This is a genomic window from Sphingomonas aerolata, assembly GCF_023935825.1.
In the GTDB taxonomy this organism is placed as follows: Bacteria; Pseudomonadota; Alphaproteobacteria; order Sphingomonadales; family Sphingomonadaceae; genus Sphingomonas; species Sphingomonas aerolata.
Window position 1 is genome coordinate 7501 of record NZ_CP098762.1, and the last position, 230686, is coordinate 238186.

The 230686-nt window shown below is 65.5% G+C and carries 209 protein-coding genes, 3 tRNA genes and 1 pseudogene (2 of these 213 running past the window's edge); 102 read left to right on the forward strand and 111 right to left on the reverse strand.

What is annotated here, in order from left to right; all coding sequences use genetic code 11:
* Positions 1 to 213 carry the 3' end of a lipopolysaccharide biosynthesis protein gene (locus tag NEF64_RS00035; protein ID WP_082447098.1) on the forward strand. Its footprint begins 1323 nt before the window's first position, so the window shows 213 of its 1536 coding nt (coding positions 1324–1536); the start codon falls outside the window, past its left edge; the stop codon is at positions 211 to 213.
* A 13-nt stretch (positions 214 to 226) separates the two neighbouring features.
* Here NEF64_RS00035 and NEF64_RS00040 read toward each other — a convergent pair whose 3' ends face one another.
* Complete coding sequence (locus NEF64_RS00040) at positions 227 to 679, reverse strand: CBS domain-containing protein (RefSeq protein WP_031394021.1); 453 nt, start codon at positions 677 to 679, stop codon at positions 227 to 229.
* A gap of 71 nt (positions 680 to 750) precedes the next feature.
* Here NEF64_RS00040 and NEF64_RS00045 point away from each other — a divergent pair, with 71 nt between their 5' ends.
* Positions 751 to 1041: a hypothetical protein gene (locus NEF64_RS00045; RefSeq protein ID WP_031394022.1), complete on the forward strand. Its 291-nt coding sequence runs from the start codon at positions 751 to 753 to the stop codon at positions 1039 to 1041.
* A gap of 100 nt (positions 1042 to 1141) precedes the next feature.
* On the opposite strand, the gene NEF64_RS00050 is transcribed toward NEF64_RS00045, so the two are convergent.
* The 4 genes from NEF64_RS00050 to hisS form a co-directional block, all read right to left on the reverse strand.
* Positions 1142 to 2389: a DUF4167 domain-containing protein gene (locus NEF64_RS00050; RefSeq protein WP_056409766.1), complete on the reverse strand. Its 1248-nt coding sequence runs from the start codon at positions 2387 to 2389 to the stop codon at positions 1142 to 1144.
* Positions 2390 to 2649: 260 nt separating this feature from the next.
* On the reverse strand, positions 2650 to 3501 hold the full coding sequence (gene prmC / locus NEF64_RS00055; RefSeq protein WP_056409763.1) for a peptide chain release factor N(5)-glutamine methyltransferase: 852 nt from the start codon (positions 3499 to 3501) through the stop codon (positions 2650 to 2652).
* Positions 3502 to 3618: 117 nt separating this feature from the next.
* A complete protein-coding gene (gene prfA, locus NEF64_RS00060) occupies positions 3619 to 4692 on the reverse strand; it encodes a peptide chain release factor 1 (protein WP_056409760.1) in 1074 nt (357 codons plus the stop codon).
* Positions 4693 to 4798: 106 nt separating this feature from the next.
* Positions 4799 to 6043: a histidine--tRNA ligase gene (hisS, locus tag NEF64_RS00065; RefSeq protein WP_107045049.1), complete on the reverse strand. Its 1245-nt coding sequence runs from the start codon at positions 6041 to 6043 to the stop codon at positions 4799 to 4801.
* A gap of 49 nt (positions 6044 to 6092) precedes the next feature.
* Here hisS and NEF64_RS00070 point away from each other — a divergent pair, with 49 nt between their 5' ends.
* The 3 genes from NEF64_RS00070 to ppa all read left to right on the forward strand — a co-directional run bounded on the left by NEF64_RS00070 (position 6093) and on the right by ppa (position 9550).
* Complete coding sequence (locus NEF64_RS00070) at positions 6093 to 6743, forward strand: DUF1345 domain-containing protein (protein WP_037531656.1); 651 nt, start codon at positions 6093 to 6095, stop codon at positions 6741 to 6743.
* 237 nt (positions 6744 to 6980) lie between these two features.
* Complete coding sequence (locus NEF64_RS00075; RefSeq protein ID WP_056409756.1) at positions 6981 to 8894, forward strand: M61 family metallopeptidase; 1914 nt, start codon at positions 6981 to 6983, stop codon at positions 8892 to 8894.
* A 77-nt stretch (positions 8895 to 8971) separates the two neighbouring features.
* Positions 8972 to 9550 (forward strand): inorganic diphosphatase, encoded by a 579-nt coding sequence (ppa, locus tag NEF64_RS00080; protein WP_031393175.1) that lies wholly within the window; start codon positions 8972 to 8974, stop codon positions 9548 to 9550.
* Positions 9551 to 9694: 144 nt separating this feature from the next.
* On the opposite strand, the gene egtD is transcribed toward ppa, so the two are convergent.
* The 4 genes from egtD to NEF64_RS00100 form a co-directional block, all read right to left on the reverse strand.
* Positions 9695 to 10672, reverse strand: a complete 978-nt coding sequence (gene egtD / locus NEF64_RS00085; protein ID WP_037531658.1) for an L-histidine N(alpha)-methyltransferase — start codon at positions 10670 to 10672, stop codon at positions 9695 to 9697.
* Positions 10672 to 11949 carry an ergothioneine biosynthesis protein EgtB gene (egtB, locus tag NEF64_RS00090; protein WP_056409753.1) on the reverse strand — a complete coding sequence of 426 codons (1278 nt, stop codon included), beginning with the start codon at positions 11947 to 11949 and terminating at the stop codon, positions 10672 to 10674. The genes egtD and egtB overlap by 1 nt, the downstream gene beginning before the upstream one ends.
* Before the next feature lie 67 nt (positions 11950 to 12016).
* The gene (locus tag NEF64_RS00095) at positions 12017 to 12583 is read right to left on the reverse strand and encodes a cob(I)yrinic acid a,c-diamide adenosyltransferase (protein ID WP_031395689.1); all 567 of its coding nucleotides are present in this window, start codon (positions 12581 to 12583) and stop codon (positions 12017 to 12019) included.
* A 19-nt stretch (positions 12584 to 12602) separates the two neighbouring features.
* A complete protein-coding gene (locus tag NEF64_RS00100; RefSeq protein ID WP_031395690.1) occupies positions 12603 to 12830 on the reverse strand; it encodes a twin transmembrane helix small protein in 228 nt (75 codons plus the stop codon).
* A 137-nt stretch (positions 12831 to 12967) separates the two neighbouring features.
* Here NEF64_RS00100 and NEF64_RS00105 point away from each other — a divergent pair, with 137 nt between their 5' ends.
* The gene (locus NEF64_RS00105) at positions 12968 to 14443 is read left to right on the forward strand and encodes a S41 family peptidase (protein WP_200912234.1); all 1476 of its coding nucleotides are present in this window, start codon (positions 12968 to 12970) and stop codon (positions 14441 to 14443) included.
* Positions 14444 to 14553: 110 nt separating this feature from the next.
* On the opposite strand, the gene gluQRS is transcribed toward NEF64_RS00105, so the two are convergent.
* Complete coding sequence (gluQRS, locus tag NEF64_RS00110) at positions 14554 to 15432, reverse strand: tRNA glutamyl-Q(34) synthetase GluQRS (protein ID WP_252574390.1); 879 nt, start codon at positions 15430 to 15432, stop codon at positions 14554 to 14556.
* Positions 15433 to 15506: 74 nt separating this feature from the next.
* Between gluQRS and NEF64_RS00115 the strand changes: the two genes are divergently transcribed.
* The 3 genes from NEF64_RS00115 to ppc all read left to right on the forward strand — a co-directional run bounded on the left by NEF64_RS00115 (position 15507) and on the right by ppc (position 19287).
* Positions 15507 to 16073, forward strand: coding sequence for an HNH endonuclease (locus NEF64_RS00115; protein WP_031440448.1), 567 nt, complete (start codon positions 15507 to 15509; stop codon positions 16071 to 16073).
* A gap of 37 nt (positions 16074 to 16110) precedes the next feature.
* Positions 16111 to 16488, forward strand: a complete 378-nt coding sequence (locus NEF64_RS00120; protein WP_056409745.1) for an EF-hand domain-containing protein — start codon at positions 16111 to 16113, stop codon at positions 16486 to 16488.
* Positions 16489 to 16593: 105 nt separating this feature from the next.
* The gene (gene ppc / locus NEF64_RS00125) at positions 16594 to 19287 is read left to right on the forward strand and encodes a phosphoenolpyruvate carboxylase (protein WP_252574393.1); all 2694 of its coding nucleotides are present in this window, start codon (positions 16594 to 16596) and stop codon (positions 19285 to 19287) included.
* 108 nt (positions 19288 to 19395) lie between these two features.
* Here ppc and NEF64_RS00130 read toward each other — a convergent pair whose 3' ends face one another.
* The 3 genes from NEF64_RS00130 to NEF64_RS00140 form a co-directional block, all read right to left on the reverse strand.
* On the reverse strand, positions 19396 to 19794 hold the full coding sequence (locus NEF64_RS00130; RefSeq protein ID WP_200912233.1) for an acyl-CoA thioesterase: 399 nt from the start codon (positions 19792 to 19794) through the stop codon (positions 19396 to 19398).
* Positions 19791 to 20354: a DedA family protein gene (locus NEF64_RS00135; protein WP_056409736.1), complete on the reverse strand. Its 564-nt coding sequence runs from the start codon at positions 20352 to 20354 to the stop codon at positions 19791 to 19793. Before NEF64_RS00135 ends, NEF64_RS00130 begins: the two co-directional genes overlap by 4 nt.
* Positions 20355 to 20523: 169 nt before the next feature.
* Complete coding sequence (locus NEF64_RS00140; protein ID WP_235516561.1) at positions 20524 to 22611, reverse strand: S9 family peptidase; 2088 nt, start codon at positions 22609 to 22611, stop codon at positions 20524 to 20526.
* A gap of 245 nt (positions 22612 to 22856) precedes the next feature.
* On the opposite strand from NEF64_RS00140, the gene NEF64_RS00145 reads away from it, so the two are divergent.
* Positions 22857 to 24668, forward strand: coding sequence for an aminopeptidase P family protein (locus tag NEF64_RS00145; RefSeq protein WP_056409730.1), 1812 nt, complete (start codon positions 22857 to 22859; stop codon positions 24666 to 24668).
* A 5-nt stretch (positions 24669 to 24673) separates the two neighbouring features.
* On the opposite strand, the gene NEF64_RS00150 is transcribed toward NEF64_RS00145, so the two are convergent.
* Positions 24674 to 24823: a hypothetical protein gene (locus NEF64_RS00150; protein WP_200912232.1), complete on the reverse strand. Its 150-nt coding sequence runs from the start codon at positions 24821 to 24823 to the stop codon at positions 24674 to 24676.
* An 89-nt stretch (positions 24824 to 24912) separates the two neighbouring features.
* On the opposite strand from NEF64_RS00150, the gene NEF64_RS00155 reads away from it, so the two are divergent.
* Positions 24913 to 24987: transfer RNA gene (locus NEF64_RS00155), tRNA-Thr, on the forward strand.
* A gap of 452 nt (positions 24988 to 25439) precedes the next feature.
* The gene (locus NEF64_RS00160) at positions 25440 to 25757 is read left to right on the forward strand and encodes a ribonuclease H family protein (RefSeq protein WP_252574397.1); all 318 of its coding nucleotides are present in this window, start codon (positions 25440 to 25442) and stop codon (positions 25755 to 25757) included.
* A gap of 41 nt (positions 25758 to 25798) precedes the next feature.
* On the opposite strand, the gene NEF64_RS00165 is transcribed toward NEF64_RS00160, so the two are convergent.
* Both NEF64_RS00165 and NEF64_RS00170 read right to left on the reverse strand, forming a co-directional pair.
* Positions 25799 to 26230 (reverse strand): hypothetical protein, encoded by a 432-nt coding sequence (locus NEF64_RS00165; RefSeq protein WP_252574399.1) that lies wholly within the window; start codon positions 26228 to 26230, stop codon positions 25799 to 25801.
* A 246-nt stretch (positions 26231 to 26476) separates the two neighbouring features.
* Complete coding sequence (locus tag NEF64_RS00170) at positions 26477 to 27037, reverse strand: hypothetical protein (RefSeq protein WP_252574402.1); 561 nt, start codon at positions 27035 to 27037, stop codon at positions 26477 to 26479.
* Between the two features lie 355 nt (positions 27038 to 27392).
* Between NEF64_RS00170 and NEF64_RS00175 the strand changes: the two genes are divergently transcribed.
* Positions 27393 to 27593, forward strand: coding sequence for a hypothetical protein (locus tag NEF64_RS00175; protein ID WP_252574405.1), 201 nt, complete (start codon positions 27393 to 27395; stop codon positions 27591 to 27593).
* A gap of 42 nt (positions 27594 to 27635) precedes the next feature.
* On the opposite strand, the gene NEF64_RS00180 is transcribed toward NEF64_RS00175, so the two are convergent.
* The 7 genes from NEF64_RS00180 to NEF64_RS00210 form a co-directional block, all read right to left on the reverse strand.
* A complete protein-coding gene (locus NEF64_RS00180; RefSeq protein ID WP_252574406.1) occupies positions 27636 to 29672 on the reverse strand; it encodes a hypothetical protein in 2037 nt (678 codons plus the stop codon).
* A 1-nt stretch (position 29673) separates the two neighbouring features.
* Positions 29674 to 32010 carry a sensor histidine kinase gene (locus NEF64_RS00185; protein WP_252574408.1) on the reverse strand — a complete coding sequence of 779 codons (2337 nt, stop codon included), beginning with the start codon at positions 32008 to 32010 and terminating at the stop codon, positions 29674 to 29676.
* 74 nt (positions 32011 to 32084) lie between these two features.
* Positions 32085 to 32891, reverse strand: coding sequence for a phosphoadenosine phosphosulfate reductase family protein (locus NEF64_RS00190; protein ID WP_252574410.1), 807 nt, complete (start codon positions 32889 to 32891; stop codon positions 32085 to 32087).
* Complete coding sequence (locus tag NEF64_RS00195) at positions 32888 to 36223, reverse strand: hypothetical protein (RefSeq protein WP_252574412.1); 3336 nt, start codon at positions 36221 to 36223, stop codon at positions 32888 to 32890. The genes NEF64_RS00190 and NEF64_RS00195 overlap by 4 nt, the downstream gene beginning before the upstream one ends.
* On the reverse strand, positions 36217 to 37146 hold the full coding sequence (locus tag NEF64_RS00200) for a DUF4007 family protein (RefSeq protein WP_252574414.1): 930 nt from the start codon (positions 37144 to 37146) through the stop codon (positions 36217 to 36219). The genes NEF64_RS00195 and NEF64_RS00200 overlap by 7 nt, the downstream gene beginning before the upstream one ends.
* A gap of 14 nt (positions 37147 to 37160) precedes the next feature.
* Positions 37161 to 38300 (reverse strand): cysteine desulfurase family protein, encoded by a 1140-nt coding sequence (locus NEF64_RS00205; protein ID WP_252574416.1) that lies wholly within the window; start codon positions 38298 to 38300, stop codon positions 37161 to 37163.
* Positions 38297 to 39040, reverse strand: a complete 744-nt coding sequence (locus tag NEF64_RS00210) for a DNA adenine methylase (RefSeq protein WP_252574419.1) — start codon at positions 39038 to 39040, stop codon at positions 38297 to 38299. Before NEF64_RS00210 ends, NEF64_RS00205 begins: the two co-directional genes overlap by 4 nt.
* A 74-nt stretch (positions 39041 to 39114) precedes the next feature.
* On the opposite strand from NEF64_RS00210, the gene NEF64_RS00215 reads away from it, so the two are divergent.
* The 4 genes from NEF64_RS00215 to NEF64_RS00230 all read left to right on the forward strand — a co-directional run bounded on the left by NEF64_RS00215 (position 39115) and on the right by NEF64_RS00230 (position 44774).
* On the forward strand, positions 39115 to 39636 hold the full coding sequence (locus NEF64_RS00215) for a hypothetical protein (RefSeq protein ID WP_252574422.1): 522 nt from the start codon (positions 39115 to 39117) through the stop codon (positions 39634 to 39636).
* Between the two features lie 39 nt (positions 39637 to 39675).
* Complete coding sequence (locus NEF64_RS00220; protein WP_252574425.1) at positions 39676 to 42543, forward strand: HNH endonuclease; 2868 nt, start codon at positions 39676 to 39678, stop codon at positions 42541 to 42543.
* 142 nt (positions 42544 to 42685) lie between these two features.
* On the forward strand, positions 42686 to 43087 hold the full coding sequence (locus NEF64_RS00225; protein ID WP_252574427.1) for a helix-turn-helix domain-containing protein: 402 nt from the start codon (positions 42686 to 42688) through the stop codon (positions 43085 to 43087).
* Between the two features lie 556 nt (positions 43088 to 43643).
* Positions 43644 to 44774, forward strand: coding sequence for a hypothetical protein (locus tag NEF64_RS00230; protein WP_252574429.1), 1131 nt, complete (start codon positions 43644 to 43646; stop codon positions 44772 to 44774).
* A gap of 499 nt (positions 44775 to 45273) precedes the next feature.
* On the opposite strand, the gene NEF64_RS00235 is transcribed toward NEF64_RS00230, so the two are convergent.
* The 7 genes from NEF64_RS00235 to NEF64_RS00265 form a co-directional block, all read right to left on the reverse strand.
* Complete coding sequence (locus NEF64_RS00235) at positions 45274 to 46497, reverse strand: ThiF family adenylyltransferase (protein ID WP_252574431.1); 1224 nt, start codon at positions 46495 to 46497, stop codon at positions 45274 to 45276.
* Positions 46472 to 46780 carry a hypothetical protein gene (locus NEF64_RS00240; protein ID WP_252574433.1) on the reverse strand — a complete coding sequence of 103 codons (309 nt, stop codon included), beginning with the start codon at positions 46778 to 46780 and terminating at the stop codon, positions 46472 to 46474. The genes NEF64_RS00235 and NEF64_RS00240 overlap by 26 nt, the downstream gene beginning before the upstream one ends.
* A gap of 79 nt (positions 46781 to 46859) precedes the next feature.
* Positions 46860 to 47741: a P-loop NTPase family protein gene (locus tag NEF64_RS00245; RefSeq protein ID WP_252574435.1), complete on the reverse strand. Its 882-nt coding sequence runs from the start codon at positions 47739 to 47741 to the stop codon at positions 46860 to 46862.
* Positions 47738 to 48457: a hypothetical protein gene (locus NEF64_RS00250; protein ID WP_252574437.1), complete on the reverse strand. Its 720-nt coding sequence runs from the start codon at positions 48455 to 48457 to the stop codon at positions 47738 to 47740. Before NEF64_RS00250 ends, NEF64_RS00245 begins: the two co-directional genes overlap by 4 nt.
* A 246-nt stretch (positions 48458 to 48703) precedes the next feature.
* Entirely contained in the window at positions 48704 to 50002 is a 1299-nt protein-coding gene (locus tag NEF64_RS00255; protein ID WP_252574439.1) for a hypothetical protein, read from the reverse strand.
* A 377-nt stretch (positions 50003 to 50379) separates the two neighbouring features.
* Positions 50380 to 54147 (reverse strand): SIR2 family protein, encoded by a 3768-nt coding sequence (locus NEF64_RS00260; RefSeq protein WP_252574441.1) that lies wholly within the window; start codon positions 54145 to 54147, stop codon positions 50380 to 50382.
* A gap of 250 nt (positions 54148 to 54397) precedes the next feature.
* Positions 54398 to 54772: a hypothetical protein gene (locus NEF64_RS00265; RefSeq protein WP_252574443.1), complete on the reverse strand. Its 375-nt coding sequence runs from the start codon at positions 54770 to 54772 to the stop codon at positions 54398 to 54400.
* 411 nt (positions 54773 to 55183) lie between these two features.
* Here NEF64_RS00265 and NEF64_RS00270 point away from each other — a divergent pair, with 411 nt between their 5' ends.
* Both NEF64_RS00270 and NEF64_RS00275 read left to right on the forward strand, forming a co-directional pair.
* The gene (locus NEF64_RS00270) at positions 55184 to 55705 is read left to right on the forward strand and encodes a hypothetical protein (protein WP_252574445.1); all 522 of its coding nucleotides are present in this window, start codon (positions 55184 to 55186) and stop codon (positions 55703 to 55705) included.
* Positions 55706 to 56009: 304 nt separating this feature from the next.
* Positions 56010 to 57977: a glycoside hydrolase family 84 protein gene (locus NEF64_RS00275; RefSeq protein WP_235516558.1), complete on the forward strand. Its 1968-nt coding sequence runs from the start codon at positions 56010 to 56012 to the stop codon at positions 57975 to 57977.
* A 25-nt stretch (positions 57978 to 58002) separates the two neighbouring features.
* On the opposite strand, the gene mdoH is transcribed toward NEF64_RS00275, so the two are convergent.
* The 3 genes from mdoH to NEF64_RS00290 all read right to left on the reverse strand — a co-directional run bounded on the left by mdoH (position 58003) and on the right by NEF64_RS00290 (position 62111).
* Positions 58003 to 59871, reverse strand: a complete 1869-nt coding sequence (gene mdoH / locus NEF64_RS00280; protein WP_056409724.1) for a glucans biosynthesis glucosyltransferase MdoH — start codon at positions 59869 to 59871, stop codon at positions 58003 to 58005.
* Between the two features lie 3 nt (positions 59872 to 59874).
* A complete protein-coding gene (locus tag NEF64_RS00285; RefSeq protein WP_056409719.1) occupies positions 59875 to 61422 on the reverse strand; it encodes an OpgD/OpgG family glucan biosynthesis protein in 1548 nt (515 codons plus the stop codon).
* 113 nt (positions 61423 to 61535) lie between these two features.
* A complete protein-coding gene (locus tag NEF64_RS00290; RefSeq protein ID WP_320466530.1) occupies positions 61536 to 62111 on the reverse strand; it encodes a TetR/AcrR family transcriptional regulator in 576 nt (191 codons plus the stop codon).
* A 128-nt stretch (positions 62112 to 62239) separates the two neighbouring features.
* On the opposite strand from NEF64_RS00290, the gene NEF64_RS00295 reads away from it, so the two are divergent.
* Genes NEF64_RS00295 through NEF64_RS00305 form a run of 3 tightly spaced genes read left to right on the forward strand, consistent with a single transcriptional unit; the run spans position 62240 to position 68144 of the window.
* Positions 62240 to 63442 carry an efflux RND transporter periplasmic adaptor subunit gene (locus NEF64_RS00295; protein ID WP_031395481.1) on the forward strand — a complete coding sequence of 401 codons (1203 nt, stop codon included), beginning with the start codon at positions 62240 to 62242 and terminating at the stop codon, positions 63440 to 63442.
* Positions 63443 to 63448: 6 nt separating this feature from the next.
* Positions 63449 to 66643, forward strand: coding sequence for an efflux RND transporter permease subunit (locus tag NEF64_RS00300; protein WP_082447097.1), 3195 nt, complete (start codon positions 63449 to 63451; stop codon positions 66641 to 66643).
* A 4-nt stretch (positions 66644 to 66647) separates the two neighbouring features.
* On the forward strand, positions 66648 to 68144 hold the full coding sequence (locus tag NEF64_RS00305; RefSeq protein ID WP_056409716.1) for an efflux transporter outer membrane subunit: 1497 nt from the start codon (positions 66648 to 66650) through the stop codon (positions 68142 to 68144).
* A gap of 59 nt (positions 68145 to 68203) precedes the next feature.
* Here the strand turns inward: NEF64_RS00305 and NEF64_RS00310 are convergent, their stop codons facing one another.
* Positions 68204 to 68830, reverse strand: a complete 627-nt coding sequence (locus NEF64_RS00310) for an NADPH-dependent FMN reductase (RefSeq protein ID WP_235516556.1) — start codon at positions 68828 to 68830, stop codon at positions 68204 to 68206.
* A 118-nt stretch (positions 68831 to 68948) separates the two neighbouring features.
* Between NEF64_RS00310 and NEF64_RS00315 the strand changes: the two genes are divergently transcribed.
* From NEF64_RS00315 to NEF64_RS00325, 3 genes are all read left to right on the forward strand, one after another.
* Entirely contained in the window at positions 68949 to 71138 is a 2190-nt protein-coding gene (locus NEF64_RS00315) for a transglycosylase domain-containing protein (protein ID WP_056409713.1), read from the forward strand.
* Positions 71139 to 71254: 116 nt separating this feature from the next.
* Entirely contained in the window at positions 71255 to 72256 is a 1002-nt protein-coding gene (locus NEF64_RS00320) for a threonine aldolase family protein (RefSeq protein ID WP_056409711.1), read from the forward strand.
* Positions 72253 to 73185 carry a DMT family transporter gene (locus NEF64_RS00325; RefSeq protein WP_056409708.1) on the forward strand — a complete coding sequence of 311 codons (933 nt, stop codon included), beginning with the start codon at positions 72253 to 72255 and terminating at the stop codon, positions 73183 to 73185. Before NEF64_RS00320 ends, NEF64_RS00325 begins: the two co-directional genes overlap by 4 nt.
* Here the strand turns inward: NEF64_RS00325 and NEF64_RS00330 are convergent.
* Both NEF64_RS00330 and NEF64_RS00335 read right to left on the reverse strand, forming a co-directional pair.
* Positions 73098 to 73934 (reverse strand): Rossmann-fold NAD(P)-binding domain-containing protein, encoded by an 837-nt coding sequence (locus NEF64_RS00330; protein ID WP_056409705.1) that lies wholly within the window; start codon positions 73932 to 73934, stop codon positions 73098 to 73100. The two genes, NEF64_RS00325 and NEF64_RS00330, sit on opposite strands and share 88 nt — an antisense overlap.
* Complete coding sequence (locus NEF64_RS00335; protein ID WP_056409702.1) at positions 73931 to 75673, reverse strand: M28 family metallopeptidase; 1743 nt, start codon at positions 75671 to 75673, stop codon at positions 73931 to 73933. The genes NEF64_RS00330 and NEF64_RS00335 overlap by 4 nt, the downstream gene beginning before the upstream one ends.
* 119 nt (positions 75674 to 75792) lie before the next feature.
* On the opposite strand from NEF64_RS00335, the gene pepN reads away from it, so the two are divergent.
* The gene (gene pepN, locus NEF64_RS00340; protein WP_056409699.1) at positions 75793 to 78405 is read left to right on the forward strand and encodes an aminopeptidase N; all 2613 of its coding nucleotides are present in this window, start codon (positions 75793 to 75795) and stop codon (positions 78403 to 78405) included.
* 34 nt (positions 78406 to 78439) lie between these two features.
* On the opposite strand, the gene NEF64_RS00345 is transcribed toward pepN, so the two are convergent.
* From NEF64_RS00345 to NEF64_RS00380, 8 genes are all read right to left on the reverse strand, one after another.
* Positions 78440 to 78784, reverse strand: coding sequence for a tRNA-binding protein (locus tag NEF64_RS00345; protein WP_031396480.1), 345 nt, complete (start codon positions 78782 to 78784; stop codon positions 78440 to 78442).
* A 2-nt stretch (positions 78785 to 78786) separates the two neighbouring features.
* On the reverse strand, positions 78787 to 79461 hold the full coding sequence (locus NEF64_RS00350; protein WP_031396481.1) for a glutathione S-transferase family protein: 675 nt from the start codon (positions 79459 to 79461) through the stop codon (positions 78787 to 78789).
* Between the two features lie 328 nt (positions 79462 to 79789).
* Complete coding sequence (gltB, locus tag NEF64_RS00355) at positions 79790 to 84298, reverse strand: glutamate synthase large subunit (protein ID WP_156360519.1); 4509 nt, start codon at positions 84296 to 84298, stop codon at positions 79790 to 79792.
* Entirely contained in the window at positions 84295 to 84768 is a 474-nt protein-coding gene (locus NEF64_RS00360; RefSeq protein ID WP_031396483.1) for a HepT-like ribonuclease domain-containing protein, read from the reverse strand. Before NEF64_RS00360 ends, gltB begins: the two co-directional genes overlap by 4 nt.
* Positions 84765 to 85061 (reverse strand): nucleotidyltransferase domain-containing protein, encoded by a 297-nt coding sequence (locus NEF64_RS00365; RefSeq protein WP_031396484.1) that lies wholly within the window; start codon positions 85059 to 85061, stop codon positions 84765 to 84767. Before NEF64_RS00365 ends, NEF64_RS00360 begins: the two co-directional genes overlap by 4 nt.
* Entirely contained in the window at positions 85058 to 86500 is a 1443-nt protein-coding gene (locus tag NEF64_RS00370) for an NAD(P)-dependent oxidoreductase (RefSeq protein WP_056409692.1), read from the reverse strand. The genes NEF64_RS00365 and NEF64_RS00370 overlap by 4 nt, the downstream gene beginning before the upstream one ends.
* A 152-nt stretch (positions 86501 to 86652) precedes the next feature.
* On the reverse strand, positions 86653 to 87462 hold the full coding sequence (locus tag NEF64_RS00375) for an undecaprenyl-diphosphate phosphatase (protein ID WP_031394200.1): 810 nt from the start codon (positions 87460 to 87462) through the stop codon (positions 86653 to 86655).
* 72 nt (positions 87463 to 87534) lie between these two features.
* On the reverse strand, positions 87535 to 88512 hold the full coding sequence (locus NEF64_RS00380) for a complex I NDUFA9 subunit family protein (protein WP_056409689.1): 978 nt from the start codon (positions 88510 to 88512) through the stop codon (positions 87535 to 87537).
* 102 nt (positions 88513 to 88614) lie between these two features.
* On the opposite strand from NEF64_RS00380, the gene NEF64_RS00385 reads away from it, so the two are divergent.
* Both NEF64_RS00385 and NEF64_RS00390 read left to right on the forward strand, forming a co-directional pair.
* Positions 88615 to 88701: transfer RNA gene (locus NEF64_RS00385), tRNA-Leu, on the forward strand.
* 585 nt (positions 88702 to 89286) lie between these two features.
* Positions 89287 to 89778, forward strand: a complete 492-nt coding sequence (locus tag NEF64_RS00390) for a Ros/MucR family transcriptional regulator (protein WP_031394198.1) — start codon at positions 89287 to 89289, stop codon at positions 89776 to 89778.
* Positions 89779 to 89915: 137 nt separating this feature from the next.
* On the opposite strand, the gene NEF64_RS00395 is transcribed toward NEF64_RS00390, so the two are convergent.
* The 13 genes from NEF64_RS00395 to NEF64_RS00455 all read right to left on the reverse strand — a co-directional run bounded on the left by NEF64_RS00395 (position 89916) and on the right by NEF64_RS00455 (position 100509).
* Entirely contained in the window at positions 89916 to 90818 is a 903-nt protein-coding gene (locus NEF64_RS00395; RefSeq protein ID WP_031394197.1) for a flagellar motor protein MotB, read from the reverse strand.
* A gap of 1 nt (position 90819) precedes the next feature.
* Entirely contained in the window at positions 90820 to 91683 is an 864-nt protein-coding gene (gene motA / locus NEF64_RS00400; protein WP_031394196.1) for a flagellar motor stator protein MotA, read from the reverse strand.
* A gap of 111 nt (positions 91684 to 91794) precedes the next feature.
* On the reverse strand, positions 91795 to 92688 hold the full coding sequence (locus NEF64_RS00405) for a flagellin N-terminal helical domain-containing protein (RefSeq protein ID WP_031394195.1): 894 nt from the start codon (positions 92686 to 92688) through the stop codon (positions 91795 to 91797).
* Positions 92689 to 92693: 5 nt separating this feature from the next.
* Positions 92694 to 94043, reverse strand: coding sequence for a flagellar hook-associated protein FlgK (gene flgK, locus NEF64_RS00410; RefSeq protein WP_056409686.1), 1350 nt, complete (start codon positions 94041 to 94043; stop codon positions 92694 to 92696).
* Positions 94040 to 94369, reverse strand: coding sequence for a rod-binding protein (locus NEF64_RS00415; protein ID WP_031394688.1), 330 nt, complete (start codon positions 94367 to 94369; stop codon positions 94040 to 94042). Before NEF64_RS00415 ends, flgK begins: the two co-directional genes overlap by 4 nt.
* Positions 94366 to 95457, reverse strand: a complete 1092-nt coding sequence (locus NEF64_RS00420; protein ID WP_031394687.1) for a flagellar basal body P-ring protein FlgI — start codon at positions 95455 to 95457, stop codon at positions 94366 to 94368. Before NEF64_RS00420 ends, NEF64_RS00415 begins: the two co-directional genes overlap by 4 nt.
* 10 nt (positions 95458 to 95467) lie before the next feature.
* Entirely contained in the window at positions 95468 to 96163 is a 696-nt protein-coding gene (locus NEF64_RS00425; RefSeq protein WP_082447096.1) for a flagellar basal body L-ring protein FlgH, read from the reverse strand.
* 14 nt (positions 96164 to 96177) lie between these two features.
* Positions 96178 to 96966, reverse strand: a complete 789-nt coding sequence (gene flgG, locus NEF64_RS00430; RefSeq protein ID WP_031394684.1) for a flagellar basal-body rod protein FlgG — start codon at positions 96964 to 96966, stop codon at positions 96178 to 96180.
* Positions 96967 to 96980: 14 nt separating this feature from the next.
* Positions 96981 to 97733: a flagellar basal body rod protein FlgF gene (locus tag NEF64_RS00435; RefSeq protein WP_056409684.1), complete on the reverse strand. Its 753-nt coding sequence runs from the start codon at positions 97731 to 97733 to the stop codon at positions 96981 to 96983.
* A 26-nt stretch (positions 97734 to 97759) separates the two neighbouring features.
* Positions 97760 to 99031 (reverse strand): flagellar hook protein FlgE, encoded by a 1272-nt coding sequence (locus tag NEF64_RS00440; protein WP_056409681.1) that lies wholly within the window; start codon positions 99029 to 99031, stop codon positions 97760 to 97762.
* Between the two features lie 36 nt (positions 99032 to 99067).
* Positions 99068 to 99748 carry a flagellar hook assembly protein FlgD gene (locus NEF64_RS00445; RefSeq protein ID WP_031394681.1) on the reverse strand — a complete coding sequence of 227 codons (681 nt, stop codon included), beginning with the start codon at positions 99746 to 99748 and terminating at the stop codon, positions 99068 to 99070.
* Positions 99749 to 99750: 2 nt separating this feature from the next.
* The gene (gene flgC, locus NEF64_RS00450; RefSeq protein ID WP_031394680.1) at positions 99751 to 100161 is read right to left on the reverse strand and encodes a flagellar basal body rod protein FlgC; all 411 of its coding nucleotides are present in this window, start codon (positions 100159 to 100161) and stop codon (positions 99751 to 99753) included.
* 3 nt (positions 100162 to 100164) lie between these two features.
* Positions 100165 to 100509: a flagellar basal body rod protein FlgB gene (locus tag NEF64_RS00455; RefSeq protein ID WP_056409678.1), complete on the reverse strand. Its 345-nt coding sequence runs from the start codon at positions 100507 to 100509 to the stop codon at positions 100165 to 100167.
* A 272-nt stretch (positions 100510 to 100781) separates the two neighbouring features.
* On the opposite strand from NEF64_RS00455, the gene NEF64_RS00460 reads away from it, so the two are divergent.
* The 8 genes from NEF64_RS00460 to NEF64_RS00495 all read left to right on the forward strand — a co-directional run bounded on the left by NEF64_RS00460 (position 100782) and on the right by NEF64_RS00495 (position 107007).
* A complete protein-coding gene (locus NEF64_RS00460) occupies positions 100782 to 101432 on the forward strand; it encodes a motility protein A (protein WP_082447095.1) in 651 nt (216 codons plus the stop codon).
* Positions 101429 to 102025 (forward strand): flagellar motor protein MotB, encoded by a 597-nt coding sequence (locus NEF64_RS00465; RefSeq protein WP_056409676.1) that lies wholly within the window; start codon positions 101429 to 101431, stop codon positions 102023 to 102025. The genes NEF64_RS00460 and NEF64_RS00465 overlap by 4 nt, the downstream gene beginning before the upstream one ends.
* The gene (locus NEF64_RS00470) at positions 102022 to 102543 is read left to right on the forward strand and encodes a flagella basal body P-ring formation protein FlgA (protein WP_235516553.1); all 522 of its coding nucleotides are present in this window, start codon (positions 102022 to 102024) and stop codon (positions 102541 to 102543) included. The genes NEF64_RS00465 and NEF64_RS00470 overlap by 4 nt, the downstream gene beginning before the upstream one ends.
* Positions 102544 to 102609: 66 nt before the next feature.
* A complete protein-coding gene (gene flgM / locus NEF64_RS00475; protein ID WP_056409672.1) occupies positions 102610 to 102924 on the forward strand; it encodes a flagellar biosynthesis anti-sigma factor FlgM in 315 nt (104 codons plus the stop codon).
* A complete protein-coding gene (locus NEF64_RS00480; protein WP_031394268.1) occupies positions 102911 to 103228 on the forward strand; it encodes a hypothetical protein in 318 nt (105 codons plus the stop codon). The genes flgM and NEF64_RS00480 overlap by 14 nt, the downstream gene beginning before the upstream one ends.
* A 72-nt stretch (positions 103229 to 103300) precedes the next feature.
* Positions 103301 to 104167: a hypothetical protein gene (locus NEF64_RS00485; RefSeq protein WP_056409669.1), complete on the forward strand. Its 867-nt coding sequence runs from the start codon at positions 103301 to 103303 to the stop codon at positions 104165 to 104167.
* Between the two features lie 3 nt (positions 104168 to 104170).
* Positions 104171 to 106231: a flagellar biosynthesis protein FlhA gene (gene flhA / locus NEF64_RS00490; protein WP_056409667.1), complete on the forward strand. Its 2061-nt coding sequence runs from the start codon at positions 104171 to 104173 to the stop codon at positions 106229 to 106231.
* Positions 106228 to 107007 (forward strand): FliA/WhiG family RNA polymerase sigma factor, encoded by a 780-nt coding sequence (locus NEF64_RS00495; RefSeq protein ID WP_252574448.1) that lies wholly within the window; start codon positions 106228 to 106230, stop codon positions 107005 to 107007. The genes flhA and NEF64_RS00495 overlap by 4 nt, the downstream gene beginning before the upstream one ends.
* Positions 107008 to 107390: 383 nt before the next feature.
* Here the strand turns inward: NEF64_RS00495 and NEF64_RS00500 are convergent, their stop codons facing one another.
* Positions 107391 to 108242: a flagellin N-terminal helical domain-containing protein gene (locus NEF64_RS00500; protein WP_056409662.1), complete on the reverse strand. Its 852-nt coding sequence runs from the start codon at positions 108240 to 108242 to the stop codon at positions 107391 to 107393.
* A 243-nt stretch (positions 108243 to 108485) separates the two neighbouring features.
* On the opposite strand from NEF64_RS00500, the gene NEF64_RS00505 reads away from it, so the two are divergent.
* From NEF64_RS00505 to NEF64_RS00590, 18 genes are all read left to right on the forward strand, one after another.
* Positions 108486 to 109802: a sigma-54 interaction domain-containing protein gene (locus NEF64_RS00505; RefSeq protein WP_056409660.1), complete on the forward strand. Its 1317-nt coding sequence runs from the start codon at positions 108486 to 108488 to the stop codon at positions 109800 to 109802.
* Positions 109799 to 110161 (forward strand): flagellar hook-basal body complex protein FliE, encoded by a 363-nt coding sequence (gene fliE, locus NEF64_RS00510; protein ID WP_056409658.1) that lies wholly within the window; start codon positions 109799 to 109801, stop codon positions 110159 to 110161. Before NEF64_RS00505 ends, fliE begins: the two co-directional genes overlap by 4 nt.
* A 4-nt stretch (positions 110162 to 110165) precedes the next feature.
* Positions 110166 to 111857, forward strand: a complete 1692-nt coding sequence (gene fliF, locus NEF64_RS00515) for a flagellar basal-body MS-ring/collar protein FliF (RefSeq protein ID WP_252574451.1) — start codon at positions 110166 to 110168, stop codon at positions 111855 to 111857.
* Positions 111857 to 112861, forward strand: coding sequence for a flagellar motor switch protein FliG (fliG, locus tag NEF64_RS00520; RefSeq protein ID WP_031394705.1), 1005 nt, complete (start codon positions 111857 to 111859; stop codon positions 112859 to 112861). The genes fliF and fliG overlap by 1 nt, the downstream gene beginning before the upstream one ends.
* A complete protein-coding gene (locus NEF64_RS00525; RefSeq protein ID WP_056409654.1) occupies positions 112854 to 113642 on the forward strand; it encodes a FliH/SctL family protein in 789 nt (262 codons plus the stop codon). Before fliG ends, NEF64_RS00525 begins: the two co-directional genes overlap by 8 nt.
* Complete coding sequence (locus tag NEF64_RS00530) at positions 113643 to 114968, forward strand: FliI/YscN family ATPase (RefSeq protein ID WP_056409652.1); 1326 nt, start codon at positions 113643 to 113645, stop codon at positions 114966 to 114968.
* Positions 114961 to 115386, forward strand: a complete 426-nt coding sequence (locus tag NEF64_RS00535; protein WP_031395548.1) for a hypothetical protein — start codon at positions 114961 to 114963, stop codon at positions 115384 to 115386. The genes NEF64_RS00530 and NEF64_RS00535 overlap by 8 nt, the downstream gene beginning before the upstream one ends.
* A 34-nt stretch (positions 115387 to 115420) precedes the next feature.
* Positions 115421 to 117187 (forward strand): flagellar hook-length control protein FliK, encoded by a 1767-nt coding sequence (locus NEF64_RS00540; RefSeq protein ID WP_056409650.1) that lies wholly within the window; start codon positions 115421 to 115423, stop codon positions 117185 to 117187.
* Between the two features lie 17 nt (positions 117188 to 117204).
* A complete protein-coding gene (locus NEF64_RS00545) occupies positions 117205 to 117831 on the forward strand; it encodes a flagellar basal body-associated FliL family protein (RefSeq protein WP_031394026.1) in 627 nt (208 codons plus the stop codon).
* Between the two features lie 3 nt (positions 117832 to 117834).
* Positions 117835 to 118785, forward strand: a complete 951-nt coding sequence (locus NEF64_RS00550) for a flagellar motor switch protein FliM (RefSeq protein WP_031394025.1) — start codon at positions 117835 to 117837, stop codon at positions 118783 to 118785.
* Positions 118782 to 119084 (forward strand): flagellar motor switch protein FliN, encoded by a 303-nt coding sequence (fliN, locus tag NEF64_RS00555; RefSeq protein ID WP_031394024.1) that lies wholly within the window; start codon positions 118782 to 118784, stop codon positions 119082 to 119084. Before NEF64_RS00550 ends, fliN begins: the two co-directional genes overlap by 4 nt.
* Positions 119085 to 119088: 4 nt before the next feature.
* Entirely contained in the window at positions 119089 to 119343 is a 255-nt protein-coding gene (locus NEF64_RS00560) for a flagellar biosynthetic protein FliO (RefSeq protein ID WP_031394023.1), read from the forward strand.
* On the forward strand, positions 119340 to 120215 hold the full coding sequence (gene fliP, locus NEF64_RS00565; protein WP_056409648.1) for a flagellar type III secretion system pore protein FliP: 876 nt from the start codon (positions 119340 to 119342) through the stop codon (positions 120213 to 120215). The genes NEF64_RS00560 and fliP overlap by 4 nt, the downstream gene beginning before the upstream one ends.
* A 136-nt stretch (positions 120216 to 120351) precedes the next feature.
* Entirely contained in the window at positions 120352 to 120621 is a 270-nt protein-coding gene (gene fliQ, locus NEF64_RS00570; protein WP_031395965.1) for a flagellar biosynthesis protein FliQ, read from the forward strand.
* A gap of 4 nt (positions 120622 to 120625) precedes the next feature.
* Positions 120626 to 121399 carry a flagellar biosynthetic protein FliR gene (fliR, locus tag NEF64_RS00575; RefSeq protein ID WP_031395964.1) on the forward strand — a complete coding sequence of 258 codons (774 nt, stop codon included), beginning with the start codon at positions 120626 to 120628 and terminating at the stop codon, positions 121397 to 121399.
* The gene (flhB, locus tag NEF64_RS00580; protein ID WP_056409646.1) at positions 121399 to 122538 is read left to right on the forward strand and encodes a flagellar type III secretion system protein FlhB; all 1140 of its coding nucleotides are present in this window, start codon (positions 121399 to 121401) and stop codon (positions 122536 to 122538) included. Before fliR ends, flhB begins: the two co-directional genes overlap by 1 nt.
* 51 nt (positions 122539 to 122589) lie before the next feature.
* Positions 122590 to 124104 carry a flagellar filament capping protein FliD gene (gene fliD, locus NEF64_RS00585; protein ID WP_056409644.1) on the forward strand — a complete coding sequence of 505 codons (1515 nt, stop codon included), beginning with the start codon at positions 122590 to 122592 and terminating at the stop codon, positions 124102 to 124104.
* Positions 124104 to 124496 (forward strand): flagellar export chaperone FliS, encoded by a 393-nt coding sequence (locus tag NEF64_RS00590; protein WP_043158241.1) that lies wholly within the window; start codon positions 124104 to 124106, stop codon positions 124494 to 124496. Before fliD ends, NEF64_RS00590 begins: the two co-directional genes overlap by 1 nt.
* Before the next feature lie 4 nt (positions 124497 to 124500).
* On the opposite strand, the gene NEF64_RS00595 is transcribed toward NEF64_RS00590, so the two are convergent.
* Genes NEF64_RS00595 through argH form a run of 5 tightly spaced genes read right to left on the reverse strand, consistent with a single transcriptional unit; the run spans position 124501 to position 129108 of the window.
* Positions 124501 to 125454, reverse strand: coding sequence for a zinc transporter ZntB (locus NEF64_RS00595; protein WP_056409642.1), 954 nt, complete (start codon positions 125452 to 125454; stop codon positions 124501 to 124503).
* Positions 125451 to 126221, reverse strand: a complete 771-nt coding sequence (locus tag NEF64_RS00600) for a precorrin-2 dehydrogenase/sirohydrochlorin ferrochelatase family protein (RefSeq protein WP_056409640.1) — start codon at positions 126219 to 126221, stop codon at positions 125451 to 125453. The genes NEF64_RS00595 and NEF64_RS00600 overlap by 4 nt, the downstream gene beginning before the upstream one ends.
* Positions 126218 to 127480, reverse strand: a complete 1263-nt coding sequence (gene lysA / locus NEF64_RS00605) for a diaminopimelate decarboxylase (protein WP_056409638.1) — start codon at positions 127478 to 127480, stop codon at positions 126218 to 126220. Before lysA ends, NEF64_RS00600 begins: the two co-directional genes overlap by 4 nt.
* Positions 127481 to 127492: 12 nt before the next feature.
* Positions 127493 to 127744, reverse strand: a complete 252-nt coding sequence (locus tag NEF64_RS00610; RefSeq protein WP_031394336.1) for a hypothetical protein — start codon at positions 127742 to 127744, stop codon at positions 127493 to 127495.
* A complete protein-coding gene (gene argH, locus NEF64_RS00615) occupies positions 127741 to 129108 on the reverse strand; it encodes an argininosuccinate lyase (RefSeq protein WP_031394335.1) in 1368 nt (455 codons plus the stop codon). The genes NEF64_RS00610 and argH overlap by 4 nt, the downstream gene beginning before the upstream one ends.
* A 139-nt stretch (positions 129109 to 129247) precedes the next feature.
* Between argH and NEF64_RS00620 the strand changes: the two genes are divergently transcribed.
* Entirely contained in the window at positions 129248 to 129760 is a 513-nt protein-coding gene (locus tag NEF64_RS00620) for a TlpA family protein disulfide reductase (protein ID WP_320466497.1), read from the forward strand.
* A 191-nt stretch (positions 129761 to 129951) separates the two neighbouring features.
* Here NEF64_RS00620 and NEF64_RS00625 read toward each other — a convergent pair whose 3' ends face one another.
* Complete coding sequence (locus NEF64_RS00625; protein WP_234387550.1) at positions 129952 to 130122, reverse strand: MmyB family transcriptional regulator; 171 nt, start codon at positions 130120 to 130122, stop codon at positions 129952 to 129954.
* Between the two features lie 130 nt (positions 130123 to 130252).
* On the opposite strand from NEF64_RS00625, the gene NEF64_RS00630 reads away from it, so the two are divergent.
* Positions 130253 to 130420 carry a hypothetical protein gene (locus NEF64_RS00630; RefSeq protein WP_156360518.1) on the forward strand — a complete coding sequence of 56 codons (168 nt, stop codon included), beginning with the start codon at positions 130253 to 130255 and terminating at the stop codon, positions 130418 to 130420.
* 23 nt (positions 130421 to 130443) lie between these two features.
* Here the strand turns inward: NEF64_RS00630 and hisN are convergent, their stop codons facing one another.
* The 5 genes and pseudogenes from hisN to NEF64_RS00650 all read right to left on the reverse strand — a co-directional run bounded on the left by hisN (position 130444) and on the right by NEF64_RS00650 (position 133810).
* Entirely contained in the window at positions 130444 to 131220 is a 777-nt protein-coding gene (gene hisN, locus NEF64_RS00635; protein WP_252574453.1) for a histidinol-phosphatase, read from the reverse strand.
* Positions 131217 to 132359, reverse strand: a complete 1143-nt coding sequence (locus NEF64_RS00640) for an MFS transporter (protein ID WP_056409634.1) — start codon at positions 132357 to 132359, stop codon at positions 131217 to 131219. The genes hisN and NEF64_RS00640 overlap by 4 nt, the downstream gene beginning before the upstream one ends.
* A 17-nt stretch (positions 132360 to 132376) precedes the next feature.
* A complete protein-coding gene (locus tag NEF64_RS00645; RefSeq protein WP_235516551.1) occupies positions 132377 to 132964 on the reverse strand; it encodes a DeoR/GlpR family DNA-binding transcription regulator in 588 nt (195 codons plus the stop codon).
* Between the two features lie 39 nt (positions 132965 to 133003).
* Positions 133004 to 133168: pseudogene (locus tag NEF64_RS19330) on the reverse strand (HTH domain-containing protein); the annotation flags it as partial.
* A gap of 207 nt (positions 133169 to 133375) precedes the next feature.
* Entirely contained in the window at positions 133376 to 133810 is a 435-nt protein-coding gene (locus tag NEF64_RS00650) for a VOC family protein (RefSeq protein WP_031394156.1), read from the reverse strand.
* Between the two features lie 247 nt (positions 133811 to 134057).
* Between NEF64_RS00650 and NEF64_RS00655 the strand changes: the two genes are divergently transcribed.
* Positions 134058 to 134525, forward strand: a complete 468-nt coding sequence (locus tag NEF64_RS00655; RefSeq protein ID WP_261362622.1) for a GFA family protein — start codon at positions 134058 to 134060, stop codon at positions 134523 to 134525.
* 971 nt (positions 134526 to 135496) lie between these two features.
* On the opposite strand, the gene NEF64_RS00660 is transcribed toward NEF64_RS00655, so the two are convergent.
* The 5 genes from NEF64_RS00660 to NEF64_RS00680 form a co-directional block, all read right to left on the reverse strand.
* Positions 135497 to 136390 (reverse strand): plasmid partitioning protein RepB C-terminal domain-containing protein, encoded by an 894-nt coding sequence (locus NEF64_RS00660; RefSeq protein WP_056409630.1) that lies wholly within the window; start codon positions 136388 to 136390, stop codon positions 135497 to 135499.
* A complete protein-coding gene (locus tag NEF64_RS00665) occupies positions 136387 to 137286 on the reverse strand; it encodes a plasmid partitioning protein RepB C-terminal domain-containing protein (RefSeq protein WP_056409769.1) in 900 nt (299 codons plus the stop codon). Before NEF64_RS00665 ends, NEF64_RS00660 begins: the two co-directional genes overlap by 4 nt.
* Positions 137283 to 139121 carry a recombinase family protein gene (locus NEF64_RS00670; protein WP_338112123.1) on the reverse strand — a complete coding sequence of 613 codons (1839 nt, stop codon included), beginning with the start codon at positions 139119 to 139121 and terminating at the stop codon, positions 137283 to 137285. Before NEF64_RS00670 ends, NEF64_RS00665 begins: the two co-directional genes overlap by 4 nt.
* A 309-nt stretch (positions 139122 to 139430) precedes the next feature.
* Positions 139431 to 140015, reverse strand: a complete 585-nt coding sequence (locus NEF64_RS00675) for a recombinase family protein (protein WP_056409626.1) — start codon at positions 140013 to 140015, stop codon at positions 139431 to 139433.
* Positions 140016 to 140359: 344 nt separating this feature from the next.
* Positions 140360 to 142591: a TonB-dependent siderophore receptor gene (locus NEF64_RS00680; RefSeq protein WP_252574456.1), complete on the reverse strand. Its 2232-nt coding sequence runs from the start codon at positions 142589 to 142591 to the stop codon at positions 140360 to 140362.
* Between the two features lie 87 nt (positions 142592 to 142678).
* On the opposite strand from NEF64_RS00680, the gene NEF64_RS00685 reads away from it, so the two are divergent.
* The 6 genes from NEF64_RS00685 (at position 142679) to NEF64_RS00710 (ending at position 152088) form a co-directional block, all read left to right on the forward strand.
* Positions 142679 to 144496 (forward strand): M14 family metallopeptidase, encoded by a 1818-nt coding sequence (locus NEF64_RS00685; protein ID WP_252574901.1) that lies wholly within the window; start codon positions 142679 to 142681, stop codon positions 144494 to 144496.
* A 239-nt stretch (positions 144497 to 144735) separates the two neighbouring features.
* Entirely contained in the window at positions 144736 to 145476 is a 741-nt protein-coding gene (locus NEF64_RS00690) for an ABC transporter ATP-binding protein (RefSeq protein ID WP_252574459.1), read from the forward strand.
* Entirely contained in the window at positions 145473 to 146912 is a 1440-nt protein-coding gene (locus tag NEF64_RS00695; protein WP_252574461.1) for an ABC transporter permease, read from the forward strand. Before NEF64_RS00690 ends, NEF64_RS00695 begins: the two co-directional genes overlap by 4 nt.
* Positions 146909 to 148201 carry a DUF3526 domain-containing protein gene (locus NEF64_RS00700; RefSeq protein WP_252574464.1) on the forward strand — a complete coding sequence of 431 codons (1293 nt, stop codon included), beginning with the start codon at positions 146909 to 146911 and terminating at the stop codon, positions 148199 to 148201. Before NEF64_RS00695 ends, NEF64_RS00700 begins: the two co-directional genes overlap by 4 nt.
* A gap of 122 nt (positions 148202 to 148323) precedes the next feature.
* Positions 148324 to 150936: a TonB-dependent receptor plug domain-containing protein gene (locus NEF64_RS00705; protein WP_252574466.1), complete on the forward strand. Its 2613-nt coding sequence runs from the start codon at positions 148324 to 148326 to the stop codon at positions 150934 to 150936.
* Between the two features lie 690 nt (positions 150937 to 151626).
* A complete protein-coding gene (locus tag NEF64_RS00710; protein WP_056476522.1) occupies positions 151627 to 152088 on the forward strand; it encodes a VOC family protein in 462 nt (153 codons plus the stop codon).
* Between the two features lie 332 nt (positions 152089 to 152420).
* On the opposite strand, the gene NEF64_RS00715 is transcribed toward NEF64_RS00710, so the two are convergent.
* On the reverse strand, positions 152421 to 152756 hold the full coding sequence (locus tag NEF64_RS00715; protein ID WP_056678304.1) for a hypothetical protein: 336 nt from the start codon (positions 152754 to 152756) through the stop codon (positions 152421 to 152423).
* Positions 152757 to 152839: 83 nt separating this feature from the next.
* Positions 152840 to 154312: a sensor domain-containing diguanylate cyclase gene (locus tag NEF64_RS00720; protein WP_252574479.1), complete on the reverse strand. Its 1473-nt coding sequence runs from the start codon at positions 154310 to 154312 to the stop codon at positions 152840 to 152842.
* Positions 154313 to 154445: 133 nt separating this feature from the next.
* Between NEF64_RS00720 and NEF64_RS00725 the strand changes: the two genes are divergently transcribed.
* On the forward strand, positions 154446 to 154595 hold the full coding sequence (locus tag NEF64_RS00725; protein ID WP_167396680.1) for a hypothetical protein: 150 nt from the start codon (positions 154446 to 154448) through the stop codon (positions 154593 to 154595).
* A 439-nt stretch (positions 154596 to 155034) separates the two neighbouring features.
* Here NEF64_RS00725 and NEF64_RS00730 read toward each other — a convergent pair whose 3' ends face one another.
* The 3 genes from NEF64_RS00730 to NEF64_RS00740 all read right to left on the reverse strand — a co-directional run bounded on the left by NEF64_RS00730 (position 155035) and on the right by NEF64_RS00740 (position 156475).
* Positions 155035 to 155658, reverse strand: coding sequence for a TorF family putative porin (locus NEF64_RS00730; RefSeq protein ID WP_261362623.1), 624 nt, complete (start codon positions 155656 to 155658; stop codon positions 155035 to 155037).
* A gap of 122 nt (positions 155659 to 155780) precedes the next feature.
* Positions 155781 to 156173, reverse strand: a complete 393-nt coding sequence (locus tag NEF64_RS00735) for a hypothetical protein (RefSeq protein ID WP_252574482.1) — start codon at positions 156171 to 156173, stop codon at positions 155781 to 155783.
* Between the two features lie 149 nt (positions 156174 to 156322).
* Complete coding sequence (locus NEF64_RS00740) at positions 156323 to 156475, reverse strand: DUF465 domain-containing protein (RefSeq protein WP_327196655.1); 153 nt, start codon at positions 156473 to 156475, stop codon at positions 156323 to 156325.
* Between the two features lie 426 nt (positions 156476 to 156901).
* Here NEF64_RS00740 and NEF64_RS00745 point away from each other — a divergent pair, with 426 nt between their 5' ends.
* Both NEF64_RS00745 and NEF64_RS00750 read left to right on the forward strand, forming a co-directional pair.
* Positions 156902 to 157186, forward strand: coding sequence for a hypothetical protein (locus NEF64_RS00745; RefSeq protein WP_252574486.1), 285 nt, complete (start codon positions 156902 to 156904; stop codon positions 157184 to 157186).
* Positions 157187 to 157375: 189 nt separating this feature from the next.
* Complete coding sequence (locus tag NEF64_RS00750) at positions 157376 to 158167, forward strand: hypothetical protein (protein WP_252574489.1); 792 nt, start codon at positions 157376 to 157378, stop codon at positions 158165 to 158167.
* Here the strand turns inward: NEF64_RS00750 and NEF64_RS00755 are convergent.
* The 3 genes from NEF64_RS00755 to NEF64_RS00765 form a co-directional block, all read right to left on the reverse strand.
* Positions 158157 to 159035, reverse strand: coding sequence for a MipA/OmpV family protein (locus NEF64_RS00755; RefSeq protein ID WP_338112124.1), 879 nt, complete (start codon positions 159033 to 159035; stop codon positions 158157 to 158159). The two genes, NEF64_RS00750 and NEF64_RS00755, sit on opposite strands and share 11 nt — an antisense overlap.
* A 114-nt stretch (positions 159036 to 159149) precedes the next feature.
* Complete coding sequence (locus tag NEF64_RS00760) at positions 159150 to 160127, reverse strand: TerC family protein (RefSeq protein WP_252574495.1); 978 nt, start codon at positions 160125 to 160127, stop codon at positions 159150 to 159152.
* A 36-nt stretch (positions 160128 to 160163) separates the two neighbouring features.
* Entirely contained in the window at positions 160164 to 160337 is a 174-nt protein-coding gene (locus tag NEF64_RS00765) for a hypothetical protein (RefSeq protein WP_156348069.1), read from the reverse strand.
* 172 nt (positions 160338 to 160509) lie between these two features.
* Here NEF64_RS00765 and NEF64_RS00770 point away from each other — a divergent pair, with 172 nt between their 5' ends.
* A complete protein-coding gene (locus NEF64_RS00770; protein WP_252574498.1) occupies positions 160510 to 160764 on the forward strand; it encodes a hypothetical protein in 255 nt (84 codons plus the stop codon).
* A gap of 117 nt (positions 160765 to 160881) precedes the next feature.
* On the forward strand, positions 160882 to 162321 hold the full coding sequence (locus NEF64_RS00775) for an MFS transporter (RefSeq protein ID WP_252574501.1): 1440 nt from the start codon (positions 160882 to 160884) through the stop codon (positions 162319 to 162321).
* A gap of 204 nt (positions 162322 to 162525) precedes the next feature.
* Here NEF64_RS00775 and NEF64_RS00780 read toward each other — a convergent pair whose 3' ends face one another.
* The 5 genes from NEF64_RS00780 to NEF64_RS19335 all read right to left on the reverse strand — a co-directional run bounded on the left by NEF64_RS00780 (position 162526) and on the right by NEF64_RS19335 (position 168836).
* Entirely contained in the window at positions 162526 to 164310 is a 1785-nt protein-coding gene (locus NEF64_RS00780; RefSeq protein WP_252574504.1) for a hypothetical protein, read from the reverse strand.
* A 59-nt stretch (positions 164311 to 164369) separates the two neighbouring features.
* Entirely contained in the window at positions 164370 to 165317 is a 948-nt protein-coding gene (locus tag NEF64_RS00785; protein WP_252574507.1) for a TniB family NTP-binding protein, read from the reverse strand.
* A complete protein-coding gene (locus NEF64_RS00790) occupies positions 165314 to 167488 on the reverse strand; it encodes a transposase family protein (protein WP_252574510.1) in 2175 nt (724 codons plus the stop codon). Before NEF64_RS00790 ends, NEF64_RS00785 begins: the two co-directional genes overlap by 4 nt.
* Before the next feature lie 133 nt (positions 167489 to 167621).
* Positions 167622 to 168389: a TnsA endonuclease N-terminal domain-containing protein gene (locus NEF64_RS00795; protein WP_252574513.1), complete on the reverse strand. Its 768-nt coding sequence runs from the start codon at positions 168387 to 168389 to the stop codon at positions 167622 to 167624.
* A gap of 216 nt (positions 168390 to 168605) precedes the next feature.
* Positions 168606 to 168836: a helix-turn-helix domain-containing protein gene (locus tag NEF64_RS19335; RefSeq protein ID WP_353445673.1), complete on the reverse strand. Its 231-nt coding sequence runs from the start codon at positions 168834 to 168836 to the stop codon at positions 168606 to 168608.
* A gap of 434 nt (positions 168837 to 169270) precedes the next feature.
* Between NEF64_RS19335 and NEF64_RS00800 the strand changes: the two genes are divergently transcribed.
* Positions 169271 to 169594 (forward strand): phage portal family protein, encoded by a 324-nt coding sequence (locus NEF64_RS00800; protein ID WP_252574516.1) that lies wholly within the window; start codon positions 169271 to 169273, stop codon positions 169592 to 169594.
* On the opposite strand, the gene NEF64_RS00805 is transcribed toward NEF64_RS00800, so the two are convergent.
* The gene (locus NEF64_RS00805) at positions 169595 to 169825 is read right to left on the reverse strand and encodes a hypothetical protein (protein WP_252574519.1); all 231 of its coding nucleotides are present in this window, start codon (positions 169823 to 169825) and stop codon (positions 169595 to 169597) included. It lies immediately after the preceding gene.
* 385 nt (positions 169826 to 170210) lie between these two features.
* Here NEF64_RS00805 and NEF64_RS00810 point away from each other — a divergent pair, with 385 nt between their 5' ends.
* Positions 170211 to 171143, forward strand: coding sequence for a winged helix-turn-helix domain-containing protein (locus tag NEF64_RS00810; protein WP_252574522.1), 933 nt, complete (start codon positions 170211 to 170213; stop codon positions 171141 to 171143).
* Here NEF64_RS00810 and NEF64_RS00815 read toward each other — a convergent pair.
* The 5 genes from NEF64_RS00815 to NEF64_RS00835 form a co-directional block, all read right to left on the reverse strand.
* Complete coding sequence (locus tag NEF64_RS00815; RefSeq protein ID WP_252574524.1) at positions 171140 to 173008, reverse strand: 5'-methylthioadenosine/S-adenosylhomocysteine nucleosidase family protein; 1869 nt, start codon at positions 173006 to 173008, stop codon at positions 171140 to 171142. The two genes, NEF64_RS00810 and NEF64_RS00815, sit on opposite strands and share 4 nt — an antisense overlap.
* Before the next feature lies 1 nt (position 173009).
* Positions 173010 to 173501: an ATP-binding protein gene (locus NEF64_RS00820; RefSeq protein ID WP_252574526.1), complete on the reverse strand. Its 492-nt coding sequence runs from the start codon at positions 173499 to 173501 to the stop codon at positions 173010 to 173012.
* A 14-nt stretch (positions 173502 to 173515) separates the two neighbouring features.
* Entirely contained in the window at positions 173516 to 174397 is an 882-nt protein-coding gene (locus NEF64_RS00825; RefSeq protein ID WP_252574528.1) for an HD domain-containing protein, read from the reverse strand.
* A gap of 625 nt (positions 174398 to 175022) precedes the next feature.
* Entirely contained in the window at positions 175023 to 175205 is a 183-nt protein-coding gene (locus tag NEF64_RS00830) for a DUF6771 family protein (RefSeq protein WP_252574531.1), read from the reverse strand.
* A gap of 459 nt (positions 175206 to 175664) precedes the next feature.
* A tRNA-Gln gene (locus NEF64_RS00835) sits at positions 175665 to 175738 on the reverse strand.
* Between the two features lie 185 nt (positions 175739 to 175923).
* Between NEF64_RS00835 and NEF64_RS00840 the strand changes: the two genes are divergently transcribed.
* Positions 175924 to 176943: a Ppx/GppA phosphatase family protein gene (locus NEF64_RS00840; protein ID WP_031439729.1), complete on the forward strand. Its 1020-nt coding sequence runs from the start codon at positions 175924 to 175926 to the stop codon at positions 176941 to 176943.
* Positions 176940 to 177620, forward strand: coding sequence for an RlmE family RNA methyltransferase (locus NEF64_RS00845; protein ID WP_031393473.1), 681 nt, complete (start codon positions 176940 to 176942; stop codon positions 177618 to 177620). The genes NEF64_RS00840 and NEF64_RS00845 overlap by 4 nt, the downstream gene beginning before the upstream one ends.
* Before the next feature lie 387 nt (positions 177621 to 178007).
* On the opposite strand, the gene rpoZ is transcribed toward NEF64_RS00845, so the two are convergent.
* Positions 178008 to 178352, reverse strand: a complete 345-nt coding sequence (gene rpoZ / locus NEF64_RS00850) for a DNA-directed RNA polymerase subunit omega (protein ID WP_031439727.1) — start codon at positions 178350 to 178352, stop codon at positions 178008 to 178010.
* A gap of 164 nt (positions 178353 to 178516) precedes the next feature.
* Between rpoZ and NEF64_RS00855 the strand changes: the two genes are divergently transcribed.
* Positions 178517 to 179719 carry a phospholipase D-like domain-containing protein gene (locus tag NEF64_RS00855; protein WP_051916283.1) on the forward strand — a complete coding sequence of 401 codons (1203 nt, stop codon included), beginning with the start codon at positions 178517 to 178519 and terminating at the stop codon, positions 179717 to 179719.
* A 24-nt stretch (positions 179720 to 179743) separates the two neighbouring features.
* On the opposite strand, the gene tldD is transcribed toward NEF64_RS00855, so the two are convergent.
* Positions 179744 to 181174: a metalloprotease TldD gene (gene tldD, locus NEF64_RS00860; protein WP_056406534.1), complete on the reverse strand. Its 1431-nt coding sequence runs from the start codon at positions 181172 to 181174 to the stop codon at positions 179744 to 179746.
* Between the two features lie 18 nt (positions 181175 to 181192).
* Positions 181193 to 181426 carry a zinc-finger domain-containing protein gene (locus tag NEF64_RS00865; protein ID WP_031393477.1) on the reverse strand — a complete coding sequence of 78 codons (234 nt, stop codon included), beginning with the start codon at positions 181424 to 181426 and terminating at the stop codon, positions 181193 to 181195.
* Between the two features lie 256 nt (positions 181427 to 181682).
* On the opposite strand from NEF64_RS00865, the gene NEF64_RS00870 reads away from it, so the two are divergent.
* Positions 181683 to 182621: an ABC transporter ATP-binding protein gene (locus NEF64_RS00870; protein ID WP_031393478.1), complete on the forward strand. Its 939-nt coding sequence runs from the start codon at positions 181683 to 181685 to the stop codon at positions 182619 to 182621.
* A 40-nt stretch (positions 182622 to 182661) separates the two neighbouring features.
* Here NEF64_RS00870 and NEF64_RS00875 read toward each other — a convergent pair whose 3' ends face one another.
* A complete protein-coding gene (locus NEF64_RS00875) occupies positions 182662 to 184443 on the reverse strand; it encodes a glycoside hydrolase family protein (RefSeq protein WP_252574534.1) in 1782 nt (593 codons plus the stop codon).
* 217 nt (positions 184444 to 184660) lie between these two features.
* On the reverse strand, positions 184661 to 185158 hold the full coding sequence (locus tag NEF64_RS00880; RefSeq protein ID WP_081877474.1) for a PilZ domain-containing protein: 498 nt from the start codon (positions 185156 to 185158) through the stop codon (positions 184661 to 184663).
* 312 nt (positions 185159 to 185470) lie between these two features.
* On the opposite strand from NEF64_RS00880, the gene NEF64_RS00885 reads away from it, so the two are divergent.
* The 10 genes from NEF64_RS00885 (at position 185471) to NEF64_RS00925 (ending at position 196864) form a co-directional block, all read left to right on the forward strand.
* Entirely contained in the window at positions 185471 to 187327 is a 1857-nt protein-coding gene (locus tag NEF64_RS00885) for an ABC transporter ATP-binding protein (RefSeq protein WP_252574537.1), read from the forward strand.
* Positions 187324 to 188244 carry a hypothetical protein gene (locus NEF64_RS00890; RefSeq protein WP_031393482.1) on the forward strand — a complete coding sequence of 307 codons (921 nt, stop codon included), beginning with the start codon at positions 187324 to 187326 and terminating at the stop codon, positions 188242 to 188244. The genes NEF64_RS00885 and NEF64_RS00890 overlap by 4 nt, the downstream gene beginning before the upstream one ends.
* 121 nt (positions 188245 to 188365) lie before the next feature.
* Entirely contained in the window at positions 188366 to 188488 is a 123-nt protein-coding gene (locus tag NEF64_RS19225; RefSeq protein ID WP_261362610.1) for a hypothetical protein, read from the forward strand.
* A 635-nt stretch (positions 188489 to 189123) separates the two neighbouring features.
* A complete protein-coding gene (locus tag NEF64_RS00895; protein WP_043156544.1) occupies positions 189124 to 189405 on the forward strand; it encodes a PqqD family peptide modification chaperone in 282 nt (93 codons plus the stop codon).
* A gap of 37 nt (positions 189406 to 189442) precedes the next feature.
* Positions 189443 to 191407, forward strand: a complete 1965-nt coding sequence (locus NEF64_RS00900) for an asparagine synthetase B family protein (RefSeq protein WP_056406540.1) — start codon at positions 189443 to 189445, stop codon at positions 191405 to 191407.
* Entirely contained in the window at positions 191407 to 192459 is a 1053-nt protein-coding gene (locus tag NEF64_RS00905) for a 50S ribosomal protein L11 methyltransferase (RefSeq protein ID WP_056406543.1), read from the forward strand. Before NEF64_RS00900 ends, NEF64_RS00905 begins: the two co-directional genes overlap by 1 nt.
* A complete protein-coding gene (locus NEF64_RS00910; protein ID WP_162235390.1) occupies positions 192438 to 192941 on the forward strand; it encodes a lasso peptide biosynthesis B2 protein in 504 nt (167 codons plus the stop codon). Before NEF64_RS00905 ends, NEF64_RS00910 begins: the two co-directional genes overlap by 22 nt.
* The gene (locus NEF64_RS00915) at positions 192935 to 194146 is read left to right on the forward strand and encodes a nucleotidyltransferase domain-containing protein (RefSeq protein WP_031395398.1); all 1212 of its coding nucleotides are present in this window, start codon (positions 192935 to 192937) and stop codon (positions 194144 to 194146) included. Before NEF64_RS00910 ends, NEF64_RS00915 begins: the two co-directional genes overlap by 7 nt.
* A gap of 316 nt (positions 194147 to 194462) precedes the next feature.
* Complete coding sequence (locus tag NEF64_RS00920; protein ID WP_031395397.1) at positions 194463 to 195644, forward strand: polysaccharide pyruvyl transferase family protein; 1182 nt, start codon at positions 194463 to 194465, stop codon at positions 195642 to 195644.
* Complete coding sequence (locus NEF64_RS00925; RefSeq protein WP_056406548.1) at positions 195641 to 196864, forward strand: glycosyltransferase family 4 protein; 1224 nt, start codon at positions 195641 to 195643, stop codon at positions 196862 to 196864. Before NEF64_RS00920 ends, NEF64_RS00925 begins: the two co-directional genes overlap by 4 nt.
* Here the strand turns inward: NEF64_RS00925 and NEF64_RS00930 are convergent.
* The 4 genes from NEF64_RS00930 to NEF64_RS00945 all read right to left on the reverse strand — a co-directional run bounded on the left by NEF64_RS00930 (position 196851) and on the right by NEF64_RS00945 (position 199543).
* Positions 196851 to 197420, reverse strand: coding sequence for a hypothetical protein (locus tag NEF64_RS00930; RefSeq protein WP_156360355.1), 570 nt, complete (start codon positions 197418 to 197420; stop codon positions 196851 to 196853). The two genes, NEF64_RS00925 and NEF64_RS00930, sit on opposite strands and share 14 nt — an antisense overlap.
* Before the next feature lie 57 nt (positions 197421 to 197477).
* Positions 197478 to 198050, reverse strand: a complete 573-nt coding sequence (locus tag NEF64_RS00935) for a polysaccharide biosynthesis/export family protein (protein ID WP_056406553.1) — start codon at positions 198048 to 198050, stop codon at positions 197478 to 197480.
* Between the two features lie 66 nt (positions 198051 to 198116).
* The gene (locus tag NEF64_RS00940) at positions 198117 to 199229 is read right to left on the reverse strand and encodes an acyltransferase family protein (protein ID WP_056406555.1); all 1113 of its coding nucleotides are present in this window, start codon (positions 199227 to 199229) and stop codon (positions 198117 to 198119) included.
* Positions 199226 to 199543 (reverse strand): hypothetical protein, encoded by a 318-nt coding sequence (locus NEF64_RS00945; RefSeq protein ID WP_156360356.1) that lies wholly within the window; start codon positions 199541 to 199543, stop codon positions 199226 to 199228. The genes NEF64_RS00940 and NEF64_RS00945 overlap by 4 nt, the downstream gene beginning before the upstream one ends.
* Before the next feature lie 619 nt (positions 199544 to 200162).
* On the opposite strand from NEF64_RS00945, the gene NEF64_RS00950 reads away from it, so the two are divergent.
* The 5 genes from NEF64_RS00950 to NEF64_RS00970 all read left to right on the forward strand — a co-directional run bounded on the left by NEF64_RS00950 (position 200163) and on the right by NEF64_RS00970 (position 208076).
* Positions 200163 to 201464 carry an outer membrane beta-barrel protein gene (locus tag NEF64_RS00950; protein WP_156360357.1) on the forward strand — a complete coding sequence of 434 codons (1302 nt, stop codon included), beginning with the start codon at positions 200163 to 200165 and terminating at the stop codon, positions 201462 to 201464.
* 58 nt (positions 201465 to 201522) lie between these two features.
* Positions 201523 to 203757 carry a GumC family protein gene (locus NEF64_RS00955; protein ID WP_200912180.1) on the forward strand — a complete coding sequence of 745 codons (2235 nt, stop codon included), beginning with the start codon at positions 201523 to 201525 and terminating at the stop codon, positions 203755 to 203757.
* A 163-nt stretch (positions 203758 to 203920) separates the two neighbouring features.
* Entirely contained in the window at positions 203921 to 204961 is a 1041-nt protein-coding gene (locus NEF64_RS00960; RefSeq protein WP_234387617.1) for a glycosyltransferase, read from the forward strand.
* Positions 204961 to 206631 (forward strand): glycosyl hydrolase, encoded by a 1671-nt coding sequence (locus NEF64_RS00965; RefSeq protein WP_252574539.1) that lies wholly within the window; start codon positions 204961 to 204963, stop codon positions 206629 to 206631. The genes NEF64_RS00960 and NEF64_RS00965 overlap by 1 nt, the downstream gene beginning before the upstream one ends.
* Positions 206622 to 208076 (forward strand): hypothetical protein, encoded by a 1455-nt coding sequence (locus NEF64_RS00970; RefSeq protein WP_056406562.1) that lies wholly within the window; start codon positions 206622 to 206624, stop codon positions 208074 to 208076. Before NEF64_RS00965 ends, NEF64_RS00970 begins: the two co-directional genes overlap by 10 nt.
* 8 nt (positions 208077 to 208084) lie before the next feature.
* On the opposite strand, the gene NEF64_RS00975 is transcribed toward NEF64_RS00970, so the two are convergent.
* The gene (locus tag NEF64_RS00975) at positions 208085 to 209137 is read right to left on the reverse strand and encodes an acyltransferase family protein (protein ID WP_159043494.1); all 1053 of its coding nucleotides are present in this window, start codon (positions 209135 to 209137) and stop codon (positions 208085 to 208087) included.
* Positions 209138 to 209330: 193 nt separating this feature from the next.
* Here NEF64_RS00975 and NEF64_RS00980 point away from each other — a divergent pair, with 193 nt between their 5' ends.
* Complete coding sequence (locus NEF64_RS00980; protein WP_235516387.1) at positions 209331 to 210281, forward strand: glycosyltransferase family 32 protein; 951 nt, start codon at positions 209331 to 209333, stop codon at positions 210279 to 210281.
* Positions 210282 to 210329: 48 nt separating this feature from the next.
* Here the strand turns inward: NEF64_RS00980 and NEF64_RS00985 are convergent, their stop codons facing one another.
* From NEF64_RS00985 to NEF64_RS01000, 4 genes are read right to left on the reverse strand one after another with little or no spacing between them, the layout of a single operon-like run.
* Positions 210330 to 211826 (reverse strand): lipopolysaccharide biosynthesis protein, encoded by a 1497-nt coding sequence (locus NEF64_RS00985; RefSeq protein ID WP_056406565.1) that lies wholly within the window; start codon positions 211824 to 211826, stop codon positions 210330 to 210332.
* A complete protein-coding gene (locus tag NEF64_RS00990; protein ID WP_159043493.1) occupies positions 211823 to 212977 on the reverse strand; it encodes an acyltransferase family protein in 1155 nt (384 codons plus the stop codon). Before NEF64_RS00990 ends, NEF64_RS00985 begins: the two co-directional genes overlap by 4 nt.
* Positions 212970 to 214064, reverse strand: a complete 1095-nt coding sequence (locus NEF64_RS00995; protein WP_056406572.1) for a glycosyltransferase family 4 protein — start codon at positions 214062 to 214064, stop codon at positions 212970 to 212972. Before NEF64_RS00995 ends, NEF64_RS00990 begins: the two co-directional genes overlap by 8 nt.
* Positions 214061 to 214933, reverse strand: coding sequence for a glycosyltransferase family 2 protein (locus NEF64_RS01000; protein WP_056406573.1), 873 nt, complete (start codon positions 214931 to 214933; stop codon positions 214061 to 214063). Before NEF64_RS01000 ends, NEF64_RS00995 begins: the two co-directional genes overlap by 4 nt.
* 248 nt (positions 214934 to 215181) lie before the next feature.
* Between NEF64_RS01000 and NEF64_RS01005 the strand changes: the two genes are divergently transcribed.
* A complete protein-coding gene (locus NEF64_RS01005; protein ID WP_162235394.1) occupies positions 215182 to 216270 on the forward strand; it encodes a glycosyltransferase family 4 protein in 1089 nt (362 codons plus the stop codon).
* Here the strand turns inward: NEF64_RS01005 and NEF64_RS01010 are convergent.
* The 3 genes from NEF64_RS01010 to NEF64_RS01020 form a co-directional block, all read right to left on the reverse strand.
* On the reverse strand, positions 216264 to 216860 hold the full coding sequence (locus NEF64_RS01010) for a sugar transferase (protein ID WP_252574541.1): 597 nt from the start codon (positions 216858 to 216860) through the stop codon (positions 216264 to 216266). The two genes, NEF64_RS01005 and NEF64_RS01010, sit on opposite strands and share 7 nt — an antisense overlap.
* A 204-nt stretch (positions 216861 to 217064) precedes the next feature.
* Positions 217065 to 217223 carry a hypothetical protein gene (locus NEF64_RS01015; protein WP_156360360.1) on the reverse strand — a complete coding sequence of 53 codons (159 nt, stop codon included), beginning with the start codon at positions 217221 to 217223 and terminating at the stop codon, positions 217065 to 217067.
* A gap of 145 nt (positions 217224 to 217368) precedes the next feature.
* The gene (locus tag NEF64_RS01020; RefSeq protein WP_056406576.1) at positions 217369 to 218376 is read right to left on the reverse strand and encodes a LacI family DNA-binding transcriptional regulator; all 1008 of its coding nucleotides are present in this window, start codon (positions 218374 to 218376) and stop codon (positions 217369 to 217371) included.
* Positions 218377 to 218500: 124 nt separating this feature from the next.
* Between NEF64_RS01020 and NEF64_RS01025 the strand changes: the two genes are divergently transcribed.
* The 9 genes from NEF64_RS01025 to NEF64_RS01065 are packed head-to-tail and all read left to right on the forward strand — an operon-like array spanning position 218501 to position 227228.
* The gene (locus NEF64_RS01025) at positions 218501 to 219763 is read left to right on the forward strand and encodes an MFS transporter (RefSeq protein ID WP_082446873.1); all 1263 of its coding nucleotides are present in this window, start codon (positions 218501 to 218503) and stop codon (positions 219761 to 219763) included.
* Entirely contained in the window at positions 219760 to 220824 is a 1065-nt protein-coding gene (locus NEF64_RS01030) for a sugar phosphate isomerase/epimerase family protein (protein ID WP_056406578.1), read from the forward strand. The genes NEF64_RS01025 and NEF64_RS01030 overlap by 4 nt, the downstream gene beginning before the upstream one ends.
* Positions 220821 to 221963 carry a Gfo/Idh/MocA family protein gene (locus NEF64_RS01035; protein ID WP_056406580.1) on the forward strand — a complete coding sequence of 381 codons (1143 nt, stop codon included), beginning with the start codon at positions 220821 to 220823 and terminating at the stop codon, positions 221961 to 221963. The genes NEF64_RS01030 and NEF64_RS01035 overlap by 4 nt, the downstream gene beginning before the upstream one ends.
* Entirely contained in the window at positions 221960 to 222349 is a 390-nt protein-coding gene (locus tag NEF64_RS01040) for a c-type cytochrome (protein ID WP_082446874.1), read from the forward strand. Before NEF64_RS01035 ends, NEF64_RS01040 begins: the two co-directional genes overlap by 4 nt.
* Before the next feature lie 13 nt (positions 222350 to 222362).
* The gene (locus tag NEF64_RS01045) at positions 222363 to 223289 is read left to right on the forward strand and encodes a hydroxypyruvate isomerase family protein (RefSeq protein ID WP_056406582.1); all 927 of its coding nucleotides are present in this window, start codon (positions 222363 to 222365) and stop codon (positions 223287 to 223289) included.
* A gap of 11 nt (positions 223290 to 223300) precedes the next feature.
* Positions 223301 to 224116: a 3-keto-disaccharide hydrolase gene (locus NEF64_RS01050; RefSeq protein WP_056407363.1), complete on the forward strand. Its 816-nt coding sequence runs from the start codon at positions 223301 to 223303 to the stop codon at positions 224114 to 224116.
* Entirely contained in the window at positions 224113 to 224688 is a 576-nt protein-coding gene (locus NEF64_RS01055) for a gluconate 2-dehydrogenase subunit 3 family protein (protein ID WP_056406584.1), read from the forward strand. Before NEF64_RS01050 ends, NEF64_RS01055 begins: the two co-directional genes overlap by 4 nt.
* Positions 224685 to 225530, forward strand: a complete 846-nt coding sequence (locus NEF64_RS01060) for a sugar phosphate isomerase/epimerase family protein (RefSeq protein ID WP_056406586.1) — start codon at positions 224685 to 224687, stop codon at positions 225528 to 225530. The genes NEF64_RS01055 and NEF64_RS01060 overlap by 4 nt, the downstream gene beginning before the upstream one ends.
* A gap of 21 nt (positions 225531 to 225551) precedes the next feature.
* Positions 225552 to 227228, forward strand: coding sequence for a GMC family oxidoreductase (locus tag NEF64_RS01065; RefSeq protein WP_031440861.1), 1677 nt, complete (start codon positions 225552 to 225554; stop codon positions 227226 to 227228).
* A gap of 57 nt (positions 227229 to 227285) precedes the next feature.
* Here NEF64_RS01065 and NEF64_RS01070 read toward each other — a convergent pair whose 3' ends face one another.
* Complete coding sequence (locus tag NEF64_RS01070) at positions 227286 to 228371, reverse strand: LacI family DNA-binding transcriptional regulator (protein WP_031394103.1); 1086 nt, start codon at positions 228369 to 228371, stop codon at positions 227286 to 227288.
* Positions 228372 to 228649: 278 nt separating this feature from the next.
* Here NEF64_RS01070 and NEF64_RS01075 point away from each other — a divergent pair, with 278 nt between their 5' ends.
* Together NEF64_RS01075 and xylB are read left to right on the forward strand one after the other, a co-directional pair.
* Positions 228650 to 229804 carry a glycoside hydrolase family 43 protein gene (locus NEF64_RS01075; RefSeq protein ID WP_056406588.1) on the forward strand — a complete coding sequence of 385 codons (1155 nt, stop codon included), beginning with the start codon at positions 228650 to 228652 and terminating at the stop codon, positions 229802 to 229804.
* A protein-coding gene (gene xylB, locus NEF64_RS01080) for a xylulokinase (protein ID WP_056406590.1) crosses the window boundary here: on the forward strand, positions 229804 to 230686 show its 5' portion. It continues 563 nt past the right edge of the window; only the first 883 of its 1446 coding nucleotides appear in the window; its start codon is at positions 229804 to 229806; its stop codon lies off the right edge, out of view. Before NEF64_RS01075 ends, xylB begins: the two co-directional genes overlap by 1 nt.

A 230686-nucleotide genomic window follows, 5' to 3' on the forward strand; every position in this document is an offset into this window, starting at 1 on the left:
CGCGCGGTCGCGTCGCCCGCGCTGGCCGCGATCGCGATGGCGCTCGCGGTCGGGCTGGTCGATCAGCGTTTGCCAGTGCTCAATCCGGTCTGGCGACTCGCGGTGCTGCTCGCGGTCGGCGGCGTAGTCTATGCGGGCGGGATGCTCGCCTTCGCGCGCGCGGCGCTGGGCGAGCTCGTCGCAGTGCTGCGCAAACGCCCCGTTACGCCCTGACCGGGTCCGCGGGTCAGGCGGACTGGATATAGGCGCGCATCGCCGCGGCATCCGCCTCGATCCGGTCGATCCGGAATTTGACGAGATCGCCGATCGAGACGAAGCCGACGAGCTGATCATGGTCGATCACGGGCAGATGCCGGATCCGCCGCTGGGTCATCAGCGACAGCGCGCCGATCACCGATTCGGTCGGCGCGACCGATTTGACCGCGCGCGTCATCACGTCGCCGATCCGCTGCGTCAGCGCCCCCGCGCCCTTGGCCTGCAGGCAATGGATCACGTCGCGTTCGGAAAAGATCCCGACGACGCGGCCGTCGTCGAGCACCGGCGCCGCGCCGATCCGCTGTTCCGCGAGCATCGCCACCGCGTCCGCGACGCTCGCATCGGGGTGCAACGACAGCACCATGTCCGCGCGCGTGCCGTCACCGGTCCGCCGCTTCGTCTCGAGGATCGTCGCGATCGTCATCTCCGCCTCTCCTTGTCGCGTCTCCATGCGCGTGGCTTGAGAAAACCATGTTTGCGCGGCAATGAAAAGCGATGACCGATCCTTCTGCCGAGACACCGACCGGACTCGACGATCCACACTATGCCGCGTTCGCCTGGGGCCGGTTCCGGACGATCATGGCGTGGATGATACTGGCGGCGGCGATCTGCGCCGCGGGCGTCATCGTCGCGATGGCGCATCTTCAGGGGGCGCTGCACCTCGTGACGATGCTCGCGATTCTCGGCGGGGTCGGCGGATCGGTAATCATGGCCGGGCTGTTGATGGGGCTCGTCTTCCTGAGTTCGGGAAGTGGCCATGACGAGGACGTGACTCGGATCGACTAGCCGGCTGGGCGGTGCGCGCGGCCGCGGGATGAAACGAAAAAAGGCCGGTACCGCAGCGTCGCGGTACCGGCCTTTTCGATTTTGCCGTCTGGCGCGACGGTCAGCCCGCCTCGACCTCGTCGGTGGCAACGCGGACGCGACGGCGACGCGGCTTTTCTGCGGCTGCGCCATCCGCCGAAGCGTCGGCAGCTGGTGCCGGTGCCGAGCCCGAGATGCCGAGCGATGGCGGCAGGCGGTCTGCGTCGAACGCCGCGGGTGCGGCATCGTCCGTGGCGACCGGCGTGTCGAGACTGCGGTCGCGACGCGGGCGACCACGACGGCGGGGCTGCTCCTCGCCCGAACCGTCCGACGCGGGCGCCGGGGCGGTTGCGGCCACAACGTCGACCGGGTCGCCCATGGACTGGGGCGCGGACGACCGGTCGTCGGACGTGGCAGCGTCGGGCGTGGCCGGCGTTACGCTGCGGGCAGCGACCTCGTCCGCGCGCTCGCCCTGCTGCTCGGACTCGGCCTGGACCGGACGCGCGGCGCGTGGTGTACGACGGATGGTGTCGCGGCGCGGGGCATCGCGATACTCGTCGCGACCCTGGTTTTCGCGGGGCTGGCTCTCGCGCTGCTGGCCCTGCTCGTCACCGGGCTGTTCGTCGCGCGACGGCGTCATCCGCGGGCCGCGAGCCTCGCCACGCTGGCCCTCGTTACGCTGGCCCTCGTTGCGCTGACCCTCGTTGCGGTTCGCGTCGTAGCGTGGGCGATCGTCGCGCTGCGAGCGGTCGTCACGGCCCTGACCATCGCGGCCCTGGCCTTCGCGGCCCTGGTTCTCACGGGGCGCGCGGGCGTTCGAATACTGGCCATTGGACTGGCCGCCATTCGCCATCGCCGCCTGGTCGCCGGACCCCTGCTGGCCGTTTTGCTGCCCGTGCTGCTGCCCGTTTTGCTGGCTGCCCTGCTGCTCGCCCGAGCGGATCGGTTCGCCCTCGTCGCCATAATCGTCGTCGCCGTCGAGATCGAACGGCTGCTGGCGACGCGGCTGCTGCTGCGCCTGGGGCTGGCTCTCTTCGAAGCGCGCGCGGGTTTCGCTCAGCACGCGGAAATAGTGATCCGCGAACTGCAGATAATATTCGATGTTGACGCGGTCGCCCTGCATCTGCGCGTCGCGCGCCAGGTTCTTGTACTTCTCGTACAATTGGCTCGCGTTGCCGCGCGCGCGGCTGTCGATGCGGTTGCCGGTGTCGCGGCCACCCTGGCCACCACCACCGCCGCCGCCCTGGCGTTGACCGCCACCGCCGCCACCGCCGCCATTATTATTGTTGCCACGACCGCGACGGCGGCCGGCTTGCCGGTTGTTGATCAAGCTTGTGTCCTCAGTCGTCGAACCAAAATCTGGTCGTGCTCCGAAATGCGGTGCAAACCCCCCGCCGCGCACCGATGACGATGCGTCGGACTTGCCAGGGCCGCCGGACTGCAGCGACTTTAAGGCGAAGGATGCGGGTCAACGCTCAAAAACGACCAAGTTGTCGAGATTGCGTGCCCCTGCCCACGTGATAGCGGCCCGGAAGGGCCTCCCACAAGCGAAATATGCGGCGGCAGGCCATAATCGTCAAGTCGCGCCGGTCATCGCGCAAGCAGGACGCGCGGGTTTCCGCCATAATCATGATGTAGCGCAACGTGCAGCCCTGCCGCCTCGAGCAGCGCCGAGACCGGCGCCGCCTGCGTCGCGCCGATCTCGATCACCGCCGCGCCGCCGGGTGCGATCAGCGCGGGGAGCTGCGCCGCGAGGATCCGGTAATCGTCGAGCCCGTCCGCGCCTGCGAACAGCGCCGCATGCGGTTCGTGATCGCGGACTTCGGGCGGCAGCGTCTCGGCGGTACCGATATAGGGCGGGTTGGCGAGGATCAGGTCGAACCGCGCCTCGATCGCGTCCGCCCAGCTGCCGCGCAAAAACTGCGCACGGTCGGCCATGCCGAGCGCCGCCGCATTGGCACGCGCATAGCCGAGCGCCTCCGCCGAAAAGTCGATGCCGAGACCGCGCGCGGGCCATTCGTCGAGCGCGGCGAGCAGCAGCGTACCGGGGCCGGTGCCGAGATCGAGGATGGTCGCGGGCGCACCGCCGGCAAAATGCGCCTGCGCGGCGATCAGCAGCGTCTCGCTGTCGGCGCGGGGCACCAGCGCCCCCGGCCCGACCGCGAGATCGATCGACCAGAAGCCGCGCGTGCCGGTGATATAGGCGATCGGCTCATGCCCGAGACGACGCGCGACCAGCGCCGCGAAGCTGGCGGGGACGGCGTAGCGGTCGGGATCGAGCAGGATCGCGTTCCGCTCGACGCCCAGCGCATGCGCCATCAGCAATTCGGCATCGAGGCGGGGGGTGGCGGAGAAGGCGAAGCGTGCGGCCGCCGTGGCGAGGGCCTGACTTACCCCCTCGCCCGCTTGCGGGAGGGGGCTGGGGGGTGGGCACGCGCTCACCGCGACCGCACCATCGGTGATGCGTCGAAAAACCGGAACGAAGCGCCCTCATGGAACCGGCCGCGCGCCCACCCCCCGGCCCCCTCCCGCACGCAAGACGGGAGGAAGCAGGCGAGCTCACCCATCCAGCTGCGCCAGCCGGTCCGCCTCGTCCTGCGCCACCAGCGCGCCGATCAGCTCGCCCATGTCGCCCGCGACGATTTCCGGCAGCCGGTGCAGCGTCAGGTTGATGCGGTGATCGGTCACGCGGCCTTGCGGAAAATTATACGTCCGGATCCGCTCCGATCGATCCCCCGACCCGACCATCGACTTGCGCGCACCCGCACGCTCGGCATGCAACCGGTCGCGCTCCGCCTCGTAGAGCCGCGTCCGCAGCACGCGCAAAGCCTTCGCCTTGTTCTTGTGCTGCGACTTCTCGTCCTGCTGGATCACCGTCAGCCCGGTCGGGATATGCACGATCCGCACGGCAGAGTCGGTCGTGTTGACCGACTGGCCGCCCGGCCCCGACGAGCGATAGACGTCGATGCGCAGGTCCTTGTCGTCGATCTTGACGTCGACGTCCTCAGCCTCGGGCAGCACCGCGACGGTCGCTGCCGAGGTGTGGATCCGCCCGCCCGCCTCGGTCGCGGGCACGCGCTGGACGCGGTGGACGCCGCTCTCGAACTTCAGTTTCGCGAACACGCCCTGCCCCGTGACGCTGGCGACGACTTCCTTGAAGCCACCCGCGTCGGACGACGATCCCGAGATCAACTCGACCCGCCAGCCCTGCGATTCGGCATAACGCTGGTACATCCGGAACAGGTCGCCCGCGAACAGCGCCGCCTCGTCCCCGCCCGTCCCCGCGCGCACCTCGAGCATCGCCGAGCGCTCATCCGCGGAATCACGCGGCAGCAACGCGAGCGCGAGCTTGCGGTCCGCGGTCTCGAGCAGCGTGCGATTCTCGTGCAATTCCTCCGACGCCATCGCGCGCAGCTCGTCATCGGCATCCTCGGCCATGAAGGCGAGGCTCTCGGCCTCCTGCCGCAGCCGCCGCACCTCGGTCGCCGCCTGCGCGACGGGTTCGAGCTCGGCATATTCCTTCGACACCGCGACGAAGCGGTCGGACGGCAGGTCGCCGGTCGACATCAGCGCCTGCAACTCGTCCCGCCGCGCCTCGATCGCGCGAATCCGGTCTGGGGAGATCTGGGTCATGCGGACGCTCCCTCTTCCGTCATCCCAGCGAAAGCTGGGATCCAGGGTGACCGGACGGAGCCTTCATGGCGCTGGATCCCGGCCTGCGCCGGGATGACGGGGAGGCTCAACGCAGCGCCTCCGCCAGATCTGCGAACGCGACCTCGGTCTGCGTGCCGGTCGCGAGCGCTTTCACCGCGCCGACGCCTTTGGCGAGCTCGTCATCGCCGAGGATGATCGCAAACCGCGCGCCGAGCGCATCCGCCTTCGCCATCCGCGCCTTCATCTTGCCCTTGTAGGCCATCTCGACCGCCACGCCCGCACGGCGCAGATCCGCGACGATGCCGGTCGCGCGTGCTTCGGCCGCGGCACCCATCGGCACGACCACCGCGTCGATCCCCGCCGCCGCCGGCTCGTCGAGCAGCATCGCCAGCCGCTCGACGCCCGCGGCCCAGCCGACACCCGCCGTCTCCGGCCCGCCGAGCGACCCGATCAGCCCGTCATAGCGCCCACCGGCCAGCACGGTGCCCTGCGACCCCAGCCGATCGGTCACGAATTCGAACGCGGTGTGCCGGTAATAATCGAGCCCGCGCACCAGCCGCGCATTGCGTTCCCACGCGACACCCGCCGCATCGAGCCCCGCAGTCACCGCGTCGAAGAACGCGCGCGCCTCGGGCGTCAGATACGCGTCGATATCGGGCGCGCTGTCCGCGATCGGGCGGTCCTTCGGGTCCTTCGAATCGAGGATCCGCATCGGATTCTTCTCAAGCCGGGTCAGGCTGTCCTCGGACAGCTCGCCGCGATGCGCCTCGAAATGCGCAACCAGCGCCGCGCGCCATGCCTCACGCGTCTCGGCATCGCCCAGCGTGTTCAGCTGCAACGTCACGCCGTCGGCAATGCCGAGTTCGCGCAGCAACTGATCCGCCAGTACCAGCAGCTCGACATCCGCCGCGGGCTCTGCCGCACCGATCACCTCGGCGTCGATCTGGTGGAACTGCCGGAACCGGCCCTTTTGCGGGCGCTCGTAGCGGAACACCGGGCCGCTGGTCGTGATCTTCAGCGGCGCGAACTGCTGCCACCCCTCGGTCAGATAGGCACGCGCGATGCCGGCGGTGAATTCGGGCCGCAGCGTCAGCGAATCCCCGCCGCGGTCCTCGAACGTGTACATCTCCTTCGACACGACATCGGTCGTCTCGCCGAGCGAGCGCGCGAACACCGCGGTGGATTCGAACACCGGGATGTCGATCCGCTGAAAGCAATACAGCGCACGCACGCGTTCGAAGGTGCTGAGAACATGCGCGAAACGGCGCTGCTCGTCGCCGAAGATGTCCTGAGTGCCGCGGATGCGACGCGGGGTTTCTGTTCTGGCCATGATGCGCGCGTATCTAGGCGACGTGCCCGCGAAGCGCTAGCGCCGTCACATGAGCAACGACGTCCGCTATTGGGGGCTCGGCCGGCGCATCGCCCCGCCGCGCTTCGTGCTGTTTGCATGCGTCTTCGCGATCGGCCTCGTCGCGCTGATCCCCCGACTGGGGCTGGGCCGCGGCACGATGGCGGCGTTCGATATCGCCGCGGTCCTGTTCCTCGCCACCGTCGCGACCCTGTTCGGCAACGCCACCGCGGAGCGGATGCGGCGCTATGCGGACGAGAACGACGCCAACCGCGCGGTGCTGCTCGCGTTCAGCGGGACGATCCTGATCGTCGTGCTCGTCGCGGTGGCGAAGGAATTGCAGGGCAAGACCGATCTCGTCGCGGTCCTGATCTCGGTCACGACGCTCGTGCTCGCCTGGCTGTTCTCCAACATGGTCTACACGCTGCATTATGCGCATCTGTTCTACAGCGACGCCGCGGATGGCAGCGATGCGGGCGGGCTGGACTTCCCGTCCTGTGCCGAGCCCGATTACTGGGACTTCGCCTATTTCGCCTTCACGCTCGGCATGACCTTCCAGACCTCCGACGTCGAGATCACGTCGCGGCGCGTGCGCAAGGTCGCATTGGGCCAGTGCATGGCCGCGTTCGTCTTCAACATCGGCGTGCTCGCCTTCACCATCAACGTGCTCGGCAGCAGCTGACCCTGCCCCTTCCGTCATCCCTCTTCCGTCATCCTGACGAAAGTCAGGATCCAGAGCCATAAACACCACTGCCCGTAACCCTGGATCCTGACTTTCGTCAGGATGACGGCGCATGTGGCAAAGCGCGACGCACCAAACGCCTGCGACGCGAAACTATACCCCCCGGCAAAGGGCTGGACGACTGCCCTTTCTGCCGCTTACACCTTGACCATCGTCTCTTTGCCGGAAGGCCTTTCCTTGATCCGCAAGCTTCTCGTCGCATCCCTGCTCGCGTCTGCACTTCCCGCGGTCGCGCAAGTCCCCGCCGGCAACACCGCCCCGCAGCCGGTGCCGTTCATCGACACGATCCCCGCCGCACAGGACACGCCCTATCCCGGCACGATCCTGCTCGACATCGACGCGACCGATACCGAGCGCGGCATCTTCCGCGTGAAGGAGACGATCCCCGTCGCCAAATCGGGCAAGATGGCGCTGCTCTTCCCGAAATGGCTGCCCGGCAACCATGCGCCACGCGGCGAGATCGAGAAGCTCGCCGGGCTGGTGATCCGCGCGAACGGCCGGATCCTGCCCTGGACGCGCGACCCGGTCGACGTCTACGCCTTCCACATCGACGTTCCCGCGGGCACCAAACAGCTCGACGCCACCTTCCAGTTCATCTCCGCGACCAAGGCGGACCAGGGCCGTGTCGTCATGACCCCGACGATGATCAGCCTCCAGCCGAACTCGGTCAGCCTCTACCCCGCCGGCTATTATACGCGTCAGATCCCGGTGAAGATGACCGTCACCTACCCGACCGGCTGGACCGCCGCGGGCGCGATCCCCGCCAAGGTCTCGGGCGCGACCTATGCCTATGACCGGACCAATTACGAGATCCTCGTCGATTCGCCGATCCTCGCGGGCAAATACGGCAAGGTCTGGCCTTTGAGCCCCAAGGTCGACCTCAACGTCTTCGCCGACACCCCCGACCAGCTCGCCGCCAAGCCCGAACAGATCGACGCGCACAAGCGGCTCGTCGATCAGGCCGCGCGCACCTTCGGCGCCGAGCATTATGATCATTACGAGTTCCTGCTCTCGATCACCGATCAGCTCGGCGGGATCGGCCTCGAACATCATCGCAGCTCGGAAAACGGCGTACGCCCCGGCTATTTCACCGAATGGGAGACGGGCGCGTCGGCGCGCAACCTGTTGCCGCACGAATTCACGCACAGCTGGGACGGCAAGTTCCGCCGCGGCGCCGACCTGTGGACCCCCGATTTCCGCACGCCGATGCGCAACTCGCTGCTCTGGGTCTATGAGGGCCAGACGCAGTTTTGGGGCTATGTGCTCCAGGCGCGCTCGGGTCTGGTCAGCAAGCAGGACACGCTCGACGGCTATGCCTCGATTCTGGGCACCTACGACACCGCGCAGGGTCGCCAGTGGCGCCCGCTGATCGACACCACCAATGATCCGGTCATCTCGTCGCGCCGTCCCAAGGGCTGGACCAGCTGGCAGCGCTCGGAGGATTATTACAACGAAGGGCTGATGGTCTGGATGGAGGTCGACGCGATGCTCCGCCAGAAGTCGGGCGGCACCAAGTCGATCGACGATTTCGCGCGAGCCTTCTTCGGCATCCGCAACGGCGATTATGGCGAGGTTACCTACACGTTCGACGACGTGGCCAAGACGCTGAACGGCATCCTGCCCTATGACTGGGCCGGCTTCCTCAACACGCGGCTGACCGAGACGGGCAAGCCCGCGCCGATCAACGGCTTTGCGATGAACGGCTACAAGCTGGTCTATGGCCCCGTGCAGAGCCCGTATCTGAAGCAGGCGGAGAAGACCCGCGGCACTGATGTCAGCTATTCGCTGGGCTTGGTGATGAACAAGGACGGCGTCGTGACTGCCTCGATCTGGGACAGCCCTGCGTTCCGCGCCGGGATCGACGTCGGCACCGAAATCGAGGCGGTCAACGGCGAATCCTACTCGTCGGACCGCATGAAAGCGGCAATTCTCGCGGCCCAGGGCACCAAGCTGCCGATCCGTCTGACTGTAAAAAACAACGAGCGATTCCGCGACGTCTCGCTCGATTACCATGACGGCCCGCGCTATCCGCGGCTCGAGAAGGTCGGTACAGGTGACGGCGGACTGGACAAGTTGCTGATGCCGCGCTGACAGTTCCGATATTTTTCCGGTGCCGGCCGCCTCCCCAAGGGGAAGCGGCCGGCACCGCCATTTCTGAAAGGACCGCCATGCGTATCGACCTCATCCCGACGGGCAAGAATCCGCCCGAAGACCTGAACGTCATCATCGAAGTCCCGACCGGCGGCGAGCCCGTGAAGTACGAGTTCGACAAGGCATCGGGCGCGCTGTTCGTCGACCGCATCCTGCACACGCCGATGCGCTACCCCGCGAATTACGGCTTCGTGCCCCACACGCTCAGCCCCGATGGCGACCCGCTCGACGCGCTCGTGATCGCGCGCTCGCCGTTCATCCCGGGCTGCGTCGTCCGCGCCCGCCCGATCGCGGTGCTCAACCTCGAGGACGAGGCCGGCGGCGACGAGAAGCTCGTCTGCGTCCCCGTCAACGACGTGTTCCCCTATTATTCGAACGTCGGCGGCCGTGCCGACGTGCCCGAGATCGTGTTCGAGCAGATCGAGCATTTCTTCACCCACTATAAGGACCTCGAGAAGAAGAAGTGGGTCCGCGTCGGCAAGTGGGGCGATGCCGAGGAAGCCAAGCGCATCACGATCGAGGCGATCGAGCGCTACGAAGAGGCCAAGAAGCAGGGCGACGAGCCCATGAACGCGGACGACGCCGCAGGCCGCTAATTACAAAAGACCGAAGTCGAAGCGGCGCGCACCCGGCGCGCCCTTCGACTGCGCTCAGGGCGAACGGGGCCGCGAACTACGCCCCCCCGTTCGTGCTGAGCGAAGTCGAAGCACCTGCCCCGCCCTCGCCCAGCCGCCCCGCCCTTACGGCGCCGGCCGCTCCGCCTGTGCCTCCGCCAGGTACAGCGAGAACAACCCCGCCGGATCGGTCCATTCGCGGATCGGCGTCCACCCGCCCGACCGCAACAGGATCCGCGCATCGCGCGACCCGTATTTGTGGCTGTTCTCGGTGTGGATCGTCTCGCCCGCCGCGATATCGAACGGTCGCCCCTCGATCGTGAACGCGGCGTCACGCTGCGCCTCGAGATGCATCTCGATCCGCGCGCGATCGTCGTTCCACACCGCCTTGTGCCGGAACGCCTCGACCGGCACGTCGGCGTCGAGCTCGCGGTTGATCCGCTCGAGCAGGTTCATGTTGAACGCCGCGGTCACGCCCTGCGCATCGTCATAGGCGGGGACCAGCACCGCTGGATCCTTGATCCGGTCCATCCCGATCAGCAGCATCGCGCCGATCCCGAGCGACGCGCGCATCGCCTTCAACAGGTCGACCGCCATCAGCGGGATCATGTTGCCGATCGTCGACCCCGGAAAGAAACCGAGCTTGGGCGTGTCCGCGATCGTCTTCGGCAATGCGAGCGGCCGCATGAAATCCGCCTCGAACGGCAGGACCAGCAGCTCGGGGAACTGCGCCGCGAGCACCCGCGACGATTCGCGCAGGAAATCACCCGAGATATCAATCGGCACATAGACCGACGGCGCCACCGCGCTCAGCAGGATCGGCGTCTTGGTCGACGACCCCGACCCGAATTCGACCACCGCACGTCCCGCGCCGGCAATCTCGGCGACCTCGGGGCAGGCGGTCTCGAGGATCGAGCGCTCGGTCCGCGTCGGATAATATTCGGGCAGGTCGGTAATCGCCTCGAACAGCTCCGACCCGCGCCGGTCGTAGAACCAGCGCGCCGGAATCGCGCGCGGCCGCCGTTCCAGCCCGGCGAGCACGTCCGCCCGGAAGGCGGGGTCGGCCAGGCTCTGCTCGCCGTCTTCGATTTCACGCTTCAACATCAGATATCCTTGGCGAGCCGGACGCCGGTGAACTGCCAGCGCTGGTGCGGGTAGAAGAAATTGCGGTAGCTTGCCCGCGCATGGCCGCGCGGCGTTGCGCAGCTCCCGCCGCGCAGCACGAACTGTCCGCTCATGAACTTGCCATTATACTCGCCGACCGCACCCTCGACCGCGCGGAAGCCGGGATAGGGGCGATAGGCGCTCCCCGTCCATTCCCAGACGTCGCCGAAAAAGGCGGGGTCGCCGGCGCGTGCCGGCCGCGGCTCGACCGGGCCCGCCGCATCCATCTGGTTGCCGCCATCGCCGGCATAGTCCGCCGCAACGGCCTCCCATTCGGCCTCGGTCGGCAGCCGCGCGCCCGCCCAGCTGGCATAGGCGTCCGCCTCGTAGAAGCTGACATGCGTGACCGGTGCGGCGGGATCGATCGCGCGCCGCCCGTCGAGCCCGAACCGCGTCCAGCCGCCGTCGCGTTCTTCCCAGTACATCGGCGCGACGATGCCCTCCGCCTTCACCCAGGCCCAGCCATCGGCGAGCCAGTGGCGCGGCTCGCTATAGCCGCCATCGGCAATGAACGCCGCCCATTCGCCATTGGTCACCGTCCGGTCGGCGACCGCGTGGCGCGCGAGCAGCGTGTCGTGCCGCGGCGTCTCGCAATCGAACGCGAAGCCGTCGCCGTCATGCCCCATCCGCGCGATCCCGGCGTCGCGTTCGATCCAGCCGATCGCGCCCGGCATCTCGACCGGCACCTTGCGCGGCGCAGCCCAGACTGCGGGCTCGAGCGGGTTTTCCGAAAACAAATGGAGGATGTCGGTCACCAGCAATTCCTGGTGCTGCTCCTCGTGATGGCAGCCCAGCGCCACGAGCTCGCGCGCCGCCTCGGGCAGATCGGGCAGAGCCGCGACCAGCGCCGCATCGACATGCACGCGGTAGGCGCGAACCTCGTCGAGCGTCGGCCGCGTGATCATCCCGCGCCGGTCGCGCGCATGCCGCCGGCCCTCCGCCTCGTAATAGCTGTTGAACAGGAACGGGAAGCGTTCGTCGTGCAGCCGGTAGCCGGCGACATGATCGCGCAGCACGAACGTCTCGAAGAACCAGCTGGTATGCGCCAGATGCCATTTGGTCGGCGACGCGTCGGGCATCGACTGCACCGTCGCATCCGCATCCGACAGCGGCGCGGCCAGCGCGATCGACAGGTCGCGCACGGCCGTGAAACGGGCACCGAGCGCGTCCGTGTCAGGCAGGGTCACGGGATCATGGGTGGGGACGGGGTTCGGCATCGACTGTCCTCGTGCGGGCGATGCACGCGGCATGGCCCCTTATAAAAGGATGCAGCGGTACGGAGCGCTATCCGCGCGTTGCCCCCGGTCGCCAAAGAACGTCGCTCGCCCCGTTTTGGTTCACCGCACGCGCGGCGACGAACAGGAAATCCGACAAGCGGTTAACATACGCTAATGCCAATGGATTGATCGGGTCGTCGACCGCGACCACCGCGCGCTCGGCGCGGCGCGTGATCGCGCGCGCCAGATGCAGCGCCGCCGCCCCCGGCGATCCGCCCGGCAGGATGAAGCTGGTCAGCGGCGCCATCTGCGCAGTCATCGCGTCGATCTCGCCTTCGAGCCGCTCGACCTGCGAACCGATGATCCGCAGCGTCATTTCGGACGGCGCGAAATCCTCGCCCGGCGTCGCGATGTCCGCACCGAGATCGAACAGGTCGTTCTGGATCCGCTCGAGTGCTCGGCCAAGCGGATGATCGCCCAGCGCCACCGCGGCCACGCCGATCGCGCTGTTCGCCTCGTCGACATCGCCAATCGCCTGCATCCGCGGGCACGCCTTGGACACGCGCGATCCGTCGACCAGCCCGGTGGTCCCCGCGTCGCCGGTCCGCGTGTAGATCTTGTTCAGCTTTACCATGACGTTACGCCCTTCGGGCTCAGGTCCGGCCCGCGGCGAACAGGATCAGCACGACGATCAGGATCGCGATCGCCTGGAAGAAGATGCGCTGCTGCATCATCCGGTTCGATTTCAGCGAAGCGGCACTCGGCCCCCCGTCCTTCACCTGCGCCGACTGGTCCTGCAGGAACGTCACCACCCCGCGCACCAGAGCAACGAGCGTCGCGATCATCGCCGCGATCAGGAGGATGACGAGGAAGGTGTTCATGACGACAATCTAGGCATGCGCGCCCCGCCCCGCAATGGCCGTTCCGCCGGTCGCCGGACAAGCCTCGAAACGGGCGGAATTCTACGCTGACAGCCCCGATCTTCCCGGCTAGCATCGTGACAAATGGGGGAATGAGTATGCGTAACGGACGGATCGGCGCCAGCCTGGCGATGCTGGCTATGTTGAGTGCGTGCGGCGGAGACTCCGGCGCGGTATCGGGATCGACCGGCGGTACGCCCGGGGTGTCCACCCCGACGACCGGCACGACCACCCCGACGACCGTCGCCGGATGCAGCCTGAGCGAGCGGCAGGACTGGGCCGCGGCGCAGCTGCGCGAATGGTATCTGTTCCCCGAGACGCTGCCCGCCAGCCTCGACCCGACACCCTATACGACCGTCGACGCCTATATCGACGCGCTGACCGCGACCGCGCGCGGCCAGCGCCGCGACCGCTATTTCACCTATCTGACGTCGATCAAGGAGGAGGATGCCTATTATGAGGCGGGGTCCAATGCCGGCTTCGGCTTCCGTCTCGGCATCGATGGCAGCGGGCGCCGCGCCTATGTCATCGAATCCTTCGAAGGCGGCTCCGCGCTGGCGGCGCAGGTCGATCGCGGTGCCGAAATCGTCGCGATCGGGACCAACGCCAACACTCTGCGGACCGTCAGCGCGATCTTTGCCGCAGAGGGCAGCGCGGGCGTCTCGACCGCGCTCGGCCCGGACACGGTCGGCACCAGCCGCGTGCTGCAGATCCGCGACGCGCAGGGGACGCGCGACATCACGCTGACCAAGACCGATTTCGCGCTGCTCCCGGTCTCCAGCCGCTACGGCGCGAAGGTCATCGCCGATGGCGGCCGCAACTATGGCTATATCAACCTCCGGACCTTCATCTCGACCGCCGACCCCGCGCTGCGCGCCGCCTTCGCCAGCTTCCGCGCGCAGAACGTCACCGATATCGTCATCGACCTGCGCTATAATGGCGGCGGGCTGATCTCGATCGCAGAGCTGATGACCGACCTGCTCGGCCGCAACCGCGCGACCTCCGAAGTGTCTAGCTACACGACCTTCCGCACCGAAAAATCCGCCAACAACACGACGCGCTTCTTCGCGCCGCAGCCCGAATCGATCGCGCCGACGCGCGTCGCGTTCATCGGCACGGGCGGGACCGCCTCGGCGAGCGAACTCGTGATCAACGCGATGATCCCCTATCTGCACAGCGCTGCCGGGCTGATCGGCACCAACACCTATGGCAAGCCCGTCGGCCAGATCGGGCTCGACCGCGCCGCCTGCGACGACCGTCTGCGCGTGGTCGCGCTGTCGACGCAGAACGCCGCACGCCAGGGCGCCTATTATGACGGGCTTGCCGGCACAGTCGAGGCGAGCTGCCGGGCCGAGGACGATATCCGCTATCCGCTCGGCGACCCGCGCGAAGCCTCGACGCGGCAGGCGATCGACTTCCTCGCCGGCCGCAGCTGCCTGCCGGTCACCGCAACCGCAGCCACCGCGTCCGCCCGCACCAGCACGCCCGCGCCGACGACCGACCTCCCTACGCGCGCGCTGCTCATCCCCGACCACCCCACCACGCCGCAACGCGAAGTCCCCGGCCTCTATTAATCCGTCCGGCGCGACGGGGCCGGGTCACCCCACCCACCCCGTCACCCTGACGAAAGTCAGGGCCCAGACCCCAACACGCCGCACGTCGTAACCCTGGATCCTGACTTCCGTCAGGATGACGGCGAATAGGGCGCATCCCCCGCCAGCATCGCCCGCACCCCCGCGGCAACCGCGAGCCCGTCCTCCCCCCGTTCGCGCATCGCCGCGAGCGAGGGCGCGCCGGTGCGCTTGGCCAGCCGCGCGCCGTCCGCCCCCAGCATCAGCGGATGGTGATGGTAGCGCGGCGTCGGCAACCCCAGCAGCGCCTGCAACAGTCGGTGCACGTCGGTCGCCGCGAACAGGTCGTCGCCGCGCACCACGTCGGTGACGCCCTGCACCGCATCGTCGAGCGTCACCGCGAGATGATAGCTGGCGGGTGCATCCTTGCGCGCGAGCACCACATCGCCCTGCGCCGCCGGATCGGCCCGCACCGTCCCCGCGCGCGCATCCACCCAGTCGAGCGGTCCCGTCACGTTGAGCGCCGCCGCCATGTCGAGCCGCCAGCAATGCGCCTCGCCCATCCGCGCCGCGACCTCGGCGGGCGCCAGCTTCCGGCACGTCCCCGGATAGACCGCGGCGTCTCCGGCATGCGGCGCCGACAGGCTCGCCGCGATCTCCGCGCGCGTACAGAAACACGGATAGAGCAGCCCGCGCGCGTTCAAGCCATCGAGCGCCGCCTGATAGGATGCGAGCCGCGCCGACTGGTGGGACAGATCGTCCCAGTCCAGCCCCAGCCAGCGCAGATCCTCCACGATTCCCGCGACATGCTCGGGCCGGCTGCGGCCCATGTCGATATCCTCGATCCGCAGCAGGAACCGCCCGCCCCGCGCCCGCGCAAAGTCGTGCGCGCGGATCGCCGACAGCGCGTGGCCGAGGTGCAGCCGCCCCGTCGGACTGGGCGCGAACCGCGTCGTGACGAATTCCGCGCCCTTCACTGGACTTGACCCCATGTCCCGCGCCGTGCTGTCATGACCCTGTCATGCCGGTGCGCGAAAGCGCGTCCGGGACTTTTGTGGGAGGAGCCGTGTTTCACCCCGACCTGATACGCCACCCGGATGGATGTCCGGCGCTCGTGCTCAACGCCGATTACACGCCGCTTTCCTATTATCCGCTCAGCGTCTGGCCCTGGCAGACCGCCGTGAAGGCCGTCTTCCTCGATCGCGTCGATATCGTCGCCAATTACGAACGCGAGGTGCGCAGCGCGAGCTTCGCGCTGAAGCTCCCGTCGGTGATCGCGCTCAAGCAATTCGTCAAACCGTCGCAATTTCCCGCCTTCACCCGTTTCAACCTGTTCCTGCGCGACAAGTTCACCTGCCAATATTGCGGCAAGCTGCGCGATCTCACCTTCGACCATGTCATTCCCCGCGCGCAAGGCGGGCGGACCACCTGGGAAAATGTCGTCACCGCCTGTGCGCCGTGCAACCTCAAAAAGGGCGGGCGCACCCCGCGTCAGGCGGCGATGCCGCTCCATCTCGAGCCGATCCGCCCGACCAACTGGCATCTGCACGAACATGGCCGCAGCTTCCCGCCGAATTATTTGCACGAAACCTGGCATGATTGGCTCTACTGGGACATTGAACTCGAAGCGTGACCGTCCGGCCGCGCAGCATTGTGCGGGAGACGGGTCGATGCGGGTGATGATGGGTGTGATCGCGGCGGGACTGATCGTCGCAGGGTGCGGCGACAAGGACGCGCAGCGGGCCGAGGCGGATGCCGGCGCGGTCGGCTTCGTCCCCCCCTCGGTCACCTCGCGGCTCGATTTCGGCGCCAGCATGGAGCGCCGCTTCCGCACGCTCGACCGCAATGCCGATGATCGCATCACCAAGGACGAGCTGCCCTCCCCCAATGCACGGATCAAGGCGTTCGACCGCAACAAGGACGGCGTGATCACCGAAGTCGAGTGGAGCGAAGGCACGCTGCGATGGTTCGACCGGATGGACCTGAACCACGACGGCACCGTCACCTCCGAAGAGCGCGCCGAAGCCCGCAAGCGCGAGGGGCGGTGATCGCCTGTAACTTTATGTCCTGACCGCACGGCTTCAGACGCGGATTTCATCGCCGATTGCGGGTTCGGCGGTTGACCTGATCCCTGTCGCAGCGCAGCAAGGCGCATGGCCAGTCTTCCCGCAATCGCGAACAATTCCGACATCCGTTTCCTCGGCACACTGCTCGGCGACGTCATCCGCAGCTATGGCGGACCGCGTCTGTTCGAGGCGACCGAGACGATCCGCAAGGCCTCGGTCGAGCGTCACCGCGGCCTCGCCGAGGGCCGGACCGACGATCATGCCGCGGTCGATCTCAGCCTCGAAAAGCTCAGCCTCGACGAGACGCTCGATTTCGTCCGCGGCTTCATGCTGTTCTCGATGCTCGCCAATCTGGCCGAGGACCGGCAGGGGATCGCGGCGGAACACGGCGCCGACCTCGCCTCCGCGATCGCCCAGCTCGAAGCCGAGGGGATCGACCGGACGCAGGTCCGCGCGCTGCTCGACCATGCGCTGATCGTCCCCGTGCTCACCGCGCACCCGACCGAGGTGCGGCGCAAGAGCATGATCGACCACCGCAACCGGATCGCCGAACTGCTCGCGCTGCGCGATGCGGGTCGCGACACCACCCCCGATGGCGACCGGGTCGACGACGCGATCCTGCGCCAGATCGCATTGCTGTGGCAGACGCGCGTGCTGCGCCGCGACCGGCTCTACGTCACCGACGAGGTCGATACCGCGCTCAGCTATCTGCGCGACGTCTTCCTCCCCGCTTTGCCCGCGCTCTACCAGCGCTGGGACCGCGCGCTCGGCGAACGCACGCCGAGCTTCCTCAAGCCCGGCAGCTGGATCGGTGGCGACCGCGACGGCAATCCCTATGTCACCGCCGATTCGCTCAAGACCGCGCTTGCCCGCGCGAGCGAGGCGGTGCTCGGCTATTATTGCCAGGCGGTCCACGCGCTCGGCGCCGAGCTCTCGATCTCGACCGAGCACGCCGTCGCCGACCCCGCGGTCGAGGCGCTGGCTGCGGCAAGCGGCGACGACGCCACCAGCCGCGCCGACGAACCCTATCGCCGCGCCTTGTCGGGGATCTATGCGCGCCTCGCCGCGACGCAGCAGAAACTGACCGGCAAGGCTGCGCCGCGCCCCGGCCGCCTCACCGGCGCGCCCTATGCAAGCCCCGCCGATCTGCGCGCCGATCTCGTTACGCTCGCCCACGGGCTCGGCACCGCGCTCAAGACCGGCGGCGCGCTCGGCCGGCTGATCCGCGCGGTCGAGACGTTCGGCTTCCACCTCGCCACGCTCGACCTGCGCCAGAACAGCGCAGTCCATGAACGCGTCGTCGCCGAACTGCTCAAGGTATCGGGCGTCGAGGCGGACTATCTCGCGCTCGACGAGGACGCGCGCGTTGCGCTGCTCCGCCGCGAACTCGCCAATGCGCGCCCGCTCACCACCCGCTTTGCCGCCTATAGCGACGAGACCGCGGGCGAGCTCGCCATCCTCCAGGCCGCCGCCGACGCGCATGCCGCCTATGGCCCCGCCTGCATCACCAACTACATCGTCTCGATGGCGCAGTCGGTCAGCGACCTGCTCGAGGTAAATCTGTTGCTGAAGGAGGTCGGGCTCTACCGCCCCGGCGACACGCCCAGCGCCGCGATCATGGCGGTGCCGCTGTTCGAGACGATCGGCGATCTCGAGGCCGCGCCCGCGGTCATGACCGCCTGGTTCGCGCTGCCCGAGATCGCGACGATCGCCAAGGCGCGCGGTCATCAGGAGGTGATGATCGGCTATTCGGACAGCAACAAGGATGGCGGCTACCTCACCTCCACCTGGCAATTGTCCAAGGCCTCGACCGCGCTCAGGCCCGTGTTTGAGCAGGCGGGCGTCGGCATGCAGCTGTTCCACGGCCGTGGCGGCGCGGTCGGGCGCGGCGGCGGCTCGGCCTTCGCGGCGATCCGCGCGCAGCCCGTCGGCACCGTGCAGGGCCGCATCCGCATCACCGAACAGGGCGAGGTGATCGCCGCCAAATACGGCACGCGCGACGCGGCGATGACCAATCTCGAGGCGATCGCCTCGGCCACGTTGCTCGCCAGCCTCGAACCCGAACGCCTGTCGAACGCCGACACCAAGCGCTTCTGCGCCGCGATGGACTGGCTCAGCGACACCGCGTTCCACAGCTATCGCGACCTCGTCTACGGCACGGTCGGCGGCGACGAGCGCGGCTTTCGCACCTTCTTCCGCCAGATGACGCCGATCGCCGAGATCGCCGGTCTCAAGATCGGCAGCCGTCCCGCCAGCCGCACCAAGTCCGACCGGATCGAGGATCTGCGCGCCATCCCCTGGGTGTTCAGCTGGGCGCAGGCGCGCGTCATGCTCCCCGGCTGGTACGGCGTCGGCCAGGCGCTCGCCGGGTTCGAGGACAAGGCGCTGCTGCGCGACATGGCGCAGGGCTGGCCGCTCTTCGCCTCCGCGCTCGCCAATCTGGAGATGGTGCTGGCGAAGTCGGACATGGCGATCGCCGCACGCTATGCCGGGCTGGTCGAGGATCCGGCGCTGCGCGACACCGTCTTCGGCCGGATCCGCGACGGCTGGCAGCAGACGCATGACGGGCTGCTCGATGCGACCGGCCAGTCGCGCCTGCTTAAGAAACACCCCGCGCTCGAGGCGTCGATCCGCCTCCGCCTGCCCTATATCGAGCCGCTCAACCTGCTTCAGATCGAACTGATCAAACGCCGCCGCGCCGGCGAAGAGGATGCGCGCATCGGCGAAGGCATCCTCCTGTCGATCAACGCGATCGCCACCGGCCTGAGAAACTCAGGCTAATCTCCCTCTCCCCCCGGGGGAGAGGGAAGGGGCCCGCGGCCCTTGCCGCGGGAAGGGTGAGGGCAAGTCAGGCCAAAACCCTCACCCCAAAACCCTCACCCAGAACCCTCAGCCCGCCCCGTCAAAAAAAGGCGCAGCAATCTCCGGCCGCACCCGCAACAACCGCCCGCTCGCCCGGTCGAGCAGCGCCCAGGTCGTCACCGCGTCCAGCTTCACGCGCCCGTCGTCGCCGACGAACCGCACATGCCGGTCGAACCGCGCGCCCTTCGGCCCGCCCTCGACCCAGGTCTCGCCGGTCACCGTCTCGCCCGCGACCACGTTGCCGCGATAGTCGATCTCGTGCCGCGTCACGACCCAGACATAGGCGGCCTTGTGCTCGGCAGGCGCGACCGCCTCCCAATGCGCGGTCGCGATCCGCTGGATCCACTGGACCCAGACCGCATTGTTCACATGGCCCAGCTCGTCGATATCCGCCTCGGCCGCGGTGATCGTCATCGTGAAGGTCATGCGCTGCGCTCCCGCCATTTTCGCCACGCGAACCAGCCACCGCCGACCGCCAGCAGCGCCGCCGCGCCGAACAGGATCAGCCGCCCGGTGCCGATCCGCCCGAGCATCTCCTCGATGACGTTGCCGAACGCATAGCCGATCGCGCTGAACACACAGCCCCACACGATCGCCGCGGCGAGGTTCACCGCCAGGAACAGGCGCTGCGAAATCCGGCTCGTCCCGATCGCGATCGGGCTGACGGTGCGGATCCCGTAGACGAAGCGATAGGCGAAGATAAACCGCCGCGGATAGCGTTCGAGCAGGTCGATCGCGCGCGCATAGGCCGAGCGCCGCCGGATCGCCGCAACGGGGCGCGATTCGCGGAAATACCGCCCGCCCGCAAAGAACAGCTGGTCCGCAACGAACGACCCGACCACCGCCGCCGCCATCGCGCCCGCCAGCGACACCAGCCCCTGATGCGCGAGCACCCCGCCCGTCACGACCGCCGCCTCCCCCTCGACCCCCGCCCCGAGAAAGATCGCCACGACCCCGTACCGCGCCACCAACGCCTCGATCGTCACGCGGCAAGCAGTCCTTGGTCACGCGAAGGCGCGAAGGCGCAAAGAAGGGTGGTTCGCGCAGAGGCGCAGAGGACGCTGAGAATGGTGTGCATCTTCTCTCTGCGTCCTCCGCGTCTCCGCGCGAAAACTCTAAATCTTCGCGCCTTCGCGCCTTCGCGCGACCCAGGTCTCACCCCGCGACGCCCAATTGCCACAGCACGAACGCATGCTCCTCCGCCGCCTCGCGCAGCGACTCGAACCGGCCCGACTTGCCGCCATGCCCCGCGCCCATGTTCGTCTTGAGCAACAGCACATTGTCGTCGGTCTTCATCAGTCGCAGCTTGGCCGCCCATTTCGCCGGCTCCCAATAGGTCACGCGCGGATCGTTGAGCCCGCCGCTGATGAACATCGGCGGATAGGCCTGCGCCTTGACGTTGTCGTACGGCGAATAGGAGCGGATCAGCGCGAACGCCGCCGGATCCTCGATCGGATTGCCCCATTCGGGCCATTCCCCCGGCGTCAGCGGCAATTCGGCATCGAGCATCGTGTTGAGCACGTCGACGAACGGCACGTCGGCGATCACCGGGCCCCAGAGCGCGGGGTCGGAATTGACCACCGCGCCCATCAGCTCGCCACCCGCAGACCGCCCCGCGATCGCGATCCGCCCCGCAGACGTCCACTTTGCGTCGACCAGCGCCTTTGCCACGTCGACGAAATCGTTGAACGTGTTCTCGCGCTTCTCCAGCTTGCCGTCGAGATACCATTGCTGGCCGAGGTCATCGCCGCCGCGGATGTGCGCGATCGCATAGGCAAAGCCGCGATCGAGCAGGCTCATCCGCCCGGTCGAGAAGCCCGGCGGGATCGCATAGCCGTAAGCGCCATAGGCATAGAGGAACACAGGCGCCGACCCGTCGCGCACGAAACCGGCTGGATAGACGATCGACACCGGAATCTCGGTCCCGTCCCGCGCGGTGATCTTAAGCCGCTCGGTCGCGTATTTCGCCGCGTCGTAACCGCTCGGAATCTCCTGCACCTTGAGCATCGTCCGCTCACCGGTATCGACGTCATAGTCGTACACCGTCCCCGGCGTGACCATCGACTCATAGCCGAGCCGCAGCACGGTCATGTCATATTCGGGATTATCGCCGAGCCCGGCGACATAGCTCGCCTCGGGAAACTCGATCCGCTTCCCCTCGGTCGGCGTCTCGTACCGGTGGATCGCGATCTGATCGAGCCCGTCCTCGCGCCCGTCGACCACGAAGAAGTCCTGATAGCACTCCACCCCGGTCATGTAGAAAGTCGGGCTGGCCGGGATCAGCTCGCTCCACGCGCCCGGCTCCTCGACCAGCGCGGTACATAGGCGGAAGTTCGGATCGACGTCGTTGGTGTGGATGAACAGCGTGCCGTCATGCTCGTCGACGTCATATTCGCGGCCAACCTTCCGCGCGGACACAAGGATCGGTACCGCCAGCGGCTCGTGCGCGGGCAGCAGGTAGATCTCGCTCGTCACATGGTCGCTCGTCGCGATCACGATCCACTTGCGCGAACTCGTCTCGCCGACGCCGACGCGGAAGCCCTCGTCCTCCTCGTGGAACAGCACGACGTCGTCCGCGATCGGCGTCCCCAGCCGGTGGAACCGCGCATTGTCGGTCCGCCACTGCTCGTTCGCCAGACCGTAGAGGAAGCCTGCATCGTCCGCGGTCCACACGATCTCGCTCAGCATGCCCGGAATCACGTCGGGCAGATGCTCGCCGGTGTTCAGGTCCTTGACCCGGACCTCGAACCGCTCGCTCCCATTGTCGTCGATCGCATAGGCGAGATAGCGCCCGTCATTGCTGACCGAGAACGCGCCGAGCCGGAAATATTCATGCCCCTCGGCGAGCGCGGGCTCGTCGAGCAGCAGCTCGTCGTCACCGCCCGCAACGGGCTTGCGCCACCATTTCTTGTACTGGCCGCCGGTCTCGTAGGCGGTCCAGTAAAGCCAGTCGCCGTCCTTTTGCGGGACCGAAGATTCGTCCTCCTTGATGCGTGCCTTCATCTCTTCGTACAACGTGTCGGTCAGCGCCTTGTGCGGCGCCATCTGCGCCTCAAAATAGGCGTTCTCGGCGGCGAGATACGCCAGCACGTCCGCGTCATCGACCTCGGGATAGTTGGGATCCTTCAGCCACGCATAGGGATCCTCGATCGTCACGCCATGCGCGGTGAAGCTGTGCGGCCGCTGCTCGGCACGCGGCGGCACGGATGGGGTCTCGGGCGAAGAGATGGCAGGGGAATTCATGGTCATCCCCCCTGTTACCGCCCCGAAGACCGGAAGCCAACGCAAGAGGCCCCCGCCCGCAAGCAAACCCCGCTGTCCTACACGCCGCGTTTCTGTCACAACACGCGCCATGCCCTGTCCCGGCCCCAATCGCCCGCACACGCCCCGCCCGCGCGGCACCCGACCGGCACGCTGCCCCTGACAAAGCCGCATTTTTTGCTGCCAGCGTCTCAACACTCACAACATTCAGATCGACGAAAGCCCCGATGACCCGATCCAGCCCGACCCGACTCACCGCCCTGCGCGCCTATCTCGCCGCCGCCGGCCTCGACGGCTTCGTCGTGCCGCTGACCGACGAGCATATGAGCGAATATGTCGGCGGCTATGCGCAGCGGCTCGGCTGGCTGACCGGGTTCCAGGGCTCGGCGGGCAGCGCCGCGGTGCTCGCCGACCGCGCCGCGATCTTCACCGATGGCCGCTACACGCTCCAGGTCCGCGAACAGGTCGATGGCGATCACTGGGAATACGCCCCCGTGTTGCAGACCAGTGTCGCCGCCTGGCTCGGCACGCACGTCGCCGAGGGCGCGCGGATCGGCTATGACGCGTGGCTGCACACCAGCGCCTGGGTCGCCGAAGCCAGCGCAGTGCTCGCCGATCGCGGCGCTGAGCTCGTCGCGGTCGACGCCAACCCGATCGACGCGATCTGGACCGACCGCCCCGCGCCATCGCCCGCCAGGATCACCATTCAGCCCGACGCGTTCGCCGGCGCCTCGTCCGCCGAGAAGCGCGCGCGGATCGCCGACTGGCTCGCCGAACAGCGCGCCGACGCGGTCGTGCTGTCCGCGCTCGACTCGATCGCCTGGACGCTCAACATCCGCGGCGACGACGTCAGCCACACCCCCGTCGCGCTCAGCTATGCGATCGTCGGCGCCGACGGCACCACCGACCTGTTCGTCGCACCCGAAAAGCTCGACGACACCGTCCGCCAGCATCTCGGCAACGCGGTCCGCGTCCATGACCGCGCCGCGTTCCAGCCCGCGCTACGCGACTTCGCAGGCAAGCGCGTTGCCGCGGATCCCGAACGCGCCGTCGCCGCGATTTCCGACGCGCTGACCGCGGGCGGCGCCAAGGTCCTCGCGCTGCGCGATCCCGTCGTGCTCGCCAAGGCGCTCAAGAACCCGGTCGAGATCGCCGGCCACCGCGCCGCCTCGGTCCGCGACGGCGCCGCGCTCGCGCGCTTCCTGCGCTGGGTCGAGACCGACTGCGCCGACGGCAGCCAGACCGAATTGTCCGCCACCGCGAAGCTGCTCGCCTTCCGCGAGGCGACCGGGCTGCTGAAGGACACCTCGTTCGACACGATCTCGGCCACCGGCGCGCACGGCGCCAGCCCGCATTACCACTGCACCGAGGAGTCGAACGTCCCCCTCGAGCCCGGCCAGCTCTATCTGGTCGATTCGGGCGGGCAATATGCCGACGGCACCACCGACGTGACGCGCGTCATGCCGATCGGCGCGCTGGCACCCGAACAGGGCAAGGAGATCCGCGACCGCTTCACTCGCGTGCTCAAGGGCCATATCGCGATCGCGACCGCGGTCTTCCCCGACGGCACGCTCGGCGGCCAGATCGACGCCTTCGCGCGCCGTCCGCTCTGGGAGGCGGGGCTCGATTTCGCGCACGGCACCGGTCACGGCATCGGCGCCTATCTGGCGGTGCACGAGGGGCCACAGCGGATCGCTTCGCCCAACTATCCCGGCGGCGCGGCGATGGAGCCGCTGCGTGCGGGCATGATGCTGTCGAACGAGCCCGGCTATTACAAGGCGGGCGAATACGGCATCCGGATCGAGAATCTGCTGCTGATCGAACCGCGCACGATTCCCGGCGCGGACCGCGCGATGCTCGGCTTCGAGACGCTGACCTTCTGCCCGATCGAGCGCACGCTGATCGAGCCGTCGCTGCTCACCGGTCCGGAACTCGCCTGGCTCAACGCCTATCACGCGGAGGTGCTGGACACGCTCTCGCCCGAAATGACCGGCGACGACCTCGCCTGGCTTCAGGCAAAATGCGCGCCGATCGGCTGACCGCCTCAGTCCACAGGCGGCTCGTCCGTAGGGGGAGCCACGGCGGGCTCGGCCGCCGCGGCACGCGCCTGCGCCTTGCGACGGCGCAGATTCTCGCGCAGCGCGGCGGCCATGCGGGCTGCTTTTTCCGCCGCTTTTTCATCGTTCGATTGCATAATAACGCCCTACATCGTCGCGCGACGCCTTGACAATCGTCCCGCCCTCGTCTCTTAGCCCCACTCCGCCGACAGCGATGTCGACGAGTGCTGCCGTAGCTCAGTGGTAGAGCGCATCCTTGGTAAGGCTGAGGTCGTGAGTTCAATCCTCACCGGCAGCACCAGCTTTTTTGACGTTGACCCTTAGGACGTTCGCTTATGCTACATAAGCGAACCCTTTGGTCACGGCATTCCTAGGCATTTAGCTGCACGTCCACCTGGGTGCCGACATCCGCAGCCATCCCCTTGCGGTGCACGTTCGCAAATCCGCTTGTTGCGGCTTTATCCTGCGCCGACCAGCGGCTGACCTCATCAGACTAGCGTTGTCGTCGTCGCGCTGCGCCACGCCAACAAAAACATTTCGGCGTGCCATCAAATGACCTGATCAAGGCGGGCGATGATCACCCGCCCATCCTTTTAACGATTTGGTAAGAAAGCCTTCTGTATGCGTGGTCGCATCAGGAAGAAAGTGCCCGAACCGATTCACGGTTAGCGGGCCTTTAGGCGTTTATCCGAACGTTTTGTTAGCGTGGCAGGCGTATCTCACAGGTGACGGGGGATATTAAGGAAAACTGCTGTGAGTGAGATGAAAAGCCGTGGCACCTGCCACCAGATCAAGGGCGGCCAGAAGGTTCTTGGACTGCAATTCGCGGATAGAAGAGTCACACTCGTCTCGGATGCCGGCAATGCGTCTGAGGCCGCGTGGCTGGCGTACTTCCACCTGGCATTCCTGGCGCGCTCGATGGGCCTCAGGGATGTGACGTTGAAGACGAACAGCCGGCATGTGGTCAATCAGCTGACCGGCAGGTGGAAGGCACGCAGCCCCATGATGCGTCGTTATCGTGATGCGTTTCTGGCAACCTTCGCCGACATGAGGATCGAACATACTTTCTGACGGCCCGTTGGCGGGGCGGATCGCGGGATCCGCCCCAAGCCTCACGCGAAGTCGAGGTAGCCTAGCTTGCTGGGTCTCGGCTCGAAGGTCGCCAGGAGGTCGAGGACGCCATGAGCGACGTACGGATGATCGTACAGCGGCTCGGTCCTTACCCATTGCCCGGAAAGAGAGCGTGCGCACATTGCGACGAGGGTCGCCAGCATCAAAGGCTCGATCGGCTTATTCCGCTCCGAGAAGCAGGAGACGATCTCCCGCATGTCCGCGCGATCGAACACGCGAACATGGATGTAGCCACGAGGACCTTCGAGATCGGCGACACGGGCTGCCGCCTCCAGTGTCTTGTGGGACGTCATCCCGGTCAACCGATCGCAAAGTTCGCTCACCGCACCGTGATCAGGCGCCTCCGTGATGCGGGAGGCAAGAGTAAATAGAGGCATAAGGTCGGTATTCATCTGGGTCGAAGTGACGAACATTTTTTTCTCCTTGCTGGATCGCACTCTTGCTCGACGCCGTGAAAATTTGTCGCGCGACTACCTTCGTCAGCCCGCTTCCTTAGTCGTAAATTCTTCGCTCACTACGAGCAGCGCGGCGGTAAGTCGGCGATGTCGCGAATAGACGACGAGGCTGCACTCAGGCTGCTCCGTTCACCCCAGGCTGATCTGCGTCCTATAGTCGCCATCGTCATACAGGGTGATAACGACTACCTGGCTGTCCGGAATTCACACGCCATATCGAAACCGCGCGGCTGCGTTCATCTCGTCGAACGTCGGGCCCATGGATCTCGCACCGCGCCCGGCCGAGTAGACGTTGGCGGCGAGCCAGAACTCCTCCGCCGACCGCTCCCCGACCTCGATCTCTTTCCACCAGACCCGCCGCGCCGGATCCCAACGGTAGGCCCGTTCGCGGAGCAGCTCCTTGACGTCGAAGGAAGCGCCGGTCGCGCGGACGATCCAGGACGGGGTCGCCGAGCGCGTGCGGAGGCTGGAAAGTGCAGTGGCGCCGTCCGCGAAAGAGTGGCGCAGAAGCTGGATGACAGCATCGACGTCCGCGGGCCCGCGATGCGCCTCGTGGAACCATCCGGTCTGACCGAGCAGGTGTCCCAGGGCCAGCCCGTCGAAGCCGTTTCCGCGCCAGTCGATCTGGCTCATCGAACAGGCCCAGTCGAGATCGCCTGCATCCTCCAGACGACGTTCGATCCACGGACGGTCGAAGGCGGCATTGTGCGCGACGACGACGCTCGCCGAACCTCTACACGAATGCGTCGGCGTCGCCGCAGGCATTGCGTTCGAACCACGCCGGCGTCGGGACGGCGAAGTTCACCCTCGTCGATGCGATCGGCCTTCAGAAGGACGCCCTGTTCCCTCAAGCTGTTCGGGCAGAACCTGACCGACCAGCGCGGCCCCTGGTTCATTCGACCGGCAGTGTTCGTCGGTGGCCCCAAGCCTCGAACGATCGGCCTACGCCTTCGTGCGTCGTTCGACTTAGCCGAGAGGCCGCCCCCCCCCCGTGGAGCGGCTCCTCTCTGCCGCAGCCGGCGAAGGAGGACAGACTTCCTTGCAGCTGCTATGTCGCGACGCGCATCGGTTCTCGGTCGTTGCCGGACGCGTCCTTCGACCGAATGTCGATACCTTCCTGGTGGACCTTCTTCTACAGGATCGCGTCGATGCCGTTGGTGATCTTCTCGACCAGCGCGGGGATTGGATGCGCCTGCTGGGTCTCGACGACGCCGTAGAACGCCTCCTTGTCGCCTTAGGGCGTCCACTTGCTGGCGTCGGTCGCGAGACCCTGGGCGTCCAGGATGGCCTGGACCTCATCTGCGGTGCCCGCCGTCAGTAGCCGCGTGAACAGCTCCTTCGTGTCGCCGCGGGTGCTGACGCCCTATGCCGCCACGGCCGTCGCGGCGATGGCTCGATCTCCCAGCTCCTCGTCGACCTGCTTCGGCGGGGAAGGCGGATCGACCCGGCCGAATACGACCAGAAACTGCGTCTCCTTTTTCTCCGTCGTGACATCCGCTACGTTCTTGACGCGCCGGTAGTGCACGGCCTTCGACGATCCGGTCACCTCGTCGAGCTTCTGGAACGTCACGGGCAGCTGGAGTTCTCCGATCACGGCACCATCGCTTAGTTTCGCGTCCAGCGCCTTCCCCCACTTGTCCTTGGCAGCCGTTCCCAGCACCCACTCGCGCACCTCCCAGACGACGTCCTCGCGCAGGCAGAAGGCGCGCTTGCCTTTGCTCGCCGGGAACGTCCAGGCGGCGCGATCTTCCGCGCCGTGCTCGATTACCGCAGTCCAGCCCGTCGGGCCACCACCCGTCCGGGCGAGCACCCGCACGCCGACCGCCTCCGACATGGGCGGGGCGACGGGCAGACCTACGCGCCCGACATCCGCCATCAGCTTCTGCTGCAGGTCGGCATGGTACATCTCGCGTAGCCGCCCTACCCACTGATAGCGCCCGCCGAGATTCTCCGTCGCCATCGCGTCGACCGTCATCGTGACGGGCCATTTGGTGTTCCAGTCGACGATGTAGGGCTTGTCGTTCAGCATGATCAGGTGATTGCTGGGGTTGAGCGATTCCTCCAGCGGGACGAGCGACCCTCCGATCATGGTGACCGTCTTCAGCTTGTCCTCGCTGCTGCGTCCGGGAACCAGGTCGCACGCGGGGGTCAGCACGGCCAGCACCTGGGGCAGGTTCTTCGCACGACGTCTTACCTTCAGCTTCTTCTCGTAGATCCTGTTGTAGCTCGCCGTGTCGATGTAGATGTAGCCCGACCACGTCTTGGGCTTGAACGTCTCGTTGGCCACCGCCAGCCGCGATGTCGTGGCAGCGCTGTACAGCCCGGTGATTGCAGCCGTCGGGCCTACTCGACCGGGAATGGCCTGCGGCAGGACGACGCTCTTGACGAGCTTGTCAGCCTCCCTTTTGCGCATCATCTGCTCCACCTCGTCGGTGAGCTTTCCTCCGAGCAGCCAGATCAGGTACTGGGCGAAGGGCGTCTTCTCGTCGGCCAGGCGAAACTCCTGGATGTACGAGAAGTCCATCACGTCGAGCTCGCGCAGCGAAAGCAGCACCTCGTTCGACGCCTCCGCGACGACGCGCTGCCACGTCTCCATCAGCTTCCAGAGAGCGTCGCTTTCACCCCTGAACTTGGCCAGCCCCATGATCTTGTGCTGTGCGCGCGCCGGATCCCGGACGGCGATCTCCTTGGGCAGGAAGGACAGCTTGCTGGCCAGCATGGCCGTGTCCGCCCTGAACTTCGGCAGGTCTTCGGCGACCGCCGCCGACGAGATCAGCATGACGAGAGGTATGCGACTCGCCGCCGCAATCAGCTCCTTCAGGAAACGGACGGACCTGTCTCGAGCATCGTCCGTGTCCTTCTTCGTCACACCCGGACCGACGACTGCCGGAACCGCGCCGCTGAGATAGTAGTCCAGGAACACCATGTCGAAGCCCGCAACGTCGGCACCCGCTGCGTCGCTGCCGAATTCGGTGACGGTGGCTTCCGTATCGTTCTCGATGATCGCCTTGAGCCTGCGTAGCGGCCGCAGCTTGGCGGCGCGATCCACCCCAGCGACACCGAACAGTGGCCTCAACAGCGTCGTGAGCGGTGCGTCGGGCTCTGCGCCGATGAATGCCGCCCACAGCGTTTCCAGCAGTCCCGGATCGTCAAGACCGTCCCTCACCTGCTCCGCCGCTATGCCAGCTGCGGCAAGCGCGTCCCACGTTGCGATGTCCGCTTCCTCTGCGGCGTCGTCTTCCTGCCTGTCCAGCAGGTCGTCGATCGTGGTGCGCACCTGCCGCTTGTCCGCCGCGTTGAGCGAGGCAAGGTCGAGCGGATCGTACGCGTCGTCCACGATCGCTATCTTCGCGACCGCGTTCCTCTTCAGCGTCTCCCGCAGTTCCTCGTGATAGGCCATCCTACTGTCCGCTCATGTCGAGTACGAAGGTATTGTATCGTCCAGGTCGGACGGTCGAGACGCGTTCCAGGTCCAGCGCCCAGTCATGGTACTTGGCGACCTCCCGCGAGATGTAGAGCCCTAGCCCATGCCCCTCGCCAGCGGGGCGCCGCGTGACGAACGGCTGGAAGATCTCGCTTGCCATCTCGGGCGCGACTCCGGGGCCGTTGTCGGTAAGCGTCACGACCCGCTCGTCAGGCTCGACATTGATGGTGATGCGGGGCTTCAGGCTTGGGTCTATCCGATGCTCCTGCTTCACCCAGAAGAAGGAGTTCGACAGAAGATTCTCGATGATCTGGATGAACATGCCCCTCACCGCCTTTATGCGCCAGGGCCTTGCCGACAGATAGGTGCCGTCGACGTCTATGCCATGACGCGCGATCTTGCCGCCATGGCCTGACACGATGTCCCGTATCAGTTCACCCACGTCGAACGTTTCCTTCACCTGGCGGCGGGCAGCGCTGAGCGGATCCAGGTTGGCGACGCGCTTGCTTATCGTCGTCAGCTGATCTGTCAGAACGATCATGGCGGAGGCATCCGCGCGAGGAAGCGACGTACGGTCGATGTCGCCTAGGGTCTCAAGCGTGGCGGACGTGGTGCGCTCGAGTTCGTGCATGATGAACTCCACCATCAGGCCTACCCCCGCAAGATGGACGAGCTGTGCGCGGTCGCTGGCGACCTCGTCGGCGATCGCCCGGGCCTCTCCGAGATAGCTCGTCATCTCCTTGATGAGCCGTAGCGCCTGATCCACCAGATGACGTCCATCGTTCGGAAGAAGCTGTTCGATGCGCCGCAGTCTCGAGCGCACCTCCTCCTCCGTCGTCTCGATCTTCTCCTCGATATTCTCGAAGGTCGTCTTCTCCTGGATCCGCGCGGCCTTGTCCTCAGTGTCGATGAACGACTTGAACTCCGTCAGCAGGATCTTCTGGAGCAGTCGGACCATCGCGCGCTTTTCGGGGGTGTCGGTAAGACCCTCGCGGTTCGTCTGGTCGAACAGCCCGTCGTTCTGCCATGAGATCCGCACCCGACCGATGACCTGCTGCCGATTGAGCTTGTAGCCGCGCGACGCGAAGGCCTTTCTGTCGAGCTCGAGCCAGTCGTCGCTGCCGCCGCCGTAGGGATTGACGCGATAGCCGTCCCGGAACAGCATCAGACCGCCCGACCAGCGGTTCACCTCGTCGCGAATCTCCTTCTGGGTTCCCACTTCTGAACCGGTGATGAGCCGGCGATTGAACCACCACATCTCCATTTCGAAGGGGCCAAGGGATTCGATCACGTCCAGCGACGAGGCTTCGCTCGCCGTCACCACTTCGGTGGCATTGAGCGTGAACGGCCGACGCTTGCCGCGTAACCGGTATTCGCTGACCCCGTGGATCACGGGGCGCCCGTCTTCGAATACCAGTCTCGCGGTGCATGTGCCGTGGGCCAGGTCCAGATACTTGCGATCGATCTCGGGGATGTCGACGTGGGCGCCGTTGAAGGTAAGCCGGAGCAGGTCGTTCGCGGTCTCCTTCTCGAACGGGTCGACAAGTCTGGCGAACTCGTCCCTGGCGATGCCCTCGAGCTTGGCAGCGGACCAGTCGCCCCGGAGAGCGCGTATGGTGACGGTGGTGCCCTTCCTGGACGAATCCGGCTTCAGTCCGCCCTTTCGCGGCTCCACCACGACATCCTCGAGAAGAGCATCGGACTCGTGGCTGAACAGGCTCCAGTCCACTTCGAGGATGCTATGCCTGGGGTCGCCCTTCCGTGTCGTCTTCACTTCCAGCCGATCGCCCAGTCGCATGGTCGAGAGGCGCCCCACGCCCTTCTCGCCTAGAGGGGCTCGACCTCCGCCGGCAGCGATGATCGCTTCCCGCTGCTCGCGACGCGATCGCGTGCCGATGGTCAGATAGACCTCGTCCAGAGCCTGGAGGGACATGCCGTCGCCTGTGTCGGAGACGGTGATCCAGTTGTGCTCCTCGTACCACGCGGTCGCCGCGGCCCGGCTTCCGCCGCCATCCGCATCCGTCAGCCGCTCGTCCAGGTCCTGAACGAGACTGGCGGGTATGGCGACCAGGCGCGGCTGCCTGAAGGCGATCGATGCCTGCCGCCTTATCTCGTTCCGGTCGCGTTCGAAGTCGATGAGCGATAGCAGCTCGTCGAACTGCGAGCGCGTGACGTGGGCGACGACGTCGATGCGCACGCGTCGGGATCCGGCATCGACCGAATTCTTGATCAGTTCGTAGAGCGCGATCCCGTCCGAGCTGATGAGCTCGGCGCCGAGCTCCAGGATGGTGCGGGCCATGATTCGGAACGCCATGCCTCGATCCTAGCCTCGCACCCGGACGAAATGCTTAACGCACACCGGCGTTGATGCGCTGGAACGCCGCGTCATCAGAGGGTGCATATCAGACAGGCGTCGCCCTCGGGCTCCTCCCCGTCTCCATCGGCGAAGACCTCGGCAAGCGTAAGCCCGTCGCCCCGGCGCTCGCGGGCGAGACGCCGACGCTCGTGGTCGTCCTTGATCGCCTGCATCCGTGCCGGCTTCTCGAGCTCGGACAGGCTCTCCCGCTCGCTCCAGGTGAAGGTATTGCCGCTGCCCTCGAACGGCTTCTCGTAGTCCTTCGCCTTCTCGTACAGGTCGGGGTAGGTCTCCTTCAGCCGCACCCACTCGATCTTCTGCTGGTAGAAGCAAAAGAAGCATCCCGACCGGGTACGGCCCCACTTGGTATAGGGCGGCATACCGACGCCCGAATCCCGCAGGATGCGCTCGATGTCGGGCAGACGCAGCCCATCTTCCTGGAAGGGGTAGACAGGTGTGATGTTGGCCTTGTGGCTGATGTACCCCGATCGGTTCTCGTCAGCGCGAAGACCGACGTAGTTCAGCACCTCGTCGTCGCCGACGTGGGTCTCGAACGGCTTGAGCTTGAGCATCTTGGTGCACCACCGGCGATGGTTCGACGGGATCATTCCGCCGTACACGTCGTACCAGTGATCAAAGCCCAGGTCGGCGTTCAGGCGGTGGACCCGCTTGCCGAGGTAGTCTTCGATGCTCTCGAGATACTGGTACGTCTCGGGCAGCTCTTTGCGGGTATCCGAGAAGATGTACTCCATGTCCGGGACGCGGTCGCGCATGTAGATCGCGAGCGCGGCCGAATCCTTGCCCCCGGACAAACTCAGGACGTGACGGACGGGCTTCATGTGGTTTCCTCCTTCACGCCCTCGGGCATCCGTTCGACGAGCAGCCGTCCCAGGATGGCCCCTGCGTCGTCGCGGCCCTCGAGCAGCCTGCGCATCTCGCCCTCCACTTGCGCGGAGGAGCGCGGACCGCTTCCGGCGCGAACCACCATCATCTGCTCGTCCCCCGATGTCGAGACCACGTGAACCGTGCGCAGGTCCGACTTCTGGGCCACCGCGCTGCGGATCGCCATGAGCCAGCGGGCCAGCCGCTCGGCCGTCGAGCGCGCCTCGAACGCGAAGGCATCCAGGCTCTCGTCGGTCCAGCCGTCGATGCGACGTCCGCCCAGCAGTCCGGTGACCCCCTCCAGCTGACGCCGCTCTCCTTCGGGCGCGAGCATCCGCTCGACGAACTGCCGGAGAGTGAAGTCTCGCAGGGACAGCCTGTGCGGCGAGTAGTCCACCCTGATCTGCTCGTGCACGCCGGCCAGGTCACGGGTCCCGAAGGCCTCTGCCAGCGCCGCGGCCGCCATCGATCGCAGCATCGGCTCGGCCTCGCCCAGCTCCAGCAGAGCCGCGTTCAGCCGTTCCACCATGAGGGTCGCGTCGATCTCTCCGGACGGAAGGACGGCATCGCACGCCCGCGGCAGGTCGGCGAACACCAGATCGATCGGCTCCTTGCCCTTGGCCAGCACCGACCTGACCGCGTCGGTCATCGCCGACACGTTCCGGGTGTTCAGAGTGTACTCGGGCAGACGCCGCCACCAGAGGTAGATGCCCTCGACGATCTGCTTCAGCGCCGCCTCGGGCCGGGCGCCGCCGTCGAACACCACCAGTTCCGACGCAAGCCGCTCCAGTACCTGCCGCCGGTCGTCGGCCTCGCCCAGATGCCGCAGCGCGAAGTTCGCTGGAGCCTTGGCCAGACGCATGAAGTGCGGTCCGGTGATCTCGGGCTGGAACGTGCCCCGCTCCATCAGCGCGATGTCGCGACGGCTCGCCAGCATGAACGCGGCGATGAGCAGCAGCGCCGGTCCGGCCCGCAGACCGATCGGACGCTCGCCGAGCGCCTCCACCAGGTGATCGAACCGGATCAGTCCCGCCTTCTTCACGAGCGCGTCCAGGTGATCCCATGCCGGTCCCCAGTTCAGCTGATCCTCGTCGGGACGCCCGAACGCGAACAGGCCGTCCGGACCGGGGCGGTGCATGCCCGAGGCGGCGAAGACGGCAAGATAGACGGTGCGCTCCGGCGGAGCCCCTTCAAGTCCAAGGTACTGTTCGTCCGCGCTAGTGACCATCAGCTCGAGCAGCCGCATGCGGGCGCTCGCCACCGCAGTGGATATCCTGCCGCGGTTTATCAGCTCGTTGCGCAGGATCGGGGTGCCGGCGAAGGCCTCGTCGAGCATGTCGCTGAGGTGACGGCTGAGATCCGCTGCGCCGGGCAGCTCCAGGCGCGTTCCCCGGTCGAACCATGTCGAGCTATCGCCGACGGTCGGCCGGGCGAAGGCGCTCAAGGTACGGCCGAGCGCAGCCTCGGAGGCCGCGAGCCGGGCGGCGACCTCGCCTCGCGCCAGATCGTCGACGCGCAGCTCCTCGCAGCTTTCGCTGATCCAGCGCCACATGCCCAGCTCGTGCGCCCATTTCAGGTCCGTCGCGTCGACACGCTGGACGCAGATCAGCGTGAGCGGCGGAGCCGTGCGCGACAGCTCGGCTGCCGCGGCTAGGACGGCATCCTCGTCCTCGTCCGGGTGGAGCGGCACGAGGACTATGGCCCCGTCGCCGTCGCGGACCGCCTCGTCGGTCGTCACGGCGAAGGTGCGTAGCGTGCCTGTCCGGTGATAGTGACGGTGGGCCACGATCGGACGCGCCGGCGGCAGGCTTTGCGCCAGTGCGTCGATCCGCGTCACGGCAGGCACCTGGATCCGCGCCTCGTCGATCCAGTGATCCAGATCGACGCTCGTGCTCGACCAGAGGCTGAAGTCGTCGCGGTGGGGCCGTCTGTAGAGGATGCGGCGTTCGGCGAGCTGAGCCAGCGCGGCCTCCGCCTCGGGCTCTCCGATCCCGAGACACCATGCGATCGAGGCCGCGTCGGTCCGCAGCCCCGGCAGCGGATCGAGCACGGCTATTACGGCGACGGCCTTCAGGACGTCCGTGTCGCGCGTATCGAGCGCGTCGGCCTGCACCAGTGCGTCCAGCGCAAGCTGCCAGCGCCGCTCGCGCTCGGGCGCGCGCAGGCGCAGGTCGCCCTGGGCGTTGAGGTAGTCGAACAGCTGGGGCAGGCGGTACCAGCCTGCAGCGGTGTAGGCCGTGCGCCCGGCATGATCGCGAAAGCCGTGGGGCTCGTGCGACTGGAGGAAGCCGAAGACCGACCGCTCGTTCTGGCCGAACCGTCGCGCTACCGCCGAAAGGGCAGCGACGGTCGCCGGGTGGAGCGGAAACAGCCGGCCTGCCATGGCGCGCAGCTCCGATGGCGCCGTGTGGAACATGCCCCGCTCGCCCGCGGCGCTGAACAGCACGCCGGCAGCCTTCGTGACCGCGCTCGCGGGACTTACCGGTTCCAGCGCGTTCGAGAGAAGGAACAGGGTCTGCTCGGCGCTTTCGCGGAACGAGATTTCCTCGTAGCGCTCGGCAGTCCTGGCCCACTCGGCCTCGATCCACTCGCCCAGACCGGCGACGTAGTCGGAGAAGCGGTGGTGAAGCATGGTGACGACCGCCAGGGGTGCGCGCCCCCGCCCCCCGGCGCGCTCGGCAAGCGCTTGGAAGATTGAGGGGTCCTCCAGTCGCGGGTGGGAAGCCGCGAACTCGAGGTACCGGCCCATCTCGTCGACGAGCAGCAGCAGTCCCCGGCCGCTGCTCTCCTGGAGATGGACCGCCAGCGCCTCGAGCGCTGCAAGCGCCGGACCGGAGCGGTCCCGGGACGCGCGAATGTCCTCCACGTCCGCAGCGACGGCGGTGGCGCCCAGCCGGTCCGCCGCCTCGGCCAGCGCCGAGAGCAGGTCGTCGACGAAGCTGGCGCGCCGGCCGTTCAGGACGATGGGCTCGTATCGGGGCGGCTGGCTTCCGGCAGGCAGGATATCGGCCGCCACCGTCATCGCATCCCCGTCCCCGCGCAGTAGGCGGGCCAGCAGCAGGCCGACGCTGGACTTCCCGACCCCGTAGGGCCCCGTGATGCGGAAGGCGCGCTGCCGCGATTCCGCACGCAGCCCGTGGACGATCCGCAGAACCGCCTCGCGTACCGTAGCGGTGACGACGTAGCCGTCCAGCGCCTCCGCGTCGTTCAGGTCGCGCGCGAGGTCGGTCGAGCGGACATAGCGCCGCGTCACGTGGACGTGGTCGGCTACCGTACGGGCGGTCACCATGCGAGAGACTCCATTTCGTTCAGGGCGGCCGGGCGTACCGCGACCAGGTCGACGCCTCCGGCGCCGTCGTCGCGCAGCTCGAGCCCGCCGGCCGCGTCGCAGAGCGCGGCCAGCCGCTCGTGGAGGCTGGCCTCGTCCAGCGCGAAGACCATGCCGGGCGATCGCCGCGCCAGCATCAGCGAGCGCAGGGAGATCGCGCTAGAGCCGGGCGCGGTACCGGTCCAGAAGTCGTGTAGCGCGAAAGCAAGGGCAGGCAGGTCGAGCGTCGGCTTCGGACCTCGCGAGAGGCGGATGGTCGGGGTGCCCAGCACGGCCTCCTGACGGACGAGATCCAGTTCCTGCAGAGGACAGCCCAGAGCATCCTCCACGATCGCGGGACCGTCGTTCCGCCCGGCGTGATAGGTCCGCACCAGGATGTCTACATGGGCGGCGGCGGTGTTCGGGGATATCCGCGAGCCGAGAGCTTCGGCGCGGCCCGCCACCGCAGCGACCAGCCGCTCGCGCGGGATGACGGAATCGCGCAGATCCATGAAGAGCGTCGCCCAGGCACCCAGCCGCGCGCGCGTGACGAGAATCCAGTGCAGCCTCCAGAGGGAACCGATGTCCTCCAGGTAGGGGTCGTGCCCGGTGACGGGGTCGAGCAGTCGCACGGCGAACCGCGTCGGCACGACCGAACGCCCATCCTGCCGGATCAGTCCCAGCGCATCGCCCCAAAACCTGATCGACTTGACCATGTTGCGGCCCAGGCCGAGCGAGAGGATGGCGCGTTCGTCCGCCGAGAAGAGTTCCGGCGACTCGACGACCGCACCGTAAAGTTTAGGCAGCCAGCCGTAGCGGATCACGAAGGATTCGTGTCCGGAGAACTTCAGCCCTCTGTCGTCGTGCCACGCGCTCGTCTCGCGCGCGGCGTCTGCCGCGATCATCGCATCCCCTGCCCTCATGGCGTAATTTCCGTCCTTAGCGCCTTTACGGCGGCGATAACCAGCGCTGCGGCGCGATCTATTTCGTCGTCCGTCGTCTGCCGACCCAGCCCGAAGCGCACGGCACCTGCGATCCGCGCTTCCGGCAGGCCCATCGCCATGAGCACGGGCGAGGGCGCGATCGCGCCGGAGCTGCACGCGGACCCGGTGGACGCGACCACGTCCGGCACGAGCGCCAGTAGGGCATCGGCATCGACTCCCGGGAAGGACACGTTCAGGTTGCCCGCCACGCGATGCGTCATGGAGCCGTTCACCACCGTGTCGGGGGCGCCTGCCTTCAGGATGCCGAGGAGCCTGTCGCGAAGGCCGGTCAAGCGCATCGTCTCGGCGTCCAGGCGGGCGAGCGCTACGGTGCAAGCCTCGCCGAAGCCGACGCACAGCGCAGTGGGCAGCGTGCCTGGGCTGAGGCCTCTTTCCTGGCCACCCCCGCTCGTCACCGGACGCATGGTCGGCATCAGGCCGCGCTCGCAGAACAGTGCGCCGATGCCCTGCGGGCCGTACACCTTGTGCGACGACAGGGCGCCTGCCGAGATCCGGTCGCGGGTCACATCCAGGGGTATACGGCCAACAGCCTGCGCCAGATCCGCGAAGAAGGGGATGGACAGGTACCTGCACAGCGTGCCGATCTCCCGGATGGGCTGGACGGTGCCGACCTCGTTGTTGACGGCCATAACGGCAATGACGCTCGCCCCATGCTCCGCCGCCTCGGCGATGGCGTCCGCGTCGACCAGTCCGTCGTCGTCCACCGGTATCTCCGCGACCGCGACGGTCGGCTCCAGGTCGGCCAGCGTCTCGACCACGCACGGATGCTCGATGGCGGAGCGGAGCGCGGTCGTGCCTGGCCGCGCAAGGCTGCGCAGCGCGATGTTCGCGGCCACGGTGGCGCTGGGAACGAAGACGATCTCGTCCGACTGCGCGCCGATCAGTGCCGCGACCTGTGCCCGAGCACGCTCAACGGCGGCGGCGGCGTCCCTGCCCAGCGCGTTGCCGGCATGGCTGTTCGCCGGCTGCCGTAGCCATGGCAGCATGGCATCGAGCACAACCGGATCGACCGCGGTCGTCGCGTGTGCGTCAAGGAAAATGCGTTCGTCGCTCACCGGATGCGGTCCACGAGAGCCCTCAGGTCGTCCCCGAACGTGTCGACGATGTCGCTCAGCATCGCGGCACGCTCGAGCGGCGGAGCCCGGTGCAGACGCCGGACCTGCGTCTGACGGCCCCGCCGTATGCGTTCGCGCTCGCGGAAGTCCTCTCCGACGTAGCTGTAGTCGTGGAGCCGGTGGTCCGGCGTGTAGTTCGTCCACACCCACTCCTCCACGGGTCCTGCATGCGTCTGGTTGAGCACCGCATGCCGTGGCCAGCCGGCCAGCGCCTCGTTGTACACCGGGTTGGCGTAGCCGCTGAGCATGACGCGGCACGGAAGCACCCTGAGGGTGTCGAGCAGCTCGTGATGGTCCTCGCGGGTATAGTCGTGCCGATAGCAGCGTGTCCGGCGTCTCGCATCGGGCCAGTAGGGCGGATCGGAATAGACAAGCTCGTCGCCGGTGAACTCGTATCCGCGCAGGAACGCGACGGCGCAGCCATGGACGAAGTCTACGCCCTCCATGCCGCTCCCCCTCCAGCGGGCGACCACCCGCTCGTCCATGTCGATCGCGATGCTGCGGCGCGCCGCCCGCTTGCGGCGAAGGATCGAACCTCCGCCCAGGTGGGTCTCGATGTACGTGGCATGGGGCGGCATCAGGCCGATGATGCGCTGGTAGGCCCTGCCTTTTCCCCCGGGGTACGTCATCGGCCGCTCATCGCAGAAAAAGGCGATGAACGCAAATTTTTCAAGGTGCACGCATCGCTCCCGTCCAGGTCGCGCGATCGCGGGTTGCAGGAAGGGCCGCCGCGTCGGAGGATGGACCAGGAAGGATGACGAATGCCGCGCAAGCATCTGCCTCGATGAACGGCTGGGTCTGGGCCCAGGGAGCCGGTACCGCATTCGCCGGGGCGCTGGCCTATCTTGGCGCCCGCTTCGGCGCACAGGCGGGGAAGGCGAACGCGGACAAGGCGATCTTCGTCCAGCACGTGACCGCCGAGCGGGCGGTCTGGCGCGAGGCGATGCGCGATCTCGTCGTCGATCTCACGGCCGAGCTCAGGCGCGGAGCGGTGAGCCCCGCTAGGCCGGTGAACTGGCGCAAGGTGTACGTCGCCAGAGCCGGAATCGTCCTGCGTCTGAACCCGGCCTGCCGCGAGGTCTGTGTTCGGGACGACAGGCACGAACTGGACCGGAGGCTGTTCATGGCCCTTCAGGATCTCGTCTCCGCCAGACATAGTCCTCGCCCGGAGTGGCTGCTCAAGACCGATGCAGTCGAAGAGGCGGCGCAGCGCCTGATCAAGAAGGAGTGGGACAGATCGAAGGACGAGGCGAGGACGGGAAGGCTCGATGGCTGACGGATTAGCACGCCGTCGATCCCCCGGCGTAGATCGGCAATGACGTTGCAGGCGGGCGGCGAACAGCTGCTGGGTCCCGTCCAGGCGGCGATCAGGCTCGGCGTGACGTCCGAGCTGCTGTTCCACTATGCGATCCGGGGAGCGAGAACCGTAAATGGTGCCTTTCGACTGCCATCGCGCACGGTGGACGGCGGGACCGTGTTTGCTGCGGCCGACGTGGACGCGTTCGATGTCAGGCTGTCGGAGCCGCGATCGGCCATCGGAGAGCGCCGCGTGGACTGCGACGCCGCCGTCACCGCCCATCTGCGGGTGGAAGCCGGCGGCGGCTGCGCCCGCTGCCATGCTGGCGTCAAGATCGAGAACGCCCATATCGAGCCCTACAGCGCGACGCGATCCAACCACCACCGCAACGTCATACGGCTGTGCTCGTCCTGTCACGATGAATACGATCGGGGGCTGCTTGGACGCGAGCAGATCGAGGACCTCAAGCGTGGTCTCGTGCAACGGGTACGCGACCGGCTGGCCGCAGGGGATACAGCGAGGATCGCAGGGCTGCCGCCCCGGGCGAAGCTGCTTGGTCGCGACCGGGACCTGACGGCGCTCGTCGCTGCGCTTCGTTCCGTCAGAGCGATCGTGGTCCGCGGGGTCGGCGGGATCGGCAAGACGCAGCTCGTCCTGCATGCGGCCGCGGCAGCCGGAACGGGGCGCCCGCTCGTCTGGATCCCGCTGGAGGAGTGCGGCACCGAGGCGCTGCTACACGCCTACGTCGCCGCCGCCGCCGGCCGGATCGGCGAGGGCGACCCCTTCAGCGTGCTGGCCTCCGTTCGGGCCTGCGTGGTGCTGGACGGCGTGGAGCGCGGAGGTTGCGGCCTTCCGGCAGTCTCACGGATGGTCGAGCGGCTCGCAGCCGACGGCGAGGACATCCAGGTGGTGCTGACGACGCAGGCCCGCCTGCCGGAGATAGCGTTCGATGCGGACCTGCCGCTCGATCGCCTCGATCGGCATTCGTCCGCCCATCTTCTGCCGGCGGACGTCCGGAAGGACGACTTGGCTGGACTGCTCGAGATCGGCGACGGCCATCCGCTCACCCTCAGGATTCTCGCCGCGCTCGTGCGCCATCTCGGTGGCGCGCAGGTCGTGGTCGACCGGGTGAGACGGCGTCCCGAGCTGCCGGTGGAGCTGCCCGGGCGGGCGGCCCACGACCCCGGCTCATCCCTGGACCGGTGTCTGGGCGTCGCGTACGACGGGCTGGACGACCGCGAGCGGCTCGCGCTCTGGGTCTTGGCGCAGCTACCCGCCGGCCTGGCTACCGGCATTGTCGATCCGGCGCGGTTCGGCATCCACGAGCCGGTCATAACGCTCGCGACGCTCCGGCGCTGGCATCTTGTCGACGATCAGCCACTGTGGGAGGACCGCCTGATCACGATGCTGTCGCCCGTACGCGACTTCGTAGGACGCGCCGTTGCCCGGTCGCAGCCGCCCGGGCTGGACGAAACGCGGGAAGGCGTTGCGCTGTGCATGTCCGGGATGATCGCGCATCTCAACAATGACCTCGTGCATGGCGGGCACGTCAGGCTGGGAATGCGGCTGCTCGATCGCGAGCTTCCGAACGCAATGTCGATCTTCGAGCTCGCATGCACGCGCGCCATGTCCGAACCGCACTTCCGGTCGTTCGTCACCTGGCTGGCGTTCAACCTCCAGACCTACTTCTTCAGTTCGGGCGCCTTCGCGGCAGGCGCCGAGGTCATGCGCACCGCCGCGGACCTGGCCATGACCGCCGGCCAGCCGTTCGAGGCCTTGGAACTGCTGTCGCAGCTGCAGTCTCTAGCCGGCCGCGCAGGGCGCGACGATCTTGCGGATCTTGCGCTGCAGGATGCGAGGAAGCTCGATATCGAAACCGATGCGCGCTCGCATGCGGTACTTCTGAGCATGGAGGCGCACGTCGGGCCCGCGCCGGAGAACCCGTGGAAGCGGGACATGGACCTGCTAGCCGCGTCCATCGACGACGCCCGGCGCTCGTTCGAGCTCCTGATGCAGGCGAGCGGCGGTGTCATGACCCACCGCGCTACGCTCTCGCTGCTTCAGCAGGCGGCGCTGCTGAGCGACGCGCGTCGACCGGCCGAAGCCCTGCCGCTGCTCGACCAGGGGCTGGTTTATCTTCGAAAGGCAACGGACCCGATCAACGCAGGCGCAGCCTTACAGCGTCGCGGCAACTGCCTTGCGGACCTTCAGCGCCCGGACGAGGCGATGCAGAGCTATGCCGAGGCCGCGATCCTCTTCCACGAGCTGGAGACAAGGGAATATCGGTCCAACACCCTGTGCGAGGCGGGGCTGGTCCTCGCTGAGAATCCGGCCGTCGCGTGCCCGGCCGGAATCCGGCCCGACATTCTGGCAGACGGAATCGGCGACGCGGTCGACTGCGTCGTGGCGGCTCTGCCCGGGATCGGCGTGCCCGGGAACGACTGGCCGTACAACCTGACCCGCAAGGTCTGTGGCGTGATCGTCCTGGGATCGCTCGTCGGCAATGCCGGCTGCATTGCGCGCATGGGCCACCGCCTGCGGACCGAGGTGGCGGAGCCGCTCATGGCGAGAGAGACCGACGTATACCGCGAGGCGGGAGGCAGTCTGGTGACGCGGCACTTCGGAATGCTTGCCTGGCTCTGCGACCATCTTGGCGATCTGCCGGACGAGCGCCGCCACATCACGCTCGAGGAGGTGGAGTCGCTCGCGGTGCTGATCGAGGTCGTCTTCTTCGGAGACCTGCGGGACCAGATGTTCGGATGGCTGGCGCGGTTCCTGTCCGAACGGCACGGGCTGACGGGTCTGGAGACGGGCGATCTCAGGGGAGCCGTCGACGACATCTCCCGTGGAAGACCATTCGAGCTGATAGGATTCGACCTGCCGTAGTTCGAGGCACCCCGCGATCGAAGCTGCAGTCGAGGAAGGTTCGAAGCGACGATCTGCGCTTCGGCGGGACCGCCAAGTCACTTATTGCAATTTATGCTAAAATTGGTAGTCTGAATACCAGCTCTAAGAGGTGGTTCATTACATGGCAAAAGTTCTTCGACCAGCAAAGGCGCCGAAGGCCGGCAAGGCTCTCGCCCCGATCGCCAGCAGCGCGGGTCTGGCATCGGAGCTGAAGGCGCTTACGAATCGCCTCTCAGAGGATCCCGGCGTCAAGAAGTTCACCGTGACGGTCAACAAGGATACCGGCATTGCGAAGGCCACTGCGGTCGGGCGTCGCGGCCAGACCTTCACGCAGGAGGTGGTCGGCCCGGGACTGACGGCGACGATGACCTATGATCCAAGAAGCAAGGGCGGGAAGGCCTCGCGCGACGAGAACATCGTCGCTCTGTATCGGCGGGATCTGACCCAGACGGAGATCGCCGGCCGGCTGGACATATCCCAGTCTACGGTATCCAACGTACTGCGACGCGAGGGCATGCGCTGAACTTGTTGCTCAATCCTAGCAAATGATCGCTCGCTCGATCCGACGGACAAGCATCAGGGCTCAAGGGCTAGAGGTACGGCCCGGTCGGGTCGCACACGATGGGCGACACACCTCGGGTCGGTGCGTTTCCGATGACGCTTACTGCGGCTGAACGCCGGCTGCCCGCAGTGGAGCGACGACCGCCAATGCATTCCCTGAACCACCTGGCGACCTCCGCCTCCGCTTGCTCGTCCATCGGCACGGATATCAGGTAGGCGTTCGCCAGCACCCGCAGCCAGTCACCCGGCTCGAACGCGAACCTTTCCGCCGCCTCCCTGTCGAGATCCCACAGCGTGCCGAAGATGTTGTCGAAGTCGATGGGGATAACTGATCGTGCTCGATGCTCGAAGGAAGGCCGGGTTGATCGCGGCCCCCGCCGCGGTGTCGCGGCATCGGGCCGATCGCAAGGCTGCCGCGCGAAGGGCCGGGATGCAATGGCCTCCGGGAAAGCGGTCCGCGGAGGCCCGTCCTGCCGGACGCGTTGCGGTAATGGCCGGGAGTGAAGTAGTCCGCGCCGATGCAGTGGAACCCCAATCGCAAGATCGTCTCGATACCCTACCAGCAGATAGTCGCATGGCCGGATCGTGGGGCGGGGATCCATCCATCGCCGTTTCCCGGATCGCGGTCCTTCGAGCGTCACCAGATCGCGTTCAGCATGGCGCGAAACATAGCGAAGTCGACGGTTCGACCGGCGATCACGCGGACGCTGACCCGGAACGCCTCCAACATGATGAAGGCGCTGGTCGACCGGACGGCCGCCGATCTGGTCACGCTTCCCGACGTCGACCAGCTCGGGGATCAGGCACTCAACGCCTTCGCCCACGACGTCGCCGTCGGGATCGCGGGGCTCTGCATGGAGGATTTGGGATACGTCTGGCGGGCTCACGCCAAGGAGGTCCTGCCCAAGGCACGGCGACCGGACTACCTCTGGTTCCACCCCCTGGGCGCTACCGGCATCGTCGTCTCCGAGGTCAAGGGCATGGCCGGCTCTACCCAGTCGTTCTCCACGCTCAAGGCCAGGGTGCACGAGGCCTTCGACGAGCAGGTCGATCACTGGAAGCTGGCATACACGCCGTCGGGCACCCCGATCGTCGGCGGCTATGCCATCGGCGTTCGCGTCAGCCACTCGCAGCCGGCGCAGGTGGCTGCTGTCCGCTCGCATCCGTCACCGCTGCTGCCTGGGGCAGCGACGGGCCGGCCGCCGACCGTACCGGATCCAGGCGTGGTGAGGAACCACTTCGCATCGGCGCTCGCGCTCATGGGGTTGGGCGGAATGTCGCGGCAGGTCGCCGGGCTTGTCCCTCTTCCCTCGCCGGGTATGTTTCTGGAGCTGCTGCAAGTCGACGACATGCGCTTCGTCGTGCGGCGCGATGGCAGCGGGGGCATGGCGATCGGAATGGCGGAAGAGGCGTTCGAATACGCCATGGGACTGTCCGACAGGCGTCAAGCCGAAGGATTCGCACGTGACGAAGTGGGCATGCCGCCGACGTACCGGCCACGGGTCGGCGAAGGCGGCGAACGCATCGGCTTCGGGGCCCGCCTCCTGGTCCTCGCTCCGGACGGACTCGGCCTGATCGAGGGCGGGAGGCGCGCCGAGCGCAGTCCGTACGGCTTCTGGACGCCCCGGGGTGTCGATCCTTTGGGCTAAAGCGGACTGTCCCGATCCTCCGAGGCCTCGGATCGAGGAGCGCACCCCTGTCCATCCCATATAGCTGCGCCACCTGGCGCAGCAGATCGAAGTCGGGCCTGCCGCCGGGACCCGTCGCATGGCGGCGCAGCCGGCACGCTGACGGGCGGTTCCGCATCTTCGCCAAGCAGGCGTCGTCCTGCTCCTTGAAGAATTGCATCCGTTCTCCCGATGCGGCCGTTGCCACTACATGCCCCGGGATCGCACGGGTGGCTATCGGCCAGGAGGGCTGGGGTGCACGCCATCCATACTCGAAAGCACGAACTTTCGCCGCCGGCGCTGCGATGCCACCTGAAGAGGGGCTTGCGGTCTCCGGGATGGACGGCGCCATGTGGAAGGCCAGACGTTCCCGATGCATGCAGTCAGCCCGTCGTGGACGCGGCGCTCGTGCTTCCTGCTGACCCCCGGCGATTGCGTCCGTCGGCAGACTGCGCCACGAACGTCCGGTGAGCCTGCTCGACTATCTCGAGGCCTTCGATGCGGACGAGCTGGCGATGCCGCTGATGCATTCCACCGCGACCGCGATCGGCGCCAGGATCATCGTCCAGGGCGAACTCCGCACGCGGAGCTGCAGGGTAGCATAGAAGCCGAACATGCGTTTCCACGCCAGGACGGCTAGAGCGGCATTCAGCGCGTTGAGTTCGGCAATCTGGACATTGGAGGCGTACAGGCCGGCGGGATCGCCGGTCGACGGGATCCGCGATGATAGCGCATCGTGCGTCGCGGGCGTGCCAAGCGTCGTACGGACCGCGCCGACGACACCATCGTCGCTCATGGACAGCCCCATTCCGACATCGACATAGGGAATGCCCCGCGAAGCGAGGTGCTCGAGGATCGGCGGTCGGGCGGCACCGTCGTCGACGCAGACGAACACGAAGTCGAGCAGATCGAGCATGGGGACGGTAGTTGCGTCGATGCGCATCGAGTGGGGGACAACGCGACGATGCAGGCGCGAGTATACTTGGGTCAGCAGCTCGACCTTCGCGATCGGGGCGCGGAGATTTTCGATCGCGAAAGCGCCGGGACAACGGAAGGCGTTGTGCTGCTCGAACCGGTCGGCGTCGAAGAGGTGGATGGCGTAGACCGGGCACTTGGCGACGAGGTCGAGGACATAGGAGCCGGTCCCGCCCAGCCCGACGATCCCGACCGTCTGACCTGCAATTCGCTCCGCTGCCGCGCCGGTGCCGGCGCGGGCAGTCGCGGTGTCGGCGTAGCGGAAGGGACTGCTTGTGCAGACCTGGGACGCAGGCGCCCCGACCCGGGCTGTCGCGAGTGGATCGAGGCGCTGGGCGTGTGCGGAAATGATCGCGACGTAAGTGGTCACGTATTCGTGGTGATCATGGAATTCGCGCCCCTTCGGCTTGTTGCAAAGCTGCAGATCGGCTTGGACACCAGGCATGATCTGCCGCGATTCCGCGCCCGCGATCAGATGCTTGAGCGGATGGCCGTCCGCATCGCAGGGGGGCTGACCGACCCACCACGCCATGTGACCGTGCGGGCGCACGAGGACATTGCCGGAGATGTAGGCGATGACGGCGAGCGTGCCGAGCCTCACGTCGCCCCCGCCGGGGGCGACGTACGGAACATGGCGCACGACCAGCATGCCGCCGACGAGGGTCGCGTCGTAACCCTCGTCGAGCAGGCGCCTCAGCTGCGGGTCAGGACTTGTCGGTGAGCGAGACACTGAAGCTCTGCCCTTCGGTCACCGGTGTCTTGACGCTGCCTGTCATCAGCCCGGAAGCGGCGCCGAGCGGTCCGCCTTCGTAGGCGACCGTCAGCGCAGCGTAGCTGCGCCCCTCCTGCTCGGGAAAGGCCAGCCGGGCGAGATCCCTCGGCCCGATGTCCTCGCCGGCGAAGAGGTGGCTGCGGCCGTTCACCACGATGGTGCGAACGGTCGAGGTCCGCATGAGCGCGCCGGAGGGGGGCGGCGTGCCCAAGGCAGGGTCTCTGGTATCGATGTCGTTCATGGTCGTCGTTCCTTGCTGATCGCTTCATGGGAGTTCGGGCGCACAACGATCGGCGGCGCGCGCTGCGTCGGCCGGCGCCTCACTCGCCGGATCCAGCCCGATCGCGCAGGGCGACTGCGTGATCGAAGAGCGCCCTGCCGGTGGGGACGTCATCCATGAAGTGGCGCCGAAGCCTGGACACGATGTTGCCGACCATATGAGGATCGGAGGCGCCGCCCTCTCCGTCGCATACGACCTGCTGCGCGATGGAGAGGCGCCGAAGCTCCTCGCGCGTATCGGCGCATCTGACGGTGGCGATCGCCCTGCCGCCGTGCGCCTCGATGGCTGCGATGGAATGGGACGTCTCGGACGCCTGCACGATCCACGAGACGTTGGAGAGGTCGAAGACGCATCCCAGCCCCTCGTCGAGCCAGCGTCCCGTGCGGACCGGATCCAGCATCTCGACGAGCCGTCGGGACGCGAGCGGGTCCAGTGGCTTCTCTCCCAGATCCAGGAGGACGATCGGGTTGGCGCAGCGTGTCAGCGCCATGGCGAGGACCGGAATGGGGATGCCGCGCGTGGACCGGCCTTCTCGTTCGCCGGCGTCGTTCAGTTCCGAGCCGCAGGCTTCCACCAGCGGCACGCCGGTGAGATGGGCGATGCGGCGGGCGACATGCCCGCGGCCGAATCCGGCGGCGCCGACGAGGACGAGTGGCGGGTGCCGGAACCAGCTACGCCCGGCCGCGGCCTGGCTCCGGCACGCCTCCGCGAGGAAGGAGCGCAGGCCCAGGACGTGATCGAGTCCCGTCGCCGACGACAGCGCGTCCGGCGTCAGCGCCGCGCCGCCGGACAGCCGGGTCGGCTGATCCAGGCCTAGCGTCGGGGCGTCCGCCGTCGTCGGAAAGGCAATGCGGATCGATGGTTCGACGTCGCCGATCACGAAGGTCTCGGTGGCGACGGCGCCCGAGCGGGGGGTGATCACAGGTCGCCCCTCCAGAAAAGCAGCGGGCGCCGGCCGCCTGCACCCAGGCCGCGCTTCTTCACCGCCTGCTCAGTCGTCAGCATCTCGTACAGAAGCTCGCGGCCCACCTCGTCCGCGCCCGCTTCCTCCACCTTGATGGCCATCTCCTCGTGGCGGTGCTCCTGCCACTTGAGCCAGTCCCAGAAGCGCTCCCGCTCCCATTCCGCCCCGAAGGTCAGCTTGAGGAACGGCGGAGCGTGGGGCCCCCGTCTCAGCTCCACCCCCAGCTTCTTCTTGTCCGATCCGGTGAAGTAGACGGCGATGGTGCGGTCGCGGAGCGCCTTCGCCTCGGACTTGGCCGCCTTCTCGGCGGCCTTCGCACTTTCCTTCTCCCGCTCCGCGGCAACGTTCCTCAGGTGCTCGTCGACGACGTCGTCCACGCTGGACGTCGCAAGGACGAGAGCGGTCTCCGCGAGATAGACGAGATGGTCGCCGACGAGCCCCAGGCCCTCGAACACGTCCGCTGCCTCGATCTCGTCTTCGATCGACCTCGACCACACCGGGCCGCCGGCCAGGACCACGTCGCCGCAGCGAAGCTCGCGCAGGATCGCGACATGATGCGTCCCGCCGATCATGACCAGACTGGCGCGCACGACGGTGATCGGGGCGGCGTCGGACGGACAGCCCAGCCAGGCGTCGGTCGGGGAGGGGCCGGTCTGTGGATCGTTACGGGCCATGACGATGCTCCTTTGTGCGGGAGCGGTGACATGGTGCCGAACAGGGAGAAGATACTAATGGTTCAGGGGGGCAGCGAGCACTGATCGAGGAGCAGTGGTTAAGTGGTAAAGGGGGGCACTCCTCGGGATCGGTCGATCGACGCGTGTCGCCCAGCCCTGCGGTATCTTTCGAGGCGTGTCCAAATGGCCTGCGCGCGCTTAACGATGGTGCTTTCCGCCGGGTACCATTCGACCTTCCGTTCTGGATCAGTAGACGTAGTCGGTGAACCCAAAATCCAGACCACGAGCCGCTCGAAGCGCCGTCTTCAGAACGGCTTCGTACCGGTTCTGGCAGTCGAACAGAAACTCGCTCTCGGCGAGATCGAGCGGCGCTTGGCCCAGACTGAAGGTGCTGCAGCCCTCGTCGCAGATCAGTGGCGCCGGCGCGTCCCCGTCCGGGCACAGCGTCGCCACCGACGCGTCGAAGTCGGGTCGCACAGCAAGCTCCCGACCGGCTGCGAGCAGTTTGAGCCGTATGCCCCCGAGCCTTGGATCGAGGGCAGGACGGCGCGGTCTTCGCCCCATGAGGTCGGCGGCGTCCGCGTAGATCCTGTCCAGCGTCGGCAGTCCCGCCGTCTTCAGCGCTGCCGCGATCGCCGCCTGACCGGTTCCGAGCCGATCGACGTGCTCCCGCAGGGCGAATGCAAGGCAGCAGAAGGCGTAGCCCCGGCTCTGACTGCGACGAAATCCTCGTAGTCGGGCGAAGCCGGGATCACCCAGATCGGCCGTCGGCCGCAGCGTGGCGAACCCGGGTGCCGTCAGGGTCAGCGATATGTCCGCCAGCTTGTCGGCGAGTGCCAGCGCCCCCCGGACGTCGGTCATGCCCGTGGCAAAGGCGGTCACGTGAGCAGCTACGGAATAGGTGGTGAGCTGAGGATCGTAGAACATGGCTGCCAGCTGCGGCTCCTTGAGCCGCCACGTGACGACCTCCTCGCCGGCAGGTCGCCCGGCGAGCCAGGCGGTCGTCGCTGCGACCTCTGCCGCTACCGCACGCACTTCCATGAGCGTCCCGATGGACATGGGCTGACGCGCGATGTGGATCGGCCCGTTGTCGAAGCGCACGAAGATGAATGGCCTGCTTGGGTCGAGCTCGCCGTCGCTGCCGACCGTGACGCCCGTGCTGAAACCCATCGACCACCGCTCGTCCTGTCCGCGGGGCTTCGCGTGGGGGAGCACGTACTTGTAGTAGGCCGGGAACAGGATCGCACGATCCGCGTCGAAGAGCCGGAGCACCGTGGCGTACGCCGTGTCCATCCGGTTCGGCGGGGTCGTGAGGACTGCATCGTACGTGGCGAAGAGCAGGTCGAGGTAGCCCCTGCCCCAGACCGTCCCGACCAGATCGCGCCAATGTCTGGCCTCGTGTTCGTACAGTTCCCATCCTGCCGGTGATCCGCCGCCAGACCTGGCGGCGGTGATCTCCGCTTCGCTGGCTCGATTAACATCGACGAAGAGAGTGTGGGGATTGATGCTGCCAAGCGTGTGCATCTCAGGGATAATGCGTGCCATGCGACGACGATAGACCGGATGGTGAAGCGGACGCCATATCCCGATGCGCCGCCGCCCCTCCTACGCGGCTGCATGTTCGCCCTTGTCAAAACCTCCCCAACGACGGTCGGCGTGAGCGATGAGGGGTCGATCAGGCGCCGGTCCAGCGCTTGCTCAAGGAGGATCGCGCCGTCGCGCCGTAGCGGGAAGAGGCTGCGCAGGTTGATCAGGGCACCGGGATCGAGCCTGCGCGAGTAGGCGCGGAGCGCTTGCTTGAACACCGCTGGCCGATAGCCGGCGATCCACGACCCGGCATCCACTGACCCCCATCGCTCAGGTCCTCCCACTGGCGCAGCCCGGCCCGCCGGGCCGTTGCGGGAACGAGGTTCTACCGCTTCTCATGCCTGCGCCATGCGCCTCCTGAGCTCCGCTACACGAGGATCGCCGGCGAGCGCCCCTATGCCCGCAAGCTGGCCTATCACGGGCGGCACCCCCCAGGGCCATAGACCTGCATCCTCGGGGAGGATTGCATGAAGGATCGCGATATACTCCTGGGGATAGCGCTTGACCTCCTCGTCGTCGCCCTCGCCGCTGCGGGGGAAGACGTCGACCTGGTCGGCGGTGATGCCGAGGACCGGCAGCACGGCGGCGGTGACCTCCGGCATGCGCTCGCCCGAGCCGAGCGCCAGCGTGGCGAGTGCCGCCGACGCCGCAGGACTACGTGCGACCAGCTGGCGCGGCCAGACGTCGCGGACGAATTGGACGATGCGGGCGGCGCACGCGTCCGAAGCCTCCGCCCAGTTTCCTACCATACGCAGAGCCGCCAGGCGCTGGTGCTCGCCGGTCACGATAAGCGCCTCCCTCAGGTCGGCGGACGCGATCGTCGGATCATCGCCGACTGGGGTGCCGAACCAGGCGGTGAGAAGGTGGCCGATGGCCTGATCCCGCTGGCGGGAGGGCATGGCCCCGTCCTCGACAAGCCCGAGCAGCAGCGGCCGGACAAGCACGAACAGGCCGTCGAGGAGCTGCTGCTCGAGCGCGAGCAGCCCGACCAGCGCGGCGTCGACGGCGGTATCGTCCCGCGCGCCGCCAAGGAGCGGCAGGAGGTTCCGCTCCGTCCACCTGCGATCCTTTGTGAACAGCCAGTTGGCCTGGCCCGCAAGCAGGACGGCGGCATGCGCACGGGGCTCCTGCGTCAGAGACAGCAGCGCGGTCGCGCGTTCCTGGAAACTTCCCGGCAGCGCTTGCGGGTCGCCGCTCCAGTCGGCTTCGGCGAACAGCATCCCGGTCAGCCGGCCGGCGGGCGCGTTGATGGCCTCGCCGATCCACTCGTGCTCGCCCTGTACGACGACGCCGGAAGCTCCCGCCTCCGGATGCCGCGCGAGGACCTCCACCAGCCGCTGCCACGTGGCGAGATGCAGATCGCGGTGCTGCCGCCAGACCGGTTCCGAGCGTGTCGCGAACCAGTAGGTCGCCGCGCCGACGTTCTCTGCGAGTACCGCGTCCGGCAGGCGGCAGATCCGCCTCGCGAGCATGCAGCGCAGGCGCCGCGAATCCGCCCGACGTGCTTCCGACCAGAACAAATCGCTCCAGGCCCACGCCCATGGCTCACCGCGAGCGGCGGCACGTCGCAGTGCGGCCAGGGCCCTGACCGGCCTGCTTTCGGCAAGGCCGCGGAACGGGCGGGGCTCGACGAGAAAGTCGCGCCGCCGCCCCGCGCCCTCCTCGGCAGTCGTCAGCACTTGGTCGAGCGGAACCTCAAGGAGCCGGTCGTGGGTTTTGTCGGCCGAGACCTGACCGCCCCGCGACGGGTTGCGGTCGAGCTGCTCGGAAGCGTCGTCCTCGCTCCAGCCGGGAAGCCGTGCAGCCAGTTTCGTCATCAGCGGACCGGGATCGAACGTCGTCTCGAGCCCCTCGCGCCGGAGCCAGTGCAGACGTCGCAGGACCGAGTTGATGCGATAGGGCTCGAACGCATCGGAAGCCGTCCCCTCCCGTGGCTCCGGTCCTGCGAGCATCGCGGCCTCGATGCTGCCGCGGGCGTCCTCAGGCAGTTCCGTCCAGCGCGCCGTCAGCGTGATGAGCAGATCCCGCTCAAGCCGCCCATCCCACAGGTCGGAACCCAGGGAGAGGACGATCGCGGCGGCCTGCGCAGGGTCCGTCAGCTGCCGCTGCCCCGCGGCCCACACCCGCAGGTTGCGGAACGGCGTGCCGTGCGCATTCCGCCAGCTGCCGATTTCGGCCAGCGCCAGATCGGGTGCGGTCTCGTACAGCTGTGCGACGAGCGCCGCGAAGCGTAACATCAGGGCGGAGATGTCCGAGACCCCGATCCTGAACTCGCCTGGCCCCAGCTCGTATCGCGCGAACGGAGCCAGCCCGGTCAGCGCGAAGCCGCCGACGGCCTGTTCGAGCCGGGTGGCGAGCACAAGGTTTCGGCGGACGCCGTCGACATAGTCCGCGAGATGCTCGGGCGGAACCTCGAGGCGATCGGCGTGCCGCGCGTAGGCCACGTCGGCATCCACGAGACGAATGCCGGCGGCAGCGGCGGCGACCGGCGCCGTCATCGGTCGCTGCACGGTCAGACGCGGGCGTTCGATCCGGACGAGGCTGGCTACCGCGAGCGACGACCATCCTTCGGCCTGAACGACGCGCTGCAGGTCGTACACGCTCCGTCCCGCATCCCCCGCCTCCTCGCTCGCTGCGAGCAGCAACCGCCATCCCCTGCGCACGGCGGCCGGCACGTCGTCGCGCAGCAGGGTGTGGCGGACCCTGAAGGTCATGTCCGGGTGAAGCGCATCCTGCCCGGCGGCCCACCATAGCGCGACGGGATCCGCAGCGATCCGCCCGAACCAGCCTGCAAGGCGTGCAAGCCGCTCCGTCAGCTGCGGCGCGTCGATCGAGGAACGCCCCCGCAGCGACACCGGGACGGCGCTTCTGCCGGCCGGCCGCTCGCCCGAGACGGCCTCGAACGCCGACCAGCTGCTCTGCGGAACCGTCGCGGACCGGTGGCGATCCTGATCGCGAGGCGGAGCCGTCTCTCCATCCAGGCTGTAGGCTGCGAACGGATCGAAGTCCTCTCGTGCGGAGCCGTCGAGGCTCGTCATCCGGGGCTTGTCGAAGCGAACCTGCGGATCGAAGACGCAAAGCCACTCGGCCGGCGGCGGCGGCTCGTGTTCGGCGAAGATCCTGGCGCCAAGACGCGAGGATATCAGCTGCGCGACCTGCCCACGCTGGTACGGCAGCAGATTCCTAGGTCCCCGCATGGCCATGGCGGCGACGTCCCGGCGCCAGCCGTCCGGGTCGCGAGCGCGGTCCGCCCAGGCGTCGAGTGTCGTCCACAGGCCGGAGAACGTGTCGAAGGGAATGGCGGTTACCCCCTTGTGACGCCAAAGTGCAGTCGCACGCGACGCCTCGCCGTCCTGCAGCGCGTAGAGCCGGCCCGGCCTGACACCGGTGCTGAGCGCCTCCAGCAGATACTGCATTGGCGGATCGTCTGCGGAATAGCCCACGAAGACGATGCGGTACCGGTCCATCAGCGAACGCATGAAGGCCGTCGCCCACCCGTCCGCCAGGTACGCGCGTCCGAAATCGGCGGAGGAGAGGACGAATTCCGGTCCGTCGGGTCCTCGGTAGTCGAGGGTGACCTTGCCGTGGAGGTGGATCACGCCTGCCAGCGCACCGGCGCGCGCAGGATCCGGCAGCGACGGTGGCGCCACTGCCCGCAGGGACGGATCGGCAAGCTCGAACACGCGATCGAAGTTGGTCGTGACGAGTCTGACGGTGCCGTCGGGTGCGCGCGACAGGTCGATCAGCGCCTGGTGGGCAGCGAGACCGGGCACGCCGGGCGGCTCGAGCGAGCGGGCTACGGCCCGCCGCACGTCCTCGACGGGGAACTCCTGCTCGAGCAGCGCGAATATGCGGTCGGCCGGCGGGATGCCGCCGGCTCCGGGGATGGGATCGATTCGCCCGGCGAGCTCGATCAGGCGACGCGCGGGGCTCGTGCGCGACGATCCGAGCTCGTCGACCACCCTGCCGGCAAGCTCGTTGAAGCTCGGGCCTCCGGCCTGATGGCGGGATACGCCGGCGCCGCAGAAGAAAACGACCTGACCCTCGTCGCGCGCATCGAGAAGATCGCCTGGCAGATCGGGACCGTCGGCGATGAACCTCACGAAGCGGTTCCCTCCAGCCGATGCGATCGCATCGGTCGGGACGGGCGCCTTGAGCGAGGGCGGACGAGACGCGCGGGTAATCCGACGTTCGCCTTCGCTTCGGACTGCCGTGCTTCCCCTGCATCGCTCGTCATCGTCGTCTCCGCGAACTGCGTACGGATGGAAGCGGACGATCGCAACGTCAGGACGGGGCTCCGGTAGAGGAAATCTTGATCCGCCATTGCGGCCGTACGACACCTGTGGAAGCGGGTCAGGTCGGTCGATCGAGCTGAAGAGGAAGATCCCGAAACGCGTCAGTCGTGATCTGGCCTAGGTCGCCAAGAGCCAAGGCTCCGCCCGATCGTGAGAGCCGCTGCAGGTGCCGCCGATATGCCTCGACCGTCCGCTCTCCGTCGCCGCCGTCCAACGTGCCGTACAGGATGTGTGCCGGCCCGAAGTGGATCTGCCGCCGCCGGCGCTTGATGCGGTCCAGCATGATCGGCCGCGATGCGACGATGCCGATCCTGGCATTCGCCAGTGAGAGGTCGCAGTACGCCAGGAACGCGCCGACCTTCGCGGGGACCTGCGACGCGCGGTCGAAGTCGATCATCGCGGGTCCCTGCCCGGCGAGGGCGATCGTCACCATGATCTCCTGCCAGGCGTCGTGGACCTCTGCGATGCTCAGGTGCGGGACCGGTCTTTCGGCGTCAGCCGCGAGCTGTGCGGCGCCACGACCGGAACGACGATTCAATTGCTGGCGGACGGCCGACGATACGCCGCGTGCTACGAGGATCAGTCAAGCCTCATGTGGCGCGATGCCGGGGCTCTCGTCGCGGTCCTTGCGCTTATCAGCACGGCGCTGTCGCTTCACTCAGTAGTCCTAGGTCGCAAGGGCGGCGACATTGCGAAGGCCGCTGGTCTAGGGAAATGGACCGCGGTTGGCGCAATTCACATTGGCGCCTGAACGGATGACACACCGCTTCACTTCGACGCGGCGAATCGCCACCTAGTAGCTGGGTGCTTGCCTCGGCTGGCGAGGTCTGCTTCCCTCGGGATGATGGCCGATTTCGCCTCTCTATTGACCGGCTCAGTTGCATCACTTGTCGCCGTATGGCTTGGTTCGCGGTTCGCCGAGGTCAAACGTGTTCGTGAGCAGGTTTGGGATCGCAAGGCTGCCGCCTATTCCGACATTTTTGACGCCCTGAACGAGATGCGACGTTACCTCGAGCTCGCGTATCAAGATGCAATTTTCCGCCACGACCGGGATGACGAGGACACGAACCGTCGTGTGGCGATCTATCGTACGGCCATGGACCAGTTAGGAAAAACTGCTTTCCGGCATAGCTGGATCCTGCCTGAGGCGGCACATGACTGCGTCATGCGGCTCGAAGCGATACTTCGTGCAGACTATCATTCTGCCGAGGACTCGCTGGACGCATCTTCTTCCGCTTGTAAAAACACCTTGCGAGAGCTCCAGGCAATAGCCCGCAGCGACATGGCTGAGCCGACCATCTTCAAGAAGATCGGTTTCGCATTCTCAAGAAGCACTCCCCGGCTGGCGGACGAACCTCATAAGTGACAGGGGTACACCCTGCCAAAATTCGCTTAAGTAGCCCCGTTGTTTCTAAGCCATTGAAAAATAGCGGGTCACATGCGAAGTTCGTAAGGGTCAGCGGCATTTTTTTCATCCGACCGCCGCGTGGACCCGACGTCCCGCTGGCCCCGCAGCAGCGGGCCCTAGGTCGGTTACCCCATCCTGACCAAAGTCTGTCGGCAATGGCCGCCATGGCAGCGACGCCTTGCCGTGACGCCGTCCTGTGCCTAAAACCGCTCTCATAATACCAATGAAATACCGGAGAGCTGTTATGACGCGACGCATGGCCATGACGGGGACGTACGCGGCCCTGATCGCGACGGGCTTGGCGACCACGGTCTCCGCGCAGGGCATCGCGCAGCCGGTGACGATGCCCGCCATCTTCCCCGCGCCGACGTCGGTCGCGCTGCGGACCGGCACGATAACGCTCGGCCGATCGGTGGTGCTCGTCGCCCCAGCCGGCACCGACGGTGACAGCGTCGCGCTGGTCCGTGAGATCCTGCGCGCCGCCGGAGTCACGACGATCACGACCGCGCGGCGGCTGCCCGCCGCCCCCGATCGCCCGCACATCCTGCTCGGCACCGGCGACACCGCGATCGTCCGCGACGCGCTCGCCCGCGCCGGTACCGTCCGCGACACGCATCCCGAAGGCTATACGATCGCCACGCTCGCAGCGGGCAGCAGCGGCATTATCACGCTGGCGGGCCAGGACGCGGACGGACTGTTCCATGCCGTCCAGACCTTCCGACAGCTCGCGGCACGCCCGGCCCTCCCCGCGCTGGTGATCCAGGATCATCCCGCGATGCCGATGCGCGGCACGATCGAGGGCTTTTACGGCAAGCCCTGGACGATGGCGGACCGGACGAAGCATCTCGACTTCCTCGCCACCGTCAAGGCGAACACCTATGTCTACAGCCCCAAGGACGATCCCTATGCGCGCGATCGCTGGCGCGAGGCCTATCCCGCGGCGACTTTGTCCGCGCTCGGCACACTGGTCGCGACCGCACGGCGCAATCATGTCGATTTCGTCTATGCGGTCTCGCCGGGCCCGTCGGTGTGCTTCTCAGACCCCGCCGATGCTCAGGCGCTCGAACGCAAGTTCGCCGCGCTGCGATCGATCGGCGTCCACAGCTTCTATGTCGCGCTCGACGACATCGAATATACCAAATGGAATTGCGAACGGGACAAGGCCAGTTTCGGACCATCGGGCGCCGAGGCCGCAGGCATCGCGCAATCACGCCTGCTGAACGCGGTTCAGGCGGATCTGCTTGCGAAGGATCCGTCGTCGCGCCCGCTGATCATGGTGCCGACCGAATATTACGACGCGAAGGAAACCCCGTACAAGGCGGCGCTGCGCAAATATCTCGATCCCCGCGTCGTGGTGCAGTGGACCGGCACCGATGTCGTCCCCCCCGCGATCTCGATCGCCGATGCGAAGACCGCGACCAAAGCCTTCGGGCGCAAGACGCTGCTGTGGGACAATTATCCGGTCAACGATTATGCCCAGACCACCGGGCGGCTGCTGCTCGCGCCCTATGCGCGGCGCGAGGCGGGGCTGGCGGGCGAACTGACGGGGATTCTGTCGAACCCGATGAACCAGGAGGCGCCGAGCCGCGTCGCGGTGACCGGCGTTGCCGCGTTCGGCTGGAACGACAAGGACTATGACGCGGACCGCACGTGGCAGTTCGCCGCCCGCGAGCTGGCGGGCGGCGATCCGCGCGCGACCGCGGCGCTGCTGAGCTTCTTCGATACGCAGCATCTCGCCCCGACCTTCGGCAGCCAACCCTGGCAGCCCCAGGCGCCCAGGCTCAAGGCGCAGCTCGACGCCGTGCGCCTCGCGCTGGCGGAGGGCGACGCGGCGGCCCGCGGTCGCGCGCTCGCCGATCTGGCCAGGGCGGCCGACATGCTGGCGGCCGCGCCCGACACGATCCGCTCGGGCACGATCGATCCGGGCTTTGCGGACCAGGCACGCCCCTGGCTCGATGCGATGCAGCTCTGGGGTCGCGCGTTGCAGATGACCGCCGCCGGACTCGACGCCGCAAACCGCGACGGCGCGGCCGCCGCCGGTTATTTCGCCGAGGCGCGCCGTCTCGCCGCACAGGCCGCGGCCGTCCAGACCATCCCCGGTGCGACGCGGTTCGACGGTGCGATCCGGGTCGCCGACGGCGTGCTCGACCGGTTCGTCGCGGACGCCCCGACGCTGATCGTCGCCGCATCCGCCCCGGCCGTTTCGGCCTCCGCCGAAGCCGTGCGGTAGCCTCGGCGGCGCCGCGCGTCGCGCGTCAGTGCGCGATCGCGTGGAGCGCCGATGCCTCGGTCGCGGGCAGCTGGTCGATGCCGCTGGCGGGCACCTGGAACAGGCCGCGCGCGTCAGCGCGGCTCCCCGCCGCGTTGCTCGCGCTCCATTTGGCGAGCCACGGCGACAGCAACAGCCCGAGCGTCACCGGCGCCAGCCACAGCGCAGTGATCGGGACGGCAGGCGAGATCAGGAGCAGGGCGACCCCCGCCGCGAGATGCCAGCGATAGCGCGGCACGACATCCGCGATCGACAGCCCGTCGCGATCCCGGTTCTGCGGGCTCCAGCCCGATGGCTGGCCGCGGAAGATGCTGATCAGGTCCATCGTCTGCGTCAGCATGATGACCGGCGCGGACAGCATCGATAGCGGGATCTCGGCAATGGCGGACAGGATGATCGCCCGCGCGCCCCCGAACGCCGCGCGCCGGCTCCGGTCGGACACCGCCCAGATGATCCCGAGCAATTTGGGACCGAACAGCAGGATGACCGTCAGCGCCAGCACGCGCGCCGAGGTGGTCGCCTCGACCAGCTTGCTTTCGCCGGCAAAGGCCTGCGCGATGGTCGTCAGGATCAGGACCAGCCAGGCGGGCGACGTCATGTATGCCGACGCCCCGATCGCCAGCTGCAGCCGGTTGACCGGATGGAACCCGTCCGACCCCAGCAGCTTCAGATGCTGGATATTGCCCTGCGCCCAGCGCCGGTCGCGCACCGCCATGTCGATCAGCGTCGGGGGAAATTCCTCATAGCTGTCGTCGATCATGATCAGGTGGACCGCCCAGCCGCGCCGCCGCAGCAAGGCGGCCTCGACCATGTCGTGGCTCATGATCGCGCCGCCGAACGGCGGGCCGCCGGGCAGCACGGGCAGGCCACAGCTTTCGGCAAAGGCCCGGGTGCGGATGATCGCATTATGCCCCCAGAAGCTCGCCTCCGACCCCGACCACCAGACCAGTCCGGCGGTCGAGATCGGTCCGTAGAGCCGGCTGTTGAACTGCATCCAGCGCTGGAATAGCGTGGTCGCGCCGCGGATCGTCGGCACGGTCTGCAACAGTCCGACCGAGGGGCGGCGCTCCATCACCTGCGCCATGCCGATCATCGCGTCGCCGCTCATCAGGCTGTCCGCGTCGAGCACCAGCATGTGATCATAGCCGCCGCCGAAGCGCCGGACCCAGTCGGCGACATTGCCCGGCTTGCGCGCGACATTGTCGGTCCGGCGGCGATAATAGAGCGGAACGCGCGATCCGGGGGCGAGCACCTCCCAGGCCGCGACTTCCTGTGCGCCCGACTCTTCGCCCGAATCGCTCAGTACGAAGAAGGCGAAACTGCCCGCCTCGCCCGCAGCCTCGATCGCGTGCATCATCCGCGCGATCCGCCCGAACACCGCGTCGACATCCTCGTTATGGACCGGGATCAGCACCGCGGTCTGCCCGGTCAGCGGCTGGCGGTTCTGCGGGACCGGCACGAAGCCCGGATGCATCCGCGTCATCAGCAGGACAAAGCCGATCAGCGCGTTGAGAAACCCGAACGCGATCCACGCGAAGAGCGGGAAGAACAGCACGAGCAGCGCGACGTCCCACAGGTCGATGCCGTCGCCGAGCAGCGAATCCTGGACCGCCGCCGAGGCGGTGGTGGCGAGCAGCATCGTCAGCAGGAACAGGAGCAGTCGCCGCGACGACATGCCCTCGGGCGAGGTCAGCGTGTCCGAGCCGTTCGACGGTCCGGCCAGCGGGTCGGGTGTCGGTCCGCCGCCGGTGCCGCGCGCCCGGAAATTCTGCAGCGGCATGTCGATCGGGACGCCGGCGGGCAATCGTGCCGGAAGAGCGGGATGACCGGGGCGGCCCGGGCTGTCCACGGTCATGGCTCAACCCACCTGCGTCAGCACGGTTTCGCTGAGCGACTGCCCGCCGCGCTTCAGGAACAGCCGGACATCGGCCAGCGCCCCGCGTTCGGGCGCGACATCGAGCGTCACGCGCCAGCGGTTCGGCTGGCCGACGACCGGATAGGCGGCGCTGGCCAGGACCCGGCCACGGCTGACATCGGCCTGCACCGTCACGCCGCTCGACCGGTCGAGACCGGCGAGAGCCGCCCCGACGAAATCGACGACGACCTTCCGCGCGCCCGGCGTTGGCTCGGCGCCCGGCCGGCCGGCCGAGCCACGCCAGTTCTCGACCGCATGCGCGGGCTGCGCGACCGAGGGATCGCGCGACGACCAGGTCAGCCGATAGTCGAACTGCATCGTCTTCCCCGCGGTCGCCGGCGCGGCGGGCACCCAGAAGGCGGCGACATTGTCGACCGTCTCGCTCGCGGTCGGGAAGGCGTACAGCGTCACCGCGCCCTTGCCCCAGTCGCCCTTCGGCTCGATCCACAGGTTCGCGCGGCGATCGTAGAAGGCGCCGTCGTCCTGGTAATGATCGAACGCCCGGTCACGCTGGATCAGGCCGAAGCCGCGCGGATTGTCGTCCTGGAAGCTGTCGAGCGTGGGGGTCGCGGGATTGGCGAGCGGACGCCAGATCCGCTCACCGGCACCGGTCGCCATCGCCAGCCCGTCCGAATCATGGATTTCGGGGCGCCAGTCGATCGCCGCGGCGCGGTTGCCCTCGCCATACCAGAACATGCTCGTCGCCGGCGCGATGCCAAGCCGCGCGACGTCCTTGCGCAGCGTGATCGTCGACGAGACATCCTGGACGACGCCGCCATCGGTCCCGTCGGTGTAGCGGCACACGAACCGGTACGCACCGGTCACGCTGGGCCCGTCGAGAAGGGCATAGACGGTATAGCTCTGCGCGCCCGTCGCCTCGATCCAGAAGGCGGTGAAGGCGGGAAATTCCTCCTTGCCGTCGATCCCGGTGTCGATCGCGATACCGCGCGCGGACAGGCCATATTGGTCCTGCGAACCGGCGGTGCGGAAGTAAGAGGCGCCGATGAACGCCATCCAGTCGCTCTTGCCGTCGCTCGACACCGCGCGGAAGCCGGCGATGCCGAGTGCGGCGTGATGCCCGGATTCGGTCTTGAAGAGATCCGCGGCGAAGTCGACCGCGCGCGCCTGCCCGCGTTCGACGACGTGGATCGCGACAGGGGTCGGCGCATAACGGCCGAGCGGGAACAGGCGGATGCCGCCTGCCAGCGTACGCTCGGGTCGATAGCTGATCGAGCCGACCGCATCATAATCGATCGCCTCGGCCGCCGCGACCTTGGCCGGCGCGCGATAAGGCGCGCGCGCCAGCGCGGCGGCGCGCTGTTGCAGCGCCTCCCAGGAAAACGACTCGGGCTTGCCCAGCGCGGGGGCGGACGACGCCGCGGCGCCGCGCCTGCGGGGGGTGCCCGCCCCCGTCTGTGCCAGTGCCGCCGCCGGCCACAGGCCGGTGGCCGCAAGGGCCATCATGATGTCGCGTCGTGTCGTTTCGGTCATGCACCGCTTATCCGACTTCGCGCGCCGCAGTGCAACAATCGGTAATGCCCCGCGCCGCCGCCCGCCCGCCAAACGGGGCCGCCTGCCCCGTCGTCAGGACACCGTGTCGTGTCTCAGAGCGCGTGGAGCGCCGCGAGTATCATCCGCCCGGTGACCTCTGCGGTTTCGGTCTCGGACAGCCGCGGACAGGACAAGGTCCGGTGCCCCAGCCCGAACATGCACGCCAGCACCAGCTCCTCCGCGCCGTCGAGCGCATTTGCCGACAGCGCGGGATTGGCGACGCAGGCGAGATCGCGCACCACCGTGCGAAACCCGGTGCAGAGCGAGCCGATCGTGTCCGCGACCTCGCCGTTGCGATGCGCTTCCGCCATGATATCAAACGACAGTGCCTCGTCCCCCTTGGCGAGCGACCGCCGCGCGAGCTCGACAAATCCGCGCTCGATCGACAGCCGCCCCGTCGACACGTCGTCGGTCAGCTTGCGCAGGTCTGAGAGTTTGGCCTCGGCATCCTCGAGGATCAGCGCCTGGATCAGCGCGTTCTTGCCGGTGAACAGGCGATAGATCTGGCCGACGCTGACGTCCGCAGCGGCAGCCAGTTCGGCCATCGACGTCTGATGGAATCCCTGCGTCGCATAAAGATGCCGGGCCGCATCAACGATGTGCGAACGCGCCGACTTCTCATGTTGCACTGCACTCAAAATTCCACTCCGGACGACGTTTTAACTTGACCCGGCGTTTGCACGTCCATAGCGGCGGCGCAAGCGGAATGAACGTTCATTCCGGTGAACTCTTCTGCACGGACGTCGGGATGCTCAACATGCAGCGATTGAATCTCAAGGGATCGGTGGCCCTGGCCGCGCTGGCGCTGATGGCGGCGTGCAGCAAGGAAGAGGCCCCCCCGCCCCCGCCGACGCCCACGGTCGGCGTCGTGACGGTTGCGCAGGAGGCGGTGACGCTGACCACCGAGCTGCCCGGCCGAATCGCCGCCGTGGAGACGTCGGAAGTCCGCCCGCAGGTGTCGGGCGTCATCCGCCGTCGCCTGTTCACCGAGGGCGCGATGGTCCGTTCGGGCCAGGTCCTGTACGAGATCGAGGACGCCCCCTATCGCGCCGCGCTCGGCACCGCGCAGGGCCAGCTCGGCGCCGCCCAGTCGCAGATCAATGCGACCCGACTCCAGGCGCAGCGTTACGGCCAGCTCGTCGCGCTGAACGCGGTCAGCAAGCAGGAGGCGGACAACGCCACCGCGTCCGCACAACAGGCGCGTGCCAATGTTGCAGCGCAGCGTGCAGCGGTCGAAGCCGCGCGCGTGAACCTCAATTTCACCCGCATCAAGGCGCCGATCTCGGGTCGTATCGGCCGGTCGATCTTCACCGCCGGCGCGCTTGTCCAGACCGGGCAGACCGACGCGCTCGCGACGATCCAGCGGACCGATACCGTCTATGTCGACGTCACCCAGTCGGCGGCGCAGCTGCTCGACCTGAAGGCGGCGATGGCCTCGGGCGGCGTGACGCGTGGCGACGGTACCGCACGCGTCCAGCTGATCCTGCCCAACGGCCAGACCTATCCGATCGAGGGTCGTCTGCAGTTCGCCGAAGTGACCGTCGACCCCGCGACGGGCGCGGTGACGCTGCGCGCCAGCTTCCCCAATCCCAACGGGCTGCTGCTGCCGGGCATGTATGTCCGCGCCAAGCTGGTCGAGGGTATCCGCAGCCAGGCGATCATGGCCCCGCAGGAAGGCATCACGCGCGATCCGCGTGGCAAGGCGACCGCGATGGTCGTCACCGCGCAGAACAAGGTCGAACAGCGCAATGTCGTCACCGACCGCGTGATCGGCGACAAGTGGATCGTCACCAGCGGGCTGAAGCCCGGCGACAAGCTCATCGTCGAGGGGCTGCTCAACCTGCGCCCCGGCACGACCGTCAAGCCCGCCGCTCCGCAGCAGGTCGGCAAGGCCGGTGGCAAGGACGCCGCCGGGAATGCCACGGCTGGTGGTGCCGCCTCCACGCAGGCCGGGAAGTAACGCCTCATGTCACGCTATTTCATCGATCGACCCATCTTCGCATGGGTCATCGCGATCATCCTGATGCTGGCCGGCGTACTGGCGATCCGGTCGCTGCCGATCGCGCAGTTCCCCGAGATCGCCGCGCCCAAGGTGACGGTCGCGACGTCCTATCCGGGCGCCGACGCGCAGACGCTCGAGAATACGACGACGCAGATCATCGAGCAGCAGATGAAGGGGATCGACAACCTTCGCTACTTCGCCTCGACCAGCGACGGCGCGGGCAATCTCGCGATCACGCTGACCTTCGAACAGGGCACCGACGCGGACATCGCGCAGGTCCAGGTGCAGAACAAGCTGCAACAGGCGACCCCGCTCCTGCCGCAGGAAGTGCAGCAGGCCGGGCTTCGCGTGACCAAGGCGACCGCCAACTTCCTGCTCGTGATCGCCGCCTATTCGCAGGACGGCAGCCATGATCAGGTCGATCTCGGCGATCTGATCGCATCCAAGCTTCAGGATCCGCTCAGCCGGATCAAGGGCGTCGGCGACACGCAGGTGTTCGGCGCGCAATATTCGATGCGGATCTGGGTCGATCCGTTCAAGATGTCGAACCTCGGCGTCACCGTCACCGACATCACCTCGGCAATCACCGCGCAGAACGCACAGGTTTCCGCCGGTCAGGTCGGCAGCCTTCCCGCGGTCAAGGGCCAGGCGCTCAACGCCACCGTCACTGCGCAGTCGCGTCTGCAGACCCCGGAACAGTTCCGCCAGATCATCATCCGCTCGGCCACCGGCGGCGCCACCGTGCGCCTCGCCGATGTCGCCCGGGTTGAAATGGGCTCGGAAAACTACAGCTTCCAGGCGCGCTACAACGGCAAGCAGGCGGCGGGCTTCGGCGTGAAGCTGGCGCCGGGCGCCAACGCGCTCGACACCGTCACGCTGGTGAAGGCCGAGGTCGAGAAGATCGCCAAGCAGTTCCCGGCCGACGTCAAGATCGCCTATCCGGTCGACAATTCGACGTTCGTGCGGCTGTCGGTCGAACAGGTGGTCCACACGCTGATCGAGGCGATCATCCTCGTCTTCCTCGTGATGTTCCTCTTCCTCCAGAACTTCCGTGCCACCCTCATCCCGACGATCGCGGTGCCGGTCGTGCTGCTCGGCTCGCTCGCCGTGCTTCAGGTCGCGGGCTTCACGATCAACACACTGACACTGTTCGGCATGGTGCTGGCGATCGGCCTGCTCGTCGATGACGCGATCGTCGTCGTCGAGAATGTCGAACGCCTGATCCAGGAAGAGGGGCTGAGCCCCAAGGAGGCCGCCAAGAAATCGATGGACGAGATCAGCGGCGCGCTGGTCGGCATCGGTCTCGTGCTGTCCGCGGTGTTCCTGCCGATGGCGTTCTTCAGCGGCTCGACCGGCGTGATCTTCCGCCAGTTCTCGATCACGATCGTTTCGTCGATGGTGCTTTCGGTGCTGGTCGCGCTGATCCTGACGCCCGCACTCTGCGCCACCATCCTGAAGCCGTCCAAGCAGGATCACGGCGACAAGAAGGGCTTTTTCGGCTGGTTCAACCGGACCTTCGATCGCGGCGTCGACAGATATGGCAAGGGCCTGCGTCGCGTCGAAAAGGGCTGGGTGCGGACGATGATCGTCTATGCGGTCATCGTCGGCGCGATGCTGTTCGTCTTCCTGCGACTGCCCTCGGGCTTCCTTCCCGAAGAGGATCAGGGGCTGATGTTCGCGCAGGTGTCGATGCCCACGGGCACGACGATGGAAGAGACTGCGCGGACGATGGACAAGCTGCGCGACCACTTCCTGGTCGACGAAAAGGCCAACATTGCGGGCATCTTCACGATCAGCGGCTTCGGCTTTGTCGGCCAGGGCCAGAATGTCGGCCTCGCCTTCATCCAGCTCAAACCGTGGGAGGATCGCGAAGGCGACGCGAATACCGTCGCCGCGGTCGCCCAGCGCGCGAACCAGGCCCTCGCCGGGATCCGCGCCGGCATGGTGATCGGCTTCGTGCCGCCCGCCGTGCAGGAACTGGGCAACGCCAACGGCTTCGACTTCATGCTGAAGGACAATGCCGGCGTCGGCCACGACAAGCTGCTCGAGGCCCGCAACATGCTGCTCGGCATGGCCAGCCAGGACAAGCGCCTGATGCAGGTCCGTCCGAACGGCCTGGAGGATGCGCCACAGCTCAAACTGAACGTCGACCAAGCCCAGGCAGGTGCGCTCGGGCTGAGCCAGGCGGATATCAACACCACCGTCAGCACCGCGTTCGGCGGATCGTACATCAACGACTTCATCGACCGCGGTCGCGTGAAGAAGGTGTTCGTCCAGGCCGATGCGCCGTTCCGCAAGTCGCCTGCCGATCTCGGCAACTTCTATGTCCGCGGCGCGACCAACGCGATGACGCCGATGTCGTCCTTCTCGACCACCGACTGGACCTACGGCCCCGCACGTCTCGAACGTTATAACGGCGTCGCCTCGTTCGAGATCATGGGGTCGCCCGCACCCGGCGTCAGCAGCGGCACCGCGATCAAGGCGATGGAGGAGATGGCGGCCAAGCTGCCCCCCGGCATCGGCTATGAGTGGACCGGCCTCAGCTATGAGGAACAGCTTTCGGGCGGGCAGTCGACCTATGTCTATGCGCTGTCGCTGCTGATCGTGTTCCTCTGCCTTGCCGCACTGTACGAGAGCTGGTCGATCCCGATCGCCGTGCTCCTCGTCGTGCCGCTCGGCGTGCTCGGTGCGGTGCTCGCGGCGATGGTCACGGGGCTCAACAACGACATCTATCTCCAGGTCGGCCTGATCACGACGATCGGCGTGGCGGCGAAGAACGCGATCCTGATCGTCGAGTTCGCCGAGGAGAAGATGGGTGACGGGATGAACGCGGCCGATGCCGCGGTCGAGGCCGCCAAGCTGCGTCTTCGCCCGATCCTGATGACCTCGTTCGCGTTCATCTTCGGCGTGCTGCCGCTCGCGCTGTCGAGCGGTGCGGGTGCCGGCGGCCAGAACGCGATCGGCTGGGCGGTGGTCGGCGGCATGCTGTCCGCGACCGTGCTCGCGATCTTCTTCGTGCCGCTGTTCTTCCTGCTCGTGAAGCGCGTCTTCAAGCAGGACAAGCAGGACAAGCCGGGCAAGCAGGACGGCGACCGTAACCGTGACGACACCCGTGACGGCGACACCACGCCCCACGACCAGCGGCCGCAGGAGGCCTGATCCGATGTTCTCGCGCAAAATCGCTCTGACGTTCGCCGCCGGGCTCACGCTCGCCGGCTGCAACCTGGCCCCGAAATATGTCCGGCCCGAGCTTCCGGTGGCTCCGTCCACGCCGACCGGACCGGCTTATGCGGCGACCGATGCGGCGGGTGCGATCGTGCCCGCGGACACCGCATGGGAGGCGTTCTTCACCGACGACCGTCTGCGCCGCGTCATTCGCACCGCGCTCGACAACAACCGCGACGTCCGCATCGCGGTCGCCAATGTCGCGCAGGCGCGGGCGCAATATCGCGTCCAGCGCGCCGACCTGTTCCCGACGCTGGGTGCGACGGGCAGTGCGACCTATCAGAAGTCCCCCTTCGGCGCCGTCGGTGGCGGTACGGGCGGCACCACGGGTGGCGGCACGGGCGGCGGTACTGGAGGCGGCACCGGCGGCGGCGGCACCGGTGCCGGGGCGGTCGCCGGCGGCGGCCGCTTCGATATCTATTCGGCCAATCTCGGCGTCTCTGCCTGGGAGATCGATCTGTTCGGCCGGGTCCGCAATCTGACCCAGGCGCAGCAACAGGCCTATTTCGCCGCGGAGGAAAACCGCAACGCCGCGCAGGTGTCGCTGATCGCGGAAACCGCGACCGCCTGGCTGACGATGGCGGCGGACCAGGATCGGCTGAAGATCGCGCAGGACACCGAACGGGCATTCGGCCAGACACTCAAGCTGACGCAGGATCGGTTCCGCATCGGCATCGCGTCCGAACTCGAAGTGCGCCAGGCGCGGACGACCTATGACCAGGCACGGTCGGACATCGCCGATGCGACGACGCTCATCGCGCAGGACCAGAATGCGCTGAACCTGCTCGCCGGCACGACGCTCAGTGCCGACCTGCTGCCGGCCCGGATGCCGGAGAAGACGCCGACGCTCGAAAACCTGCCCGCCAACCTGTCCTCCGAAGTCCTGCTGCGCCGCCCCGACGTCGCGGCCGCCGAGCATCAGCTGATCGCGGCGAACGCCAATATCGGTGCGGCCCGCGCGGCGTTCTTCCCCAATATCTCGCTGACCGCGTCGCTCGGCACGTTGAGCCTCGGCCTGTCGAACCTGTTCGGCAAGGGCAGCGAATCCTGGTCGGTCGCGCCGTCGATCACGCAGCCGATCTTCGACTTCGGTCGCAACAAGGGTAATCTGGACTACGCCAAGGCCTCGCGCGACGCGATGCTCGCGACCTATGAGAAGAGCGTCCAGACCGGCTTCCGCGAGGTCGCCGATGCGCTCGCGCGGCGCGGCACGATCAACGCCCAGCTCGAGGCGCAAACGTCGCTGCGCGACAATGCGGCGGGCGCGTTCAACCTGTCGCAACTGCGCTTCCGCGCGGGGATCGATCCGTTCCTCAACACGCTCGATTCACAGCGGTCGCTCTACACCGCGCAGCAGAGCCTGCTCGCGACGCGGCTGGTCCGCGACACCAATGCGGTCGAGCTCTATCGCGCGCTCGGCGGCGGGCTGCGGTAAGACCGGTCCGCCGCGTCATCTGGGGCCAGACCCGGGTGACGCGGCGGTGCGACGCGTGCTTAGTTTGCCGGTTCGGACAGCGGCGCGAACCGAGCGACCTGCCGGCCGACCAGCCGAAGCTGCTCGAGGACCGCGGGATCGCTCGCCCCGCCCTCGGCGTCGAATTTCGTCACCTGCGTGTTAATTGCTGCGGCAAACGGCGTCGGCCAGCCGCGCAAGGCATGGACGATCGAGCGCAGCGCCGCGATCGTGCTGCCCGTCGCCTGCCAGCCATAGGCGGTCGCGATCAGCCCGACCGGCATGTCCGCCAGATAGGGCCGGTCGGGATCACGCGCGGTTTCCTCGAGCAGGTCGAGCGCGTTCTTCACTACCCCCGAGATGCTGCCATGATAGCCCGGGCTGGCGATGATCACCGCCGATGCCCCGCGCACCGCCGCGACAAAGGCACGCTCGTCCTCGGTCCGCTCGGTCGCCTTGGGATCGTAGAGCGGCAGCCGGGCCATGTCCGCGCCGCCGAACATCTGTGTCCGGTATCCGTGTCGCTCGACCGAATCGAGCGCGATCCGCAATGCGCGCTCGGTCGACGACACGCCGCCGATCGTCCCGCCAATGCCGACGACAAGCGGCAGGGAGGGCGATAGAGAGTCGGTAGCTGCCACGGTGTCACCCTGTTCGAACGTCATCATTATGCTCTTCCCCGTTTCGCCCGGTGATGACAACAGGCCAATGCTGTCGCTCAGCGCGCGTACACGTTAAGCGTGCGCATAGGCTTGTCCGAACTGTCATAGAACGATAACACACCAGATGCCCGACCGCTGGAACGATCCGATGCGCCCCGATCCCTTCGACCCCGCCCGATCCGGCTCCGGCATGTCCGGCGAACGCGAGCCCTATGCCTATGAACGCGAGCGGTTGATCACCGAGCGCGAACGCCTGCGCGAGAAATATGAGCGCGAGCGACTGGGCGAGGATCCGGACGGCAATTACGATCCCCGCCAGGACGATGGCTACCCCCAGCCCGCGACACCGCGGCGCAGGCGGGGCGGGATCGGCCGGTGGATCGTGCGCGGCACCGGTATCGGCATCATCCTGCTGGTGATTGCGATAATCTGGCTGGCGATCACGGCGCCTTTGTCGAAATCGCTGCAGCCGCCGACCCCGCCCTCGATCACGCTGACCGCCGATGACGGTACGCCGATCGCCCGGCGTGGCGCGATCATCGGCAAACCGGTCGACGCGGCGACGCTGCCACCGCACGTGCGCGAGGCGTTCCTCGCGATCGAGGACCGCCGCTTCTATTCGCACTGGGGTATCGACCCGCGCGGGATCGCGCGCGCGGCCTGGGCGAATCTCGGGTCGGGCGGCGTGCGCCAGGGCGGCAGCACGATCACGCAACAGCTCGCGAAGAACGCGTTCCTCGATTCGGACCGCACCGCGACGCGCAAGATCCGGGAGGCGATGATCGCCGTCTGGCTCGAGGCATGGCTGTCGAAGGACGAGATCCTCTCGCGCTATCTGTCGAACGTGTATTTCGGCGACAACACCTATGGGATCAGCGCCGCCGCCAAGCATTATTTCGGCCGGACACCCGCGGCGCTGAACGTCGGCCAGGCGGCGATGCTAGCCGGCCTGGTCAAGGCGCCGTCGCGGCTTGCCCCGACCTCCAACCTCGAGGGTGCGCGCAAGCGTGAAGCCGTCGTCGTCGGCGCGATGGTCGCCGCGGGTTTCCTCACCGAAGCGGAGGGCGATGCGGTCCGCCCGCAACGCGTGCTGTCGAACCGCCCGACGCAACTTCCCAACGGCACCTATTTCGCCGACTGGATCCTGCCCGAGGCGCGCGACCAGGCGGGCGAGGTGAAGACCGAGACGACCGTCCGGACCACGCTCGATCCGCGGCTGCAACGTGCCGCCGAACGCACCGTCGCGCGCGCCGGACTGCGCGAGGCGCAGGTCGCGCTGGTGGCGATGCGCCCCGATGGCCGCGTCGTCGCGATGGTCGGCGGCAAGGACTACCGCAAGAGCCCGTTCAACCGCGCGACGCAGGCGCGGCGCCAGCCCGGCTCGACGTTCAAGCTGTTCGTCTATCTCGCCGCGATGCGCGCGGGAATGACACCCGATTCGACGATCGAGGACCGCCCGGTGACGATCGGCGACTGGACGCCCAAGAACAGCGACGGCCGCTACCAGGGGACGATCACGCTGCGCCAGGCATTTGCCCGCTCGTCCAACGTCGCGGCCGCCCGGTTGACGCAAGAAGTCGGCGTCCGGGCAGTGATCAAGGCTGCGCGCGACCTGGGGATTTCCACGCCCATTCCGAACGAGGCGACGATCGGCCTCGGCACCTCGACCGTGTCGCTGCTCGAGCTGACCGCCGCCTATGCCGCGATCGCGCGCGAGACCTATCCGGTGCAGCCGCGCGGGCTGGCCGATGTTCGGGAAAAGGGCTGGTACCAGTCGCTGACCGGCGGTTCGACCGCACTGCCGCCGAAGATCCATGACGAGATGCTCGACCTGCTCGCCGCCTCGATCCGCAACGGAACCGGGCGGAGCGCCAACCTGACGGTCGATGCGTTCGGCAAGACCGGGACGACGTCGGACAACAAGGATGCGCTGTTCGTCGGCTTCGCACGCGACCTGGTGGTCGGCGTATGGGTCGGCAACGACGACAACAGCTCGAACCCCGGCCTGTCGGGCGGCGGCATCCCCGCGCGGATCTGGCGCGACTTCATGCAGTCTGCGCTGGGTATCGCTCCCGTCGCCGCCCCCGCGCCGCCGGTCGAGGAGATCGACCCCGATGCGCTGCCCCCCGAAGACGGGGACAACAGCGTCCTGCCACTCGGCGGCGAGATCGAGGGGCTCGGCTTCAACCTGAAGATGGGCGAGGACGGGACGATCTCGGTCGGCCCCGCACGCCGCGATCGACCGGAGGATGGGCCACCCCGCGACGATCGCCGGCCGCCCGAGGAGGAACCGGGGTTTGACGAGGGGCAGTAGTCCGATCCCCCGCCGTCATCCTGACGAAAGTCAGGACCCGGGATGACGACGTAGAAGGGGGCGACCCAGGCGAAGCGCCCGTTGACGCCATCACCGCATCGCAGCATGTCCTGACGATGCGCTTTTTCTCCGACAACGCCGCCAGGATCCACCCACAGGTCATGGCCGCGATCGCCGCCGCCGACACGCTCGACACCGCCTATGCGGGTGATCAATGGAGCCAGCAGCTCGACGGTCGCCTGTCGGCGCTGTTCGAGACCGAGGTCGCGGTGCTGTGGGTGCCCACCGGCACCGCCGCCAACTGCCTCGCGCTCGCCGCGCTGTGCCCGCCGCATGGCGGCATCGTCTGCCACCGCGACGCGCATATCCAGAACGACGAGGGCGGCGCGCCCGAATTCTACACCCACGGCGCCAAGCTGTTCCTCGCCGATGGGGAGGGCGCGAAGCTGACACCGTCGACGATCCGCACCGTGCTCGACGCGATCCCCGACGACGTCCACCGCGTCCAGCCGCACGCGATCTCGATCACCAACGCCACCGAATATGGCCGGGTTTACCGCCCCCACGAGGTTGCCGAGATCGGCGCGCTCGCAAAGGAGCGCGGGCTCGGCTTCCACATGGACGGCGCGCGTTTTGCGAACGCCATGGTCCATGCGGGATGCTCGCCCGCCGACATGACGTGGCGCGCAGGCGTCGACGCGCTGAGTTTCGGGTTCGTCAAGAACGGCGCGATGAGTGCGGAGGCGCTGGTGTTCTTCAAGCCCGAGCTTGCCGCCGTCACCCAGTATCGCCGCAAGCGCGCGGGCCTGCTCCTGTCAAAGGGGCGGTACCTCGCCGCGCAGATCCTCGCGATGCTCGAGGACGACCTGTGGCTCGCCAATGGCGAGACCGCGAACCAGGCTGCCACGCGACTGGCCGCGGCCGCGGGCGACCGCCTCGTCCATCCGGTCGAGGCCAATGAGGTCTTTCTCCGCGCGACCCCCGACGAAGCCGCCGCGCTCCGCGCGCAGGGGTTCGATTTCTATGACTGGGCAGCAGGTGAGATCCGGCTGGTGACCGCGTGGGACACGCCGGTCGGTCCGGTCGACCAGCTCGCGGACGCGATCCGGGCGTTATGACCGGGCCGTCCGGTTCGCCCCAACCCCCGATCCAGTCGACGCGTGCGGCGGTGCTCGTCCCGTTCGGGATCGTCACGCTGATCTGGGGGTCGACCTGGCTCGTCATCCGCGACCAGATTGCGGTGGTGCCGCCGAGCTGGTCGATCAGCTACCGCTTCCTCATCGCCGGCATCGCGATGGCGATCTATGCGCGGGTAAAGCGCGAAAGCCTCGTGCTCGACGCCCGCGGCTACGCCTTTGCCGCGGTCATCGGTACCGCGCTGTTCACGTTCAACTTCAACTTCGTCTACCGCGCCGAGCATTATGTGACGTCGGGGCTGGTCGCGGTGGTGTTCGCGTTGCTGCTCGTCCCCAACGCGGTGTTCGGCCGCATCTTCCTGGGGCAGAAACTCGGGCGACAATTGATGCTTGGGTGCGCCGTCGCGATGGCGGGCGTCGCATTGCTGTTCGTCAACGAGGCGCGGGTCGATCCGCATGGTCCGCAGTCCGCGACCATCGGCATCGCCCTGACGCTGGGCGGCGTCCTGGCCGCGTCGATCGCCAATGTCATGCAGGGCAGCGCGTTTGCCAAACGCTATCCGATGGCCCCGATGCTGGCGATCGCGATGCTGATCGGCGCGACGCTCGACGCGACCTTCGCCTGGATCACCACCGGGCCGCCGGTGTTCGAGCTGCGGCTGGGCTATATCGCCGGGATCCTCTATCTCGGCATCTTCGCCTCCGCGCTCGCCTTCCCGCTCTACTTCAACGTCATCCGCGCGATCGGGCCTGCCAAGGCGGCCTATTCGGGGGTGATCGTGCCGGTCATCGCGATGATCTTATCGACGATCTTCGAGCATTATCACTGGTCGACGCTAGCGGTGGCCGGTGCGGTGCTCGCCGGTGCCGGGCTCGTCATCGCGCTCAGCGCCCGCAGACCCGCCCGGTAATCCGGCCAGGTCGGCGTCCAGCGCAGGACGCGCTTCGCCTTGCCGTTCGCCACCCGCCGGTTCTCGGCATAGAAACCGCGCCCCATCGCCGACAGCTGCTCGATCGTCACGAACGGCGGCGCGGGCAGACCGAGCAGTGCTGCGGCGAAGGCGACGACGTCGTTCTGCGACGCGGGGACGTCGTCCGCCAGATTATAGGCGCCTGGCGGCGCATCGAACGCGGCGATTACGCCCGCGCCGATATCGTCGACATGCGCGCGACTGAACACCTGTCCCGGCTGGTCGATCCGGTGCGCCTTGCCCTCGCGCACGCGGTCGAGCGGCGACCGGCCGGGGCCGTAAATGCCGGGCAGGCGAAACGTCCGCGCGCCGATCGCGAGCCAGTCGGCATCGGCCGCTGCCCGCGCGCTCCGGCGTCCGCCGCCGATCGGCGCGGTCTCGTCGACCCAGGCACCACCGGCATCGCCGTACACGCCGGTCGACGACAGATAGCCGAGCCACGCCCGCGTCCGCAGCAGCGCCGATCCGTAGCGCGCCAGCACGGGGTCGGCGTCATGCTCTGGCGGGACCGAGGACAGGATATGCGTCGCAGCGGCGATCTCCGTCATGACCGCAGCGGCGTCGTCGAACCGGATCGTGTCGCCGCGACCGTCGCGCGACGTGCCGACGACATGCCACCCGTCCCCGGCCAGCTGGCGTGCGATCCGCGACGCGGTATAGCCGAGGCCGAAAACGAGCAGCCGGCTCATTTCGCGGCCGCCGCCCGGCCCATCGGCCCCTTGTAGAGCGTGCCGAAATAGTCGCCCGAATTCCAGACCGGCCGCTCCGCGCCATCGGCGATCTCGCGCGCGATCCGGTAGTTCGCATCGACGAACCGCACGCCCTGATCCCACAGGATCGGCTGCGACAGATCGTCAGACGGCTTGTGATAGTTGTTCGCCATGAAATAGGCGACCGCGGCCTTGCCCGGCCCCTTCTGCCCCGGCCACAGGAACACTGCCGGGATCCCCTTCTGGACGAAGCGGAAATGATCCGAGCGGACGAAGATTCCCTCTTCGGGCATCGGATCGGGCGACAGGCCGACACCGATCGCCGCGACCGCCTTTTGGACAATCGGGCCGAGCGTCGATCGCTCCGCGCCGAACACCACCATGTCCTCGAACTTGTAGGTCAGGATCGGCATGTCGAGGTTCACGTCCGCGACGATATTGGCGAGCGGCACGGTCGGGTGATTGGTGAAATAATCGCTGCCGACCAGCCCCTTTTCCTCGCCCGTGACCGCGAGGAAGATCAGCGTGCGCTTCGAGCCCTTGCCGCTGGTCGTGAAGCGCTTGGCCTCCTCGATCAGGCTGGCGATGCCGATCGCATTGTCGAGCGCGCCGTTGTTGAGCGCATCGCCGTCCTTCGCGCCGTTCGCAGGCCGGGTGATGCCGATATGGTCGAGATGCGCGGACAGCACGACGACCTCCTTGCCGAGCACCGGATCGGTGCCGGGAATGACGCCGACGACGTTGCTGCTTGCCGCCGGCGCGAAGCTCGTCTTGGTCGCGACCGTCAGCGTGCCCGCAAGCGGCTCCGACCTGAACTTCGCATTGTCCGACCGCGCCTGCTTGGCGATCGCCTTCCACGACGCGCCGAACAGCTTGGTCGCGCCTGCGACGCTCAGCGTGCCGAGCGACGGCGCGCCGGGAGCGTCGATCTTGCCGGTGCCGTCGGGGTTGGCCCAGGTCATTCGGGCGGCGTCGTAGAATTGCGCCGATCGCGCGAACGGGCGGGCCTTGGCGGTGCGCGGGCTTTCGAGCGTGATCACGCCGACCGCCCCCTTGCTCTCGGCGGTCCGGGCCTTGGTGCCGCCGGATCCAAAAAAAGCACGCTCCTCGCCGTTGAACCGCGCCGGCGCACCGCCGAAATAAGCGACGATCTTGCCGCGCACGTCGACGCCGGCATAGTCGTTCTGGCCGTATTGCGGGGCGTCGATGCCATAGCCGACGAACACGATCGGCGCCGACACCGCGGTATCCGCCTTCGCACCGTTGGCGGCGGGTACATAGTCTGCCGCGAACACCAGCGGCTGCGCGGCGCCGGACTGCGGCGTCCAGGTGAAGCTGCCCTTGTCCGCGGCCTTGTAGCTGACCAGCGGCACGCGCTGCAGATAGCCGGCATCGTCACCGCCCGGCCGCAGACCGGCGGCATAGAATTGCGCCGCGACATATTGCGCAGCGATGTCGAACTCGGGGCTGCCCGCCTCGCGCCCCTTCATCGCATCGGAGGCGAGGAACAGGACGTGCGCCTTCATCGCCGCCTGATCCGCCGGCAGCGGCGCTGCGAGCCGTGCATTGAGGATCGCCGGATCGGGCTTTGCCGCCGGGGTGGCCCCCGATGCGGGTGCCGGTGTCGGCGCGGCGGCTTTCGGTTGCGGGGCCGACGTCTGCGCCAGCGTCGCCGTGGAGAGGGCGAGCACCGAGAGCGCGCCGATGAACCGATACATGCCGAAATCCTCGCAAGACGAACGTGTTGCAGCCGGGTAGCACGCCGGCCGCGACACGCAAGCACAGCCCGGCAAGCTTTGGCTGGCGGAGCCCGCGACGGCCCCTATATTCGACTTCTATGCTCGACATCCAACACAGCCTCGCCCAGCCCGACATCGCTGCCCCGGTCGCCATTCGCCGGGTCGATTATACGGCGCCGGCCTGGCTGGTGCCGACGACACGGCTGGAGTTCACGCTCGATCCGTCCGCGACGCGCGTCATCGCGACGCTGTCCGTCACCCGCAACGGTGACCATCACGATCCGCTGAAGCTCGATGGGGCAGGCCAGCGACCGCTGTCGATCATGGTCGACGGCGTCGCGGTCAACGACTGGCATTTCGAGGGCGAGCAGCTGGTGATCCCCCTGTCGGGCGACGCGCATGTCGTCGAGACCGAGGTCGAGATCGCCCCCGACCGCAACACCCAGCTGATGGGGCTCTATGCCTCGGGCGGCAATCTATGCACGCAGTGCGAGGCGGAGGGGTTTCGCCGCATCACCTATTTCCCCGACCGTCCCGACGTGCTCAGCCGCTATTCGGTGCGGATGACGGCGGACAAGGCGCGCTTCCCCGTGCTGCTGGCGAACGGCGACCCCGTCGCACAGGGCGATCTCGCCGATGGCCGCCACTGGGCGGAATGGAACGACCCCTTCCCCAAGCCCTCCTATCTGTTCGCGATCGTCGCCGGGGATCTTGCGGTCAATTCGGGCCGTTTCACGACGATGTCGGGGCGCGAGGTGTCGCTCGGCATCTGGGTGCGCAAGGCGGACCTCGCCAAGACCGATCATGCGCTCGAGGCGCTGGCGCTCTCCATGGCCTGGGACGAGGCGACCTATGGCCGAGAATATGATCTCGACGTGTTCAACATCGTTGCGGTCGACGACTTCAACTTCGGCGCGATGGAGAACAAGGGGCTCAACATCTTCAACTCGCGCTACATCCTGGCCGACCCCGATACCGCGACCGATTACGACTATGACGCGATCGCCGCGGTCGTCGCGCATGAATATTTCCACAACTGGTCGGGCAACCGGATCACCTGCCGCGACTGGTTCCAGCTGTCGCTGAAGGAGGGCTTCACGGTCTATCGCGACCAGGGTTTCTCCGCCGACCAGGGCAGCCGTGCGGTCAAGCGGATCGAGGACGTCCGCGGCCTGCGTGCGTCGCAGTTTCCCGAGGATTCAGGGCCGCTCGCGCATCCCGTCCGCCCCGAATCCTATCAGGAGATCTCCAACTTCTACACCGCGACGATCTACAACAAGGGCGCCGAGCTGATCCGCATGATGGCGGCGATCCTCGGGCCGAAGAACTTCCGGGCGGGGACCGATCTGTATTTCGACCGCTTCGACGGCACCGCCGCGACCTGCGAGGATTTCGTCGCCAGCATGGAAGAGGCGAGCGGGATCGATCTGACGCAGTTCCGCCTCTGGTATTCGCAGGCAGGCACTCCGCGTCTCTCGGCAAGCCTGTCGCATGATCCGGCGGCGCGGCGCGCGACGCTGACGCTGGCGCAGCATGTGCCCGCCACGCCGGGCCAGCCGGACAAGGCGCCAATGGTCCTGCCGCTCGCGATCAAGCTGTTCGGCGCCGACACGGGCACCGCGCTGATCGACGAACGGCTCGTCCTGCTCGACGGGCCGGGCGAGACGATCCGGTTCGAGGGGATCGACGAACGCCCGGTCCTGTCGATCAATCGCGGCTTTTCCGCGCCGGTCGTGGTCGAAAGCGATCGCACCGCGGCGGACCTCGCCTTTCTCAGCGCGCATGACGACGATCCCTTCGCGCGGTATGAGGCGATGCAGCAGCTGATGCTCGAGACGCTCGTGGCCAGCGCGAGCACGGGTCGCGCGGAGCATGACGGTGTGATCGCTGCGGTCGCCCGGACGCTGGAGGATCCCGAGCTCGACCCCGCCTTCATCGCCGAAGCGGTGATGCTCCCCTCCGAGAGTTTTATCGGCGACCAGATGCGGATCGTCGATCCCGACGCCATCTTCCGCGCGCGCGACGGCCTGCGTCGCGATCTCGGCACGCAGCTCGAACGCCAGTGGCGCCAGGCGCATGCGCGCGCCGGTTCGGCACCCTTTGCCTATACGCCCGAGGGCAAGGGCCTGCGCCGGCTGCGCTCGGTCGCGCTCGCCTATATCATGGCGAGCGACGCCCCCGACGCCGCCGAACTGGCACTCGCGCAGTTCGAGGGGGCGGACAACATGACCGACCGCCAGGGCGCGCTGACCGCGCTCGTCAGCTCGACGGCGGCACAGCGCGACACGGCGCTCGACCGCTTCTACGCGCGCTACAGCACCAATCCGCTGGTGCTAGACAAGTGGTTCCAGACCCAGGCCCAGTCGTCACGCGACGATACCGGCACGGTCGTCGCGGCGCTCGCCCGCCATCCCGACTTCACGCTGACCAATCCGAACCGCGCGCGCGCGCTCATCGGCGCGTTCGCGGCAAACCAGCGTGCCTTTCACGCGATCGACGGCAGCGGCTATCGCTTCCTCGCGGATCATCTGATTGCGCTCGACCGGCTCAATCCGCAGACCGCGGCAAAGCTCCTGCCGCCGCTTGGTCGCTGGCGCCGGTTCGACGCCAAACGCGCCGGGCTGATGCGTGCGGAACTCGAGCGGATCCTGCACACGCCCGGACTGTCGCGCGACATGGTCGAGCAGAGTTCGAAAAGCCTCGAGGGCTAGGCGCCGGGCCGGATTCGGCCCGGACGGCGCCGCGTCAGAAGAGGCGGCCGCCGTTCGGGACGGGCTCGGACGGTGCGATCAGCACGACCTTGCCGTCTGAATCGGGAAAGCCGAGCGTCAGCACCTCGGACATCATCGGCCCGATCTGCCGCGGCGGGAAATTGACCACCGCGGCGACCTGGCGGCCGACGAGCGTCTCCGGCGAATAATGGTCGGTGATCTGGGCCGAGGATCGCTTGGTCCCGATCGTGTCACCGAAATCGATCGTCAGCTTGAACGCAGGCTTGCGGGCCTCGGGAAAGGGCTCGACCGCGATGATCGTCCCGACCCGGATATCGACCCTGGCAAAGTCGTCGAACGCGATTCCGGGCTCGGCCATCGTCAGAAGTCCACATTGTCGTAATGCGCGGGCGGCGCGATCAATTCCATGCGCTCGCTCAGCAACGGACGAAAGCTCGGCCGGCTCTTGAACCCGCGATACCAGCGTGCCGTCTGGTCGTGCCCCTTCCAGTCGATCCCGCCGAGATAATCCGTGACCGAGATCTGCGCCGCGGCGGCCAGATCGACCAGACTCATCGTCGCGCCGCCCAGCCAGTTGCGGTGATCGAGCAGGTAATCGGTGTAATCCAGATGTCCCACCGCTGCCTTCATCGCCTCGCGCAGGCCCTTGGCATCGGGTGCGGCGCGGTGCGCGAGGCGCTTGACCATCCGCTCGTGGAGCAGCGGGCCGGTCACGTCGCGATAGAAATGCGTGTCGAACCACGTCACCAGCCGGCGGATCTCCGCGCGGTTGGTCGCGGTGCCGTTGATCATCGCCGACTTCTCGACGGTTTCCTCGAAAAATTCGCAGATCGCCATCGAATCGATCAGCGGTGCCACGCCGCGCGACGCATCGACCATCACCGGCGTCTGCCCCGCGGGATTCATATCCATGAACTCGTCACGCCGCTCCCAGGGCGATTCGCGGACGAGCTCGTAGCCGATGCCCTTCTCGCCCAGCAGCAAGCGCACCTTTCGCGAGAAGGGACATAAGGGGAATTGATAAAGCTGCCACATAGCGTCCGTTTAGGCGGCATCGGGCGGGTGTGTCACTAGCGCGGGTTTGCTGGTGCGTAAGAAGATTGGGTTCGCGCGGAGACGCGGAGGCGCGGAGGTGTTGCGCTCGTGGCGCGCGAAGCGCCCTCATCGCCGATCGCAATCAAGAAGCAGCAGAGGTAATTGAAGCTCCGCGTCTCCGCGTCTCCGCGTGAACCCCCTTCTTACCCCCTCCCCGGCAAAGGCCGGGGCCAAGTTGGGACGCGCAGATAACGAAGCGCGGTGCTCCGTTACTGCGACCTTTCCAACTGGGCCCCGGCCTTCGCCGGGGTGGAATACGCGGCAGACGCTATTCAGCCGCGACCAGCTCCGCGCTGTCATCCAGCGGATGCGGCAGGCGCGTCAGCATTTCCTTCGGCACGATCTGCCAGAAATGCGGTGCCACCCGGTCCCAGTCCTCGAGCAGGCCCTTCGACCATTTGCTGTCGGTCGTATCCGCATGGTCGCGCACCAGGTCGAGCAGGACGTCCGCCCAGTGGAGCGACTTCACCCGGTCCCAGGTGATGTTCTCAGGGTTGGCGCGCTTTGCGAACAGGCCCTCGGGATCATAGACGAACGCCATCCCGCCGGTCATCCCGGCGCCGAAGTTCGCCCCCACCGCGCCGAGCACGACCGCGATTCCGTTGGTCATATACTCGCAGCCGTTCGCGCCACAGCCCTCGACGACCACGGTCGCACCCGAGTTGCGGACTGCGAACCGCTCGCCCGCCTGCCCCGCCGCGAACAGCCGGCCGCTGGTGGCGCCATAGAGCACGGTGTTGCCGATGATCGTGTTGTCCTGGCTGGCGAGCGGCGAACTCACCGCGGGCCGGACGATGATCGTCCCCCCCGACAGTCCCTTACCGACATAGTCGTTCGAATCGCCGAACACCTCGAGCGTGATCCCCTTGCAGAGGAACGCGCCGAGCGACTGGCCCGCCGAGCCCCGCAACCGGATCGTGACGTGATCGTCGGCGAGCGTCGACATGCCGAACTTGCGCGTGATCTCGCTGGACAGCCGCGTCCCCACCGCGCGGTGCGTGTTGCGCACCGAATAGGTCAGCTGCATCTTCTCGCCGCGCGAGAACACCGCGGCGGCATCCTTGATGATCTGCGCGTCGAGGCTGTCGGGCACTTCGTTGCGGAAGGTCGAGAGCGAGAAACGCCGCTCGGCATCCGACGCATCGACCTTGGCAAGGATCGGGTTGAGATCGAGATCGTCGAGATGCTCGGCACCGCGGCTGACCTGCCGCAACAGCTCGGTCCGGCCGATCACGTCGTCGAGGCTCTTCACGCCCAGCCGCGCGAGGATGTCGCGGACTTCCTCGGCGATGAACGTCATCAGGTTGATGACCTTCTCGGGCGTGCCGACGAACTTCTGCCTGAGCGCGTCATTCTGCGTGCAGATACCGACCGGGCAGGTGTTCGAATGACACTGGCGGACCATGATGCAGCCCATCGCCACCAGCGACAGCGTGCCGATCCCGAACTCCTCCGCGCCGAGGATCGCGGCGATCACGATGTCGCGTCCGGTCTTGAGCCCGCCATCGGTGCGCAGCCGCACGCGGCCGCGCAGGCCGTTGAGCGTCAGCACCTGGTTGACCTCGGACAGCCCCATTTCCCACGGCGTGCCCGCATATTTGATCGACGTCTGCGGCGACGCGCCGGTGCCGCCGACATGCCCCGCGATCAGGATCACGTCGGCATGCGCCTTCGCGACGCCCGCCGCCACGGTGCCGATGCCCGCCGAGCTGACGAGCTTCACACAGACGCGCGCGCGCGGATTGATCTGCTTCAGGTCGTAGATGAGCTGCGCCAGATCCTCGATCGAGTAGATGTCGTGATGCGGCGGCGGCGAGATCAGCGTCACGCCGGGTGTCGCGTGACGCAGCTTGGCGATGAATTCGGTCACCTTGAAGCCGGGGAGCTGGCCGCCCTCGCCGGGCTTGGCGCCCTGCGCGACCTTGACCTCGATCTCCTCGCACGCGTTCAGATATTCCGCGGTCACGCCGAACCGGCCGCTCGCGATCTGCTTGATCGTCGAGTTCGCATTGTCGCCGTTAGCATAGGGCACGAAGCGCGACTTGTCCTCGCCGCCCTCGCCCGACACCGCTTTTGCGCCGATCCGGTTCATCGCGATCGCCAACGTCTCGTGCGCCTCGGGAGAGAGCGCGCCGAGCGACATGCCCGGCGTCACGAACCGCTTGCGGATCTCGGTGATCGCCTCGACCTGGTCGACGGGCACGCCCTCGGCCGGGAAGTTGAACTGGAGAAGGTCGCGCAGATACACCGGCGGCAGGTCCGACACCCCGCGCGAGAATTGCAGATAGCTCGTATAGCTGTCGGTCGCGACCGCAGTCTGGAGCAGGTGCATCAGCTGCGCCGAATAGGCATGCGTCTCGCCGGTGTGGCGCTGGCGATAGAAGCCGCCGATCGGCAGCGTCGCGACCGCCGGATCGAACGCCGCCTCGTGGCGATCGGTCGCGTTGACGTGAAGCGAGGCATAGCCCTCGCCGCTGATCTTCGCGGGCATGCCGGGGAACAGGTCGTTGACCAGGCTGCGCGACAGGCCGACCGCCTCGAAATTATAGCCGCCGCGGTAGGACGAGATGACCGCGATGCCCATCTTCGACATGATCTTGAGTAGCCCCTCCTCGACCGCAACGCGGTGGCGGCGGAGACATTCGGCCAGATCGAGATCACCGAACAGCCCGCGGCTCTGGCGATCGACGATCGCGGCCTCGGCTAGATAGGCGTTCACGGTGGTCGCGCCGACGCCGATCAGCACCGCATAATAATGCGTGTCGAGGCATTCCGCGGTGCGCACGTTGATCGACGCATAGGAGCGCAGGCCGCGACGGACGAGATGCGTGTGCACCGCCGCCACCGCGAGCACGCCGGCGATGCCGACGCGGTCTTCGCCGATCGCCTCGTCGGTCAGGAACAACTCGCTCTTGCCCTGGCGGACCGCCTGCTCGGCCTCGTTGCGGATCCGCTGGATCGCCGCGCGCAGCTTCTCCGGGCCGCCGCCGGCATCGAAGGTGCAGTCGATCTCGGCGACCGCGCCGCCGAAATGCGCCTTCAGCCGCGCCCAGTGCTCGCCGGTGAGCACCGGCGAATCGAGCACCAGCACGCGCTCGCGCTGGTCGCGCACGTCGAGGATGTTGGCGAGATTGCCGAACCGCGTCTTGAGCGACATCACGTGCCGCTCGCGCAGAGGATCGATCGGCGGGTTGGTCACCTGGCTGAAATTCTGACGGAAGAACTGGCTGATCAACCGCGGTTTGTCCGAAATGACCGCGAGCGGCGTGTCGTCGCCCATCGATCCGATCGCTTCCTTGGCCGATTCGACCATCGGCGACAGGATCAGCTCCATGTCCTCGATCGTCTGCCCGGCCGCGACCTGGCGCCGTGCCAGCTCGGCGCGATCATAGCGGACGACGGCATCCTCGACCGATGGCAGGTCTGCCAGCGTGTGGAACTCGCCGATCATCGCGGCATAGTCCGCCTCGCCGGAGATGCGATCCTTGACCGCGCGGTCCTGCAGCAGCCGCCCTTCGTCGAGGTCGACCGCGATCATCTCGCCCGGCCCGAGCCGCCCCTTGGCGATGATCGTTGATTCGGGGACGACGACCATCCCGCTTTCCGATCCGACGATCAGCAGCCCGTCCACGGTCAGCGTATAGCGCAGCGGCCTGAGCGCGTTGCGGTCCATGCCCGCGACGGCCCAGCGGCCATCGGTCATCGCCAGCGCGGCCGGGCCGTCCCACGGCTCCATCACCGACGCCAGATACTGGTACATCGCGCGGTGCTCGGGCGGCATGTCGGGGCTCGCGGCCTCGGGCACCAGCATCAGCTTGGCGGTCGGCGCATCGCGGCCCGACCGGCAGATCGCCTCGAACACCGCGTCGAGCGCGGCGGTATCGGACGCGCCTGCCGGGATCACCGGCTTGATGTCCTCGGAATTATCGCCGAACGCGAGGCTCGCCATCCGGATCTCGTGGGACAGCATCCAATTCTTGTTGCCGCGGATCGTGTTGATTTCGCCGTTGTGTGCAAGACACCGGAACGGCTGCGCCAGCCACCATTGCGGGAAGGTGTTGGTCGAATAGCGCTGATGGAAAATCGCGACGCGGCTCTCGAACCGCTGGTCGCACAGGTCGGGATAGAAGACCGACAGCGATTCGGCGAGGAACAGCCCCTTGTAGATGATCGAGCGGCACGACAGCGAACAGATGTAGAAGCCCTGGATCTGCGCCGCGATCACGCGCTTCTCGATACGCCTGCGGACCAGATACAGTGTCTTTTCGAACTCGGCGGCATCCTGCTCGTCGGGCAATGGCCCGGCGATCATGATCTGCTCGATCTCGGGGCGCGTCGCCTGCGCCTTCTGGCCGATCACCGACACGTCGACGGGCACCTGCCGCCAGCCATAGATGGTATAGCCCGCCTCGATGATCGCGCTCTCGACGATCGTCCGGCAATCCTCCTGCGCCCCCAGATCGGTGCGCGGCAGGAAGATCATGCCGACCGCGAGCCGGTTCGGCCGCACCTTGTGCCCCGAAGCGGCGACCGCGTCGTCGAAGAACTTGAGCGGAAGGTCGATGTGAAGACCTGCTCCATCGCCGGTCTTGCCGTCCGCATCGACCGCGCCGCGGTGCCACACCGCCTTCAGCGCATCGACCGCGGACTGCACGACGCGCCGCGAGGCGCGGCCGTCGGTCGCGGCGACGAGCCCGACGCCGCAGGCATCACCCTCGAACTCGGGACGGTACATGCCGTGTTCGGCGAGATAGGCGCGTTCGGTTTCGTTGGTCATGCCAACCATTCCTTCTTGTCGACGTAGGTGAGCGCGCGCTGGGCAGCGGCGCGGAGAGTCTCGGTGGCCCGGGCCGCCTCGACCAGCTTGGCGAACCGCGCCTCGCGGGTCAGCGGATAGTCGTGGACCAGACGATTGCGCAGCTTGACGACCGCCATCCAGTCGTCGGCGCTGTCGATGATGCGCAGCGATTCCATCCGGTTGGCAACATCACGGGCATAGAGGTCCTTCGTATTGACCGCGCGTGCCTGAAGGATGGTGCGAAACAGCCGCATCAACTGGTCTTCCAGCTGCTCGACCGTTTTTAGCAAGGCGCGCGATCCGACGCGGCCGTGTTCCGTCATGGCGTTGAACGCGGTGAGATCGGCCGGGACGGTACCGAGCAGCCGCATATCCTCGTCCAGGGCGGTGATGAGCGACTGCACGCGATCGCAGATGACGGCCAGAATATCGTTTTCGGGCGCCGTCACAGCACGATCCCGTCGCGGTAGGCGATCCGTTCGAAGCCGTGCGGCGTACCGCCACGGATCGTCAGCACGACATCGACCTTCTGCGGATCGATCCGCTGGAAGAGCCTGTCCTCGAATAGCCCGCGCGCACGGCCCTCGTCGGCGACCGCGTCGACCTCGATGTGAAGGTCGATATCACCACCGCGCTCGGTGTCGTCGATCCGGCTGCCGAACAGACGCACGACCGCGGATTCACCGAACGTCTCCGCGGCCGCGTTCTTGATCGCCGCGACCTCGTCGGGCTTCAACCTCACGCCGCGACCTTCGCGCTGGCCGCCTTCGCCTTCAGATATTTGTGCATCGTCGCCGCCACGTCACGCCCGTCGCGGATCGCCCACACGACCAGGCTTGCGCCGCGGACGATGTCGCCCGCTGCGAACACGCCGTCGAGGCTGGTCATCAGCGTCTTGCCATCGACCAGCACGGTACCCCAGCGGCTTACCCCCAGTTCGGGCGTCGCGAACAAGGTCGGCAGGTCCTCGGCATCGAAGCCCAGCGCCTTGATGACCAGGTCGGCATCGACCGAATAGTCACCGGCAGGATCGGGTTCGGGCGTGCGGCGACCGCTCGCATCGGCTGCGCCCAGACGCATCTTGCGCACCTTGACGCTCGACACGCTCTCGCCGCCGTCGAAGCTCTGCGGGCCCGACAACCAGACGAATTCGACGCCCTCCTCCTCGGCATTGGCGACTTCGCGCTGCGACCCGGGCATGTTCGCGCGGTCGCGGCGATAGAGGCATTTCACCGACTTGGCGCCCTGGCGGATCGCGGTGCGGACACAGTCCATCGCGGTATCGCCACCGCCGATCACGACGACGTCCTTGCCCTCGGCATTCAGGCTGCCGTCGTCAAACGCGGGGACCGCATCACCGAAACCCTTGCGGTTCGACGCGACGAGGAAGTCGAGCGCCGCCACCACGCCATTGGAACCGCCACCGGGCAGGTCCATCGCGCGCGCCTTGTACACGCCGGTCGCGATCAGGATCGCGTCGTGGCGCTGGCGCAGCTCGTCGAGGCTGGCGTCGTCACCGACCGCAAAGCCTTCGTGGAACACGATGCCCGCGGTCTTCAGTCGCTCGACCCGACGCATGACAATCGGCTTTTCGAGCTTGAACCCGGGAATGCCATAAGTGAGCAGGCCGCCCGCGCGGTCGTAACGATCATAGACGTGCACGTCATAGCCGTGGCCGCGCAGATATTCGGCGGCGCTCAGCCCGGCAGGCCCTGCCCCGATCACGCCGACCGACTGGCCGCGAGACTTGCCGGGGACCAGCGGCTCGACCCAGCCATTCTCCCAGGCGGTGTCGGTGATGAACTTCTCGACCGAGCCGATCGTGACCGCGCCGTGGCCCGTGAACTCGATGACGCAATTACCCTCGCACAGCCGGTCCTGCGGACAGATGCGACCGCAGATCTCGGGCATGGTCGAGGTCGCGTTGCTCAGCTCATACGCCTCGCGGAGCCGGCCCTCGGCAGTCAGGCGCAGCCAGTCGGGGATATGGTTGTGGAGCGGACAATGGACCGAGCAATAGGGCACGCCGCATTGCGAACAGCGCCCCGCCTGCTCTTCGGCGGGTTCGACCGCATAGCGCGCGGCGATCTCGCGAAAATCGTCCGCGCGTTCCGCCGCATTACGCTTGTCGGGATAGGATTGCTCCCGCCCGACGAATTTGAGCATCGAATCGTTCGCCATGTATGCCTCCGACAATCGCGTTATTGCGTCGTCGGAGGTTTGTCACGGCAAAATCGCCCATTAAGTCAGCTATACTGACCTATAAATTATGCCAAATTTGGCAGGACGGGGAATATATTCACAAATCTCACAGAATATATGCCGACCCGGACCTATTTCGACAGAAGCCATACCAGCGCGGCGGAGCCCGCGGCGATGCGATACCAGGCAAACGGCACAAACCCGTGCTTTGTGACGATCCCGACGAACCATTTGACCACCAGCAACGCGACGACGAACGAAACGAGCGCGCCGATCGCGATCGACAGCAGGCCGACACCATCGCCGCTGGTCAGCGCCGCATGGTTCTTCATCAGTTCGAGCCCGCTCGCGCCCAGCATCGTGGGGATGGCGAGGAAGAAGCTGAACTCGGCGGCGGTGCGCCGCTCGACGCCGAGTGCCAGCGCCCCGAGGATCGTTGCGCCCGAGCGGCTGACGCCAGGGATCATCGCGAGGCACTGGAGCAGGCCGATCCCGACGACGGTGCGCAGCGGGATGTCCGCGACACCGCTGATGTCGCTGCGCGGTGCGAACCGCTCGACCGCCAGAATGGCGAAGCCGCCAACGACCAGCGCGATCGCGACCACCTCGGCATTGCCGAGCAGCGCCTCGATATAATGGTGCAGCGCCAGCCCGATCACCGCGGCAGGGATGAAGGCGACCACCAGATTGCGCAGGAACAGCCAGGATTTCGGTTCGCGGCGAATGAGGCCCATGCCCACCGCCCAGAAGGTGCGCCAGTACAGGACCACGATCGCAAGGATCGCGCCGAGCTGGATGACGACGTTGAACACCTCCCAGCGCCCCGCATCATAGCCGAGCAACCGCGTCGCGAGGATGAGATGGCCTGTCGACGAGACCGGCAGGAATTCGGTGATCCCCTCGACGATGCCGAGAAGGATGACGGTAAGAAGTTCGGACACGCAAAAGCTCCCGCAGCGCGGTGAATCAGGACTGGTCGATCAGTGTCGATGGCGGCTAGACCCGCATCGGGATCAGACCACGTGGGTCGCCGAATGCATGTCCACCCCAGTCTCGACACGAGTCTCGGCGCGGCGACCAAACCGCCCCGCCTTGCGGAAACGGACGAGCCAGCCAGGCGCGACCGTCGACATCGGTGTCGCCTCGATCCCCATCGCCTTCAGCCCGTCGACCCCGGTGACGATATTGTCGCTCTGCAGCATCCGCCACTGATCCTGGGTGATCGGCGCGCCTGGCAGGAACCCGGCCTTGGCGATCAGTGCCCCGGCAAAATCGGGCAATTCGACGATCGACGGTTCGCGGCCGATTGCGGCGGCGATCCAGCGGATCAGGTTGCCCATGGTGATGACGTCGGGCCCGCCGATCTCCAGCGTCTTGCCGCCGAACGTCTCGGGAGCCGCAGCCGCGGCGACGATCGCGTCCGCGACATTGCCGACGAACACGGGCTGGAACTTTGCTCCTGCGCGCAGCACGGGCACGACCGGCGCCTTGGCGATCATCCCGGCGAAGCGGTTCACGAAGTGATCCTCCTGCCCGAAGATGATCGACGGCCGCAGGATCGTCGCGTTGGGGAAGGCCGCGCGGACCGCCGCCTCGCCCTCGCCCTTCGACTTGCCATAGGCCGAGTCCGATGCGGCGTCCGCACCGATCGCCGAGACATGGACCAGCGCGCCGACCCCCGCCTTGGCGGCGGCCTCCGCCACGGTCCGCGCGCCGAGCGTCTGGACGCCGTGGAAATCACCCGCCAGCACCCCGACCAGGTTCACGACGATGTCCGCACCCTGCACCGCCTGTGCGATCGTCGCGGGCTTGGTCACGTCGGCGCCGACGAATTGCGTCTGCCCGAGCCCGCCGAGCGGCTTGAGAAAAAACGCCTGTCGCGGATCGCGCTGTGCGATCCGGACCCGCGCACCCGACGCCAGCAGCGCCTGCGCGACATAGCGGCCGACGAAACCTCCGCCCCCGATCAGCGTCACCAGTCTGTCGTTCATCGCCCGTCCGTCCAATTCTTTATGCCTGCCCGCCCTTTGCCCCAGCAAGAGGGTTGTTGACAAGCATCGCAACCCTCCACTAGAGGCGCCCTCCTACCCCGTGCCCGGATGGCGGAATTGGTAGACGCACCAGCTTCAGGTGCTGGCGATCGCAAGGTCGTGGAGGTTCGAGTCCTCTTCCGGGCACCATTCTCGCCAGGTGGGTGAGACGACGGTCAGCGCCTTAGGCGACCCGTCGGGCGGCCGATCGGCAATGCCCCAAGCAATCAGATCTTAGCTCACACATTACCGACCACCTCGGCAACCGAAGCCCGGTCCGCCCCCGTCAGATCAGCGCTCCAGCGCTAGGCCTGCTGCCCGGGTTCGATGCACTGAGGCACACGCGTCCGGCTTGAGCCGACTGACCTCAGGCGCACGCCGCCCCAGACTTCGGAAGGACCGTCAAAGACAGTGAGGGGTTAGGGTCAACCGTCCTTCCTCCGCAGTAGCATTCAGGTCCATGGTATCGGTCCCATATTCATCCCACGGATCAATCAGGCCTGATCTGCATCATAGTTAATGAAGATATCGGACATTATCCCCTATAATAAGTGTCCGCCCGGACCACTTCCCGATCTTCCTCGAGACTGCATCCATGCCGGTGAAATTGCGTCTTGAGACCGTGCCGCACGGCTTTTGGAAGAAAATGCATAGCAAATGGCATAATAGGTTCAAATCGGATGTTGATTATAGGGTGCTATAGGCGTAGGCGTCGATCAAAGACTGGAGCATATCATGTCCGAAGACATTATTGAGCTGAACGCTGTTGAATTGGCGACCGAACTGACGATCGCGTGGCTGACAAACCCCAATACGCGCACGTCTGCCGAAGAGGTTCCGTCGTTCCTTGGCAAGATGCACGACACCGTGTCTGCATTGCTGGGCACGTCGACGGAGGAGCCCGTGGTCGAACCCGTCGCCGAATACACCCCGGCAGTTTCGGTCCGGAAATCGCTGGCATCGAAAGATCACATCATCTCGATGATCGACGGCAAGCCGTACAAGACACTGCGCCGCCACCTGGCGACGCACGGCATGACGCCGATCGAATATCGCGAACGCTACGGGCTGAAGCCGGACTATCCAATGGTCGCCGAGACCTATTCGGAAAGCCGCCGTGCCATGGCCAAGAAGATCGGTCTCGGTCGCAAGCCCGGCGCCCGCAAGACCGAAGCCCCGGCTGCTGCGCCGCAGCGCAAGCGCAAGGTCGAGGCTGTCGCCGAATAAGCAACGCGGGTCGATCGATACGAGCGCCTGCAGGGGCCGGTGGTTCGCCACCGGCCCCTTTTCGCATTAGGCAGGTCGCACGCACCGTTGCCGCCCCTCACCACCCCGGCGGACACCGGCCGGGTCGTCGCGCCGGGCTAGCTGCCGAAACGACCCCGACGGTAGAGCAAGGTGATCGCGACGCGCCGGTTGCGCGGATCGCTCGGGTTCTTGACGATCAGCGGCTCGCGGTCCGCGACACCCTCGATCCGTTCGAAGCGCGCCTCGGGCGTGCCGCCGGCGAGCAGCCGCCGTCGTGTCGCCTCGGCGCGGCCCGACGAAAGCATCCAGTTATTCATCGCGCGCGGATCGCCATAGGGCACGCTGTCGGTGTGCCCGCGGATCATGATCGGGTTGGCCGACCCGGCGATCGATCCCGCGATCATCCCGATCAGATCGCCTGCCCTGGCGTCGAGCGCCGTCGTGCCCATCGCGAACATCGAATAATCGGCATCGTCGATCAGGTCGATGCGCATCCCGTCCTGGGTCGGCACGAAGCGGATGTGGCTCGCGAGACGCGACAGGTTCTTCGACTGTTCGATCTGGCGGAGCACCTTGCGGCGCATCGCGTCGAAATTGCGGCGATCCTCCGCATTCAGCGCGTCGAGCCCCTTCTTGTTGCCCTTGGGCCCGGTGCCGGTGTCCGCGCCGCCCGCGCCCGCATTCGGAATGGCGATCTGCGGCAGGCTGGTCTGTCCGGCTTGCGGACCGATTTTGTTCTTCGACAGGATCGATTCGCCACCGAGCAGCGCACCGCCGCCGATCCCCAGCGTGTGCGTGTCGATCAGCGTCGGCGCGAAATAGTCGGCAATGCCCTTGCGCTGTTTCTCGGTCGTCGCGCCGAGGATCCACAGCAGCAGGAAGAACGCCATCATCGCGGTCACGAAATCGGCATAGGCGACCTTCCAGGCACCGCCATGATGGCCGCCATGGCCCTCGATATAGACCTTCTTGACGATGATCTTGGGCGGCTGGTTCGCCCCGTGCGGCGCGCGTGCCATCCTACTTCCCGCGCAGCCCGTCAAAGACTTCGGCGAAGCCCGGCTGGTTGCGATGCGCGATCCCCGAGCGCGCCGCCTCGATCACCAGCGGCTGCGGATGGCCGTGCAGCGACGCGATGATGATCTGCTTCACCACGCCGTAGATCGAGGCGTCCGCGTCGAGCACCTGCTTCAGCCGGTTCGCGAGCGGCGCGACCATGCCATAGGCCAGCAGCACGCCCATGAACGTGCCGACCAGCGCCGACCCGATCATCGAGCCGAGCACCGACGGCGGCTTGTCGATCGATCCCATCGTCTTCACCACGCCGAGCACCGCCGCGACGATGCCGAGCGCAGGCAGCGCGTCGGCGAGGCTGGTCAGCGTGCCGTGCGCGCTTTCCTCCTCGTGATGATGCGTCTTGATCGACTGGTCCATCACCTCCTCGACCGCATGCACGTCGAGCGTACCGCTCGACACCACGACGAGGCGCAGCGTGTCGGCGATCAGGTTGATCAGCGCATGGTCCTTCAGCAGCTTGGGGTATTCGGCGAAGACCGCGGAGGAATTGGGGTCCTCGACATGCGGCTCGAGCGCGATCGGCCCGTCGACGCGCAGCATCTTCATCAGCTTGCTGACGAGGAAAATGACGTCGAGATAATCCTGCTTCTTGTATTTCGGGCCCTTGAAGACCTTCATCAGCCCGCCGCCGAGGCCTTTGAGCTCCTTGCCCGAATTGCCGATGATCAGCGCGCCGGCGGCCGCGCCGCCGATGATGAGCATCTCGTGCGGGATCGCCTCGAGCACGGGGCCGAGCGCCCCGCCGGTGAACGCAAAGCCGCCGAACACCATGACGAGCAGGACGACGATGCCGATAATCGGAAACATGGTGTTGGAAATTCCCCCAAAGCCCGGAATGCCGGCCCTGTCACCGGAGGATTAACCGGATTTCGTAGCCATCCGGTTACCGGACCCGCTCGATCCGTCCTATAAATGCGCTCAGCGAAGATAATCGAACAGCGACAGCGCGCTGAGCTTCGAGAAGCTCGCCTGAGTCGCCGACAGGATCGTCATCGTCTTCTGCAATTCGGTGATCGCCGTCGTGATGTCGGTGCCCTCGATCGACTGACGGGTATCCTCGCGGTCGACCGCGACGTCCTTCAGCCGGGCGGTTTCCAGATCGACCCGCGACGCGCGCGCGCCGAGCGACGCCTGGATCGACGACACCTGTTCCGACGCCGCCGACAGATCGTCGAGCGCGGTATCGAGCGCGGCCGGATCGTAGCTTTCGGCCTGGAGCGCAGTTGCGATCGCGCTCAATACCGCCAGCGTATCCTTGCCGTCGGCGCGCAGCACGCGCGACGCCGATTCGTTCGCCTGGACGCTCGCGCCGTCGCCGACCGGGATCGGCGAGACGCTGGTCGCGGCCAGCGCATAGCTGCCATCGGGCTGCTTCACCGCCGCGGGCCCGCCGTCCGCGCCGCCGAAGATCGGCTGGCCGCGCAGGTCCTTCACGTTCGCGAGACTCGAGATCGTATCGACGATGCCCGCAATTTCGACGCCGATCGCCTTGCGCGCATCGCCGCTCAGCGTGCCGTTGCGCGCCTGCACCGTGAGTTCGGACACGCGCTGCAACTGCGCGGTGATCGCGCTGAGCGTGGTGTCCGACTGTTTCAGCACCGATGCGGCGGTCGTCAGGTTCGCGGCATAGGCCTTGTCGTCGACCGCATCGCGCGCGAGCCCCGCCAGCCGCTGATAGGCGGCGCTGTCGGACGAAGGCGCGGTGAATTTGATGCCGGACGAGATCTGCGTCTGCAACGCGTCCGCCTGCTTCGACAGCGTATTCATCGCCTTGGCCGAGCGGTCGTAGAACAGGCTGGTCGCGATCTGCATAAGGCCTACCGGATCTCGAGGATGGTCTGGAGGATGTCGCGCGCGGTCTGGATGACGCGGCTCGACGCCTGATAGGCCTGCTGGAAGCGGAGCAGGTCGACCGCCTCGCTGTCGAGATCGACACCGCTGCCCGAATCGCGTGCGGTCACCGCGCCGTCGCGGATCGCACCCTGCGCATCGCCGACCAGCTTGCGCTGCTCCAGCGACGCCGCATTGCTGGTGATCATGTTGGTCAGCCGCTGTTCGCTGCCCGTCGTCGGGTCGCGCGTCGCGAGCAGCGCGGCCAGGTTCGACGCATCGCGCGCGCCGCCGGTCGCGCCCGCCGCGGCAATGCCGCGCGGATCGGTCAGCGCGACGGTGATGCTGGTTGGCGTGTCGCCGGTCTTGAACAGCGCCGCACCCGGATTGCCGTCGAGATCGCGCCCCTGCGCCTGGATGGCGTTGACCTGCGTGGTGAAATCGGTCGCGATGCCGTTGAGCGTGTCGCGCGCCGCGACGATCTTCTGCGCGCCCTCGGCATAGCCGGCCAGCGCGCCACCCGACGGCGTCACCGCCGATGTCGTGCCCGTCCGCTGCACGACGAACCCGACCGCGCCCTCGTCATTCTTCAGATAGCTGACATTGCCCGCATCGGGGCCCGCCACGAATACCGGGCCGCTCGCCCCGCCCAGCCGCACCGTCGCGCGGCCGAGATCGTCGAACTCCGTGCTGATATCGGTGATCGTGCTCATCTGCTCGAGCAACTGGTCGCGCTGGTCGCCGAGCTGCGCGGCGTTGGTCGACCCCTTCTGGCTACGCGCGATGCCGTCATTGACCTTGGCGAGCGCGGTGCCGAACGAATTGAGCGTCTGCGTCGCCTGGCGCGTCGCGGTGTCGAGATCGGCCGCTGCGGTGTCGAGCGCCTTGCCCGTAGCGGTAAACGCCGCGGCCGCGCTGGTCGCGGATTCGAGCATCACCGACCGGGCCGGCACCGAGGTCGGATCCGCCGACAAGGTCTGCGCGGCGGAAAAGAAGCTGGTGAGACGATCGCCGAGCTTGTTGTCGGTCAGCGACGTCTCGATCCGCCCGAGCCAGGCCGCCGCGGTCTCCGTCCTGGCAAGATCCGACCCGGCATTGCGGACCGCGAGCGAACGGAACGTGTCGGCCGAGCGCGAGATGCCGGTGACGGTGACGCCGTTGCTGCCCGTCGCGACGCTCGCATTGATGCCACTGCCGATCGAGGTCACCTGGCCGAGATTCGTCGTCCGCCGGGTATAACCCGCGGTGCCGGTGTTCGCGATGTTCTCGGACACGGTGTTCAGCGCGGTCTGGTACGCCCGCACGCCTGACGCGCCGATCGACAGGAGGTCGCTCATGCCGACGGCTCTGCCGCGCCCGGGTTAAGATCGGATTGCGATTTGGCGAGGAAATCGGTCATCGCCTTGCCGATGCCGAGCGGCGTGTGCTCGGCCATCGTCTGCGCGACGCGCGCGTCCTGCATTTCGGTAAACGTGTCGAGCGCCTTGGATTCGAACAGCGAATCGCTCAATTTCGCCTGGCGCATGCTCTTGAGCATCATGCCGGTGAAGACCGCCTCGAACTTCTTGCCCGCCTTGTCGAGATTGTCGTTCGACTTGAGCCGGCTCGTATCGGTCGAGATGCCGCCCGCATCGATCGGGCCGGGGGCTGCGATCGGGCTCACAGGACGATCAACTCGGCCTTGAGCGCGCCGGCCTCTTTCAACGCCTCGAGGATGGCGACGAGGTCGGCGGGCGACGCGCCGATCGCGTTCACCGCTTTGACGATGTCGGCAAGCCGGGGCCCCGGGTTCAGCAGGAACATCGGGCGACGCTCCTCCTCGACCGCGACCGCGCTGTTCGGCGTGACGACGGTCTGGCCCTGGCTGAACGGCGCGGGCTGGCTCACCTGTGGCTTCTCGTCGATCCGCACCGTCAGCTTCCCATGCGTCACCGCGGCAGGCCCCACGCGCACCGCGGAATTTATAACGACCGTACCGGTGCGCGCATTTACGATTACTTTTGCCGAGGGCTCGGCGGAGACCACGTCGAGATTCTCGATCGTCGACATCAGGGTCGCACGAACGTCCGCACCGACCGGCGCGCGGACCGCGACCGAAACCGCGTCGATCGCCTGTGCGCTGCCGAAGCCCAGCTTCGAATTGATCGCGCCCGCGACGTTCTGCGCGGTGGTGAAATCGGCGCGCGCGAGATTGAAGGTCAGCATCGGCGCGCTGTCGAACCCGGTCGCGACCGCGCGCTCGACCGTTGCGCCCTCGGGGATGCGCCCGGTCGAGGGGATGTTGACGACGATCTTCGACCCGTCCGCGCCCTCCGCGCCGAGCCCGCCGACCGCGAGATTGCCCTGCGCCATCGCATAGATCTGGTTATCCGCGCCGAGCAGCGGCGTCATGATCAGGCTGCCGCCGCGCAGGCTTTTGGCCTTGCCCATCGACGCGACGGTGATGTCGAGCCGCTGGCCGGGCTTGGCGAAGGGCGGCAGTTCGGCAGTGATCATCACCACCGCGGCGTTCTTCATCCCCGGATTGGCGTTGGGCGGCAGCTGCAGCCCGAAGCGCGACGCGACGGCTTTAAGCGACTGGACGGTATATTCCAGATTGTCGTCGCCCGTGCCGGGCAGCCCGACGACGATGCCGTAGCCGGTCAGCTGGTTCGACCGGATCCCCTGGAACCCGCCCAGATCCTTGATCCGGTCGGCAGACGCCGGGGCTGCGATCAGGAGCGAGGCGAAAAGGGCGAGCAGGAAGCGCATGGTCACGGCCTCAGAAAGGGCTGACGACGGAGAAGAAGCGGCTGAGCCACCCCTGGCGGCCGGCGCGGGCGACATCGCCCTTGCCGGTGTACGAGATCTGCGCATCGGCGACCCGCGTCGACAGCACGCGGTTGTCGCGGTCGACATCGGCGGTGCGCACCAGCCCCTTGATCTTAAGAAACTCGTCGCCGCGGTTAAGCGTCACGCGCTTCTGCCCCTGCACCAGCATCGTGCCGTTGGGATAGACTTCGGCGACCGTCACGCTGACTTCGCCCGACAGCGAGTTCGCCTGGTCGGCGGCGCCTGCGCCGTTGAAGTTGCGCCCGCCGCTGATCGTCGCATCGGCGCGGTTGAACAGGTTCAGAGCGCCCGTCGTCGGCGGGGTGATGCTTGCCGAGCCGCTGCTGTCGAGCTTCGAGCCCGAGGATTTCGACGCGGCGGTGCGCTCGACCAGCACGATCGTCAGCGGGTCACCGACTTTCCGCGCCCGCCAGCCTTCGTACAGCGCGGCATAGCCGTCCTGCGCCTGGAAGATCGATCCGGTCGCGGGCGACGCCACGGGCACGGGCAGCGGCCGTGCGACGGTGAAGTCCTCGGGCGGCGCCTTCTTGCCGAACAGCCTGGCCGGCGCCGACAACGGCGCGAGCGTGCCGGCGGCAATCGCGAGGAGCGCGATCGGCGCGCGCGTGGGGATCGGAAATGCCATGATGCGCCCTGCGATCAGATGTTCTGGTTGACGTATTTCAGCATGTCGTCGGTCGCCGAGATCATCTTCGAATTGACCTCATACGCACGCTGCGTCTCGATCATGTCGACCAGCTCCTCGACGACGTTGACGTTCGACGCCTCGAGCATCCCCTGCCGCACGCGACCGCGGCCATCCTGCCCGGCAACGCCCAGATTGGCGGCGCCCGACGCGGCGGTCTCGACGAGGTAATTGTCGCCGGTCGCCTGGAGCCCGGCACCATTGGCGAAGCTCGCGACCTGGATCTGGCCGATCTGCTGCGCTTCCGACTGGCCGGGGATCGTCGCCGAGACGGTACCGTCCTGGCCGATCGTGATGTTGGTCGTCCCCTCGGGCACGGTGATGCCGGGCATCACCTGATAACCCTCGCTGGTCACCATCAGCCCCTCGGGGCTGCGCGAGAAATTGCCCGCGCGGGTGTAGCCGAGCGTGCCGCCGGGCATCTGCACCTGGAAATAGCCGTCGCCGTCGAGCGCGAGGTCGAGGCTGTTGCCCGTCGTCTGCATCGACCCCTGCGTATCGATCCGCGCCGTGCCCTGGATCCGGACGCCGGTACCGAGGTTGAGCCCGGTCGCGTATTTGGTCTCCGACGTCGACTGCGCACCCGGTGCGGTGACGACCTGGTACGCCAGCGTCTCGAACGCGGCGCGATCCTTCTTGAACCCCGTCGTGTTGACGTTGGCGAGGTTGTTCGAAATGACCCGCATGCGCGTATCCTGGGCATCGAGCCCGGTACGCGCGATATGCATGGCGGAACTGCTCATGGCCTAATCCTTCCTTAGCTCGGCAGGCGCATCAGTGATGCACCGCTTTCATCCATGTCCTTGGCGGACTTCAGCATGTTGGCCTGGACCTCGTAGCTGCGTTGATTCTCGATCATGTCGACCAGCGCCTGCGTCATGTTGACGTTCGATCCCTCGATCGCCCCGCCCTGCACCTTCGCATCGAGATCCTCGGGCAGCACGCCGCCACCGCGCACACGCAGCAGATTGTCGAGCCCCTTGACCGTGTCCGACCCCTTGGTGTCGGCCAGCTTCAGCTTGTCGATCACCTGCGGTGCATTCGCGTCGCCACCCTGCGGCACGATCGAGATCGTCCCGTCGCCCGCGATCGAGAGCGTGTCATAGGGCGGGATCGTAATCGGCCCGCCCGACCCCATCACCGGAAAACCGTCGCCGGTCTGAAGCACGCCCGATGGCGCGATCTTCAGGTCGCCGCGCCGCGTATAGGCTTCGGAGCCGTCCGACGCCTGGACCGCGAGCCATGCGGTCGCGCCGGTGACCGCGACGTCGAGCGGCCGGCCCGTGGTCTGGATCGCCCCCGGCGCGCGGTCGGCGTCGGTCACTTCCTCCGACGTCGGCGCGCGCGCCTCGAACTGCTGGCCGCCACCCTTCAGGTCGATCCGGTCGAACACCACGCGGTCGGCGCGGAATCCGGTGGTCGACGCGTTCGCCATGTTGTTGGCGATCGCCGACTGCGCCGCCATGTGCGCGCGCAGTCCCGTCGCCGCGGTGTAGACCAGCTTATCCATTCAGGGTTCTCCGTCCGCGCCCTGGGTCAGCTGCGGATGTTGAAGATGGTCTGCGAGATCTGGCTTGCGGTATCCAAGGCCTTCGAGTTCGCCTGGAAATTGCGCTGTGCCGCGATCAGCGAGACGAGCTCTTCGGTGATGTCGACGTTCGAGCGCTCGATCGTCCCCGACATCAGTTTGCCGAAGCCGTTGACGTCGGCGATGCCGAGCTTGGCCTCGCCCGAAATGCCCGTCGCCGACCAGTAGCTGCTGCCGAGCTGGCGCAGACCCTCGGGGTTCGAGAAGTTGGCGAGCATCACCTGGCCGAGTGCCTGCGTGTCGCCGTTCGAGAAGCTCGCCTTGACGATGCCGGACTCGTCGATCGTCACGCCCTGGATCTGGCCGACCGCCTTGCCGTCCTGCGCGCGCGCGGCGACGTTGAACGCCGATGCCAATTGCGTGGTGTCGAGCCCGAAGGTGAAGCCGAACTGCTGCGTCGTGCTGCTGCCTGCAGTGGTGAACGGGTCGAACGCGACCGCAGTGGTCGGCGCGGTCAGCTTGCCGGTGGTGTCGAAGTCCAGCTCGACGCTTGCCGCACCGCTGGTGGTCATCGGCTTGTCGCCGACATAGCTGAACACTTCCCAGCTACTCGTATTGCCGTTGGCGGCATCGGGCGTCGTCGTGCGCTTGAAATAATTGGTCAGCGTCTGCGCGTTGCCGCTCGCGTCGTAGATCGTCGTCTGCGCCGACTGGTTGTAGCTGGTCGGGTCGAACCGGTCGAACGTCTTCGTCGCCGGGATCGCCGCATTGGCGCTGAGGTTCAGCGACATCGACACGTTCGCGGTCGGAACGGCCTTGCCGCTGGTGGCGGGAAGCTGGAGGCTGACCGCGGAATCGAGCCCCGATGCGACGACCTTGCCCGACCCGTCGACCGGATAGACCTGAAGATGGCTGCCGTTCGAATCGACCACATAGCGATCGGCATCGACCAGGAAGCCGCCATTGCGCGTATAGTTGACGTTGAGCGACGTCGTGCTCGGCTTGACCACGAAGAAGCCGTCGCCCGACACGGCGAGATCGAGCGCGTTGGCCGACTGGATGAGATTGCCCTGGCTGAACTGCTGCCGATTGCCCTGCACCACGGTGCCCGAGCCGATCTGCTGCGCCGGGTTCAGCGACACGCTCGACGCGATCACGTCGGCGAATTCGGTACGGCTCTTCTTGAAACCGTTGGTCGAGACGTTCGCGAGGTTGTGCGAGATCGTCGACATTTCGGTCTGCGAGGCCTGGAGGCCGGAAAGCGAGGTATAGAAGGACATCGGGTTACTCCTGGAATTCTGGCAAGCAGCGGGCGATCAGCCGATCTGGCGAACCGCGGTGACGGGGACCTCACCGAGGCCCGGTAGCGTGAGGATGGCGGCACCGGTCGTCGTCGAAACCGACTGAACCGGCGCCCAGACGAGGTTCTGTGATGCAACGGTCGTGCCATTATTCTGGGCGTTGACGATGACCTTGAACGGTCCCGTCCCGGCATCCTCGCCGGTCGCGGTCTTGCCGTCCCAGTCGTAGTTCACGGTGCCCTTGTCGGCGCTGCCGAGCGACATGGTCTTCAGCACGCCGCCATTGGCATCGGTGATCGTGACGTTGACGTTGCTCGCCGCTGCGCCGAGCTCGATCCCGCCGGCCAGCCCGCCGCTGGTCCGACCATAGGCCGTGTCGCCTGCGGTCAGCACGGTCTTGCCGACATAGGCCATCGCATCGCTCGCGCTGGTCACGTTCAGCTTGTCGGCAATCGACTTCATCGTCGTGCTCATCTCGGAAATACCGGCGAGGCTCGAGAACTGCGCCATCTGTGCGACCATCTGGGTGTTGTCGACCGGGTTGAACGGGTCCTGATTCTGCATCTGCGCGGTCATCAGCTTCAGGAAATCCGACTGGTTGAGAGTCGTCGAATTGGATGCCGTGGTCGTCGTCGCGGCGGTCGTCGCGCGCGTAATGCCGAGGTTGGAAAGCGTGGAGTCGAAGGAACTTGCCATGATCAGCGGCCTAGCTTGAGGGTATCGATGATCAGCGACTTCGCAGTCTGCATCACCTCGACATTGTTCTGGTAGCTGCGCGCGGTCTCCATCATGTCGACCAGCTCGCGCGTTTCATCGACCGCCGCCTCGAAGATGTTGCCATCCTTGTCGGCCATCGGATTGTTCGGATCGTAGCGCTTGGCGGGGGCCTCGCCGGCGGTGACGACCTTCTCGACATCGACCGTCGACATGCCGCTGGCGGCGTCGAAGCTGGTGCGGAACACCGGCTTCATCGTCTTGTACGCAGCCTCCGCAGACCCCGCGACGCCGCCCGCATTGGCGAGGTTCGACGCGGTGGTGTTCATCCGCAACAGCTGCGCGGACATCGCGCGGCCCGCGACCTGGAAAATCGTCATCGGCGCATTGGCCATCGCTTAGTCCCCCTTCAGCGCGCGGGTGACCTGGCTGATCCGCCCGTTCAGGAACGACAGCGTGGTCTGGTACTGCACCGCATTCTCGGCGAACGCGGTCTGCTCCTGGTTCAGCTCGACGGTGTTGCCGTCCATCGAGGTCTGCGTCGGCACACGGTATTTGGTCGCCGCGTCGAGCCCGCCGGCGCCGTCCGTCTCGAGCGACGCGAGCGCCGACTTGAAGTCGATGTCGCGCGCCTTGAAGCCGGGGGTCGAGGCATTGGCGATGTTCGACGCCAGCACCCCCATGCGCTGCGATCGCACCTCGAGGGCCGCACCATGAACGCCGAACAGCGAGTCACCTGACACTGGACCGAACTCCCGCGCTGAATTGCGCAAGCCTTCCAGAGCAATGGCCGTGCCAGTTCGCGCTCGCCGACCGGATGATGCCGCTTTGCCGCCCGGCGGCAAGCGCGCGGCAACCTGGCCGGCAACGCCTTGCCGCCCCGGCAGAGGTGGCGGCAAGCGCGCCGGCAGGCGTGGTGCCGACCCGTCGCGCAGCCTGCAAACCACCGGCCCGCGCGAGTCCCGCTCACCATGGGATCGCGAACTGGCCCGGCCCTTGCAACGATTTGCGAGACATGATCACGCTCGCCCATCTGCTCGACCCTGCTGCCCTCGCCATCGTCGGCGGCGGCACGATCCTCGGCGTCGCCTTGCGGACGCCGTTACGCGATCTGGTCCGCGCGATCGCGGCGCTGAAGACGCTCGGCCGCGCCCGGCTCGACGGCGATGCCCTGCTCCAGCAGATCGTCGCGCTCGGCCGCATCGCCCAGCGCCACGGCGCGATGGCGCTCGACCGCACGGTCATTGCCGATCCCGACATCGCCGCCGGTATCGCGGCGATCGTCGACGGCGCGAGCGCCAGCGACGTGGCGCTGCTGATCCGGCATCGCCGTCATGCGCGAATCGAACGCCACGTCGCCGCCGCCGAGGTCTGGGCAGGTGCCGCCGAACTCGCGCCCGCGATGGGCATGGTCGGCACGCTGATCGGGCTCGCGCAAATGTTCGCGACGATGAGCGACCCGACCGCGATCGGCGGCGCGATGGCAATCGCGCTGCTCGCGACGCTCTATGGCGCGCTGCTCGCCAACCTCGTCTTCATGCCGGTCGCCAACCGCCTGCGCGCGCGAGGCCGCAACGAGGCCTTCGAACGTGCCCGGATCGAGGCGCCACTGGTCGCGCTCGCTGCGCGCGAGGCCCCACGCGCACCGTTGATGAGCGTCGCATGACGGTCGGTGATTATCCCGAGCCGCAGCCCGGGCGTCCGCTCTGGCTGATCACGCTCGCCGACCTCGCCTTGCTGCTGGTCGGCTTCTTCGTGCTCCTCCAGGCCACGCAGACCGCAGGTAGCCGTCCGCTCGCGCCCCGCGCGCTGGCGGCCGGGTTGCGCGAGGGTTTCGGCGCCTCGGTCACGCCAACCGTCGACACAGCGCGGCCGAAACTGCCTGTACCCGGCGGTCCACTGTCCGCTGCCCAACCCACGGCCCTGCCCGTTGCGGCGGCCGGCATGCTCGACTTCGCGGTCGGTTCGGCTGTGCTGCCGACGTCACCCGATACGCTGGCGGCCTGGGCGCGTGACGCGGTGCGGGACCCGCGCGTCCAGATCACCGTCACCGGATCGGTCGACGGCTCGCCCGGCGATGTCGACTCCGTCACGCGCAGCGCGGCGATCCTCGCCTCGGACCGTGCCCGCGCCGTCGCGGCCGCGATCGCCCATGTCGCCCCCGGCCGCGTGACGCTCGCGACCTCGCCGACCACCGGCCGCCGCGCCGCCATCGTCACCCAAGCCTTTGTCGGCGAACCGCCAAGGACCCCCTCATGATGCTCGCCCTGTTGATGATCGCTGCCGGTGCGCCGTCCGCCGGCTTCCAGGATATCGCCGCGCTCGATCGCGCGATCTCGGCATTCACCGGCCGGCCGATCGGTGCCGAGGGTGGCGCGCGCACGACGGTCGATTCGCGGTTGCGGCTCGCGACGTGCCCAACCGTCGCGATGTCGTGGCGGACCGAGGCGCATGACGCGGTGGTCGTCGCCTGTGCCGGCCCCGCCTGGCGCATCTTCGTCCCCGTCATCCGCCCGGCCTCCGCCCCCGGCACGACGCCGGCCACGACCCGTGCGGCCTATGCCCCGGTCGTGAAGGCCGCCCCCGTCATCCGCCGCGGCGATCCGATCGTGATCGAGGCTGGCACCGACGGCTTTTCGATCAGTCGTGAGGGCGTCGCGCTGGCGGATGCCGCCCCCGGCGCACGCTTCATGGTCAAGGTCGACGACACCCGCACGCCGGTCCAGGCGATCGCGGTCGCCAGTGGCCGCGCGACCCTGCCCGGCTGGACGAATTAATTTTGTTAAAGCTTTTCGCGCACCGGCCGTTTCTCCCTCTGTCAGCAAGAACCAGAGGGTGCAGACATGGTGGAATCGATCGGCTCGAAGCCGTTGACGGGAGGCGAGCGCACCGTCGCGCGCATCGCAGCGACGACGCCCGTCCAGCCGTCCGCCCAGCCTCTGGCGCAGGCGCCCGACCGTGCGGTCGAGGCAGAACCCTCGGCAACCTCGTCGATCGCGCTCGCGCGGACGATGGCCGCCGCAGCCCCAATCAACGAAGCGCGCGTGGCCGCGGTCAAGAAGGCGGTCGCCAACGGCACCTTCCCGATCCTGCCCGCGACGATCGCCGACCGGCTCCTCGCCTTCAAACTGGAATGGGCACCGAATGACCCGGCGTGACGCCCTGGTGCGCGTGATCGACGCGCTGCATGCCGAGATTGCGGCGCTGAAATCCAACGATGTCGCCGGCTTGGAGCGCGCGACGACGCAAAAGCTCGACGGCATCAATGCGGTCGCAACGCTCGGTACCGGCCCTGCCGGTCCCGAATTGCGCGAGCTGGCGGACGAGGCGAACCGCCTCAACGAAACCTGCCGCATCTATACCAACCTGATGGCGGCAAATGTCCGCCGCCGCCTGCAAACCTTGACCGGCGAGGGCGGCATTGCCGGCTATCGCCCGCGCATGGGTGCGGCCTACGCCTGATCCGCGCAGCCGGGCAAGATCTGGCACGCCCCTTGCTGTGTAGTGTCCTGAAACAGGGACATTACTCGCGGGATGACCGTCAATCCTATCACTACCGGCCGGATCCAGTCCGCGATCGCGCTTGCGAGCAGCAAGACGGGCGTGGATTTCGACTATCTACTCGGCCAGGCGAAGCTCGAAAGCGGGCTTAACGCCAATGCCAAGGCGGGCACGTCGAGCGCGTCGGGTCTGTACCAGTTCATCGAACAGAGCTGGCTCGCGGTCGTCAAGAAGCACGGCGCGGAGCACGGCCTGGGCTGGGCGGCCGACAGCATCGGCCAGTCCTCGGGCGGGCATCTGGGCGTTGCGGATGCGGGCACGCGTCAGGCGATTCTCGCGCTGCGCAACGATCCCGCCGCCGCCTCGATGATGGCGGCCGAACATGCGTCGGACAACAAGGACGCGCTCGAGGGCAAGCTCGGCCGCACCGCGACCGGCACCGATCTGTACATGGCGCATTTTCTGGGGCTCGGCGGCGCGTCGAAGTTCCTGACGACGATGCAGGCCAATCCCGACGCGAGCGGCGCCGCGCTGTTCCCTTCCGCCGCGCGCGCGAATCGCGGCGTCTTCTACGAGTCCAACGGTACGCCGCGCTCGCTGTCGGCAATCTACGAGCGGTTCTCGACGAAGCTCGGCGCCGCCGCCGCGGGCGCGACCGGTTCGACCACGACCCGCTCGGTCCAGTTCGCCGCACAGGCGCTCGACATGGACGGCAGCACGGTCGTCACCGGCAACAATGAAAGCGCCGAGGACGCGCTCGCCTGGGCGACGTCGACGATGGGCCGGTTCGGCACCCGGAACGCCGGCTTCAATGCGGGCCAGAATTCGGCGAGCCTGCTCCGCCCAACGCCCGACACCGCGCGGCTCGCCTATCTGATGCTCGCGAAGATGGGGGGCTAAGCCATGAACCGCCTGCTCTCCAACGCCCGTGCATCGGTCCTGCCGCTCGCGATCCTGATGCTCGTGCTCGTCATGGTCGTGCCGATCCCGGCATTCATGCTCGACATCTTCTTCGTCGCGAACATCGCGATCAGCCTTGCCGTGCTGATGGTCGCGCTCAACGCGCAGAAGCCGCTCGATTTCTCCGCCTTCCCGACCGTGCTGCTGTTCGCCACGCTGTTCCGCCTCGGCCTCAACGTCGCCTCGACGCGTATCGTGCTCGTCCACGGCCATGAGGGCGAGAGCGCGGCGGGTCACGTCATCGAGGCGTTCGGCACCTTCCTGATCGGCGGCGATTATGTCGTCGGCATCTTCGTCTTCGCGATCCTGATGATCATCAACATGATCGTCGTCACCAAGGGCGCGGGCCGCGTCTCCGAAGTCAGCGCGCGCTTCACGCTCGACGCGCTGCCCGGCAAGCAGATGGCGATCGACGCCGATCTGAACGCGGGGCTGATCACCCCCGACGAGGCGAAGGCGCGCCGTATCGAGGTGTCGACCGAGGCCGATTTCTACGGCTCGATGGATGGCTCGTCGAAGTTCGTGAAGGGCGACGCGGTCGCGGCGATGCTGATCCTCGCCGCCAACATCATCGGCGGGCTGATCCTGGGGCCAGTCAGCCACGGCATGTCGATCGCCGACGCCGCGCACAACTACATCCTGCTCGCGATCGGCGACGCCCTCGTCGCACAGCTTCCCTCGCTGATGCTGTCGATCGCCGCAGCGTCGATCGTCACGCGCGTCACCTCGGACAAGGATCTCGCCGGCCAGATCGGCGGCCAGTTCGGATCCCCGCGCACCTGGACGCCGGTCGCAGTGATCCTCGCGCTGCTCGGCGTCCTGCCCGGCATGCCGCACATGGTCATCCTGCCCGCCGCCGCGATCGCCGGGTTCGCAGCCTGGAAGCTGCGCCAGATCGAGCGTCGCCCCGCCCCCGTCGTCATCGCCCCCGTCGAGGCGATCGACCAGTCGAAGATCGGCTGGGACGAGGTCACCGACGGCATGCAGGTCAATCTCGACATCGGCTACGGCCTCGTGCCGCTGGTCGACGACCGCCGCGGATCGCCGCTGATGGGCCGCATCACCGGCGTCCGTCGCCAGCTGTCGAAGGAGCTGGGCTTCGTCGTGCCGCAGGTCCGCGTCCGCGACGACATCAACCTTGCCCCCTATGTCTACCGCATCATCGTCAACGGCGTCGTCGTCGGGGAGGACACCGTGTCGCCCGACGACATGCTCGCGCTCGACACCGGTCAGGCGTTCGGCTCGCTGATCGGCAAGACCACCAAGGATCCGACTTTCGGGCTCGACGCGACCTGGATCTCGACCGCGGACGCCGATGCGGCGACCGGGGCTGGCTATCTCGTCGTCGATTCCGGCACCGTGGTCGCGACGCATCTCAACCACCTGCTCGGCCAGACCGCGTCCGATCTGCTCGGCCCCGACGAGGTCCAGGCACTGCTCGACGGGCTGAAGGAGCGCGCGGCGCAACTCGTCACCGCGCTCGCGCCGATCCCGATCACCACGCTGACCCAGGTCCTGAAAGGGCTGCTCGCCGAGAACATTCCGCTGAAGGAATTCCGCAGCATCGCCGCAGCGATCGCGGTCGCCGCCCAGCGCAGCCAGGATGCCGAGGAGATCATCGAACTGATCCGCCCGCGTCTCGGCTCGCTGATCATCCAGAAGCTGTGCGGGATGCGCGAGCCGCTCCGCGTGATGACGCTCGAGGGGCATCTCGAAGGGCTGCTCGGCCAGGCGATGCGTGCCGACCAGTCGCGCCGCCACGTCATCGAACCCGATCTCGGCCGCCGCATCGTCGAGGCGCTGCAAAATGCCGCGCAGCCGCTGATCGCCGAGGCCAAGCCGTTCGCGCTGGTCGTCCAGCCCGCGATCCGCCTCGCAATCCGCAAGCTGGTCCGGACCTGTCTGCCTGATACCCCGGTCATGTCGTTCTTCGAAGTGCCCGAGGACAAGGCGGTCGAGGTCGTCGCGGTCATCGGCGCACCGCAGCAGGCACTGGCCGCATGAGCGCCGAACCGATGACGGCCGCGTTCGACAAGGCCCGCCCCGCGCGCGCCGGCGAAATTCCGACGGGGCCGCTCACCTATCGTCCCCAGCAACGCCCTGGCGGCGACCCCGATCAGCTCGCCAAACAGCATCTCGCCATGGTCCGCCGGATCGCGTGGCACGTGCATGGCAGCATGAGCAGCATCGTCGAGGTCGAGGATCTGGTGCAGGTCGGCCTCGTCGCGCTGGTCGAGGCCGCGGCCGGGTTCGAGGAGCGCGGCACGCCGTTCAAGGCCTATGTCGCGACCCGCCTGCGTGGCGCGATGATCGACGAACTGCGGCGCCAGGCGACGACGACGCGCGGCGCGATGCGCCGCCGCCGGCAATATGCCGACGCCATTTCCACGCTCACCGCCCAGACGGGCAAGGCCCCCGGAGACGCCATGATCGCCCAGCATATCGGCGTCAGCATCGACAAGCTGCGTAGCGACTATGTGACCGCGGACGCGATCCGGTTCGATTCGATCGACGAGGTCTATGCCGACGACATGCCGTGGTTCGCCGACGACACCCCCGACGCGTTCGAACAGCTCGCCGACAGCGACCTGCGCGGCGCGCTGATCGCCGCGATCACCGCGCTGCCCGAACGCGAGGCGCAGGTGATCCAGCTCTATTATGTCGAGGAGATGAACCTCGAGGAGATCGGCGCGGTCTTCGACATCGGCGCCGCCCGCGTCTGCCAGATCAAGGCGTCCGCGCATGCGAAACTGAAGAAGGCGCTCGCCCGCAAGGTCTGACGTACCCCTCATCCTCCCCCGCCAGGGGGAGGTGGCAGGCGCAGCCTGACGGAGGGGGCGGGGCGGGGGAACTGGTGTTGCGTTTCCGCCCCCTCCGTCGCCTTTGGCGCCACCTCCCCCTGGCGGGGGAGGATAGAGCGTATGAACATTGCCGATGATGTGTTGCCCGCGGATCATACCGCCGCCGCGCGGATGCGCGCCGCCTGTCCGATCGCCATCGCGAGAATAGCGCAAGCGAACCTCGCGCGAGCCAACCGCTACTACCCCAACGCACAAAACCCCGGCGGCCATAGGCCACCGGGGTTCGCTGCGCCCCGTTTGCCGGGGGCGATCCGACTGGCGCCGGCACCCGATCGGGGGCCGGTGCCGGCGCCGGGATCGGATTACTGAAGCAGCTTCAGCACGCCCTGCTGGCTCTGGTTCGCCTGGCTCAGCATCGCAGTCGACGCCTGGCTCAGGATCTGCGCCTTGGCGAGCGCCTGAGTCTCGGCCGAGAAATCGGCGTCCTCGATGCGGCTCTTAGCGTCCGACAGATTGGTCGAGTTCGACGTCATGGTGTTGACGGCGGACTGCAAACGGCTCTGCGAAGCGCCGAGCGTCGCACGCGCGATCGAAACAGCCTTCAGGCCTGCGTCGACATTCGTTAGAGTCGTTTCCGTTGCGGTAATGGACGCTGCAGCAGTGGCACCAACGACGCTGAGACCGGCCGTGCTCAAGTTGGTTACATCAACCTGCGGCTTCGCGATCAAAACCTTATCGCCGGCGTTAGCTCCGACCTGGATCGTAAAGCCCTCGGCTTCCGTACTTGCCGTTGCACCCTTGTTGAAGATCGGAGTGCCGTTGAATTTCGTATCGGTCATTACCGAGTTGATCTGCGTGGTCAGCTCGGTGACTTCTGCCTGGATGTTCGTGCGGTCATCCTGTGAATAGGTGCCGCTTTTGGCCTGCACGGCCAGCTCGCGAACGCGCTGAAGCATGTTGCTGACTTCGCCGAGTGCGCCTTCGGCCGTCTGCGCCAGAGCAATACCGTCATTGGCGTTGCGGATGCCCTGGTTCATGCCCTTGATCTGCGCAGTCATGGACGATGCGATCGCGAGACCCGCTGCGTCGTCCTTGGCCGAGTTGATGCGCTTGCCGGTCGAAAGGCGTTCCATCGCGGTCGACAGAGCAGCGTTGGCATTGGTCGACGCGGTCGCGGCGCGCAGCGACGAGATGTTGGTCCCGATAACAGTCATGATTAAGCTCCTTCATGCCGGCTACCCCGCCGCCCCCGTGGCGAAGGACCGAGCCGTCAGGATGGGTAACGGCCGCGCTTCTCCGGGCTTTAGAGAAAAAAATCCGCCCCTCGCGCACCGGCGTGGCGCGCTCCCGTACACGCGCGCGCGAACGCGCCCGGAAATAGTTTGCCGCGACGCGGCACGATTTAACCGCGCCTTTACCCTCAAGGCCGCATTCCCGAATCGTCACAGGGGGACTTCATGCGCTCGATCTTTCCATCCGCTGCCGTCACGGCGCGCAAATATGCGCTCGTCTCGTCCCTGCGTGCGCAAGGCTTCGGGATCGGATCGCTCGACACGGCACAGCCGGGCGCGAACGACCTGTTCCTCGTCGCCGAGGGCGAGGCCGTCGCCTACCCCGCGCGCACCGTCGTGATCGGTTCGGAAGGCCGCAGCGTCACCCCGTCGCGGAGCGGCGCGCCCGCGCGGATCGGCTTCGCCGCCGAGGATACCGCGGTCGGCAACGGCTTTGCCCGCGCGCTGATCGGCGGGCCCGACATGCCGACCGCCGCCGACCCCGAATCGCTCGCGCTGCTGGCGCTGGCCGAGCGCGTTGCCGCCGCCGACATCACCGTGCTGATCAACGGCCCGACCGGCACCGGCAAGGAAGTGCTGGCCCGCGCGATCCACAATGGTTCGCCGCGCAAGGCCGGCCCGTTCATCGCGATCAACTGCGCAGCACTTCCCGAATCGATGCTCGAGGCGATGCTGTTCGGCCACCAGAAGGGCGCGTTCACCGGCGCGTCGTCGGGCGGTGAGGGCTTTTTCCGCGCCGCGAACGGCGGCACGATCCTGCTCGACGAGATCGCCGAGATGCCGCTGACGCTGCAGGCGAAACTGCTCCGCGTGCTGCAGGAGCGCGAGGTCGTGCCGCTCGGCGCGACCGTGCCGCAGCCGATCGACGTCCGCGTCATCGCCTGCGCCAACCGCGACCTGCAGGGCGAGGTCGCTGCAGGCCGGTTCCGCGCCGATCTCTATTACCGTCTCGCGGTGTTCCCGCTCACCACCAAGTCGCTCGCCGAGCGGCCGCAGGATATCCCCGCGCTCGCCGCGACGATGATCCTGCGTCATGCCGGCAACCGCAACGTCATTCCCTGGCCGTCGCGCGCGGCGATCGAGGCGCTGATGCTGCACGACTGGCCGGGCAATGTCCGCGAGCTCGAGAACGTGATCCAGCGCGCGCTGCTGTTCTGCGGCGGCGACACGATCGAGGCGAGCCATATCCTGTTCGATCGCCCGGTGACGATGACCTTCGCCCCGCGCCCCGCGCCGGTCGTCGCGCCCATCGCCGAACCGCTCGTGCCCGTTGCCGAGACGCCCGCCGAACCGCAGACCGACACGCTGGGCACCATCGTCCAGATGAGCGAGTTCGCCGCGATCCGCGAGACGCTGAAGGCATGCGGCGGCAGCCGGATCGAGACCGCGCGCCGGCTCGGCATCTCGGAACGCACGCTGCGCTACCGCCTCGCCAAGGCGCGCGAACAGGGTGAGGACTTCGCCCGGGTGATGTCGGCATGAGCGGCGTCAGCGGAATCGGCGGCGGCGCGATGAGCGTCGACCGCGTCATGGCGCTGCGCTCGCAGATTCTCGAGCGCAACCAGGCGCTCGCGCGTGCCAGCCAGACCGGCCCGATGGTCGCGCCGACCGAGACGAAACCCGTCAGCTTCGGCGACACGATGGAAACCGCGCTGAAGAGCGTGAACGAGGGCCAGACCCAGGCCGCCAAGCTCAGCGAAAGCTATGAGCGCGGCGAGACCGTCGACATCGCCAAAGTGATGCTCGCGCGCCAGCAGGCGTCGGTCGGGTTCGAGGCGACGCTGCAGGTCCGCAACAAACTCCTGTCCGCCTACAAGGACATCATGAGCATGCCGGTGTAATGATATGAGCACTGCCCTCATCCCCGCTTCGTCGGCCAATGGCCTCCCCGAGAAATTCGCCAACCCGCTCAAACAGATAAAGTCCGCCTTCGCGCAGCCCGCGGTACGTCGCTCGCTGCCGATGGTGCTGATGATCGGCCTGATCGCCGCTGCCGCGCTCGCGTGGATGACGCTGTCCTCGCCGACGCAGAAGACGCTGTTCACCAACCTGCCCGATGCCGACAAGGCCGCGGTCACCTCCGCGCTGACGACCGCGAACATCAAGAGCCGGATCGACGATTCGACGGGCTCACTGACGGTTGCCGAGGAGGATTACTCGCGCGCACGGATGCTGCTCGCGGGCCAGGGCCTGCCCAAGGCGGCACCCGGTGGTTACGCGATCCTCGACCAGCTGCCGATGGGCGTCAGCCGCGCGGTGGAAGGCGAACGCCTGCGTCAGGCGCGCGAATCCGAGCTCGCCCGGTCGATCGAGGAGATCGACGCGGTCGCCGAGGCGCGCGTGCATCTCGCGACGCCCGAAGCCTCGGTGTTCGTCCGCGACAATGCCGCGCCCTCGGCCTCGGTGATCCTGAAACTGCAGGGCGGCCGATCTTTGAGCGACGCACAGGTCGCCTCGATCATCAACCTCGTCGCATCGTCGGTACCCGGCATGAAGCCCGATTCGGTGACGATCGTCGACCAGATGGGCGCGCTGCTGACCAAGCCCGGCGGAGTCGACGGCGTCGGTGCGGCGGGCGACAAGCGGATCGAGATCCAGCGTCGCGTCGAGGACAAGTACCGCACCCAGCTCATCCAGCTGCTGACCCCGCTGGTGGGGGCCGGCAACTTCACCGCCGAAGTCCAGGCCGACGTCAATCTGGACGAGACCCAGGCGACGCGCGAAAGCTATGACAAGCAGGGCGTGCTGCGCGCCGAGACGGGCAACTGGACCGGCAACCAGAAGGACGGCGCGGCGACACCGGGGGGCATCCCCGGCGCGCTCAGCAACACGCCGCCCGCCGCCAGCACGCTCCAGGCACCGCAGCCCGCGACCGGCAATCCCGGCATGCCGCAGCCCGTCGCCGGCGGCCCCACCCCCGACGCGATGAAGCAGTCCGACCAGTATCAGCGCGCCTATGACCTGGGCCGCGAGGTGTCGGTGACCCGCGCCACCCCGGGCAGCGTCAAGCGCCTGTCGGTCGCGGTACTGTTGCGCGATCCCGACAAGACGCGCCGCACCGCGATGGAGATCAACCAGATCACCGACCTGGTGAAGAGCGCGGTCGGCTTCGACCAGACGCGCAACGATAATGTGACGGTGATCAGCCGCAAGTTCGCCGGCGCCGATGCCGCCGCCGATACCGGCCCCGCCTGGTACGACAATGCATGGCTGCCGGTACTCGCGCGCAACGCAACCGCGATCGTCATCGCGCTGCTCGTCCTGCTGCTCGGCGTGCGGCCCATCGCCAAGGCGCTGATGAAGAAGCGCGAGGACGCGACGCCGCGGCCCGCCTTCGGCCAGACGATCGAGGGTGCCGAGGGCGAGGGCGCCGAAGCCCTGACCGGTCCGGTCGTCGTCCCCCCGGTCAGCCTCGACCAGCTCGAAAGCTCGCGCGGCTATGACGAGCGGGTCGGCGCGGTCCGCGGCTTCACCCGCGACAATCCGACCCGCGCCGCGCTCGCCGTGCGCGACATGATCAAGGCGGACGCACGCTGATGGAGGGCTTGCGCACCTATACCGGCGTGGAACGTGCCGCCGTGCTGATGATGCTGGTGGGCGAGGACGAGGCCGCCGCGATCCTTCAGAAGCTTGACCCGGAGGAGGTTCGTCAGCTTGGCGCGGCGATGTTCAAGGTTGCCGATGTCTCCGAGCAGGAGGTCGAGACGGTGCTCGACGATTTCGTCGACCGCGCACGCGAGCGCACGACGATCGGCTTCGACCCCCGTCCCAAGATCGAGGCGGTGATGAACCGCGCACTCGGCCGCGAAAAGGCCGAGAGCGTCCTCGCGCGGATCACCCCGGCCGAGGCGGCGTGCGAACTCGAACTGCTCGACTGGCTCGATGCGAGCGAGATCGCTGCGATGATCGAGAAGGAGCATCCGCAGATCGCCGCGGTGCTGATCGCCAATCTCGACGCGTCGGTCGGCGGCCAGGTGCTCGAACTGATGCCCGATGCGGTCCAGCCCGACATCCTCCACCGCATCGCCCGGCTCGGGCCGATCACGCCCGAGGCGGTCGACACGCTGCGCACGCTGCTCGCCAACCGCACCGGCACCGGGTCGAGCGGCCAGGGCGTGACGCTGGGCGGCACGCGCGAGGCGGCCAAGATCCTGTCGGGCGCGCGCAAGGCGACCGAACAGCGCGTCATGCCCAAATTGTTCAAAATCGACCGCGACGTCGCCAAGGCGATCGAGGAGGCGATGTTCGTGTTCGACAACCTGCTCGAGCTCGACGACAAGAATCTGGGCACGCTGATCCGCAACGTCGATGGCGAGATCCTCACCAAGGCGCTGAAGGGCGTCGACGAGGCGGTGCGCAACCGCTTCCTCGGCTGCATGTCGGCGCGCGCCGCCGACGGCATTCGCGACGAGATGGAGTCGCGCGGACCGATGCGGCTCGCCGAGGTGCTCGAGGCGCAGAAGGCGATGATCGCGACCGCACGCGGGCTCGCCAAGGACGGCACGATCATGATGGGCGGAGGCGAGGACGATTATGTCTAAGTTTGTCGGGGCATCCGGTTTCGTCGCGGGTTTCGCCGCGCGCCACGACACCGCGGCGCAGCTGCTCGCGCACGCCTTCGCGCCGCCGATGGGCTTTGCCGCTGCCGATATCCGCGATCGTGTCGCCGCCGCACCGCGCCGGGCGACCGGGTTCGCGCCGCAGGGCGCCACGCCCACGCCGCCCCCGAGCGCGCCGACTCCGGGGCCGAAGCATTTCAGTCCCGCCGACAAGGACAGCAATCCGACCGAAGGCTGGGATCCGCTCGATCCCGCCAGCGAGACCGAGAGCTTCCTTGATCCGCTCGCCGCCGCGCATGCCGCAGGCTATGCCGAGGGCCTCGCCGCCGCAGCCGCGGTGGCACAGGGGAATGCCGCGCGTGACCAGGCGCTGCTCGCCTCGCTCGCCGCCGCGCTCGCCACCGACCGGCTCGACCGCGACCGGGTCGCGACGCAGCTTCGTCAGACCGTCCTGCTGCTGGTCGGCAAGCTGGTCGGCGAGATCGGCATCTCGCCCGATCTGCTCGCTGGGCGGATCGAATCCGCGACCGAACTGCTCGCCGATTCCGCCGAGGCCGCGTTGCTGCGCCTGCATCCCGACGACGTCGCGCTGATCGAAGGCACGCTGCCCAAGTCGATCTTTGCCGCCGGCGACCCCAATGTCGCCCGCGGCAGCTTCGTGCTCGAAAGCGCGTCGACGATCGTCGAGGACGGCCCTGCCATGTGGCTCGACCAGCTCGCCAGCGCGATCGACCGCGTCGCGGTGCCCGCGAAAGCCGCCTGAGTGCTGAACCGCTTCACCGCCGATTATCTCGAAACGCTCGGCAACGCCGATTTCGTCGCGGCCCCCAGGGTGTCGGGCCGGCTCGCCTCGTTCGACGGGCTGCTGATGGAGGCGGTCGGGCTGACCCTGCCCGTCGGCACCGTGTGCAAGGTCGGCGAGGGCAGCGCGAGCGTCGAGGCGGAGGTGATCGGCTTTCGTAACGGGCGTACGCTGATGATGAATCTCGGTGGTCCCGCCGCGCTCCTGCCGCGTGCGCCGGTCAAGCCGATCGGTCCTCCGGGCGAGGCCGAGGTCGGCGCCGCACTGCTCGGTCGCGTCGTCGACGGCGCGGGCAAGCCGATCGACGGCCTCGGTCCGATCCGCGGGGCCGGCCGCTGGCCGCTCGCGGGCAAGCTCCAGTCGCCGCTCGACCGTGGCCGCGTGCTTCAGCCGATGGACGTGGGCGTGCGCGCGATCAACGGCCTGCTGACGATCGGCCAGGGTCAGCGCGTCGGCATCATGGCGGGGTCGGGCGTCGGCAAGTCGGTGCTGCTCGGCATGATCGTCCGCGCCGCGCAGGCCGACGTGATCGTCATCGGGCTGATCGGCGAGCGCAGCCGCGAGGTCGCCGACTTTCTTGAGACCAAGGTCGCCGGCGCCGCCCGCGCACGCTCGGTCGTCGTCGCGGTGCCCGCCAATCACTCGCCCGTGCTCCGCATCCGCGGCGCGCTGCGCGCCACCGCGATCGCCGAAGGGTTTCGCGACGAGGGCAAGAAGGTCCTGCTGATCATGGATTCGCTGACCCGCGTCGCGCATGCCGGCCGCGAGATCGGCCTCGCGCTCGGCGAACCCGCCTCCGCACGCGGCTATCCGCCGTCCGCCATCGCGATGCTGCCGAACCTGATCGAGCGCGCGGGCGTCGACGTCCATACCGGCGGGTCGATCACCGCGATCTATACCGTACTGGCGGACGGCGATGACGGCAACGACCCGGTCGTCGATTCGGCGCGCTCGATCCTCGACGGGCATATCGTGCTGAGCCGCCAGCTGGCCGAGCGCGGCGTGTATCCCGCTATCGACATCGGCCCGTCGGTCAGCCGCGTGATGACCGACATCGCCGATGCGCCGCATGTCCGGGCCGCGCGCGTACTGCGCCGCAATCTGGCGACCTATGAGGAAAATCGCGACCTCGTGCTGATGGGCGCCTATCGTGCGGGCGCCGACCCCGCGATCGACAATGCGATCGCCTGCCACGGCGCGATCATGGAGTATATCCGCCAGGATTCGGACGAGAAGGTGTCGCTGGCGGATTCGGTGGCCGAGCTGGTCGGTGTCTTCGGTGGCTGACGCCCGCGCCAAGACGCTGGCACGGATCCACCGCGTCCGGACCTTGCAGCTCGGCCTGACCCGCGCCGACGAAGCCCGCGCGCACGACAAGGCCGCCAGCGAACAGGCGCTGTCCACCCGGATTTCCGGCCTGGCCGCCGCCGTCGCTCCCGTGGAACAGACGGCGGTCGCGGTCTCGCTGGGGGCGTCGGCGCATTACCGCGAACGCCTGCAACAGTCCGCCGACGCCGCGGTCGAGCGCGTCCGGTCGGCGGAATATCAGGTCGCGCGTGCCACCGATGCGACCCGCGCCGCACAGCGCGACCAGAGCGCGGTCGAAAAGCTCATCGCGCGTGCGCAGGCCGATGCGGTCATCCGGGAGCTGCGCGCGCTCGAGGAGGCACCGGCCTGCAGGAAGAACCGGCACGATCCTTGCTGAGTACGGGCTGACACCGCCCTATTCGAGAGATTGCATGATCCTGCCCGCGCTCGCCTCCCCTCCTGGCCTCGCCCTTACGGCCGCGCCACGCGTGGCGGGCGGTGAGTCCGCGGGTGATTTCGGCGGCACGCTGGCCGCGCTGCTGGACACCGGGCTGGTGGCCGACGTCGCACCGGCCGATATCACCACCCGGCAACCGGCCGTCATCGGCGGCAAGCCCTTGCCGGATGCCGCCGCCCAGGCCGAAACACTGCCGTTCTGGTCGCCGGGCGTCGCCTTCGTCCAGGTGCCGGTCGCGGCAACAGCGGACATTAAAACCGACGTACCGGCGGCCGCAGCGGCGGCCGCGCTGACGCCGGTCGCATTGGGCACGTCCGCGCTCACGCCGGCGAAATCGCCGCTTGCGTCGTCGCTGGTCGGCGGAGGCGGCGAGGTGCCGATCGAAGGCCCGGACCCGGCACCGGTCGAAAACCGGCTTCCGCCGCCGTCGGAGCGCGTCATCCGGATCGGCCTGCGCGGCACCGAACGTCCGACCACGGCGAAACGTCCGCGCGATTCCGACGCCACCGACGACACACCGACAGAACAGGCGACGATCCCCGGGGCAGCCCCGACCGCCGTGCCGGTCGTGACCGATGCCCCCCAAGCCCTGCCGCCCGCCGCACCGCAGGCAACGCTGCCCGAAGCTGGTATCGGCACGGCAACGTTGGCGGGAGACGCGTTCGCCAGGTCGAACATGCCCGGCGCGCGACAGGCTCCCCCTCTCTCGACGATGCCAGAGCCGCTACCCGCCGCTGCGTTTGCGCGCGACGCTGGAAGGAAGCCTCCTGCCCTTCAGTCCGGGATCGCCCCGCCAGCGACGGCGGATACGCCCGCCGTCGATGAGACGCCAAGCAGCAATGCCCCGCCGCCGCCTTCCGGCGCACGCCCGGCATTTGCCGCGGCTTCCGATTTCCAGGTCGCCGCCGCGATCCTGTCGGGCACCCGCCCGGTCGCGCTTTCCGACACCCCCAGCCTGCCAGCAGGGGAAGCGTTGCCGCCGCCCGCCTCTTTCAATGGCACGGTCATGCCCTTGCCGGCACCGGGCGCGCCGGCTCAGGCTCCGGCACTGCCGCCCGCAGTTGCCGCGGACTCCGCCAGCGCCGACACGCCGCCACCGCGATGGTCGTCACGCGACGGCGCACCACCCGTGACCCTCGTCGTGCAGCAGCCGCCCGCCGCCGCCACACAGCCGCAACCCGGCACCGTTGCCTCCGCCGCGCAGGTCTTCGGCGCCGCGATCCAGGCGGCGGCGCAGCGCCGTGACGAGCCCCGCCTACGGGACGACACGACGCTGCTCGCCCCGCTCGCCGCCGCCGGCACCGTTCACGCACTTGCCCCGACCGTGGACGTACAAGCGCCGCTCGACATGCGCCAAGACCGTTGGCCAACTGCGATGATCGAGCGGATCGATATTCTGCGCGATGCGGCCAACACGACCGACACGCGGATCCGCCTGATCCCCGATGCACTCGGCACGATCGACGTCTCGGTCCGCAAGGACGGCGATACGCTGCATGTGCATTTCGCCGCCGAACAGGCCGCCACGCGCACGCTGTTGCAGGACGCGCAGCCGCGGCTGGCCGAACTCGCCGATGCGCGCGGGATAAAGCTGACGCAGAGCAACGTCGATACCGGCGCCGGCCAGCAGCAGCAGCAGCAGCGCGCTGCGACGCCGCACCAGCCTTCGGCGCCTGCGCGTGCCCGCGCCGGAACCGCGACCGCCGCCGATACCGATTTTACCGACACCCGACTCGCCTGACCCGAAGGACTGCCTAGATGAGCGACAAGACCGAAGCCCCCGTGCCCAAGAAGAAGGGGAAGATGGGCAAGATGATCATCGGCGGCGTCGCGCTGCTCGTCCTGGTAGGCGGCGGCGTCGGGGCTGGCGTCTATGCCTCGAGCGCGGGGCTGATCGGCGGCGGCCATGCCGCGGCCGATGACGGCAAGCCCAAGCTCATTCCGAAAAGCGAGCAGAAGTCCGCCGGGGCCGAAGGGGACGGCGAAGGCGGCGGGCATGGCGGCGGCGAGGATGCCGCACCCGAGAATCACGGCATGGCGCCGCCTGCGGGCGAGGGCGGCGACCGCTATGCGTCGACCTATTATGCGCTGGAGAAGGAATTTACCGCCAACCTCCAGGACAGCGCGCATTTCATCCAGGTCGGCGTCGCCGTCTCGACGCCCTATGACAACAGCGTCATCGACCATCTCAAGACCAACGAGATCGCGGTCCGCTCCGCGATCCTGATGGCGCTCGGCGAGGCGACCGAAGACGAGGTGTTTACCGCGCAAGGCAAGCGCAAATTGCAGGGCGAACTGGCCAAGGCGATCAACGCGACGCTCAAGCAGAAGGAAGGTTTCGGGGGGATCGGTAACGTTTACTTTACCAGTTTCGTCGTTCAGTGAGGCATGGTTAACGCCCCCCCAGAAAAGACGATGCGCGAGCGGCGCGAGCGCGATCGTCCCCAGGCGGCCCATTCGGGCATGCTGGGGTCGGCCAAGCTCAATCCCTTCGGTGACCTCCACACGCTGCAGCATCTGTCCGCCCGGTTCGCGCGGACGTTGCGCGGCGTGTTCGAGCCGATGCTGCGCCAGGAAGTGCGCAGCTGGGCCGAGCCACTCGTCGTCCAGCGTTTTGCCGACTACCGGGCGGAGCGCGGCGACGGGCTGATCGCCTGGCTGCCGATGGTGATGACGCCGGGCGCCGCGCAGGCGCTGTGCGTGATGGACGGGCGATTCATCCTCGAGCTGCTCGACCTGTTCTTCGGCGGAACGGGCGCGGTACCACCGGTGCTGCCGGCCGAATTCTCGCCCGCGGGCGAAGCGATGATCGCGCGGATCGGCCAGCTGATCGCGACCCCGCTCAAGACCGCGTGGGAGCCGATGGCGCGGTTCGAGTTCCAGCCGACCCGTGTCGAGGTGAACCCGGCGATGATCGCCGAGCTCGACGGCGAGGATGCGATGATCGTCACCCGCTTCGGGCTGGCGACGGGGGCGGGCAAGCCGGTCTTTCTCGACCTCGTCTATCCGGTCACCGCGCTCAAGCCGCACGCGCCGTCGCTCACCACCAAGGTGCTCGGCAAGACCGCCGAGCCCGATCCGGCCTGGCGCAACGAGCTGACCCGCGCGGCGATGAACATCCGCTTCCCGATCCGCTCGGTGCTCGCCGAACCCGTCGTGTCGCTGCAGATGCTGATGGACCTGAAACCCGGCGACGTGATCCCGATCACGATCTCGGGCGACGTCCCCGTGATGGTCGGTAACGACCGGCTTGGCTGCGGCACGGTCGGCACGTCCAACGGCTTCGCCGCCATCCAGCTCACCTCCATTACCCGTATCGACGAAGGATTCGCAGCATGACCGACATGGCCGGTACTTTTCCGGTCGACGCCGCCGTGGCCGCCAATTTCAGGCTGCTACAGGACGTCGACGTCAAGCTGACCGTCGAAATCGGCTCGACCAGCCTGACGCTGCGCGAACTGCTCGCGCTGAGCGAAAGCAGCGTGATCGAGCTCGATCGCCAGGCCAACGAGCTGCTCGACGTGTTCGTCAACGGCACGCTGATCGGCCGCGGCGAGGTCGTCACCGTCGGGGAGCGGTTTGGGGTGCGGATGACCGAGCTGGTCAGCCCCGACAAGTCGCTCGCGGCGCGCGGCTGATCCGATGCTCTGGTCCTATATCCTGAAACTCGTCATCCTCCTGCCGCTCGTCTGCGGGCTGATGGTCGGCTGTCTGCTGCTGTGGCGCAAGTTCGAGAGCCGCATGCCCGGCAAGCCCACGTCGCGGCTGATTGGCGTCAAGGAAACGATGATGATCTCGCCGGGCCTGCGCCTCGCGGTGATCGATTTCGAGGGCCGGCGTCTGCTCGTCTCGGTCGGTCGCGGCGGCGTGCACCTGATCGACAAGGTCGACGCATGAGCCTGATCGTTACGCGCAAGGGGTCGGGCCCGGCGCTGATTACCGCTGTAGAGGTCAGGACGCAGTCGCGTGGCGCTGCGTGGCTGTGGGTCGGCCTCGCGCTGCTGGTCGCCCTGTTCCTCGCCATGCCGGCCTTCGCGCAGGCCGTCCCCGCCCCCGCCAGCCCGGCGGTCGGCGACGCGGTCGACCGCGCGCTCGGCCAGCTCGGTGGCCAGGCAGCGGGCAATAGCGGGCAGAGCGGCTCGCTGTCGCTGTCGCTGCAGGTCCTCATCATCATGGGGCTGCTCACGGTCCTGCCGGGCATCCTGCTGATGATGACCAGCTTCACGCGGATCATCATCGTGCTGGCAATCCTGCGCCAGGCGCTCGGCCTGCAGCAAACGCCGCCCAACCAAGTGCTGCTCGGCCTGTCGCTGTTCCTCAGCTTCTTCATCATGGCGCCGACGATCACCCAAATCAACACGACCGCGATCCAGCCCTATGCCGCCGGCCAGCTCGCGGGCACGCAGATGATCACCACCGCGGGCGTCCCGCTCCACGCGTTCATGGTCAAGCAGACGCGGATCAAGGACGTCACGATGTTCGCCGAGATGGCGAAGTCGGGCCCCTATGCCTCGCCGCGCGACATCCCCTTCTCGGTCCTGCTGCCGGCGTTCGTCACCTCGGAGCTCAAGACCGCGTTCCAGATCGGCTTCCTGATCTTCCTGCCGTTCATCGTCATCGACCTCGTCGTCGCGACCGTGCTGATGTCGCTCGGCATGGCGATGCTGTCGCCGACGATCATCTCGATGCCGTTCAAGCTGCTGCTGTTCGTGCTCGTCGACGGCTGGGCGCTGACAATGGGCAGCCTCGCCAACTCGTTCGCGACCTGACCCGGTGGATGCACCCACACTCCCGTTCGTGCCGAGCGCAGTCGAAGCACATGAGTCCCAGGCCCTTGGACGTCAGCTCGAACGCCTGCCTTCCAGGCAGTCGATGGGCTCAGGGCGAACGGAAGCATCATAAGCCATGGACGCGCAATATTTCCTGACCATCGCCAACCAGACGATGTGGGTGCTGGCGCTCGCCAGCGCGCCGATCCTGATCCCGGCGCTGCTGGCCGGGCTGATCCTCGGCATGATCCAGGCGGCGACATCGATCAACGAACAGACGCTGTCGTTCGTGCCGAAGCTGCTCGTCGTCGCGGTGTCGATCATGATCTTCGGCAGCCTGATCCTCGGGCTGCTGAGCGACTTCACCGTCAGCATCTTCGAACGCATCCCCGATCTGGTGAAATAGGCAGGTGCTCGGCTTCGGCCTCTCAATCGAGCCGCAGCTCTGGGCACTGATGTTCGTCATGGTGCGGATCGGCGCGACGTTCATCGCCGCGCCGGTGTTCGGCAACGTGTCGGTACCCGTCACCGTGCGCGTCACGCTGTCGGGCGCAATCGGCTTCCTCGTGCTCGCCGCGCACCCGGTCCAGCCGCCACAGCAGATCTTCGCGACGGCGACCGTGCTCGCGGTCGCCGCCGAGGCGCTGGTCGGGCTCGCGCTCGGCTTCGTGCTGCAGATCGCGTTTGCCGCGCCGGTGATCGCCGCCGAGATCATCGGCGGGTCGATGGGCCTCGGCTTCGCCTCGTCGGTCGATCCGCAGAACGGCCGGTCGAGCCCCGCGCTCGGCCAGTTCTTCTCGATCATGCTGACCTTGCTGTTCCTGTCGATGGACGGCCATCTCGTGCTCGTCGAGATGCTCGTCAAAAGCTATGACGTGATGCCGCCCGGCGCCGCATGGCTCGGCGTCGACCGGCTGCGGGGGATCGCGTTCTTCGGCGGCTATGCGTTTCTCGCCGGGCTGCTGCTCGCGCTGCCGGTCGGCTTCCTGCTGCTGTGCCTCAACATCGTCGTCGGCATGATCAGCCGCGCCGCACCCGCGCTCAACCTGTTCTCGGTCGGCCTGCCTGCGAGCCTCGCGGTCGGCGTCGTCGCGCTCGCGGTCGGCTTCCCGGCGATGGGCGACTATATGGTCGTGATCATCCGCGAAGGCCTCGAAGCCACGCAGAGCCTGGTGCTCGGCTGATGGCGGACGAATTCGGCGAAAAGACAGAAGCCCCGACCGACAAGCGCAAGAAGGACGCGGTCGAGAAGGGCGACATCCTTCGATCGCGCGACTTTGCCACCGCGCTCAGCATGCTCGCGGGCGTCGCCTGGCTGATCTATGCCGGCCCCTCGCTGATCGCCGCGTGCAAGGCGGTGATGGCGTCGAGCTTCCAGTTCGGGCGCGCGGACGTCGAGGATTTCTCGCCCTGGCGCCCGCTCCAGGAAGCGGGGTGGAAGCTTGCGCCGTCGCTGGTCACGCTGTTCGTCGTCAGCCTCGTCGCCGCGGTGCTCAGCCAGGCGGGGCTTGGCTCGCTCGGCTTCAACGGCAAGCTGCTCGCGCCCAAGTTCACGCGCATCAACCCCACCTCGGGTCTCAAGCGGATCTTCGGCCCGACCGGATGGATCGAGCTCGGCAAGTCGCTGCTGAAGGTCGCGCTGCTCGGCACGATCGGCGGCTGGATGCTGTGGCAGGCATCGCACACGACGATGGGGCTCGCCTCGTCCGCCGATCTCAACCAGGCGCTGACGACGCTCGGCGGGACGTTCTCGTCGATCCTGATCGCGATGGCGTTCGGGCTCGTCGCGATCGCCGGGATCGACGTGCCGATCCAGATCATCCGCCGCCTCGGCAAGATGCGCATGTCGAAACAGGAGGTGAAGGACGAGCACAAGGACAATGAGGGCAATGCCGAGGCCAAGGGTCAGCAGCGCGCCAAGATGCGTGCGATGGCAAGCGGCAACATGCGCAAGGCGGTCGGCGAGGCGCATGTCATCCTGACCAACCCGACGCATTTCGCGGTCGCGCTGCGCTATGATCGCGGCAAGGACCAAGTGCCCGTCGTCGTCGCCAAGGGCCGCGGCGCGACCGCGCTGGCGATCCGCGAACTCGCCGCGGAGACCCGCGTACCCGTGCTCGAATATCCGCTGCTCGCGCGTGCCGTCTATTATACGAGCAAGGAGAACCAGGAGGTTCGCGACGACCTGTACATGGCGATCGCGACCGTCCTCGCCTTCGTCTTCGGGCTGAACGCGGCGGCGGGCGGCACGCCGATGCCGCAGCCCGCGATCACCGTGCCGGTCGATGCGCGGTTCGACGAAAACGGCGTGAAACTTCCCTAAAGATCCGGCGGCCGCGGTCGTTATTCCATTCGAGCGCGCAAGGATTCCGGCATGGCAATTTCGACGACGAGCAGCACCGCGACGCCAACCCCGGCGGCCACGCCGACGCCGACCGCGGCGAGCGTGACGAAGAACGCGGCGCAGTCGCTGCTGACCTCGCTCAATGCCGGCTCGGGGATCGACACCGCAAGCCTGGTGCCCTCGCTGGTCGAGGCGCAGTTCGCGGCCAAGACTGCGCAGCTGACCGCCAAGTCGAAGACGATCACCACGCAGATCTCGGGGCTCGCATCGCTGAAGAGCGCGATCTCGGGCTTCTCGACCGCCTATGCCGCGCTGGTGAAGGGCGGCACGCTGACCAGCCAGCCGACCAGCTCCAATACCGCCGCGCTCGGCGTCAGCGCGCTGGCGGGCGCGAAGGTCTCGGGGCTGTCGTCGACCATCTCGGTCAACCAGCTCGCCGGCGCGCAGACGATCCGCACCACCGCCGCGGTCGCCGATCGCACCGCGGTGATCGGCTCAGGCAGCTTCACGCTCAATTTCGGCACCGCCACCTATGACGCGGCGGGGACGACGATGACCGGCTTCACCGCAGGCGGTGGCACCGCGGTGACGATCGACGTCACCGACGCCAGCCTCGACGGGATCGCTGCGGCGATCAACGCGAAGGGCGCAGGCATCACCGCCTCGGTCGTGACCGATTCGAACGGCAGCGCCTATCTGTCGATGAAGGGCGCGACCGGCGCTTCACAGGCGTTCACGCTGAACGCGACGACGGACACGAGGGGCAAGCTGGCCGCCTATAATGTCGGGCCCGGCGCGACCAACACCAGCGTCACGGCGACGGCGCAGAATGCCAAGCTGACCGTCGACGGGATCGCGGTCGAGCGCGCGAGCAACACGATCAACAACCTGGTGACGGGCGTCAAACTGCAGCTCAACGCCGTGTCCACCGGCCCGGTCACGCTGGGCAGCACGACGCCGACCAGCGCGCTGTCGCAGGCGGTATCCGACGTCGTCGAGACCTATAACCAGGTCATGGCAACGCTGACCGAGCAGACCGACCCGGTGACCGGCGTGCTGCGCGCGGACCCGGCGGCAAAGACACTGTTGTCGTCGCTCAAGGCGCTGACGCTGGCGCCGCTGTCGGGCGACACCGGTGGCGGCAGCCCGACGACGCTCGCGCAGATCGGCGTCGCGACCAATCGTGACGGCACGTTGCGCGTCGATGCCGCCGCGCTGTCGAACGCGATGTTGACCAATTCGACCGCGATCGAGACGATGCTGAACGGCTCGGCGGACGGCAAGACGGGGCTTGGCGCGGTGCTGAACGCGATCACGACCAGCGCGACCAACACGACGTTCGGGCTCGGCGCCTCGCAGACGCGCTACACCGCCGCGCAATCCGCGATCGCCGATGCCGAGGCCAAGATCGCGGATCAGTCCGCGGCGATGACCACCCGCCTGACGCAGCAATTCTCGAGCATGAATTCGCGCGTGTCGTCGTACAAGTCGATCCAGAGCTTCCTCACCAACCAGATCGCCGCCTGGAACAAGAGCGACTCGTGATGTACGCAACCACCCTCACGCGCGACCCGTTCGCCACCTATCGCCAGATCGACGCGGTCGGCCGCACCACGACCGACGGCCCGGGCCTCGTCCAGCTGCTCTACAAGGAACTCGTCGCGGCGCTGCGTGCCGCCGCCTGGGCCTCCGACAATCGCCAATATGCGACCAAGAGCGACCGCGTGACCCGCGCGACCGCGATCCTGTTCGCGCTCGAAGCGGGGCTCGATTTCGACCGCGGCGGCGCGGTGTCGGAAACGCTCGCGCGGCTCTATGCAGGCGCGCGCCGGACGATCGTCGACGCATCGGTCGGCCAGGACGGCTCGATCTTCCGCACCACCGCGGACACGCTCGACGAGATCGCGCAGGCCTGGCGCACCGCCAGCGCGGCCTGAGCCGCTACCGTTCGAACCAGTGCCGCTGGACGAAGTAGATCACGATACCCAGCGCGATCACCAGGCAGCCGCCCGCGATCGCATCGAACGCCCAGGGCTCCTCGGCAAAGGGCAGCCCTTTCACGTTCATCCCGTACAGCCCGGTCAGGAACGTCAGCGGCAGGAACACCATCGCCGCGACCGAGATGATCAGCGAGCGATTGTCGATCTGTTCCGCGCGCAGGTCGGTCAGCGCCTCGTGCGTCAGCGCGGATCGCTCGCGGATCGATTCGAGCTCCTCGGCCATTCGCGCCGCGCGGTCCGCCGCCGCCGCCAGATGCAGCCGGTCGTCGTCGCGCAGCCAGTCGCCGGGCAACGCAGCCAGTTTCTCGAGCGCGGCACGCTGCGGATTGAGAAACCGGCGATAGCTGATCGCCGCCACGCGGACCTCACTGACGGTGCGGCGCAGGGCGAAGACATGCTTGGCGTCGAGGCGCTCCTCGCAATCGTCGAGCTCGTCGCCCAGCGCCGCCACCTCGGGGTCAAGATCGGTGGTGATCGCGGTCGCGAACGCGGTGATCAGGTCGCCGGGATCGCGCACCCGCCCCGCCTCGACCTCTTTTTCAACCAGCGGGATCGCGACCAGCGGCTTGCGCGTCAGCGAATAGACGCGTCCCTTGACCACCCAGATGCGCAGCGACGCGAGCAGGTCGGACGAATCCATCTCCTCGTTCGTCCGCCCGCGCAGGTTGAGGAACGCCCCCTCGCCGACTGCCTCGCAACGCGGCCGCGTCTCGGTCGCGGTCAGTGCGTCGATCACATAGGATTCGAGCCCGGCCTCGTCGCGAAGCCAGGCCTGCGCCTCGTCCTCGGTGGTCGACAGATGCACCCAGACCAGATCGCCGCTCGCGGCCGGCGCCGCCTCGACCGCGAGCCGCGACGCGACTCCGTCAGCGACCTTGAACCCGAACCCGCTCACGCGCGCATCGCCACATCGACAACCAGCCCCGAACCCTGCGCATCGGGCGGCGCATCGCACGGGATCCGTGCCGCATCCGCGCGCGCGCGATCGAGGATCGCCGGGGGCACGTCGCTGCGGTGATAGACCCGGTCGGCGCTGGCAAGTGCCCGCGCCTGCCGCAATGTCAGATCGTCGGGGTCACGCGATGCGAGCGTCATCCGCACGATCGCCCCGTCCTGCACCGATCCCCGGTCGAGCCAGCCGGCCACGTCGCGCGACGGTCCGAGCGGATCGAGCACGCCCCCCGGCGCAAGCGCATCGGCCAGCGCACGCCGTCTCGCACCGCCATCGGGGAAGCGCGTACGCATCGCGCCCCGCGCGCGCTGCAGTGCGCTTGCCAGCCCGCCCAGATCCGCCGGCACCAGCGCCTCGAGCCGCTGCCGCAATGCCGCCGCCAGCCCGGCCGACGCGCCGCCGGTCCCGATCGCGATCAGCACCGGCTCGCGGTCGACGATCGCGGGCAGCGTGAAGTCGCAATGCTCGGACCGGTCGACCGCATTGACGAGCACACCGCGCGCCTTGAGCCGCGCGACCGCCTCGAGCGCCTCCGCCTCGTCGTCGATCGCGACGATCGCCAGCGCGGCCATGGCGGCCTCATCGGTGACGACGTGCGCGCCGGCGCGGTCGAGCAGCCGGCGTTTCGCATCCGCCGCCTCGCCCTCGCCCAGCAGGATGACCGGGCGACCCGCCAGCCGCACGAACAGCGGCAGGCTGTGCAGGCTCACCGCTTGAGCCATTCGGGAACGCGCTCGGCGGCCAGGATCGTCTCGGGCTCGATCCGGTCGGCGACCACCGCGAACCGGTCGCCATCGACCAGCACCTCGGGCACCAATGCGCGGCTGTTATAGGTCGACGCCATCGTCGCGCCGTACGCGCCCGCGGTGCGGAACACGCCCAGATCGCCCGACTTCACGACGTCGATGTCACGCCCCATCGCAAAGGTGTCGCCGGTCTCGCACACCGGCCCGGCGATGTTCGCGGTCATCCGCTCGCCGCCCGGCTCGACCGCGACGAAGTCGTGATAGGCATCGTACATCGCGACGCGCGCGAGGTCGTTCATCGCCGCATCGACGATCACATAGGGGTTGGTGACCCCCGGCTTCACCCAGATGACCTTGGTCAGCAGCACGCCGGCATTCCCTGCGATCACGCGCCCCGGCTCGAACATCAGCTCGACGTCCCAGCCGGCGGTCGCACGTGCGACCATCGCGCCATAGTCGGCCGGGCTCGGCAGCACGTCGTCGGGCTTGTACGGTACGCCGAGACCGCCGCCCAGATCGACCCGGCTGATGACGTGCCCCGCCGCGCGCAGTTCGGCGACGAGTTCGCCGATCCGCGCATAGGCCGCCTCGAGCGGGGCGAGATCGGCGAGCTGGCTGCCGATATGGATCGCCACCCCGCGCAGGTCGAGCCCGTCATGCCGGGCCAGCCGATCGAACATCGCCGGTGCCTGGTCGATCGGCACGCCGAACTTGTTCTCCTTGCGCCCGGTCGAAATCTTGGCGTGCGTGCCCGCATCGACATCGGGGTTCACGCGCAGCACCGCCGGTGCACGAATACCGCGATCGCGGGCGAGTGCGGCAAGCACCTCGCCCTCCTCCTCGAGCTCGAGGTTGAACTGGCCGATCCCGGCATCGAGCGCGCGGGCGAGCTCGTCGCGGGTCTTGCCGACGCCCGAAAACACGATGTCGGACGCGGGAATGCCCGCCGCCAGCGCGCGCGCCATCTCGCCCGCCGACACCACGTCCGCGCCGTAACCCTCGTCTGCCAGGACGCGCAGCACGGCGACGTTCGGATTGGCCTTGATCGCATAGGCCAGATGCACGCGCCCCGCGCCTTTCAGCGCATCGCGGAACACCTGCGCATGACGGCGGAACGTCGCGGTCGAATAGACATAGACGGGCGTCCCGACCGCCTCGGCGATCGCGGGAAGCGCGACGTCCTCGACATGAAGGACGCCGTCGCGATAGTGGAAATGGTCCATGCTGGCCTGTGATCAGTTGGAAGGCGGCAGGTTGAATTCGTCGCTCCGCCGCTCGCGCGAGCTGGTGAGCAATTCATCACTGCGTTCGGGGCGCTGCTGCGGCGTCGGTGTCAGCAGCGCGGTCGGCGTCGGTGTCGTCTTCGCCCCGTAAGGCGCGACCGGCAGCGATTTGCCGGGCGCGGGTTCGAGCCCGTCGGCCGCCCCGCAGGCGGTCAGCGACAGACCCGACAGGGTCAGCCCGGCAAGAAGGATCAGGCGTGTCATTCGCTCGTCTCCCGTGCGGCGCGGATCGCGGCGCGTACATTGTCGGGCGCGGTGCCGCCGAAGCTGGTCCGGCTGGCGACCGACGCATCGACCGACAATACGCCGTAGACCCGGTCATCAATCCGCGCATCGATCGCCTGCAGATCCTCGATCGACAAAGCGTCGAGCGCGATGCCCAGATCCTCCGCGCGTTTCACCGCACGTCCCGTCACATGGTGCGCCTCACGGAACGGCAGCCCCGCCTCGCGCACCAGCCAGTCGGCAAGGTCCGTCGCGGTCGCAAAGCCCGCCTCGGCCACCGCGCGCATCCGCTCGGTCCGGAACGTCGCGCTCTCGACCATCCCGGTCATCGCCGCGATCGACAGCGCGAGCAGGTCGTGCGCCTCGAACACCGGCGGCTTGTCGTCCTGCATGTCCTTCGAATAGGCGAGCGGCAGGCCCTTCATCGTCACCATCAGCGCGGTCATGCAGCCCATGATCCGCCCCGAATGCCCACGCACGAGCTCGGCGGCATCGGGATTGCGCTTCTGCGGCATGATCGAGCTGCCCGTCGACCACTGGTCGCTGAGCGCGACGAAGCCGAAGGGCTGCGACGCCCAGAGCACGAATTCCTCCGCCAGCCGCGACAGGTGCAACGCGCACTGGGTGGCCGCGACGAGGTAATCGAGCGCGAAGTCGCGGTCGCTGACCCCGTCCAGGGAATTGGTCATCGGCCCGTCGAAGCCGAGCGCATGCGCGGTCATCTCGCGGTCAATCGGAAAGCCCGTCCCCGCCAGCGCCGCCGAGCCGAGCGGCGAGCGGTTCATTCGCACGCGCGCATCCGCAAACCGGCTGACGTCGCGCGCGATCATCGCGTGATACGCCATCAGGTGATGGCCGAGCGTCACCGGCTGCGCGGATTGCAGATGCGTGAACCCCGGCATCACGCTCGCCGCATGCTCCTCGGCCCGCACGAGCAGCGCCGCCTGGAACCCGCCGAGCGCCGCCAGCACCTGGTCGATCGCATCGCGGACCCAGAGCCGGAAGTCGGTCGCGACCTGGTCGTTGCGCGACCGCGCGGTGTGCAGCCGCCCCGCGACCGGACCGATCGCCTCGGCCAGCCGCGCCTCGGTCTGCATGTGGATATCCTCGAGGACGAGGTCCTCGGCGACGCCATTGGCAGCATAGTGCTCGGCGACGCGGTCGAGACCCGCAGCGATCGTCGCGGCGTCCTCGGCCGACACGATACCGCGTGCGCCGAGCATCGCGACATGCGCCTTGGAGCCGGCGATGTCCTGCTTCCACAGTCGCTTGTCGAAGGGGATCGAGGCGTTTATCTCCCGCATGACCGCGGCCGGACCCTCGGCGAAGCGTCCACCCCACATCGCATTGGAGCCGTCCATGTCCTCCCCTTCTCTGCTCTCAAGGGCGTCGATCGTCTGTCTCCTGGGTAGCGCAATGCTGATTGCGGGCTGCGATAGGAAATCGCCGGCTCCGGAGCAAGCAAACGCGGCAGGCGCCGCGATGGGCAATGGCGCCGCATCGGACGAAGTCGCGGCCTCGCCCGACGAAGCGACCGGCACCCCCGTCGCCCCGGTCGACAAGATCGACCGCAGCCACAAGGGCGAGACGGGGCCGACGTCCAGCTTCACCGCCCCCGGTGGAAAGTCCGTCACGCTCGCCAGCTTCAAGGGCAAGCCGCTGCTGCTCAACCTGTGGGCGACCTGGTGCGCGCCCTGCGTCGCCGAGATGCCGACACTCGACGCGGTCGCGGGCGCAATGAAGGACAAGGTCCAGGTCGTCGCGGTCAGCCAGGACCTTCAGGGCGCCGAGAAGGTCACGCCGTTCTTCGCGCAAAAGGCGTTCACGACGCTGAAACCCTATCTCGACGCCAAGGCCTCGCTCAGCATCGCCTATCAGGCGAACCTGCCGACCACGATCCTCTATGATTCGGACGGGCGCGAGGTCTGGCGCATGCTGGGTGGCTATGAATGGAACACCCCCGCCGCGGCAAAGTTGATCGCCGAAGCCCGCTGAACGCCCCGCACGACGACGCGCCGCTCCGCCGCGAAAGCAGGACGGGCGCGTCATCGGCATTCAGGGTAAGCGCACCCTTCTGTATCACGCGTGTCGCTTGTTCTGCATCTCGTCCGTGCGCCTCAGCTCCCATTGGGATCCTAAGGAACATCCGACGCCAGACACGAAAACTCCTGCTGCCTGCTTGCTGACTAGCCCGCGAGCACCGCGCGGATGCGATCGGCCATATCGGGATCGACCGGGTTGTAGACGATCATCCCCAAGTCGGGGCGACCATCGACCGCAAAGCCCGAATATTCCAGCTCCATCGCGCCCAGAACGGGGTGGTGCAGCCGCTTGGTGCCCTCGCCGTGGAAGCGCACGTAATTGTCCCCCATAGAGCCGCGAATTCGGGACTAGTCGCGCACAGCTCGGTGACGAGCTGGCCGACCTCGAACAGCGATTCCCTTCCGCGCGATTGCCGAGACGATCGGCGAGACCTTCAGCCTGCCCGTGACGTCGGTAAGCGCAGACGAAGCCAGCGCGCATTTCGGCTGGCTCGCCGCCTTCGTGTCGAAGGACATGTCGGCGTCGAGCGCGCTGACCCGCGAGCGGCTGGGCTGGAACCCCGACGGGCCGACGCTGCACGCCGACATCCGCGCGATGACGGGCAGGACGTGACACCACGGGCGGCGAGGAAGCGGTCATCCCAGGATCCGCAATGCTTCGGCATGGAGTGCCGGAGTCGCGGCGACCAGCACCGCGCCGCCTTCCTCCGCCCGCCCTCCGTCGAGCCGCGTGACGACACCGCCCGCGCGCTCGATGATCGGGATCAGCGCGACGATGTCATAGGGCTGGAGCAAGGGCTCGATCGCGAGGTCGATCCGGCCTGCCGCGATCATCGCCATCGCATAGCATTCGCCGCCATAACGGATCATCCGCACAGCCGCCTTCAACCGTGCGAAACCGGGCGCGAGGTCGTCGCCGAAATGCTCGGGCGAGGTGGTGTGCAGGATCGCGCGATCGAGGCTGCCGACGTCGCGCGTCGCCAGCGGTCGGCGCACACCGTCCCGCTCGGTCCACGCGCCGTCGCGATCCGCCCAGAAGCGTTCGCGCGTGAAGGGCTGGCTCATCATCCCCAGCTCGGCCCGGCCGTCGACCGTCAGCCCGATCAACGTCCCCCAGACGGGCAGGCCACAGATGAACGGGCGGGTGCCGTCGACCGGATCGAGCACCCATCGAACACGCCCGCTGCCCGTCCGCCCGAATTCCTCACCGAGGATGGCATGGTCGGGGAAATGCGCACCGATCTCGGCGCGGATCGCGACTTCCGCCTCGCGGTCCGCCTCGGTCACGGGGTCGAAGCTGTATCCCTCCTTCACCTTGGTATCGACCGCGATGTCAGTGCGGTAGCGGGGCATCGTCTCGGCATCGGCAAGGTCGGCAAGGCGATGCAGGAAGGCGGTGTCGGGAAGGATCATGATCGACGTCCATTGGCGGTGGCGGCCTTCGCACACAGCGGCACGAGACACAGGAGCGCGGTGAGCAGCCAGAAGGCGGCGGGCAGGCCGATGCCCTGCGCGACAAAGCCGATCACGGCGGGACCGGCGAGGATGCCCGCGTAACCGATCGTCGTGACCGCGGCGATCGCAAGACCCGCGGGCATGACGGTCTGCTTGCCGGCCTGGCGGAACAGGATCGGCACGACGTTCGACGCGCCAAGACCGATCAGCAGGCACCCCAGGAGCGCGACCGGTGCGACCGGCGCGAGCAGCATGACGCCATAGCCGAGCAGCGAGAGCAGCCCGCCCCACAGCATCGTCCGCCGATCCCCGAGCCTCGCGACGATCGCATCCCCGGTCAGCCGCCCGGCAGTCATCGCCACCGCGAAAACGCTGTAGCCGAGCCCTGCCTGCGTGACCGGTAGCAGGCCCTTGCCGCTCAGCAGCAACGCCCCCCAGTCGAGCATCGCGCCTTCGGTCAGGAAGGTGATCGCCGCGAGCGCCGCGAGCAGGATCACGATCCCGCGCGGGATCACGACCAGCGGGGCCTCCTCGGTCCTGGGGGTCGGGATGAGCCGGGGCGCGGCCAGTGCCAGCGTCGCGATCATCAGGACCGATGCTGCGACGACCCCGGCGCCCGGACTGATCCTTAACGACAGGACGGCGGTCAGCAGCGCCGATCCGACGAAGCCGCCGACGCTAAACAACCCGTGGAACCCGGACATCAGCGGCGTGCCGGCCTGCTTCTCCACTTCAACCGCATGCACGTTCATGCCGACTTCGATCACGCCGAGGAATGCGCCGAACAGCAGCAGCGCGACCGCCATGGTCGGCACCGTGGGCGCAAAGGCGAGGAAGGGCAGCAGGATCGCCTGCCCGATGCCGCCGACAAGGATCGCCGGTCGCGCGCCCAGCTTCGAGGTCAGCGGCCCCGCAAGCTGCATCGCGCCCACCGAGCCGAGGCCGAGACACAGCAGCAGCAGCCCGAGCGATCCGTCCCCGATCGCCAGCCTCTGCTTGGCCAGCGGAACGAGCGGCGCCCAGCAGGCGAGCCCGAAGCCGGACACGAGAAAGGCCAGGCGCGTCGCAAGGCGCGCGCCGGAAGTTTGAATCGTCACTCGCGGATATCCTTGGATCAGCGCTGGCCGCGCGGGTCTTGCGGGTCGGCACGCGCGATGGTGGCGCCGGCCTTCGTCAGATCGCGCACAAGGTCGGCATCGGCGTCGTGCTCGACGACGATCTGCGTAAGGGCATCGACGCCGAGGACCCGGTGCGGGGCGTGCTGGCCGAGCTTGTCGTTCGTCGCGAGGACGATCGTGCTGTGACTGCGCGCGGTCAGCGCACGTTTGAAACCGGCATCGGCCGGGTCATAGGCACTGACGCCCCCCTCGGCGGATACCGCGCACGCGCCGAGGACACACAGGTCGATATTGAGCCGCGCGATCGCCTCGAGCGCCGTACCATCGACGGCACCGCCGACCATCCGGTCGATCATACCCCCCACCACCAGCAGATCGATGTCGTCGCGATGCTGGAGCGCCGCGGCGATCGTCACCGAACTCGTCGCGATGGTCAGATTGAGATAGGACGGCAGCGTCTCGACAAGGGCGAGATTGGAACTGCCGTTGTCGATGAAAACAAGGCTGCTCGGTTCGATGACCCGAACGGCGGCGTCAGCCAGCGCCCGCTTCCTGTGCACATCCTCGCCGACGCGCTCGGCCATCGGCCTCGCGCCTTCGACGACAGGCAAGGCGCCGCCATAGACGCGGCGACACAGGCCCTCCGCGGCAAGACCCCGCAGATCCCGCCGGATCGCATCCTCGGAAACGCCGAACTCCTTGGCAAGCGTACCAGCATGAACCGGTTCGCCCAGGGATAGACGGGCAAGGATCGTATCGCGACGGCTGGACGGGATGTCATTTGGCATCCGCTGTTCCTAGCCCGATGATCGTGCACAAACAAGAGAGATACCCATCAATCATGCATTAACGGGCATTGTGCCTACATCGTGCAAACGATGGCTCCCCATTTTCCATTTCGTGGATGCAAAATCGGGAAGCGTACAAACCTGCTGGCTGTAAGCGCCTCGGGCGAAGCCGCTGTCCTCTCAGGGGCTTCCGACGGGGTAAGCGCCTCAGGTCGACCCCCTAGACTCACGGTACACGGCCTCAATATTGTTGCCGTCGGGATCGTACATGAAGGCTGCATAATAGCCCTCGGGATAGCCATCCGAACGCAGACCGGGTGCGCCGTTATCCACCCCTCCCGCAGCCAGCCCGTGGCGGTAAAAGTCTTCGACAGCTTCGCGCGATGTAGCGCGGAACGCCGTGTGTTGCCTCGCGCCGGTTGGATGGAAAACGTCGAGCCAGAACGCGGGATATTCGGTACCGAAAGCGACGCCTGCCAGGTCGGCGTCCCCATCGTTGGCCAGCCCCATAGTCGCGTTGATCCGCATGACGACTTTAGCCCCGAGGGGGCGAAGTGCTGCTTCGTAGAACCGCGCAGATCGAACGATGTCAGTGACACCGATGCCGGTATGATCAAGGAGCCAATTGGAAGCGTCTGCCATCGGATCTCTCCACCAGATTGCTGCTCGTTGTCTTATCAGACCATGCCCGGCAAAATCGTCGCTTCGCAAGCTCAACTGGGTTCGTCGCGCTTCCCAAAGTGCCTTAACCTTCGGCAAAGACGCCGCGTTCGGTGTGGCTAGCTACGCCCCCCCCTCAGATGCTGCCGTTCCGCTTGCCGCTCCGCCCCGAATATTCCGCGTCCTCCCCATTGCGAATGGTCGGCCGATATGGAATTCTACAGCGATGATGACCAGCACTGGGGGATGTCAGTGTGGCGCGGTGCGGTTCCGGATTGACGCTGATCTGGAAGACGCCTCCATCTGCCATTGTCGAATGTGCCAGAAGGCAACGGGCGGACTGTTCGGACCTTATGTCGGAGCGCCCTTGTCTGCCGTGACCTGGACCCGCGGTCAGCCCGGTCATTTTCAGAGTTCGAATAAGGCTCGTCGTGGGTTTTGCCGGGATTGTGGCACGCCGCTCACCTTCGAATATGGTGAGGGAAGCATCAGTTTCACGCTCGGTGCCATGGACGAACCACGCCTGGTTCATCTGACCGAACAGCTCGCGTCGTCCGAGCGCATCGCCGACTTTCAGGCATTGGCGAATTTCCCCGAACACCCGCTAGATGAGCCACGAGCGGCGGAGCATCTGGCAGGAATTAGATCCCTTCAGCATCCTGACCATGATACCGTTGCGTGGCCACCGAAGACATAGACCGCAGTCCGCTTTCTTGCGGTTCCGATCCGTCGCTTGACGCAGCAGAGCATGCGCCTGCAATCTGCTGACACTTCCCGTGATGTAAGGACACGATGATGGTTCTCATGTTGGCGCTCCTGCTCGCAGCACCGCAAGGATGCATCGATACACGCCGCGAATGCCGCGCCTGCACCACGACCGATGGCAAGCAGGGTTGCTCGAATCCGGGCATCGCGTGCCAGCCTCTGACCCGCCTGTGTCGCCCGAACACCGACAAAGCCGCCGCGGAACGCCCCAAGACTGCAAAGCCAGACCACCGCTGAGTCCGCAGTGATGGTCCAAACCCACAAATGGGGCATCAGCAACTATGCGGCAGAACTGCACCCGGCCGATCCCAAAGGACGGCACGCCGTCGCATACCTCTGTCATGGAGGTTCGGTCTCGGCGTCGAAGGGTGAAGCGTGTCCTTTGACACATAAACCTGACCGCTCACGTCAGAACAGAACATGATCTGTCAAAACCAGCTGACAGAATTGTTGACCGATCACGCAATTTTTTGACAAGATTTTGTCCTAGACGATCACCCAAGCCCCTGCCCCTCCGGCATCTCGCGTAGCGGATTGGCGAATTATGGGGTCGAAGCAGTAGCAAGCAGCGCCTGGTACGAGCGGCGTGGTGGCAATTGACTACCCGGCGGCTTCGCGCCCCGATGTACTCTCGCTCACCAACAAATAACATGGCCGCGATTTATCGCTGACCGAGATTGAAGCCCGTAGCTAACGCACGGCACCTGATCGCGCTTGCCATTCCGATCTTCCGCCAGAGCATGCTGAGACATGACACGGCCCCGTATCATCCTGATGATCGTGCGATGGCCGAGTCGGGTGCCGCCCTTACCATTTTTGGCAAAACGCTCACCTAGGCACGCCCGATGCGGGCCAAAGCTGTCGCCGCCTCTCTTAACTCCGCTATGAAGGGCGAGGCTTCGGCTACGCTGCCTTCTGCAGATCGCTCAATTTTTGAAACTCTGTGAGAATGTCGGCGTGATGCTGCGCCAAGTAGCGGACTATGCGGACGTTACCAAGCAATCGGTTCACGTAGCCGGCTGCAAGCATCAGGTCGTACTGATCAGAGCTGTACGTCTGCTCAACCGCGCGCAGCTGCCGGTCGACGTTCTCGCTTTCGCGCTGCATCGTCGCCACCTGATCCTCGGTTAGGCCGGCCATGCGCCGCGGCTTGCCGGCGACGAGTTGATCATCGGGTGTGGAGGCGACTAGCGAACGGGCATAGCTTACCGAGAACCGGTTCATAGTGACCATAGCCATGGCGGCTTCGACTTGGCGGACGGGCTTCATAAAACGAAGCTCGGTGAACACGTGGATGGGCACGTGCCGGTCTTTAAGTAGCTCAGCCGCCTCAGGGCAAATCCCAACCAACAGGTTCCGCTTCTTTCGAATGCTGGCAATGTCGACGTTCAGCGCCCGCGCGAGCCTTTCCTCAGATACCCCCTTCTTGACCGCGTTCAGGATCATCCGATGCTCTTGAATGGTCGCGATCCGGCTGACTCGCTTGTTATAGGTGAAGGCTTCGTCGTCGGTCGCAACTAGGCATACGAGCTCAGTGTCGCCGCGCTCCCGCACGATCTCAACACGCAGATGTCCATCAAGCAGATGGTAGCGTTCGGGATCGGTTGCATCTCGAGCGACCACGGGCGGCTCGATGATACCGACCTCGGCGATGGAAGCGGCGATCTGCCCGTACTTTACCGACTTCTTCACCGACGCGGAGATCGTGCGAAGCGGCATGATGCAGTCAATAGGAATGCGAAGGCTCGCCTCCTCAAAAGCCAGCTTGACTGGGATGGCCGTGTGCCGACTGCTCACGACGAGGCTTCCATGCGATCAAGGTGCAATGCGAGATTCTCGGGCATGGTCCCGAGCCCCTCATCCTCGATTAGGGCCGTAAACTGCTCGCTGAGACTAAGCCGGCGCAGCGCCTCGGTAACAAGAAGAAGTCGGTCACGTGCAACGTTAGCCCTTCGGATCAGGCCGCGCTTCCGATCGACGTCCTCCTGGTATGCACGGATCAGCGCTGCCGGCGACAGTTTCTGGTTAACTGGCGGCTTACCGGTCTGCTGTCTTAGGTGCTTACCACGCCGGCGCCGCTCTTCGACGATGCGTTTTGCCGCCATCAGCTTACGTCCGCGCAGCGTTCCCTTTTCATAAGCCAGTTGGAGAGCACGCTGTACGTCGTGATCTTCCGCCTCAGCGATATCAACGGCAACGCTTAATGGAATAGTCCGCGCTTCGACCGAACGTAGCAAGCGCTGTTCGCCTTTTTCGAGGAGGCGACCGACGCCACTTACATATTCGAGCGTGAGGCCGGTCTTGCGAGCAATCTGGGGCAAGCTGTGCCCGCGCTTGCGCATGCCGCCGATGTCCTGGAGCAAGTCAATCGCACTGTGCTGGCGCCGGGCACAATTCTCGACCAGGCTGGCGATCAGACAATCCTCGGGATCGGCTAACACGACGAGGGCAGGCACCTCGATCTGTCCAAGTTCCTGATACGCTTCAAGGCGTCCTTGACCACAAACGAGATCGTAGAAGGGCCCGTCTGCCTCCACTCGACGCGTGACAGTAATCGGTCGTTTGAGCCCGACTTGAGCGATATTGTCGACGATTTCCGTAAACGAACGCTTGTTGCGGACTCGCGGATTAACGACGGTAATCCGCTCGAGCGGGATCCATTCCACACGCTGAGCGGGGCGGGCGGTGCTCATGCGGCAGCCCTCCACAAACGTCGCGCCGCCATGCGGTGAAAGGCGGACAGATCGTCAAACCGATATGCATCGAGCGACAGGCCGTTATGCTCACATAGGCGCAGCACGGCGTCACCGATGTCGAGCCGGGGCAGGAGATAGTAGTCGCGGGGAAGCTCGTTACCCGGTGCCATACGTACCGCAACCGTCAAGTCGGGTTTGAGTGGAGTATCAAGCCTGACCTTCCAGCGGAGTGTACCTGCCGCGGTCTGGGCACAGCGCACCACTACTAACGACGCAGTGAACTCGCCGTTGATGGTGAGTAGGTCGGTTTCAGCGTCGCGAACAACGGTGCCGCCGGCCTGCTCCAGCGCGGCCATTGTATCGTAGACAATCGCGGGATGGAGCTGCCGCAGCTTCCGATTGATTTCTAAATAGCGATAGTCACGATCGGGGGCGAAGCCGACCAGCTCGTAGGCGCGCAGCAGGCTGCCGAAGCGGCTACGATAGGCGCTACTCGACGGTGCCTCCTCGGCTTCGTCGATGATAAGACCGGTCAGCATACCCTTGGTGCTGAAGATAGATGCCAGCAGCGCAAGCATCATCTCGTCGCTCAACCTTGCAGAGCGCGCGTCGATGATGGCGCGTGTTCGCGCGAAAACGACCCGGTCGACGACGGGCGTGAACGCGCCCTCGGCCCTGATCCACTCATCTTCAGTGTTCAAGACGTGCTTCCGTTTGAGCTTAAATGATGTGCGCGCCCAGACGTTGTCGCCGACATATTTTTCGTTGATGAGTAGCTGGTGGACGGTGCCCCTGGTCCAGGCGCGTCCAAGATCGGTGACGAGCCCGCGCTCGTTGAGCAGGTTAGCGATGTCACGCTCCGACTTCTCCGCATCGGTGAACAGTCGATAGACTTCTCGGACTAGGGCCACCTCATCCGGCGGGCCTGGCACGAGGATGACGCGATCGGTCGCAATGCTCTTGTGTTCACCGCGGCCGAGCTCGCCCTTAGGTTCGCCATTCACGTCGACGAGGAGCCGGCGCAGCCCGAAGCCGGCGGCACCGCCTTGGCGGTAACCGCGCCGTATAAGGTTGGCCTGTCCCGCGAACACCTTAACCGAAAGCTCGCGGCTGTATTCGGCTGCCATGGTGCGTTTGACGGTCTTGATTATCGATGAGCTGATGCTGCCGTCATTGCGAAACTGCTCAGCGCAATATTCGACCTGAATGCCGGCAGCGCGGATACGCAGTTCATGCGTAGCGGCCTCGTCCGGATCCTGGAAGCGGCCGAGCCTGCTTACGTCGTAAACGAGCAACGCCTGAAAGTCGGTACGCCCTGCCTCGATGTCAGCGAGCAGCAGCTTCAGACCTGTGCGGCCAGAGAGATTGAGGCCACTCTTCCCATCGTCCTTGTAGGTGTGGACGATCTCATAGCCATGGGTGTCAGCGAAGCGCCGGATCGCAACCCCCTGGTTGTCGGTCGAGTATTGCTGATGCTCGGTCGACATGCGGACGTATTCAGCCGCTCGTATGCGTGGTGGCTCCGGTGACTCGTCATTGTCGGGTGTGTTCCAGTTGATAACCATTAGCGGCCTCTCACCAAAGGCGCGCGCGCCCGCCGCCGCCACTATCCTGAAAGGGACGGCAACATGTTTCCAAAAACCGGCAAGGGATTTCAAAATGAGGGAGGGAGGCTGACCGAAGCCGCTTATATTGCTGCGATCAGCGAAGCCCTGCGGACCGAGATTGGAACAGGCGTCGGAGCCTCTAAGCAGATTCAGCGATGGACAGAGGCGTCCGACCGTACGGCGCGGAACTGGCTGAGCGGGAATGTCGGACCCAGCGACCATCATCTGGTGAGGCTAGCGCGCGAGTCCGATGCTGTGCTCTCTGCCGTGCTCACCATGGCTGCGCGACCTGAGTTGGGACTTGCAAATGATCTGCACGCGGTGGAGGTTGCGCTCGCTAAAGCAAGCGGAGCATTCGAGGTACTACGCCGACGGCGAGCTCTCGGAACGCGGTAGCCCGTTTCATCGCATCCCGGCTTCTGCATCCGAATCGTTACGACGATTCATTTCGAATCGCCTGATCAGAGCATCGGCCTTTTGGAGTCTACTTATGCGAGACGGCCCTGCGAGAAGAACCCAAAGCCGACCAGGGACTTAAGTTTTCGTCTGCGCGGTCCAGCCGATCCGTGCAAGCGTCCCGAGTAGGGTGGAGCGCGGCACTTTAAAGGTTCGACAGACAGACGCCTTACTGGCCCCGCCATCTAACGCGGCCGTAATTCGTTCGAGTGTTTCAACGTCAATCATCGGCGGGCGGCCGCCCTGGCGGCCCCGGCGTTTGGCCGCGGATAGTCCCGCCATCACCCGTTCGCGCGTCAGCGCACGCTCATATTGTGCCAATGCGCCGAACATAGAGAACAGTAACTCACCGTGGGGAGTGGTTGTATCCATCTGCTCAGTTAGGGACCGGAACGCGATGCCTCGCCCCTTCAGGTCTGTAACGATCGCCAAAAGGTGGGGTAGCGAGCGTCCGAGCCGGTCGAGCTTCCAAACGACCAACGTGTCGCCTGCGTTCAGATAGTCGAGACAGGCTTTAAGCCCCGGTCGATCGTCACGCGCGCCTGATGCTTTGTCGGTATGAAGATGACGATGATCGACGCCAGCTGCAACCAGCGCATCGCGCTGGAGATCGACCGTCTGGCGATCGTCGGCCGACGATACCCGCATGTATCCGACCAGCATGTACGACAAACCCTCAAAAGCATGTTTCCACACAAACTATCAAAGCGACAGGGTTTGTCGATTGTTAAAGCCTACGGGGCGTTTGGTTTGGCAAAAGCGTACGCCCGGGTGTCGCCTATCATGTGTTTCCCGACAGGGCGCGGGGCAAAAGCTGCCCGGCCGCTCACGCCCAAAGCCGGTCATAGCGAGAAGATCGGTTGTTCCTGAAAGCGGACATTTCGAACCGGGGTTCTGACACTTCTCGTGGCGCAAAAATGCTTGGGGCCTGCGGTAGCTTCACAACCGACCGGTTCTGACATCATCATATGACAAAGAACTACACGCGCGGGCCATACAGGGGGCCATCAAATCTTGAAGCCGGCGCGCACCAGAAACTGGCGTGGCGCACCAGGCTGGATCCACACCCGCGAGTAGCTGCTGGACGAATAGTCCCGATCAAACAGATTGGTGACCTCACCCGAGATCCGGACCGTAGCAGTCACGTCTACGGCAGCGTTGAGCCTGACCGTCGTGTAGGCCGGCAGCTTGAAGAACGAACCGTCGAGAAAGCGGTACCCGGTTTCGCCAAGTCGCTGACCTGCATAGTTGATGCCGCCTCCGATCGTCAGCGTGCGATTGCCCAAGGTAAAGTCCTTGAACAGCAGAGCGGAGCCGCTGGTTTTCGGGATGTTGATGAGCGGATCGCCGATACGCAATTGGTAGCCGAAATTGGGATCCGATGCCGCGGCTCTTACTTCCGCCTCAAGATAGGCGAAGGTCACCGCCAGCCGCAGATCGGCAGGCAGCGACAGGTCCGCATCGAACTCGACCCCCCGACTGCGCGCCTTGCCCAATGCGCGCGAAAATCCGGGATTGGTCGGATCGGCGGTCAGCACATTTTCCTTGTCGAGCTGGAACAGCGCAATCGTTCCAGTCAGCCGCTCCTCAAGGGCGGCGAACTTGGCGCCCACTTCATAGCTTTGCGTATATTCGGGCTGGAACAACGTGGCGGCGCCGCGGGTGTCAGGTGCGCCCGTGCCGGCATTCGCCCGAAAGCCGCGGGCATAGCTGGCGTAAAGGGTCAACGGCGCACCCACGACATAGGCGATACCGACCTGCGGGCTAAAACGCTGCTGCACCTGCCGTGCGGCGAGCGCTGGTACGCCGGTCCCGCTGCGGATGCGGAAATCGACTTGCTGTTCCAGATGATCGTAGCGACCGCCGAGGCGTACCTTCAGTGCGTCGGTGATATCGATCTGGTCCTGGAGATACAGTCCCCAACTCCACTGCCGCTCGCGTTGATCAGTGAACGGCACCAGAGAGGGCAGATTGCCATAAACGGGTGCAAAGACGTTGATCGCGTTCGCACCAGCAAGCTGGGCAGGCGTCGCCGACGCACTCAGCGCGTTCGCACCGGTGCCGGGGCGGAATCGGTCCTGACGGGTGGCTAGGTCGAACTCGTCGTAATCCGCACCGAACAGCAGGTGATGTCGGATGCTGCCGGTGTCGAGGTGCCCACTGAGTTCGGCGCGGAACACCAGATTCTTGGTGTCATAGTTTCGGAACCGCCGCTGGCGCGACAGGATCGGCGTTGTCACAACGGCGGCATTGCTGAAATAAGGCTGGCGCCCGTCGGCATTCTCGGGATCACTGGAGAAACCCTCAAGGCTGGTGTTGCGATAGGAGCCACCGAGCAGCAGCGACCAGCGCTTGCTGAAGTCGTGCTGGAGCTGCACCTGATGACCCAATGCATCGACGACGATGTCGCCGTCGCCCGGCTCCCCCAGAAAGCGCCCGCGTGGCAGGCCCTGCGGATCGCCGTTAACGGCCGCGACGCCGCGATCGAACGGCGCTTCCTGGCGCACATATTCCAGTTCGTAGGACAGCCGAGTGTCGCGATCGAGTGCGACCAGGACGGATGGCGTCACCGTATATTTCTTGAAATGCACGAAATCGCGGAAGCTGTCGCCCTCGTCATAGGCGCCGGTCACGCGCACCGCGACACCGCCGGCGATCGGCGCATTGATATCCGCCTCGCCCCGGAAGCGATCGAAGCTGCCATAGGCCGCGGTAATGCCTGCCGCGAAGCGATCGAACTGCGGCTTCTTGGTAACGATGTTGATCGCGCCGCCCGGTTCGCCGCGGCCGAACAGCGCCGAGGACGGGCCTTTCAGGATCTCGATCCGCTCGACATTCGATGTGTCGCGAATTCCGCCATACCCGCGTGAGGCGGGAAAGCCGTTGAGCAGGTAACTGCTTGCGGTACTGTCGTCGCCCGCGAAGCCGCGAATGGCGAAACTGTCAAAGAACCCGCCGAAATTGTTCTGACGCGAAACACCGCTGGCGAAATCGAGCGCGTCATCGAGCCGGGTGATCCCGGCATCGGCCAGCATCTCGGCAGACAGAACCTGCACGCTCTGGGGCAGTTCACGTAAGGGCACGTCGCCGCGATACTGCTGGCGCAGGCCAGTCACAGTGATGTCAGCATTGCCGTTGGCCGCTTCTGTCGCCCCAGCCTGATCGTCGGCGATTGCCTTCGCGGCTTGTGCCGCCGCGCGATCTGCCGTCAGCAGCGCCGCCCCTGTCAGTAACATCATCTTCCATTGCGTCGCCACGCCATCCCCCTTCGTGGAACTAATCGACAGCTCTTGCTGCTGCGCAGCATTTCATGCAAGAAGAAAGATATGTTATCTCATTATACCTCCTTCAGATCCGCACGTGGAACCCGCCGTTTTGCCCTCCTTCTGTCCACAGTGTTGCTGCCGCTCTCGCCGCCTGCGCACGCTCAGGCAATCGATGTTCAAAGCGTTCTGCCCCCTGTGTTGCCTTGGTCGGGAGCGAGCGAGCGACTGATCGTGGGCGCGGACGACCCCTGGATCACGCCGGCCGAACGTGCTGGATTCCAAACGACCCCCACCTATGCCGAGACGCGCGCCTGGCTCGAAAGGCTCGTCAAAGCATCGCCACTTTTGAAAATGGAGACGTTCGGCAAAAGCGGCGAAGGACGTGATCTTCTGATGGTCCGAGCGCACAAAGGCATCGCGCGCAAGCCGGTCGTGCTTGTCCAAGGGGGCATTCATTCCGGCGAGATCGACGGCAAGGACGCCGGGCTGATGTTGCTGCGGGACATAGCATTGCGCAGCAAAGACGACCTCCTTGATCGCGTCGATCTGGTGTTCGTGCCGATCTACAACGTCGATGGGCACGAACAGCGCAGCGCGTACAATTTCGTGCATGTGCGCGGGCCGGCGCAAAAGGGTACCGATGCCAACGCACGCAACATCGATCTGAACCGAGACTATGCCAAGGCGGACGCGCTCGAAACGCGCGCGATGATCGGGCTGATCCGCTCGCTTGACCCGATCCTCTACATCGACTGCCATGTCAGCGAAGGCTTCGACATGCAGTATGACGTGACCTACACCTATGCGGGGTGGGGGACGTATGCGCGCCATCGCGCGACCGCCAACTGGCTTCAGACGAGGTTCGGCCCGGCGGTGTCCAGCGCGCTGACCGCGGCCGGCCACACGCCGATCATGTACCCCAGCCCAATTGATACGCGGAATCCGACCCGCGGCATCCGCTACAGCCCCGAAGGGCCGCGCTATTCCACCGGCTATGGCGATTTCATCGGCATGCCGACGGTGCTGGTCGAGAACCACATGCTCAAGCCCTATCGGCAGCGCGTGCTCGGCACCTATGTGCTGCTGGAAAAAGCGTTAAGGGTCGCGGCACGCGACGCGAAGCAAATCGCGGCTGCCAAGGCCGCGGACCGGGCAAGCCGGCCGACGACACTGATGACGCGGTGGAAACCGCGCGGAACGCCGATCGGGTGGGTCGAGAATTTCAAGGGAGTTGCTTTCGAATGGTATCTATCGCCTGCGACCGGGCGGCTGGAGCAGCGCTGGCTGGGTCGGCCTGTTCCCTGGCGCATGCCGATCATCGGGCAGGAGCCGATTGAAACAGTGCGGGTGCCCACCGCCTGGTGGGTACCGCCCGCTCAGACGGAGGTGATCGACCGGCTGCGACTGCATGGTATCCGCTTTGAGGTGCTTGCCGCGCCACGGGCGATGACGCTCGATCGCACCACTTTGGTCGACCCGAAGTTGAAAGCGCCAAGTGAAGGCCGCGTGCCGGTGGAGACGAGGCTTCTTCACGCTGCCGTCCACGAGACGATGCCGGCAGGCAGCCTGCGCGTGCCTGCTGACCAGCCGCTGGGGCTACTCGCCGCGTCGCTGCTAGAGCCGGAAAGCCAGGACTCCTTCCTTGCCTGGGGCTTCTTTCCCGAGGCAATGGCAGGAGCGCAAGTGGCGGAAGCGTTCGTGTCGGCGCCGCTGGCCGAAGCGATGCTCGCGGCCGACCCAACACTGCGTCCGGCATTTGAGGCGAAGCTCGCTGTCGATCCGGCCTTCGCTGCCGATCCGCAAGCACGGCTGACCTGGTTCGCGGAGCGGCTACCGAACAGCCAGGTGCGCGTCTATCCCGTCCGCCGTGAGGAGTGACCGCAATACCGCTTCCCAAAGGTATGGAATCGCTTGCTGGCTTGCCAGGGTCACAACCACCGGTTCTGGCACCAGAGCGATGAAGAACCTGTCGAACGAATAGTTCAACAAGGGATAGTCGTCAGAAGCGCCGACCCGCGTGTCGCGCGCTCCCAGCGCCCTTTCTCACCATGCGATGTTGCAACGCGGTAACAACGCCGTATGATACGCTATATCATGACGCATGCAGATTGAGGCCAATGCCCGATAATAACGGTAACCCTATCGCTATCCACGAACTGGCGCTTGCCTACGGCAACCATCGCGTTCTTGACGGTCTATCGCTGACTGTTCCCGCCAGCAGCATCACGGCCTTGCTGGGTGGCAACGGAGCGGGCAAGTCGACCACCTTGTCCGCTCTGCTTGGCTTTGTGCGCGCCGATGCGGGACAGATCGCGGTCTGCGGCATCGATCCAGGTGCTGACGCTGACGCTGCACGCCGACGCATTGCCTATCTCCCCGAGAACGTCGCGCTGTACGAGCATCTGAGCGCGGTTGAGAATGCCGATTACCTGCTGGCACTTGCCGATCAACGTCAGGATCGGGGAACGATCACCGACGCGCTGGCAGCTGCCGGGTTGCAGGACCGGGCGTGGGACCAGCGGCTGGGCGGCTTTTCCAAGGGTATGCGGCAGAAGGTCGCGATTGCAGTGGCGCTGCTGCGCGAAGTGCCGGTGCTGCTGCTCGACGAGCCGACCTCTGGTCTTGACCCGCGCGCAACCGCCGACTTCAACGCGCTGCTCCTGAAAGTGCGCGACCGTGGCACCGCAGTGCTGATGGTAACGCACGACCTCTTATCTGCCGCCGATGTCGCCGACCGCATCGCCTTCCTTGAACAGGGCCGGATCGTCGAGGATGTCGCGGCCACCGGGTCCGAAAGATTTGACATTCGCGCCCTGCACGCGCGATTCCAAGTCGGCGTAGGGACCCGTGCGGCGTGAGTGCGACACACCTAATCGCGCGTGACGAACTTCGGTTGATGGCACGCAACCGCGTGGCGGTGATCGCGCTTGTTCTGCTCGTCCTGCTGACCCTGGCGGCTGTACTCAGTTCATGGTCGCACCAACGCGGCATTGCCGAGCTGCGCACGAGGCATCAGCAGGTGGCCGCTGCGGCGTTCAAGGCTCAACCTGATCGCCACCCGCACCGCATGGTCCATTACGGCACCTTCATCTATCGCCCGCTGGGGGCGTTGGCCGCGTTCGATCCCGGTGTCGACGCCTATACGGGCAACAGCATGTTCCTCGAAGGCCACCGCCAGAACAGCGCCAATTTTGGCGACGTGCGGCAAAGCTCCTTGCTGGTCCGTTTTGGGCAACTCACCCCCGCCTTCGTCCTCCAGGTAGTCGCCCCATTACTGCTGATCTTCCTGGGCTTCGGCGTGCTGGCGCGCGAAACCGAACGGGGAACACTGCGATTACTGATGCTGCAGGGTGTCTCGCGCGGACAGCTGGTGCGTGGCAAGCTTGCCGCGCTCGGGATCGTGGCCTTGATCGTCGGATTACCGGCGATGATCGGTTTTGTTGCAGTCGTCGCGCAACCCGGCACGCTGGCGTTGCCAATGGCGGCTATCGGGCTTGGCTATGCGCTGTATCTTGCGTTGTGGGTCGTCCTGATCCTGCTCGCGTCGGGGTTTGCCCGGCGCGGGCGTGATGCCCTCCTTGCACTGCTGGCAATATGGACGGTCGCGGTCGTGCTGCTGCCGCGCATCGCCCCCGACATTGCGGGGGCCGCGGTGCCGCTCCAGAACCGTCTTCAGACCGATGTCGCCATCGCGCGCGACCTGCGCCAGCTGGGCGACAGTCACAATCCCGATGATCCGCATCTGGCAGCCTTCAAGCAGTCTGTCCTGCAGCGCTACGGCGTAACCCGGGTCGAGGATCTGCCGGTGAACTACAAAGGACTGCTCGCGATGGAGGGGGAGCGGCTGACGTCCGGCCTGTTCGATCGCTATGCAGGTGCCAGCTTCGCGGCGCAGACCGCTCAGAACCGGTTGGTCGATGCGATCGGTGTGCTGAGCCCAACGATCGCGATCCGCGCGCTGTCGATGGCCGCGGCGAACACCGACTTTGCCGGACATCGCCGCTTCCTCGAACAGGCGGAGGCGTATCGCTACGCCCTTGTGCAACGTCTCAACCGGATGGAGGCGAAGAACGTCAGCTACGCCGACGATATAGCCGAGGATGCGGGTGCCGATCGCCGCAAGCGGATCGCAGCGGACAATTGGCAACATATGCCTGATTTCGCCTTCGTTGCGCCAAGCGCCGCGGCGCTCGCGACCGCAGCACTGCCCGGGATCATTATTCTGGGACTGTGGCTGGCGGTAGCCACAATGCTGCTCACACGGGTGACCCGTCGTCTAGGAGCCCGTCAATGACGCTGTGGATGCATGAACTGCGCCTGCTGCTCCGTGCGCGACTAAGCGTCGCGGCACTGATCCTGCTGGCCATACTCACTGCCGCTTCTGTCACCGCGGGCATGGTGGAAACTTCCCGGCAGCGTACCGCGATCGCCGCGATCCCGGCCGCGCAGTCCGAAGATATCGCGGCCGTTGCCGACTATGTCGATCGGACCAAGGACGCGGGCAGTGCGGGCTATTACAGCTTCCACCCAACCTGGGACGCACCCTCCCCGCTGGCCTTCGCCGCAATCGGGATGCGCGACGTCACGCCCTATATTTTGCGCGTCCGGGCTTTGGGATTGGAAGCACAAATCTATGACGGCGACGTCTTCAATCCTGAGCTCGCTCTGCCGGGCCGGTTCGATTTCGCGTTCGTGCTCGTCTTCCTCGCGCCGCTGTTCGTCGTGGCGTTGTTCCACGATCTGACGTCCGGAGAACGCGAGGCGGGGCGGCTGCGAATGCTGGATGCCCTACCGCGGGGTGGCGCAACGCTGCTGCGGCGACGTATGCTGTTGCGTATCGCGCTGTTATGGGCGGCGCTTGCCGTGCCCTTCCTCGTTGCCGCGGTCGCGTCCGGCGTTGGGGGCGCAGCCATCCTGGCGGTTCTCGCCGTGATCCTCGCCTATCTCCTGTTCTGGATGGCGCTCGCCGCACTGGTCGCAAGACTCCGCTGGAGCTCGGTCGCAAACGCTGCAACGCTCGCAGCGTGCTGGCTTGTACTGGTGCTAGTCCTGCCGACACTGGCGCACGTCGCAATCAACCGGGCCGTGCCGATCGGTCAGGGCGCAGAGATCGCGCTGGCCCAGCGCGAGATGGTCAACCGCGCCTGGGACATTCCCCGCGAAACGACAATGCGCCGCTTCTATGCCGGTCATCCCGAATGGGCGGACTCCGCCCCGCTCGGATCCACCTTTCATTACAAATGGTATTTCGCATTCCATCAGGTCGGGGATGAAAGCGTCGCGACCAAGGTCCGTGCTTATCGAAGCGGGTTGGAACGCCGCGATGCCGCTGCGCGCATGCTTGGGTGGGTGCTGCCTTCGGTGGGAGTACAGGCTTTGCTGACACGGCTGGCTGACACCGACGTTCGCGCACAGCTGGCATATCGGGACCGAGTGCGTGCCTTCCACGCCAGGCTGCGCAATTTCTACTACGGGTATCTGTTTCGCGACCGGCCGTTTGGCAGAGCCGACTTTGGCCGGGCGCCGAGCTTTACCACTCGAATAAATGCTGCGGGTGGATCAGGCGAGGCTGCCGACCAGTGACGATACCGCCCCTCCACGGCGGTGATCGCTAACCCGGCGCTACCAGGCCTTCCGCTCTTCAAAAAAGCGGCCACCAGCAATTCCCCAAACATAATAAGATAACATCACCTAAGGGGATCTACATGCGATCATTCGCGATAGCGCTTGCCGCCACCGCTGCGATGCCGATGCCTGTGTTGGCGCAGGAGGTCGTTCGGGAAGCCGACGCAGTCGAAGACGACGATGAGGCCGGCGAGATCATCGTTACCGGCAGTCGTTTTGGTGGCCGCACGGCAACGCAATCGTCGACGCCGGTAGACGCCATATCGCGCGAGGCGCTGCAACAGAGCGGGCGTGTCGATCTCATCCAGATGCTGAAGGTTCAGGTGCCGAGCTTCAGCGCTCCGCGACCGCTGGCATCAGGTGTCGGCGATTTCATCCAGCCACCGTCCCTGCGCGGACTAGGGGCCGGCGAACTGCTCGTGCTGATCAATGGCAAACGTCGCCACACCACGGCCGACCTCAATTCGAGCAACGGCATCGGTCGCGGCGACGTCGCGGTTGATTTCAACGCCATCCCGACCCTTGCCATGTCGAGGATCGAAGTGCTGCGCGATGGTGCTGCCGCCCAATACGGCTCGGACGCGATCTCGGGGGTCATCAACATGATCCTCGACCGCTCGCTCGGCACCATCGCGCAGGCAGGCTATGTGCAGACCACGAAGGGCGACGGTGACACCTACGAGGCGAGCGCCTCCACCGGCATCCCGCTCGGAGCGAACGGCGTCCTGCGCCTGACCGCAGCTTACCAAGACCGGGACGGCACCAATCGTGCGCGGGCAGATACGCGGCAGCAGTATTTCGGGACGAACGCCGCTGGTCGGCCAGTCGCGCCTTCTGGCAACTATGGCTCCGGTGTTGGACTGACACCATCGAACGGGACGCTTGACCCGCGGGAAGCCGGGTTCGACCGGAACGTATTCCAGCAGGGCGATCAGCCAAACCGAAACTACCAGCTCTTCTACAACCTCGTCGCGCCCCTGCCAGGGGGGGCCGAACTTTACAGCTTTGGTGGGTACAATCGCCTCGATGGCGACATCCAGTATTTCTTCCGCCGTCCTGGACAGGACGAAACGGTACGCGCGCTCTACCCGGACGGTTACAGCCCAGGCCTCGACACCAGGCTGGAGAACATTTCCACCGCGATCGGTCTGCGTGGAGACGACCTGGCGGGGTTCGGTTGGGACCTGTCGACCGTCTATGGCGTCAGCACCGTCCGCACGACTTACGTCGACAGCGTCAACGTGTCCTTGGGGGCTGCCTCCCCGTCACGCTTTTACCGTGGCGGGAGCGACTTCTATCAGTGGACCTCGAACCTCGATTTCACACGAGAGATCCCGGTCGGTGACGATCAGCCGTTCAGACTGGCTTTCGGCGCCGAGTATCGCGAGGAAGCCTACCGTCTTTTCTCGGGGGCGCCTGATGGCTATCGCAATGGCGGGGTATTGATTCCGGATGGCCCCAACGCCGGTCGTCCGGGGCCGATAGGTTCGCAACCCGGACCAAGCAACGGACCCGATGATCGTGCGTCGATCACTCGCGACAGCGTCGCGATGTATGGCGAAGTGGAAAAGCAGTTTTTCGGCCGGCTGCTGCTGTCAGGTGCGGCCAGGCACGAACGTTATTCCGACTTTGGCACCACCACGAATTTCAAGGCTGCCGGGCGGCTCGGTCTGTTCGGCGGGCTGGCGCTGCGAGGCTCTTACAACACCGGCTTTCGTGCGCCTGCGCTGGCACAGTCCGGCTATAACGCATCGAATACGCTGATCCTCAACGGCGCCCAGGCGATCGTGCGGGTGGCGGCAGTCGACAATCCTGCGGCGCGGCTCGCAGGCGCGACCGATCTGAAACCTGAACAGTCACGCAACCTGTCGATCGGCACGGTCTTTGAGTCGGGTGGTTTCGCAGCGACACTCGACGCCTACCGGATCAAGGTGCGTGATCGCATCGCCATCTCATCGACCTTTCAGGACGTGCGCCTGACCAACTATTTGGCCGCCAATGGGCAGTCTGGCTTTGCTGCGTTGTCGTTCCTGACCAACGCGGTCGATACGGAAACCAAGGGCATCGATCTGGTTATAAACTATCGGCACCGCTTCGGAGACGGGAGCCGGATCAAGGCCACGCTTGCGGGTAATTATAACAAGACGACGTTCGACAGGATCGCGGGCACCCCGGCACCGATCGCGGCGCTGGGCATCACCACGCCACTCTTTGATCTCACCCAGCAGCTCCGCTTCTCTGACAGCCTACCGCGCGACAAGATCACGCTGGATCTGAATTATGCGCGAGGGCCGTTTACGTTGTCTGTCACCAACACCCGGTATGGTCGCGTCGCGACGGTAGCGTTGCTCAATCGTACGCCGGCTCAAGTCGCAGCTTTGGTACAGGGCTATGACGTTCGGTTGATTCCCTCAACAGGTAGCGCGGCGAACTCGGACATCATCCAGCGCTTTGGTGCCAAGATTCTGACGGATATCGATGTCGGCTGGCAGGCGACCCGTGCACTTAAGCTGAGCGTGGGAGCGCAGAACGTCTTCGACATCTATCCGGACGAGAATATCGCCTCAACGGTCTCTAGCGTTGCGGTCGGGAGCAATGGCGCCGACAATGCCGGCACCCAGCCTTACAACGCCGTTTCCCCCTTCGGATTTAACGGTAGATCAGTGTTCATGCGCGGCAGTTACAGCTTTTAACACGGCATGACTCAGGACGGAGTGTTGAGCGTAGCGATAACTGTAAGGGACCTGCTGCGTCGCTTCCCTTGAACGAGGCGCTGGCTGGGACGGGAGTCTCCCGCCCTTCGCACTGTCTGAACGATGACGCCAGTTCGTGGGCACCTATGTGGAAAACCCAGTCGCAATTACGATTATGCGACAAACAGGAGATTGCGGACAGGCTACTAGGCACTACGACGATCCTAGCCTGCCGCAAACATACCGTTTTCCGACACCCTCAAAATTATCCGTGTTCTCGCTTTACCCCGAGGTTCCTGACGTCGTTCGATAGCCCTGTCGGAAAGGTTGTGTTTTGCGACGGGGTGTGGCGGGCAGTCGGCGCCCAGTAGCAGCTTGGTTGTTGCCGCCCATTAGCGGACGTTGGGGATGGCGATCCGGGCTCCCGAAACCGGCACGATCTTTCCCGTTTCTACGTCTCCAACAGGCCATTTCGGGAAAGAGCAATCGGGAACGGATTTTGGGAAACGGAGTGCCTTGGACGGCTTTCGCCGTGATCGCCCCGGCGACTGTCCCGCTATGAGTTCCTTTTTGGGAAGAAGCTCAAGCGTTAAAGCGTCACCATGAAGATCATGTCCGCCATGCTGTTGGTGTCGGTTGAAGCCGGCGCAGGTCCTGACATCGCAAGCACGGCCAAGTAAGAGTGAAGTAATGACAGACGCCGTAAACGTTATTGCCGTGGACCATACAGGCTTCGCCGTATCGTCTTTAGACGAAGCCGTTCGCTTCTGGACGGAAGCGCTCGGTTTCACACTTGAGCGGCAATCGGAAATGGGGGGCGATTTCCTGCATCAGGTGACCGGTGTCGATAATCCTAATGTCAAAACGGCGATCGTCAGGGCACCGGACGGCTATGTCGTCGAACTGTTGCAATATTCAAAAGGGCGCCAGAACGGTGCGGTGCCCAACAGCGCGGGGGCGATCGGTGCGGCCCACCTGGCTCTGGCCGTAAACGATATCCATGTCGCTATTGCCCGCGTCGAGGCAGCAGGATGGAAGGCGAAGGGTAGTCCGTTGCCGATCGCGGGTGGGCCAAGGAAGGGAACGTTGGTTGCCTACGTTTCAGGCCCCGATCATATCACGATAGAGCTTATGCAGCCGCCAGCCCGTTAATGGGCCGGCGGACGTTTTCCCGCTTCACCCTCCTTTTCGGGAAAGGCTGCAGCTGCCCAATGTCGGCTATCGCCACCCGCCTTCCCGAAAGCGGACGGGTCGGTTTCCTTCCGAACCCGGACATTCCTAATTACTGCGCGCCGAGACACGGACGACAACGAGCGCGTCAGAACACCGACAGAAAGCGTGAGCGTTTACACATCGGTCGGGGCGGGCGGCCTTCTCATTCAACGGTTCGTTTGTGGGAAGGCGGGTAAGGGCACCGTCCAGCCCGGGCGAACGGGTCCTACCATGATCTTTACTGATGCACAGGCGGATCCATTCGCGACTTGTCACAACGGTCGTGAGCGAGCGGCAAACCAGCCGGTAAAACCTGAGATTGCGACAGCCGGCACAGCGAGGACGCAGGACATTGCCAGGCCGATTACCCAGAGCGAGATAGTCCCGGCGGTGAGCCATATCACAGGAAGCTGGGCAAACGTCAGGATGAATCCTGCCATCCACCCCCTCGTCTTGAACGCTGCCCCTGTTAGCGCAGCTAGGCCCAACGAGGCGGGGTACCAGAGACGCCAGTAGGCGTCGGCATCCCAGGGTTCCGCCGCGCCTGTCACCCAGCAGACGAAAAGCCAGTACAGGACACCGGATACCAGCAAGACGGGGATCTTCATCAGTCCGGTGCTTATCGGCCTATTGTCACATGCAAAATCCCTGAATCCTATTCTCGCCAACCAGGTGCCGGGGTCAAAGCAGATTAACGCGGCTCACCAACCAATTTTTGGATATGGGCGCTGTTGCCTGCAATAGCGCCCGTGCCTCGCTGCATCCGCTTCGCACGGTACAGAGCCTCGTCTGCCTCTTTGAGCAACGAAGCCCGATCGACATAGCTGGCACCATAGGCACAGGCTCCGATCGTCGCGGACACCATTATAACGTTACGGTCGTCAGGTACGTCGTAGCGTAAATCCGCCAGCAATCGCGCGATGTCTTGGACGAGCTCTTCCTGCGTACGCCGTCCGCGCAGGATCAGCACGAACTCGTCCCCGCCAAGTCGGGCGATGAAGTGATCGCCCAGATACTGTACTGCTTGCAGCTTGGCGGCCATCACCTGCAAAACCTTGTCCCCGGTCGCATGGCCAAGCCGGTCGTTGACCTTGAACCGATCCAGATCGATGATTGCGATAGCAAGCGGTGCACCTTCCCGGGCGCGATCGAGCGCAACTTCCAATTCTTCGTTAAAGGCGCGTCGGCTTGGTATGCCGGTCAGTTCGTCGGTTCGAGCTACCGCAACCAGGCGGCGCTCGAATTGGTACCGATCCGTGATGTCCTGGATCACTCCCATGACGGCGACACGCTTACCGGCGCGCTCATCGATCTCACCCAATGTGCGCACGCGACGGGGCCGCCCCTGAGCATCGGTGAAGTTCAGCTCCAGATCCCATGCAGTCCCTTGCCGCACACAGCGGTCTAGCGCTGCTTCCAGCTTGGCACGGTCGTCATCAGGGTAGAACTGCATTGCTAGGGCAAGCTGCGCTTGCGAGCCCGGTTCCAAGCCGTGGATCGCGTAAGTCTGATCCGACCAGTGTACTCGTTCGCCGTCAAGCTCGAGGCGCCACGACCCGATCCTTGCCATACGTTCGGCGTGCTGGAGCAGTCTATGCGTGCGAGCCATGTCACCGAGGACCTCCTGGCGATCAAGCGCTAGCTGTAGGTTCTCTTTGCTGGTCCGGCGCGCCTCAAGCAGCGCTTCGACGACTCGCGCCATACCGGCGAGTATCTCCAGCTTTTCGCGGGTCGGATCCTGCGGTTTGTCGTCAGCCACGCACAAGGTACCGATCGGAAGCGCGGCACCTCCTCCTGGTGGTGTCACTCGCAACGGCACGCCTGCATAGAAACGCACAAAGGGTGTTACCACCACCATAGGATTGGTTGCAAAGCGCGGGTCTTCGCGCGTGTCCGCGATGACGAGCAGATCGTCGGCTGCGATAGTATGGGTGCAAAAAGACACATCTCGTGGTGTCTCGCTAGCCTCAAGGCCGCACGCTGCCTTGAACCACTGCCGGTCCGCGTCAACTAACGAAACGAATGCGAACTTGCAGCCAAAGAGATGCCGCGCCCCTGCAGCGATGGCATCGAACTCGGCTTCAGGGGGAGTGTCGAGCATATCGAGAGCACGAAGCGCGTCCAGCCGCGCTACCTCGTCGACTATGCCGGTTATGTTTACCATGGGGGACGGTAGCATAAGTGAGGTTGGCATCGGGTTAACGGCATGTGCAAAGTCGGTACATCGCCGCGACTCGCTAATGGCATGGCGGCGACTGAGAGACGCTGGAGCGCTCCCGCCTGATAGGAGCATAAACGTGTCCAACGCGAGCGATCTTAGCACTCTTGTTCGTAACGAAGCGCGCGCGCGAGAACAGGCCGAAGCCAGTAGCGACGTTTCAGCTCGCATCGCTCATCTGGAACGTGCTGCCGGGTACGCCAAAATGATCAAGGCTTTGAAGCAATGATGGATGGCGAAACAACCGCTCAGCACCTCGAGCGTCTAATAACGATTATCTGTGAAGCTTTGGCGGTCGCGGATGCTGGTGATCAACCGTTGGTAGGCGCGCATCTTCATAGCTGCCTTCGAACGGCAATCGCGTTGCGTGCTATTCCCGATAGTTTGTCACGGCCCTTTAATAGCAATGAGCCCTATATCTTGAAGGCAGCAGCAAACAAGATCGCTTGCCAGCAAAACTTACTATCCACGACTTCTAATCCCGCAACCGAACGATGATCGAGACGGATAGGGCGTTCTCGGAATCAATCCCGGTCGAGACGATCAGGAGCGCGACGTCAGAATATTTTCAACAGCCCCGGCCGTTTGTCAAACATATACAGACGGTGCTGTTGAGGCAGTTCGTGTACACATCAGCGTTAATTGGCACTCGCTGACCGCGGTAATCGTCAGAACGAAACCTGGACGCGCCCTATGATTCTGTCGCCGGCGTTGCGCCGATCGGCAAACCTGTCTGCGGTGGCGTTAGCGGTTCGGGAAATGTCGGTTCCGACATAATCGACGCCGATCGTCAGGCGGTCGCGGCGGTGTTCTAGGCCGAGCCGCCAGTTGGTGTAACTGCCGCCTGGACGAAGACGCTCCGCCCTTACGGGGTCGCTGACGCTGCCGGACGAATGGCCCAGTTCGGTGAGTATTGTGAACGGCGTACCAGGAATACCGGCATTGGCGTTCGCATAGACATGCACGTTGCTGCCGCCGATCGCGCGCTGCGAAGGCGCGCCGATCACGCCGACCGTGGCGTAGAGCGGACCATAGGCATAGCTTGCCGATACGCCGGCCTCGACATAGTCCATGCGCCCTCGCGCGCCCACGAATGCGTGGCCCGTGGCGTCGGTGCGGATACGCACCGCACCCAGATCCCAGCCGGTTCCCACTGACAGGTCGACGACCGCATCGGCACCGCCGTGTCGCACGCTGTTCCGAAGCGTCACCGCGCGCGCCGATGCATCTAGCCGACCGCGTGAGACGCGAAGATCGCCTCCCAGCGCGGCACGTCCCTCACTCCAGCTCAGCCCGCGCCGTTACTCCTCGCTCATCACCTCCAAGGTTACCGACCCGGCATCCTGCGCAAACGCGGGCGTGATCAGGCCGCAGCTCACGGCGCCGAGCACGCCCGCCAATTGAACGCGGCGGATCATCCAGCGCGCTGCGGACTGTGGATCCGGTCGAGCTCGACGCGCAGCATCTGCTCGTCTTCCTGCGCCAGCTTTACCAGATGCTGCTGCATGTCCGCGGACTTTGTCGCGACCTCCTTCTTGATCGCGCCATGGCTCGCAACGCACCAGCCGGGCCGGGTGCCCGAAATCACCGGTTCGCTGTTCATGCTGCGCACCAGCTTGGTACCCGATGCCGCGACCGCGTGTCGCGCCACCGACATACTTGCCGCCCAGTCGCAGCGTAGCGACGACGGTCTTCCGCCAGGTGCAACCGCGCCCACCTGCTTATGGGTGATGACCACGTCGCCGCGATATTTGACGGCGACCGGACCGCTGCGGTGATCCACCTGGTTCTGATGATCGACAGTCATGCTAAGGGCCGCCCCGGTAGCAGCAAGCACCAAGCCGGCAGTTAGAAGATAGGCCATTTTCGCTCTCCTTTTGCCATCCCGATCCATTCTGATCGGTGAAGCCAATCCTTACGGACGATGATTCTACAACGATGGTTCAGCGTGTCGGTTCAGCTGAACTCCGGCCGCAAGGCGCGTGCGTGCAGGCGGTCCTTCACGTCGAGACGCAACCGCTTCAGCCGAAATAGCCGCAAGGTATCGGGCATGCGTCGCTTCATCTCGACGCGGATCTGCTCATCCAGCCGGGCATGCAACTGGGTCAACTTGTGAGAAAATATAGGCAAAGCCGCTCTCCAACCAACGATTGAACGATCGGATCAGTCGCGATGAAAGCAGGCAAACAGGCCAGGCCTAGACATCGAGATAACCCGATGCGGTCCGACATCACGTTCGTCCTGAGACGATCGCCAGAGGGGCCCGGCCCGCTCCTTCAAGCTAGGGTTTCGCAGGTCAAGGTCAATAGGAGAGCGAATGGATTTGCACGAGTTGACATTAGGACACGGGTTCCCGATGTTACTGACATGTACGCTCCTGCGACACATAAGCGTTTCCGCGACCACGCCGGCCAACTCGCCGCACGCGCTTAGCCCGAGCTCGCGGCCATTGCCGTTCGAGTTCGGGCTTTATTCGATCTGACCTTTGGGATGCGTTCTGCGCACCCATGATCTCGAATAAGTGGAAACCGTGTAGTGGAAAACCAAGTCTCGAAATCCGATGATTTGTGTCAGGATGACCATCAGCATCATACTGCCAATTCAGCACCTCAGCCTTTCCTGCGGATGCGACCACAAAGCTTTTTCTCGAACAAATTCGATCTGGAAATCGTAGAAGGCTATTCTAAGGCTGATGCCGAAGCCCGGCAAAATGAAGGTAAGGACTGGCTGAGCCGACTTATGGAGCTCAACCTGTTACTTTTGATCGTTTTGGTTGGCGTGCCGGTGCTGGTATATTGCGTCTTATCCTCCGCACTTTAGAACACGATAAGATACCGTCTTCGCGTCGCAACCGGGATTGTGGATAAAGGCCTCTGGGTCGTCCCACTGAAGCCTCGGGTAAATGACAATATGTCAGGCGCCCGAGGACCGTTTAGAAATGATAGCAGTGAATGAGAGGAAGTCCTTTGTGACATTGCAACGCGTAAGCCGATCGGCCGTTGTGGAAAAATGGCAACGAATACCTTATCCCAACGGACCTCGTTAAATCTGCCGCATCTTGCGGTGCTGCTGACAGCAGCTCTTCAAATTCTGACGCCTCTTTTACCGCAGATTGGGATCGGTGAGCCTATCGGATCCCGGTCCCTGGCGGTCCGAACCTTGATAACCCCGGCAGGCTGGGCATTCTCGATCTGGGGCGCGCTCTACCTCGGAGCCACGGTGTTTGCTGTTTATCAGGCAATGCCCGCACAGCGCCAAAATACGTTGCTTCATCACCTGCGCTGGCCGGCAGCTGGCGCATTTTTGGGAAACGGACTCTGGGCTGCTTACACACAGCTTTACGGGTTAAGCTTCGTATCGGTTCTGATCATTACCTTCACGCTGACGTGCCTGATCGTTGCCTATCATGCCCTGGCGAATGCGACGGTGTCGAAAACTGAGTGGTGGTGTGCGTACCTTCCATTGAGCGCGCTCGCCGCATGGTTGACCGTCGCTACCACCGTAAACATCGCGGCTAGCCTGAGGTATCACGGCGTGGAGGGCGGTGCAGCCGCTCCTGGGATCGGTGCAGCGGTGATCGTGACTGCCGGACTCATCGCGGCCGCTGTACTGGTCCGAGGACGTGGCAATCTACCGTACGCAGTCGTCTTTGTTTGGGCGCTTACTGCTATCTTCGCGGCGGGTGGTCAGGCTTCCGGACCTATTGCCTTAGCAACCGGCGCTGCCGCGATCCTCGTTATTTCAGGCTTGGTCGCTGGCTACCGGCGCAGGGTATATGCGTCTGGTTCGATTAGAGGTTGAACCTAAATCCGTAGCCGAGACCTAGGGTGAATTGGGTCCGGCGCCCACGTTCGCGGACGAGAGGTGAATCGCCTGCGTTCTGACCTAGTCGATCCAGGCCAGTGAAAAGCGTGATGGCGCTTCGCCGGTTCAGGGGACGAATTACGGTACCGCCTACACCGTAGGACAATAGTCCGCCTGACGCAGAATACGGTCTGAGCCCGGACCGTTGCGACTGGAGCGCATCGATGCCGAAATACGTCTCGATATACTCGCGGCTTGCCAGTGTTGCGCGAGGCCCCACGTTGATGATGGTCCGTCCCCGGCGCGCCTGGTAAGCAACTGATCCGTCGGCGACAACGCCGTCATGCCCGCCGAAGCCGCGACGAACCTCGATCCGTCCACGCCATGGCCCAGTCCGTTTCTCGACGAAGCCTCCCGCCTCAACAGCTGCATCTACGTTGCCGAGGCCGCGTAGTGCGTTACTCCCGCCTGTAATGAGGAACGGCGATCCTCCGCGCTCCTCATCCCGCCCAAAGCGGAGTTTGGCCAGAGGTCCTGCCTTCCACCCGTCGTGGTTCACCACGTTCCAGCCCAAACCGTCAGGAATTGAGGCAAAGATCACGTCCTTGTAGTTGATCCGCAAGTCGGGGAATATCGACAAGGCCATGTCTCGCGAGCCTTGCCATGCAGGGCTCAGGACTGGCGCGACGCCAACGGTAATGCTCCATCCGGCAGTGCCTGCCTCCAATGGCCGACCTGCGGGGGGGGCCGGCCGCAGGTCCGTCTGCGCGAAGCAGGGTTGAGCAGAGACTAGCGCAAGGATGGTTAGAGCGGAGCGCATCCTTATCCCTTTTTTCGGCCCCGTTGATGACGGTCGGTCGGTCATGTCAGCAGCCACCTTATCCCCGCGCGTCGTAAACGCCAGTCCCGGTAGATGGAGTACGGCTATACCCACAGCGTATGACCGGTCCGCTTTCAATGCCGGCGGACGCGTTCAAACTCAGGCCGAAGCAGCCGCTCGCGTTTTCCACAGGGACCAGCCGACGCCGCAACCCAGTATCGCAAAGGTTACCGCCAACGACGCTGCGGGCGGGAATTTGGCGAGCCCGAACATGTCGGCAACGAAGATTTTCGAGCCGATAAATACCAGCAACGCGGCCAAGGCGTATTTAAGGTAATGGAACCGGTCGACCATCGCGGCGAGCGCAAAATAGAGCGCGCGTAACCCAAGGATAGCAAAGATGTTCGACGTGTAGACGATGAATGGATCCGTTGTGATCGCGAAGATGGCCGGCACGGAATCGACCGCAAAGATGACGTCAGCGCATTCGATCATGACCAGAGCCAGTAGTAACGGCGTAGCGATCCGGCGCATGCGCCCCGTCGCTGGCTCCTGCTCTTTCACCCAGAAACGTTCCCCGTGAAGTTGGTCGGTAACCGGCATGCGCTGGCGAACCCAGCGTAAAACGGGCGAACTGGCTACGTCATATTCCGTGTCTGCAGTCAGCCACATCTTGATACCGGTGAAAACCAGAAAGGCCGCAAAGACGTATAATACCCATTCGAACCGATCGACCAATGCCGCACCAAAACCGATCATCACTGCACGCAGGACAATGACACCCAGGATGCCCCAGAACAATACACGGTGCTGGTGGATGCGGGGGATGGCGAAGTAGCCGAAGATCATGGCGATGATGAACACGTTATCCATCGCAAGGCTCTTCTCGATGACGAAGCCCGTCACGTAGTTAAGGCCGGCAGTCGGCCCGATATACCACCAAATCCATCCGCCGAACGCCAGTCCCAGCGTGATGTAACCTGCTGACAATGCAAGGCTCTCGCGTACCCCAATTTCCCGTTGTCCGCGGTGCAAGACACCCAGATCGAGGATCAGCAACGTTGCGACGATGCCGAGAAATGCCAGCCACATCCAGACAGGCGTACCAAGGAATAATAAGGAGAGCAGCTCAGGCATGGGGACCTCTGACAAACGTGATGACGTGGGGCGGGATCAGCGATCAGGAGGGCAGGTATCTCGCGGTGGTGCGCACAAGCGACCTTCCAGGTGCAACTCAAAGCGCTTTAATTGCAGCAGAATTGGAGAAATTGGAGTTCGGCGCGCCATCGCGATACGCGCGCGCTCGTCCAACTGCTGATGCAGTTCGGCGAGTCTGTTGGTTTCCATGCTCAGAGCCTCTTTTCAATCGGTGATCGAAAGATCGGATCATCAACGACGACAGGAGGCAAAGCGGCCAGGCCTATATCGAGATAACCCGATGCGGTCCGACATCACAATCACCCGAGGGAAATTGTCAGAGGGGCCCGGCCCGCTCTTTCTAGATAGGACATGGCTCCCGGTGATCAAGCTGTTTCACTGTTTGATAATTACTGTAGTCGGCACTCAAACTGCCGCACTTCCCTTCCCAAAACATAACGCCGATCGGAAAAAGGGATCGGTCGAAAACGCCCACTTATGGACGCTCAGCTTGGTGAGCCGCAGGCTTGAAAGCCATTCGGCAACCATAAGCCGCAACATGCCCCGCCGGCAGGTGCTCTGCTTGCGGCTGGCAAGCCGTGCGGCGTATGTCGCAACTGCTGGTGGGGGAAAATGAATGGCGAATGGCAGTAGCAGCCGCGGAAACTCGGTTGTCGGCGAGCGCTGGCCGCTCTTCTGGGCAGGCTGTGCGGCGATCAGCGTTGGGGTTGCACTTCACCTACCGATGCTCGCGATGGCCCATACGATGGGCAATCACCTGTCGGGTATGCCGATGGACGGATGGATGTACCTGGGCATGGCGCTGATCGGTATCGGCGTGCCGGCAGCTATCTTTGGCGCTTTACCCAAGAAACGGCCTGATCACAGTGCAGGCGTTGGCGTCGCATATGAAGCGCCCGATGATACCCCTCTGACGCGCTCGCATGCTGCCGTTCTGCTGGTGCTTACCCTCGGGCTCATCATCGACACTATGAAGCCAGCAACGCTCGGCTTCGTGCTCCCCGGCATGCGTGGCGAGTATGGGCTCGCCAAATCGACCGTTGCCCTGCTTCCGTTCGTTGCCCTTACGGGGACCACAGTTGGCTCGTTTCTGTGGGGGTGGCTTGCGGACATCTATGGTCGGCGTGTGTCGATCCTGTTGTCGACGATCCTGTTCGTTTCGACATCCATCTGCGGAGCTATGCCTTCCTACAGCTGGAACCTGGTCATGTGTTTTCTGATGGGGTGCTCGGCTGGCGGAATGCTGCCCGTTGTCTACACGCTGTTGGCGGAGATCATGCCTCCACGGCACAGAAGCTGGGTTCTTGTGCTGGTTGGTGGCACGGGACTGGTCGGTGGCTACCTCGCAGCGAGCGGTGCCGCGCATCTGTTCGAGCCCCTGTTCGGCTGGCGTAGCTTGTGGCTGCAGGGCTTTCCCACCGGTTTGCTGCTGCTTGCGATGGCAAGGTGGATTCCTGAGTCCCCGCGCTTTCTGTTGGAACGGGGTATGGACGCCGAGCTAGCTGACATGGCTCGAAAGTTTGGCATCGTCAGGCGTGCGCCACAAGCAGCCCCAGCGGACGCTGGCAGCGCAGCGGCTCACCACCGCGAATTGACCATCGCCCTGGTGATCACGGCCCTGTCCTGGAGCTTCGTCAACTTCGGCTTGTTGCTATGGCTGCCTTCGGATCTTCAAGATCGAGGCTTCAGTGCCGAAATTGCAAGCGGCATTATCGCCAGCTCAGCACTTGTTGCCCTGCCCACGATCATGATCGCGGCCTTCCTTTACAGCCGTTGGAGCAGCAAGCGCACTCTGATCGGCACTGTGCTTCTCACACTCGCCGGGCTTGCCGGAGCCCTACTGCCGGCGCCTACCCTGGCTTGGCCACCACTGCTCATCGCAGTGATCGCGTTACTGGTGGTTGGCACAAACGGATTAATCGCCGTGCTACTTCCCTATGCAGCCGAAAACTACGCATTACGCGTCCGTGGACGCGCTACCGGGCTTATCGCGGGTAGTAGCAAATTTGGTGGCGTTGCTGTCCAACTGGGGGCCTTCGCTGGATTGATCCCGACGATGGGGGGCGCGGCGATCGCGTTGATCATACCAATGACGCTGTCAGCGGTACTGATCGGACGCTCAGGTAGAGAGACGCGCGGCCGCAGCTTACGTGAGCTGGAAGCAACGGCTTAGCTGTCGGCTTCATATCGACCTGCGCGGAGTGTCTCCATCAGCGGTCAAATGTGTGAAAAACCTAGTCGTAATCACGACTGCACGACAAACAGGTGTTTTCGATACATATCTTTCCGATAGCCGGCAGCAGTTTTCGTGTCGCGAAAATCAACATAAGCAACGATGGGCTGCATCGATCACGCCTTTATAATTCCTACCGTAGTGTTAGCTGACGAGGAGACCTGGGATAAGCCGTTCGGCCTCAGTACGGCTGAACAAGCCCGATGCCTGAGGTTTAACTCCATGAATCCTGGCGAAATTGCCAACTGCGCGCCGGTACAAACGCAACTTGCGGCTCATCTCGCTCGTGGTGATATAGCTTCGAGCTAATTGCCGAGCTATATCCATAGTTACCTCCCGAAAAGCGGGACCGGGTCCAAGTAGGAACTCCGAATGCCGACTAAAATGCGGGGGGCTGATGTTCATGATTTCAGCAAGGTCCGTTTTTGTCACCATGCAACTGCTCCAATTCATGCCCCCGGTATGCTGAAAACGTTCGAGCGAAAGGACCTTCTCCGATCTAATCATGATACGTTGCGCCAACGGAGCATCCCCATCAACCGCGCTTGCCAGCAAGTCGCCATCCGCAATCGCTTTGAGCACTCTCGCCCATGGCTTCGGACGCCCGCCAATCCCCCGCATTGCTTCTGCAAGCCTAATTGGGTGCTTTTCTGGCGACTGGCTTAAAAGGTGAGACAGTTTGCCCCGGAACGCCTCCAAGCTGTCTCGACATATGGCGAGCTGCAAATAGTCTCCACGGCCTGGCGGTACGGATGCAGCTGTTAACAAGCCGAGATGAGCCAATTCCCGGATAGCGTACGTCGGCATTCCAAGCATCTCGGCGGCATGAACTAGGCGTAGGCGAGGCTTGTTGAGGGTGAGCATTGCCGCCACGGCTTCTCGGTTGACGAGAACCTGCAACCTGATCCCGTCAAGCGCTAGAAAGTAAGGCAGCTTGCCGGCCTTGCGCATTTTCAAAAGGGTTGGCCGGTCCGCGCCTGTCAGTTTCGTCATTTCGACAATGCTCAAACCACGTGAGCGTGCGGTTCGGCATCGATCAGCAAGTTCGGAAAGCACCTTTTGGACAGCGGGTGACAATCTCGGCGCGTTGTAGTCGCAAAGCACTTTGTAAAAGGCTTTGCGGGTACTGCCACCCTTGTCATTGTTACCACGGTTTAGCTTTTCTGCAACATGTTGCTCGATCGCGCCGGGCCAGCCAGCCAGAAAAGACCAGGTTGCTGCCAAGGCCGGAACTATAAAGTCGCGAGCGCTGTCGAGGCAAAGAGATTTGCTGTTGGACAATGAGGTCAACCGTCTATCGACAACGGGAGCCAGCACACAAGCGAGCTCGAGCAGATGTCCACCACTCAATTCTGCTAAGCCCGGCGGAAGATGACGCCGGGTAATCCTCCGCCGGTCTGATTCATGGTGGATCAATCCCACAAGCTTCTCAAGGCCATCACGTAAGCCCTCAGGCACTGGCGTCGCTAGCCCTCGCGCGAGTGGTTCTGCGCAGTAGTCGCAGAGTTCAATCCCTGCTGTACGTCGCCAAATCTGACGGCGACGGCAGGACGGATTTGGACAGAGATCTTCGAGATACTCCCATGTCTCAGTGCAGATTGGGAGCTGGCGGACTTGCCACAAGGCACGATGATGCGCGGACATAGACAAAGCTTTTGGTGAGAAGCGCCTGTACGAGAATTGCAAAAAATCCCGTGCCACGAGCGTACCGCAAAGATTGAGCATCTTCGTATCGGGCGTCCATAACGGCGAGTGCAACCGGGTGGTTTCAGGACTGATCCCCAGACAATCAGCAAGGATCTCCAAACCCGTATTGTCGCAGAAGGAAGCGTGGGGGCGGCTCGGTTGAATGTCACCCGTTACCTCGGTGATCTGCGCCATTCGTGGCATGTGATGAACCGCCGCTATCCGCGCGACATAGCCATCCAACGATTCCCCTGCGATAATTGGAAGAACGCGCGTTACACGCCATGGCGAACGAGCGGTGCTCATTGCACAGGCTGCTTGGCAAACGGGTTGCTCTGGCAGAAACCGCGCGGGATGCAGTAGCTATCGACAGCCTCTGCCAGATCGTTCCGATCGATGAAGGCTCGTCCATCGTGCAGGGCAGCAGCCATAGCAGCGCGGACGATTTTGCAGATACGCCGCACCCGGCCCGCCGATGCCTCCCAAAGCGATCGCGCGATAGCCTCGTCCGCGAGGGCCGAAAAGCAGGCCAGAATGCCTGCATTCACCATTGCTTGGTCGAGATCGACGAGGAAGCTCAAAAAAAGCGCGCGGTCACCCCTCGTGTCCCAGCGCAGTGGCGAGAGGTCGATGTCATCGTCGAGTCGTTCCATCAGCTCCGGCACCTGAGCCAGGACCGATCCGGCATCTTCCGAACCGACGAAGGCCACTGGTGCGACGCCTGCGTCCATGATCTTCTCCCGGATTGCCGTTGCTATAGGACGGCTCATCCGAGGTCGGCGTGCGGCGCGATTGAACTCATCAAACACAACGATCTGCACACCGCAGCGCCGCATCTCAGCAATTGCTCTTGGCCAGCGCGCCTTCTCAGTGCCGATATCGGGCCGGGCGGCTCCAAGCGCTTGCAGGATCGAGGTCGGCAGAGAATCCGTTGTGCCGGCTCCTGCGGTTTCGACATGAAGCAGCGGTTTGCAGCCCTCGTCTGCCGATGCTTCGAGGATACGGCGGAGGGCGACGATGGACTCGGTTTTGCCGCAACCATGCGGTGCGACAAGCATGGCCCCGCCGCAAGGAGCATGCTCTGAGCGACCCAACGCCGCGATGCGCATCTCGTCGAGCGCTGCCATGACAGCCGTTTGAGGTGGATAATCCACGCGGATCGCGTCGAAGCTTGCTTTAGCCTTACCGACGCGGGAGGCTGCGCTAGCGGGCGTTTCCTGCTTAGGTGCCGAGCGGGATCGATCGGTCATTGGTAGCCTCCCTTGTTCAAGGGCAGCCGGCGCTCGCGAGCCGGTGTATCGGGTTCGCTTTGTCCCCGCATGCTGTGCTCACGGCGGCGTTCAAGCGCCGATTTGGGTGGTTTGGTGCGCGGATCAGGTCGTGACGACAGGATGTCCTGATCGAGCGAGGTTAATCTTGCGCGGTCATTGGCAATGAAATCACCAAGCGTGACCGAAGAGGGCGTCGCGTGAACCAGATCGACGATGTTTCCCGTGACTTGCCGTATGCGTGGCACTTCGATGAGGGTGGAAAGGCGCTTTCGTGAAGCTGCGAGGTCGCCAGGGCTGATGTTACGGATAGCGTCAATGAGATGCCCGCGGGCGTTCATCCGCTCCTCCTGCGTGTTGAACGCCAACCCCTGCTTTTGCGCCTCGCGTTCGATCTGCTCGTGCAGCCACAAGGGCATGCCGCTGCTGTACCTCTCATCGGCGCACGTCAGTTCGACATATTTCCGGGTCTTACGGTTCCAGACGTAGATACGACTGATATCCATGCTATCGTAGCGAAACTCGACAGTCGCGGTGGCATCACTCCGCCGCTGACGGCGTGGCTCGATGGGCACAAGGTCCCGCAACAGTTCTGGTACCGCTTGGATGTCATGATAGCGCAGGTTGAAGGCACGGATGCCGGAAGGGGAAAGCTGCGCGCCGGAGCGCACCTCCATCACGTCGCGCGCAAACGATGCGAAGTCCGCAAAGTCATTGATGCCGAAGCGATTAATATCACGTTCAAATACAAGCGCGGGCTGCTGGCTACCCAAGCCGTCATGCGGCTCGACATTGTACGATGCTATGATCTGGTTCGCGATCGCCTCCAGCTCATCTAGCATGACGATGGCTTGGGCTTCAGCATCGTAACCCCAACGTCTGGCATCGTTCAGCGTCAATGCTCGCCCTGGCAACAGACGGGTTGTCTGATCATTCAGGGTTTTAATCGCACGCTCGCCGATCGCTCGGTAGGTTGGCTGCTTGATCGGGCAGAACCGCACGGAAAATCCCGCGTCCCGCGCTGCCGCTTCGAGCGTGTGGCTACGAAATTCGACGGCATTATCGAGGATCAGGCAGCCCGGCTTGCCGCAAAGCATGGCAAGAACCGGATACCGGCTTGCCATGGCCGGCGGGGGGCGTTTGGGCAGCACAATGCGCCGTAATATCTCGCTGACTGACCAACGGCACGGATCTTGGAAGGTGATCAGGTGGCCAACGATAGCACGGCTTTTGACGTCGATAGCGAGTGTCAGCCACGGTCGTCCAAGAACCATCTGAAGCGCTGGACATACGACATGTACGTCAAGCCAGGTGTGATCCACGATGACATACTGCATGACGAAATCAGCCGCGAGCGGCTTGCCGGCTCCTGACCAATCCTGCTTGACGGCCTCTACCTCTATGGAGGTGGCCAAGGTCTTGTCCGACTCTAGTTCGTTGAAACGGCGTCGCACAGTGCGCTCTGAGCAGACCTCAAAGGGCTCGTGAGGCTTGTCGATGGACGGGTGGCGTCCGTCATTCACCAGGTTAAGCCAATAGGAGTAATCGGCATAGATGTCCGCGACGTTGCGTCCCGCCTTCCTGCCCTCGAGCACGCATGTCCAGAGGAGCTGCTGGTCGATGCTGCCGTTTGGTGAACGCACGATGCGCCTTCCGGACAGCGGGACCATATGACGAGGATGGCGGTTTCCGATGCTCCCGCGGTTCTTTCGCCAATTCTTTACCGACGACGCCGAAGGTTTTTGACCGAATCGATGAGCCAACTCGGGCGTCCAGCAGTCGTCGAGGGCGGCCTCGATAGCGCCGATGCCTTGCGGCACGCCTCGTTCGTCTAGCATCTGGCAAGCGGTCGCCATGCGCAAGGCGCGAGAAGAGATCGCACCCGCCTGATCGCGGGTCCATTCCGCGCTATCGTTGTAATTTCGAATTTTGTCGGATGAACGCGGCGTTCGAGTAACGGCATCGCCACAGTGCTGCATAAGCTGGAATTGCTCGACGGTCGGCAATTCAAGCGATCCGTCCTTTTGCTCGTGCTTGAGGATATCGCCCGTGATCAGATGGGTAAGCTGGACCCGGCCATGAGCATAGGCTGGATGATATTCGGCTCCGCGAACATCGACGATCGCGCCAGGGGAAAAGCGGATATGCGCCATGGAATGCTACCCTTTCGGAACGCGCCAGAGGCGGTCGGCATCGAGATGATGCCGGCGACAGGCGCGGATCGGATTGAAATTGAATTTTGCCCAGGCAATTGAGGAGATCGGATCCCGGGCAAACATCGACGCTTCAGTGGATGGTCACCGGCGTCGTATCCAAAAGCAAACGGGTAAGATCCATTTCAACACGCCGAGCAACCGTCATTGCCTGAAGCACGGCTTCGCCGGTGCGGGGGCAGTCAGGGGCGATCGCGCTGACGGCGCTTCCGAAGGTAGCATCCCTACCCACCTGCCGTTCATGAGCGTACAGACGCTCCAAATGCTCCGGTAGGATCGTCACGAACCTGCGTGAACAAAACAGCGTCACATTACGACGATGAATGAGGCTGTCCCAGATTTGATGACGAAAAACGATTTTAAACCGAATGCCGTGCTCATCACAAATTTCGTGAACCGCCGTCAACTTAGCGCGGTACTCCGCGTCGGCTAGGTCACGCTCGTCTCGCTTGATCTCGATGAGCGTGACGGTGCCATCAGATGCAACCAATTCGACGTCTATGGTGTAAACTTGCTTTTTGCCTCGCCGCGTGAATTCAAAGCGCACAGATTCTGATGCAACGCGAACCACAGCGAACTCCACTTCGGCGCGTGTCAGGAAATCGTACTGTGCCGCACCCTGCCAGTGAAGAACGCGTCTGGCCTTGCGACTCGTGAACCATCCATTTTCATGAGCGAGCCCGCCGTTGAAGGTACGCAGCGCGCCACCAGCGTCAGCCCGGATCATCCGCACATGATGCGCGTCGCTATGTTTGTCGCGGATGAACTTCGGCGTTGGGCCGCCATTCAAGTTGAGCAATAGCTCCGGAAGAGGATCGTGGTCTGCGGCATTGAATGTCATCGATCGTTCCTTCCATCTCGCAATCAGATGCGATGGACGTGAGGGGACATGATCCGGGGCGGCCCCGAACCTTGACAGGTTTCACGGAATGAAGGAGATCAGGGCTCGTAAGGTCTCTGATCTTCTATGGGCCTCGCTGGGTGCAACCGGCGGGGCCTTCTCATTTCCGTAGCTTGGCAATGCTTCCGCGCGTTGGCGCGACCATCTGCTACGTCATCACTGCTCTCCTATCGTTGGCTGCGGATAATGCGCAGGCCAGAGCTGGGCAGGCGTAAAGGCTGCCGCCGCGGCTATGGCCTCTTCGACCCGGCGCGAGCGCACGAGGCCTTTGGAAACTCTGGTGACGGTGCTGGGACTGACGCTCAGATCACGGGCGATTTGCGACAGTGAAGTGCCACGGCGCTCCAGCACCCATTTGATGTGTCCGTGCCAACTTTCGCCGCCCATTGCCTGCCTCACTGGGAAGTGATTTGCGTCAAGTCGCAGCGGCTAATTGCCCTCACGACTTACATGCGATTCGAATCATGAATCGCCATTCCCGTCAAGCCCTTGCTTCTATTGACTAGTATTGACAGCGTCGGAATGCGCCCACCCAAACTAAAGCTATGAGTTTTTTCAAAATTCGGTTTTTACGACTATTGATTAAGCTAGCTTTCGCTGATTTATCAAACTTGTCTTTTGCTCGACATCTATCAGCACAAATCATAGACTCGCACAAAGGTTTCGAGCTTATTACTGAGTAAACGGTTAATCGGTATATTTTACATGCATCTGACGTATCTTACATTTTACACTACATGAAACGTCTTTAGATCGGCGGATTTAACAGATTTTTTAGTGGCTAGCGCATTATCACTGGCGATTCATCCGAAGCAGGATGCATGCAATCTCAAAAGATTTTTTCAGTGATGAATTTTAATTACATTGTCCCGGAGAAGTCCAAACTCCGGGGAGAGGCGCAACAGCCTGCCTTGGTAGAAACCAGCTCGTCCGCTTTCGAGCGACGCCTATCGTGGTCAGGCCGGTATTTCTTCGTGGAAAATTTAGCGACCGAGTTTGAGTTTCGGTCCGGCAGCGTCATCCAGATCATGCAGCCTGACATCAACCAAGAGATACGCCGTGCCAAGGTATATTTCTGCGCTGCAATCGGCGTTGCTCAACGAAGCGGCCACCCTGTTTCGTCGCAAGCACTATCTGAACGGTAGTCACGCGGGTTTCATCTTACATGCGACCGGTGAATTTTCCGATGGCGACGTTAATGCGATCCGCGACGCGCTGAAGCGGTCGAAGGGGCCGGGCAATTCCGCAACTCGTTTGTCCACCAGCCTGGCGGCAAGGATGGGGTAATCAAGATCCTGCCGATCGCCCGAGTCGGCGCGAACGAAGACTTCATGGGGGCCAAGAATGCGGCGCGCGATGACGTACTGGCCGCGCACCGCACGCCACTCGTACTGCTGGGCATCGTGCCGCGCAGGGATCGACGCTCGGCAAGCCCAGTGAAGCGGTCGATAGGTTTTTCGAACTGGAGACCGAACCGATCCAGGCGCACCTGTTGGACATCAACGGGGCGGTGGGTGTCGACGCGGTCCCATTTACAACAAGGAGGGTGCCTTCGGCTGCAGCTAGCACTTCCAACTAGCACCGCCGGAGATACTCGTTTGCAGTCCGGCACAATGACGAAGGCATCTTCCTCGCAAATTCAGCAAACGTTCGGCGCGTAGCTATCGTGATGAGCGGACAACGCCTCATTGCAACGGGCTTGCTTGGAGCGGCTTAAAGCCCTACGCCTTGGCCCATGGGCCAGAGCGTGCTTGGCTGGTAATGGACAGCTATCTCGATATTGCGCGGACAGTTCTTAAGAGCGTTCGGCAGCCGATGAGCGCGCGCCAAATCCTTCGGACGGCGCATCAGCTTCACCTCGTGCCGAGCGAGCTTTTCGGCCAAACCCAGCATAAGACTATGCAGGCCCGCCTCGCGACGGATATTCTGAAACACCGTTTACGGAGCGAGTTCTATCGAACCGGTCCGGGGCGTTTCTATCTGAGAATGTTTTTAACCGCACGAGCGGCTGGTACCGGTATAACCCAGGAATATCACGCGCCGTTACGTACTGCGCAACTTGGACGGTTTGACGTCGTCGCGTTTTCGCGGACCTCTCTGGCTGAGCTCGCCGCGCAAATGCATTCGCCATTCTCAGTCTCTCACTTATGCTCACTCCCGTGGCGGTATGCGCGGCTTTACCAGCTACGCCGATCAAAAAGGTTCGTGCCCTTCCGCTTTCATCTTTTGCTACTCGCGAATGATCGAATCTATCTCGACAATCGCAGGCTGCCGGCTAGCGAAAGTGATCTTCCCCGCCACTCCGTGATCGGGATTGAGGGCGTCGTCAAATGGAGCGATCGCTCTCTTTTCTCAACCGACGAGTTCGGGTTACTAGACGCTGCAATCCGGACGCTATTCGAACGCTTCGAACTACCTCAGCATCTCCGGTCCGTTTTGGAAGAGTCATCGCGCTGGTCAGATCCGCGGGCGGTTGTCGAAAACGGGGGTGGTCCTACCAGCGCATCCCCCGATCTCGTCGTATATCTTAGATTTGAATGTTCTGACGTGACCGAAATAACGGATGTTATCGACGCAAGAATGTCAGCCGAATGGCTGCCGCTACCCGTGCGCCTTAACGATATTGAACGCTTCGACAAATGGTCGGCGCGCTTGGTTACGGATCAAGACCTTCAGGCGCAGCTTTGTTCTTAACCTACAGCCTCAATGAGTTTTGCCATAGGTAGGTTACTCAATAGGTCGGCAAGCGTCCGCATACCGAGGGTCCGCCAGCTGTTGTCAGCTTTCGAAGGATCTGCTTGGTCCGAAATTACACGCATCATGCTGACCGGTACCCCCGCTCTGCGCGCGGCCTCACAGATGCCACCAGCTTCCATTTCAACGCCTAGGAGCTTCGTTTCGCCGCCCTTCCCGCTTAGGATGTTCTGACGCCATTTGTCGCTCGCTACAACTTCGTCCGCGCTTGCCATCATCCCGGTGTGGATAGACGGCCGACGATCAGGAGGCCAGTCGAGCACATCGCAGGCCTTCGCCGCCCAGGCGCCGATGTCGAGGTCGTCAGACAAAATCTGATTCATCAGTGCATCGTCAAGCTTGTAGTCCTCACGCCGAAAGTTTGGTGAGGCCCCTTTTTCTTCATCAATGACTTTCCGAAGCGCTAAGTCGACAACCTTCGTCGCAACGATAATATGCCCTTCCCGGGTATCGTTCTCGCTGAATCCGCCAGCCAAACCAACGATCAAAATCAGCTTTGGTTTGGTCTGCCGCTTTGCGAGGTAATGCGCCATCGAGACAGCTGCCGGGACCCGTCCCATATATCGCGGACATATGACCGCGATGTCGATGTCACCAAGCTTGCCGGTCGCCTCGGGCGTCTGCGCGTTCTTGGTTAAGCCCAGAGCCTTTGCAAGCACCTTGAGCTCTTCTTCCAGCGCGACATAAAGGACGAGTTGCGGTTCATGGGTCAAAGCTATTTTCTTCTCGTTCAGGTTTGGCAATGGCTGCTTAGCGTCCAGCCGTGTTGGCAAATCATGTCTAATGGACAAGTGTGCCGCAACTTCTTCCAGTATCGTACCAAGCTCGCGTATTTCGATATAACTAAGCTCGTATAGGCTGAAGCGCTTTTTTGCGATCGTCTCGCCCGGATATTTGACAGCAGCTCGCGCCAGCCCAGCCATATACTGAAGGTCGGTCAGAGATTTGTAGCGCTTCGCGAGTTCGCCGTACCCGTCAATGAACGCAATAAATCCAGGCTGCTTGCGAAGCTCGAGGATTAACTGAGCCGGCGCTTCGAAAAGAATATCGCGAAGGAAAAATATATCCAGAAATGACGACAGGGCGCGGTAGTCGTAGCCAATCGCAAACGGAATATCAAAATGTTGCCGCACATGTGGAATAGAGGTTAAGCCGATCAGCTTAAACTCCCTACAGTACTGACCAAAATATACGTGCTGCAGGACGTTTCTAAGTGCGCTTCCTGCATTATTAGCCGCGGTAGGTAGCTCCTCAACAATTGCTGCCCAGGTTACGGCAACGCCGCGATCATCAAGAATTCGAGGAATGCGCCCAATATCGCTTATCGTCTTGGCAGTCAGGATCTTCTTAACAGGTTGCCAAACCTTGCTATTTTGATCCGGACCGTTTTCCCAACCGAGCAGAATGCCCTCAGTAATATGAGTTTTTCGTTTGATGATGCCAGTAGCGTGCCTACCAAGGAAGCCAATTCGAGTGTCGCTAAATAGTCCGGAATACCGATCCCGCATGGGCTCGTAGCCCGTCCGCTTCTTCTCGGCGAAATCGGCGAGATTGTCTTCGCGCATCGGCAGCTGAATTAAGCCCTCTTGAAGATAGGCTTGCTGGTTTTCAGCCAATAGGAAAGCGATTTCATCCTCAACGATGAAACCCGGGGGGGCGATACATTGATTTTCGCACAGGATCGCACACACATTTAAGGCTTGTCGTAAAAGTTGCGTGTGCGCCGGCACAGTAAGGCAATCGTAAAGTCCAAATACTTCACGAGTATCGCGATTGAGAAAATACAGAAAAATATCGCGCCGCAACTCAGCCTCGTGCCACGATTTCCGCGAGCTTGCCCTCAAAGGCAACTAAGTCGGCGTCATTCACAATGTCAAAATCGACTTCAGCGTCGTCAAGCTCAGTCTCGGAACGATGCTGATTATCGGTTTGCCGGTCAAATACCTGCTGCCTTTCGGCCAACCGAGTAAACCGAAATTCGTCAGGAGCCAATATACGCACGATCTTACAACCGTTATCTCGCGCGAGATTTAAATCCTCGCGAAATCGTAGAGCATCCACCACGAAACCATTTTCAATTTTGATCGGACGTAGGGCGGCTCGCAGGAAAATACTTGGATCAAGTGCGGTAAGCGCGTCATCAAGCCGCTGGGTAGATCGCTTATCCTCATTGTCGAAAAGCATGCGGGATATTTCCCGACAGATCACACCGGTCTTAATGTGCGGCACACCCAAGCCGACGCTTAAATAGCGCCCGGCTAATGATTTGCCTGCGCCGCTTTTTCCTATGAGCGCCAAGCGGGCCGCCTTACTCACACGAGAGCCGCGTGTGCTAATGGACGAACCGCAACCGATAGCCGCGCAGCAACGTCAGCGATTGAGACCTGCCGGTATTCAGCAATCATTGTTAGCAGGCGCTGCACCAGAACCCTGTAGTGAATGATGAGGCCCGGAAAGTAATCAATAGCTTTCGCACTATATCTTAAACTAAAATTTAGATGCTCATCTGTCATCGTTCCTGCCTTCTTTGCGAGCACGAAGGTAAGCGCCTGAATTTTGTCGACCCCTTTAACGAGTTGTGCCTCAGCACTTTCCCCGTAGATTGTTTCGAGCATTAAAGCACGCTGGCGCTCGCGAATGGGGACTCGCAGCTGCGCGATATAACGTTCCAGAGCCACAAGCTCTAGTTCGGTTTTGACTGCGCGCGCGGCTGGATTAAAGGCGTGTGAAGCGGTTCCTTGACCGTCTGGCCCCACAGGGTCCAAGTCGCCCGTAAAAAGCTCAAGCTTATCGTGAAGAATGGCGAGCTCAAGAGCATGTTGACCGTTTAGCTTTGGAAAATTTGATGCTAGCAGCAACGTAGCATCAGCGACATGCCAGCTATGCGCAGCTACATTCTCCAGCTTCAAACCCGGCTCGGCTTCGTCGGCAGCACGAGCGAGCTGCGACTCTGCGTACCAATGGTGTTGCCCCATGTAACGTCGAATAAGCTGGAGCCCGAGCGAGGCCAGCATCACATCCACGTCCCGTTCTGCGTCATCGCGGCTTGGCAATTGCAAGTCTGATTGCGGCGATTGTGGCAACATGGACCTTCTGACGCCCTCAAAATCGTTAATATTGAGATCGTTAGTCGCATAATTATCGGCGAGTATCAGCATCGATGTGTCAGCTCGTCCGCAAAACGACATATCCATGGCTTCCCTCCCCCTAGGTTCGGATCGCACTTTCATGTCATCAAAACAACCCAGAAAATATGCCGAAATACAGCGTAAATTGTGAGAACAAGTGGGTCTCCTTAGCGATATTTTTTCGATCGACGGTGTCTGCTTGTCGTTCGCTATTTCGCGATAAGATTATGGTAGGCCGTTCACGATTTGAGGTTGGCGACTTAGAATCTTGAGAGGAGGCTTCTTTTTTGCAGTCAGGCGCTTTGGACGGTCTTACATGACCGGATCAGCATTCAAGCCTGGGCAATCTGGTTGAACGGATCCCGATCAGCTCCTGTGGCACGATGGCTCGTTGTTACTTTCGGAGTTTTCGCTCTAACCGCTTCCAGTGCCGTTCGTCCCGACCGTATAGCGGGAAGGATGATGGAAGCGGCGTCGGCACCATCCTGTTTGGCCGCGCCCCAGATTTGAAACAACGGAGGTATCGCGGCAGGTTTTCAACTGCGCTGTTCGCCCACCTGAGGAAAAACCAGCTAGCAAAAATGGCTCGATGCACGACGCTTTTGCGTCCGCAATGGCCACAGACAGCGCCGACATTCGCTTCATGTTTCGCAAAATCGCCGAGCGTTCTGAAACGCGCGTAGCCCATAGATCACCAAGGCAGGGCAATCTGTGTCGCTTCGACGTTCATTGGCTGAGATAGACCACTATAAACATGCTGCGCAACTTCGAGTTGGCCAGCCGCACGCAAGCTTTCTCCCGTCGCGGCAAGACCAATCAGCGCCCAGGCCGGAGCATCCTCGATTAGCGACGCGATCCGCGCCGCGGTGATCATGCCACCCATCAGATGTAGTCGGTTCAGTAAGTCGCGTATGGTGACAGGCCACGACGTGCGAACTCTACCTCGATCGGCACTAGCAGCGTCTCCGGTCCATCCTCCATTGCCTGGAAGTAGATCGATTGCATCTCGCAAGGGCGGATGTCGGGCAAGATTTCCGCGATCAGATTAAGGGTGTGGGCTAATGGGCCTTAGCAACCGCTGCAGCCGGCTGCCCGCTCACCATTCTCGGCAGCATACGAGACTAAACTGCCCCTCGTCAGGCAGAATATGATCTTGCCGGTGCCTCTCTAGGAACGAAGCGCCTCCTCATCTCAGCGGCGTTACCCTTCCCAGGCAGCTCAGCCTCACCTCCCCACGGAAATACGGCGATCTCCCGCCGTCACGGGGAAGCACGCCCAAGGCGTGCGTACTCCTGTCACGGAGGTTCGGTTTCAGTGTCAAAGGATAAAGCGCTGGATGCCCCGTGAGGATTCGAACCTCAATAGGCGGTATCAGAAACCGCAGTCTTACCATTAGACGACGGGGCATCAGCGAGGGCGCGATCTAAGCGGGGGTTTGCGCCGTGTCAACGCCCTGATGGTGCCAATTCGCCACGTCGCTTGCGTAATCGCCGCGCTGCGCTACATTCGTCGCCAAGCACCGGGCGGGTATTTTCCCGCGGCGGCAGATATAGATAGTGAGTTTTACGGCGATGGGGGATGTTTCCGCCCGAATGCCGTCCCGGCAGGCTGGTCCTGCCCGTCCGGCGGCGACCCGGCCCGGTCGAGGGCGGTGGGCCGATGCGCAGGCGTTTGCCGCGCTGGATCTCGGCACCAACAATTGCAGATTGCTGATCGCGCGCCCGCAGGCCGGCGGATTCGCGGTGATCGACGCGTTCTCGCGGATCGTCCGGCTCGGCGAGGGGCTCGCGTCCACCGGGCAGCTGAGCGACGCCGCGATCGAGCGCACGATCGCCGCGCTGCGCGTGTGTTCGGACAAGCTGAAGCGCCGCAACGTCACGCTGGCGCGCTCGGTCGCGACGGAAGCCTGTCGCCAGGCGCGCAACGGCCCCGCCTTCATCGCCCGCGCGCTTGCCGAGACAGGCATCCATCTCGACATCATCACCGCGGAGGAAGAGGCGCGGCTGGCCGTGCTCGGCTGCCATGCGCTGATCGAACCCGGCAACGACCCCGCACTGATCTTCGACATCGGCGGCGGTTCGACCGAGCTCGTGCTGGTCGATACGTCGACGCCGATCCCGACCGTGCTCGACTGGCATTCTGCCCCCTGGGGCGTCGTGTCGCTGACCGAACATGCGGGCGGCGGCAAGGGCGAGGCGGGCCGGCGCGCAGCCTATGCGCGGATGCGCCAGGTCGTCGCGGACAGCATCGCGCCGTTCGCCGCGCGGCTGCCGCTCGACGTCGAGCGCCCCCGACTGCTCGGTACCAGCGGCACCGTGACGACGCTGGGCAGCGTGCATCTCGGGCTCAGCCATTATGACCGGTCGGAGGTCGACGGGCTGATCGTGCCCGCCAGCGCGATGCGGCGGATCAGCGCGGACTTGTCGCACATGGCGATCGAGGAACGGGCGAAGCTCGCCTGCATCGGAAACGAGCGCGCCGACCTGGTGGTCGCGGGCTGCGCGATATTGGAGACGATCATGGACATCTGGCCCGCCGAACGGCTCGGCATCGCCGACCGCGGCATTCGCGAGGGCATATTGCGCCGCCTGATGGGGAGCCCCAGGCCATGAGCCGCGGCGGCTCGGGCGGGCACACCCGCGTCCTCACCGCACGCAAGCGGACCGCGCAGTCGACGCGCTGGCTCGAACGCCAGCTAAACGACCCGTACGTCAAGCGCGCCAAGGCGGAGGGCTATCGCAGCCGTGCGGCGTACAAGCTGACCGAGCTCGACGAACGGTTCGAGGTCATCAAGGGGTCGAAGCGTGTCATCGACCTCGGCATCGCGCCGGGTGGCTGGGCACAGGTGATCAAGCGGCGCCTGCCCAAGGCGGCGGTGGTCGGGATCGACCTGTTGCCGGTCGATCCGATCGACGGCGTGACGATCTTCCAGATGGATTTCATGGACGACGCGGCGCCCGCGATGCTGATCGACGCGCTCGGCGGCGCGCCCGACCTGGTGCTGTCGGACATGGCCGCGAACACCGTCGGCCATCCGCAGACCGACGCGCTCAGGACGATGGCGCTGGTCGAGGCGGCGCTCGATTTCGCCTGTGACGTGCTGGAAAAGGGCGGGACCTTCGTGTCGAAGGTGTTCGCGGGCGGCGCTGATTCTGCGCTGGTCGCCGAGATGAAGCGCAACTTCACCAGCGTGAAGCACGCCAAGCCGCCGGCGAGCCGCAAGGGCTCGGTCGAGTGGTTCGTAGTGGCGCAGGGGTTCAAGGGGCGATCGGTCGATCGGGAGCGCTGATCGACCGATCGAACCGGCCTACCCCGTTCGTGCTGAGCGTAGTCGAAGCACCTCGAGTCCCATGCCCTTCGACTACGCTCAGGGCGAACGGTGCGGGCGGTGACGCACGGTGCGGGCGGTGACGCACGGTGTGGGATGGCGACCGGTGTCGGGGTGGCGACCGGTATGAGGGTTGCGACCGGTGGCCATCGGGACGGCGAATGCGAACCGCCCCCGTTACCCCCCGCCTCACCCCCAACGACACCCGCAAAGAAAAGGCCCGCGGACCTTCAGGTCCACGAGCCTTTCAATCACACCAATCAAGCGATGCCGAAGCATCGTTCGCCGGAAACCGATCAGGGTCAGATCACAACATGGCCCGGCTAGCGCCGCACCACGTCCGTGCGATCAACCTTCGTAATCGGCACCCAGATTCTGGTTGCGCGGCGGGGCGGCGGCGGTGAGGCGCAGCGCCTCGGCCGATGCCGCGAGGCTGCCGACGGCATCGACCTCGTCGTCATCGTCGACACGAACCTTCTGCAGGCCCTGAATGACCGATTCCTTGAGATGCGCGGGCTTGACGTTCTCGTCGGCGATCTCGCGCAGCGCGACCACCGGGTTCTTGTCGCGATCGCGGTCAAGCGTCAGTTCGGCGCCGCCCGAGATCTGCCGCGCACGCTGCGCTGCGAACAGCACCAGGTCGAACCGGTTGGGGATCTTGTCGACACAATCTTCGACGGTAACGCGCGCCATGACGCTTCCTTCGCAACAAACACCGATAGGGAGAACACAGGCGCCTACCCACACCGCGCCACAAAGTCAAGATTTTGCCGGTTGGGTGTCCGGCGCTACCCCGTGTCGCCCCGCCGCAAGGTTGCATCGGCCCGATGCTATGTCCACTACCCCGGGCCATGACCATGCCCGCCCCCGAGCTCGATCGCACCACGACCCCGCAGGCGGCGAAGTCGGTCTTCACCGTCGATGGCAACCGGCTGACCCTGCTTGAGGCGGGCCCCGAACGCCTGACGGCGCTGATCGGGCTGATCGACGGCGCGCGGCAGTCGCTGCGCATCCTCTATTACATCTATGCCGACGACGATGCCGGCCAGCGCGTGAACGCGGCGATGATCGCGGCGGCGAAACGCGGCGTGACGGTCGCGCTGATCGTCGACGGCTTCGGCAGCGACGATGCGGCGAGCGCCGATTTCTTCGACCCGCTTGAAGCCGCCGGAATCGCGGTGTGCCGGTTCTCCGCACGATTCGGCCGGCGATATCTGCTGCGCAATCACCAGAAGCTCGCGCTGGCGGACGGCGAACGAGACGACGCACGGATCATCGTCGGCGGCTTCAACGTCGAGGATGACTATTTCGGCACCATCGCCGACAACGCCTGGCGCGATCTCGGCCTGCTGATCGAAGGCCCGGCCGCGGGGCGGCTGACGGGCTATTTCGATGCGTTGAGCAGCTGGATCCACCAGCCCAAGGGCAAGCTGCGCAAACTGAACCATGCGCTGCGCCGGTATAGCGAGACGCAGGGGCCGACACGCTGGCTGATCGGCGGACCGACGCGGCGGCTGTCACCCTGGGCGCGGGCGGTCCGCGACGACATGCGCCGCGCGACGCGGATCGACATCATCGCCGGCTATTTCACCCCGAGCCCGACGATGTTGCGCAGGCTCGATCGTGCCGGGCGTCGCACCGACCGCGTGCGCATCGTCACCGCCGCGAAATCGGACAACAACGCGACGATCGCCGCCGCGCGGTTCACCTATGCCGGACTGTTGCGCAAGGGCGTTCACGTCTTCGAATATCAGCCGACCAAGCTGCACACCAAGCTGTATGTCATCGACGACGCGGTCCATATCGGCTCCGCCAATTTCGACATGCGCAGCCTGTTCATCAACATGGAGCTGATGATCCGGATCGAGGATCCCGACTTCGCTGCGCATGTCCGCCGCTATGTCGACGCCGAAATCGCCGCCTCGACCGAGATCACGCCGGCGCTCTACAAGGCAAAGACCGGTTGGCTGCAGCGCGTAAAGCAGTTCGGCGCCTATTTCGTGGTCGCGGTCGTCGACCCCAATGTCTCGCGCGGATTGAACTTCGGGATCGAGGACTAGGACGCCGCTGAACGGCGGCGCCCGTTACTGCGCCGCCGTGCCGCCGACCGTCAGCCCGTCGACCAGCAGCGTCGGCTGCCCGACACCCGCCGGCACCGACTGCCCGCCCTTGCCGCACATACCGATACCCTCGTCGAGCGCGAAGTCGTTGCCGATCCCGCGCACCTTGGTCAGCGAGCTGGGGCCGTCGCCGATCAGCGTCGCGCCCTTGATCGGCGCGCCGAGCTTGCCGTCCTCGACCAGATACGCCTCGGTGCAGCTGAACACGAACTTGCCCGACACGATGTCGACCTGCCCGCCGCCGAACGCCTTGGCGAAGATGCCCTTCTTGACGCGGCTCAGCAGCTCGGCGGGATCGTCGTTGCCCGCCTTCATGAAGGTGTTGGTCATCCGCGGCATCGGCGCGTGCGCATAGCTTTCGCGGCGGCCATTGCCGGTCGCCTCGACCCCCATCAGCCGCGCGTTGAGCCTGTCCTGCATATAGCCCTTGAGGATGCCGTCCTCGATCAGCACGGTCTCACGCGTCGGCGTGCCCTCGTCGTCGATCGTCAGCGAGCCGCGGCGATCCTGGAGCGATCCGTCGTCGACCACGGTCACGCCCTCGGCCGCAACGCGCTCGCCGATGCGGCCCGAAAATGCCGACGTGCCCTTGCGGTTGAAATCGCCCTCGAGCCCGTGGCCGATTGCCTCGTGCAGCAGGATGCCGGGCCAGCCATTGCCGAGCAGCACGGTCATCTCGCCTGCCGGCGCCGCGATGGATTCCAGATTGACCAACGCCTGCGACAGCGCCTCGTCGATCGCCCGGTTGTACGTCTCGGGCTGGAAGAGGTCGGTGTAGAGATAGCGGCCGCCGATGCCGTAGCTGCCCGTCTCGCGACGACCATTCTGCTCGGCGACGATCGACACGTTGAGCCGCACCAATGGCCGCACGTCGGTCGCGACGAAGCCGTCGGCGCGGACGATCTCGACGACCGACCATGTTCCCGACAGGCTGACCGACACCTGCGCCACACGCGGATCGCGTGCGCGCGCGGCGGCGTCGATCGTCTGGCACAGGTTCACCTTGTCCGCGAACGGCACGAGGTCGAGCGGATCTGCGGCGGTGTAGCGGTGGCGGTTGGTGCCCTGGGGCGGGCCGGCCTTGGCGGCAACGCCCGGCTCGATCAGCGCCATCGTCTCCGCGGCGCGGCGGATCGCGGCGGGGGTCATCTCGTTCGAATGCGCGAACGCGGTCATCTCGCCCGACACCGCGCGCAGGCCGAAGCCCGAGCTGGTGTCATAGGAGGCGGTCTTCAGTCGGCCGTCGTCGAAGCCGAACGCCTCCGCCTTGCGGTACTGGAGATAGAGTTCGCCGTCATCGGCCTTAGCGAGCGCCTTGGCGGTCAGCGCCTGCGCCTGCTCGGGGTCGAGCGTGTCGCGGTAGAGGAACGAGCGGGGGTCTGCAGCTATCGTCATCCGATAGATATAAGCGGCTTAGCGCCCTGCGCCATCCCCATGGTCGCGCAATGTCGACTGGTCCGCGCCATCGGCGGCCCCGCCGACCAGGATGAAGCGCCGGTCGCAATAGCCGCAATCGACATAGCCGGTCTCGTCGATCTGCAACCAGACGCGCGGATGGCCGAGCGCTGCGCCGCCGGGAATGTCGGTGGCGCCATCGCAGGCGACGCGGGCGTGGGTGACGCGGGTGGTTTCGAGCGGCGGATGCATGCGGGCGCGATAGCAAGCGCGGGCGGGGCGGGCAATTGGTTCTTCGGAGGTGATAGGAAGGAAGGATTTGTTCACGCGGAGGCGCGGAGGTGTTGCGCTTGTCGCGAAGCGACCTTCACATCAGGAATGGCGGAACACGGAGTGGGTCTCCCGACCGACAGGCTGGATACGACATCTCCGCGCCTCCGCGCGAACAAATCTTCTTTGCGACCCCCGAGGGGATGACCCGCCCTCCCCGCGCCGCTATGCCGCAGCCATGACCGAAGCCGCGATCGCCATCACCAATCTCTGCAAGACCTACGCCCCCGTTGGCACGGCGGCACCCAAGCGCGCGCTCGACGGGGTGACGTTCGACGTCCCGCGCGGCCAGATCTTCGGGCTGCTCGGTCCGAACGGTGCGGGCAAGTCGACGCTGATCAACATCCTGGCGGGGCTCGTCAACAAGACCGACGGCAGCGCCGCGATCTGGGGCTTCGACATTGACGCCCACCCGCGCAACGCCAAGGCGTCGATCGGCATCGTCAACCAGGAGATCCTGTTCGACCCGTTCTTCTCGCCGTTCGAGACGCTCGAGATCCAGGCTGGGCTCTACGGCGTGCCCAAGGCGAAGCGCCGGACGATGGAACTGCTCCGCGCGGTGCATCTGGAGGACAAGGCGCACGCCTATGCCCGCACGCTGTCGGGCGGCATGAAACGCCGGTTGATGGTGGCCAAGGCGATGGTCCATTCGCCCCCCGTCCTCGTCCTCGACGAGCCGACCGCGGGCGTCGACATCGAACTGCGCCAGCAGCTCTGGACCTATGTCCGCAGCCTCAATGCAGCGGGCGTCACGGTGATCCTGACGACGCATTATCTCGAGGAAGCCGAAGAGCTCTGCGACCGGATCGCGATCATCAACAACGGCCGCCTGATCGCCAACGAGCCGACCCGCGAACTCGTCGGCAAGGCGCAGGAAAAGATCGTCGCCGTCACCGTCGACCGCGACGTCGGCACGGTCCCGGCGAACGCCTGCTTCCAGAAAATCGCGCTCAAGGGCACGCGCACGCTCGAAATCACCTATGCCAAGGACCGCGTCAACGCCGGCGAAGTCCTCGCCGCGGTCCAGTCGGGCGGCTTCGGCATTGTCGACGTCTCGACCAAGGAACCCGATCTCGAGGACGTGTTCCTCAGCCTCACCCGCGCCGCCAACGCCTGAGCGCGCGCGGCCCCGGGCGCAGCGCCGGGGCCGGTTCGGCTTACGCCGTGGGGCAGACCACCGTCGTGCCCTGGCCACGGTTGCTCAGCGTGACGCGGTAGAAGAACGAGTCGCTGCCATAGGTCTGGTTGGGGCCGAACACGAGATCGACCTTGTCGCCGATTTCGAGGCCGAACTTGACCCCGTTGACCGTGGCGGTGTCGACGACGATCCCCGAGGCGACGGTCACGCCATTGCGGGTGATCCGGTAATCGACGCCGTCGCCCGTATTCGCCTTGCTGAAACAGGCGGACAGTTCGACCAGCATCGCGCGCGGCGCGGTATAGCGGATCACCGCGCGGATCGGGTTCGCGCCATCGCCTGCCGGTGCGGCGGTGGTATTGTTGATGCGCAGCGGCTTTGACCAGCGATCGCCGAAATGGCTCGCGAAATCGGTGTCGAACACGCCGAGCCGGGTATCGACATTCGCCTTGTCGCGACGCCAGTAGCTCCAGGATCCGCTGCCATATTGCAGCATCGTGTCGGCAACGACCTGCGACGCAGTGATCGTGTAGCCGGTGGCGCCGCTGACGATCAGCGGCTCGGACCCGATCTTGACCGGACCAGCGGGCAACGCCACCCCGTACATGTCGCGAACAACACCGCCGGTGAAGCTGATCGTGCCGCGCAGCCCCCATACGACCCAGCGATCGGCACCGATCCGGTAGAGGTTGAACGGCTGGTCCCCAGTATCGACCCGCACCGGCTGGCCGTATGGCAACAGCGAATCGATGACGTTGCGATAGGCCCTGCCCTGCGGCTTGATCAGCGATCCGGTAAACAGCCCCATATACGGAAAATGAGTCTGTTCGACGAGCGCGTACCAGGAGGCATGCCGGACCCCGGCGGCATAGAGCTCGACGACCGATTTCACCAAACCGGCCGAGGCGCGCCGCGTATCGGCATATCCAAAGCTGAATTCCGTCGCCCAGATCGGCTTTGGCGTCCCGTAGCGGCTCATGGCGGCGTTGAGATTGGCAATCTCGAAATCAATCCCTTCGGCATCGGGGCGATAGGGATGGACCGCGACGCCGTCGATCACGTCGAGCATGCCGACCGCGAACAGCGAGGTCAGGAACCCCGTCCCGATCACGTTGGTCGATCCGCCGAGGATCGCGACCTGCGGATTGGCGGGCTTCACCCGGGCATAGAGCACGCGCAGCATGTCGACATAGGCGCGGAACTTGTCGACGCCGGCCGGATAATCGAGCGCGCCGGCACTGTTGATTTCGTTGCCGACCTCGATCGCTACGACACAGGATCCGAACCGCGTCAGCAGCGCGGCGATATAATTCGCATAGGCGGTCCGGCCCGCCGCGGACGACACCATCCGCCCGCCGTCGTAGAGCGCGTTCTTGGGCGTGATCGTGAGCGTCAGCGCACCGCCGCGTCCGCAAAATGTGGCGAGCGTCTGAACCGGGGTACCGGAAAAGTCGTACACGCCCGCCGTCCGCTCGACACTGGCCCAGTTGACCGTATCGCGCACGGATTTGGTCGCGAGCGGCGTCGTGAGATCGAGCCACGCCGGGCTCCATCCCTGGCTGAAATGAGTCTGCACGCCGAACGCGAACCCGGTCTCGCTCGGCAGAACGCTCGTCGCCGCAGTGCCGGTCGTCACGCCCGGGGCCTGCTGGCCACTCGCCGGTTGAGACGCCGTCGCGGATGTCGAGACGACCGTGATCGCCGGGTCGGACGCAGATGCGCCGCTCGCGCCGATCGCAAATGCCGTGACCCCGTACAACAACGTTGCCGCTGCCAGACCGGCCGCTAGTTTCGCCTGCATTCGAACGCCCCCCGCGCCAAACATGCCCGTCGCCCTCACGACGAGTCGCCGCACTTTTTCTACCCCACTTGTAGAACAGATGAGTCTAAAATGGATGAAGTCGGCATTTTTTGGATTGAATATCGCATTCTTGCAGTACTGCTAAATAATAAGGCTGCCAAACTACTGGCAAACAGCAGTTTTGCCAATCTAAGTACTGGTATCTCAAGATCGGTGGTCAGAGCCAGCCAACGACCAGTCCGAGCAGCACCCAGGCACCGACCCCGCACCCGACCATGACGACGGCGCGCACGGGTCGCGGCCAGGGTGTGATGTCGGGCAGGGACTCAGCCACGGGTGCATCGTGCGCCGCCGGGTCCTTTTCGAACATCGCATGGACGATCGTCTCGCCGGAAAAGGCCTTTGCGAACGTCTCTGCCGGAATGGGCACCGCGAAGACACATCCATAGCCGCCAGGTGCGAGACGGACGACGTCTGCTTCGACGGTAGCGCCGCCGCCGCTCAGTGCGAGACGCAGGCGCGTCCCCACGGTCATCGGGATCGAGGACCGCAGACGGCACCCTGTCGTCGAGAAATCCTCGACGATCACGTCATGCGCGACACCCGGCATGAGCCGCAAGGTGCTGTCGGCGGAGACGACGCGCCGTGTGGCACGGCTTTCGCGCATCGTCAGCGCATCGATGGGCATGATCTGCATGGTTGCGGTGAGTGACATCGGTCCTCCAGGTTAAGGGCCGTATAAGTCGCGGCTCTTAACACAAGATTATCAGCGCAGTCCGGCATCATCATTTTTGCAGTTAACCCCCGAACAAATGCCTTTATACAGATGCTTAGCAACTCAGCATTTGTTTTCTTAAACAATAACCTCAGGGAATAACGCTGAAACGTCCAATAATAGCCCGTCTCATTGCTGATCATTGCACACTGCCTTAGGCGTAAAGACTATATGGTGTGCCGATGACAGATACCCCAAGCTCCCCGATCGACGCGCATCGGCATGACATTGCCAGGATCGATCCGACGGCCTGTGACGCCGCTTCTGGGATCGCGCTGCGCATCACGACGGTACGGGCATGACCTTGTGAATTGGCAGGAAGCACGGGCCTTCGTCATCGCATTCTGCCTGTTCAAGCCGCACGCGTCGCTCGTGACGGGCCTGCTCGTCGCGATTGCCGGCCTGGTCGAGGCGCTTGGCCTCGTCCTCATCATTCCACTTCTCCAGATTGCCGGGGGGACGGGCGCTCGCGGACACTGGTCCACACTGCTCGCCCGGCTGCATATCGACAGCCGCTCGGAGCAGATCACGCTCGTGCTCTCGGCCTTTGCCGTGCTCATGCTCGTGCGCGCCGCGCTGATCTCGATCCGGCAGAGCGCGGTCATCCGGCTGGAGCTGGAATTCCTGTCCTCGCTGCAGATCAGGCTGATCGAACGCCTGGGGACAGCACCCTGGAGTGCGATTGTCGGGCTGCGGCATGCCCGGGTCAATCGTATCCTCAGCAGCGACATCCAGCGGCTCGGCCAGGCTGCGATCGGGCTCGTCCAGTCCATCGTGGCGGCGATCACATTAACGGTGCAACTGACCATCTCGATGCTGCTCAGCCCGCTGCTCACGCTGCTCGCGGTCCTGTTCGTCGCGACGGGCGCGCTGCTCAGTGCCCCCTTGTTCCGCGCCGCCAGACAGGTCGGCGACAGCGTGACCGATGCCAACCTGATGATGGTGAACGAAGTCGGCCAGTTTCTCGGGGCGCTCAAGCTCGCAATGAGCCAGAATCTGGCCCCCCGGTTCGTCGCCGATTTTTCGGGCGCCATGACCGACATGGTCCAGGCCGAGCTGGCTTTCGTCGCGCGGGAAAACCGATCGCGGCTCCGCATGACGGTGGCGGGCATCGTGATGGCGGGCGGGATCGCCGGGATCGGACTGGGCTTGGTCGCAGTCCCCGTCCCGACGCTGGTCGCGCTGCTGCTGATCCTGTCGCGGATGGCCGGACCGGCGCAGGCGCTACAGACCCAGGCGCTTGAGGTCGTTCGCGCGCTGCCGGCCTATGCTCAGATTCGCGAGCTGGAGGCCGAACTCGCCAGCGATCGCGGTCTTGCGACCGACGCGATCCTGCCGGCGCTGGAGGTCCTGTCGTTCGACCGGGTCGGCTATCGTCACCCGCGCGGGGCCGACGGCGCGGGTTCCGGCGTCGACGCGCTCGATCTGGAACTCCGGCGCGGCGAGTTTCTGGGCGTTGCGGGGCGATCGGGCGCGGGCAAGACCAGTTTCGCGGACCTGCTCGTTGGCCTCTACCGCCCGCAGGCGGGGCGCATCCTGCTCAACGGCACCCCCGTCACGCTGGCGAACCACAGCGCCTGGCGCGACCGGCTCGCCTATGTCGCGCAGGATCCGTTCATGCGCCATGCGAGCATTCGCGAGAACCTGCTCTGGTCCAACCCGGGCGCGAGCGATGCGGCGATCGCCCGGGCGCTATGGATCGCCGACGCGGACGACCTGCTCGCACGACTGCCCGAGGGGCTCGCCACCTGGGTCGGCGAACGCGGCAGCCTGATCTCCGGGGGCGAACGCCAGCGGCTAGCACTCGCCCGCGCAGTGTTGCGCGATCCACAATTGCTGATCCTCGACGAGGCCACCAACGCGATCGACATCGACGGTGAACAGATCATTCTTCACCGGCTGCGCGAGGCGTGTCCCGACACGACCATCCTGATGATCGCGCACCGGCTCGAAAGCCTGCGCCGGTGTGACCGGATCCTCCTGTTCGATGCCGGGCGCGTCGTTGCACAGGGATCGTTCGAAACGATGCGATCGCGGCTCGTCGCGGTCGAGCGCGACGATGCGACCGCCGCGGCGCCGCATGCCGGACAGACGCAGGGGGCATCGTGAATTTCTATCGCGCGTTCGGACTGGTGTTCCGCTCGGACATCCCGCTCGGGTCGCTTGCCGCGAACCGCATCGCGGCGCAGCAGCCCGATGTCGATATCCGACGCGGCACCCCGGCACGCCCCGATCCGGGGGTCGCGGTCGACGATATGCGGGTCGAGATCAACGCCGACTCGTCGCGCTTGTCGGTGCCCGAGTGCGGCTGGTTCGACGTGACGGGGGGTGCGCGCATCATCTACGAGGCGCGCGCCGGCATCCCGGCAGAACACATGCCGCCCTATCTCCTGGGAACCGCGCTGGGGGCGCTGCTCCATCAGCGCGCGCTGCTGCCGCTGCATTGCAACGCGATCGTCCACGACGGCAGGGCCTATCTGTTCTGCGGGGATTCCGGCGCAGGCAAGTCGACGCTGGCCGCGGTGTTCGAAGCGCGCGGCTATCCCCTCCTCACCGACGATCTGTGCGCGATCGCAGCGGATGCGGAGGGCCGGTTTTCGGCCACCCCGGGAATCCCACGGCTCAAGCTCTGGATCGAATCGCTTACCGCACTCGGCCGCGAAGGCGCGGCGGTCACCCGCATTCCCTGGTATGAGGACAAGTTCGAGGTCGCGATGTCGCGCGCCGCCGAGGATCGCCGCTATCCCGTCGCCGCCATCTATCATCTGCGTCAGGCCGGCGAGGATGCGCCGCCGGGCATCCACCGACTGCAGGGGCTCGAGGCTGCCAATGCGGTGACGGCAAACATCTATCGCCGCCGCATCGCCGACCTCCTTGGCCGCGCGCCCGGATATCTGGCGGAATCGATGGCGCTGATCCGCACCGTTCCCATTTTCCGGTTTAATCGACGATGGGGGCTGGAGAACGTTGTCGAAGATGCCGCCCTTGCCGAAGCCCATCTAATCAGCGTCAAGGTGACCCAATAAGGGACGCAATGCTACCATTGTAAGCAAAACGGTTACGATGATTTCGATGATCTGTGCGACGACCGGGTAACAAGAAGTATTGGCTTAAACCGTATTGAAATACGATCTTCAGGAATTAGTCATGACACAGCATCGCAAAACATGGCAGCGTCCAGTACTTGTTCGCATGGATGCCGCCGACGCCGATAGCGCATCGCTGATGTATAATCGCGATTATTATCACCGCCAGATGGGCCCGTCCTGATTCCACAGTCCCGGCGGGTCGACGAAGCGCACCGGGGCGCGTCGACCTCGGGAACGCAGTCACGATCATAGCGGTGCCGCGCCCAGAAATGTGCGGTCACCCAGCTACGAACTACGCTAACTCGCATTCCGGTTCGATAATGACGGTGCATGATTCCGCTAACTTTCACAGCCGCTCGATCACGACACCGGGATTTTTCAAGCAAATCCGGTTGGTTCACGGGTGACGAATCACCACGATCATTCATGCGATCCGCCAATTTTCAAATGGTAAGGAAAACTATTCACGCATTTTGGCCTTTTCATGCAATTATTGCGAAAGCCAGAAGCTGATCGACATGCCGCCGATACAGCGAATGCTACAAGGGGTATCGAAATGGTCAAGACTCGCAAGACATGGCAGCGCCCTGCACTTGTTCGCATGGACGCAGCAGATGCCGAGAATTTCGGACAGGCCTATAACCGCGACCAGTTTCGTCGTCAGATGGGCCCATCCTGATCTTCAGGCCTGAATAGGCACGGGAAATCGCGCGGCGGTAATGCCGCGCGATTTTTTGTTGGGCATCGATCGGCCCGCCAGGCGCGCCGCCTCCGCGGACGGCCTGCGAAACGCTTCAAAAAGCATGGGAATTCTGTTTGGCGCGTGCAGATTTGGATACGCCGGTCCGCCGCAGCACATCGGCGGCAACGGCGGAGATTGACGGGCAACTGGTCGCGCTCGATATCAACAAGGGCGTTTGCTACGGCCTCAACGAGGTCGGTACGCGCATCTGGGGCCTGATCGAATCCCCCATGTCTGCGCGAGCGATCAGCGCGATTCTCGTGGACGAATATGACGTCGACCAGGCGACCGCCGAGGAGCAGACGCTCGATCTGATCCTCGAGCTGCTCGCGACGGAGTTGGCGATATCCGCCTGATCCGCGGAGGCACGCGCATCGATCGGGAGCGCATGGCGTGACAGCGATCTATGGCCTGACGCACTGGTCCGACCGGGACGTCGATGCCGATGCCGACCGCATGGGTACGGTGCTGGCCCGCTATGGCCGCGACGCGCACGAAACCTGGCGGGGAGGGACGATCGCGCTGGGCGCGCGTCACGCCTTCCTGCTCGACGAGGACCGGTTCGTCGCCCCGATCCATGCCCGCGACCGCCGCTACGCCGTGGTTGCGGACGTGCATCTTACCGAGCGTGCGGAGCTGGAACGCGAACTCGGCCATTCGGGCGGGTCGGCGGCAGCGCTGTCCGATGCGATGCTGGTCGCCGATGCGATCGAACATTGGGGCGAGGACGCGTTCGACCGCCTCTATGGCTGGTTCGCGATCGCCGCCTGGGACACGCAGGACCAGCGGCTGCTGCTCGCGCGCGACTTCATCGGCAAACGCCCGCTTTATTATCTGCGCGCCGAGGACGGCACGCTCGCCTTTGCCTCGATGCCCGACGCGCTGCACGCGCTCGGCATCGTCCCACGCGCGGCGGACGAGGACCAATATCTACGCCTGTTCCGCCGCGCGCCGCTTTCGCCGGATCGCACGCCGATGGCCGGTATCTCGCGCATCATGCCGGGATATTATGGCGTCTTCACCGCGCAAGGGGCGACGACGCACGCCTATTGGAAACCTGATCTGACGCCGTTGCGACGCCAGACGCAGCGCGACTATGAGACCCAGATGCTCACCCGGCTCGACGCCGCGGTCACGGCGACGCTGCGCGGCGCGGGCGACGAGATCGCCGCGCATCTCTCGGGCGGGTTCGATTCAACGACGGTGGTCGTGACGGCGGCGCGGCTGCTTGCGGATACGCCGAAGCGGATCGTCACCTATACCGCCGCCCCGCATCACAGGCCGCAGACCTACCAGACGCATCATTTCTCCGACGAGAGCGCGCTCGCCGCCGAAACCGCGGCGATGTATCCAAATGTCGAACATGTGGTGATCCGCAGCGACACCCCGACGCTCGCGGCGCTCGACCGCACCGTGGATCTCTATCCCGAGCCGATTCCCAATCTGTGCAACATGGTGTGGGTCGACGCGATCAACACGGCGGTGCAGCGCCGCAGCATCCGGATCCTGCTCGAAGGCACGATGGGCAATCTCTCGATCAGCGCATCGGGCGTCGCGGCGCTGCCGGCGCTGGCGCGACGCGGACGGTTGCTCGCCTGGGCGCGGCTCGGCCGGGCGCTGGTCCGGTCGGGGTGGATGCGCTGGCCGGGCGTCGGCTGGAACACGATCGGCCCGTTGTTGCCCGTATCGCTGTGGAAACGGGTGATGCGCGCGCGGGGCATCGTGATGCCGTCGGTGGCGACCGCCATCCCGCTGCTCCCTGAGACGCTTGCCCGGGTCGAGGCGCGCATCGCCGCAGAGAACCGGACGATCGACCCGGCGCATGCGGCGGACCTGTCCGACGCGATGCGGTACGGCACCGATCCTGTCGGCGCCAATCTGCGCATGGTGGCCGGCAATGAGGACGGCAGCTTTTTCAAGGCGATGCTGGCGGAGTTCAGGATCGACGTCCGCGATCCGCTTGCCGACCGACGCCTCGTCGAATGGGCGCTGCGCGTGCCGGTCGAACGCTGGGCCTGGGGCGGCGAGCCCCGCGCGATCCTGCGCGAGGCCATGCGGGGCAAGGCACCGCCGAGCGTGCTCGATACCCGGCTGCGCGGCTATCAGGGCGCCGACTGGCCCGTCGCGCTCGTCGCCTCGCGCGACCGGCTGCGCGACGAGATCGACCGGATGAAGATGTTCGAGCAGACCGCCGGGACGATGGATGTCGACCGGCTCCAGAAGCTGGTCGACGACATGCCGCCCGCCGATTCACCGCTCTGGACGGATATCGCCTATGAGATCGCCTATCGCGAGAATCTGCTGCACGCCGTCGCACTGGCCAGCCACATGCGTCGGACCGCCGGGAGCAATTATTGATGACCGCGGACGATCGTCTCGATCCGGGTATTCAGCGGCTGATCGCGGCGGTCGACGGCCGCCCCGATGCGATGGTCGCGCTGGCCCTGACTCTCCTGTTGCCCCGCGGCCTCGCGCAAACCGCGCGCCGGTTGTGCGACGCTGCGCTGGCGCTCGCCCCCGATGATCGCGAGATCGCAGCACAGGCGCGCCGGATTCGATCGGCCGGGGTCGGCAAATGGTATTTCACGATGGTGCAGGACGATGATCGCCACGCGCTCTACGCCGAGGCGCTGGGCCGCGTGATGCCCGCCGACGCGACGCTGCTCGATATCGGTGCCGGGACCGGCCTCTTCGCGATGATCGCGGCGCGGGCCGGTGCCGCGCGCGTCATCGCCTGCGAGCGGGATTCCGCGGTTGCCGCGGCCGCATCCGCGGTCGTCGCCAGAAACGGCTATGCGGACCGCGTGACGATCGTCGCGAAGGACGCGCGCGACCTGCAGATCGGAGTTGATCTGGCCGCCCCTGCGAATCTGCTGCTGTGGGATAATCTCGCGAACAACCTGATCGGTGCGGGCGGACTGAAGACGGTCAAGGATGCGCGCGCGCGCCTGCTCACGCGGGACGCGGTGATCATGCCGTACCGGGCCGAGATCATGGTCGGGCTCGCCACGCATCGTCGCCCCGCCGATTATGCGATGGGCATCGTCGACGGCTTCGACATGACCCCGTTCAACCAGCTCGCGGTCGCCCATGATACGCCAGACCGGGGGGCAATCGACCTTCGCTCGAACGGCGTCGCGATCTTCGACATGGACTTTACCGGCCCGCCGATCCCGGCGGCGCGCAACGCCGTCACGGTCCACGCCACCGCAGGTCGGGTGCACGGGATCGTCCAGTGGATCCGCTTCCATCTGACCGAGGGGATCGTCTACGACACGATCGATCCCGGCGTGCGGGCGTTCGAAACCGAGGTGACGCCGGTCGAGCCGTTCGACGTCACGGACGGGCAGGCGGTGGTGATATGCGGCCGGCACGACCGCGACGTGCCATGGTTCTGGCTGGAGGCGTGATCGTGCCACACCGCCAGGACGGATTCTGGACCAAGTTCGGCCGCTTTTCGTGGGAGGAGCGGTTCGCGCTTGCCGAGGCGACCATCCTGCTGACGGTCTCCGCACCGCTGATCCGCCACGCGGCGCTGCCCCGGCTCGGCCGGATTGCCTCGCGCCCGCTGCCCCGCCCGCTCCCGCCAGGGCCACGCCGGCGCGACCTGGCCGAGATCATCGCCTGGGCCGTCGATCGCGCGGCCAAGCGCAGCCGCCTGCGCGCGCTGTGTTTCGAGCGCGGGCTCACCGCACAGGTCATGCTGCGGCGGCGCGGGGTCGATTCGACGCTGTTCTATGGGATCCGCCCCGGTTCGACGATGCCGCTCGACGCGCATGTCTGGGTTCTCGATCAGGGATTTGACGTGACGGGCACGCCACCCGATGGAGGCTATGCGATCCTGGCGTCGTTTCCGCCGGGACGTGAGGCCAGCGGATTTCGGCCGTGCTGAACCTCGACGCACTGCTCGACGGCGATGCCCAGATCGCCACCCCGGAATTTGCGCTCGTCGTAGCAGCGACGCGGTGGCCGCATGATCCGCGCTGGGCAGCACGAATTCGCGATCTGGCGTCACGGGTCACCGATTGGCCGCGCGTCGCGGCGATCGTCGAGCGCCACCGCGTTGCCGGCCTGTTTGCGGCAGGCCTGAACGATGCGGGCCTGCCAGACATCGATGCCGGGACCGACGCTCGCGCCGCGATCGGGGCGCTCGCGCGGGACAGCGCGGTGCAGGAGCTGCAATCCGTCTTCGAAACGCTTCACCTTGTTCGTGCGCTGGAGGGGGCCGGCATTCCCGTCCGGGTGCTGAAGGGCGCGACTGCGGCGATGCTCGCCTTTGGCCGCTACGGTGTCCGCTACAGCATGGACATCGATCTGATCGTCGCCAAGGACCAGGTCGCGCACGCCGCCAGCCTGCTCGACGCGCGGGGCTATGTGCGGATCGCGCCGGCGGCCGATGCGAGCGCGGCGACGATGCGGGCGCGGATGGCGCGCTACAAGGATCTCGCATTCGAACATCCGGATTCGGGGCTGATGGTCGAGCTGCACTGGCGCCTGTTCCAGAATCCCTATCTGCTGCGCGGCGATGATCTCGATGCGCGCGAGCCGATGCAGCTCGTGCCGGGCGCCAGCGTGGCGGTTCTCCCGCGCGCGCCCGCGATCCTGTACCTGTTCGCGCATGGTACCGAACATGGCTGGGCGCGATTGAAATGGCTGGCTGATATCGGCGCGATCCTTGCCGCCGAGACGCCCGCCGACCTCGATCAATTCTATGCGCGTGCACAGAAGCGGGGGGCGGCACGACTGGTGGCGGCGGGACTTATTCTAAGCCACGCGCTGTATGAGACCGCGCTGCCCGGCGCGATCCGGGACGATCTGGCCCACGACTGGCGGCTTCGGTCGCTGGTGCGCACCGCTTATGCGAGCCTGATCGGCGACGAGGATGGCCGCGAACTCGAGCAGGTCGCGCATGCGACGACGCGCAAGAACCTCAGCCACTATCTGATCTCGCGCGATCCGCGTTTCGTGATCCACGAACTGCGCTACGATCTGCTCGACCGCAGTGCGGAGGGGCTGAAGGGCGGCTCGCGGCTAGGCCGAGTGTCGCGACGGCTTTGGGCACTGTCCGGCGGCCGACGCCATGCCCAAAATGGCTAGGGCTCGACGGATTTCACGATGGTCTCAAGCCACGATGATTAATGCACCCCTGATTTTGGTATTGCAGTTCATATGTCTGGGATGTTTTAGATCTCCAATATCTGTCAGTATATTGTGTAATTAGCAGACTTTATCACCATCTAGCGATTTGATTGATCATTTTTAGATTATATTTCCTCGCAACGCTGCTCTGATGTTGCACGCAGGATATTTCGTCGGTAGGTTTGATCCGATCGGCGCGATAAAGTCTGATTACTCATTTGCGCCAACCGTCGGGTCCCCGTCATAATCTGCTGTCAGCCTAGGAGGCGCTGCTTTGAAGGTCGCGCTTTTCAATGTGAAATACAGCCCGAATCTGGGCGATGGGCTGCTGTCCGAATGCACTGAGCTCGAATTGCACCGCGCCGGGATCGATGCGGTCTCGATCGATCTTGCCGGCAGGACGGGCTACGCGCCCGGTAATGCCAGCCGGGGCAGGATGCTCGCCGTGCTTGAGGGAATGCCCGCACCGCTGCGCCGCGTCGCGACCCGCACGATCCTCTCGGCGCTGGCGGCGATCCGGTTGCGCCCGGCGTTTCGCCGCCAGCTCGTCGATTGCGATGCAGTCGTCGTCGGCGGCGGCAATCTGTTCAGCGACAGCGATCTTAATTTCCCCGTCAAGATCCACGCCGCGCTGTCCGAAGCGGTGAACCTGCCGGCCGCGGTCTTTGCGGTCGGCGTGGCGCGGAACTGGTCCGCGACCGGTAGGCGATTGTTCGCCGACGGATTGCGGAATGCCACGATGGTCTATGCAACGGTGCGTGACGAACGATCGCGAGAGATCTGGGACGACCTCCTTCCCGCACCGATCCCCCGCGCGGGGCTGGTTCGCGACCCGGGTCTGCTGGCCAGCCGGCACTATCCGCGAGGCCCCGCCTCCGCCGATCGCCGTAGCGTCGGGCTGTGCATCACCGATCCGCTCGCGCTGCGCTATCACGGCCATGACACGGATGCCGGAGACATGGCGCACTGGTATGGTGGCGTCGCGACGGCGCTTGCCCAGGCGGGATGGACCGTCGGGCTGTTCACCAACGGCAGCCCCGAAGACCGGGCGTATCTCAATCGCAACGCGGCAGACTGGATCGCGGCAGCCGCGCCGACCCACATCACCCGCATCGCCGATTTCGCCACGCCCGGTGACCTCGCCACGTTCATCTCGAGCTGCGACCTGATGGTTGCGCACCGCATGCACGCCTGCATCGCCGCGCATTCCTTCGCGGTCCCGACGATCCTGCTCAAATGGGACCCGAAGCTGGAAAGCTTTGCCGAGATTGCGGGCCGATCGGCCTATTTCGTCGACCCCGCGACGATCACGCCGACCGCGCTGGCCGAGCTGGCCGCACGAGCCGAGCAGGCCGGGGTCGATCGGGCCGCGTGCACGGCATTGATCGATGCGGCGGCCAGCGACGTTGCGGCGCTTGCCCGCGCACTCAGGGCGGCGGTCGCGGCGCGTTCATGATCGATCATATCGTCGTCATCAACGACCTGTCGGTACCCAAGGGCGGGGCGACCGCACTTGCGCTAGCGTCCGCATCGGCGTTCCGCGCACGCGGCTACCGCGTCACCTTCATCACCGGCGATGATGGCGACAACCCGGCGCTTCGCGACCAGGGTGTCGAGATCGTCGCACTGGGAAGCAAGCGGCTGCTGTCGGGCGGCGCGCTCACCGCGCTGACCCGAGGCGTCTATAATCGCGCGGCTGCCGACATGGTCGCGCGCTGGATCGCCGCGAATGATCGCCCGTCGACGGTGTATCATGTGCATGGCTGGGCACAGATCCTGTCGCCCTCGCTGTTCGCCGCGATCGCGCCGGTGCGGGCGCGGCTCGTCTATTCGGCGCATGATTTCTTCCTGGCCTGTCCAAACGGCGCGTTCGCGTTTCTGAAGACCGGCGCGGTCTGCACGCTGACGCCGATGTCACCCGGCTGCATCGGCGCGAACTGCGATCGTCGCAGTTACGCGCACAAGCTCTGGCGGGTCGGTCGGCAGGCGGTGCAACGCCATCATTATGATCCGCGCCAATCGCCGCCCGTTCTGGCGATCCACGAATCGATGCGCCCGTATTTGATGCGCGCGGGCATTCCGGACGCGGCGATCGAAGCACTGCCCAATCCGGTCGTGCCCTGGTGCAGCACCCGGGTCGAGGCCGAACGCAACGCCGAAATCCTGTTCATCGGCCGCCTCGAAGCGACCAAGGGACCCGATCTCGCAGCCGCGGCGGCGCGGGCCGCGGGGTGCACCTTGCGCGTGATCGGTGACGGCGTCCTGCGCGAGTCGTTACAGGCCAGCTATCCCGAAATGTCCTTCATGGGCCAGCAACCGCCGGCGGCGATCCGCGGCTATGCGGAACGCGCGCGGATGCTCGTCATGCCGAGCCGCTACCCCGAGCCCTATGGGTTGGTCGCGGCGGAGGCGCTGTGGAGCGGCCTGCCCGTCATCATCACCGATACCGCCTTCCTCGCAGACGATATCGTCGCAGCGGGCGCCGGGCTGGCGATCGAACCGCGCGACACGCTAGCGTTTGCCGCCGCGATCCGGCTGATTGCCGAAGATGATGCGCTGGCACGCCGGATGAGCGAGGCGGCCTATGGCCACACCCGCGGACTCGCGCTGACGCCCGACGCGTGGATCGACCGCCTGCTCGACGCCTATGCACGTCGCCTGGCTATGGCAGCGTGACCGACGCCGGCGCGGGAAGCAGCAGCGGCAATGCGCCCCCGCGTGCACCCCGGCGGTCCGCCCGGGCGGTCCTGGCCGCGGTTGTCGTCGCATAGCCGGTCTTGACGACGCCCTTACCGTCGTCGGCCATAGTGGTTTTTCCGGCGCGGACGCTGCCGGCGCCACGGCGCTCGCTACCGGCAAGGACCCGATAGGGATTGGCGAGCGCCGTCGCGCGTAGCCGTTGCGCACGCATCGGCAGGATCGCCGCGCCCAAGGCCGCCATGCCATAGAGCAACCGCATCGCGTCGATCGAATGATGGAAAAACGCCGACCCCGCGAATTCGCCGAGCGTCAGGCCGATCGCGCCAAGCCCGGCAATATCCGCGCTGCGCACCATCGGCAGGCCGAGCAGCAGCAACAGCGCCAGCGCATAGGCGATGATTGCGCCCAACGGAGCCGCGATCAGATCCGCGGCGGACAGCAGACCCGCCGCGACGACGAGCAACACCAGGCCGCCGCGCGCGGCCATGACCACGTCTGCGCCGGTGATCCAGTGGGAGGGTCCTCGAATCATGGCTATAGCCATAACCGGGACACCTCAATTTCGGGTTAAACCCGTCGTGGATCGCGATCAGAAATAGCGTTCGCCGACGCGGATCGTATCGCCGGGCTGGACCTCGATCGGCTGCTCGCGAATGACGACGGTGCGCTCCTCGGTCGCCCGCGCGCGACGGATATAGATATGGTTGCGATTGGCCCGATAGGAGAACCCGCCCGCGGCCGCGACCGCCTGCTCGATCGTCATGCCGTTCACGAACGGAAACTCGCCCGGCCGTGCGACTTCGCCCAGGATATAATAAGGGCGATAGTTCAGGACCTCGACGCTGACGTGCGGATTGTTGACATAGCCCTGGGCAAGGCTTGCCGTCACCGATTGCGACACCTGCTCGATCGTCTGGCCACCCGCCTTGATCGCGCCGATCAGCGGGAACGCGACGGTCCCCGACGGCGTGATGCTATATTCGCCGGTCAGATTGGGCTCGTTATACACCGTGATCCGCAACTTGTCGCCGGCACCCAGCCTGTATCCCTCAACGATCGCCATGTCGGACGCGGAAAGAACCGGCGGCTCCGCCTGCGTGCATCCGGTCGCCACCGACAGGGATGCAATGATGACGGCCCGGAAATAGACTATAGGACGCATGATTTTCCCCAAACTATGATTGTCATGACTGTATCGGAATTGCCGATAAAGAGAAATACAGAGATATCAGCTTGGGATAACCGTCGCCGCCAATGGCATGGCCGATTCCCGGCGATGGTATCGTCTTGATAGCCATACCCGAACCGGTCCATCATAATAGCGCATGGCGACAATCGAGGCGGCAATTACGATCGCCAGGGATGCTACGATAATGGTCGCGGGCGCGAAACCCTGCCGCAACCCGATAAATGCGACCGACAACACTATCGGATAGTGAAGGATGTACAGCGGATACGAGAGATCGCCCAGGAACGCGGCCACCCGCCGCCATCGGGGCGGCACCTCGAACCGGCTCCCCGCCCAGACGAGCAGCGGCCCGCCAACCAGAACGAACGCGAGATCCCTCGCCAGAGACGCCGCGCCGGTGAGCGGCAGCGCGAGGCAGAGCAGCAGCACCGCTGCCAGCGCCATGCTCGCCTTGGCCGATGGCCGCGCCGTGATCGCCGGTAATCGGGCCAGCAGCATCCCGATCGGAAAGCCGTACAACACCCGCGCCAGCCCGAACGGCAGTCGATCCGCGGTCGATCCGGCGATCAGCCGGTCGGTCCCGTAGAGCATGGGCCCCGCGACGATCACCACCGCCGCAGCGACCGCCAGCGCGACGATCCACAGGGTTCGGGCGCGGAACAGGATCCATGCGTAGATCAGGTTGACGAACAGCTCGAACGACAGCGACCAGGCTGGTGCGTTCAGCGGAAACACACTGGGATAGGGAAGGAGATAGGGCAGCATCAGGAGGTTGCTGACCGTGGCGAGCACCAGCTGCCCACCGTCGAGCGCAAACCGCGCGTGCAGATGCGACTGCGCCAGAACCTTGACCAGCCCCAGGCCTGCCCCGACCAGGAACAGCGGATAGAGCCGGATGAGCCGCATCCCCACGAACGGCCCGAACCGCATCGTCGTCGACAGACGACGGTCATACGCCGTGGCGATGACATAGCCGCTGAGCACGAAGAAGAAATCGACTGCCAGATACCCGCCGGGCATCAGCGGCACGAAGACGATATCGCCGACGTGCAGCGCGATCACCGCAATCGCCGCGAGCCCCCGCAGAAGATCGAGCAGCAACTTGCGGTCATGATCGGCCCCGGTGCGCGCGGCCGGGGTAACGGCCGTCATCGTCGCACCGCCCGCTGCGCCGCAAAGGGGAATCGATTGCCGCGCAACGCGGCGCAGGGCTGACGATCGACGTGGCGGCCGACACGCGTGCCGCGCCGCCGCGTACCCGCAATCGAACGCGTGATGATCGCCGTCATGATTCGCTTCGCCCTTCGGTTCGACAATGAGACGGAGACAGGATCAGGGATCCGTACGGCGTTGAGAACAGAAACTTTACTGCCAAAGTCCCAGACACAACCAGACCCGGCCTGCCCGACATCATGTGCTTTGGCGACGGTATCTACGTTTTCTTCGGACAAGACATCGCTATTCATGACCATTGTAAATAATCGCCGCTTTCATTGCAGCGAGGCGTCTCGGCCGGGACCGAAATGGCGATAGCATCGGGACCGCCGATGCCGACCGGCGCCCGGTCCGCGGACACCTCGCACCGCTGACGCATGATGCCGATGCGGCCAGGCCGAAGAGCGCCCGGCTTGCAAAAACCCCAAGGGGTTCGGCGCGAGCGACTCAAAGTCTTCCTATACAGTTCAGGTTCTTATCGGTGAAACACCTGCTTACTGCGGATCAGCAAGACCTAGCATCGATTGCCGTGATCGTCTGATATCATGTTCCGATCGAGCCCGAAGGCAGGACGTCTGATCATATGTCCTCTGGCCTTATCCCGCCTTCACAGCCTCCCCATACAACCCCCTCCTACATTATGAAATGTATTGGAGCCTACTCGACAGGACGCATGTTACAGCATCGATTGTAAGATCAATTTTTTACCAAACGAGACACCAACTGTAACTTGCATACAATAACGATCATTTGCCGCATCGGCAGAATATTGTAGTTATACGGATGTGATGGGGCACGGCTTCTCCGATCCTGCCGAAGTTCGACACGAGACGACGGCGGGGCCGGGCAGAGCTCTTGGGGGGCGGCGTATTGGTTGAGCGTAAGAAGAGTGTCGCGCTGATCGCGCGGGCAGTGTGCGCAACGTTGCTCATCGGCGGCGGCGGCAGGGCCGGCAGTGCGTCGGCGCAGATGTCGGCGGGCCGGTTCGGCGCGCAGTCGGTGCTCGAGCGCACGCGGCCGGACTATGATCCGATCGGGCTTCGCCTCGGGACGTTCACGATCCTGCCCTCGCTCGACGCGAACACGGGCTACGACAGCAATGTCCGCGCGCTGCAAAGCCCGGTGCTCGACGACCTCATCTTCACGCTGCGCCCCGCGGTCGTCGCGCGATCCAACTGGTCGCGCAATGCGGTCACGGTGCGGGCGAGCAGCGACATCCAACGCTTTGTCGACCGTCCCGTCGAAAATGCCGAACAATATCAAATCGGCGCCGATGGTCGCTTCGATATCGGCAGCAGGACGCATCTGGTCGCGGACGCCCGCGTCGGCCGGCTCATCGAAGCGCGCGGCAGCACCGGCGACACGGCGCTGGACGGCGAACCGGTCAATTTCATGGACTATCATTTCGGCACGGGCGCGGACCATGATTTCGGCCCGCTTCTGACCCGCGCCAGCTTCACTTTCGACGAATTCCGCTATGGCGATCGCAAAGCCGCGGGCGGGCGCAAGGTCGACAACAGCCAGCGCAATTACCGCTCGATCCTCGGCGACATCCAGCTGACGATGCCCGTCGCGCCTGCCGCCGGCGTGTTCGTTCGCGGCACCGTCAATACGGCCGATTACATCAACGAACCTGCCGGGCCGAGCGGCGATTCGACAAGCTATAGCGCGTTGACCGGCATTGCGTTCGGCGTGACCCCGCTGCTCTACGGCAGCATCGGCATCGGATATTTTGCCCAGACCTACCGCGAGCCCTCGCTCGATGGCACCAATGGCCTGAACTATTCCGCGGCGATCACGTGGAACCCGACCCCGCTCGCCACCGCGTCGTTCACGCTCAATCGTGCGCTGCAGCGTGCACCCAGCCCGACGCTGGGCGCGATCACGACGACCACCGGGACGCTGATCGCCGACTACGAGCTCCGCCGGAACCTGATCGTCGGCGCGACCGCGGGCTATTCGCGCAATCTATACGGCCTGATCGACCGCACGCAGACGCAGATGACCGGCTCGGCGCGTGCGACCTATCTGTTCAGCCGACTGATCTCGTCGACGCTCCGGCTCGACTATCTTCGAACCCGCCCCGATCAGGCGAGCGGAGTCAACAGTCTGGGCATTGGCCGACGCTTCGACAAGACCCGAATATTTCTCGGCATGCGGCTTCAACTATGAGCCGCGCGCCGATGATCCGACCAGCAAACGACATTCCCGGGATATGGAGAATGAGCAAGTGACAACCGCGATCCAAGTCTATGGCGGCGGCAATGCCATGCCGATTAGCCCCTATACCCCGCAGGCTAGCGAGGTCGCGCAGGATCGGATCGATGCGCGCGCGCTTGTCGCGATGTTCCGTCGGCGGCTCGGCATCTTCCTCCTGGTCTTCCTCAGCATCCTGATAATCGGCCTGGCGCTGACGTTCCGGCAGACGCCGTCCTATACCGCCGTCGCGCAGGTGTCGCTGAACGTCAAACAATCGGCGCTCACGCCAGCGGGGGTCGGCGAGCGGCCGGATCTCGACCGCGCCGAACCCAGCGCGAATTTCGTCGATACCCAGGTCGAGATCATCCGCTCCGAGGCCTTTGCCCGGCGCGTCGCCTCGGCCCTGGCGTTGCCGACGGATCCGCGCTTCACATCGTTGCAGGAGCCCCGTGGCATCCGCACCTGGATCACAAGCTGGTTCACGGCGCCGCCGAAAGTCGCGCGACCGACCGCGGCGGAGGCGGAAGCCGCGGCGATCACCTATGTTCAGGACGGCGTCACCGCGACGCGGCTGAACTCGACCTATGCGCTCCACATCTCGTTCAGCGACACCGATCCGGCGATGGCGGCGCGGATCGTCAACGAGTTCGCGCGGCAATATACCGAGGGGTCGCTGGCGAAGAAGCAGGTCGAGAACCGCGATTCGACCGCGATGATCGCCCGCCGCGCGGAGGATCTGCGCGCACGCTGGCAGGCCGCCGATGCGGCCGAACAACGCTATCGCATCCAGCACAACCTGACGAGCACGCAGGGCCTGTCGCTCACCGAGCAGGAGATCTCGACGTACAATCAGGCCGTCGCCGCAGCCCGCGCTGCGCTGGCCGAAGACCAGGCCCGCCTGTCGACCGCGCGGGCGCAGCTTCGTTCCGGCTCGCGCGGCGATGATGTCGGGGAGGCGCTGGGGTCGTCCGTCGTGTCGGGTCTGCGCGCGAACCAGTCTGCGCTGAGTGCTCAGGTCGCCGAGCTCACGACCCGCTATGGCGCGCGTCATCCCGACGTGCTGCGCGCGAACAGCCAGCTCGCCGCGATCGACAAGCAGATCAGCAACGAAATCGCGCGTGTCATCTCGAACCTCGCGGCGAAGACGCGGGTGTCGGAGGGCCGTCTCGCGTCGCTGTCCGGAACGCTGAGCGGCGCGCAGGCCGAACTGGCCGGCAACAACGCCGCCACCGTCGAACTCAACAACCTGGCACAGAACAACAAGACCGCACGGTCGACCTATGAATCCTATCTGACGCGCTATCAGGAGCAGCTGGCCCGGCTCGGCACCGAGCAGGCCGATGCCTCCGTCCTGAAGCTGGCGGCGATCCCCGACACCCCGACCAGCCCCAATATCCTGCTCAACCTGATCCTGACGACCGTGCTCGGGTTCGGCTTTGGCCTGGTCGCCGCCTTCCTCACCGAGATGGCGTTCACGGGGCTGACCACGGGCGACGATATCGAACAGCGTCTGGGCGTCCGCTATCTCGGCGCGGTGCCGCTGCTCGCGTCGGTGACCAAATCGGCGAAGTCCCCGCCCTCGGCGATCGCGGCCGAGCCGCGCTCGGCGTTCGCCGAATCGATCCGCAGCCTGCGCGCGTCGATCACCTTTGCCGCCCACGCCCCCGCCAAGGTGATCGCGATCACGTCCGCGCTCGCGCAGGAAGGCAAGACGACGACCTCGATCTGCCTGGCACGGTCGATGGGTCTGGCCGGGGAAAAGGTCGTGCTCGTCGATTGCGACCTTCGCCGCCATGGCGTCAGCCGGTTCCTGCGCACCGAAGCCGATCGCCCGGGCCTCATGCAGGTGCTTCGCGGCGAGGCGACACTCGAAGCCGCGCTGGTCGAGGACACAGCGACCGGGATGATGGTCCTGCCGATCGCCGCGGATGACGATTTTGACGGCGACCTCATGATCGGCGACAAGATGGACGGACTGCTCGACGCGCTGCGTGACCGGTTCGACGTCATCGTGCTCGATACAGCGCCGGTCCTGCCGATCGCGGATGCGCGGCTGATGCTCGGCAAGGCGGATGTCGCGGTGTTTGTCGCGCGGTGGCGCAAGACGCCCGATCATGCGATCCGCTCGGCACTGCGGCTCCTGCCGCTCGACCGCATCCACCTTGCCGGAATCGCGCTGACCAAGGTCGACATCCGCAAACAGGCGCGGTTCGGCTATGGCGACTCGACCTATTATTACCACGACTACAAGGGCTATTATGCCTGAGCTGGCCGTCGATGCCGGCATCGGCAGTCTGGCCCGCCAGGCTGAAACGATGATGCCCGGTGCCCCGTGTCGCGACCCGTGTCGCGACCCGTCCGTCCCGAATCGCAGCCGCCCCGAAGGGTGGCCGCAGCGGGTGGCGATCGTGCATTATTGGCTCGTCACGATGCGCGGCGGCGAACGGGTGGTCGAGCGGCTGCTGCACCTGTTTCCGCACGCCGAGATCTTCACGCATGTCTATGACGCCAGCGCGGTGTCTGAAACGATCCGCGAGCGCCCGGTCCATACCAGCTTCATCAACCGGCTGCCGGGGGCCCGGCGTCATTATCAGAAATATCTGCCGCTGATGCCGATGGCGCTCGAACAGCTCGACCTGCGCGGCTTCGACCTCGTCATCAGCAGCGAATCGGGCCCGGCAAAGGGCGTGATCACCGATCCCGATACAGTGCACCTCTGCTATGCGCATTCGCCGATGCGGTATCTGTGGGATCATTACCATCAGTATCGCGGCAGCGCGGGACGCCTGACCCGTCTGATGATGACCTTGCTGTTCGGCCGGCTCCGCCACTGGGACATGACGAGCGCGGCGCGGATTGACATCGTCGTCGCGAATTCGCAGTTCATCAAGAAACGGATCGCCAAGGCGTGGCGCCGCGATGCGGTCGTCGTCCATCCGCCGGTCGACACGAGTCTCTTCACCCCGGCTGCCGTGGTTGGCGACGAATATCTGTGGGTCGGCCAGATGACGCCCTACAAGCGTGCCGACCTGGCGGTGGATGCGTTCAACGCGCTGCAACTGCCCCTGCTGATGGTCGGTGACGGCGAGATGGCGGCCGAGCTGCGCAAGCGCGCTGGTCCGACGATCCGGATCATCCCGCGGATGCGGTTCGACGAACTGCGCCACGCTTATGCGATGTCGAAGGCGCTCATCTTCACGCCCGAGGAGGATTTCGGGATCGTGCCGGTCGAGATGATGGCATCGGGTCGCCCGGTCCTCGCCTATGCGCGCGGCGGGATCCGCGACAGCCTGGTCGAGCGCAAGACCGGACTGTTCTTCGAACACCAGACGGTCGGATCGCTGATCGACGGCGTTCGCGCGATGGAGGCATGGCTGCCGGAATTCGACCCCGCCGATGCGGTGGCGCAGGCGGAACGGTTCGCCCCCGAGCATTTCGATGCCGGGATCCTGGCGGCGCTGGAGGCATGATGCGCCGCAGGGCCCTGATCGCGGCGATCAGCGCGGCGTTCGCGGTCGCCGGCAGCGCGCAGCAGCAGCCCGCGACTCCGTCGATGCTGCTCGGCGTCCAGACTCATTTCAGCCAGAACTGGCCTGCCGCATGGGGCGATCGGGCGATCGACGTCACCGCCGGGTCGTTGCGCGATTCGATCCCCTGGGCCTCGGGCGAACCGCGTTTGGGCAAATATGCGATCGAGGGTAGCGTCGCTGGCACCCTGTCCCGCTATTGCCACCGCAGCGGCGGTGACGTCCTGCTGACGCTCGACCCGCGCCACCCGCTCTACGACGGCGGCCATACCGTCAGCACGCCGACGGCGATGGCCGCCTATGCGGCCTATGTCGGCACGGTCCTCGATCGCCTCCCCGGCTGCGTTACCGCAATCGAGGTCGGCAACGAGATCAATAGCGGCAACCTGGCCTATACGAAGGGTGTCGACCCCGCCGCCGCCTATGTCGCGCTGCTGACGGTCGTCCGCGACCGCATCAAGCCGCGCCACCCGTCCGTCGCGATCCTCGGCGGATCGACCAACATGATCGGCACCGGGTTTCTCGAAACGCTGTTCAAGGCCGGGATGCTCGGTGTCGCCGACGGCGTCGCGGTGCATCCCTATCGCCATCTGGCGGACAATATCGACTGGGAGATCGCGCATCTCGACGCGACGATGCGCCGCTACGGCACGCCGATCCCGATCTGGGCGACCGAATTCAGCGACAATTACCCGACACCCGATCTCGCCGCGCCCGAACTGGTCAAGTTCGTGACGCTGATGAGCGCGAGCGGGGTCCGGCGCGCCTATTGGTACGCGCTGATCGACCAGCGATTCTTTCGGAACATGGGTCTCTTCACACAGTCGCAGGCGGCCAAGCCCGCGGCGGAGGCCTTCACGCTGCTGACGACGCACATGCTGCCCGCCGGGCGCGCGCAGCGTATCGACACGGGCGATCGCGATGTCCGGCTCTATCGCTTCGGTGCGGATCGCTGGGTGGTCTGGGGTCCATCCGGGACGCTGCGGTTCGATGCGGGGCGCATCCTATCGGCGCGCAACCGGCCCCTGCCCGGCACCAGCGTCGCCATCGGTCCGGATCCGGTCGTCGTGATCGGCGCTGGACGCTTCGCCTTCACGCGCGGCACGGTGCTCGCCGACAGCCTCAGCGGCTATGGCAGCGCCCCCTGGTCCTATTGGGTCGAAGGCGCCGACGGACAGCGCCACGCGCTCGGCATCCTCGACGGGATGTGGACGAGCGCCTTTGGCAGCCGCTTCACGCGGCCCCTGGCGATCAGCGACACCGGCGGCGCGGTCGCGGGCGATGCGGCGCATGCCGCCCGCGCCGTGATCCGCTACACCGCCCCCGCGGCGATGACCGCGCGCGTCGCCGCCTGTATCGCGAAATCACCCGGTGGCGACGGTCTCGACGTCGCGCTTCTGGTCAGGGGCAAGCGGGTCGCAGGCGCGGTCGTCGTCGATCGCTGGACGGCCACCGAGCAGACCGTGACGCTGCGTACCGGCGAGACGGTCGATCTGTCGGTCGGCCCCAACCAGATCCCGGGACACGACGCCTTTACCTATCGGATCCGGCTCACCGAAGCGGGCAGCACGATCTCACCCGACGCCACCAAGGGACCTGCAGGATGCATCTGACGCTCATCGGCGCTGTTCAGCTCGTCATCGGCTTCCTCCTGCTCATGTTCGGTACCGTGCCGGGCATGCTCGCCTTCGTGCTCGTCTCCGCGCTGATGATGGGGTCGTCGGCGATCGATCTTCCCGCGATCGGCGCGTCGTCGATCCCGCCGATCGAGTTCGCCGCCGTGTTCCTCACGATTCGCGTGCTGCTGCCCGGATCGATCAACGTGCCCGCGCTGGCGGCCGCGTTGCGCGCCAACATCCTGATGATCATCTTCGTCGCCTATGGCATCGTCGGCGCGATCCTGTTGCCGCGGCTCTATGCCGGGCAGATCGACGTCGTGCCGATGCGCGTCCGCGCACTCAACCGCTACGAATCGATGGAACGCTTCACCTATGCGACCCAGCGCCTGCTCCCGACGTCGCAGAATCTGACCACCGCCATCTACCTTCTCGGGACGGTGATGGTCGCGATCTGTGCCTATGTGGCGCTCACGCACAAGGATGCATGGCGTCTGCTGGTCAAGACGGTCGCCGTCGTAGCCCTGATCCACGTCGTCATCGGCATCGCCAGCGTGGCGGTGCCGGGCAACGCGGTCCTGACCTTCTTTCGCAACGGCGCCTATGCGCAGATCGACAATAGCTATCGTGGTTTCGTCCGGATGAACGGCATCGCGCCCGAGGCGTCCGCCTATGGCGGATTCGGGTTCATGCTGTTCGTCTTCCTGTTCGAATGCTGGATCCGCGACGTGATGCCGCGTTTGACGGGACCGTGCGCGCTCGCGCTGGGGCTCGCGCTGGGCGCCAGCACGTCGAGCCTGGCCTATCTCGGCCTCGTCTCCTACGCCGTCCTCGTCTTTCTCCGGTCGGTCGTCTTTCCCAAGACGATGCGGGTGGATCGCCTGCTCGTGCTCGGCGCGACGACGATGCTCTTCCTCATGATGGTCGCCGCGGCCAGCGTCTGGTACCCGCGGCTCGTCGCCGAATTCGGCGATATGATCACCCATTTCACGCTCGAAAAATCCCAGTCGCAATCGAGCGAACAACGGCAATTCTGGTCGTTGATCGGTTACCGGGCGTTTCTTGAAAGCTATGGCCTCGGTATCGGCGCAGGCAGCTTCCGGTCGTCGTCGCTGATCACCGCGATCATGGGATCGATGGGCGTGATCGGGATCGTCTGCTTCGTGAGCTATCTGCTGCAGGTCTTCAAACCCCTGCGCCTGAGCACCTATGTCTCCCCCGCCGATCCTCGCGCCGCAGTCGGCGCCGCGGCGTCCTGGGTCTGCTTCGCCTCGATGGTGCCCGCCGCGGTCGGCAGTCCGACGCCCGACCCGGGCGTGCTCTTCGCGGTATTTGCCGGCGCCGCGCTGGCGTTGCGCCCGGCGGTATCGCGCAAGCCGCAGCGGATTCAGGCCGGACCGCCGTCCGGCCAGGCGGCGATGCACGATACCGCGATGGCCTGACCCTGCGCCTAGCCTGCCGCCTTGGCAGGATGTGTCAGGCGGGTGCGGTGGAGCAACCACTTGCGCACAGGCTCGTCGAACGTCTTCACCGCGATCCATGCGAACACCGTGAATATGACCGACATCAGGATCGCCAGCAGCGTTGCTGCCAGACCCTGGATGTGCAGATGGCCGGCCAGCCCGCGGATATGCGGAGCGATACCGCCCTGCAGGATATAGACCGGATAGGAGAGTGCGCCCAGCGTGCGGCACAGCGGGACGGTGCGCGTGACCGTCGCATTGGCGCCGGCCGCGACCAGAAGCGGAAAGAGGAGGATCGCCGCAGCGACCTCATACACGCCGTTCCACGCACCCAGCCGGGGCATCGCCATAATCCCGCACAGCGTCGCGATTATCGCCCAGACGGGCGCGCGCAGTCGGTCGAGCAGGCCCGCCCGGCGCAGCCTGTACACCCCGACACCGGCAAAGAACGAGAACATCACGCGGGGGAGCCCCGCCCAGCCCTGTAGCCAGGAGGCGCCAACATCGAGCGTCCCGAGATGGAGGCCGGTCGCTGCCAGCGCGATGGCCGATACGCCGACGATGACCGCAAGCATCCGATTATGCAGGAGCGGTGCGATCGCGCCATAGAGAAGATTGACGAGCAATTCCCACAGCAGCGACCAGCTCGGCGCATTGAGCGCATACATGCACTGGTCTTCGGACATCGCACCATAGGGGGTCGGGATCATCAGCACCCCGGTCACGAAGAGCAGCGCCAGCATCCCGCCATCGTAAAGACGGACAAACCCTGCCGCACCGATGACGGCGCCGAGAACGATCAACGGATACAGGCGAACCACGCGCACCCACATGAAGGCCTTCAACGACATCCCCGCCTTGATCCGCTCCTCATAGACGGACGCGATCACGAAACCGCTCAGGCCGAAGAAGAAGTCGACCGCCAGCGCGGCGTGCGGGGTGATCAGGATCGCATTATACGGCGTGACGTGCATGACAAGAACAGCGAAGGCGGCAACGCCCCGCAGGCCGTCCAGAACATCAAATCTGACCCTCTCCACATTCTTTCCGCATGTATTTTGGGTATGTTTCTTGCGGTGGACTTTATTTATTAGACACTAGTATGTTTTGCCTTTGATTCCATTACTTGGCTCAATATCCTGCATCACGGCTACAACTCGACTTTCTTCTAAGTTCAGACTTATGACCAATAATGAGGGATTTACGGCAATGGCGGAGCCTTTAAGTCTGCGAGTGAAACGCGTCGTGCACTCGCTGCGTGATGATTCCGCCTGGCGCATCGCGCGGTTTCTGCGCGACGACGCACGCGATCGCGCGGCCGTTACGCCTGTGGTGTCCGACGATCCCGTTGCGGGCAGCTATCGCAATGACGTGGTCACGCTCGACAACGCGGATCCGGACGACTTTCCCCCCGTGATCTTCCAGACGTGGAAAAGCAGGTCGGTGATTCCCGGCAATTACCGCCACTGGCGGCAGACCTTCGTCGACACCAACCCCGACTGTCGCGTGCTGCTTTGGGACGACGCCGACAACCGCGCCTTCATCGCCGATCGGTTCGCCTGGGCGCTGCCGGTCTATGACAGCTATCCGCAGGAGATCTTCCGCGCGGATGCCGTGCGGTTCTTCTTCCTGCTCGAATTCGGCGGTCTGTACGCCGACATGGATACCGAATGCCTGCGCCCGATCCGGCCCAGCGCGTCGACCGGCGCGGTCGTGCTGTGTCGCATGGGGGGCAATCCCGATTTCGCGCACGCCATCCCCAACGCGATCATGGCATCCCGGCCGTCACAGATCTTCTGGCTGTTCGCGATCCACTGCATGATCGAGGCGGCGGAGCGCATCCCGGATGCCGCCGCACGGATCGCCGCCGGGCCGGAGACGATGACCGGCCCGGTGCTGCTGAAACAGGCCTATGATGCGTTCGTCGCGCTCGACGAAGCCGCGGTCATGGCGCTGCTCGCCCCCCTCCTCGCCAAGCTTACCGAGCGACAGCGCACCCGGCTGCGCTATGCACGGCCGACGCTGCTCGACGGGCGGAACTGGTATCCGCTCGACTGGACCAATATGTTCCACAAGCGGCTGTGCAACCGGTTGCGCACCGACCGCCGCATCCTGCCGATCGAGGTCGGCCGCACCCTCTTTCCGGACGCCGCGGTCGTCACCTATTGGAGTCATTCCTGGTAACTGCGGCCTGCTGTGACCCGCCCCGCGCGAGGGGGCGGACCGCGGGGGTCAGGCGACCCCGCGCGTACGCCGTGACACGAGCCGGTGAAACCGGTCCGCGGCGACCGTCTCGATCCCTCGCGGGCGGCCGCTGGCCTGCCAGACCAGCATCAGCACGACGAGATACAGCATCATCCCCCCCGCCCCGGCACCGACGAGCCCGAGCCCGCGGTCGAACCCGGTCAGCGTCTGCAGCCAGGGGCGCAGCGCGAGCAACAGCGCGGCCATCACCGCGGATGCGGCAAAGGCCCGCCACGGCCGGACGAGCTGTACGCCGAGCGGCACGCCGATCAGGCTCCGGACATAGGCCGCGGACACGATGCCCATGACGAGGGACGATCCCGCCCGCGCGGCGATCGCGCCGGCGACGCCAAAATACAGCGCGCCGAGGATCGTCGCAGGCACCTTGATGCACAATTCGCACAGGCTCTGCCGGAAGAAGATCGCGGTCTGACCCAGCGCCATGGCGAGCGGCGCGAGTGCGGCGGCGAACAGCGTCGGGATCATCGCGAGCACCAGCCATTGCAGCAGCGGCGACGCCGGTTGCCATTTCGACCCGAGCGCAAAGGCGACGACCGGCTGCGCGAGGATGCTGATCGCGACGAGGACGGGAAGGACGGCGCTGACGATCGTGCTGGTCGTTCGCAGATAGGCCTCGCGCAGGCGTTCGGGATCGTGTCGCACCATCGAGAAGGCCGCCAGCAGCGGCCGGATCGTCGGCTTGAGCACCGCCTGGTCGGGCAGGCTGGCAAGGTCGCTGGCGAGCGAGAACGTCCCCAGTTGCGCGCGCGAGACGGTGAAGCCGAGCACCAGCCGGTCGATCTGCCAGTTGATCGCGGTCACGGCCTGCGCGGCGGTCGTCCATCCGAGCAGGTCGGCGAATTCGCGCCAGCGCCCGAGTCCGAAGCGCGGGCGGAAGGGGGCGAACCAGTAGGAGGCCAGCACCATGAAGGCGGGGGCGACGACCGTTCCCGCAGCGATCGCCCAGTAGCTGCGCGTCAGGATCGCGCATGCCGCGGCCGCGACAAAGGCGCAGCCGCGGCCGCCGACCTCGATGATCAGATCGCGGTGGAAACTGATATCCTTGGCATATTGCGCCATCTTCGGACTGACGAGGCCGCGCAGCGCGGGGGCGAGCGCGATGAAGCAGATCAGCGGGACGAGCCGCGGGTCGCCGTAGAAATAGCCAAAGGGTATCGCGAGCAAGGCCAGACCCACCGCGAGCACGGCACTGCGCATCACGCTGAGCGTGAACGCGGTCTCCAGCATCGGCCGGCTGATCGCCTCGGCGCGGACGAGCACCTGACCCACGGGCAGTTCGAAGACCGCCTCGACGATCCGGACCAGCGTCATCGCGATCGCGACGAGCCCGAAATCCTGCGGCACCAGATAGTTGGCAAGCAGCAGGAGGCTGGCGAAGTCGATCAGCCGGGCCAGGAACCGCGAGGCGATAAGCCACGCGGCACCTGCGGTGGTGCGTCCGGCAATGGGGGCCGCCTGCGTCATCTCAGAACGCCGTTCGCGACGCGTTGCGGCGCGCGGGTGCGCAACCACGCCGTCATGGCACCGCGCACCGGTTCGTCCCACCACCGCAGGATCAGCCAGCTTGCGATCAGCACGCCGGGCAGCGCCAGCCCGGTGCCGACCGCAAAGCTCCTGCTGCCGAGGATCGCCTGATAGGCCGCATTGATCCAGACGAAGATCGGATAATGCAGCGCATAGACGGGGAACGAGAGCGCCCCCAGCACCGCCGATGCCCGCGCCACCCGGCCGCGCAGCACGACATGCGCCCCGCTGAGCACCAGCAGCGGCGAGACGATCAGCGACCAGCTCCATCCGACCCAGAAGGACAGGCCCTGAGGCCAGTAGAAGAGCAGCGCGCTGAGCCCGAGCAGCGGCCAGAACAGGAACCGCCACCGCGCATTGCGGATCAGCGCGAACCGCGATTGCGCATGATAGAGCCCGACCCCGGCGTAAAAGGCCCCGAACACGCGGGGCAGGCCGGTCCAGAAGCTCGCGGCCTCGTCCCCGCCTATCCCGACCAGCGCCATCAGCGCATATCCCGCCACAACGATCGCCAGCGCGCTCCCCATCCCGTCGATCCGGCGCAGCGCCGCCCAGGCGATGTTGACGACGATTTCGAGAAACAGCGTATATTGCGGGCCGTTGAGCGGAAAGACCTGTGGCCCGCCGATCGCCCGGCTCGCGTCGAGCATCGGCAGGCACAGCAATCCGAACCCGGTCGCGCGCGCAAGTTCGGCGACGCTGATGGTGGAATCGTGCAGCAGGACAATGCGCGCGGCGAGATAGGCGGCGGAGATCAGCGTGCCGAGAATGACGAGCGGCATCAGCCGGACGAGCCGCAGGGCCGCGAACGTCCGCGTCGCCATCCCCTGATCGAGCGTCTCGCGATACGCTACCGACAGCACATAGCCACTGAGACAAAAGAAGAAATCGACCGCGAGCCCCGCATTCGCCGCCAGCCAGGGATGACCCTGCCAATGGCCGAGATGGAAGAGCAGGACCGAGATCGCCGCCAGCCCGCGCAGCCCGTCGAGCGCTGCATAATGCGGGCGCTGGCGTATCAGGCCACGATCGCTTCGGTCGGGCCCCGACCCCGCAGGCGCGCAGGCGCGCGTGGCGGTGCGGTCAGTCACGCGCGACACGCTCGATAACGTCCAGCAACTGCCGTCCCGCCGAGTCCCACCGGAACGTCGCGGCGCGGTCATAACCGGCGGCGCGCTTCGCCGACCGGACGACCGGGTCGGCCAGCGCGGCGATGGCCTGCCGCCACCCCGCCGGATCGTCGACATCGGCATAGAGGACCGCATCGCGGCACATTTCCGGAATCGCGCCCGCCGGCGCGACGATCGCCGGGCAACCGCACAGCATCGCCTCGAGCGGCGGGAGCCCGAAGCCTTCGGTGCGCGACGGAAAGACCTGCGCATGCGCGTCCATATAGAGCGCGCGCAGCGTCGCATCGTCGCAGCGGCCGACGAACAGCGCGTCGGGCGGCGGCGTCAGGCCAGCCGCGTCGAGCGCTGCGCGATCCGCGCCGACCACGACGAGCTGCAACGGCGCCAGCGCGCCATCGGCAAAGGCCTCGAACACGACGTGGTTGTTCTTATAAGCCTTGGGGCTGCCGAACAGGAGCACATAGCGCCCCGCGGTGAGCCCCAGTCGCGCCAGCGCGTCGCGGTCGGACTCGCCGTCGAGAATATGGTCGACGCCGTTGTGGAGGACTTCGGTCATCCGCCGATCGACCACGCCGAGCAGGTCGAGCATCTGCCGGGAATAGGCCGACACGGTGAGGACGGCCGCGCTGCTGCGCGCCATGCGCGGCACGAGCAGCCGGTATCCGACGCGCTGCCGCCATGGATAGGAGCTGTCGGGAAAGAGGAACTGCGCGTCGTGGATCAGCAGGATCTTGCGACGATGCCGGATCGGCGCGAGGTTGGCGAGGTTGACCAGCACGCCGTCGGCCGCGCGCGCGGGCAGGACGAGCTGCTCCCATCGCTGCGTATCGCCGTCCGCCTGCTCGACGAGTTCGATCGCGCGCAGCACGGGCTGCCATTGCCGCCGCGCGGGTATCAGCAGGCGGGCCGGCGGGCGACGTTCGGGCGGCATCGCGGCGAGCAACGCGTCGACTTCGCGGATGAGGCGATCGGACACGCGGTGCACCCCGTTCATCCCGCCCGCATAGAATTTGCCGTTGAAATAGATCGGCGTCGCGGTGCTGCTCACATCCGCTCGATCTTGCGGGGATCGAGCTTGCCGCGGGTTAGGTCGGCAAAGGCCAGGACATTGCCCCACAAACGCCCGCGCCGATCGACATGCGCCTCGGGCCACAGGCTGCGCACCAGATTCGCGATGACGTTCGCGGTCATCAGCCGTTCGCCCAGCCGCGGCTGCATCGTACCCTTCCGCTTCAGATAGACGATGTTCGCGATCTGCGAATAGCCGAGCTTCTTGCCCGGCGTGCGGCCGGACTTCACGCCCATGTGTACACCGGTGATCGACGCGGACGAAACCAGTCGGCCGCGTCGTCCGATCTGCGTCGTGAAATCGATATCCTCCTGCCAGCCATAAAGCGGCAGCGCCTCGTCGAAACGCAGTCCGGTCGCGGCACTCAGGCGGATCGCCATGTTGCAGCCATAGAGCGCCTGACGGTCGCGCAACACGGGATCAGCGTGGGGATCGGGGCTGGTGGCACGCGCCGCGACGATCGCCAACGCGGCCTCGACGCTCAGCCCGCTCGAATTGATGCCGTCGGCGAGCAGGTCGCCGGTGATCCCGACAATCGCGGGATCGCTTTCGAACACGCGCTCGACCATTTCGAGATAGTCGGGCGCGGGGACAAAATCATCATCGAAGAAGGTGACGAACGCCGCCGCGTCGCCGATCATGTCGAGCGCCGCGTTGCGCTGCCGGCACAGGCCACGTCCGGCGAACACGATCTCGGGCTGCACCGGGCTTTCCGCGACACCCTCGACGTCCTGCGGCGAGACCGACACGACGATCACCCGATCGGGCCGTCGCGTCTGTCGTTCCAGCAGATCGATCGTTCGACGCGTCAGTGACGCCCGACCGACCGTGGCCACGACGACATACATCAAAGCCACTATTCGCCCCCAAGCAATATCCAGCATAGCTGCTTGACGACTTGTCTTGTAACGTACCTTCTATTCATAGCAAGCATGTCGCTTACTATTACGGCTTGGAAAATCTTTTGTACAATTTGATAAAATAGAAATACTTTATTTTCATAATGATGATGTTAGTCGCGGACGACATGTCTTTTGGTTCGGGGATAATAATGACGGACCAGCTGCGGGAATTGGTCATCAACGGGCGCTTCTTGATGCAGCCCACGACCGGCGTTCAACGCGTTGCACGTGAAATTACACGCGAGATCGATCACCTCGTTGCGAACGGCGACGTGCCGCTGCGCGTCCGCCTGGTGTGCGAAGCCGATGCCGATATCGGCGATCTCAATCTGCGCGCGACGCAGGTGGAACGGACGCGTCACGCGCATGGCCATGTCTGGGAACAGTTCGTGCTGCCCCGCCATGTGAAGGGCGGACGTCTGCTGTGCCTCGGCAATACCGCACCAATTGTGACGTTGCTCGGCCGCAAGCCGGTCGCGTTGATGATCCACGATCTGTCCTATCGGCTGTTTCCCGATGCCTATCGCCGTCATTACAAGCTCGGCCATGCGTTCATGCTGCCGTTCCTGTTGCGCCGCGCGGATCCGATCGTGACGGTGTCCGAAACAGAAAAGGCAATGTTCACCAGCCTGGTGCCGGGCGCACGTCACCGCCTGATCGTCGCGCAGAATGGTGGCTGGCGGGCCGGCTGCGACGCGCGTGCGGCCCCGCCGCCCGATATCGAGGCGTCCCGGGGCGATTATATCCTCTATGTCGGCTCGCTGTCGCATCGCAAGAACATCGCGGGGGTGCTGGCGGTCGGCATCGCGATGGCGCGCGAACGCGGCATCCCGCTCGTGCTGGTCGGATCGTCCGGCGCATTTCTGTCGCCGCTCCCCGTCAGCATTCCCGACGACGTCAAACATCTGATCCGCCTCGAGGGTCAGGTCGAGGATCTCGGCCGGCTCGGCGATCTGTACCGCAACGCGCGGTGCCTGTTATTCCCGTCCTTCTACGAAGCCTCCCCCCTCCCCCCGCTCGAGGCGATGCATTTCGCCTGCCCGGTGGTGGCCTCCGATATCCCGTCGATGCGCGAGCGGTGCGGCGATGCAGCGGCCTATTGCGATCCCTATGATCACGACTCGATCCACCGTACGGTGGTCTCGGTGCTCGACGATCCCGGTTATGCGCGGCTGCTCGCGGGTCGCGGGCTGGCACAGGCGAGCCGATATTCCTGGCGCGAACAGGCGCGAACCATCCTCGCCGCGATCTTCGATCTCCAGACCGCGCAACCGGGTCAGTAGGACCCCTTGGCCATCAGGACCGCGGGTGCGGTCATCAGGATGATCCTGAGATAGAGCGACAGCGACTGCGACCGGCAATAGGCGACGTCGAACGCGACCCGGCGCTGATAGGAGACATCGCTGCGGCCGCTGATCTGCCACAGCCCCGTAATCCCCGGACGCGACATGCAGTAATGCTCGAAATACCGGCCGTAGCGCCGCTTTTCCGCCTCGACGATCGGCCTTGGCCCGACAATGCTCATCTCTCCGCGCAACACGTTGAACAGCTGGGGCAATTCATCCAGGCTGCTCTTGCGCAGGAAGCTGCCGACGCGAGTGACGCGCGGATCCTCCTTGAGCTTGTGGCTCAATTCCCATTCGAGCCGGGCCTGCGGGTCGGACACCAGCAGATCGGCGAGCAGCGCCTCCGCGTTGACCGCCATCGAGCGGAACTTGAAGCACCGGAAATAGGCGCCGCCATAGCCGATGCGGCGCTGCGCAAACAGGATCGCCCCGGGGTCACTGACATAAACGGCCGCGGCGATGACGAGGAGCAGCGGCGCAAAGAAAAGCAGGGCAACGAGCGCGAGCAGAATGTCGAAAAGCCGCATGAGGCGCCGTTCGACAGAAATGGCTGGCGGTGCCGGGCTGCGCTCAGCGCCATATTGAAGAATTTCCCCGCGTGTCGCCACAAAACCCCCCACGGTGATAGCAAAGCGCATTTGTTATTTTGCGATGCAACACAAACCTTCCCTCTATGTTGCATTCAATAAGGCAATGTAATTGTATAAATATCGCTCTTCCCGAGTCTCGATCTAATAATACAATCTTGTTTTCTGAATATCTACAATCATTCTATAGACTTCATCGGCAAACATAATACCGAACATATTGTAAGCATCTAATAGATGAGTCCCGCTGCCTTCATGATAGTTTTGACGGGCCGCACCATTAAGCGCCTGCTGAAACTTCATATTTTCTGAGAATGGTCGAGGGTCGGGCAGGCGCGGCGGTCCGCCGGGGCCGAGGCACGGTCGACGACATCCGGCGCGCGCGCTTGGCGGGACGCGGCCTCAGCGACGGTGCGGGCGGCCCGTCGGACGGTGCCGCGCGCGCGCCTTAGCGGTCGGTGCGCGGCGCGGCTGTGCTGCCACGCACCACGAGCGTATGCGCGAGCGTCGTCTGCCGCCGCGGGCATTCGACGCCGCGCAGTATGTCGACGAGCAGCTCGACGGTGCGCTGGCCGATCATCCCCTTGGGTTGCGCGATGGTGGTCAGCGCGGGCTGGAAATAGCGTGCGAGCGGAAGATCGTCGAACCCCATGACCGACACGTCGCGCGGACAGGACAGTCCCGCCTCGCCGATCGCGCTCAGCGCCCCCAGCGCCATCTCGTCGCTGAAGCAGAAGATCGCCGTCACCCCGGCAGCGAGCAGCGCACGCGTGGCCACGAACGCCGACCCCGCGGAATAATCGCCGATCTCGACGTGCAGCGCGTCGCGCAGACCGTGCAGCTCGGCCGCCCGCAGCGCACCCGTCAGACGGTCGCGGCTGATCGGACTGATCTCGGGGCCGGTGACGACGCCGATCGCCCGGTGGCCGAGATCGGCGAGATGCGCGATCGCCTCCGCGCTCGCTGCCGCATTGTCGATATGGACGCTGGGGACGCCGAGATCCGCGCTATATTCACAGCCATTGACGATCGGTGCGGCGCCCCCCTCCCGCGCGAGCAGCGACGCCAGGCTGTCGGGCAGGCGGTGGCCGAGGAAGATCAGCCCGTCGACTTCGCGACGCGACAGCATGTCGGCATATTGATCCTCGACCGCGGAATCATGCCGCGTGTCGCCGACGACGACCGAATAGCCCGCGTCGCGCGCCGCCTCCTCCGCGCCGCGGATGACGCTGGCGAAGAACGGGTTCGAGATGTCGGGGACCGTCAGCAATATCTTGGCGGCGCGCAGCGTGCGCAGGCTGCGCGCGGCGACATTGGGGGCGTAGCCCGACGACCGGACAATCGCGAGCACACGCAGCCGGGTCTTTTCGGACACCTGGTCCGGTCGGCTGAGCACGCGCGACACCGTTGCGGTGGAGACGCCAGCCATCGCGGCCACTTCGATGATCGTCGGCATCGCCGGGTCATGGATCCGGGCGCTGCCGCTGTCGACCGATAACCGATGTAATCCTTTACATCGATGCTTCGCCGACCTAGCCTTATGTCAGACAAGCAGCAAAACTGCGGTTGAGAGGTGGCGAATGGCGGTAGCGGACGATCTGGGAACGGCCCCCTTGCGCGGTGTCGACACCGCGACGGGCGGCATGCTCACCGCGCGCCTCAGTGCGCTGATGTTCATGCAGTTTTTCGTCTGGGGTGCGTGGAACGTCACGCTCGGGCTGGCGATGCAGACCGTCGGGATCGGCAACCTGATCGGCAATGCCTTTTCGGTCGGTCCGATCGCGTCGATCGTCGGCTCGTTCCTGCTCGGCATGGCGGCGGCGCGCTATGTCAGTCCGAAGATGCTGATGGTCATCCTCCATCTCGTCGGCGGCGCAATCCTGTTCGTGCTGCCGTCATTCGTGACGCCCGAACGCGGCGCCAGCTTCGTCTGGCTGCTGCTCGGCTACATGATCCTCTACATGCCGACCGTGGGCCTCGCCAACACGATCGCACTCAAGAGCTTTGGCGATCGGACCGACAATTTCCCGTTCGTGCGCGCGTTCGGAACGCTCGGCTGGATCACCGCGGGGCTGATCATCGGCTGGGCGGGCCTGTCCGCGAGCCCGCAGATCTTCCGCGTCGCAGCGGTCGTCTCGATCGCACTCGGGCTCTACAGCTTCACGCTGCCAAATGTCGCCTCCGACGCGCCGCGTGACGAAAGCGTGCTGCGCCAGGTCCTGTGCGTCGAGGCCTTCGGTCTGCTCCGCCAGCGGTCGTTCCTGATCTTCATGACCTGCGCGACGCTGATCTCGATCCCGCTCGCCATGTATTATGCCTATGCCTCGCCCTATGTCGGCGCGACCGGCATCACCAATGTCGGCGGCACGCTCGCGATCGGGCAGATGTCCGAACTGGTCTTCATGTTCTCGATGCCGTGGCTCTACCGCCGGTTCGGCGTGAAGCCGTTGCTACTGGTCGGGATGATCGCCTGGGCGGCGCGCTACGCGCTGTTCGCGATCGGCGACGGCGGGTCGAGCCTCTGGGCGGTCTATCTCGGCGTCGCGTTGCACGGCGTCTGCTATGACTTCTTCTTCGTCGCGGGCGCGATCTACACCGGCACGATCGCGACGCCCAAGGGGGTGAACGCGCAGGCGCAGGGGATGCTGACGCTGTTCACCTATGGCGTCGGCATGCTGCTCGGGTCGCAGATCGGCGCGATGCTCTATGCGCAGCTGCCCGCCGCGCCGACCATCGCCGACTGGCAGCATATGTGGTGGTATCCCGCGATCGCCGCCGCCGTGATCGCGCTGCTGTTCCAGATCCTGTTTCGCGACGATACCCGACGGGAGATTGCAGCATGACCGGACTGCGCGGACCAGCCATCTTTCTCGCCCAGTTTCTCGGCACCGAGCCGCCGTTCGACACGCTCGACGGGCTCGCGCAATGGGCTGCCGGACTTGGCTATGTCGGGGTGCAGATCCCCTGCACGTCGCAGCTGATCGACCTGTCGCTGGCCGCCGAGAGCAAGACCTATTGCGACGATCTCCGCGGCCGGCTCGCCGAGCACGGCATCGCGATCACCGAGCTGTCGACCCATCTCCAGGGCCAGCTCGTCGCGGTCCACCCTGCCTATGACGCGCTGTTCGACGGGTTCGCCCCGCCCGAGCTGCACGGCAAGCCCGCCGAGCGCCAGCAATGGGCGGTCGAACAGGTCAAGCTGGCCGCGCGTGCGAGCGCCAATCTCGGCCTGTCCGCGCATGCGACCTTTTCGGGCGCGCTTGCCTGGCCCTATGTCTATCCCTGGCCGCAACGCCCGGCCGGGCTGATCGAGGAGGCGTTCGCCGAGCTCGCGCGCCGCTGGACCCCGATCCTCGACGTGTTCGCGGAGGCCGGCGTCGACTGCGCGTTCGAGGTGCATCCGGGCGAGGACCTCCATGACGGCGCGTCCTGGGAACGCTTCCTTGCCGCGGTCGACAACCATCCGCGCGCGCGCCTCCTGTTCGACCCGTCGCATTTCGTGCTGCAACAGCTCGACTATCTCGACTTCATCGACCGCTATCACGACCGGATATCCTGCTTTCACGTCAAGGATGCCGAGTTCAACCCGACCGGCCGATCGGGCGTCTATGGCGGGTATGAAAGCTGGGTTGACCGCGCCGGCCGGTTCCGTTCGCTCGGCGACGGACAGGTCGATTTCTCCGCAATCTTCAGCAAGATGGCGCAATATGGCTTTGCCGGCTGGGCGGTGCTTGAATGGGAGTGCGCGCTCAAGCGGGCCGAGGACGGCGCGCGCGAGGGCGCACCGTTCATCCGTGATCACATCATCCGCCTGACCGAGCGCCCGTTCGACGATTTCGCCGCCAGCGGGATCGATCGCGCATCGATCCGTGCGATCCTGGGACTGGCGGAGGACTGCGCATGACCCGGCTGCGGCTCGCGATGGTCGGCGGCGGCGAGGGCGCGTTCATCGGCGCGGTCCACCGGATGGCCGCCGCGCTCGACGGCGACTGGGACCTCGTCGCGGGTGCGTTCAGTACCGATGCCGGCCGCAACACGCGTACCGGCACACAGCTCGGGCTCGCCCCGGCACGCGTCTATGCGTCGTTCGAGGCGATGATCGCCGGCGAAAGCGCGCTGCCCGCGGACATCCGCGCGCAGGCGGTCGCGGTCGTCACGCCCAACCATCTCCACGCGCCGATGGCGATCGCCGCGCTCGACGCGGGCTTCGACGTGTTGTGCGAAAAGCCGATGGCGATGAGCGTCGCCGAATCGGAGGCGATCGCTGCCGCCGCCAAGACCAGCGGCCGGCATTTCGCGCTCGCCTTTACCTATAGCGGCTATCCGATGATCGAGGAGGCGCGCGCACGCGTCGCACGCGGCGATCTTGGCGCGATCCGCCTCGTCCAGGTCGAATATCTGCAGGGCTGGCTCAGTTTGCCGATCGATGGTGACGGCAACCGCCAGGCCGAGTGGCGGACCGACCCGGCCCGTGCCGGGCTGGGCGGCTGTCTCGGCGATATCGGCACGCATGCCTTCCACCTCGCCGAACATGTCTGCGCGCTGCGGGTCGAGGCAGTCTCGGCGGATCTGACGACGCACGTGCCAGGCCGCCGGCTCGACGACGATGTCAGCGCGATGCTGCGGTTCGAGGGCGGTGCGCGCGGCATGCTGAAGGCGAGCCAGGTCGCGGCCGGCGAAGAAAATGCGCTGACGCTGCGAGTCTATGGCGAGCGAGGCGGGCTCGAATGGGCACAGATGGAGCCGAACACGCTCGTCATGCGCTGGCTCGACCGCCCGGCCGAGATCGTCCGCACCGGCGGCCCCGCGCTGCAGCCCGGTGTCGCCGCGCTGACGCGGACCCCGTCGGGCCATCCCGAAGGCTATATCGAGGCGTTCGCCAATCTGTATCGCGCCTTTGCGGCAACCGTCCGCGGCGAGGGCGGACGCTGGTTCCCCGGCGTCGTCGACGGGCTTCGCACGATGCGGTTTATCGAGGCGGTGATCGCCAACGCGGCATCGGACCGCAAATGGTCGCCGCTCTATCCTGGAGAGACGGAATGAAATTCTTCATCGGGCTTGGCGCGGCCGGCATCGGCGCGGCGGCCCTCATGGCCGTCTGCGCGCCGACCAGCGCCCAGACGACGCCCGCCGCGGCGCCCCCGGCCTTTGCCGCCTGCCGGGCCTGCCATACGGTCGACAAGGGCGGGCGCAACGGTATCGGCCCCAATCTTCACGGCGTGGTCGGCCGTGCCGCCGCCGCGTCGCCGGGGTTCAATTATTCGCCTGCGCTGAAGGCGTCGAAGCTGCGCTGGGACGACGCGACGCTGAGCGAATATCTCGCGGCCCCGTCGAAGAAGGTGCCCGGATCGCGCATGCCGATCGCCACCCCGGATCCCGCAAAGCGCGCCGCGATCATCGCCTATCTGAAGGCGGCGGGCGCGAAATGAGACGGATCCGGCGATGACGCTCTCCCGCCGCACGCTGATCGCGGCCGGCGCCGCGGCGTCGCTGCTCCCCGCGGGGATCGCCGCGCAGCGCCGCGGCACGAACGCCGCCCGCTTCTCGCTCGGCTATGCGCCGCATGAGGGCAGCTTTGCGAGCCGCGGCGGACTGATCGAGCAGATCGCCTTCGCTGCCGACCAGGGCTTCACCGCTTGGGAGGACAATGAGGCCGCGGCCCGCCCCGTCGCCGACCAGGAGCGGATGGCCAAGGCGCTGTCGCAGCGCGGCATGACGATGGGTGTCTTCGTCGCGAGCATGCCCAAATGGGCCAAGTCGCGGCCCTTGCTCGGCGCGAATGACGACGCCGAGCGCGAGGGGTTCCTTGCCGATATCCGCGCGTCGATCGCGGTCGCCAAGCGGCTGAACGCAAACCGGATGACCGTGGTCACCGGCTTCATGGACCCGAAACTGCCCGTCGAGATCCAGACGGCGCGCGTGATCGACGTCATGCGACGGGCCGGCGATATCGTCGCGCCGCACGGCATCGCGATGGTGATGGAGCCGCTCAACACGCGCACCAACCATCCCGGCGTCTATATGCAGACGATCGCGCAGGGCTATGCGGTCGCCCGCGGCGCGAACAGCCCCGCGGTCAAGATCCTCGCCGACCTCTACCATGAGCAGATCCAGTCGGGGAATCTGATCCCCACGCTCGACGCCTGCTGGAGCGAGATCGGCTATCTCCAGTTCGGCGATAATCCGGGCCGCAACGAGCCGATGACGGGCGAGATCAACTATGCCGCGATCGTCCGCTGGCTGCGCGGCCGGCGCTATGCGGGGGTGATCGGCATGGAACACGGCAATTCGGTGGCGGGACGCGCAGGCGAGGATCGCCTGATCGCCGCCTACCGCGCGATCGACGCGGCATGGGGGGGAAGAGCATGACGAACTATGTGATGGCGGGGGTCGTCGCGGCGATGGTGCTGACGACAACGGGGTCCGTTGCCGCGCAGGACAAGCCGGGATTCACGGACACGCCGATGCTGCCCGGCGGCCAATGGCGTGTCCACGACGCCGACCGCCCTGCGCCCATCGCCGTCGCGCCCGCCGCCGCCCCCGGCGGTCCGCCCGCCGACGCGATCGTGCTGTTCGACGGCCGTTCGCTCGATGCGTGGAAGCCCGATCGCATCGCCTGGCCGATCGAGAACGGTGCGCTGATAATCCCGTCGCGTGCAAAAAGCGGCGGCGAGAACAATCTCGTCTCGAAACAGAGCTTCGGCGACGTGCAGATGCATCTCGAATTCCGCTCGCCCAATCCGCCGACCAAGAGCTCGCAGGACCGCGGCAACAGCGGCATCTGGTTCATGCAGCGCTACGAGCTGCAGATCCTAGACGGCTATCGGAACCCGACCTATGCCGATGGCACGGTGGGCGGGGTCTATGGCTGGAAGCCACCGCTGGTGAACCCAGCGCGCAAACCGGGCGAATGGCAGACCTACGACATCGTGTTCGAGCGGCCGCGCTTTGCCGCCGACGGCAGTCTGGTTCGGCCGGCTTACGTGACCGCTTTGCTCAACGGCGTGCTCGTCCAGAACCACCAGGCGATGCTCGGCACGACCAACTGGCGCCATGTCGCACGCTATACCGCGCATCCCGATGCGGCGCCGATCCAGCTGCAGGACCATGATTCCCCCGTGGCGTTCCGCAACATCTGGATCCGCCCGCTAACCGATGCGGCAATCGCGCAGGACCTTGGAAAGGACGGTAAATGATCGATCGCAGAACCGCGCTGGCCGGTGTCGCCGGCATGTTCGGCGCAGCGCTCTATGCCCCGATCGCGCGCGCGGCCGGGCTCGCACAGCAGCCGGTGGCCGGTATCCCGCCGATCAGCGAAGGGCCACCGAGCGCGCCGGTCTTCACGCCTGCACAACGTGCACTGATGACCGCGCTCAGCGAGCGCGTCCTGCCGACCACCGATACCCCCGGCGCGATCGCGGCGGACGTCCCGGCCTTTATCGAAAAGCTGCTGGCCGACTGGGCCCGGCCTGAGGACCGCGTGCCGATCATCGCCGGGCTCGACGCGATCGAGGCGCGCTGTCTGCAGGACTACAAGGTCGCCGGCGCCCGGGCGACTGCGGCACAGCACGACGCACTGCTCACCCTGGCGATGAACGACGGCCTGCCGTCGGGCGGCGCGTTCTTCACCGCGTTCCGGCAGCTCGTCATCACCGGCTATTACACGTCCGAAATCGGCATCACGCAGGAACGCGAATATCTGCCAGTCCCCGGCGAATATAACGGTGCCTTCCCCTATTCCCAGGTCAACAAGGTGTATTCCTCATGATCCTCAGCCGTAGAACCCTGCTTACGGGCACCGGTGCGGTGGCGGCGCTCGCGCTGGTCGATCGCTCGATCTCCCCCGCCTCCGCCGCACAGCTCAAGGCGATCGGCCTGCAGCTTTATACCGTGCGCGAGCTGTTCGCGAAGGACCCCGTCGCCACGCTCGAGGCGGTTGCGCGGATCGGCTACCGCGAGGTCGAATTCGGCGGCGGCGGGTACGAGACGATGGATCATGCGCTGCTGCGCAAGACCATGGACCGGCTCGGCTTGACCGCACCCTCGGTGCATATCGGCTATGACGCGCTGTTTCAGCGGTTCGAACCGTCGGTGGCGATGGCGAGGACGCTCGGCGCGAAGACCGTCGTGCTGCCGTACATGACCGACGAGCATCGCAACGAACAGGGCTGGAACGCCGCGCTCCCCAATTTCAACCGCTTCGCGACGCAGCTGAAGTCGGCGGGGTTCGGCTTTGCCTATCACAATCATGATTTCGAATTCACGATCCGGCCCGGCGGGGTCAGCCTGTACGACCGACTGCTCAAGGAAACCGATCCTGCGCTCGTCAAGCTTGAGCTCGACATCTACTGGGCGGCGCATGCGGGCGAGGATCCCGCGGCGCTGATCGACCGGCTGTCCACCCGCCTCTACGCCTATCACGTCAAGGACATGCGGCCCGATCGCAGCATGACCGCGGTCGGCCAGGGCACGCTCGACTTTGCCGCGCTGTTCAAGCGCAAGTCGGGCGCCGGCGTGCAGCATTTCTACGTCGAGAACGACCAGGCGCCCGCGCCCTATCTGCCCGACATCACCACCAGCTTCCGGACGCTGCGCGCACTGCGCTTCTGATCGAGACAGGAGACCAAGACCATGGCCGCAACCAACAGGTTCGACGCGATCGTCATAGGATCGGGCGTGAGCGGCGGGTTCGCTGCGAAGGAACTCACCGAAAAGGGCCTGCGCGTCCTGATGCTCGACCGCGGCGTGATGGTCGAGCACGGCGAAGGCTATGCCTATGATGGCAAGCCCGCCTACGAGGTGCCTGCGCGGAACATCATGCCCCCGGCGCTCGTCAAAAGCGATTATTTCATCGCCAAGCACGGCTATGTCGCACCCAGCAACCGCGCCTTCTACAATGACGACCGGCTGAACCCCTATGCCTATGACGAGGGTAGCAAATTCTACTGGATCCGGCCCGCGGCGGTCGGCGGCAAGTCGCTGATCTGGGGGCGCTGGTGCTTCCGGTGGAGCGAGGAGGATTTCGAGGCGAACAAGCGCGACGGGATCGATGGCGACTGGCCGATCCGCTATGGCGACGTCGCGCCCTGGTACAGCTATGTCGAGAAATATATCGGCGTGTCCGGCTCGCGCGAGAATCTGCCCTATCTGCCGGACAGCGAATTCCAGCCCCCCATCCCGATGAACGTCGCGGAAAAGTGGCTGAAGCAGAATTTGGAAAGCCGCTTCCCCGGTCGCAAGCTGATCAACACGCGACTGTCCAACATGACCGAGGACAAGCCCGAGCAGAACCGGACCAAATGCCAGTTCCGTAACCAGTGCAGCAATGGCTGCTCGTTCGGCGCCTATTTCTCGACCCAGGCGGTGACGCTGCCCGCGGCGCGCGCGACCGGCCGATTGACGCTGCAGTCGGACGCGGTCGTCACCAGCCTCGATTATGATCCCAAGGCCAAGCGCGTGACCGGCGTCCGCTACATCGATACCAAGACCGGCCAGGCGCAGTCGGTCCAGGCCGACCTCGTCTTCCTCTGCGCCTCGGCGATGGCATCGACGCAGATCCTGCTCAATTCACGTCCGGCGGGCAGCGATCGCAGCCATTTCGACACGAGCGGCACGCTCGGCCGCTATGTGATGGACCATATCTTCCGCGTCGGGGTCGACGGCGAGATCGGCGGGATGCAGGAGTTCATCGAATATGGCCGCCGCCCGGGGGGCGTCTATATCCCGCGCTTCCGCAACATCGGCGGCGACGACGGCGTCGGCTTCAAGCGCGGCTATGGCTATCAGGGCGGCGCCTATCGCACGCCTGCGGCACCCGTCGGGTTCGGCGCATCGATGAAGCACGGGATGCGCAACTATGCGCCGTGGCACTTCAGCATGGGCGCGTTCGGCGAATGCCTGCCCTATGCCGACAACCATGTGTCGCTGCATGCGTCGAAGGTCGACCGGTTCGGCGTGCCGCTGCTCCGGTTCGACGTGCGCTTCCACGACAACGAACTCAAGATGATGGCCGATGCGCGGGCGCAGGGCGAGGCGATGCTTCGCGGTGCCGGGCTGACCAACGTCAAGAGTTCGGAGCAGGAGCACGTCCCCGGCGACGCGATCCACGAGATGGGCGGCGCGCGCATGGGTCGCGATCCGCGTACCTCGGTGCTGGACGCGTGGAGCCGCGCGCACGAGGCCACCAACCTCTACGTCACCGATGGCGCGCAGATGGCTTCGGCCTCCTGCGTCAATCCGTCGCTCACCTTCATGGCGCTGACTGCGCGCGCCGCCGATCACGCAGTGAAGCAGCGCACCCGCGCCTGATCGACTCCTGCCCCTGATCTATGATATCGCTATCATTGATCAGGGGCAGGCGACGGATCAGTCGACGGAGACCTTGGGCCTGCGCCGCGGTGCCGAGTCGGACTGCCGCCGGATCAGCGTGAAATCGAACGTCTTGTGCCGGTCCTGCGGATCGATCGCCTGCGACCGGCGAATGGTCGAGGCGAGCATTTCGACCGCCGATCGCGCCATGTCCGCGATCGGCTGATGAATCGTCGTCAATTCGGGCCAGATCGCGGTCGACAGCGTCGTGTCGTCGAACCCGCACACCGTCAGGTCGCCCGGCACGTCGAGCCCGCGCCGATGCGCGACCGCGACCGTCGCGGCGGCCATGTCGTCGTTCGACGAGAAGATCGCCGATGGCTGCTCGGCGAGGCCCAGCAGCGTCTCGGCGGCATCGAGCCCCGATCGGTAGGTGAACAGCCCGTGCGCGATCAGCGAGTCGTCGCGTGCGATCCCGGCCTCGTCCAGTGCCGCCGCATAGCCTTCGAGCCGACGCGCGCTCGACGACAAATTCGGGTTGCCGGTGATGAAGCCGATCCGGCGGTGGCCCAGCGCGATGATGTGCCGCGTCATCGTCAGCGCCGCCTCGCGGTCGTCGATGCGGATCGCCAGCATGTCGGGCACGGGCAGACCGCTCGCTAGCGACACGGTCGGGACCTGTGCCGCCGCCAGCAGGTCGAGCACCGCATCCGCCTCGCACAGCGGCGGCGGCAGGATGATGCCGTCGATCCCGCCCTCGATCAGGTGACGCGTCACCGCGATCTCGTGCTCGCCCAGGTCGCATTTCTCGATGATGATCTGCACGTCGCTGCGCGCCGCCTGGTCGAGGCTGCCGAGCAGGAACTCGCTGAGAAAGCCCGCGCTCGGGTTGCTGTAGAGCAGGCCGATGCGCACCTGTCCCGCCCCGGCCAGGCTGCGCGCGGCCGGATTGGGCGCATAGTTCAGCGTCGCGATCGCGTGAGTCACCGCGTCGCGCGTCGCGGCGCGCACATTGCTCGTGCCGTTGATCACGCGCGACACGGTCATCGGCGAGACCCCTGCGAGTCGCGCGACGTCGCTGATGGTCGGCGCGCCGCCGGTGCGCCGCGACGTCTTGACGCGGCCGATCGAGGAAGTGTTCATGTACCAACCGTTAGCGCACCCCCTTGACGCGGCAAAGCCCCACGCGATCCGATCCCGAGTCGGGCGTCGTCGTCGGGCCTCGATCGACGACTCGCCCCGTTGCGAGACGCCTGCCGTTCTTTTCATGGGGTATTTTTCGTGCGCGACGATGCGGAACCCCCTTGCTCCGGCGCACGGGAGGGATATGATAGCGCTATCTCCCGCCACGGCGGAGGACAGGTCTCGTAGAAGACCAGCTCTTAGGAAGGATCATTAAGGTCATGCGCCTCCGTTTCCCCATGCCCGCCCGCCGTGCGCGCGCGGTCCCGTTGCTGGCCGCCTCCGCTCTGGTCATTCCCGTGCTGGCGGGTCTCGCACCCGCGCTGTTCACGGGCGGGACCGCGACGGCACAGTCCGCCGCCAAGCCGCAGGGCGAACCGCGCAGCCCCGAGGGCAAGCGCTATTTGTCGCAGCCGCTGGTCACCAGCATCTACACCGCTGACCCGTCCGCGCATGTCTTCAACGGCAAAATCTATGTCTATCCGAGCCACGACATCGACGTGACGACTGCCGACGACGATCTGGGCAACCAATATGCGATGCGCGATTACCGCGTGCTGTCGATGGACCGGATCGGCGGGCCGGTGAAGGTGAACCCCGTCGCGCTCGACGTGAAGGACGTGCCCTGGGCGTCGCAGCAGATGTGGGCGCCCGACGCCGCCTATAAGAACGGCACCTATTATCTGTATTTCCCGGTGCGCGACAAACAGCTCGACAAGAACGGGCTCGGCACCTTCCGCATCGGCGTCGCGACGTCGAAGAGCCCGGTCGGCCCGTTCAAGGCGGACCCCAAGCCGATCGCGGGCAGCTTCTCGATGGATCCCGCGGTGTTCACCGACGCGAACGGCGCCAGCTACATGTATTTCGGCGGCATCTGGGGCGGCCAGCTGCAGCGCTGGAAGGACGGCAAGTTCGATCCCAACGGCTCCGACACCGATCTCGGCCAGGACGACCAGCCCGCGCTGTCGGGCAAGATCGCGCGGTTGAACCCCGACATGAAGAGCTTTGCCGAAACGCCGCGCGACGTCCAGATCCTCGACGAGGCCGGCAAGCCCGTGCTCGGCGGCGATCATGAGCGGCGCTTCTTCGAGGCGTCCTGGATCTTCCAGCGCGGTGGCAAATATTACTACACCTACTCGACCGGCGACACGCACTTCCTGAACTATGCGACCGGCGACAACCCGTACGGGCCGTTCACCTACAAGGGGCATATCCTGAAGCCGGTACAGGGCTGGACGAGCCACCATTCGATCATCGAGTGGAACAAGAAATGGTGGCTGTTCTATGCGGACACGCAGCTGAGCAACAAGAATCACTTGCGCAACGTCAAGGTGACCGAGCTGAAGTTCGCGCCCGACGGCTCGATCCCCACCATCGATCCGTTCGTCAACTAATGTTCCTCGGAATCGACATCGGCACCTCCGGCGTAAAAGCCGTGGTGCTCGACGAGGCCGGCAGCGTCGTCGGCCAGGGCGTCGCCGCGCTGAGCGTCCAGCGGCCGCATCCGCTCTGGTCCGAACAGGATCCCGATGCGTGGTGGCACGCGACCACCGCGGCGGTCCAGGCGATCGACCCGGCCGTCCGCCGCTCGGTCCGCGGCGTCGGGCTTGCCGGGCAGATGCACGGCGCGACCCTGCTCGACGCCGACGACCGCCCTTTACGCCCCGCGATCCTGTGGAACGACGGCCGCAGCTTTGCCGAGTGCGAAGCGATGGAGCGTGCGGTGCCCGACCTGCGCAAAATCGCGGGCAACATCGCAATGCCGGGCTTTACCGCGCCCAAGCTGCTCTGGGTGCGCGAGCATGAGCCCGAGATCTTCGCGAAGATCGCGACCGTGCTGCTGCCCAAGGACTATGTCCGCCTGCTGATGACCGGCGACAAGGCGTCCGACCTGTCGGACAGCGCAGGGACCCTCTGGCTCGACGTCGCCGCGCGGAGCTGGAGCGATGCGCTGCTGGCCGCGTGCGGACTGACGCAGGCGCAGATGCCACGGCTGTACGAAGGCTCCGAGATCACCGGCACGCTGACCGCCGAGGTCGCCGAACTCTGGGGCATGCCGCCGGTCCCCGTCGCGGCGGGGGGTGGCGACAATGCCGCGGGTGCGGTCGGCGTCGGCGTGGTCGCGGACGGCGATGCACTGCTGTCGCTCGGCACCTCGGGCGTGATCTTCGTCGCTACCAAGGACTTCCGCCCCAACGCCGATAGCGCGGTCCATGCCTTCTGCCACGCGCTGCCGGGCATGTGGCACCAGATGTCGGTCCATCTGTCGGCCGCGT

Excerpts from the sequence above, each read along its gene's own strand:
- NEF64_RS00040 (WP_031394021.1), bottom strand. The coding sequence starts at position 679 with ATGACGATCGCGACGATCCTCGAGACGAAGCGGCGGACCGGTGACGGC.
- NEF64_RS00045 (WP_031394022.1), top strand. The coding sequence starts at position 751 with ATGACCGATCCTTCTGCCGAGACACCGACCGGACTCGACGATCCACAC.
- prfA (WP_056409760.1), bottom strand. The coding sequence starts at position 4,692 with ATGACCCAGATCTCCCCAGACCGGATTCGCGCGATCGAGGCGCGGCGG.
- hisS (WP_107045049.1), bottom strand. The coding sequence starts at position 6,043 with ATGGCCAGAACAGAAACCCCGCGTCGCATCCGCGGCACTCAGGACATC.
- NEF64_RS00070 (WP_037531656.1), top strand. The coding sequence starts at position 6,093 with ATGAGCAACGACGTCCGCTATTGGGGGCTCGGCCGGCGCATCGCCCCG.
- ppa (WP_031393175.1), top strand. The coding sequence starts at position 8,972 with ATGCGTATCGACCTCATCCCGACGGGCAAGAATCCGCCCGAAGACCTG.
- egtD (WP_037531658.1), bottom strand. The coding sequence starts at position 10,672 with ATGTTGAAGCGTGAAATCGAAGACGGCGAGCAGAGCCTGGCCGACCCC.
- egtB (WP_056409753.1), bottom strand. The coding sequence starts at position 11,949 with ATGCCGAACCCCGTCCCCACCCATGATCCCGTGACCCTGCCTGACACG.
- NEF64_RS00095 (WP_031395689.1), bottom strand. The coding sequence starts at position 12,583 with ATGGTAAAGCTGAACAAGATCTACACGCGGACCGGCGACGCGGGGACC.
- NEF64_RS00100 (WP_031395690.1), bottom strand. The coding sequence starts at position 12,830 with ATGAACACCTTCCTCGTCATCCTCCTGATCGCGGCGATGATCGCGACG.
- NEF64_RS00105 (WP_200912234.1), top strand. The coding sequence starts at position 12,968 with ATGCGTAACGGACGGATCGGCGCCAGCCTGGCGATGCTGGCTATGTTG.
- gluQRS (WP_252574390.1), bottom strand. The coding sequence starts at position 15,432 with ATGGGGTCAAGTCCAGTGAAGGGCGCGGAATTCGTCACGACGCGGTTC.
- NEF64_RS00120 (WP_056409745.1), top strand. The coding sequence starts at position 16,111 with ATGCGGGTGATGATGGGTGTGATCGCGGCGGGACTGATCGTCGCAGGG.
- ppc (WP_252574393.1), top strand. The coding sequence starts at position 16,594 with ATGGCCAGTCTTCCCGCAATCGCGAACAATTCCGACATCCGTTTCCTC.
- NEF64_RS00130 (WP_200912233.1), bottom strand. The coding sequence starts at position 19,794 with ATGACCTTCACGATGACGATCACCGCGGCCGAGGCGGATATCGACGAG.
- NEF64_RS00140 (WP_235516561.1), bottom strand. The coding sequence starts at position 22,611 with ATGAATTCCCCTGCCATCTCTTCGCCCGAGACCCCATCCGTGCCGCCG.
- NEF64_RS00145 (WP_056409730.1), top strand. The coding sequence starts at position 22,857 with ATGACCCGATCCAGCCCGACCCGACTCACCGCCCTGCGCGCCTATCTC.
- NEF64_RS00150 (WP_200912232.1), bottom strand. The coding sequence starts at position 24,823 with ATGCAATCGAACGATGAAAAAGCGGCGGAAAAAGCAGCCCGCATGGCC.
- NEF64_RS00165 (WP_252574399.1), bottom strand. The coding sequence starts at position 26,230 with ATGTTCGTCACTTCGACCCAGATGAATACCGACCTTATGCCTCTATTT.
- NEF64_RS00170 (WP_252574402.1), bottom strand. The coding sequence starts at position 27,037 with ATGCCTGCGGCGACGCCGACGCATTCGTGTAGAGGTTCGGCGAGCGTC.
- NEF64_RS00180 (WP_252574406.1), bottom strand. The coding sequence starts at position 29,672 with ATGGCCTATCACGAGGAACTGCGGGAGACGCTGAAGAGGAACGCGGTC.
- NEF64_RS00185 (WP_252574408.1), bottom strand. The coding sequence starts at position 32,010 with ATGGCGTTCCGAATCATGGCCCGCACCATCCTGGAGCTCGGCGCCGAG.
- NEF64_RS00190 (WP_252574410.1), bottom strand. The coding sequence starts at position 32,891 with ATGAAGCCCGTCCGTCACGTCCTGAGTTTGTCCGGGGGCAAGGATTCG.
- NEF64_RS00195 (WP_252574412.1), bottom strand. The coding sequence starts at position 36,223 with ATGGTGACCGCCCGTACGGTAGCCGACCACGTCCACGTGACGCGGCGC.
- NEF64_RS00200 (WP_252574414.1), bottom strand. The coding sequence starts at position 37,146 with ATGATCGCGGCAGACGCCGCGCGCGAGACGAGCGCGTGGCACGACGAC.
- NEF64_RS00215 (WP_252574422.1), top strand. The coding sequence starts at position 39,115 with ATGACGAATGCCGCGCAAGCATCTGCCTCGATGAACGGCTGGGTCTGG.
- NEF64_RS00220 (WP_252574425.1), top strand. The coding sequence starts at position 39,676 with ATGACGTTGCAGGCGGGCGGCGAACAGCTGCTGGGTCCCGTCCAGGCG.
- NEF64_RS00225 (WP_252574427.1), top strand. The coding sequence starts at position 42,686 with ATGGCAAAAGTTCTTCGACCAGCAAAGGCGCCGAAGGCCGGCAAGGCT.
- NEF64_RS00230 (WP_252574429.1), top strand. The coding sequence starts at position 43,644 with ATGCAGTGGAACCCCAATCGCAAGATCGTCTCGATACCCTACCAGCAG.
- NEF64_RS00240 (WP_252574433.1), bottom strand. The coding sequence starts at position 46,780 with ATGAACGACATCGATACCAGAGACCCTGCCTTGGGCACGCCGCCCCCC.
- NEF64_RS00250 (WP_252574437.1), bottom strand. The coding sequence starts at position 48,457 with ATGGCCCGTAACGATCCACAGACCGGCCCCTCCCCGACCGACGCCTGG.
- NEF64_RS00255 (WP_252574439.1), bottom strand. The coding sequence starts at position 50,002 with ATGGCACGCATTATCCCTGAGATGCACACGCTTGGCAGCATCAATCCC.
- NEF64_RS00265 (WP_252574443.1), bottom strand. The coding sequence starts at position 54,772 with ATGGTGACGATCGCCCTCGCCGGGCAGGGACCCGCGATGATCGACTTC.
- NEF64_RS00270 (WP_252574445.1), top strand. The coding sequence starts at position 55,184 with ATGGCCGATTTCGCCTCTCTATTGACCGGCTCAGTTGCATCACTTGTC.
- NEF64_RS00275 (WP_235516558.1), top strand. The coding sequence starts at position 56,010 with ATGACGGGGACGTACGCGGCCCTGATCGCGACGGGCTTGGCGACCACG.
- mdoH (WP_056409724.1), bottom strand. The coding sequence starts at position 59,871 with ATGACCGTGGACAGCCCGGGCCGCCCCGGTCATCCCGCTCTTCCGGCA.
- NEF64_RS00285 (WP_056409719.1), bottom strand. The coding sequence starts at position 61,422 with ATGACCGAAACGACACGACGCGACATCATGATGGCCCTTGCGGCCACC.
- NEF64_RS00295 (WP_031395481.1), top strand. The coding sequence starts at position 62,240 with ATGCAGCGATTGAATCTCAAGGGATCGGTGGCCCTGGCCGCGCTGGCG.
- NEF64_RS00300 (WP_082447097.1), top strand. The coding sequence starts at position 63,449 with ATGTCACGCTATTTCATCGATCGACCCATCTTCGCATGGGTCATCGCG.
- NEF64_RS00305 (WP_056409716.1), top strand. The coding sequence starts at position 66,648 with ATGTTCTCGCGCAAAATCGCTCTGACGTTCGCCGCCGGGCTCACGCTC.
- NEF64_RS00310 (WP_235516556.1), bottom strand. The coding sequence starts at position 68,830 with ATGATGACGTTCGAACAGGGTGACACCGTGGCAGCTACCGACTCTCTA.
- NEF64_RS00315 (WP_056409713.1), top strand. The coding sequence starts at position 68,949 with ATGCCCGACCGCTGGAACGATCCGATGCGCCCCGATCCCTTCGACCCC.
- NEF64_RS00320 (WP_056409711.1), top strand. The coding sequence starts at position 71,255 with ATGCGCTTTTTCTCCGACAACGCCGCCAGGATCCACCCACAGGTCATG.
- NEF64_RS00325 (WP_056409708.1), top strand. The coding sequence starts at position 72,253 with ATGACCGGGCCGTCCGGTTCGCCCCAACCCCCGATCCAGTCGACGCGT.
- NEF64_RS00330 (WP_056409705.1), bottom strand. The coding sequence starts at position 73,934 with ATGAGCCGGCTGCTCGTTTTCGGCCTCGGCTATACCGCGTCGCGGATC.
- NEF64_RS00335 (WP_056409702.1), bottom strand. The coding sequence starts at position 75,673 with ATGTATCGGTTCATCGGCGCGCTCTCGGTGCTCGCCCTCTCCACGGCG.
- pepN (WP_056409699.1), top strand. The coding sequence starts at position 75,793 with ATGCTCGACATCCAACACAGCCTCGCCCAGCCCGACATCGCTGCCCCG.
- NEF64_RS00345 (WP_031396480.1), bottom strand. The coding sequence starts at position 78,784 with ATGGCCGAGCCCGGAATCGCGTTCGACGACTTTGCCAGGGTCGATATC.
- NEF64_RS00350 (WP_031396481.1), bottom strand. The coding sequence starts at position 79,461 with ATGTGGCAGCTTTATCAATTCCCCTTATGTCCCTTCTCGCGAAAGGTG.
- gltB (WP_156360519.1), bottom strand. The coding sequence starts at position 84,298 with ATGACCAACGAAACCGAACGCGCCTATCTCGCCGAACACGGCATGTAC.
- NEF64_RS00370 (WP_056409692.1), bottom strand. The coding sequence starts at position 86,500 with ATGGCGAACGATTCGATGCTCAAATTCGTCGGGCGGGAGCAATCCTAT.
- NEF64_RS00380 (WP_056409689.1), bottom strand. The coding sequence starts at position 88,512 with ATGAACGACAGACTGGTGACGCTGATCGGGGGCGGAGGTTTCGTCGGC.
- NEF64_RS00390 (WP_031394198.1), top strand. The coding sequence starts at position 89,287 with ATGTCCGAAGACATTATTGAGCTGAACGCTGTTGAATTGGCGACCGAA.
- NEF64_RS00395 (WP_031394197.1), bottom strand. The coding sequence starts at position 90,818 with ATGGCACGCGCGCCGCACGGGGCGAACCAGCCGCCCAAGATCATCGTC.
- motA (WP_031394196.1), bottom strand. The coding sequence starts at position 91,683 with ATGTTTCCGATTATCGGCATCGTCGTCCTGCTCGTCATGGTGTTCGGC.
- NEF64_RS00405 (WP_031394195.1), bottom strand. The coding sequence starts at position 92,688 with ATGCAGATCGCGACCAGCCTGTTCTACGACCGCTCGGCCAAGGCGATG.
- flgK (WP_056409686.1), bottom strand. The coding sequence starts at position 94,043 with ATGAGCGACCTCCTGTCGATCGGCGCGTCAGGCGTGCGGGCGTACCAG.
- NEF64_RS00420 (WP_031394687.1), bottom strand. The coding sequence starts at position 95,457 with ATGCGCTTCCTGCTCGCCCTTTTCGCCTCGCTCCTGATCGCAGCCCCG.
- NEF64_RS00425 (WP_082447096.1), bottom strand. The coding sequence starts at position 96,163 with ATGGCATTTCCGATCCCCACGCGCGCGCCGATCGCGCTCCTCGCGATT.
- flgG (WP_031394684.1), bottom strand. The coding sequence starts at position 96,966 with ATGAGCAGTTCCGCCATGCATATCGCGCGTACCGGGCTCGATGCCCAG.
- NEF64_RS00435 (WP_056409684.1), bottom strand. The coding sequence starts at position 97,733 with ATGGATAAGCTGGTCTACACCGCGGCGACGGGACTGCGCGCGCACATG.
- NEF64_RS00440 (WP_056409681.1), bottom strand. The coding sequence starts at position 99,031 with ATGTCCTTCTATACCTCGCTTTCCGGCCTCCAGGCCTCGCAGACCGAA.
- NEF64_RS00445 (WP_031394681.1), bottom strand. The coding sequence starts at position 99,748 with ATGGCAAGTTCCTTCGACTCCACGCTTTCCAACCTCGGCATTACGCGC.
- flgC (WP_031394680.1), bottom strand. The coding sequence starts at position 100,161 with ATGGCCAATGCGCCGATGACGATTTTCCAGGTCGCGGGCCGCGCGATG.
- NEF64_RS00460 (WP_082447095.1), top strand. The coding sequence starts at position 100,782 with ATGATCACGCTCGCCCATCTGCTCGACCCTGCTGCCCTCGCCATCGTC.
- NEF64_RS00465 (WP_056409676.1), top strand. The coding sequence starts at position 101,429 with ATGACGGTCGGTGATTATCCCGAGCCGCAGCCCGGGCGTCCGCTCTGG.
- NEF64_RS00470 (WP_235516553.1), top strand. The coding sequence starts at position 102,022 with ATGATGCTCGCCCTGTTGATGATCGCTGCCGGTGCGCCGTCCGCCGGC.
- flgM (WP_056409672.1), top strand. The coding sequence starts at position 102,610 with ATGGTGGAATCGATCGGCTCGAAGCCGTTGACGGGAGGCGAGCGCACC.
- NEF64_RS00480 (WP_031394268.1), top strand. The coding sequence starts at position 102,911 with ATGACCCGGCGTGACGCCCTGGTGCGCGTGATCGACGCGCTGCATGCC.
- NEF64_RS00485 (WP_056409669.1), top strand. The coding sequence starts at position 103,301 with ATGACCGTCAATCCTATCACTACCGGCCGGATCCAGTCCGCGATCGCG.
- flhA (WP_056409667.1), top strand. The coding sequence starts at position 104,171 with ATGAACCGCCTGCTCTCCAACGCCCGTGCATCGGTCCTGCCGCTCGCG.
- NEF64_RS00495 (WP_252574448.1), top strand. The coding sequence starts at position 106,228 with ATGAGCGCCGAACCGATGACGGCCGCGTTCGACAAGGCCCGCCCCGCG.
- NEF64_RS00500 (WP_056409662.1), bottom strand. The coding sequence starts at position 108,242 with ATGACTGTTATCGGGACCAACATCTCGTCGCTGCGCGCCGCGACCGCG.
- NEF64_RS00505 (WP_056409660.1), top strand. The coding sequence starts at position 108,486 with ATGCGCTCGATCTTTCCATCCGCTGCCGTCACGGCGCGCAAATATGCG.
- fliE (WP_056409658.1), top strand. The coding sequence starts at position 109,799 with ATGAGCGGCGTCAGCGGAATCGGCGGCGGCGCGATGAGCGTCGACCGC.
- fliF (WP_252574451.1), top strand. The coding sequence starts at position 110,166 with ATGAGCACTGCCCTCATCCCCGCTTCGTCGGCCAATGGCCTCCCCGAG.
- fliG (WP_031394705.1), top strand. The coding sequence starts at position 111,857 with ATGGAGGGCTTGCGCACCTATACCGGCGTGGAACGTGCCGCCGTGCTG.
- NEF64_RS00525 (WP_056409654.1), top strand. The coding sequence starts at position 112,854 with ATGTCTAAGTTTGTCGGGGCATCCGGTTTCGTCGCGGGTTTCGCCGCG.
- NEF64_RS00540 (WP_056409650.1), top strand. The coding sequence starts at position 115,421 with ATGATCCTGCCCGCGCTCGCCTCCCCTCCTGGCCTCGCCCTTACGGCC.
- NEF64_RS00545 (WP_031394026.1), top strand. The coding sequence starts at position 117,205 with ATGAGCGACAAGACCGAAGCCCCCGTGCCCAAGAAGAAGGGGAAGATG.
- NEF64_RS00550 (WP_031394025.1), top strand. The coding sequence starts at position 117,835 with ATGGTTAACGCCCCCCCAGAAAAGACGATGCGCGAGCGGCGCGAGCGC.
- fliN (WP_031394024.1), top strand. The coding sequence starts at position 118,782 with ATGACCGACATGGCCGGTACTTTTCCGGTCGACGCCGCCGTGGCCGCC.
- NEF64_RS00560 (WP_031394023.1), top strand. The coding sequence starts at position 119,089 with ATGCTCTGGTCCTATATCCTGAAACTCGTCATCCTCCTGCCGCTCGTC.
- fliP (WP_056409648.1), top strand. The coding sequence starts at position 119,340 with ATGAGCCTGATCGTTACGCGCAAGGGGTCGGGCCCGGCGCTGATTACC.
- fliQ (WP_031395965.1), top strand. The coding sequence starts at position 120,352 with ATGGACGCGCAATATTTCCTGACCATCGCCAACCAGACGATGTGGGTG.
- flhB (WP_056409646.1), top strand. The coding sequence starts at position 121,399 with ATGGCGGACGAATTCGGCGAAAAGACAGAAGCCCCGACCGACAAGCGC.
- fliD (WP_056409644.1), top strand. The coding sequence starts at position 122,590 with ATGGCAATTTCGACGACGAGCAGCACCGCGACGCCAACCCCGGCGGCC.
- NEF64_RS00590 (WP_043158241.1), top strand. The coding sequence starts at position 124,104 with ATGTACGCAACCACCCTCACGCGCGACCCGTTCGCCACCTATCGCCAG.
- lysA (WP_056409638.1), bottom strand. The coding sequence starts at position 127,480 with ATGGACCATTTCCACTATCGCGACGGCGTCCTTCATGTCGAGGACGTC.
- NEF64_RS00610 (WP_031394336.1), bottom strand. The coding sequence starts at position 127,744 with ATGACACGCCTGATCCTTCTTGCCGGGCTGACCCTGTCGGGTCTGTCG.
- argH (WP_031394335.1), bottom strand. The coding sequence starts at position 129,108 with ATGTGGGGTGGACGCTTCGCCGAGGGTCCGGCCGCGGTCATGCGGGAG.
- NEF64_RS00620 (WP_320466497.1), top strand. The coding sequence starts at position 129,248 with ATGGGCAATGGCGCCGCATCGGACGAAGTCGCGGCCTCGCCCGACGAA.
- hisN (WP_252574453.1), bottom strand. The coding sequence starts at position 131,220 with ATGATCCTTCCCGACACCGCCTTCCTGCATCGCCTTGCCGACCTTGCC.
- NEF64_RS00645 (WP_235516551.1), bottom strand. The coding sequence starts at position 132,964 with ATGGCCGAGCGCGTCGGCGAGGATGTGCACAGGAAGCGGGCGCTGGCT.
- NEF64_RS00650 (WP_031394156.1), bottom strand. The coding sequence starts at position 133,810 with ATGGCAGACGCTTCCAATTGGCTCCTTGATCATACCGGCATCGGTGTC.
- NEF64_RS00655 (WP_261362622.1), top strand. The coding sequence starts at position 134,058 with ATGACCAGCACTGGGGGATGTCAGTGTGGCGCGGTGCGGTTCCGGATT.
- NEF64_RS00665 (WP_056409769.1), bottom strand. The coding sequence starts at position 137,286 with ATGAGCACCGCCCGCCCCGCTCAGCGTGTGGAATGGATCCCGCTCGAG.
- NEF64_RS00670 (WP_338112123.1), bottom strand. The coding sequence starts at position 139,121 with ATGATGGTCGCTGGGTCCGACATTCCCGCTCAGCCAGTTCCGCGCCGT.
- NEF64_RS00675 (WP_056409626.1), bottom strand. The coding sequence starts at position 140,015 with ATGCTGGTCGGATACATGCGGGTATCGTCGGCCGACGATCGCCAGACG.
- NEF64_RS00680 (WP_252574456.1), bottom strand. The coding sequence starts at position 142,591 with ATGATGTTACTGACAGGGGCGGCGCTGCTGACGGCAGATCGCGCGGCG.
- NEF64_RS00685 (WP_252574901.1), top strand. The coding sequence starts at position 142,679 with ATGTTATCTCATTATACCTCCTTCAGATCCGCACGTGGAACCCGCCGT.
- NEF64_RS00690 (WP_252574459.1), top strand. The coding sequence starts at position 144,736 with ATGCCCGATAATAACGGTAACCCTATCGCTATCCACGAACTGGCGCTT.
- NEF64_RS00700 (WP_252574464.1), top strand. The coding sequence starts at position 146,909 with ATGACGCTGTGGATGCATGAACTGCGCCTGCTGCTCCGTGCGCGACTA.
- NEF64_RS00705 (WP_252574466.1), top strand. The coding sequence starts at position 148,324 with ATGCGATCATTCGCGATAGCGCTTGCCGCCACCGCTGCGATGCCGATG.
- NEF64_RS00710 (WP_056476522.1), top strand. The coding sequence starts at position 151,627 with ATGACAGACGCCGTAAACGTTATTGCCGTGGACCATACAGGCTTCGCC.
- NEF64_RS00715 (WP_056678304.1), bottom strand. The coding sequence starts at position 152,756 with ATGAAGATCCCCGTCTTGCTGGTATCCGGTGTCCTGTACTGGCTTTTC.
- NEF64_RS00720 (WP_252574479.1), bottom strand. The coding sequence starts at position 154,312 with ATGGTAAACATAACCGGCATAGTCGACGAGGTAGCGCGGCTGGACGCG.
- NEF64_RS00735 (WP_252574482.1), bottom strand. The coding sequence starts at position 156,173 with ATGACTGTCGATCATCAGAACCAGGTGGATCACCGCAGCGGTCCGGTC.
- NEF64_RS00750 (WP_252574489.1), top strand. The coding sequence starts at position 157,376 with ATGGCAACGAATACCTTATCCCAACGGACCTCGTTAAATCTGCCGCAT.
- NEF64_RS00755 (WP_338112124.1), bottom strand. The coding sequence starts at position 159,035 with ATGACCGACCGACCGTCATCAACGGGGCCGAAAAAAGGGATAAGGATG.
- NEF64_RS00760 (WP_252574495.1), bottom strand. The coding sequence starts at position 160,127 with ATGCCTGAGCTGCTCTCCTTATTATTCCTTGGTACGCCTGTCTGGATG.
- NEF64_RS00765 (WP_156348069.1), bottom strand. The coding sequence starts at position 160,337 with ATGGAAACCAACAGACTCGCCGAACTGCATCAGCAGTTGGACGAGCGC.
- NEF64_RS00775 (WP_252574501.1), top strand. The coding sequence starts at position 160,882 with ATGGCCCATACGATGGGCAATCACCTGTCGGGTATGCCGATGGACGGA.
- NEF64_RS00785 (WP_252574507.1), bottom strand. The coding sequence starts at position 165,317 with ATGACCGATCGATCCCGCTCGGCACCTAAGCAGGAAACGCCCGCTAGC.
- NEF64_RS00790 (WP_252574510.1), bottom strand. The coding sequence starts at position 167,488 with ATGGCGCATATCCGCTTTTCCCCTGGCGCGATCGTCGATGTTCGCGGA.
- NEF64_RS00795 (WP_252574513.1), bottom strand. The coding sequence starts at position 168,389 with ATGACATTCAATGCCGCAGACCACGATCCTCTTCCGGAGCTATTGCTC.
- NEF64_RS19335 (WP_353445673.1), bottom strand. The coding sequence starts at position 168,836 with ATGGGCGGCGAAAGTTGGCACGGACACATCAAATGGGTGCTGGAGCGC.
- NEF64_RS00800 (WP_252574516.1), top strand. The coding sequence starts at position 169,271 with ATGCAATCTCAAAAGATTTTTTCAGTGATGAATTTTAATTACATTGTC.
- NEF64_RS00810 (WP_252574522.1), top strand. The coding sequence starts at position 170,211 with ATGGACAGCTATCTCGATATTGCGCGGACAGTTCTTAAGAGCGTTCGG.
- NEF64_RS00825 (WP_252574528.1), bottom strand. The coding sequence starts at position 174,397 with ATGGATATGTCGTTTTGCGGACGAGCTGACACATCGATGCTGATACTC.
- NEF64_RS00830 (WP_252574531.1), bottom strand. The coding sequence starts at position 175,205 with ATGATCACCGCGGCGCGGATCGCGTCGCTAATCGAGGATGCTCCGGCC.
- NEF64_RS00840 (WP_031439729.1), top strand. The coding sequence starts at position 175,924 with ATGCCGTCCCGGCAGGCTGGTCCTGCCCGTCCGGCGGCGACCCGGCCC.
- NEF64_RS00845 (WP_031393473.1), top strand. The coding sequence starts at position 176,940 with ATGAGCCGCGGCGGCTCGGGCGGGCACACCCGCGTCCTCACCGCACGC.
- rpoZ (WP_031439727.1), bottom strand. The coding sequence starts at position 178,352 with ATGGCGCGCGTTACCGTCGAAGATTGTGTCGACAAGATCCCCAACCGG.
- NEF64_RS00855 (WP_051916283.1), top strand. The coding sequence starts at position 178,517 with ATGCCCGCCCCCGAGCTCGATCGCACCACGACCCCGCAGGCGGCGAAG.
- tldD (WP_056406534.1), bottom strand. The coding sequence starts at position 181,174 with ATGACGATAGCTGCAGACCCCCGCTCGTTCCTCTACCGCGACACGCTC.
- NEF64_RS00865 (WP_031393477.1), bottom strand. The coding sequence starts at position 181,426 with ATGCATCCGCCGCTCGAAACCACCCGCGTCACCCACGCCCGCGTCGCC.
- NEF64_RS00870 (WP_031393478.1), top strand. The coding sequence starts at position 181,683 with ATGACCGAAGCCGCGATCGCCATCACCAATCTCTGCAAGACCTACGCC.
- NEF64_RS00875 (WP_252574534.1), bottom strand. The coding sequence starts at position 184,443 with ATGCAGGCGAAACTAGCGGCCGGTCTGGCAGCGGCAACGTTGTTGTAC.
- NEF64_RS00880 (WP_081877474.1), bottom strand. The coding sequence starts at position 185,158 with ATGTCACTCACCGCAACCATGCAGATCATGCCCATCGATGCGCTGACG.
- NEF64_RS19225 (WP_261362610.1), top strand. The coding sequence starts at position 188,366 with ATGACACAGCATCGCAAAACATGGCAGCGTCCAGTACTTGTTCGCATG.
- NEF64_RS00905 (WP_056406543.1), top strand. The coding sequence starts at position 191,407 with ATGACCGCGGACGATCGTCTCGATCCGGGTATTCAGCGGCTGATCGCG.
- NEF64_RS00910 (WP_162235390.1), top strand. The coding sequence starts at position 192,438 with ATGGTTCTGGCTGGAGGCGTGATCGTGCCACACCGCCAGGACGGATTC.
- NEF64_RS00925 (WP_056406548.1), top strand. The coding sequence starts at position 195,641 with ATGATCGATCATATCGTCGTCATCAACGACCTGTCGGTACCCAAGGGC.
- NEF64_RS00930 (WP_156360355.1), bottom strand. The coding sequence starts at position 197,420 with ATGATTCGAGGACCCTCCCACTGGATCACCGGCGCAGACGTGGTCATG.
- NEF64_RS00935 (WP_056406553.1), bottom strand. The coding sequence starts at position 198,050 with ATGCGTCCTATAGTCTATTTCCGGGCCGTCATCATTGCATCCCTGTCG.
- NEF64_RS00940 (WP_056406555.1), bottom strand. The coding sequence starts at position 199,229 with ATGACGGCCGTTACCCCGGCCGCGCGCACCGGGGCCGATCATGACCGC.
- NEF64_RS00945 (WP_156360356.1), bottom strand. The coding sequence starts at position 199,543 with ATGAATAGCGATGTCTTGTCCGAAGAAAACGTAGATACCGTCGCCAAA.
- NEF64_RS00960 (WP_234387617.1), top strand. The coding sequence starts at position 203,921 with ATGCGCGGCGGCGAACGGGTGGTCGAGCGGCTGCTGCACCTGTTTCCG.
- NEF64_RS00965 (WP_252574539.1), top strand. The coding sequence starts at position 204,961 with ATGCGCCGCAGGGCCCTGATCGCGGCGATCAGCGCGGCGTTCGCGGTC.
- NEF64_RS00970 (WP_056406562.1), top strand. The coding sequence starts at position 206,622 with ATGCATCTGACGCTCATCGGCGCTGTTCAGCTCGTCATCGGCTTCCTC.
- NEF64_RS00985 (WP_056406565.1), bottom strand. The coding sequence starts at position 211,826 with ATGACGCAGGCGGCCCCCATTGCCGGACGCACCACCGCAGGTGCCGCG.
- NEF64_RS01000 (WP_056406573.1), bottom strand. The coding sequence starts at position 214,933 with ATGTATGTCGTCGTGGCCACGGTCGGTCGGGCGTCACTGACGCGTCGA.
- NEF64_RS01005 (WP_162235394.1), top strand. The coding sequence starts at position 215,182 with ATGCAGCCCACGACCGGCGTTCAACGCGTTGCACGTGAAATTACACGC.
- NEF64_RS01010 (WP_252574541.1), bottom strand. The coding sequence starts at position 216,860 with ATGCGGCTTTTCGACATTCTGCTCGCGCTCGTTGCCCTGCTTTTCTTT.
- NEF64_RS01015 (WP_156360360.1), bottom strand. The coding sequence starts at position 217,223 with ATGAAGTTTCAGCAGGCGCTTAATGGTGCGGCCCGTCAAAACTATCAT.
- NEF64_RS01020 (WP_056406576.1), bottom strand. The coding sequence starts at position 218,376 with ATGCCGACGATCATCGAAGTGGCCGCGATGGCTGGCGTCTCCACCGCA.
- NEF64_RS01025 (WP_082446873.1), top strand. The coding sequence starts at position 218,501 with ATGGCGGTAGCGGACGATCTGGGAACGGCCCCCTTGCGCGGTGTCGAC.
- NEF64_RS01030 (WP_056406578.1), top strand. The coding sequence starts at position 219,760 with ATGACCGGACTGCGCGGACCAGCCATCTTTCTCGCCCAGTTTCTCGGC.
- NEF64_RS01035 (WP_056406580.1), top strand. The coding sequence starts at position 220,821 with ATGACCCGGCTGCGGCTCGCGATGGTCGGCGGCGGCGAGGGCGCGTTC.
- NEF64_RS01040 (WP_082446874.1), top strand. The coding sequence starts at position 221,960 with ATGAAATTCTTCATCGGGCTTGGCGCGGCCGGCATCGGCGCGGCGGCC.
- NEF64_RS01045 (WP_056406582.1), top strand. The coding sequence starts at position 222,363 with ATGACGCTCTCCCGCCGCACGCTGATCGCGGCCGGCGCCGCGGCGTCG.
- NEF64_RS01050 (WP_056407363.1), top strand. The coding sequence starts at position 223,301 with ATGGCGGGGGTCGTCGCGGCGATGGTGCTGACGACAACGGGGTCCGTT.
- NEF64_RS01055 (WP_056406584.1), top strand. The coding sequence starts at position 224,113 with ATGATCGATCGCAGAACCGCGCTGGCCGGTGTCGCCGGCATGTTCGGC.
- NEF64_RS01060 (WP_056406586.1), top strand. The coding sequence starts at position 224,685 with ATGATCCTCAGCCGTAGAACCCTGCTTACGGGCACCGGTGCGGTGGCG.
- NEF64_RS01065 (WP_031440861.1), top strand. The coding sequence starts at position 225,552 with ATGGCCGCAACCAACAGGTTCGACGCGATCGTCATAGGATCGGGCGTG.
- NEF64_RS01070 (WP_031394103.1), bottom strand. The coding sequence starts at position 228,371 with ATGAACACTTCCTCGATCGGCCGCGTCAAGACGTCGCGGCGCACCGGC.
- NEF64_RS01075 (WP_056406588.1), top strand. The coding sequence starts at position 228,650 with ATGCCCGCCCGCCGTGCGCGCGCGGTCCCGTTGCTGGCCGCCTCCGCT.